General features: G+C 58.9%; 178 protein-coding genes, 43 pseudogenes and 1 riboswitch (2 of these 222 running past the window's edge). Of the genes and pseudogenes, 91 read left to right on the top strand and 130 right to left on the bottom strand.

Translation table 11 applies throughout. From position 1 onward, the window contains the following. Positions 1-381, top strand: partial view of an OmpW family protein gene (locus tag EJ074_RS18890; RefSeq protein ID WP_129553653.1) — the 3' portion only. It extends 318 nt beyond the left edge of the window; only the last 381 of its 699 coding nucleotides appear in the window; its start codon lies beyond the left edge, outside the window; the stop codon is at positions 379-381. A gap of 739 nt (positions 382-1,120) precedes the next feature. Here the strand turns inward: EJ074_RS18890 and EJ074_RS18885 are convergent. Beyond that, positions 1,121-1,339: a helix-turn-helix transcriptional regulator gene (locus EJ074_RS18885; RefSeq protein WP_126105025.1), complete on the bottom strand. Its 219-nt coding sequence runs from the start codon at positions 1,337-1,339 to the stop codon at positions 1,121-1,123. Between the two features lie 109 nt (positions 1,340-1,448). Here EJ074_RS18885 and EJ074_RS18880 point away from each other — a divergent pair, with 109 nt between their 5' ends. Then, a complete protein-coding gene (locus EJ074_RS18880; RefSeq protein ID WP_063169299.1) occupies positions 1,449-1,715 on the top strand; it encodes a DUF2285 domain-containing protein in 267 nt (88 codons plus the stop codon). 436 nt (positions 1,716-2,151) lie between these two features. Here the strand turns inward: EJ074_RS18880 and EJ074_RS18875 are convergent, their stop codons facing one another. Next, positions 2,152-2,385, bottom strand: a complete 234-nt coding sequence (locus EJ074_RS18875; protein WP_126097360.1) for a helix-turn-helix transcriptional regulator — start codon at positions 2,383-2,385, stop codon at positions 2,152-2,154. Positions 2,386-2,501: 116 nt separating this feature from the next. Between EJ074_RS18875 and EJ074_RS18870 the strand changes: the two genes are divergently transcribed. Beyond that, entirely contained in the window at positions 2,502-2,783 is a 282-nt protein-coding gene (locus EJ074_RS18870) for a DUF2285 domain-containing protein (protein ID WP_129553652.1), read from the top strand. A gap of 534 nt (positions 2,784-3,317) precedes the next feature. On the opposite strand, the gene EJ074_RS18865 is transcribed toward EJ074_RS18870, so the two are convergent. From EJ074_RS18865 to EJ074_RS18790, 15 genes and pseudogenes are all read right to left on the bottom strand, one after another. After that, positions 3,318-4,055: a LuxR family transcriptional regulator gene (locus EJ074_RS18865; protein ID WP_127330824.1), complete on the bottom strand. Its 738-nt coding sequence runs from the start codon at positions 4,053-4,055 to the stop codon at positions 3,318-3,320. An 834-nt stretch (positions 4,056-4,889) separates the two neighbouring features. After that, the gene (locus tag EJ074_RS18860) at positions 4,890-6,296 is read right to left on the bottom strand and encodes an aminotransferase (protein WP_063169303.1); all 1,407 of its coding nucleotides are present in this window, start codon (positions 6,294-6,296) and stop codon (positions 4,890-4,892) included. A gap of 190 nt (positions 6,297-6,486) precedes the next feature. Next, positions 6,487-6,906, bottom strand: a pseudogene (locus tag EJ074_RS18855) (IS66 family transposase); the annotation flags it as partial. 477 nt (positions 6,907-7,383) lie between these two features. After that, positions 7,384-7,890: a TIR domain-containing protein gene (locus tag EJ074_RS18850; protein WP_126080675.1), complete on the bottom strand. Its 507-nt coding sequence runs from the start codon at positions 7,888-7,890 to the stop codon at positions 7,384-7,386. 9 nt (positions 7,891-7,899) lie between these two features. Beyond that, on the bottom strand, positions 7,900-8,760 hold the full coding sequence (locus EJ074_RS18845; protein WP_127862796.1) for a DUF4231 domain-containing protein: 861 nt from the start codon (positions 8,758-8,760) through the stop codon (positions 7,900-7,902). A gap of 1,388 nt (positions 8,761-10,148) precedes the next feature. Then, positions 10,149-10,646 (bottom strand): Lrp/AsnC family transcriptional regulator, encoded by a 498-nt coding sequence (locus EJ074_RS18835; RefSeq protein WP_063169306.1) that lies wholly within the window; start codon positions 10,644-10,646, stop codon positions 10,149-10,151. Positions 10,647-11,143: 497 nt separating this feature from the next. After that, positions 11,144-12,667, bottom strand: a complete 1,524-nt coding sequence (locus EJ074_RS18830; RefSeq protein WP_127862797.1) for a fumarate hydratase — start codon at positions 12,665-12,667, stop codon at positions 11,144-11,146. Positions 12,668-12,694: 27 nt separating this feature from the next. After that, positions 12,695-14,128 (bottom strand): NAD-dependent succinate-semialdehyde dehydrogenase, encoded by a 1,434-nt coding sequence (locus EJ074_RS18825; protein ID WP_127808947.1) that lies wholly within the window; start codon positions 14,126-14,128, stop codon positions 12,695-12,697. 194 nt (positions 14,129-14,322) lie between these two features. Next, on the bottom strand, positions 14,323-15,249 hold the full coding sequence (locus tag EJ074_RS18820) for a LysR family transcriptional regulator (protein WP_127808946.1): 927 nt from the start codon (positions 15,247-15,249) through the stop codon (positions 14,323-14,325). Between the two features lie 116 nt (positions 15,250-15,365). Beyond that, positions 15,366-16,277: a CoA ester lyase gene (locus EJ074_RS18815; RefSeq protein ID WP_127862798.1), complete on the bottom strand. Its 912-nt coding sequence runs from the start codon at positions 16,275-16,277 to the stop codon at positions 15,366-15,368. A 134-nt stretch (positions 16,278-16,411) separates the two neighbouring features. Then, entirely contained in the window at positions 16,412-17,563 is a 1,152-nt protein-coding gene (locus EJ074_RS18810) for a CaiB/BaiF CoA-transferase family protein (RefSeq protein WP_127862799.1), read from the bottom strand. Between the two features lie 18 nt (positions 17,564-17,581). Continuing rightward, a complete protein-coding gene (locus tag EJ074_RS18805) occupies positions 17,582-18,835 on the bottom strand; it encodes a methylaspartate ammonia-lyase (RefSeq protein ID WP_127862805.1) in 1,254 nt (417 codons plus the stop codon). A gap of 1,170 nt (positions 18,836-20,005) precedes the next feature. Continuing rightward, positions 20,006-20,164 (bottom strand): annotated as a pseudogene (locus EJ074_RS30375) (transposase); the annotation flags it as partial. Positions 20,165-21,143: 979 nt separating this feature from the next. Continuing rightward, positions 21,144-22,433 (bottom strand): acetyl-CoA carboxylase biotin carboxylase subunit family protein, encoded by a 1,290-nt coding sequence (locus EJ074_RS18795; RefSeq protein WP_127862800.1) that lies wholly within the window; start codon positions 22,431-22,433, stop codon positions 21,144-21,146. Positions 22,434-22,889: 456 nt separating this feature from the next. After that, positions 22,890-23,786: a LysR family transcriptional regulator gene (locus EJ074_RS18790; RefSeq protein WP_127862801.1), complete on the bottom strand. Its 897-nt coding sequence runs from the start codon at positions 23,784-23,786 to the stop codon at positions 22,890-22,892. Between the two features lie 101 nt (positions 23,787-23,887). On the opposite strand from EJ074_RS18790, the gene EJ074_RS30670 reads away from it, so the two are divergent. Beyond that, the gene (locus tag EJ074_RS30670; RefSeq protein ID WP_348627030.1) at positions 23,888-24,901 is read left to right on the top strand and encodes an NADP-dependent oxidoreductase; all 1,014 of its coding nucleotides are present in this window, start codon (positions 23,888-23,890) and stop codon (positions 24,899-24,901) included. Between the two features lie 54 nt (positions 24,902-24,955). Here the strand turns inward: EJ074_RS30670 and EJ074_RS18780 are convergent, their stop codons facing one another. The 8 genes and pseudogenes from EJ074_RS18780 to EJ074_RS30355 all read right to left on the bottom strand — a co-directional run. Then, on the bottom strand, positions 24,956-26,512 hold the full coding sequence (locus EJ074_RS18780; protein WP_127862803.1) for an IS66 family transposase: 1,557 nt from the start codon (positions 26,510-26,512) through the stop codon (positions 24,956-24,958). Positions 26,513-26,581: 69 nt separating this feature from the next. Further along, the gene (gene tnpB / locus EJ074_RS29780) at positions 26,582-26,935 is read right to left on the bottom strand and encodes an IS66 family insertion sequence element accessory protein TnpB (RefSeq protein WP_135855989.1); all 354 of its coding nucleotides are present in this window, start codon (positions 26,933-26,935) and stop codon (positions 26,582-26,584) included. Further along, positions 26,932-27,309, bottom strand: a complete 378-nt coding sequence (locus EJ074_RS29775) for a transposase (RefSeq protein ID WP_245454731.1) — start codon at positions 27,307-27,309, stop codon at positions 26,932-26,934. The genes tnpB (EJ074_RS29780) and EJ074_RS29775 overlap by 4 nt, the downstream gene beginning before the upstream one ends. A gap of 521 nt (positions 27,310-27,830) precedes the next feature. Beyond that, positions 27,831-29,087 carry an acetyl-CoA carboxylase biotin carboxylase subunit family protein gene (locus EJ074_RS18770; protein ID WP_127862804.1) on the bottom strand — a complete coding sequence of 419 codons (1,257 nt, stop codon included), beginning with the start codon at positions 29,085-29,087 and terminating at the stop codon, positions 27,831-27,833. Between the two features lie 206 nt (positions 29,088-29,293). After that, positions 29,294-30,293: pseudogene (locus EJ074_RS18765) on the bottom strand (IS630 family transposase); the annotation flags it as partial. A gap of 187 nt (positions 30,294-30,480) precedes the next feature. After that, positions 30,481-31,008 (bottom strand): annotated as a pseudogene (locus EJ074_RS18760) (ABC transporter permease); the annotation flags it as partial. Positions 31,009-31,095: 87 nt separating this feature from the next. Beyond that, positions 31,096-32,109: pseudogene (locus EJ074_RS18755) on the bottom strand (ABC transporter substrate-binding protein); the annotation flags it as partial. After that, a pseudogene (locus EJ074_RS30355) lies at positions 32,109-32,434 on the bottom strand (IS21 family transposase); the annotation flags it as partial. The pseudogenes EJ074_RS30355 and EJ074_RS18755, both read right to left, overlap by 1 nt. A 138-nt stretch (positions 32,435-32,572) precedes the next feature. On the opposite strand from EJ074_RS30355, the pseudogene EJ074_RS30350 reads away from it, so the two are divergent. Continuing rightward, a pseudogene (locus tag EJ074_RS30350) lies at positions 32,573-32,881 on the top strand (N,N-dimethylformamidase beta subunit family domain-containing protein); the annotation flags it as partial. Positions 32,882-32,910: 29 nt separating this feature from the next. On the opposite strand, the gene EJ074_RS18750 reads toward EJ074_RS30350, so the two are convergent. The 9 genes and pseudogenes from EJ074_RS18750 to EJ074_RS18715 form a co-directional block, all read right to left on the bottom strand. Beyond that, positions 32,911-33,381: an aldolase/citrate lyase family protein gene (locus EJ074_RS18750; protein WP_281033674.1), complete on the bottom strand. Its 471-nt coding sequence runs from the start codon at positions 33,379-33,381 to the stop codon at positions 32,911-32,913. Further along, positions 33,381-33,668 carry an aldolase/citrate lyase family protein gene (locus EJ074_RS30665; protein ID WP_281033644.1) on the bottom strand — a complete coding sequence of 96 codons (288 nt, stop codon included), beginning with the start codon at positions 33,666-33,668 and terminating at the stop codon, positions 33,381-33,383. Before EJ074_RS30665 ends, EJ074_RS18750 begins: the two co-directional genes overlap by 1 nt. A gap of 133 nt (positions 33,669-33,801) precedes the next feature. Then, positions 33,802-34,470, bottom strand: a pseudogene (locus tag EJ074_RS18745) (CaiB/BaiF CoA-transferase family protein); the annotation flags it as partial. Then, positions 34,430-35,050 (bottom strand): IS6 family transposase, encoded by a 621-nt coding sequence (locus tag EJ074_RS18740; RefSeq protein ID WP_127863029.1) that lies wholly within the window; start codon positions 35,048-35,050, stop codon positions 34,430-34,432. The pseudogene EJ074_RS18745 and the gene EJ074_RS18740, both read right to left, overlap by 41 nt. Continuing rightward, positions 35,044-36,000 (bottom strand): D-2-hydroxyacid dehydrogenase, encoded by a 957-nt coding sequence (locus EJ074_RS18735; RefSeq protein WP_127863030.1) that lies wholly within the window; start codon positions 35,998-36,000, stop codon positions 35,044-35,046. The genes EJ074_RS18740 and EJ074_RS18735 overlap by 7 nt, the downstream gene beginning before the upstream one ends. Before the next feature lie 103 nt (positions 36,001-36,103). After that, positions 36,104-36,349, bottom strand: coding sequence for an ABC transporter permease subunit (locus EJ074_RS18730; protein ID WP_165349973.1), 246 nt, complete (start codon positions 36,347-36,349; stop codon positions 36,104-36,106). After that, a complete protein-coding gene (locus tag EJ074_RS18725) occupies positions 36,346-36,672 on the bottom strand; it encodes a hypothetical protein (RefSeq protein ID WP_129553649.1) in 327 nt (108 codons plus the stop codon). Before EJ074_RS18725 ends, EJ074_RS18730 begins: the two co-directional genes overlap by 4 nt. A gap of 104 nt (positions 36,673-36,776) precedes the next feature. Further along, positions 36,777-37,844, bottom strand: coding sequence for an ABC transporter substrate-binding protein (locus EJ074_RS18720; protein WP_165349972.1), 1,068 nt, complete (start codon positions 37,842-37,844; stop codon positions 36,777-36,779). 227 nt (positions 37,845-38,071) lie between these two features. Then, entirely contained in the window at positions 38,072-39,151 is a 1,080-nt protein-coding gene (locus EJ074_RS18715; protein WP_165349971.1) for a DUF2817 domain-containing protein, read from the bottom strand. A gap of 211 nt (positions 39,152-39,362) precedes the next feature. On the opposite strand from EJ074_RS18715, the gene EJ074_RS18710 reads away from it, so the two are divergent. The 5 genes and pseudogenes from EJ074_RS18710 to EJ074_RS18690 all read left to right on the top strand — a co-directional run. Further along, complete coding sequence (locus EJ074_RS18710) at positions 39,363-40,802, top strand: FAD-binding oxidoreductase (RefSeq protein ID WP_245454729.1); 1,440 nt, start codon at positions 39,363-39,365, stop codon at positions 40,800-40,802. 13 nt (positions 40,803-40,815) lie between these two features. Next, complete coding sequence (locus EJ074_RS18705) at positions 40,816-41,604, top strand: FadR/GntR family transcriptional regulator (protein WP_127862970.1); 789 nt, start codon at positions 40,816-40,818, stop codon at positions 41,602-41,604. A 191-nt stretch (positions 41,605-41,795) separates the two neighbouring features. Continuing rightward, complete coding sequence (locus EJ074_RS18700; RefSeq protein ID WP_245454728.1) at positions 41,796-42,095, top strand: transposase; 300 nt, start codon at positions 41,796-41,798, stop codon at positions 42,093-42,095. A gap of 91 nt (positions 42,096-42,186) precedes the next feature. Further along, on the top strand, positions 42,187-42,531 hold the full coding sequence (gene tnpB, locus EJ074_RS18695) for an IS66 family insertion sequence element accessory protein TnpB (RefSeq protein ID WP_127862972.1): 345 nt from the start codon (positions 42,187-42,189) through the stop codon (positions 42,529-42,531). A 96-nt stretch (positions 42,532-42,627) separates the two neighbouring features. Next, positions 42,628-43,981 (top strand): annotated as a pseudogene (locus EJ074_RS18690) (IS66 family transposase); the annotation flags it as partial. A 32-nt stretch (positions 43,982-44,013) separates the two neighbouring features. On the opposite strand, the gene EJ074_RS18685 reads toward EJ074_RS18690, so the two are convergent. The 7 genes from EJ074_RS18685 to EJ074_RS18655 all read right to left on the bottom strand — a co-directional run bounded on the left by EJ074_RS18685 (position 44,014) and on the right by EJ074_RS18655 (position 53,227). Beyond that, entirely contained in the window at positions 44,014-46,026 is a 2,013-nt protein-coding gene (locus EJ074_RS18685; RefSeq protein WP_245454727.1) for a recombinase family protein, read from the bottom strand. 40 nt (positions 46,027-46,066) lie between these two features. After that, positions 46,067-46,420: a RidA family protein gene (locus EJ074_RS18680; RefSeq protein ID WP_127862978.1), complete on the bottom strand. Its 354-nt coding sequence runs from the start codon at positions 46,418-46,420 to the stop codon at positions 46,067-46,069. 166 nt (positions 46,421-46,586) lie between these two features. Beyond that, the gene (locus EJ074_RS18675; protein ID WP_127862974.1) at positions 46,587-47,675 is read right to left on the bottom strand and encodes an ABC transporter ATP-binding protein; all 1,089 of its coding nucleotides are present in this window, start codon (positions 47,673-47,675) and stop codon (positions 46,587-46,589) included. Next, positions 47,669-48,850, bottom strand: coding sequence for a Xaa-Pro peptidase family protein (locus EJ074_RS18670; RefSeq protein ID WP_127862975.1), 1,182 nt, complete (start codon positions 48,848-48,850; stop codon positions 47,669-47,671). The genes EJ074_RS18675 and EJ074_RS18670 overlap by 7 nt, the downstream gene beginning before the upstream one ends. Before the next feature lie 38 nt (positions 48,851-48,888). Further along, the gene (locus EJ074_RS18665) at positions 48,889-50,532 is read right to left on the bottom strand and encodes an ABC transporter permease subunit (RefSeq protein WP_165349970.1); all 1,644 of its coding nucleotides are present in this window, start codon (positions 50,530-50,532) and stop codon (positions 48,889-48,891) included. A 104-nt stretch (positions 50,533-50,636) separates the two neighbouring features. Continuing rightward, a complete protein-coding gene (locus EJ074_RS18660) occupies positions 50,637-51,779 on the bottom strand; it encodes an ABC transporter substrate-binding protein (RefSeq protein WP_128357064.1) in 1,143 nt (380 codons plus the stop codon). Positions 51,780-52,129: 350 nt separating this feature from the next. Then, positions 52,130-53,227, bottom strand: a complete 1,098-nt coding sequence (locus EJ074_RS18655; RefSeq protein WP_127863055.1) for a DUF2817 domain-containing protein — start codon at positions 53,225-53,227, stop codon at positions 52,130-52,132. A gap of 270 nt (positions 53,228-53,497) precedes the next feature. Here EJ074_RS18655 and EJ074_RS18650 point away from each other — a divergent pair. Continuing rightward, positions 53,498-53,737 (top strand): annotated as a pseudogene (locus EJ074_RS18650) (IS3 family transposase); the annotation flags it as partial. Between the two features lie 37 nt (positions 53,738-53,774). Here EJ074_RS18650 and EJ074_RS30660 read toward each other — a convergent pair. Further along, positions 53,775-53,906, bottom strand: a complete 132-nt coding sequence (locus tag EJ074_RS30660; protein ID WP_281033678.1) for a hypothetical protein — start codon at positions 53,904-53,906, stop codon at positions 53,775-53,777. Here EJ074_RS30660 and EJ074_RS30345 point away from each other — a divergent pair. Beyond that, positions 53,854-54,142: pseudogene (locus EJ074_RS30345) on the top strand (transposase); the annotation flags it as partial. The gene EJ074_RS30660 and the pseudogene EJ074_RS30345 sit on opposite strands and share 53 nt — an antisense overlap. Positions 54,143-54,524: 382 nt before the next feature. Continuing rightward, on the top strand, positions 54,525-55,964 hold the full coding sequence (locus tag EJ074_RS18640; RefSeq protein WP_245454725.1) for an amidase: 1,440 nt from the start codon (positions 54,525-54,527) through the stop codon (positions 55,962-55,964). A 221-nt stretch (positions 55,965-56,185) separates the two neighbouring features. Here EJ074_RS18640 and EJ074_RS18635 read toward each other — a convergent pair whose 3' ends face one another. The 5 genes and pseudogenes from EJ074_RS18635 to EJ074_RS30335 form a co-directional block, all read right to left on the bottom strand. Then, positions 56,186-57,664, bottom strand: a complete 1,479-nt coding sequence (locus tag EJ074_RS18635) for an NAD-dependent succinate-semialdehyde dehydrogenase (protein ID WP_127863047.1) — start codon at positions 57,662-57,664, stop codon at positions 56,186-56,188. Positions 57,665-57,957: 293 nt separating this feature from the next. Further along, complete coding sequence (locus EJ074_RS29765; RefSeq protein WP_165349788.1) at positions 57,958-59,241, bottom strand: aminotransferase class V-fold PLP-dependent enzyme; 1,284 nt, start codon at positions 59,239-59,241, stop codon at positions 57,958-57,960. 60 nt (positions 59,242-59,301) lie between these two features. Beyond that, positions 59,302-59,770 (bottom strand): annotated as a pseudogene (locus EJ074_RS18630) (methylaspartate ammonia-lyase); the annotation flags it as partial. A gap of 1,032 nt (positions 59,771-60,802) precedes the next feature. Continuing rightward, on the bottom strand, positions 60,803-61,027 hold the full coding sequence (locus EJ074_RS30340) for a transposase (RefSeq protein ID WP_245454724.1): 225 nt from the start codon (positions 61,025-61,027) through the stop codon (positions 60,803-60,805). Between the two features lie 57 nt (positions 61,028-61,084). After that, positions 61,085-61,228 carry a hypothetical protein gene (locus EJ074_RS30335; RefSeq protein WP_245454723.1) on the bottom strand — a complete coding sequence of 48 codons (144 nt, stop codon included), beginning with the start codon at positions 61,226-61,228 and terminating at the stop codon, positions 61,085-61,087. A 10-nt stretch (positions 61,229-61,238) separates the two neighbouring features. Here EJ074_RS30335 and EJ074_RS30330 point away from each other — a divergent pair, with 10 nt between their 5' ends. After that, entirely contained in the window at positions 61,239-61,475 is a 237-nt protein-coding gene (locus EJ074_RS30330; RefSeq protein ID WP_245454722.1) for a hypothetical protein, read from the top strand. A gap of 330 nt (positions 61,476-61,805) precedes the next feature. On the opposite strand, the gene EJ074_RS18620 is transcribed toward EJ074_RS30330, so the two are convergent. Further along, positions 61,806-62,699 carry a polysaccharide deacetylase gene (locus EJ074_RS18620; RefSeq protein ID WP_127863023.1) on the bottom strand — a complete coding sequence of 298 codons (894 nt, stop codon included), beginning with the start codon at positions 62,697-62,699 and terminating at the stop codon, positions 61,806-61,808. A gap of 565 nt (positions 62,700-63,264) precedes the next feature. On the opposite strand from EJ074_RS18620, the pseudogene EJ074_RS30325 reads away from it, so the two are divergent. Further along, a pseudogene (locus tag EJ074_RS30325) lies at positions 63,265-63,474 on the top strand (DDE-type integrase/transposase/recombinase); the annotation flags it as partial. Positions 63,475-63,499: 25 nt separating this feature from the next. Here the strand turns inward: EJ074_RS30325 and EJ074_RS18610 are convergent. From EJ074_RS18610 to EJ074_RS18575, 10 genes and pseudogenes are all read right to left on the bottom strand, one after another. Next, entirely contained in the window at positions 63,500-65,554 is a 2,055-nt protein-coding gene (locus tag EJ074_RS18610) for an ABC transporter ATP-binding protein (RefSeq protein WP_127863024.1), read from the bottom strand. Continuing rightward, on the bottom strand, positions 65,547-66,425 hold the full coding sequence (locus EJ074_RS18605) for an ABC transporter permease (protein ID WP_127863025.1): 879 nt from the start codon (positions 66,423-66,425) through the stop codon (positions 65,547-65,549). Before EJ074_RS18605 ends, EJ074_RS18610 begins: the two co-directional genes overlap by 8 nt. Next, positions 66,422-67,375: an ABC transporter permease gene (locus EJ074_RS18600; protein ID WP_129554068.1), complete on the bottom strand. Its 954-nt coding sequence runs from the start codon at positions 67,373-67,375 to the stop codon at positions 66,422-66,424. The genes EJ074_RS18605 and EJ074_RS18600 overlap by 4 nt, the downstream gene beginning before the upstream one ends. A gap of 87 nt (positions 67,376-67,462) precedes the next feature. Next, entirely contained in the window at positions 67,463-69,124 is a 1,662-nt protein-coding gene (locus tag EJ074_RS18595) for an ABC transporter substrate-binding protein (protein WP_129553647.1), read from the bottom strand. Positions 69,125-69,361: 237 nt separating this feature from the next. Beyond that, positions 69,362-69,613, bottom strand: coding sequence for an NAD(P)-dependent oxidoreductase (locus EJ074_RS30655; RefSeq protein ID WP_281033643.1), 252 nt, complete (start codon positions 69,611-69,613; stop codon positions 69,362-69,364). After that, positions 69,555-70,325 (bottom strand): NAD(P)-dependent oxidoreductase, encoded by a 771-nt coding sequence (locus EJ074_RS30650; RefSeq protein ID WP_281033642.1) that lies wholly within the window; start codon positions 70,323-70,325, stop codon positions 69,555-69,557. The genes EJ074_RS30655 and EJ074_RS30650 overlap by 59 nt, the downstream gene beginning before the upstream one ends. A 1,588-nt stretch (positions 70,326-71,913) precedes the next feature. Then, on the bottom strand, positions 71,914-73,128 hold the full coding sequence (locus EJ074_RS18585) for an amidase (protein WP_245454880.1): 1,215 nt from the start codon (positions 73,126-73,128) through the stop codon (positions 71,914-71,916). Between the two features lie 244 nt (positions 73,129-73,372). Next, positions 73,373-73,642: an aldehyde dehydrogenase family protein gene (locus EJ074_RS30645; protein WP_281033673.1), complete on the bottom strand. Its 270-nt coding sequence runs from the start codon at positions 73,640-73,642 to the stop codon at positions 73,373-73,375. Between the two features lie 29 nt (positions 73,643-73,671). Continuing rightward, positions 73,672-73,959: pseudogene (locus EJ074_RS30640) on the bottom strand (aldehyde dehydrogenase family protein); the annotation flags it as partial. Between the two features lie 395 nt (positions 73,960-74,354). Next, the gene (locus EJ074_RS18575; protein ID WP_127863020.1) at positions 74,355-75,533 is read right to left on the bottom strand and encodes a Xaa-Pro peptidase family protein; all 1,179 of its coding nucleotides are present in this window, start codon (positions 75,531-75,533) and stop codon (positions 74,355-74,357) included. Positions 75,534-76,399: 866 nt separating this feature from the next. Here EJ074_RS18575 and EJ074_RS18570 point away from each other — a divergent pair. The 4 genes and pseudogenes from EJ074_RS18570 to EJ074_RS18555 all read left to right on the top strand — a co-directional run bounded on the left by EJ074_RS18570 (position 76,400) and on the right by EJ074_RS18555 (position 79,106). Next, positions 76,400-76,930 carry a hypothetical protein gene (locus tag EJ074_RS18570; RefSeq protein ID WP_127863021.1) on the top strand — a complete coding sequence of 177 codons (531 nt, stop codon included), beginning with the start codon at positions 76,400-76,402 and terminating at the stop codon, positions 76,928-76,930. Between the two features lie 12 nt (positions 76,931-76,942). Next, positions 76,943-77,662: pseudogene (locus EJ074_RS18565) on the top strand (tyrosine-type recombinase/integrase). Then, complete coding sequence (locus EJ074_RS18560) at positions 77,659-78,009, top strand: hypothetical protein (protein ID WP_245454721.1); 351 nt, start codon at positions 77,659-77,661, stop codon at positions 78,007-78,009. Before EJ074_RS18565 ends, EJ074_RS18560 begins: the two are co-directional and overlap by 4 nt. After that, positions 78,006-79,106, top strand: coding sequence for a tyrosine-type recombinase/integrase (locus EJ074_RS18555; RefSeq protein ID WP_245454720.1), 1,101 nt, complete (start codon positions 78,006-78,008; stop codon positions 79,104-79,106). The genes EJ074_RS18560 and EJ074_RS18555 overlap by 4 nt, the downstream gene beginning before the upstream one ends. 100 nt (positions 79,107-79,206) lie before the next feature. Here the strand turns inward: EJ074_RS18555 and EJ074_RS29940 are convergent. After that, a pseudogene (locus EJ074_RS29940) lies at positions 79,207-79,422 on the bottom strand (transposase); the annotation flags it as partial. Between the two features lie 192 nt (positions 79,423-79,614). Then, a pseudogene (locus EJ074_RS29935) lies at positions 79,615-79,926 on the bottom strand (GntR family transcriptional regulator); the annotation flags it as partial. 369 nt (positions 79,927-80,295) lie between these two features. Between EJ074_RS29935 and EJ074_RS18545 the strand changes: the two are divergent. The 13 genes and pseudogenes from EJ074_RS18545 (at position 80,296) to EJ074_RS18485 (ending at position 90,968) form a co-directional block, all read left to right on the top strand. Next, positions 80,296-81,594, top strand: coding sequence for a SidA/IucD/PvdA family monooxygenase (locus EJ074_RS18545; RefSeq protein ID WP_063169368.1), 1,299 nt, complete (start codon positions 80,296-80,298; stop codon positions 81,592-81,594). Between the two features lie 278 nt (positions 81,595-81,872). Continuing rightward, complete coding sequence (locus EJ074_RS18540) at positions 81,873-83,072, top strand: IS256 family transposase (RefSeq protein ID WP_127863054.1); 1,200 nt, start codon at positions 81,873-81,875, stop codon at positions 83,070-83,072. 601 nt (positions 83,073-83,673) lie between these two features. Further along, the gene (locus EJ074_RS18535; protein WP_245438181.1) at positions 83,674-84,837 is read left to right on the top strand and encodes a TlpA disulfide reductase family protein; all 1,164 of its coding nucleotides are present in this window, start codon (positions 83,674-83,676) and stop codon (positions 84,835-84,837) included. Between the two features lie 320 nt (positions 84,838-85,157). Next, the gene (locus EJ074_RS18530) at positions 85,158-85,601 is read left to right on the top strand and encodes a DUF269 domain-containing protein (RefSeq protein WP_245454719.1); all 444 of its coding nucleotides are present in this window, start codon (positions 85,158-85,160) and stop codon (positions 85,599-85,601) included. A gap of 90 nt (positions 85,602-85,691) precedes the next feature. After that, the gene (locus tag EJ074_RS18525; protein ID WP_224571204.1) at positions 85,692-85,850 is read left to right on the top strand and encodes a CCE_0567 family metalloprotein; all 159 of its coding nucleotides are present in this window, start codon (positions 85,692-85,694) and stop codon (positions 85,848-85,850) included. After that, positions 85,847-86,162, top strand: a pseudogene (gene fdxB / locus EJ074_RS18520) (ferredoxin III, nif-specific). The gene EJ074_RS18525 and the pseudogene fdxB (EJ074_RS18520) overlap by 4 nt, the downstream one beginning before the upstream one ends. Further along, a complete protein-coding gene (locus EJ074_RS30775) occupies positions 86,134-86,433 on the top strand; it encodes an exopolysaccharide production repressor protein (RefSeq protein WP_126097327.1) in 300 nt (99 codons plus the stop codon). The pseudogene fdxB (EJ074_RS18520) and the gene EJ074_RS30775 overlap by 29 nt, the downstream one beginning before the upstream one ends. A gap of 236 nt (positions 86,434-86,669) precedes the next feature. Further along, positions 86,670-87,683, top strand: a complete 1,014-nt coding sequence (locus EJ074_RS18510; RefSeq protein ID WP_024505903.1) for a 1-aminocyclopropane-1-carboxylate deaminase — start codon at positions 86,670-86,672, stop codon at positions 87,681-87,683. A gap of 599 nt (positions 87,684-88,282) precedes the next feature. Beyond that, positions 88,283-89,440, top strand: a complete 1,158-nt coding sequence (locus EJ074_RS18505; RefSeq protein ID WP_127863036.1) for a TlpA disulfide reductase family protein — start codon at positions 88,283-88,285, stop codon at positions 89,438-89,440. A 323-nt stretch (positions 89,441-89,763) separates the two neighbouring features. After that, positions 89,764-90,201 carry a DUF269 domain-containing protein gene (locus EJ074_RS18500; RefSeq protein ID WP_126104992.1) on the top strand — a complete coding sequence of 146 codons (438 nt, stop codon included), beginning with the start codon at positions 89,764-89,766 and terminating at the stop codon, positions 90,199-90,201. A gap of 46 nt (positions 90,202-90,247) precedes the next feature. Next, positions 90,248-90,451: a CCE_0567 family metalloprotein gene (locus tag EJ074_RS18495; RefSeq protein ID WP_063169367.1), complete on the top strand. Its 204-nt coding sequence runs from the start codon at positions 90,248-90,250 to the stop codon at positions 90,449-90,451. Further along, complete coding sequence (gene fdxB, locus EJ074_RS18490) at positions 90,448-90,765, top strand: ferredoxin III, nif-specific (RefSeq protein ID WP_174800308.1); 318 nt, start codon at positions 90,448-90,450, stop codon at positions 90,763-90,765. Before EJ074_RS18495 ends, fdxB (EJ074_RS18490) begins: the two co-directional genes overlap by 4 nt. Next, a complete protein-coding gene (locus tag EJ074_RS18485; protein WP_095489408.1) occupies positions 90,762-90,968 on the top strand; it encodes an exopolysaccharide production repressor protein in 207 nt (68 codons plus the stop codon). Before fdxB (EJ074_RS18490) ends, EJ074_RS18485 begins: the two co-directional genes overlap by 4 nt. Positions 90,969-91,565: 597 nt before the next feature. On the opposite strand, the gene EJ074_RS18480 is transcribed toward EJ074_RS18485, so the two are convergent. Next, positions 91,566-93,368 carry an ABC transporter ATP-binding protein gene (locus tag EJ074_RS18480; protein ID WP_127862958.1) on the bottom strand — a complete coding sequence of 601 codons (1,803 nt, stop codon included), beginning with the start codon at positions 93,366-93,368 and terminating at the stop codon, positions 91,566-91,568. 637 nt (positions 93,369-94,005) lie between these two features. Here EJ074_RS18480 and EJ074_RS18475 point away from each other — a divergent pair. After that, positions 94,006-94,752: a LuxR family transcriptional regulator gene (locus tag EJ074_RS18475; RefSeq protein ID WP_126097332.1), complete on the top strand. Its 747-nt coding sequence runs from the start codon at positions 94,006-94,008 to the stop codon at positions 94,750-94,752. Positions 94,753-94,768: 16 nt separating this feature from the next. Here EJ074_RS18475 and EJ074_RS18470 read toward each other — a convergent pair. Beyond that, positions 94,769-95,003: pseudogene (locus EJ074_RS18470) on the bottom strand (transposase); the annotation flags it as partial. A gap of 718 nt (positions 95,004-95,721) precedes the next feature. On the opposite strand from EJ074_RS18470, the gene EJ074_RS18465 reads away from it, so the two are divergent. The 5 genes and pseudogenes from EJ074_RS18465 (at position 95,722) to EJ074_RS30310 (ending at position 100,948) form a co-directional block, all read left to right on the top strand. Continuing rightward, entirely contained in the window at positions 95,722-96,438 is a 717-nt protein-coding gene (locus EJ074_RS18465; protein WP_245454718.1) for an SPASM domain-containing protein, read from the top strand. Positions 96,439-97,496: 1,058 nt separating this feature from the next. Further along, entirely contained in the window at positions 97,497-98,753 is a 1,257-nt protein-coding gene (gene ectB, locus EJ074_RS18460) for a diaminobutyrate--2-oxoglutarate transaminase (RefSeq protein ID WP_127862956.1), read from the top strand. Further along, positions 98,746-99,585, top strand: a complete 840-nt coding sequence (locus EJ074_RS18455) for a hypothetical protein (protein WP_127862955.1) — start codon at positions 98,746-98,748, stop codon at positions 99,583-99,585. Before ectB ends, EJ074_RS18455 begins: the two co-directional genes overlap by 8 nt. Positions 99,586-99,985: 400 nt before the next feature. Next, a pseudogene (locus EJ074_RS30315) lies at positions 99,986-100,317 on the top strand (transposase); the annotation flags it as partial. Between the two features lie 364 nt (positions 100,318-100,681). Beyond that, on the top strand, positions 100,682-100,948 hold the full coding sequence (locus EJ074_RS30310) for a hypothetical protein (protein ID WP_135905117.1): 267 nt from the start codon (positions 100,682-100,684) through the stop codon (positions 100,946-100,948). Positions 100,949-101,110: 162 nt separating this feature from the next. Here EJ074_RS30310 and EJ074_RS29930 read toward each other — a convergent pair whose 3' ends face one another. The 3 genes and pseudogenes from EJ074_RS29930 to EJ074_RS18420 form a co-directional block, all read right to left on the bottom strand. Then, entirely contained in the window at positions 101,111-101,641 is a 531-nt protein-coding gene (locus EJ074_RS29930) for a hypothetical protein (protein WP_189343932.1), read from the bottom strand. Positions 101,642-101,990: 349 nt separating this feature from the next. Continuing rightward, a pseudogene (locus EJ074_RS30305) lies at positions 101,991-102,741 on the bottom strand (helix-turn-helix domain-containing protein); the annotation flags it as partial. A 294-nt stretch (positions 102,742-103,035) separates the two neighbouring features. After that, entirely contained in the window at positions 103,036-104,064 is a 1,029-nt protein-coding gene (locus EJ074_RS18420) for an IS110 family transposase (protein ID WP_127863028.1), read from the bottom strand. 120 nt (positions 104,065-104,184) lie between these two features. Here EJ074_RS18420 and EJ074_RS18415 point away from each other — a divergent pair. The 5 genes and pseudogenes from EJ074_RS18415 to EJ074_RS18395 all read left to right on the top strand — a co-directional run bounded on the left by EJ074_RS18415 (position 104,185) and on the right by EJ074_RS18395 (position 112,049). Next, positions 104,185-105,132, top strand: a pseudogene (locus EJ074_RS18415) (IS630 family transposase). A 633-nt stretch (positions 105,133-105,765) separates the two neighbouring features. Further along, positions 105,766-106,764 (top strand): L-histidine N(alpha)-methyltransferase, encoded by a 999-nt coding sequence (locus EJ074_RS18410; protein ID WP_165349965.1) that lies wholly within the window; start codon positions 105,766-105,768, stop codon positions 106,762-106,764. Between the two features lie 652 nt (positions 106,765-107,416). Then, positions 107,417-108,775, top strand: coding sequence for an MmgE/PrpD family protein (locus EJ074_RS18405; protein WP_127863026.1), 1,359 nt, complete (start codon positions 107,417-107,419; stop codon positions 108,773-108,775). A gap of 398 nt (positions 108,776-109,173) precedes the next feature. After that, a complete protein-coding gene (locus tag EJ074_RS18400; RefSeq protein ID WP_165349964.1) occupies positions 109,174-110,277 on the top strand; it encodes an aminotransferase class V-fold PLP-dependent enzyme in 1,104 nt (367 codons plus the stop codon). A 293-nt stretch (positions 110,278-110,570) separates the two neighbouring features. Then, positions 110,571-112,049: an NAD-dependent succinate-semialdehyde dehydrogenase gene (locus EJ074_RS18395; RefSeq protein ID WP_127863047.1), complete on the top strand. Its 1,479-nt coding sequence runs from the start codon at positions 110,571-110,573 to the stop codon at positions 112,047-112,049. A 710-nt stretch (positions 112,050-112,759) separates the two neighbouring features. Here the strand turns inward: EJ074_RS18395 and EJ074_RS18380 are convergent. From EJ074_RS18380 to EJ074_RS18350, 8 genes and pseudogenes are all read right to left on the bottom strand, one after another. Further along, complete coding sequence (locus EJ074_RS18380; RefSeq protein WP_127863040.1) at positions 112,760-112,981, bottom strand: hypothetical protein; 222 nt, start codon at positions 112,979-112,981, stop codon at positions 112,760-112,762. Between the two features lie 317 nt (positions 112,982-113,298). Continuing rightward, positions 113,299-113,733, bottom strand: a complete 435-nt coding sequence (locus EJ074_RS18370; RefSeq protein WP_127863039.1) for an Lrp/AsnC family transcriptional regulator — start codon at positions 113,731-113,733, stop codon at positions 113,299-113,301. A gap of 646 nt (positions 113,734-114,379) precedes the next feature. Beyond that, positions 114,380-114,544, bottom strand: a complete 165-nt coding sequence (locus tag EJ074_RS18365) for a transposase (RefSeq protein WP_127863038.1) — start codon at positions 114,542-114,544, stop codon at positions 114,380-114,382. A gap of 7 nt (positions 114,545-114,551) precedes the next feature. Beyond that, positions 114,552-114,779 carry a hypothetical protein gene (locus EJ074_RS29755; RefSeq protein ID WP_127863037.1) on the bottom strand — a complete coding sequence of 76 codons (228 nt, stop codon included), beginning with the start codon at positions 114,777-114,779 and terminating at the stop codon, positions 114,552-114,554. A gap of 76 nt (positions 114,780-114,855) precedes the next feature. Then, positions 114,856-114,990, bottom strand: a complete 135-nt coding sequence (locus EJ074_RS30635; protein WP_281033641.1) for a hypothetical protein — start codon at positions 114,988-114,990, stop codon at positions 114,856-114,858. Beyond that, positions 114,987-115,193 (bottom strand): SDR family oxidoreductase, encoded by a 207-nt coding sequence (locus tag EJ074_RS18360; RefSeq protein ID WP_245454717.1) that lies wholly within the window; start codon positions 115,191-115,193, stop codon positions 114,987-114,989. Before EJ074_RS18360 ends, EJ074_RS30635 begins: the two co-directional genes overlap by 4 nt. Continuing rightward, the gene (locus EJ074_RS18355; protein WP_127863055.1) at positions 115,177-116,274 is read right to left on the bottom strand and encodes a DUF2817 domain-containing protein; all 1,098 of its coding nucleotides are present in this window, start codon (positions 116,272-116,274) and stop codon (positions 115,177-115,179) included. Before EJ074_RS18355 ends, EJ074_RS18360 begins: the two co-directional genes overlap by 17 nt. A 420-nt stretch (positions 116,275-116,694) precedes the next feature. Further along, a pseudogene (locus EJ074_RS18350) lies at positions 116,695-117,155 on the bottom strand (transposase); the annotation flags it as partial. Positions 117,156-117,270: 115 nt separating this feature from the next. Between EJ074_RS18350 and EJ074_RS18345 the strand changes: the two are divergent. The 4 genes and pseudogenes from EJ074_RS18345 to EJ074_RS29925 all read left to right on the top strand — a co-directional run. Continuing rightward, a pseudogene (locus EJ074_RS18345) lies at positions 117,271-117,428 on the top strand (IS110 family transposase); the annotation flags it as partial. Positions 117,429-118,551: 1,123 nt separating this feature from the next. After that, entirely contained in the window at positions 118,552-119,733 is a 1,182-nt protein-coding gene (locus EJ074_RS18340; RefSeq protein ID WP_129553645.1) for a Xaa-Pro peptidase family protein, read from the top strand. A gap of 257 nt (positions 119,734-119,990) precedes the next feature. Then, positions 119,991-120,307: pseudogene (locus EJ074_RS30300) on the top strand (RidA family protein). 209 nt (positions 120,308-120,516) lie between these two features. Continuing rightward, positions 120,517-121,170, top strand: coding sequence for a hypothetical protein (locus tag EJ074_RS29925; protein ID WP_348626966.1), 654 nt, complete (start codon positions 120,517-120,519; stop codon positions 121,168-121,170). A gap of 69 nt (positions 121,171-121,239) precedes the next feature. Here the strand turns inward: EJ074_RS29925 and EJ074_RS30295 are convergent. Next, a pseudogene (locus EJ074_RS30295) lies at positions 121,240-121,463 on the bottom strand (IS6 family transposase); the annotation flags it as partial. 217 nt (positions 121,464-121,680) lie between these two features. Between EJ074_RS30295 and EJ074_RS18320 the strand changes: the two are divergent. After that, positions 121,681-122,202: pseudogene (locus tag EJ074_RS18320) on the top strand (IS21 family transposase); the annotation flags it as partial. 174 nt (positions 122,203-122,376) lie between these two features. On the opposite strand, the pseudogene EJ074_RS18315 reads toward EJ074_RS18320, so the two are convergent. Then, positions 122,377-122,557 (bottom strand): annotated as a pseudogene (locus EJ074_RS18315) (helix-turn-helix domain-containing protein); the annotation flags it as partial. A 415-nt stretch (positions 122,558-122,972) separates the two neighbouring features. On the opposite strand from EJ074_RS18315, the gene EJ074_RS29920 reads away from it, so the two are divergent. Beyond that, positions 122,973-123,668, top strand: a complete 696-nt coding sequence (locus EJ074_RS29920) for a hypothetical protein (RefSeq protein WP_186815540.1) — start codon at positions 122,973-122,975, stop codon at positions 123,666-123,668. 102 nt (positions 123,669-123,770) lie between these two features. On the opposite strand, the pseudogene EJ074_RS29915 reads toward EJ074_RS29920, so the two are convergent. From EJ074_RS29915 to queC, 16 genes and pseudogenes are all read right to left on the bottom strand, one after another. Then, positions 123,771-123,910, bottom strand: a pseudogene (locus tag EJ074_RS29915) (IS630 family transposase); the annotation flags it as partial. A 32-nt stretch (positions 123,911-123,942) separates the two neighbouring features. After that, positions 123,943-124,116 (bottom strand): annotated as a pseudogene (locus EJ074_RS30290) (TauD/TfdA family dioxygenase); the annotation flags it as partial. Between the two features lie 449 nt (positions 124,117-124,565). Further along, on the bottom strand, positions 124,566-125,438 hold the full coding sequence (locus EJ074_RS18295; RefSeq protein ID WP_127862623.1) for a universal stress protein: 873 nt from the start codon (positions 125,436-125,438) through the stop codon (positions 124,566-124,568). Between the two features lie 95 nt (positions 125,439-125,533). Then, on the bottom strand, positions 125,534-126,238 hold the full coding sequence (locus EJ074_RS18290) for a response regulator transcription factor (RefSeq protein ID WP_245454716.1): 705 nt from the start codon (positions 126,236-126,238) through the stop codon (positions 125,534-125,536). A 107-nt stretch (positions 126,239-126,345) separates the two neighbouring features. Then, on the bottom strand, positions 126,346-126,825 hold the full coding sequence (locus EJ074_RS18285; protein WP_024505267.1) for a NifX-associated nitrogen fixation protein: 480 nt from the start codon (positions 126,823-126,825) through the stop codon (positions 126,346-126,348). A 16-nt stretch (positions 126,826-126,841) separates the two neighbouring features. Then, on the bottom strand, positions 126,842-127,339 hold the full coding sequence (gene nifX / locus EJ074_RS18280) for a nitrogen fixation protein NifX (protein ID WP_063169371.1): 498 nt from the start codon (positions 127,337-127,339) through the stop codon (positions 126,842-126,844). After that, positions 127,336-128,688, bottom strand: a complete 1,353-nt coding sequence (nifN, locus tag EJ074_RS18275) for a nitrogenase iron-molybdenum cofactor biosynthesis protein NifN (protein ID WP_126063827.1) — start codon at positions 128,686-128,688, stop codon at positions 127,336-127,338. Before nifN ends, nifX begins: the two co-directional genes overlap by 4 nt. Positions 128,689-128,696: 8 nt before the next feature. After that, on the bottom strand, positions 128,697-130,172 hold the full coding sequence (nifE, locus tag EJ074_RS18270; RefSeq protein ID WP_095489376.1) for a nitrogenase iron-molybdenum cofactor biosynthesis protein NifE: 1,476 nt from the start codon (positions 130,170-130,172) through the stop codon (positions 128,697-128,699). 61 nt (positions 130,173-130,233) lie between these two features. After that, positions 130,234-131,775 carry a nitrogenase molybdenum-iron protein subunit beta gene (nifK, locus tag EJ074_RS18265; protein ID WP_126063826.1) on the bottom strand — a complete coding sequence of 514 codons (1,542 nt, stop codon included), beginning with the start codon at positions 131,773-131,775 and terminating at the stop codon, positions 130,234-130,236. A 129-nt stretch (positions 131,776-131,904) separates the two neighbouring features. Next, positions 131,905-133,407: a nitrogenase molybdenum-iron protein alpha chain gene (gene nifD, locus EJ074_RS18260; RefSeq protein ID WP_024505262.1), complete on the bottom strand. Its 1,503-nt coding sequence runs from the start codon at positions 133,405-133,407 to the stop codon at positions 131,905-131,907. Positions 133,408-133,494: 87 nt separating this feature from the next. Next, positions 133,495-134,388, bottom strand: a complete 894-nt coding sequence (gene nifH, locus EJ074_RS18255) for a nitrogenase iron protein (protein ID WP_095489375.1) — start codon at positions 134,386-134,388, stop codon at positions 133,495-133,497. A 1,051-nt stretch (positions 134,389-135,439) separates the two neighbouring features. Next, positions 135,440-135,636: pseudogene (locus EJ074_RS30285) on the bottom strand (7-carboxy-7-deazaguanine synthase QueE); the annotation flags it as partial. 160 nt (positions 135,637-135,796) lie between these two features. Continuing rightward, complete coding sequence (locus tag EJ074_RS18245; protein WP_126063825.1) at positions 135,797-136,549, bottom strand: carbonic anhydrase; 753 nt, start codon at positions 136,547-136,549, stop codon at positions 135,797-135,799. A 770-nt stretch (positions 136,550-137,319) separates the two neighbouring features. Next, positions 137,320-138,045 carry a 7-carboxy-7-deazaguanine synthase QueE gene (gene queE / locus EJ074_RS18240; protein WP_164752747.1) on the bottom strand — a complete coding sequence of 242 codons (726 nt, stop codon included), beginning with the start codon at positions 138,043-138,045 and terminating at the stop codon, positions 137,320-137,322. Positions 138,046-138,050: 5 nt separating this feature from the next. Beyond that, complete coding sequence (queD, locus tag EJ074_RS18235; RefSeq protein WP_126063824.1) at positions 138,051-138,407, bottom strand: 6-carboxytetrahydropterin synthase QueD; 357 nt, start codon at positions 138,405-138,407, stop codon at positions 138,051-138,053. Beyond that, positions 138,407-139,105 (bottom strand): 7-cyano-7-deazaguanine synthase QueC, encoded by a 699-nt coding sequence (gene queC / locus EJ074_RS18230; protein WP_063170389.1) that lies wholly within the window; start codon positions 139,103-139,105, stop codon positions 138,407-138,409. Before queC ends, queD begins: the two co-directional genes overlap by 1 nt. A 517-nt stretch (positions 139,106-139,622) precedes the next feature. Here queC and EJ074_RS18225 point away from each other — a divergent pair. Then, a pseudogene (locus EJ074_RS18225) lies at positions 139,623-139,718 on the top strand (transposase); the annotation flags it as partial. Between the two features lie 10 nt (positions 139,719-139,728). Here the strand turns inward: EJ074_RS18225 and EJ074_RS18220 are convergent. The 4 genes and pseudogenes from EJ074_RS18220 to EJ074_RS18205 form a co-directional block, all read right to left on the bottom strand. Continuing rightward, positions 139,729-140,935 (bottom strand): annotated as a pseudogene (locus EJ074_RS18220) (IS3 family transposase). 244 nt (positions 140,936-141,179) lie between these two features. Continuing rightward, positions 141,180-142,214 (bottom strand): LLM class flavin-dependent oxidoreductase, encoded by a 1,035-nt coding sequence (locus tag EJ074_RS18215; RefSeq protein WP_095484287.1) that lies wholly within the window; start codon positions 142,212-142,214, stop codon positions 141,180-141,182. 94 nt (positions 142,215-142,308) lie between these two features. Then, positions 142,309-143,424 carry a histidinol-phosphate transaminase gene (hisC, locus tag EJ074_RS18210; RefSeq protein WP_126063823.1) on the bottom strand — a complete coding sequence of 372 codons (1,116 nt, stop codon included), beginning with the start codon at positions 143,422-143,424 and terminating at the stop codon, positions 142,309-142,311. Between the two features lie 832 nt (positions 143,425-144,256). Next, positions 144,257-144,568 carry a hypothetical protein gene (locus tag EJ074_RS18205; RefSeq protein WP_206437555.1) on the bottom strand — a complete coding sequence of 104 codons (312 nt, stop codon included), beginning with the start codon at positions 144,566-144,568 and terminating at the stop codon, positions 144,257-144,259. 1,174 nt (positions 144,569-145,742) lie between these two features. Here EJ074_RS18205 and EJ074_RS18200 point away from each other — a divergent pair. After that, positions 145,743-146,276 carry a peroxiredoxin gene (locus EJ074_RS18200; RefSeq protein ID WP_029356553.1) on the top strand — a complete coding sequence of 178 codons (534 nt, stop codon included), beginning with the start codon at positions 145,743-145,745 and terminating at the stop codon, positions 146,274-146,276. A gap of 68 nt (positions 146,277-146,344) precedes the next feature. After that, a complete protein-coding gene (rpoN, locus tag EJ074_RS18195; RefSeq protein WP_126063822.1) occupies positions 146,345-147,778 on the top strand; it encodes an RNA polymerase factor sigma-54 in 1,434 nt (477 codons plus the stop codon). On the opposite strand, the gene EJ074_RS18190 is transcribed toward rpoN, so the two are convergent. The 7 genes and pseudogenes from EJ074_RS18190 to EJ074_RS18165 all read right to left on the bottom strand — a co-directional run bounded on the left by EJ074_RS18190 (position 147,775) and on the right by EJ074_RS18165 (position 154,607). Beyond that, complete coding sequence (locus tag EJ074_RS18190; protein WP_029356557.1) at positions 147,775-148,401, bottom strand: nitrogen fixation protein NifQ; 627 nt, start codon at positions 148,399-148,401, stop codon at positions 147,775-147,777. The genes rpoN and EJ074_RS18190 overlap by 4 nt on opposite strands. Beyond that, positions 148,388-149,440, bottom strand: a complete 1,053-nt coding sequence (locus EJ074_RS18185; protein ID WP_024505249.1) for an LLM class flavin-dependent oxidoreductase — start codon at positions 149,438-149,440, stop codon at positions 148,388-148,390. The genes EJ074_RS18190 and EJ074_RS18185 overlap by 14 nt, the downstream gene beginning before the upstream one ends. Before the next feature lie 138 nt (positions 149,441-149,578). After that, a complete protein-coding gene (locus tag EJ074_RS18180) occupies positions 149,579-151,180 on the bottom strand; it encodes an SDR family oxidoreductase (RefSeq protein ID WP_063169384.1) in 1,602 nt (533 codons plus the stop codon). Positions 151,181-151,328: 148 nt separating this feature from the next. After that, complete coding sequence (locus EJ074_RS18175) at positions 151,329-151,916, bottom strand: nuclear transport factor 2 family protein (RefSeq protein ID WP_126083656.1); 588 nt, start codon at positions 151,914-151,916, stop codon at positions 151,329-151,331. 138 nt (positions 151,917-152,054) lie between these two features. After that, positions 152,055-152,177: pseudogene (locus EJ074_RS30280) on the bottom strand (ferredoxin); the annotation flags it as partial. Positions 152,178-152,206: 29 nt separating this feature from the next. Continuing rightward, positions 152,207-153,385, bottom strand: coding sequence for a cytochrome P450 (locus EJ074_RS18170; protein ID WP_164759124.1), 1,179 nt, complete (start codon positions 153,383-153,385; stop codon positions 152,207-152,209). A gap of 265 nt (positions 153,386-153,650) precedes the next feature. Further along, positions 153,651-154,607 carry an IS481 family transposase gene (locus EJ074_RS18165; RefSeq protein ID WP_126063820.1) on the bottom strand — a complete coding sequence of 319 codons (957 nt, stop codon included), beginning with the start codon at positions 154,605-154,607 and terminating at the stop codon, positions 153,651-153,653. Between the two features lie 1,307 nt (positions 154,608-155,914). Here EJ074_RS18165 and EJ074_RS18160 point away from each other — a divergent pair. Next, positions 155,915-157,147 (top strand): MFS transporter, encoded by a 1,233-nt coding sequence (locus EJ074_RS18160; RefSeq protein WP_126063819.1) that lies wholly within the window; start codon positions 155,915-155,917, stop codon positions 157,145-157,147. A 156-nt stretch (positions 157,148-157,303) separates the two neighbouring features. Here EJ074_RS18160 and EJ074_RS18155 read toward each other — a convergent pair whose 3' ends face one another. Beyond that, positions 157,304-158,440, bottom strand: a complete 1,137-nt coding sequence (locus tag EJ074_RS18155; protein ID WP_126063818.1) for a ChuX/HutX family heme-like substrate-binding protein — start codon at positions 158,438-158,440, stop codon at positions 157,304-157,306. Between the two features lie 586 nt (positions 158,441-159,026). Here EJ074_RS18155 and EJ074_RS18150 point away from each other — a divergent pair. From EJ074_RS18150 to EJ074_RS18085, 15 genes are all read left to right on the top strand, one after another. Further along, a complete protein-coding gene (locus tag EJ074_RS18150) occupies positions 159,027-159,347 on the top strand; it encodes an iron-sulfur cluster assembly accessory protein (RefSeq protein WP_029356570.1) in 321 nt (106 codons plus the stop codon). 17 nt (positions 159,348-159,364) lie between these two features. Beyond that, the gene (locus tag EJ074_RS29750; RefSeq protein WP_165349961.1) at positions 159,365-159,535 is read left to right on the top strand and encodes a hypothetical protein; all 171 of its coding nucleotides are present in this window, start codon (positions 159,365-159,367) and stop codon (positions 159,533-159,535) included. A 158-nt stretch (positions 159,536-159,693) separates the two neighbouring features. Next, on the top strand, positions 159,694-160,905 hold the full coding sequence (gene nifS, locus EJ074_RS18145) for a cysteine desulfurase NifS (protein ID WP_126063817.1): 1,212 nt from the start codon (positions 159,694-159,696) through the stop codon (positions 160,903-160,905). Positions 160,906-161,085: 180 nt separating this feature from the next. Beyond that, on the top strand, positions 161,086-161,463 hold the full coding sequence (nifW, locus tag EJ074_RS18140) for a nitrogenase stabilizing/protective protein NifW (RefSeq protein WP_024505239.1): 378 nt from the start codon (positions 161,086-161,088) through the stop codon (positions 161,461-161,463). Between the two features lie 188 nt (positions 161,464-161,651). Beyond that, entirely contained in the window at positions 161,652-162,503 is an 852-nt protein-coding gene (locus EJ074_RS18135) for an electron transfer flavoprotein subunit beta/FixA family protein (protein ID WP_126063816.1), read from the top strand. A gap of 16 nt (positions 162,504-162,519) precedes the next feature. Continuing rightward, a complete protein-coding gene (locus EJ074_RS18130; RefSeq protein ID WP_126063815.1) occupies positions 162,520-163,629 on the top strand; it encodes an electron transfer flavoprotein subunit alpha/FixB family protein in 1,110 nt (369 codons plus the stop codon). A 10-nt stretch (positions 163,630-163,639) separates the two neighbouring features. Next, entirely contained in the window at positions 163,640-164,944 is a 1,305-nt protein-coding gene (locus EJ074_RS18125; RefSeq protein WP_126080604.1) for an FAD-binding protein, read from the top strand. Positions 164,945-164,956: 12 nt separating this feature from the next. After that, positions 164,957-165,256: a ferredoxin family protein gene (locus EJ074_RS18120; protein ID WP_024505235.1), complete on the top strand. Its 300-nt coding sequence runs from the start codon at positions 164,957-164,959 to the stop codon at positions 165,254-165,256. Between the two features lie 396 nt (positions 165,257-165,652). Further along, entirely contained in the window at positions 165,653-166,234 is a 582-nt protein-coding gene (locus EJ074_RS18115; RefSeq protein WP_287152319.1) for an alpha/beta fold hydrolase, read from the top strand. Between the two features lie 700 nt (positions 166,235-166,934). Further along, positions 166,935-167,006 carry a helix-turn-helix domain-containing protein gene (locus tag EJ074_RS29910; RefSeq protein ID WP_245467364.1) on the top strand — a complete coding sequence of 24 codons (72 nt, stop codon included), beginning with the start codon at positions 166,935-166,937 and terminating at the stop codon, positions 167,004-167,006. Between the two features lie 273 nt (positions 167,007-167,279). Continuing rightward, positions 167,280-168,761: a nitrogenase cofactor biosynthesis protein NifB gene (gene nifB, locus EJ074_RS18105; protein WP_024505233.1), complete on the top strand. Its 1,482-nt coding sequence runs from the start codon at positions 167,280-167,282 to the stop codon at positions 168,759-168,761. Positions 168,762-168,790: 29 nt separating this feature from the next. Continuing rightward, on the top strand, positions 168,791-168,985 hold the full coding sequence (locus EJ074_RS18100; RefSeq protein ID WP_024505232.1) for a 4Fe-4S binding protein: 195 nt from the start codon (positions 168,791-168,793) through the stop codon (positions 168,983-168,985). An 85-nt stretch (positions 168,986-169,070) separates the two neighbouring features. Continuing rightward, the gene (locus EJ074_RS18095; RefSeq protein WP_024505231.1) at positions 169,071-169,391 is read left to right on the top strand and encodes a nitrogen fixation protein NifZ; all 321 of its coding nucleotides are present in this window, start codon (positions 169,071-169,073) and stop codon (positions 169,389-169,391) included. After that, positions 169,388-169,600, top strand: a complete 213-nt coding sequence (gene nifT / locus EJ074_RS18090; RefSeq protein WP_024505230.1) for a putative nitrogen fixation protein NifT — start codon at positions 169,388-169,390, stop codon at positions 169,598-169,600. The genes EJ074_RS18095 and nifT overlap by 4 nt, the downstream gene beginning before the upstream one ends. Positions 169,601-169,634: 34 nt before the next feature. After that, on the top strand, positions 169,635-170,528 hold the full coding sequence (locus EJ074_RS18085; protein ID WP_024505229.1) for an SIR2 family protein: 894 nt from the start codon (positions 169,635-169,637) through the stop codon (positions 170,526-170,528). 307 nt (positions 170,529-170,835) lie between these two features. Here the strand turns inward: EJ074_RS18085 and EJ074_RS18080 are convergent, their stop codons facing one another. The 6 genes and pseudogenes from EJ074_RS18080 to EJ074_RS30765 all read right to left on the bottom strand — a co-directional run. After that, complete coding sequence (locus EJ074_RS18080) at positions 170,836-171,402, bottom strand: sugar O-acetyltransferase (protein ID WP_024505228.1); 567 nt, start codon at positions 171,400-171,402, stop codon at positions 170,836-170,838. A 582-nt stretch (positions 171,403-171,984) separates the two neighbouring features. Beyond that, a pseudogene (gene nifA, locus EJ074_RS18075) lies at positions 171,985-173,028 on the bottom strand (nif-specific transcriptional activator NifA); the annotation flags it as partial. Between the two features lie 762 nt (positions 173,029-173,790). After that, positions 173,791-174,999 carry a beta-ketoacyl-[acyl-carrier-protein] synthase family protein gene (locus EJ074_RS18070; RefSeq protein ID WP_126057636.1) on the bottom strand — a complete coding sequence of 403 codons (1,209 nt, stop codon included), beginning with the start codon at positions 174,997-174,999 and terminating at the stop codon, positions 173,791-173,793. Next, positions 175,000-175,281: an acyl carrier protein gene (locus EJ074_RS18065; RefSeq protein WP_126057635.1), complete on the bottom strand. Its 282-nt coding sequence runs from the start codon at positions 175,279-175,281 to the stop codon at positions 175,000-175,002. Between the two features lie 1,218 nt (positions 175,282-176,499). Further along, positions 176,500-177,024, bottom strand: a complete 525-nt coding sequence (locus EJ074_RS30770) for a transposase (RefSeq protein WP_245265439.1) — start codon at positions 177,022-177,024, stop codon at positions 176,500-176,502. Positions 177,025-177,115: 91 nt separating this feature from the next. Further along, positions 177,116-177,490: pseudogene (locus EJ074_RS30765) on the bottom strand (IS110 family transposase); the annotation flags it as partial. Positions 177,491-178,191: 701 nt separating this feature from the next. Here EJ074_RS30765 and EJ074_RS18055 point away from each other — a divergent pair. Continuing rightward, positions 178,192-179,109 (top strand): LysR family transcriptional regulator, encoded by a 918-nt coding sequence (locus tag EJ074_RS18055; protein ID WP_024505887.1) that lies wholly within the window; start codon positions 178,192-178,194, stop codon positions 179,107-179,109. Positions 179,110-179,157: 48 nt separating this feature from the next. On the opposite strand, the gene EJ074_RS18050 is transcribed toward EJ074_RS18055, so the two are convergent. The 11 genes from EJ074_RS18050 to EJ074_RS18000 form a co-directional block, all read right to left on the bottom strand. Then, on the bottom strand, positions 179,158-179,961 hold the full coding sequence (locus EJ074_RS18050) for a TIM barrel protein (RefSeq protein ID WP_024505888.1): 804 nt from the start codon (positions 179,959-179,961) through the stop codon (positions 179,158-179,160). 164 nt (positions 179,962-180,125) lie between these two features. Beyond that, a complete protein-coding gene (locus EJ074_RS18045; protein ID WP_024505889.1) occupies positions 180,126-181,187 on the bottom strand; it encodes a LacI family DNA-binding transcriptional regulator in 1,062 nt (353 codons plus the stop codon). 272 nt (positions 181,188-181,459) lie between these two features. Then, positions 181,460-182,746, bottom strand: a complete 1,287-nt coding sequence (locus EJ074_RS18040) for a dicarboxylate/amino acid:cation symporter (protein ID WP_126063813.1) — start codon at positions 182,744-182,746, stop codon at positions 181,460-181,462. 377 nt (positions 182,747-183,123) lie between these two features. Further along, a complete protein-coding gene (locus EJ074_RS18035) occupies positions 183,124-183,885 on the bottom strand; it encodes a sulfotransferase (RefSeq protein WP_024505871.1) in 762 nt (253 codons plus the stop codon). A 289-nt stretch (positions 183,886-184,174) separates the two neighbouring features. Then, the gene (locus tag EJ074_RS18030) at positions 184,175-184,963 is read right to left on the bottom strand and encodes an ABC transporter permease (protein ID WP_029356621.1); all 789 of its coding nucleotides are present in this window, start codon (positions 184,961-184,963) and stop codon (positions 184,175-184,177) included. Between the two features lie 3 nt (positions 184,964-184,966). Continuing rightward, positions 184,967-185,881: a nodulation factor ABC transporter ATP-binding protein NodI gene (gene nodI / locus EJ074_RS18025; protein ID WP_024505873.1), complete on the bottom strand. Its 915-nt coding sequence runs from the start codon at positions 185,879-185,881 to the stop codon at positions 184,967-184,969. A 260-nt stretch (positions 185,882-186,141) separates the two neighbouring features. Then, positions 186,142-187,467, bottom strand: a complete 1,326-nt coding sequence (gene nodC / locus EJ074_RS18020; RefSeq protein ID WP_032899868.1) for a chitooligosaccharide synthase NodC — start codon at positions 187,465-187,467, stop codon at positions 186,142-186,144. Between the two features lie 15 nt (positions 187,468-187,482). Beyond that, positions 187,483-188,142, bottom strand: a complete 660-nt coding sequence (nodB, locus tag EJ074_RS18015; RefSeq protein WP_126057632.1) for a chitooligosaccharide deacetylase NodB — start codon at positions 188,140-188,142, stop codon at positions 187,483-187,485. Beyond that, entirely contained in the window at positions 188,139-188,729 is a 591-nt protein-coding gene (locus tag EJ074_RS18010) for a NodA family N-acyltransferase (protein ID WP_024505875.1), read from the bottom strand. Before EJ074_RS18010 ends, nodB begins: the two co-directional genes overlap by 4 nt. Positions 188,730-189,582: 853 nt before the next feature. Then, positions 189,583-190,791: a beta-ketoacyl-[acyl-carrier-protein] synthase family protein gene (locus EJ074_RS18005; RefSeq protein WP_126057631.1), complete on the bottom strand. Its 1,209-nt coding sequence runs from the start codon at positions 190,789-190,791 to the stop codon at positions 189,583-189,585. Then, positions 190,792-191,073 carry an acyl carrier protein gene (locus tag EJ074_RS18000; protein ID WP_029356603.1) on the bottom strand — a complete coding sequence of 94 codons (282 nt, stop codon included), beginning with the start codon at positions 191,071-191,073 and terminating at the stop codon, positions 190,792-190,794. Between the two features lie 370 nt (positions 191,074-191,443). Here EJ074_RS18000 and EJ074_RS30275 point away from each other — a divergent pair. Beyond that, positions 191,444-191,572, top strand: a pseudogene (locus tag EJ074_RS30275) (LysR family transcriptional regulator); the annotation flags it as partial. Positions 191,573-191,676: 104 nt separating this feature from the next. Here EJ074_RS30275 and EJ074_RS17995 read toward each other — a convergent pair. Continuing rightward, positions 191,677-191,823, bottom strand: a pseudogene (locus tag EJ074_RS17995) (multicopper oxidase domain-containing protein); the annotation flags it as partial. A gap of 993 nt (positions 191,824-192,816) precedes the next feature. Between EJ074_RS17995 and EJ074_RS29745 the strand changes: the two are divergent. After that, positions 192,817-193,086: a hypothetical protein gene (locus EJ074_RS29745; RefSeq protein WP_024504272.1), complete on the top strand. Its 270-nt coding sequence runs from the start codon at positions 192,817-192,819 to the stop codon at positions 193,084-193,086. Positions 193,087-193,680: 594 nt separating this feature from the next. Here the strand turns inward: EJ074_RS29745 and EJ074_RS17985 are convergent. Then, a complete protein-coding gene (locus EJ074_RS17985; protein WP_024504271.1) occupies positions 193,681-194,634 on the bottom strand; it encodes a TauD/TfdA family dioxygenase in 954 nt (317 codons plus the stop codon). Between EJ074_RS17985 and EJ074_RS30270 the strand changes: the two are divergent. The 3 genes and pseudogenes from EJ074_RS30270 to EJ074_RS17970 form a co-directional block, all read left to right on the top strand. Further along, positions 194,549-194,734, top strand: a pseudogene (locus tag EJ074_RS30270) (pyridoxal-phosphate dependent enzyme); the annotation flags it as partial. The gene EJ074_RS17985 and the pseudogene EJ074_RS30270 sit on opposite strands and share 86 nt — an antisense overlap. A 275-nt stretch (positions 194,735-195,009) precedes the next feature. Next, positions 195,010-195,173, top strand: a pseudogene (locus EJ074_RS17975) (thioredoxin domain-containing protein); the annotation flags it as partial. A gap of 41 nt (positions 195,174-195,214) precedes the next feature. After that, the gene (locus tag EJ074_RS17970; RefSeq protein ID WP_024504270.1) at positions 195,215-196,669 is read left to right on the top strand and encodes a glutamate synthase subunit beta; all 1,455 of its coding nucleotides are present in this window, start codon (positions 195,215-195,217) and stop codon (positions 196,667-196,669) included. 464 nt (positions 196,670-197,133) lie between these two features. On the opposite strand, the gene EJ074_RS30265 is transcribed toward EJ074_RS17970, so the two are convergent. Next, a complete protein-coding gene (locus tag EJ074_RS30265) occupies positions 197,134-197,499 on the bottom strand; it encodes an extracellular solute-binding protein (protein ID WP_245454714.1) in 366 nt (121 codons plus the stop codon). A 1,054-nt stretch (positions 197,500-198,553) separates the two neighbouring features. Here EJ074_RS30265 and EJ074_RS17960 point away from each other — a divergent pair. Continuing rightward, positions 198,554-198,774, top strand: a pseudogene (locus EJ074_RS17960) (insulinase family protein); the annotation flags it as partial. Positions 198,775-198,831: 57 nt separating this feature from the next. Continuing rightward, a complete protein-coding gene (locus tag EJ074_RS17955; protein WP_024504268.1) occupies positions 198,832-199,890 on the top strand; it encodes a class I SAM-dependent methyltransferase in 1,059 nt (352 codons plus the stop codon). Positions 199,891-200,496: 606 nt separating this feature from the next. Here the strand turns inward: EJ074_RS17955 and EJ074_RS17950 are convergent. From EJ074_RS17950 to EJ074_RS17940, 3 genes are read right to left on the bottom strand one after another with little or no spacing between them, the layout of a single operon-like run. Further along, on the bottom strand, positions 200,497-201,552 hold the full coding sequence (locus EJ074_RS17950; RefSeq protein ID WP_126057630.1) for a hypothetical protein: 1,056 nt from the start codon (positions 201,550-201,552) through the stop codon (positions 200,497-200,499). Next, positions 201,549-203,615 (bottom strand): hypothetical protein, encoded by a 2,067-nt coding sequence (locus tag EJ074_RS17945; protein WP_126057629.1) that lies wholly within the window; start codon positions 203,613-203,615, stop codon positions 201,549-201,551. The genes EJ074_RS17950 and EJ074_RS17945 overlap by 4 nt, the downstream gene beginning before the upstream one ends. Before the next feature lie 2 nt (positions 203,616-203,617). After that, positions 203,618-205,075, bottom strand: a complete 1,458-nt coding sequence (locus EJ074_RS17940) for a metallophosphoesterase (protein ID WP_126057628.1) — start codon at positions 205,073-205,075, stop codon at positions 203,618-203,620. 59 nt (positions 205,076-205,134) lie between these two features. On the opposite strand from EJ074_RS17940, the gene EJ074_RS17935 reads away from it, so the two are divergent. Continuing rightward, entirely contained in the window at positions 205,135-205,464 is a 330-nt protein-coding gene (locus EJ074_RS17935) for a hypothetical protein (RefSeq protein WP_186815491.1), read from the top strand. A gap of 21 nt (positions 205,465-205,485) precedes the next feature. Here the strand turns inward: EJ074_RS17935 and EJ074_RS17930 are convergent, their stop codons facing one another. Beyond that, positions 205,486-208,170 carry an AAA family ATPase gene (locus EJ074_RS17930; RefSeq protein WP_126063811.1) on the bottom strand — a complete coding sequence of 895 codons (2,685 nt, stop codon included), beginning with the start codon at positions 208,168-208,170 and terminating at the stop codon, positions 205,486-205,488. A 671-nt stretch (positions 208,171-208,841) separates the two neighbouring features. Here EJ074_RS17930 and EJ074_RS17925 point away from each other — a divergent pair. Genes EJ074_RS17925 through EJ074_RS17915 form a run of 3 tightly spaced genes read left to right on the top strand, consistent with a single transcriptional unit; the run spans position 208,842 to position 218,573 of the window. Continuing rightward, positions 208,842-214,805 (top strand): DUF3320 domain-containing protein, encoded by a 5,964-nt coding sequence (locus tag EJ074_RS17925; protein ID WP_126057627.1) that lies wholly within the window; start codon positions 208,842-208,844, stop codon positions 214,803-214,805. Positions 214,806-214,818: 13 nt separating this feature from the next. Next, positions 214,819-215,943 (top strand): DNA repair exonuclease, encoded by a 1,125-nt coding sequence (locus tag EJ074_RS17920; RefSeq protein WP_126057626.1) that lies wholly within the window; start codon positions 214,819-214,821, stop codon positions 215,941-215,943. After that, the gene (locus EJ074_RS17915; RefSeq protein WP_126063810.1) at positions 215,940-218,573 is read left to right on the top strand and encodes an ATP-binding protein; all 2,634 of its coding nucleotides are present in this window, start codon (positions 215,940-215,942) and stop codon (positions 218,571-218,573) included. Before EJ074_RS17920 ends, EJ074_RS17915 begins: the two co-directional genes overlap by 4 nt. A 21-nt stretch (positions 218,574-218,594) precedes the next feature. Here EJ074_RS17915 and EJ074_RS17910 read toward each other — a convergent pair whose 3' ends face one another. The 3 genes and pseudogenes from EJ074_RS17910 to EJ074_RS30260 form a co-directional block, all read right to left on the bottom strand. Continuing rightward, positions 218,595-218,972: a DUF5615 family PIN-like protein gene (locus EJ074_RS17910; RefSeq protein ID WP_126057625.1), complete on the bottom strand. Its 378-nt coding sequence runs from the start codon at positions 218,970-218,972 to the stop codon at positions 218,595-218,597. Between the two features lie 4 nt (positions 218,973-218,976). Then, positions 218,977-219,627, bottom strand: a complete 651-nt coding sequence (locus EJ074_RS17905) for a DUF433 domain-containing protein (protein ID WP_126057624.1) — start codon at positions 219,625-219,627, stop codon at positions 218,977-218,979. A 533-nt stretch (positions 219,628-220,160) separates the two neighbouring features. Further along, positions 220,161-220,683: pseudogene (locus EJ074_RS30260) on the bottom strand (SMC-Scp complex subunit ScpB). Between the two features lie 898 nt (positions 220,684-221,581). On the opposite strand from EJ074_RS30260, the gene EJ074_RS30760 reads away from it, so the two are divergent. The 11 genes and pseudogenes from EJ074_RS30760 to EJ074_RS17840 all read left to right on the top strand — a co-directional run. Next, complete coding sequence (locus tag EJ074_RS30760) at positions 221,582-222,043, top strand: hypothetical protein (RefSeq protein WP_306283303.1); 462 nt, start codon at positions 221,582-221,584, stop codon at positions 222,041-222,043. A 662-nt stretch (positions 222,044-222,705) separates the two neighbouring features. Further along, a complete protein-coding gene (locus EJ074_RS17890) occupies positions 222,706-222,933 on the top strand; it encodes a hypothetical protein (protein ID WP_245454713.1) in 228 nt (75 codons plus the stop codon). A 121-nt stretch (positions 222,934-223,054) separates the two neighbouring features. Beyond that, a riboswitch (TPP riboswitch) is annotated at positions 223,055-223,171 on the top strand. Between the two features lie 103 nt (positions 223,172-223,274). Beyond that, positions 223,275-225,110, top strand: coding sequence for a phosphomethylpyrimidine synthase ThiC (thiC, locus tag EJ074_RS17885; protein WP_126063809.1), 1,836 nt, complete (start codon positions 223,275-223,277; stop codon positions 225,108-225,110). Then, on the top strand, positions 225,107-226,108 hold the full coding sequence (gene thiO, locus EJ074_RS17880; protein WP_126057621.1) for a glycine oxidase ThiO: 1,002 nt from the start codon (positions 225,107-225,109) through the stop codon (positions 226,106-226,108). The genes thiC and thiO overlap by 4 nt, the downstream gene beginning before the upstream one ends. Beyond that, entirely contained in the window at positions 226,077-226,274 is a 198-nt protein-coding gene (gene thiS, locus EJ074_RS17875) for a sulfur carrier protein ThiS (protein WP_126057620.1), read from the top strand. The genes thiO and thiS overlap by 32 nt, the downstream gene beginning before the upstream one ends. A gap of 1 nt (position 226,275) precedes the next feature. Continuing rightward, entirely contained in the window at positions 226,276-227,049 is a 774-nt protein-coding gene (locus EJ074_RS17870; protein WP_126057619.1) for a thiazole synthase, read from the top strand. Then, complete coding sequence (locus tag EJ074_RS17865; protein WP_126057618.1) at positions 227,046-227,651, top strand: thiamine phosphate synthase; 606 nt, start codon at positions 227,046-227,048, stop codon at positions 227,649-227,651. Before EJ074_RS17870 ends, EJ074_RS17865 begins: the two co-directional genes overlap by 4 nt. Then, positions 227,642-228,457 (top strand): hydroxymethylpyrimidine/phosphomethylpyrimidine kinase, encoded by an 816-nt coding sequence (locus EJ074_RS17860; RefSeq protein WP_126057617.1) that lies wholly within the window; start codon positions 227,642-227,644, stop codon positions 228,455-228,457. The genes EJ074_RS17865 and EJ074_RS17860 overlap by 10 nt, the downstream gene beginning before the upstream one ends. A gap of 627 nt (positions 228,458-229,084) precedes the next feature. Further along, a complete protein-coding gene (locus EJ074_RS17850) occupies positions 229,085-229,309 on the top strand; it encodes a DUF982 domain-containing protein (RefSeq protein ID WP_245454712.1) in 225 nt (74 codons plus the stop codon). A 531-nt stretch (positions 229,310-229,840) separates the two neighbouring features. Beyond that, the gene (locus EJ074_RS17845; RefSeq protein ID WP_126057616.1) at positions 229,841-230,473 is read left to right on the top strand and encodes an Hsp20/alpha crystallin family protein; all 633 of its coding nucleotides are present in this window, start codon (positions 229,841-229,843) and stop codon (positions 230,471-230,473) included. A 29-nt stretch (positions 230,474-230,502) separates the two neighbouring features. Further along, positions 230,503-230,686, top strand: a pseudogene (locus EJ074_RS17840) (sensor histidine kinase); its annotated part runs 599 nt beyond the window's last position; the annotation flags it as partial.

Genomic DNA, 230,686 nt, shown 5'->3' with positions numbered 1-230,686 from the left:
GCCAACATCGCGGGCCAAGGGACGATCGGAGGGTTGGGCAACGTCGGCAAAGTTTGGCTGCTGCCGCCGACGCTCACGTTGCAGTACCATTTTACCGATCTCGGCGCGTTCAAGCCTTATGTCGGCGCCGGCGTGAACTACACGATCTTCTACAACCAGGACACTGGCAGCGCTGATGCTCTCAAGGTGAAGAACACGTTCGGCACGGCGCTGCAGGTCGGATTCGACTACATGGTGGACCAGCACTGGGGCCTCAACTTCGACGTGAAGAAGCTTTTCCTGAAGCCGGACTTCGACGTCACGGTGGCCGGCGCGAAGCTGACGGGGAAGGCGGAGCTCGATCCCTGGCTGATAGGCGCAGGTGTCACCTACCGCTTTTGAATATCAGAGTGAAGTCTGCTTCCCGACTGCCGGTTTAAATGAAGGGCGCCTCGCGCGCCCTTTTTTACGGTCGACACTGCAGGGCGAGACCTCATGAAGCCGATTGTCGAGAGGGCGGGGCTCTCTTCCGGCGGACCAAGAAGGTGAACTGGCCAGCTGGCCCCGCGCCTGAGATGGAGTGCTCAGAAGCGCTTTGAATCGGGACGGGCTTTGGTATTGTGGGTGGAATGCTTCAGCCAGACTATTTGCCAGCATCGTCTCCCGGACGTCATGTCTGAGCTTCGTGTCAGCGCAAGGCGAACACGCGGCTCCTAGATGCCGACACGATGGCTGGTTCAGCCATACTGCGACAGTTGCCTGTTTTTTCGGTTCCTTTGCTGTTCGCGCGCTAACCGCAACGCTCCATACTAGTCTCGCGTGCCTGTCCCCGTGGGGCGGGCAACAGAAAGCGATTAGGCCCGCTGAAAGAGGCGGACCGCATCCGAAGGACCGTAAACAAGAGAAGGACCTGAAGCGAGAGCGAAGATTGCGGCAGGCCGCGGCGGGCCTAAAAGGGAATGCCGACCACCCCACGTCCCAGGAAAAGCTGACAAAAACGCAGCGTCCGACTGTCCAATAGGATGCGCCCGCGCGAGGGCGAGCTAAATGGCAGGGGCTGCCGGGGGACCTAAGAAAAGCGTGGGTTCACAAGCACCCGGCGCGCGCCATCAGGCCGCCAGCTACTTGGAGGGCGGGTGCATCAGCCCTGTTTGTCGGGCCGAACCAGATCCATGTGGCTGACGCCGAGGGCCAATGCCAGTTCATAGATCGTGATAATTGTCGGATTTCTTCGGCCTTTCTCCAAGCCGCTGATGTACTGCTGACTGAACCCGGAAATCTCCGCAAGCTGCTCCTGCGTCAGGCGCTTCCTTTGCCTGATCCTCTGCACATTCCGTCCGACCAACTTGCGCATATCCATGCACGCAAGCCAGCGGATCAGGCGGCTTGAGTTTATCAACTATAATATGTAATCCACATTTAGCAGGCACAGGGCTTCGCGGGTCCATTGGCCGGAGATAGAATTAGCGATGTTGCAGCCCAGATCGAACACGCCGTTCGCCGACGAGGTCCCCTGGTCGGACCGCATTACAGCCTACGACAAGGACCACTTTACAACCTATATGAGGCTCCTGGACGCCTCGGCAGACAACGCCACTGAAGAGGAAATGGCCAAAGTGATCCTCGGCATTGATCCGGCACGCGAACCTGAGCGCGCACGCAACGTTCTTCGCAGTCATCTCGACCGTGCAAACTGGGTGGTGACGAGCGGCTACAAGGATTTGTTCGCCAGTTGACGAAATGGGCGGTGCGGTCGCTTCGCTTCAAGCAACGAAGTCGCGTAACACCATGCATCGACGTATCACCACAGCGCGGATGGCCCAGCGCTTCGCTGTCTCATCATTTTGTCCTCCGCTCGCCAATGGCTGCTTCCCAGGAATGGGTGCGTCGGCGAATCATGACAGGAACGGGTCCGCCGTCTGAGCCGCACCGCATCCGAAGGGCCGGATGGACAACCTACTGAAAGCTCACAGCTGGCTAAGGGTTGCGGGACGCCGCGGCGGGCCTAGAAGGATGCGGCGCCACCTGCTGGGAAAGGCACAAATAGAGCGAATTGCGAGAGTCTAACGACGCGCTAGGAGGCGCAGCGGAATGGTCGAGACGCCAGAGCCAAGAAAAGCGGGGCTCGACCCACCGGCACACGGCACGCGCGGTGATGGGCGCGGGCGCCCACTACGTGCGCAGGCTCAACAGAATCTCACACGGATCAGCATCGAGGGCCGCAGTTACGTCGAGAAACTCAATGATATCGAGACGCCGCTCGCCACCCTCATATTTCGCCACGAAAGATTGCGGACGACCAAGCTTCTCAGCCACCTGCGCCTGCGTCAGCCCTTTGACATTGCGCAGTGAGATCAACTGGGCCAGAAACCGCTGGTGGCGGGGAGATCGAAGAGATTTGGGCATTTAGGTGAACCGGTCAGGTAGAGACCGGCTCAGCGACTAATCCCCGTTTCGGATTATCCCATTTTGGGATATTCTGCCTTGGATCCAGCGATCAACATGCGAGGTTCGCGGCAGACATGAATCGATCAACGGGAACAGATAGGACTCAAAGCTCAACACTGCTCGACGAAGTCCCTTGGTCTGACCGTCTTACCGCCTACGACAGGGCGCACTTTACCATCTATATGAGGCTCCTGGACGCCGCAGCCGATGAGGCGCCCGAAGAGGAAATGGCCCAACTGATCCTCGGCATTGATCCGGCACTTGAACCGGAGCGCGCCAGGAAGGCGCTTCGTAGTCATCTCGACCGTGCGAACTGGATGGTGACGAGCGGCTACAAGGAATTGTTCGCCAGCTGACAAATTCGCAGTGCTCGGTCATAGAAGCAGGCAGTTCCTGTGCCATTGGTCAGGCTGATCGGGGCCTGCACCACAGACGCGCCGGCAAAATGGACCCGGTGGCGAGCACAATTCAGTTCCCAGGAAATCGGGTTTTGGCAATTGTCCGAGCGTCTGACGTGATAGAAGGTTCCGCTCTGTCTGGATGGGTATTAGCCCGGAGCAGCACTCCATATCGTACCGGCGCTCGACGAAGGGTCCACCTCTTCGCTTTCAAGCCGCATAACCGATAGCCATCGCCCTAAGTCAAGGGTTAGAGATTACCGGCAGGCAGGTATGCAAGCGGGCCATCCTCGGAAACTATATAACCGCACGACTAGCTCGTCAGCGACGAAACACCCGCTCGAGCACCCATAGACTATGATCACCGGCGCGGACTGGAACTATACGGCTGCATCGCCCGAGCCGGCGGAACAGAAGATCTCGGCATCCAGTCAACGCTCGATACAAAGCGCGCGATCGAATGGCCCGAGCACAAGGGGATCAAAAAGCTTCTCAGAGAATTGAGGACCCTTCGGACCCCAAAAGGGCTATAGCCTGATTTTGGGTTCGCACGCCTAGCTTCTTCTTGGCATTGTCCAAATGAAAAGCGATCGTGCGTGGCTTGATACCCAAGATGCGGCCGGTCACCCAGGCTGAATTACCCCGCGCTGCCCACCTCAGGCACTCATATTCGCGGGATGTCAGCGAAATCCCATCCACTGTTCGATCGCTCGGCAATTTGCGGCGAACGCAACGATGAAAGCAGGCCGCCATCAGTTGAAGAGCTTGTTCGTACCGCTCAGCGACCCGAAGAAATACTGGACGAGGCTCATCGGCGGCAAAAGTAACCGCAGCGATGCGGCCGCGGAGATCGACAATTGGGATCGTCAAACCGCAGCAGATGCTGAATTGAGCCGCCTCATCGAATAGCTGCTGTTGAGCCGGCGACATTTTATCGCCTCCCAAATTCGATCCCCAGTGAAACGGGCAGCCGCCATTTCGAGCACGCAAGACCACAGGATCGAGTTTCTCATACTGATTTTCCAGATACTGTCTGGTCCAGCGGGTTGGATAGTTCGAAATTAACCTCGGTTTGCCGGAAGGCCGTGCTGGCAAGGAGAGGTAGGCAAAGAAGATTAGGTCAAGTCGTCCGGCCGCCTCAGCCATGGCATCCCGGAAATCTGCCTCATCGATACTCTGTGACAGTCTTTCAAGGAATGTCTCGAAAACAAGTGGCATGTCCCTCGTCATCGTCGCGCTCGATTCTTCCTCTTTCTGCACGCCTTCCGGCTGCGTCGTGTATGTCCGACAAACGCGATTGAATTCGCGGGCGTCGCTGGGCTGACCGGGCTCCAGAATGCTGCCCTGCATTAAGTCATGACCGCCCCTGCACCGACCAAATCAGGAGAAATCATCCTGCGCTGACCAAAAGCCATCATTGACCCCAGCTTTTGCAGGAATTTGGGTCGGCATTAGCATAACAATTCGGATAGCCGCTCATCCCCCACCCGGGGCGCCGTGATCCGCAAAGAAGTGTTGCGATGCTTTCTTTTCTTTGATAGGCAAATCGTCTCAACAATATTAAAATGCCTTTCCTTGTGAACGGGGTGGTGTGTGAGTATCGTGCTTTTATATACCTGATGTGGTAAAATACACCGCAATGATTATTCTGCTCTTTGTGATGTGAAGGAAGATAATCTTCGGCATTGCCGCACTTTGGAACCGGCGACCGTGGCCCGCTGCAATGATGTAAAGGGCACGTCTAAGCTCAATCTGCATCGGAACGTGCAGATGACCTTTACCAGACCCTCGATCCCGCACGGGCCATAATGATACTGATTACGTGGGTCAAAAAGGGCGCCCTGCCGGCGGGGAGGTACACCCGCAGGGCGCGCCGCACAGAGGTCCTGGTCGTTGGGCAACAGGACAGCGGCGGCAGAACTGATTCGGTTACAAATCGTGACTGAAATAGCCCGGAGCATGCTCAAGATCAGATATCTGGAATTCAACAGTTTTGGGTCTGCTCGGCGCAGTAGCGCGCAGGGACATGCCTGCCTCCGGACTCGCTCCTTCGCGATCGCAAAATCATACGGCACCCTCGGCCTTCAGCGCGCGATAGGTGGTATCGACCGACTTTACCGTCGCGTCGACAATGATGTCGATCTCTTTTCGGGTAATGATCAGGGGGGGTGCATAACCGAGGATGTCGCCATGCGGCATGGCCCGTCCGATGACACCATTCTCAAACAGAGCAGCTGCAGTGCGCACCCCGACCTGAAGGTCGGGTTCGAATGGTATCCTTTGTTTTGGGTCCCGCATCATCTCTACGGCCGACAGGATACCCACTCCGCGAACTTCACCAACGATGGGATGTCCCGCCAGCTCGGCCTTCATCCGGTCTTGCCAATACGGTCCAACATCGCGGACATGCTCCAAAATATTTTTTTCTTTAAGCAGTCGAATATTGGCGAGCGCGGCTGCGGCACAAAGCGTGTGCCCCGAATATGTCCAGCCGTGGCCGAGTGCGCCGTGCTTCTCAGTTCCTTGTTCCAAAACCGACCAGACACGGTCGCCAATGATTGACCCGGAGATGGGGAGGTAGGCGGAACTCAAACCCTTTGCGATGGTCACGAAATCCGGACGCATGTTATACAGGTGGGAACCGAACTTCTCGCCGGTTCGCGCGAAGCCGCAGACCACTTCATCCGCGATTAGAAGGATATCGTATTTGTCGAGCACCGCTTGAATGGACGTCCAGTACCCTTTGGGGGGCGGCACAATACCTCCTGTCCCAAGTACCGGCTCTCCGATAAAAGCTGCAACCGTTTCCGGTCCTTCGGCCAGGATCAAGGCTTCAAGCTCATCGGCACAGCGCCGGGAGAACGCTTCCTCGCTCTCCTCGACACGCGCCTGGCGGTAATAGTGCGGCGTGGTTGTATGGCGCACCAAATCCAGAGGCAGGTCGAAGAAATTGTGAAAGAAGGGAAGGCCAGTTAGGCTACCCGTGACCAATCCAGACCCGTGATAGCCGCGATTTCGCGAGATGATCTTTTTCTTTTCGGGCCGGCCAAGAATGTTATTATAGTACCAGACCAGCTTGATGTTGGTTTCGTTGGCATCGGAACCGGAGAGGCCGAAATAGACCCTTCGCATGTTCTGACCGAAATACTCGACCACGGCCTCTGCCAACAGGGCGACCGGCTCCGTACCTTGGCTGGCATAGACGTGCGCGAACGGCAATTCGTGTGCTTGCCTGGCAATGGCCTCGGCGATCTCCGTGCATCCATATCCCATGTTGACGCAGTAGAGTCCTCCGAAACCGTCGAGGCTCCTTCGGCCTTCGGTGTCCCAGATATAGACGCCTTCCGCACCGGCCATAATCCTATTTGGCGTTTCGCCTCGGCTGTGCTTGGCCAAATGCGTAGAAGGATGGAAGACGAAGCTTCTATCCTTCTCCCGGAGTTGCTCGGTTCCCAGATTGCTCAAGCGCATGTCCCTCTCCTCGCGATAAATTGGCGGAGGGCACTCGGCCAGCCACCTGTTTAGCAAATAGCATACCGGAAACGTCCCTTGAGTTTCTCGGGAATGCAGGTTATTCGCCGTGGAATTCGCGGGATCGGCCCGAATTGCCGTGAAAACTAAGGCGTCACCTTCGCCTTAGCCGAGGGTCGGGGGCGCGTCCTGCAAACACGAACAGCTTACGACGCGCATGCGCCCAGCATAGTGCCCGATTAGCGGGCGATATTGAAGGATGAATAGCGCTCGGGACGCTGTTCCCGCCGGCCGCGCGCGGCACGATAGAGCGCCGGCGGCCATGTTCCGCCGAACTGCCGGTCATCCCTTACATTCTGACGGTCCGGATCGGTCTTGCCCTTCCCAAGGGTGGTAATGCAGGTGATCAGGGGCAAAGCACATTCGCCTCGATCAGCAGGCAGCCGGGTTCCGTGCCGGTACAGGTCCAACCTGGTTGGCCAGCGCTGAGAGGCTGAGGTCGTGCCCTCGCGCATATTGATCGCTTTGGCGGTGCGGCGGCTGGTGCTCGGCAGACTTCTCGAAGGAGCATAACCAGAAGGTTCGGCCCGGCAAAGACGCGCGGCGAGAGCTCCTTGCCATCGACATCTTGATTCGCAGCCGACCAGCGCCGCCAAGTTCTATCGTCAGCGTGTTGCCTTTCTTGCGATCGCAAATTCGTGGTTGCTGCGCAGGGCGAGCCGAGCTGCGGCTTGCAGGAGGGGGCAGCCGACAGAATTGCGCGGCCTGAAAAGCTGCCTCCATCAATGCTGGCCGCTCGTGCAGTCTCGAAACGCTGGATCAAGCCTCAAACGTCGAACAGCCGCTCCTTTTCCTCGCTAAACCAGCGCCCTCGCGCGACGTGATCTTGCCTGACGATCCGACGCTTCGAGCGGGGCTCCTCTAATAGGTTGCAGATGACCTGCAGCTTTCAGCCAAACTCAGCAAATCGGACGTCTTCTTATCATCGCTCGGCAAGCTCGGAACAGGCTGGCGGACGTTGCTAAGGCTAGTCGCCGCCAGCGGATGGCGAGGATGTTTTGGCGGCTAAGTGCTTTTAGGTGGGCGATTATAAGCCGAGATCGCGATAGGTGCTTTCGCCATAGCTCCTGGCGCCATCGCCACGCTGAGCGTTTGAAAGCCGATGAAATTCGCTCGGCCAATTGGCTAGCGCGTGCTTGATGGCCTTCATCTTGAACGGCACGTGCACAACACATTTGTCCCTGATGATAGGCGGACAGCTCGCATCTTGTTGCCGCGAGCCATTAAGGTTTGCTGCGATTATCGGCAGACCTAGATCAAGGGCCAATTCCATTTCCCAGCGCACGAAGCGAAAAAGGTTTTTCGTTTTCTCACCGATCAGGACAAGCACCTGGCTCGATCCATTCATTCTGTTGCGAAGATTGCGTTTAACATAATCTTCGTCCTGTGCTCGGCTCGTCATATTGTCCAGATCGTGAGCGTTCGCGAATTCAAAACTCACATTCTCGCTGGCATTCCACCCTTTCATAAAGCGGTATGCCCAAGCGTCTTCATCGCCGTCAAATATTACATAGGTCGGATCGCTGTATGCCATTGTTGTCTCTTAGTTGTTTTGACGAGCAACCCACTGGGTGTGCTCCCGTGAGAAAGCCAGTTCGGCTTCGTTCACCGCGGCGGAGAATGCCTCATCCGAGTTGGCGTCCGTAATAAGGTCGGCAGTCAAGCCGATCTCGTGAGCTGTCAACGTGTAAGCCGATGCCAATTCGTTAAATTTCTTGATCTGGGTCCACCCGATAAGCGAGGCGGCGATGACAATTAGCGGCTCGGTCGGCCAGCCTGGCATCGCGGGGTCAGCGATGCGTACTACGATGAACGAGAATCCCAGAGCGTATGCAAAAATACCAAGGCCCATCCAGACTTTCGCGGACCTCTTGTTCGAGCGCGCCTTCTTCTCGTACCACATCCGTTGGTCGCAGATTCGTCTCTGCAGATATAGGTCTTTTCTTTCTTTTAGCGGGGAGTCCCTTATCGACATCATCTGGTCGGTTGTTTGGGGGGATGCTGAATCGGTGCCGCTCAACGCGCTACCAAGGTGACGATTGCTATCAAGGATACCTTCCATGAGCTTTCGAAAATCAGCTCTGGCGTCAGCGGCGCGCGCGTCATCGAACGGCTGTGCTCGCATCGCGAAGCGCCAAGTCAATGTCTTCACCGACTCTGCCAGAGCTCGAGCCTGATACCAGACCTGCTCGGGCTTTGTGACCGACCGGAAAATGAGGACTCCCATTGAGCAAAGAAATACCGCAGCATAGACACCGAAATAGGCTTTTGATGGCGACAAGTCCAAAGAGAGCACCGACGCTAAAAAAAGAAGAACGTACTCTGCCCGGATCAGGCGGAGAAACGTCGCCTGCTGCTCGTTGGATGCCACGTCGGCGCTATTATAGAGTCCAGGATATTTCATTTTTGAAGCACACCAGTCTATTTTGTGGCGGTAAATTCTTTAAGCCAGGATTTGGCAAACGTGAGGTTAGCAGTCGAGCTTACAGAGCCTATTCTTGAGCGAGGCGCGGTCCCTCTGTTCATAAACAGGAATGCAGGTCCTGTCCCATCAATGTAAGGGTATAGGCCCAAAAATTCTTGCCCGGAGAATGTTTCCGAAGAATTTTTTGCCACGGGCAGAACCGCTACCGCGGTCCGAAACCCATCGAAAAAGCCAAGCTCCCAAGGCATCCATCTGGATCCTGGAGAATTGTTTGAATGCACATAGATAAGCGTCTTTGACTGCCTCATACGGGTCCGCAGCAACTCGGCGGTGGCCGAGGAGACTTTTGTGCGGTCCAGTTGTGAATCTTCGACCCAATCTACGTAAGCAGTGAACCCAAGCTCCTCGAAAATTCGCTTCACACCGAGAACGATCTCTGCGTCCTTGAAAGAATGTGACAGAAAAACGTCGAATGACGATCTGGCTGTAGCTGCGGCCGTCTCTTCCTTTAGAACGATCGATGCGGCTCTATGTCCTCGACTGGCATTCGCAACTCTTTTCAGCTCTGCCTCGGTCAGTAGCACTATTCAAATCCCCCCATGATCTGTTCGCAATCTATGAACTTGACGCCCATTCGATTAAGCGACCCTTGTCTTGTGAAAACTGGCACCATGCTCTCCAGCCGGAGCGCAACCTCCACCTTCTCAAAGACCACGTCGGCCGGCAGGAGTGACCGGCCTTGTCACCCACTTACGCGACCCCGGCACAGCCATGCTCCTCGCTTAGAAGGCTGCGGAGACCAGCAATGTCAAACAGGACAGACGATCTCCTAATCTCGATCAGCAACGAACTTACGACGTAAAAACGCGATGGAGCGATCTCCGAATGTCCGCAGGCGTCGAGGGCCGGGTTGGTCGCCAAGGCCGAGCGGGCCAGCTTGCACTCCCGCTACCCGTCGGCTTGCCAAACCCTCGCTGTAGATTTCGCCCCCTACACGGATGCGCTGACCGCGACTAAGCTCAATCGCCACTGATCCAGGGCGAAAGCCCCCCTTGAGGTAGCGGTAGAGGCATTTTTCGGCACTTCGCATCGTAGATATCGACCAGGCACGATCGGTTTGGCTCTCGCCGCAACCGTGCTGGCCAAGTGCGTCCGATGGCTGCTTCGATCCTCTCCTGGAATAGATCGGTTCCAGATTGCTCAAGCGCATCGTCCTTGCTCGCGATCAACTGGCGGATAGCGCTCGGCCACCTTTTTCCAGCAATTAGTATACCGCAAATGTCCCTTGAGTTTCGTCGGAATGGGTGCCTTTTGCCGACGAATCTACGGGATCCGTGCCAAACGCCGTTGAAACTTAGCTTTTGGGTTTACCGTTGCCTCAGGGCGGACAAAGGTATCGGTGAATTGGACTTCACTGGTTTCGTGACGACAAGGCTATAGTATTGATCAATCCCCAAGCCCGCCTGCAGCAGTCCCTCCATGAAATCCTGATAGGCGGCCATAGAACGAGATGCGACCCGCATCAGATAATCCACGCGCCCCCCAATTGCCCAGCAGTCCAGGATTTCCGGAATGTCTTGGATAGCAGTTTCGAAGTGTCGTTGGTCCTCAAGACGATGACGATCCAGCACGACCTCCACCATCACAAAGATCATGCCGCCGATGAGGGCAGGACTCAGCCGCGCATAAAATCCCTCAATAATCCCCGCGGCCTTGAGTGCTCGGAGCCGCTCCGAACAGGCGGACGCCGAAAGATGAACTCGTTTTGCAAGCTCACTTTTTGAAATCCGACCGTCTGCCTGAATTTCGGAGAGGATCCGCAGGTCCCAACTGTCGAGTTGCACGGGATCGGGTTTCGATTTCATAACCTGTTGCTCTCAAGCAGCGATCGACAGCGCGCCGTGTGCCGATCAATCTATTATCAATAGAAACGACCGAATGTAGTAGTGGAAGGCATCCGTTCCAGGCCCGAGATGTGCTAGAATGGGTAAGAAAATCAGCTGAGGGTGAGCGATCCGCTGAGAAAAGCTGCAGAAGTAATTTGGCTATCGCCCCAACGCCCAACGGGGCAATGGTGCAGCTGGAGAGAATAGTCGGCGGCGGCGGAGACCATGATAAATAGATAACCGATTTTCTTGAATCTCGCTGCCGTACTTGATAGACGCGCGACTGCATTCGACCCTCGATCGCATGGACGGCATACTCAATGCAGTATTCACTCGCACATTCAACTATTAGGGTGAATTGAAGGCCTTGCTTGGCCGGCTCGCGGAGGCGCAGGGCACCGCAAATGCCCCTCGTCTTATGGCTTGCCCGATAATTTGGCGCTCGGGTCTGGCCGAAATCGCCCAACCGGAAAGACTCAAACACCGATGTTGCGTGCGATGCTGTCGGCCGCCATACGCTTACGCCACTCAAGAGGCCCGGAATTGTGAATGGAGTTTCCCTCAACATCGACAGCCATGACGACGGGCATGTCCTGCACATCGAATTCATAGATGGCTTCCATGCCCAGGTCTTCAAAGGCGACAATCCGCGCCGCCTTAATCGACTTTGAAATCAGGTACGCAGCGCCACCCACTGCAGCAAGGTATGGCGTTCTGTGTCTTACAATCGACGCGATGGCCGCCGGTCCCCTCTCCGCTTTGCCCACCATCGCGAAAAGGCCGGTTTCGGCGAGCACCTTGTCCGTAAAATCGTCCAAGCGGCTGGAGGTTGTTGGACCGGCGGGTCCAACGACTTCATTCCTCACTGCCCGGACGGGACCGACGTAGTAGATCACGCGGCCCCTCAGATCGACTGGGAGCGGCTTGCCGGCATCAATCAGTTCGACCATTCGTTTGTGGGCAGCGTCACGGCCCGTCAGCATCTTTCCAGAAAGCAGGAGCGTTTCACCGCAGCGCCACGATGCCGTCTCTTCCTTCGTAAGCGTATCTAAATTGACCCGCCGGACGCCGGCTGGGTTCAATTCGTCGGCTCCGATGTCGGGCCATTCGCGCAAATCGGGCGGCTGGAGGCTGATGGGTCCAGAGCCGTCCAAAGTAAACTTCAGGTGCCGGTTGGCGGCGCATTGCGGGATGAGCGCCACAGGCTTGGACGCTGCATGAGTAGGATAGGTCGCAACCTTGACGTCAACGACTGTCGTCAGACCACCAAGGCCTTGGGCGCCGATACCAAGCGCGTTGATCCGCTCATAAAGCTCAATCCGCAGCCCCTCTTCTGCGCTTGACGCCCCCCTTGCGATCAGTTCCGCCATATCTATGGGCTCGTTCATGGCCTCCTTGGCCAGCAGCATCGCCTTTTCAGCGCTACCACCGATGCCGACAGAGATCAGTCCAGGTGGACACCACCCGCTGCCAAGGGTCGAAACGGTATTCACCACCCAGTCGGAAACGGAGGCGCTGGGATTGAGAGTGGTAAAACGTGCCTTGTTCTCCGACCCGCCGCCTTTCGCGGCGATGGTGATCTCAATCTGGTTACCTTGCACCAGGTCGACATGGACAACTGCCGGTGTGTTGTCGCGGGTGTTGACCCGTCTAGCGAGGGGATCCGCAACGATCGATCCCCGAAGGGGATTGTCCGGATCGAGATAGGCTTGACGTACGCCCTCATTCACAAGATCCGCGAAACTGGCTGTTGACTTAATGCGGGCATCCATGCCGACCTTTGCGAAGACAACCACAAGTCCGGTGTCCTGACAAATCGGGCGCCGCCCAAAGGCCGCCATGCGGGAGTTCAGCAGAATCTGACCTATGGCATTCTTCGCCGACGGGCTCTGTTCTCGCGTGTATGCGTGAGAAAGAGACCGGATATAATCTGGAGGATGATAGTACGAGATGTACTGAAGGGCGTCGGCGACGCTCCTTGTGATGTCGCTACCGGCCATGGTCCGTGTTCTGTTTCCCACCGGATTTTATCCAAATGAACCGAGGCCATTGACCATTTTCAGAATCTGGAAGCTTCGCACCCCCTGCTCGCCGCCTTCATATCCATAGCCGCTTTGCTTGACTCCTCCATAAGGGGCATCAGCGGAAACCCCTTTCAGGTAATTCACACTAACAGCGCCCGCAGAAAGACCGCCCACAAGCCTCTGTTGCGTATCGGCCGCGCCAGTAAACAAGTAGGCGGCCAGACCGTACTCCGTGGCGTTGGCTTCATCGATCGCCTCTTCGATCGTATCGAAAGGAGCCACGGTGAGAATTGGTCCGAACGGCTCTTCATGAAGCACTCTCGCTTCCTTCGGTACGCCAGTCAGGATGGTTGGCGGCCAGTAAAACCCCGGTCGGTCAAGGGGGATGCCACCGGTCTCGATTTGGGCGCCGCCCTCTACCGCATCTTTGGTCAGGCGTTGCATGGCCTCGATTCGCCGCGCGTTTGCCATGGGACCCATCTGCGTTGCAGGGTCATCCGGTGGACCGATCCTGATTTTTCGGACCGCCTCCGTCATCCGGAACAGGAATTCCTCATAGCGGGATCGGGCGACAAGAATCCTGCTGGGCGCATTACAACTCTGGCCCGCGCACTCGAATTTGTATTCCGAAATAGCCGGTATCGCCGTTGCCAGGTCGGCATCTTCGCACACAATAACCGGGGAATGTCCACCGAGCTCAAGGATGCAGCGCTGCAGATTATTCGCGGCCAGTGTGGCCAGCTGTTTCCCAACAGCGGTCGACCCCGTGAACGTCAAGACTTTGACAATTGGCGAACTGAGCAGATGCCGTGATATATGCACAGGAACACCGAACACCAGGTTGACCACGCCTTCCGGTATCCCTGCTTGACGCAAAGATTCCACGATATGGACAGCCACGCTTGGCGTCTCTTCGGCCCCTTTGAGGATCACCGGGCAGCCTGCCGCCAGCGCGGGGCCGAGCTTGCGGGCGATGAGAACGGCTGGATAGTTCCACGGCGTAAAGGCAGCGACGACACCGAGGGCCTCCGGGACGATCATCCTGTTCGGACCCAACGGAATCGGGGTCGACAACTCATCGGCATGCCGTCCATTCCATTCCAGCGTTTCGACTGCGCGCGCGTACTCTCCTGTTGCTTCGGCAATCGTCTTTCCCTGTTCGGACGACAGGTCCCTGGCTGCGGCGCCAGCTTTCTCTGCCAGAATGCTGGCGGCAGAGACGAGTATCTCGCCACGCTCTTTGGCGGGTCGTGAGGACCACGCCTTGCGGCTGCGTTCTGCCGAAGCAAGAGCTTCATCCAAGTCTGAAACCGTAGCCGAGGCCACTGAGGCAAATACCTTCTCCGTCGCCGGGTTGATCACCGGCAAAGTGGCTCGGCTACCACCGGCTCGCCATTTGCCATTAATGAAGAGCTCGTAACTCTTGGCGTCGGACATCGCGGGCTCCACTTGACTGAATTCTTGCATACGAGCGCAGTTTCGATATCGAAACTGCTGAACTCGCTTGAGCCAGTTTCATCGCGATGGTCGCGGCGGGTCAAATATCGAATATTGCCGAAATCCATCTGGAATCCAGATCGGCTGGTCCTAATGGCCGCAAAAGATCATGCCCAGCTTTACAGGTTAGTTTGTCAGGTCGCCTCAGGCGCCACCGCCGCCCAGTCCCGGATTTCAATCAATTTTCTGGCGACCTTCGGAATGAGCTTGCGGACCGCAGAAACGGCCGCAGAACGCTCATCTTTGGGATTTACAGCGAGCACCACGGACCGAGTAATCACCGGATCGACGATCTTGACAGTCCGGACCAGCCCTTGGGAGGCTTCTTTCTGAACCGCAGACGGGGCGAGAATAGAATGCGCTTTTCCCTCTACGACCATGTTGATGATCGTTGAGAGGGAGTCCACTTCAAACCTGACGTCCAGCGCGCAACCGTGTTGTGCAACGACATCAGCCACCGAACGCCTGACATTGTTGTTGCGCATGGGAACCGCCAGGGGGAATGCATGCAGGTCGGCCAGAGATATCGCATCTTCAAACGGTGGCTCGCCGGACGGAACTACCAGACAAAGGTCTTCGCGCGCTAGCACCGTCATTCGCCCCACACTGTCTGCTGTGCGGTACAGAACCGCCAGATTGAAGCGTCCAGCCGCCATCCATTCCTCTAGCGGTCCCGTCATACCCTCGACCATCTTGAGGGACACCTTGGGCAGTTCGTGTCTCACCGCCTCAAGCAGCGGACCGCTCAGGACGCGAGCAGCTCCAGACGGAATGCCAATAGTCACCTCCCCGGCAGGGGAAGCGGCTGTGTTGGTCAATTCCACCTCGGTAAGTCGAATTTCTTTGAGAATTGCCCGCGCCCGCTCGAGCAGTTTGGCTCCTGACGCCGTCACGCTCACGCCGGTCCTGTCGCGTATCAGCAGCTGAGTGCCGAAGCCTTCCTCCAATTGGCGCACATGCAGACTCAGCGCACTCTGGGCGACATTCAGAAAGCCAGCGGCCTTGGTGAAACTGCCTGCTTCGACCACGCCAACGAAGTATCTTAACTGCCTAATTTCCACGGGTACTCTTCCGAGGGCGAACTCCAATTTATGTAATCTATCTCGAAATGCGATGGCGCGACAGCAATAATTGTGCCAGGGCGCACTAAGTCTGCTCTAAACCAGCCGCAGAAGACTCAAACGCCCAAGTCGGTGTCCGGACCCGCGGCAGCAATTTCTTGGGCCCTTCGGATCACCGGTGGATCGACCATCTTTCCCTCGAAGGCGAAAGCGCCTCGGCCCTGCCCTGCCGCATCTTTTTGCGCCGCGAGGACACGACGGGCCCACTCGAGTTCCTGTGGGCTTGGTGAGAAAGCCTCATTGAATATGGCAACCTGGTTTGGATGGATCGCCAAAGCTCCGGTAAAGCCAAGCCGCCGCGCATGCGCCGCGGCCTCACGAAGTCTATCGTTGTCTGAGAACTCGCTGATAGTTCCTATGAAACCAAGCGGTAGCAAGCCAGCGGCGCGAGCCGCAAACAGAACGGAAAGATTCGGTGTCAAAAGAAGGTCGAATTCCGGGGCACCGCCAACAGAGGCACTGAAGTCTTCAGGACCCAGCGCCATTGCAACCATCCTGGGATGCGCAGACGCAATGGCTGAGAGACTTTGCAATGCTGCCGGAGTCTCGATCTGGGCAAGGAACCTGATTCGACCCAGCGCAAGGCTTCTTTCTCGTTCAAGTTCCGATACCGCATTCGCGATCTCTATTACCCACGCTGCCGAATCCGTCTTCGGAAGGACAAGTGCATCAACACCCGCCACTACGGCTGCATCGAGATCGGCCGCCAAGGCACGCAAACCGCGATTCACGCGAACTAAAACATATGCGCCCCTGCCGCCCACCTTTGCCACGGACGCAGAAAGCTGGCGCCGTGATTCATCTTTTTGATCCTGGGGAACGGAGTCCTCGAGATCGAGTATGACGCCATCTGCCCCGCGCTCATGAGCCGCCTCCACAAAGCGCGGAACATGAGCGGGAACGAAGAGCAGAGATCTCCAGCGGGGAACAAAAATCGGGCTTTCAAGGGCCGGGACGGTGTGATCCATAATGTCGCCTCTGCGGTCATTTTAGCGCGGGCGGTGTCAGTGAACTCGCTGGCCGGCTGTGGCGTTGGGAGGGACCCGAAGTTGGTAAGTACTCTGTAATCGGGATCGCGTCCCTTGCCCGACAATAGGCGCGCTCATGCTGACACGGCGCTTGCGCCCAAGCCTGCTCGAACCTCCTCGCGGACAGCCTCCGTATGCGCACCAAGAGCCGGAACTGGGCGCAGCGAGAGGCGCTCAGAGTTGAAGATTGCTGCCGGAGCTATGGTCTCTACAGTTCCTTCAGGGGTGCCCACCTCAACCCTGCGAACGTGAGGATGCCTTGAAACATCAGCCACTTCATTCAGGCGCCCGTACGCGAGACCGGCCGCCTCGAGCTCGTGCATTGCATCGTGGCAGGACAGTTCAGAAAACCGCCGTCCAATGATCTCATCAAGCTGAGCACGATGACCAAGTCGCTCCATATTATCGGCAAAACCGGGTGCGCGTGTAAGCTCCGGCTGCTTCAGGAATTTCTCGCAGAAATTTACCCATTCGCGGTCATTCTGAACCGAAAAGATGACGTCTTTGCCGTCGGCGCACTGATAGGCGCCATACGGTACCAATGACGGGTGTCTCACGCCCGCGCGAAAAGTATGATAGCCGCTATAGTCGTTTTGCAGAACGGGCACATTCATCCAGTCGGCGACGGCATCGAACAGTGACACCTGAATACTTGTCCCTTCACCGGTGACCTGGCGGTGGTACAGGGCCTGAAGGATGGCGCTGTGTGCCGTCATGCCCGCCGAGATATCGCAAACAGAGACCCCTACTCGCGCGGTCCCTTCTTGGGTGCCGGTGATCGCGCATAGACCTGATTCGGCCTGAACAATGAGATCATAGGCCTTCAAATGGGAAAACGGCCCTTTCTCCCCGAAACCGGAGATGTCGCAGGTGATCAGCCGCGGAAAGCGTCGGCGGAGGTCGGCAGACCTAAATCCCAGTTTTTCGATGCTGCCCGGTTTCAAATTCTGGATAAAGACATCAGCAGCGGCGATGAGCGCGTCTAGGACGGCGCGGTCCGCCTCCGATCTCAGGTCCAGACAAACAGACTCCTTACCCCGGTTAAGCCAGACGAAGTAAGCGCTCTGTCCCCGCACCAACTTGTCATAGTGTCGCGCAAAATCCCCTTCGGGCCTTTCGACCTTGATGACCCGCGCCCCCGCGTCCGCAAGGCGAGACGATGCATAAGGCGCGGCCACGGCCTGCTCCACGGCAACGACGGTGATCCCCTCAAGGCAGTTCTGCATGTCTACACACCGCGCTATTCATCCAACAATTTCGTTTTGAGCCCGACGGCGATTCAGCATCGCCAGCAACCGGTTCTGTTCATTGCCTACAATCGAGAATGCCTCGTCGACTCCCATTCCAGGCTTCGCGAGCATCATGTCTGCTTGGGTAGCCACCGATATGTGGACAGAAGTCTGGGCAGAGAGATCTGTCTCGGTACAGCTCCCTCCAACGTACGCGCCTACCTTGTTCTCCTTGCACAGAAGCACGGCACGTGCCGTGTCAGCCAATGAGCCGACATCGGGCGTCTTGATTTGAATGAGATGCGCGGCCTTCGCTTCGGCGAAGAGGCGGATATCCTCAAGCGTGTTGCACCTTTCGTCCACGACAATTCGAGCACTGGAACCCCGGTCATCTAAAATCGCTACGATCTTGGCGTAGTTCTCAATTTGAGCTTGCGTGGAACCAAAGTCGGCCGGCGACTCGATGTTAAGTGCGAAGCCCGGAACGGTATCGGCAACCTTGCAGATAAAGTCGGCGATGCTTTGCGGTTGAAGGCCGATCTCCTGACCGATCCAGCCATAGACATCGAAATGTAGCACGGGATGATACCCCTGGCGGCCGATTTCGTGAGTACGCGTTGCAACCCACTTCACGAAATCCATGAAAGTGTGGCCGTCGACGCCGAACTTCTGCCGTGAATTGATCAGACCGTGGGGAAGCACATCCACGGCTTTCAAAATCATCTTATCGACATTGGTTTCCCGAGCATCTCCGCTCTGGCAGTAGATCGGGATGCGGCAGGTCGGTAGCGGCAGATCAAACTCGGCGCATATGATTTCCGCCATTGTCTTGCGATGAAAATGGGCTGCTGCGCGGAGGAGCGCCTGGCTGACCCCATACTCGATCGCGAGAGGTAGCCGCTTGTGGCCGAAGGGCTCGAAAACCTTCACGCAGGAATGAAGGTAACAAGACGCATTAACATCGAGAAGCCGGGGCACCACTACCCGTGACGTCAAATCCGAGATTTGAGCAGTTTCAAACAAGGAATCGCGTCCACCAGCACCAGAATACTGGACGCCCATCATGTCGCCCCAGACTACGGTATCGTCCGCAAGCACAAGCCCTACGCTCAATGAAGATGCCGGAACACGAATGGATTTGAAGTCGGGAGTGACGGGCTCGCCCACATAGACAAAACCGTCCTGGATTGCGCCGGACCTAATGGCAGCTTGATCGTCATAGAAGAACGCGCCTGTGCCCGGCGCGAGGAGGACGTCTTTGATCTGCAATTCAGTCACTCGATTCGTTCCTAGGAAATCAAATTTGCCGCTGTGGGCGTTGGCTGGTCTGCACTCAACTTTAGATCTTCATCGGCCGCGCAGCGAACGCTAGCCCTTCATTGCGGTCGACATGCGCGCCCGATCGTATGGCTAAGACGATGGACCGCCCGGGCCTACGGATGTCAATGGACCCAGCAGAAAGCGAATCCATTGCATCAAGACACCTATTACACCTCCGTGCTCCACTTCATCCAACACTGAGCAGCGAGGTTCGAAGATGCCCGGAGCAGGCGATCTGAGCTCGTCAGACACTGAGCGTCTCAAGTGCCTGACTCGACCTCTTTTTACGGAAAGACACATTCTCGACTTTCCTTCGACGATTAATGAGTGCGTTACGGACTCCAGCTTCATAGACTGCCAGAGCCTCTGCGCTGACCGTACCACTGCCAAATTCAGCGCAAACAAGATGTCCCCTGCTGACGCCGGGCGGATCCGGATCAAACGTAGGATGTGGTGCTTCGCTCATTGCTCAACCTATTGCGAGTATTCAGGCGACTTTGGCGCCCGGTTTAAGATGGGTGTTGCGCGTTTGCATTTTCCCGCTCTGGAAGTATGCGCCGAGGGTATCCAATTCGCCAATATAATGTCCCGGACGGTGCCCATCGCGTTTTCAGATGGCTGCCGCCTTGCTTGGTGGAACTACCGCTGCTCGAGTTCACCAGCAATGCGATCCTTGCCTGGGCCTATGCAAGCCGCGTAGACCTCCGGGCAAGCCCACGCAGAACGGTTTCGTCGAGAGCTTCATGTATAGACGGCCCCGCGGGTGCAAAGTGGTTTTGAGACAGATGACATTCGGTGGGTGCGTTCATGTATTCGGCCTGTTCATGCGACCACTACATGGTCGCTGGCCCTGATGGAGATCGCGGATCGAGGCCTCGTCAACGGGTGGCGCTGATCGCGCATAAAGCTCTTCGGGCTTTCTCGATCCCAGCTCTGCCGCTTGCCATCACGTCGTCATTGCACTTGAGCCATTCGCGCCCGTCATCATCATTGCCCAGATGATGCGAGCAAGCTTGTTGGCAACCGCAACCGCGACAACCATGGGACGCCTGCGCTCAAGGAGCCCGTCAATCCATGATCCATCCAAGGTGGCGCGCGCTTTGGGATATCGCACTAGCGATCTCCTTGCTTCGTTATGCCGCCGGGACGGCATGTCCCGCCGGATGAGTTTTGCCGAGGCGTGAGGCCCAGCCAGGCAGCAAACTCGCGCCCGGAGCGGAACGCGGACGGATTGGGTATGGTCGCGGCAAATGCGGTCGCTGTGATCGAGCCGATTCCGGGATCGAGGCGGCAGAAGAACAAAAGAGCCTCTTTCCGACGCAGCCGGCGCCGGACAGTGGCGTTCCCCTCACATCGACACCGTGAACCTGAAAGACGTTCTTGGCCAAATCCAGACCGATCGTGGTAATCTTGATATGGCAGGCTCCTCTCGACTGTGGGTCTGTGGTCACTGCACAACCTACCATTTGGCACCCGGATGACGGGGAGCAGGAGCCATCCACATGGGGAATCGCGGGAGCGCATCGCCCAGAGAACCAATCATATCCTTGGAAGGTGGCTGTTCCCCCATAAGATGGAAATACGGGCTCACGACCTGACGCCGGACCCAAGCGTCAGATGGAGAACAGCTATGAAAGAATATATCGGACTTGACGGTGCGCCGTGACGGCCCGGGAGGTGAACATGGAATAGCCTCCTCTCAAGCTTGCTGATCTTCGACCGGCGGCTACAATGCCACCCCGCCTTCAGGAGCAGCGGCGGAAGGGGCCGAGAAGCTCGACCGGGCGTCGCCGGTTGGGTGTCATAAGGAGATCGGCCTGCACTGTACCGGATGCGAACCATCGCCGCAGGCCGTGCTACCGCAATGTCTATGGCGAGATAACGAAGGAGCGCTGGAAGCCTCGGATTCAACCGGCAACGCCTCCAAATCATGCGATGGCATGGGAGGTAAGAAGCGAAGACGCGTAAGTGCGTGCGCCACCATCCAGGTGGATGATCCACTCTCGCTTCGAACTCTTTCGTCAGGGCGCCCTCCAGCAGCAGGCCCTAAGTCAGATATCGCCACAAGCCGATTATCAGCTTGCGCGCCAAGGTGATCATGGTGCGGCGGATGCGTCCCTTTGCCGGTGCCAACGCGCTCGTGAAACCAGCGCACGAGACCTCGCTCTGCGCCAAGCCGCATGACCAGCACAATGGCCGCCCCATTTTTGCAGAACTGGACGCACACAACCCCGATTGGACAAATCTTCGACGACGATCACCCCTTATCAGGCGACACCTCTGGCGATGCGGGTGTAAGTGCCGCACAGCGATCTTTTCCAGGGGTCGGAAATGGTGTGATCGACCAACGGATCAGGTCGACGGAACGCTGAAGGATAGCCTCGGTCTGAGAGAGGGAGGGGGAAACGGCGATGACACATCCCATCACGTCTAGGTAATAGCCTTTCCTGAGGATCCGCGTTCTGGGTTTAACATACAACTTGACCTCGGCGACACCTGATATGGCAGCCGCCTGACTGTCGCCCCTGATCCAATCGAGGGTGCCATCGCGGTCAGGAATTAGGTTCCGCGCGGCTGCAACGTGCGAATGCCTTCTACGTAAATTCCACTCGTCGCCAATGACGAGCTTAATGTGCTCGGTGATGAGGTCGACACCGTAAGCCAGTTGAACCAGTCGAGGATTAGGGTAGCCTGCAAGACGCGGATTGACTTCAATGACGACTGGGCCAAGCTTCGTCCATCGGAGATCAATGTTCGTTGGCCCCCAGCCAAGGCCGAGAGCTCGCAAACAGCTCAGCGAAACATCAATGACCCGCTCATGCTCGTCCTCGGTCAGCACGGCCGGATAGGTGTATTCACGGCAGACGAAATGCGGTGGGAGGCCAAAGGAAGCGGTGCCAATCCCAACGACCTCGTTTCCCATTATCTCAGCGCTATAATGGGGACCCTGTGCGAATTCTTCGACCAGTATCCTCGGTGAAGACGGCCAAATGTACTTCCCGCCCAACAGATAGGTCGCATGTTCGGCTAACTCATCAGCGTTCCGGCACAATCGGACACCGCTGCTTCCGGCGCCAACAGCAGGCTTAACTACCACCGGAAGGCCAATCTCCGCAGCAGCGTTCTCTACGTCCCTCGCATTCGCCGCCAAGCGATAAGCAGGTATTGGAACACCGGCTCCGGCGAGGAGCTCACGTTGAGTGAATTTGTCATAGCACCGTTCAATTGATCCGGGGTTCGGGCCCGGTAAATCGAAATGCCGGCAGAGCTTGCTGACGGTCGCATAGACCGACTCGTCGAGCCCCGAAAAGCCAGTAATGCCAGCGATGTCATAGGTCGCACGCAGTCGGGAACATTCGCGGATCAGCGCATCGAGATTGTCTGTATCGACCCGGGTCGCCTCAGTGTCTTCCGCCGCAAGATAGTCGTACTGAGTTGGATCAGCCGACAGGGTAATTGGACAGAGACCAAGACGTTGGGCCGCTTGGACGAATAGCAGTCCCATACGTCTGTGGCCTTCAACCATGATGAGTGCTCTTCTTGCCATTGGCATTGATCCTGGCTAGTGGGTTGTGCGGCGGTCTGAGCGTGAACAGGCATCAGCTTTAATCCGCGCCTGACCTCAGACTTTGCGGTGAAAGTATCACTATCAGCGGTCTGCGGCCGCAAAGATTCTGTGAAGTTAGTTGAAGTATCCGTTGCAACGTCTCGGTTGCCAACGATACCGCTCAGAGCGTTTCGGCGAATTTCGGAGCGTTGCGATGGAGACGTTTGATAAGGCGCCCCAACCGGGCATCCAGCCGCTCCAGCCCGCAATACTGAAGCGGCAGGTCCGTTCATTGTTCGACCTGTTTTTGTGCGGCCTAAGGCCGCTGGCCATGCTGGTGTCGGCGGACCCTCATCAAGCTGCCGCGCTGCGATGCGCGTTGAAACACTCAGTTCTCCCGATCTAGCGTAAGCGGTGTGCCATCGGCACCTAGACTGGGTGCGGGGTCATGAGGTCTCACGTGGTATTCTTGCCACTGAAGACCTCCGCCAAATAGTCAATAAACACCCTGACTTTACGTGGGGTGTGACGTCGCTGAGCATAGAAGGCGAAGATCGGTTGCTCGATGGGTTCATAATCCGGCAGCAGCCGCACGAGGCGGTTCTCCGCTATATCCTGGGCGACCATGAAATCGCCCAAGAGGGAGTAGCCCCCTCCCGCTAGGCACGCGTTTCTCACCGCTCGCGCTGAGTTCATTGTCAGATGCTGCGGCACTTCGAAGTCAATGACCTTTCCTTGATGCGAAAACCTATGAACGCGCCCCCATTCTCCGCTGACCTGAGTAACGGATGGGCAAGCTTTGATCTCGTCCAAGGTCCTGGGTGTCCCATATTGCTCGCAAAACTGGGGCGTAGCGACGAACACGATCCTCTGCGTGAAAATTCTCTGCGCAATCAGGGATGAATCGTTCAATGGCCCTACTCGGATGGCGACATCGAAGTGCTCTCCAATAAGATCGACCAACCGATTGCCAAGGTCGATTGAGACCTCGAGCTGCGGGAACCGTCTCACGAACTCGGGAACCGCTGGTGCCAGGCACTCATTGCCAAAGGCCGTTACGCAGGAGACGTGGAGCTGGCCGCGAGGGGTTTCGTGGCGTTCGCGTACCGCGCTCCGCATCAGATCAAGCTCCTCCAGGAGGCAGGTGCTCTTTTGCACGAACTCCATCCCGGCATCCGTCAGATTGATCTGCCTGGTGGTGCGGTTAAAGAGACGTACGCCGAGATCGGCCTCCAGGTCTGCCACAATGCGGCTTACCGAGGCAGCGGAAAGGCGCAAATCCCGGCTCGCAGAAGAGAAGCTGTTATGCCTGGCGACTGCCACTGCCACCTTCATGGCCTCGATCATATCCATGCGCCATTCTTCCGAAATCCAAAATAATGTCTCTCACCCAGCGCCTATTAACACGGAAATCGGATTCATGCATCAATGCGGCGAACGCTCAATTTGAGGAGATGATGGACATGTCCACGAATCCTAGCTGGCTACTTCGGAGCTACCCTTCCGCAATGCCTTCCGTCGAGAACTGGAGCCTGGAGGACCGTCCAATTCCCGAGGCGGCGGATGGTGAGCTGCTGGTGAAAACTTTGTGGCTCTCCGTCGACCCCTATATGCGCGGTCGGATCAGCCCCGCGAAGAATTATGCTACTGGTTTTAAAATTGGCGATCTGATGTGCGGCGGCGGAATTGGCGAGGTAATTACGTCTGAGTCTCCAGACTTCAAGCCAGGCGACGTCGTGATGAGCGATCATTTTGGTTGGCAGCCGTTTAGCGTTATCCCGGCCGCGTCGGCCAAGCCAGTGACAACTACGGACGCTCCGATTCAGTCCGCGCTGAGCTATCTCGGCATGCCCGGTCTCACCGCCTACTTTGCCCTCCTCAGAACCGCAAATCCGAAGGTGGGGGAAACGGTGTTGATCTCTGCCGCGTCTGGAGCTGTAGGGCAGATTGCGGGACAGATCGCGCGGATCAAAGGGTTCGACCCAGTCGCTGTTGCGGGCTCGGACGAGAAGCTGGAATGGTGCAGGGAGCTTGGATATCGGACAGGCGTCAATCATCGAAGCTCGCCTGATCTCGTGGCAGATGTCGCGACCGCATGCCCCAAAGGCGTTGATGTCTTTATCGACAACACCGCCGGGCCGATTCACGACGCAGCCATGTTAAACCTCAACACCTTTGGCAGGGTGGTGGTCGTCGGGACTATTGCCTTGGCCGACCGGTTTGACCAGCCCGATATCGGCCTCAGGCATCTCAGAAGGACGCTGATCACCCGTGCGCGGATAGAAGGGTTCTTGCTCGACGACCACGAGGGAGAATACGAGATCGCGATTGCCGATCTGCTGTCATGGTACAGACAGGGACTGCTTCAGACACGGGAAGATGTTGCGGAAGGGATTGAGACCGTGCCCCACGCTTTCGTTCGGATGTTGAAGGGAGAGAACTTCGGCAAGCAACTGGTCAAGCTGTGATGCTCTGAACGAAGATTTGTCCGCTTCGGCAAAACTGCGATTTTTGTGCACGCGTTACTCAAGCGGATAATTCCAAGGCAGCAGCTCATCGATCCGGCTCTGCTTGTGGCCGTTGACGATGGCGGTGAGCGTGGCGGTCAGGTAGGCCTGCGGGTCAACGGCATTGAGTTTGCAGGTTTCGACGAGCGAGGCGATGGTCGCCCAGTTCTCGGCTCCGACGTCGTGGCCCGCAAAGAGCGCGTTCTTCCGATTGAGGGCGATAGGCCGGATGGTTCGTTCCACGCTGTTGTTGTCGATCTCGATGCGACCGTCGGTCAGGAAGAGCTTCAGACCGTCCCAGTATTTAGCGATGTAGGCCACCGCCTCGCCGAGTGGGGACTTTGTCGCGACACGGGCGCGGTGATGGACGAGCCAAGCCTGCACGTCGGAGACCAGCGGCGCTGATCGTTCCTTCCGTCCAGCAAGGCGAGCCTCCGGGTCAAGGCCGCGCAGTTCGGCCTCGATCCGATACAGTTCACCAATCCGTTTGACACCGTCCTCGGCAATCGGCGCTGTTCCGTTGCGAGTGATCTCAACCAGCTTGCGCCGGGCGTGGGCCCAACAATAGGCAAGCCGAATGTCTGATCCGATACGGTCAGGTGCGATCAGTCTGTTGTATCCGGCATAGCCATCGACCTGCAGGATGCCGGAGAATCCCTGCAGTATTCGTTCGGCATGAATGCCCCCGCGACCGGGAGCGTAGGTGAAGGCCACACCTGGCGGAGCACCGCCGCCCCATGGTCGATCATCCCGCGCAAGCGCCCAGAAGTATCCGGTCTTGGTTTTGCGCGAGCCGGGATCGAGAACCGGGGCACGGGTCTCGTCCATGAAGAGCTTGGACGAGCGCTTCAAGTCGGCAATCAGCGCACCGAAGACGGGACGCAACTCATAGGCTGCGCGGCCGACCCAGTCGGCGAGCGTGGAACGGTCGAGATCAATGCCTTGGCGGCCCATGATCTGGGCCTGCCGATAAAGCGGAAGGTGATCGGCATATTTGGAGACCAGGACATGGGCGACGGTCGCTTCTGTCGGTAGGCCTGCCTGGATCAGTCGTAGTGGAGCCGGAGCCTGAACGACGCCGTCAGTGCACGCACGGCACGCATATTTAGGGCGACGGGTGACGATGACGCGGAACTGCGCCGGGACTACGTCCAACCGCTCCGCCACATCTTCGCCGATATAATGCAAATAACCGCCGCAGGAGCAGATCAGGCTTTCCGGTTCAAGGACCTCTTCGACACGAGGAAGATGCTGAGGAAGGGAGCCGCGATTGGTCGCGCGCGGCCTAGTGACCCTGTTCCCAGGACGAGCATCGACTTCCTCCTCGGCATGGATTGTTGCCATGGCCGTTTCCAGGTCTTCCAGCGCCAGATCGAACTGGTCGGGATCGGCCTTCTCGGACTTGCGCCCGAAGGCTGCCTGCTTGAAGGCCGAGACCAGTTTCTCAAGCAGTTCTATCCGCTCATCCTTGCGGGCAATCTGGGCGTCTTTGCCTGTCTCGCGCGCCTTCGCCGCGATCAGCATCGCCTTCAGGGCGGCAACATCATCGGGAAGATCAGCGGCGTCCAGCATGGCCGGAACCTACCAAAGCCCGGTCCGTTTTGCCTTCGGAATTTGTTGTGCTGAGTCATCGTGCCGCAGCTATTCTATCACCCCCGGCGCTCTGGTCTCGACGGCGCGAACCCGCTGCCAGTCCAGGCCCGCGAACAGTGCCTCGAACTGGGCATGGCTCAACGTCATCAGGCCGTCCTTGATGCCGGGCCAGGTGAAGCTGTGCTCCTCCAGCCTCTTGTAGGCCATCACGATGCCGCTGCCATCCCAGTAGATCAGCTTCAACCGATCCGCTTTGCGTGACCGGAACACGAAGACTGTTCCGGTGAACGGGTCCTTGTGCAGCTCGTTCTTTACCAGCGCCGCCAATCCATCATGCCCCTTGCGGAAGTCTACCGGCTTGGTCGCCACCATGATGCGCACGCGGTTCGATGGAAAGATCATGTCGCCGCTGCCAAGGCACGCGCGATGGCAGCGATCCGGGCAGCAGACGCACCTTCCTCAAGACGGATTGTGACAGGACCGACAACGATCTCGGCGCGGGAGGTCTGCTTCGCGGTTGGCGGTTCCGGCGCGGGCGTATCAATGACCATTGCCGCGAATTCCACGGCATCCTCTGGCGCGGGCAGAACCAGCTTGCCCTGCCGCGCCAGCGTGCGCCAGGACGACAGGTGGTTGGCCTTCAGCCCGTGGCGCTCCGCCACTTCGTTCACCGTCACGCCCGGACGCAAGCTCTCCGAAACGATCTGTGCCTTGACCTCATCCGGCCATTGGCGATGCGCCTCACGTCGGCCCCGCCGTGACGTGAGAACCTCCAACGTAGTGTCCATGGAGAAACTCCTTGTCGCTCGTCCATGGAACGTCGATCACAGATCAGGCAACTGCGGACAATGTGAGGGCAAAACAGCGGTTACGATCTAGCGCGGATTACATATTGTTTACCGGCCGACGCGCCGGCCATGACAGTCGAGTGCTTGCCCTGAAGAGGCGCGTGACGATAGCGAGTCCTGCTCTGGTTGGACCAGAATGAATTCGAGGGTTCCGATGCCCGCGGTATAGGTACATTTGGGCTGCAGACGTGTGCAGGTCCAGACAGATGTGAGACGGATGGCTTGAGAAAAGTTCGGGGGTCTCCGAAGCTGAAGTTGCGAAGATCAAACTTCAGGAGAACCCCCGATGCAGGTTTTTGGCCTGCCGCGTCATGTTATCAGAGCCGGTGCTCTGGCGTCACGGATCGCGGCGAAATCCCTATCGAATGAAGCCGCGATCCGTATGGACGCCGTCAGGCGCTGGCTTCCTCAACGCAATCGAGGCTCAGTTGCCTAAGGCGTAGAGCGGTTCACGTCATCCTGGATATGGCCGCAGAACGTTCTTCGCCAGCGATGGCAAAGGGTTTGATCGACCAATGGATCAAGTCAACGGCGCGCTGAAGTATGGCCTCGGTCTCAGCACGGCTTGGTGAAGCGGCGATGACATGTCCGAAGAGGTCTCGGGAATCGCCTTTCCTGACGATCGGCATCTTGGGTTCTACGTACAACTTCACTTCGGCGACGCCTGGTATGGCAGCCGCCCGACTGTGGCCAGCGATCCACTCGAGGATTCCATCACGCTCAGGAACGAGGAGCCGCGCGGTTGCAGTGTGAGAATGTGTTCTACGCAAATTCCATTCCTCGCCGGTGAGAAACTTGATGTGCTCGGTAATGAGATCGATACCATAAGCCAGATGAACGCGCCGAGGACTGGTCCCAGCCCCAAGACGCGGATTGACTTCGATGACGACTGGGCCAAGCTTCGTCCACCGAAATTCAATGCATTTAGGCCCCCAGTCAAGGCCGAGAGCTTGCAAACAGCTCAGCGATACATCGGCGATGCGGTTATGCTCATGATCAGTCAGCGGGGCCGGAAAGGTCGAGGTACGAAAAACGAAATGCGGCGGGCAGCCGAACTCAGAGGCGGTAATCCCGATTAACTCATTTCCCATTATGTCGGCGCAATAATACGGACCCTGTGCGAACTCTTCGACCAGTATCCTCGGTGAAGACTGCCGTATGTGCTTCCCACCCAACAGAAAGGTCGTATGTTCGGCTAATTCGTCGGCGTTGCGGCACAGTCGGACACCGGAGCTGCCGCTGCCTACGGCTGGCTTGACAATCACCGGCAGGCCGATCTCCGCGGCGGAGCTTTGTACGTCCGCTTCATTCGCCGCCAAGCGATAAGCAGGTATTGGGACGCCGGCCTCCCGGAGGATTTGACGTTGAGTGAATTTGTCGCAGCATCGTTCAATGGATGCCGGATTCGGTCCCGGTAGATCGAAATGCCGGCAGAGCTTGCCGACTGTCGCATAGACCGACTCCAGGGCGCTGGTGATGCCAACAACCTCAAAGCTCGCACGCAACCGGGCACATTCGTGGACCAGCGCATCGAGATTGTCTGTATCGATCCGGATTGTCTCAAGCCTTTCCGGGGCATGATAGTCGTAGTGCGTTGGATCAGCCGATAGGGTAATTGGATGAAGGCCAAGACGCCGAGCCGCTTTGACGTAAAGCGGACCGTTGGACCTTGTACCTTCAACCAGGATTAGCGCTCTTCTTCGCATTGCTGTTGACCTTTTTTGCAAGTTGTTCGGCAGTCAGAGCGTAGATGGCAGCAGCTCTGGCCGCGCCTTCTAAGCCTTGCGGCGAAGTTACTCTTTTCATCGAAATTCTGTCGCAAAGACTTCGTAAAAGTATGTGAAGAATTATTTACAAAATTTCGAACGCAGATTTTCATCACGTAGCATCTCGACGAATGCCGAAGAGTACGAGTTTGCTCGGCCTTCTGACAGAAACGCCTGACGGACGAGAGAATTTCGTCCGCGGACTTGGTCCTTCGATAGGGCTTTGAGTTCTCATTGTGGCGCTCGATGAAGGTGCGAATATCAGCCTCGAGCTGGCTGGTTGAGGTATGCACGCCGCGTCACACCTGCTTTCAGGTCAGTTCACCGAGCCAGCGGTCGACCTGATTGATCTAGGATGCCGATGTGGGCGTGAAGTGGAGATGGGTAGTGAGGCCGGCGCGACAGCCATGACCTGAGCAGCGCGGTTTTGTGGGTGGCATAATGATCCATGACGACGTGGACATCCGGATCGGGCGGCACGTTGGCGTCTATCTGCTTCAGGAAGTCCAGAAACTCGGTTGCCCAGTGCCGCTTGTAACATTTGCCAATCACAAAACCGGACGCCACATCGAGCGCCCCAAACAGCGAGTTGGTGCCGTGCCGGACATAGCTATGAGTTCGGCGCTCCGGCATGCCGGTTGGGGCGGTGACAGGTAGAGCCCGACGATGTCGCAATCGTTGTCGACGAGCAGGGATCGCTCAACAGCTTGAACGTCTCCGAGCAATGCGGCCGCAGCCCGAGGCGATCCATATAGGCGGATCGTCGTATGGGAGCACCGGTCGCAGTGCCATCGATCGGATTGACCAATGGGTCGCATTATCAGGCTCGAGCGTAGCGTCCGCTCGATCATGGCCGCGATCTGATCATCGTCGATGGTCCGGGGTCTGCCGGGGCGGGCCTCGTCCAGCAGCCCCTCGACGCGATCTTTGAGGAAAGTCGTCGTCATTTGCCGACCGTGTGTCCGTTCACGCCCAACTCCGCTGCCACAACCTTTCTGGGACACCGTCAGCGCATCGAAGAATGATCCGGCACCGCTCCGCCATCGATCGCGCTATACGCTGACGCCGGACCTGCCGCTCCAGATGCTCCCGCTTGACCGCACTCAGGACCAGGGCGGCCCCAGGCCGGCCGGTTGCGTTTGCCATCATGTGCTCCTCATCGCTCCAAGCGCATCATACAAAGAGGCTCACTTTCAGTTCCAGATGGCCAGGCTTCTCTGCGCCCTATTCAGGCGTTGCAACAAAACCCATTTTTTTCCAGCGAAGGTCGTAGCAGCAGCCCAGCGGGCCAAAGTCCGGGTCCGCTTGCACCACTACCGCAGGTACTGCTTAGGGTGAACAAGCCGGCATCCCGCGGCCATGCGGCCGAAATCGGCAGCCAGCGCAGCCAGACCCCGAAAATCAGGATCAGGATGATGCCGGTGACGAATTCGGGCAGCACCGTCACCGACAGGCCGCCAAGGCTGATGATGCGGTCGAGCGGCCGGTCGAGATTGAGCGCCGCGATGACGCCGCCTAGGATGCCGATCGGCACCACCAGCACGAAGGCGACCGCCGCCAGTTTCATCGAATTGCCCAAGGCATCGATGACGAAGGGCGCCACCGGCGAGCGGAAAAGATAGGACGTGCCCATGTCGCCCTGGATGAAGTTCCAGATCCAGCTGCCATATTGGGTGAGCAGCGGACGGTCGACGCCGAGCGTGTGATTGAGCGTGTCGACGGCGCGCTGGTCGGCAAGCGGACCCAATATGGCCCGCCCGACATTGCCGGGCAGCACCTGGCCACCCAGGAACACCATGATGCTGAGCAGGAACAGCGTGACGAGCGACAGTGAGACTCGCCTAACGAGAAAGGAAAGAATAGCTAATACTCCTCGTGGAGCCAGCCCCCGCAAGGGAGCTGGCTGTTATAAGCTTGTGGGCCAGCCCCGCAACGGGCTGGCTGTGACTCATGCCTTCGATGCTTTGTCGAAGAACAGCTGCCCCATGCCAGTCTTCTTGATCCCGAACACGCCCTTCGCGGTCACCGTCAGGTCGTCGTAGAAGTATCCGAAGATAACAGGCGTTTCCTCAAGAAGCAGGTTCTGGATCTTGCCGGCCGTTGCCTTCTGCGCCTCCAGATCTAGGGCCGCGATATAGCTGGACACCAGCGTGTCGTAGTCCTTGCTCTTGAAATGCGCGGCGTTCCAGCTACCGTTGCTTGTCAGCGGAGCGGAAAGCAGGACGTTCGGCGCGCCGCGATGGCCGTAGTCGCAGATGCCCATCACCGAGTCCAGCCAAGGCGACTTGCCGAACACCGCATCGCCATAATAGGCGCCCAGGGGGAGCATGTTGAGTTGGAGCTCGATGCCGATCTCCTTAACCCAATTCTGGATCAGCTGCGCATAGTCGGGAAGCTCCACGAAGCGCGCGGTGGTCAGGGTCACTTTGAATCCTTTGCCGACGCCGGCCGCCTGCATTAACTGCTTGGCCTGGGCGAAGTCCTGCTTGCGCTGCGGCACGCTCGTGTCAGTCGAGGGGTAGACTGGAGCGAACGGGCTGTCGTTGCCTGGTGAAGCGCGGCCCTTAAACAGGCCGGCAACCAACTTGTCGCGATCAAGGCAGAGCGCCACGGCGCGACGCACGCGTGGATCCTTGAACGGATCGGAATCGCAGCGCATGTGGAACTGCGAGTGCGAGGCCGTCTTCACGCTGTCGATATTGACGTTCGGGTTGTTGAGTAGGCTAACGCCGGCCACCGCCGAAAGTGAGATGACATCGACCTCACCGCCAAGCAGCGCCAGGATAGCCGATTGATCATCGGAGAAGAATATGAACTCGATGCGCTCCGGCAGCACCTTGTCGCCCCAGTAATCTTCGTTGCGAACGAAGGGGGCGCCGACCTTGGACGTGTATTTCTCCAGCTTGAACGGCCCGGTACCGTCGAAGCTCTTCTCGTAGTCGCCCTTATAGCTCGCCGGGATGCGCGATACTCCTCCCACAGGAGCACCCGAGTTACGCCGCGGCGGCGTAACTCCTTCTCCACATAGGCCCAATCGGGACCGGCCGGCTGGGGCTTTGCGGCGCCGCCTTCGGCGCCGGGAAGAGCAGCAGCTCGAGGCCTTCGTCATCCATCCCTTCAGGCAGCGGCCAGCTCAGCCCGGCAAGACGGGCGCGCCGCAGATAACCATGCACGACGCCATTGCTCACCCCGAGCGTGTGCGCGATGGCACGCTCGCTCAGGGCCTGGACATGCCCTAGACGTAAAACTTCTCTGATCCGGCGCATCGACAATCTCTGGGTTGGCATCAGGCTTCCTCGTTTTGAACGAGGCATCCTGTAGACTGACTGAGTTGTCGGCCGAAGCGTCCCGCACCTCCGAAAAAGGTGCTCACGATCGTCTGAAATCGTTGCTCATGATCCCATGAAATCCGTGCTTATGATGCGGTGACATCCGTGCTCACGATCGCCTGCAATACGCGCGCCAACGGCTACAGCAAAAAATATGCATCCGCCGGCTGGGCGACCTATGACCGGCATTTCTCGGTCTGGACCGAAAGGAACGGGTATCGGGTGGACATGGCGACGCAGCACGATCTCCACCTGCTCCCCGATCTGCTGGATCGCTACCGCTGCGCGGTTATCGTCGGCCACGACGAATATTGGAGCTGGGAGATGCGCGATGCCATCGACCGCTTCGTCGAGCGCGGCGGGCACCTGGTGCGTCTCGGCGCAAGCTTTCTCTGGCAGGTGAGGCTGGAGGATAACGGGCGCAGGCAGGTCTGCTACGAGGGCCGCGACGACGATCCGGTGGCCGAAATGGCCATCTGTGTCGGATGGATCGCCAAAGCTCCGGCAAAGCCAAGCCGCCGCGCACGCACCGCGGCTTCACGAAGTTTATCAGTGTCGGAGAGCTCGCCGATGCTTCCTACGAAGCCTAACGGGAGCAAACCGGCGGCACGGGCAGCAAACAGAACAGAAAGGTTCGGCGTCAACAGAAGGTCGAATTCCGGGGCGCCGCCAACGGCGGCACTGAAGTCTTCAGGACCGAGCGCCATTGCGATCATCCTTGGATCCGCCGACGCAATGGCTGCGAGCCTGTGCAAGGCGCCCGGCGTCTCGATCTGGGCAAGGAACTGGATGCTTCCCAGCGGAAGATTTCTTTCCCGTTCAAGTTCCGATACCGCGTTTGCGATCTCTGATACCCAGTCTGCCGAATCCGTCTTTGGAAGAACCAGTGCATGAACACCCGCCATCACAGCTGCATCGAGACGGCCGCCAAGGCGCGCAAACCACGATTCACGCGGACCAAAACAGATGCGCCGTTGCGGGCCACCTTTGCCACGCATTCAGGAAGCTGCTTCCGTGCCTCGCCCTTCTGATCTTGGGGAACGGAGTCCTCCAGGTCGAGAATGACTCCATCTGCACCCCGCTCATGGGCCGTCTCCACGAAGCGCGATACGTGAGCGGGTACGAAGAGCAGGGATCTCCAGCGTGGTACAGACATCGTGCTTTCAACGACCGGAAAGGTGTCCTTGATCATGTAGTCGCCTCTACGATCAATCTTAGCGAGCGTGACGGCAGTGCGCCTGCTGGATGGCCGATGCGCTGGGATGATCCGAGGTACACAGACTCTTCGTAACTAACGAGCGCACTCACCTTACTCAGACGCGCGCTCACGCTGACGCGGCTTTTGTGCGCAAGCCTGCTCGAACCTCTTCGCGGACTGCCTCGGTATGGGCGCCGAGAGCCGGAACTGGGCGCAGCGAGGGGCGCTCAAAGTTGAAAATCGCCGCCGGGGCTATCGTCTCGACGGTTCCTTCGGGTGTGCCAACCTGCACCCTGCGAATGTGTGGATGCCTTGAAACATCCGCCACTTCGTTCAGTCGACCATATGCCAAGCCGGCCGCCTCAAGCTCCTGCATTGCCTCTTCGCTGGATAGTTCGGAGAAACGCGCTTCAATGATCTCATCAAGTTGCGCACGATGACTGAGGCGCTCCATATTATCGGCAAAACCAGGTGCGCGTGTTAGCTCCGGCTGCTTCAGGAATTTCTCGCAGAAATTTATCCATTCGCGGTCATTCTGAACCGAAAAGATGACCTCTTTGCCGTCGGCACAACGATAGGCACCATACGGCGCAAGCGACGGGTGTTTCACGCCGGCGCGTTCCGTGTGATACCCGCTGTAGTCGTTTTGCAGAACCGGCACGTTCATCCAGTCGGCGACGGCATCGAACAGTGACACCTGGATGCTTGTCCCTTCGCCGGTGACCTCGCGGTGATACAGCGCCTGAAGAATGGCGCTATGCGCTGTCATGCCCGCCGAAATGTCGCAAACCGAGACCGAAGAGATTGCGCAGAGCCGAGAAGATCGCAACGAAGCGTTGCAGTGCTCCTGATGTTCGGAAGCCTTGCATCATCCGCTCCCGTTTTCGCAGCTGCACCTGTGCATTCTCCGCCCGGTTGTTCAATCCCTTATGCGGCCGATGCTCGACGCCGGCATCACCTGTCGCCTGGCTGCTCCATGAGCGCAGCTTGTCGGTGATCATGCGCTTCGGCGCGACGCCTTGCTTCTTCAGCAGCCGCGTTAGCAAGCGCTTGACCGCTTTGGTGTTGCGGCGGTTCTGGACGATCGCGTCGAGCACATTGCCATCCCGGTCGACGGCGCGCCACAACCAGTGTTTCCTGCCGGCGATGGTGATGACGACCTCGTCCAGGTGCCAGACATCGTTTCGGCTGTGCTGCTTGCGGCGCAAGCGGCGAGCGAAATCCGGACCGAACTTGATGCCCCACCGGCGGATTGTCTCATACGAAACCACGATCCCGCGCTCCAGCAGCAAGGGGAACCTGCAGTAGAGCCAGACTGCATTGGCGATGACCTGCGGCGGGTAACTTGAATTTCTGGCGCCAACTGACCTTAGTATCCGCGTTTCATATCGACGATGTTCATCAGCTCCTGGCCACCCATGTATCGCTTCAGGTTGTCGGCAAACACCGAAAAAGACCGCGTCTCGTAGTTGGCCGGATAGCCCGCTGTATGAGGCGTGACGATCACGTTCGGCATCGTCCAGAGGGGACTTGTAGGCGGTAGCGGCTCCTGCTCGAAGACGTCAAGCATGGCGCCGGCAATGGCCCCCCTTTGCAGAGCCTTAATCAACTCCGCTTCAACGATGACGCTCCCTCTCGCGATATTGATGAGGTATGCGTCCGGGCGCATGCAAGCAATCTCGGCGGGCCCAAAGAAGCCCACGGTATCGGGTGTTGCAGGCAGTGCCAAAACGACGAAGTCGCAACGCGGCAACATGTCGACCATGCCATCAGGCGCGAACAGTTCGTCCACACCATCGACCGGAACAGTAACATCCCGCTTCGAGCCGAGAACTATCATACCCGCGCTCTTGGCGCGGCGCGCGATTGTTGCGCCTATGGATCCGAGACCCACGACGCCGATGGTCTTGTCGGAAAGCGGCGATACAGGCCGTGGCCTCCAGCGCTTGTTGGCTTGGTCATGCAGGAAGCCGCGGAAGTCCCAATGCAACATAGTCACAGCGGCCATGACATAGTCCGCGATGACTTCGCCATGAATACCGCGGGCGTTGGTGACAGTGATATGGCCTATGCGGTCCCGGATGGGAAACAGCGAGTCGACGCCCGCGCCGGTGGACTGGAACCAGCGAAGCTTCGACGCCTTATCAAAGACCTCCACTGGAAACCGGAACCCGAGTAGTACTTCCGCTTCTGCTATATGTTTTTCGAGACTTGAGGCGTCGGGCGCTTGAATAACGCGCAGGTCCGGAAAGCGATCCTTTACTAGTTCCGCATAAGCCTTCGCCGACTCCCCACTTATAACAACTGTCGGCCCTTGGATTTCCATAGTAAGTCCTTCTCGATTTTGGAACTTGTTTAGCTCGACTGATTCTTGGCCTCCAACAGAAGCCAGCTATAATAACCGCGAATGCCCGAGCGACTGAACCATCTTAAACTCTCATGGCCTGCGGCGATCCCAATCCGGATTGGCCAGCTGCAACATGTAATGTCAGCAGAAGCGTGTAGAAGCCGAGGCAGTAGATGAAGACAAGCAGAACCCCAGCGATGACGCCCGGAAGGCTGAGCGGAAGGAAAACCGTGAGGAAGGCGGCCAAAGGGCTTGCGCCGTTGGCTCTCACGGCGCGCAACAGCTTTTGGTCGATCCCAGACATGACTGTGGCCATCGGCAAGATCATGAGCGGCATTCGTTGACGATGCCACCGCGCCCAAGAAGGACGATCCAGGCGAATGTCCGCGCCAGCACGCTAGTGAAATAGGGAAGCACCACTGCAATGAGCAGGAACGTGCGCAGCGTTGGTCCTCCTGTCGTCAGAGCGTAGGCGATAGGGTACCCCAGCACGAAGGCGAGCGTGGTCACCGCCAGGCTGATTTCAAGCGTCGTGCGCAATACGGCTGCATAGACCGGGCTGTCGCCGATGCGCAGGTAATGCGTCAGCGTCCAATCCGGCATTCCGAGCGATATCACCAAAAGCCCCGCGAGCGGAACTACAAAGAGCACTGTGAGGTAAACGCCTCCAGGCAGGAGGAGCCAAGCCCAACCTGTCGGCCCGCCCAACGCCGGAGCCCGTACAGGCTCCGGCGCGCCGTTCACTGAGGGAGAGATCAGCCCGCCCGCCATGCCAGCCAACGCTCCTGTAGGTGGTCGATGTTCGTCTTGCCATCGGGGCGGGTGGCTGCAAGCCAAGCTGAATCCTCTAGCACCACATGATGGGCATTCTCAGGGTGTATGCTGAGCAGAGGAACCAGATCGGATGGCAGGTGCTGGAGTTGGTTGACATTTAGGGTATCAACTCCCACCCCTTCGGTAAACCCAGCAGCGATTGCGGCCCTGTTCGCAAAAGCGACCAGCTTCTGTGCGTTCTGGGTATTCGGGCCTCCTTTCAGTACGGTCCAGTACGTGCGGTTGAACGGCGCACCGGCACCCCAAACCATGCGGATGGGGGCATCCTGACCACGGATCGCCACAATCGCGCGGTTAGCGAAAGCGCTGGTTATTACATATTCGCGATTGATGAGCAGCTGGGGGGGCTCACCGCCAGCGGACCACCATTTCGTTACATGCGGCTTGATCTCGTCGAGTTTCTTCAGCGCCCGGTCGACCTTGTCATCGGTCAGCGGCCAAATGTCCGATTTCGCGACGCCATCGGCCAAAAGGGCGAATATTATACTGAACTTGGCGGCGGAGGCATAAAGGCCGCGTGGCCCAGGGAATGCCTCCACGTTCCAGAAATCGACCCAGCTCTTGGGTCCATCTTCTCCGAATGTTCTCTCATCATAGGTGAGCAATTGACCTGACTGAAACGCGGCGACCGCATCGGCAAGGCGGGCGGAATCCGGGACGCCCGTAAGCGACTCGTCGTCCCACAGAGTGTAGTCGATCGGCTCAAACATGCCGGCCTGACTCATAGGGGGATATGCCTGCCCCTGAACGAACGCTGTGTCCCAATCGACCCGCCCAGCTTCGTTCATTGCCTTGACCTGCGGCTCGGAGAAATCGGCCGTCACGTCGACCACCTTGATGCCGGTCACCTCGCTGAAAGGCTCTAAGACCCGTTTGCGAAAACCTTCCGTGAACGAACCGCCAAAAGAAAACACGACGACCTCACCACTTCCGGCGAGCTTGTCCTGTGCGAAGGCGGTGGTTGCCCGAGCAATCGCCGGGACGGCCATCGCGGCTGCCGCCGTCTGGAGCAGGGTCCGACGACTCAAGCCGGACCGCGGAGATCCATGGTTCGTTGATCTAGACATGGCATAACCTTTTCTGGTTCCCCATCAACAGCTGTGAGCGATTGGTCCGCCTAAGGCTGCGAACCGACGACGCCCTTCGAGTAAGCCCCAACAGCGCCTGCCGCAACACTTGGCGGCCGCGAAACAGCACCGCCTCCCTCCACGCCGGGTCATGCGGACAGAAATGTGCACGCAGCGCCTCCGCACCTCGCGACCGAACAAGCTGGTTCGGTCACCGCCGCCATGCGCGTGAAGCCACTGGTTGCCAGCAACACGCGCTGCGCGGCTTCGATGTCATAAGTGCCATATTCCAAGGCGAGATCGAGATATTGGCCGTCGCCGATCAACCGTTCCCAATAGAGCTGGAGCGTGCCTTCGATCGGAATTGAACTGGATGTTCCAAGATCGGCCGAGGTGACGCTGGGACCAAACATGCTCTCTGCAATGTTGTGCGAGGCAATGGCCGACAGATGCTCGCTCTGTAGCTCGCCGTAACCGTAAGGTCCAAGACCCGTATGGACGTTGAGGACCGCAACGAATTTGCGCGTGTTCAGTGCGTAGTCGTGGGCGATGGCATCCAGCGTACGAGCGGACCAGGCTGGCTCGAACCCGCCGAAGAACATCCCGTCAGGATCTACATATTGCCCAGCCTTTCGGGCGACCTGGAAGGCCCGCTCGCCATGCGCGGCCTTGAACACTCGGATGGCTTTCTGTGCGGCCTCGAAGACTGGCCCTTCCAGAGCTGCCGGCACGAATTGCGACCGCAGTTCTTCGTAGCCTGGATTTGAAGGTGTGCCAGCGGCGAAATCGACAAAGTTACGGTTTAAATCGCAGCCCTCCTGCGTTACCCGACGGTCCCAGGCGATACCGTGGGGATTGAGGCCGTGGACGAGGAGAAAGGCCACCCCCGCAGGAAGGCTCGCATCTGCGATCAGTGCAAGCCAGTCCATTTGAATGCCCGATCCGCAATAACCTTCGGGCCCGTGCGTGCCCGAAATAGTGACTAAGACGCATTCGGCATCTGGATCGCCAAGCCACGCGACATCCACCGCAAGTTCTTCCCCATCTGGCCCCGTCAGATGAGGCAGAACATAGGCGCGCGCCTTAGGCAACGCAGCGAGGAACTTCCCGCGAGCCTCCCGGTAGGTCGCTGAAAAAGAGGACTCCACTGAAACGAGGAGGTCTCCCGTTTCCAGCCGATCGGTTAGCGATGGCGCCACTTTGCGACCACCAGGGAAATTACTGTTCAAAGCCAAGGTCTCCGCCGTTTAACTATATTCACGATGGCAACGAACCCACGATCGCATCTGGTCGACTTCGCCTGCTGAGTTTCACGGTCAGTAGCCGCGTCTGAGGTCCACGACATGTGTGTGACCCAGGCCGCGCGCTGTCACTTGCCAACCCAGGATAAAAATTGCACACTGTTGATAGTATGTCAACATCACCAAGTCACATGGTCATATGATGAAAGTAACCTCCGCAACGTCTGGCAACGACTCCTTAGTGGCGCGCCTCAGAGAGGTCCTCTCGCCCGGGGCGTTGCTCTACAATTCATCTGATCGGGCGGCGTTCGAAACCGACTGGCGCCGCCTGCGCTCCAATTCCGCGTTGTGTGTGCTTCAGCCTTCCAGCACGGCCGAGGTGGCGTCATGCCTGCGGCTGTGCGCCGAGGCGGGCGTAGCAGTGGTGCCACAAGGGGGGAACACCGGGCTGGTTGCTGGCGGGGTACCGGTCGCGGGGGTACCCCAGGTGATTTTGTCGCTACGCCGTATGAAAGCGATACGGGCGATGGATACCGTTGGTGACAGTGTGACTGTGGAGGCGGGCGCAACGCTCGCGAGCGTGCAGGAAGCCGCGGCTGAGGCCGGTCGCCTTTTTCCGCTCAGCCTCGCTGCGGAGGGCTCTGCCCAGATTGGCGGAGCGGTCGCCACAAATGCGGGAGGTCTGCAGGTGCTGGCCTATGGATCGATGCGCGCTTTGGTGTTAGGACTCGAGGTGGTATTGCCAGATGGGCGCGTATGGGATGGCCTCAGGACATTGCGTAAGGACAATACCGGTTTTGATCTCAAACAGCTCTTCATCGGATCCGAAGGTACGCTTGGCATCATTACAGCTGCGTCCCTCAAGCTTCTACCTAAGGTGTCTCAGCGAGTGACGGCGCTGGTCGGTGTATCGTGCGTCGGCCGCGCACTAGACCTTTTCCAAATCGCCCGCAGCCGCGTCGGTAGTGCATTGACGTTGTGCGAGTTCATTGCGGGCGAGGCGATGCAGTTGGTGTCGCGACATGTTCCCGACGCTCGCCCCCCTTTCGAGGCGTCGGCTTATCTTTTGCTCGAAATGTCTTCGCCGAACGCTGAGGACTCGCTCGCCGCGGTGATGGAAAGCCTGCTGGAGAAGGCGCTTTCTATCGGTGTGGCCCAAGACGCCGTCATTGCCCAGAGCGGAAGGGAGCGCAGTCAACTCCTGCGTCTGCGCGAGGAGGTCTCTGAGGCGGAACTCGCCGCTGGTGGCGCCGTCAAGCACGATATAGCGGTACCGATCGACTTGATCCCCGAAACCGTGGCTGCCATCGAGGATATGGTTCGAACTCGCTTTCCGGACTGCCGTCCAAATATCTTCGGCCATCTCGGAGACGGCAACCTTCACGTGAATATCCGCCCCCCTGAAGGGTGTAGCGTTGCGGATATCGGTCCGCTGTACGATGCTATCACCCTCGCTGTGGAGGATGTTGCCATGGAACGCCGTGGTAGCTTCAGCGCGGAACACGGCATCGGCCAGATGCGCATTGCCAGTTTGCGGCGTCATAAGGGCGAAGTGGATATCGCACTGATGAGTGCTTTGAAGCGGACAATTGATCCCCATAACATTCTGAATCCGGGCAAGGTCTTGCCCGAAAGCTGAAGAGGAGGTGTGTTTGGCCATCAACGATCGGATGCGCACGACCGCGGAATCCAATGGCCCTGAAGGCGAGCCGGACAGACGGATCGGACGACCGCTACCTTTGGCCGATCGGGTGGTGGCTGCACTGCAGGAGGATATCGAAACTGGGCGTTTTGTAGCGGGGGGACGCCTGCCAACCGAGCCCGAACTCGCCGCCAGCTTTGGTGTCAGCCGTACAGTCATCCGGGAAGCGGTCTCCCGCCTGAAGGCAGATGGGATCTTGGTCAGCCGTCAGGGGGCCGGGGTCTTTGTTAGCGATGCTCCCCTGCAGCGTTCCTTCCGAATCCGGGACGCCGAGGTCGGCAGTGGCGTTGCTCTGCGCGAGATCTTCGAGCTGCGCCTGTGCCTCGAAGTGGAGGGAGCCGGGCTTGCCTCGATCCGCCGTTCGCAAGCCGATCTCGTCGCGCTCAGGCACTGGCTAGAGGAGATGGATCGCACCAAGCTCGGCCAGGATGTGGGCGTCGCCGCAGACATCGAGTTTCACCGTGCTGTCGCGGCAGCAAGCGGCAATGGCAAGGTCGCGGACTTCCAGCGTTACCTGTCCCTGCTGCTCAACCAAAGCGTGACGATCGCCCGCATTAATACTCTGAAGCAACGAGGGCCGGCGCACGTCGATGGTGTCATCGGTGAACACCGCGACATCTTTCATGCCATCGATGCCGGTTCGGCCGCTGACGCACGTAGTGCCATGCGCCGCCACCTTCTGCAGGCTGCGATGCGGCTCGGCGTCATGGAGGGAAAAGAAGTGGTGATGCTGTCTTAGCCCCTGATCCTTTAGCCGCTGACGGAACGGCTTAAACCGAGTCCTTGGGTACGACCTGCCCCCGCAGCCTGCAGTAGCAGCCGGATATGGATTGGCGATGCGCAAGGCTTCGGGTATCCCCGCGGTCACGGCCGTCTTGCTGAGGTAGGCTGAAGGCTGCAAGTCCTAGTGGAAGCACTAGGAGTAGCCCTGTGACGAAGCATCAGATTGAAGTGATCACGTCGGTCGAGCGGCGCCGGCGCTGGTCTCGGGAGGAGAAGGAGCGGCTGGTCGCGGCGACGTTTGAGCCTGGGGCTAGTGTTTCCGAGACCGCGCGATCGGCTGGCATTCATGTGAGCCAGCTTTTCCGGTGGCGCAAGGAACTCTGCCAGATCTCCGCGCCGTCCGTGCCGCAACTCGTTGCCGTGGAAGTCGTCGAGGCGCTGCCAGCGCGCAATCGCCAGCGCAGCCACCGCCGATCTCCAGACCGCGCAAGAAGAGCAGCATGGTGACGATCGAGCTTGGCGGCGCCCGCCGCCTGCGGGTCGAGAGTGATATCGATAACGAGGCGCTCGGCCGGATCCTGGATGTGCTGGAGCGGCGATGATCCCGGTCCCGAACGGTGTGAAGGTCTGGCTCGCCACTGGCTATACGGATATGCGCAAGGGCTTCCCCGGCCTGTCGCTAATGGTGCAGGAGACATTGAAGCGCGATCCGCACACCGGTCACCTGTTCTGTTTCCGCGGGCGGCAGGGTGGCTTGATCAAGGTGATCTGGCATGACGGCCAGGGTGCCTGCCTGTTCACGAAGAAGCTCGAGCGTGGCCGGTTCATCTGGCCATCGGCCGATGGCACGGTGGTGATCACGCCCGCGCAGCTCGGCTATTTGCTAGAAGGCATCGACTGGCGGATGCCGCAAAAAACCTGGCGCCCGAGCTCGGCGGGATGAGCAAAACCGCTGGCTTGGCGGGAGCGAATATGATTCCATCGCGCCATGACTGATGTGGCCGATCAGCTTCCCGGTGACCTTGCCAGTGCGCACGCGATGATCCTCGCCGAGCGTGCGACCCGCCGTGAGGCGCAAGCGCTCGCCGCTCGCGCGCAAGCCTTGAACTCGCACTCCGATGTGCTGATCGCGCGGCTCAGGCTGGAGATAGAGAAGCTGAAGCGCGAGATCCATGGCAGCCGCTCCGAACGCAAGGCGAGGCTTCTCCAACAGATGGAATTGCAACTTGAGGAGTTGGAAGCCGACGCCAGCCAGGACGAATTGGCGGCGGAACTGACAGCGCGGTCATCGACAGTCCGAGCTTTCGAGCGCAAGCGCCCGTCGCGCAAGCCCTTTCCCGACCATCTGCCACGTGAGCGCGTGGTCATCGCCGCACCCCGGAACTGCCCGTGCTGCGGCTCGGGCAGGCTGGCCAAGCTTGGCGAGGACATTACCGAGACGCTGGAGGTGATCCCGCGCCAGTGGAAGTGATCCAGACCGTGCGCGAGAAGTTCACCTGCCGCGAATGCGAGAAGATCTCGCAGCCGCCGGCGCCCTTCCATGTGACGCCGCGCGGCTTTGCCGGACCGAACCTTTTGGCGATGGTCCTGTTCGAGAAGTTCGCCCAGCATCAACCGCTGAACCGGCAGAGCGAGCGCTATGCCCGCGAGGGCGTCGAACTCAGCCTGTCGGCGCTTGCGGACCAGGTCGGCGCTTGTGCCGTGGCGCTGAAGCCGGTGCACGCGCTGATCGAGGCGCATGTGCTTGCCGCTGATCGTCTCCATGCCGACGACACGACCGTGCCGATCCTGGCGAAGGGCAAGATCGATACAGGCCGCATCTGGACCTATGTCAGGGATGACCGGCGTTCGGCGGGCAATCGCCACCGGCGGCGCTCTACTTATGCTTCGGGCGATCGGCGGCAGGAGCATCCCGAGCGTCATTTGAGGAACTTCACCGGCATTCTGCAGGCCGATGCCTATGGCGGTTACAATCCGCTGTTCAAGGTGGACCGCGATCCCAGTCCGCTGACCCAGGCGCTGTGCTGGGCGCATGCGCGCCGCAAGTTCTTCGTACTTGCCGACATCGCGCCAATGCCAAGCGTGGCAAGAACGCCGCGCCGATCTCACCGATCGCGCTCGAGGCGGTCAAACGCATCGACGCCCTGTTTGGTATCGAGCGCGACATCAACGGAGTCGTCTCCGACGAACGTCTGCAACGACGGCAGGAAAGCCGTCTTCTCGCCACCGAACTTGAGGCCTGGATGCGGGCAGAGCGGGCAAGACTGTCGCGCAGCTCTCCGGTCGCCGAGCCAATCGACTATATGCTGAAGCGCTGGGAAGGATTCACGACCTTCCTCGGCGATGGCCGGATTTGCCTCACCAACAACGCGGCCGAACGCGCGCTGCGTGGTTTTGCGAAGACTGATTCATTATGCACCCCTTTTCAAATGGCGGAAAACAGCGATTCCTGGTTGTCGTCGTGGATGCGACGCGGAGTATTGCGCGCCAAATCGGCCTTGATCCGTTCGTCTTCGAGGTCGCTGGCGCGGATCTGGTAGGGCGCGCCGCGCATGACCTGCTCGGCGGGCAAGAGGCCATCCCTGATGAACCGGCGGATTTTGACGTGCGACACGCCGAGCTTCGCGGCGGCATCCGACATGGTGAGCCACTCGCCATTCTTGTCGGAAGAGCGATAGCCGCTGATCTTGTGCACCGTGCGCAGCGATTGGACGCGACGCGCGGTCCAGGTCTTTCCCTGACCGGTTTGCATGCCCATGCGGTTGAGTGTGGCAGCGATTTCGGCATCCGACCACCGGGTTGCCATGGATCGCATGATCGCCAGAGCCTCCTCAGGCGTACGCTGGCCATGCTCTCCGGATTTGGGCTTGCGAACCCGTACCTGCGAGTGCTGGCCTCCGTGCCAGTGGATGGTCAGGATCACATCGCGCGCGTCGTCATCGACGTCCGCCACAATGTCCTTGATGAGCGCGCGCAGCAGTTGCTGACGGCAGCGCATATCGACACCCGGCGCGTTCCAGATGGCCTCGAGATTCTGGGCGAGGCCCGTGAAGTCCGGAACCGCGTCGACAGGCTCCACACGCTGGACTTCGCTCAGCCGGGCCTCGCAGGTCTCCACGCGCCTGAGCGTGGCTTCCCAACTCCTCTCGAGCTGGGCCGCAATAAGCCGGTTCTCCGGGTCGCAAGCGGCATAGCGGCGCTCGGCGAGCGATGCCTCATAGCGCGCCTGCTGCAGGTCCATCTCGATCATCTGCCGCCGCTTGGCTTCGCTCTCCAGCTGCATCCGTTCAGCCTCCAACGCCGCTTCGATCGCCATCGGCGCAACCGCCTCCAGCGCTTCGCGGGTCACCGCCGCGTCGGTGCGAAAGCCGTTGAACGACATGCATCGCGCCTGTGCCATCATGAGGTTGCCGCGCTCGCAGCGATATACCGGATAACCCTGGCCGCGTCCGGCATACATGACAACCAGTCTTCGCCCGCATCGACCACAGGAGATGAGACCCGGGAGCAGCGCGCGACCGCCGCGGCCCGACTTGACACCGCCGGCTTTGCCATAAGCGTTGGCCGCGAGCAGTTCCTGGTTCCGTTCGTACTCGCTCCATCCGATGTAGCCTTCGTGATGGTCCTTGAGCACCACCGCCGACTCGCTAGCCGGCTTGTAATGGCCATAGCTCTTGCGAACGCGGCCATCGACGATCTCAGTGCGCTTCTCGCTCCTACCATAGACATAGGCGCCGGCGTAGAATGGGTTCTTCAGGATCGAGATCACGTTGCGGTAGCGGATCGGAACCCAGTCGAAGGACACCATCTTCTTGCCGTCGGAGGGTCTGGGGAAATGCACGCCATCGTCGATCATCGAGATCAGGACCTGGCGCGCACTGCCGAGTTCGCGGAAGCGCGCGAATATCAGGCGAATGGTCTCCTGCAGGCGCTTGTCGGGATCGAACCCGAGACCGTAATCGCGGTGCCAGACATAGCCGAAGGGCACGGAGATGCGCAGTTCTCCGCGCTGTGCCTTGGCGCGGGCGGCCTCGTACATGCGGGCACGCAGCACGCCGAGCTCGAACCCGCTGATGCTGCCCTTCATACCGAGCAGCAGGCGGTCGTTCGGCAATCGCGGATCGTAGACTCCGTCCAGATCGATCACGCGTGCATCGACTTCGCCGCACAACTCGAGCAGCCGATGCCAGTCCGGCCCGTTGCGCGACAGGCGGGACGCCTCCCGGCAAAGCACGGCGCCCACATGGCCGGTGCACAAATCATCGACCAGGCGCTCGAAACCGGGACGCTCCACAGCCCCGCTTGCGGTTCGTCCCAGATCCTCGTCGATCACCTCTACTTTGCGGAATCCCCAGCGCCGCGCGACGTCGACAAGCTCATATTGCCGACGCTGGCTCTCAAGGTTGAGCTGGACCTGCGCCTGAGTGGACTGACGCACATAGACGACGGCCTTGCGCTTGAGTACGGACGCATTCAGCCTAAAGCGCCGCAGTAACCTGAATCTCGACCGTATATCCCGATCCTGCTAGCGCGGCCTCAACGCAGGCCCGACAAGGTGTTCTTCCCGGCACCACCCAATTGTCCCATACTCGGTTCATCTCTGCGAATGTAGACATGTCGGACAGCCAGATCGTTGCCGTCAGTAACTTGCCCTTTTCTGTTCCCGCTACAGCCAACAGATCCTCAATCTTGGCCAGAATGTCGGCTGTCTGGTCAGCAACTGGCCTTCCGGGGGCACGCAGCGCCACTATGCCCGCGGTATAGACCATGTCACCGAAAACCGTCATTTGGCTCATGCGAGGACCAACTTCGTAGCGCGTTATTTTTTCCATATGCAGACCTTTCTGATGAAGTGAAATAACATGATGGCCCATCCAAAAACACCAGCGGCCAGCGTGCTAGAACTTACGGGAGATTTTCTTGCATTTTGCCGGTGCTAGCCTTGGAACTACGGATCAACATCAACCAGTAGCGCGAGCAACACCGTCGCTTACTCGGCTAGTTAGTGAGAATCGTTGCATCGGTCGCGGCCCATCTCACGCGGCAACTCGAGCCGATAGTCGGAATTTGGTCGCCCGACTGGTTGAGTACTTTCGATGTTAGCCGCAGCCCAGAGTCCGTTTCGCATTCAATGACTGTTGCGTCGCCGACATAAGTGGAGTCGACAACGGTCCCCTGGGGGCCGGAAGCCATCCCGACATCACCCAAATCGAGACGAACGTGTTCCGGTCTTATGCAAAGCATGGCTTCCATGTCGTCGCCATCCCATCGCGTGGCCTCGAGACGCCTCCCATCCGAACTGTAGGCGACGCCGCCCTTAAGCTTTACCGGAACAAGGTTCGCTTCACCCACAAAGCTCGCGACGAAGAGCTCGGCGGGCCGCCTGTAGATGTCGCGCGGTGAGGAGGCCTGCCTGATGCGGCCCTCATGCATAACGGCAACACGATCGGACATGGCCAGCGCCTCCTCCTGGTCATGCGTGACGTAGATCATCGTCTTGCCGACGTCCTTGTGCAGCGCCTTTATCTCCGTCCTTAGATGTTGGCGCAGCTTCTTGTCCAAGGCCCCAAGAGGCTCGTCCAGAAGCAGCACGGGAGGATCGAAGACCAAAGCGCGGCCAATTGCTACGCGTTGTTGCTGACCACCCGATAGCTGGTGGGGGTAGCGGGCAGCCAGTGCGCCAAGCTGCACCTGTTCGAGGACCCGTTTGACGCTGTTTTCGACCGCTGTCTTCCCCATGCGGCGCATACGCAAAGGGTACGCCACGTTTTCGGCGACCGTCATGTGGGGAAAGAGCGCATAGTTCTGGAAAATGACGCCGAGCTCACGGCGATGCGAAGGCAGGCGGGTTATGTCTTTTCCGTCCAGCAGAATCTGGCCGCTGTCGGGAACTGTGAAGCCGGCGATCATCATCAGCGTAGTGGTCTTGCCCGATCCGCTGGGGCCGAGTAGCGACACGAATTCGCCGGGCAATACTTCAAGGCTGACGTCGTCGACGGCGACGGCGCTGCCGTACCGTTTTCCCAAGCTGCGGAGCGTGATGCCGCCCGTCTTTACGACGGCAGTGTCGTGTATGGCTTTCAGCATTCCAGCTCCCGCGAGTAATCAGAGACAATCTCCGCGCCGGTCTCGGTGACGAGCACTGTGGCGCTGAAGCCTACGCTGATGTTCGGCTCGGGGAACAGCACCGGCACGATATGGAATACCATGCCTGGGTGCAGGACGCGGGGATCTCCGTCCTTTAGGTCCATGACCCATCCTTCACCCCAGCCCGGGCAGATGCCAACGCCCACGGAGTAGCCGGTTCTATTGAGAAAGGCATGGGCGAGACCAGCGCGAGCCACAGTGCCACGACACGCAGCATCGACTTCTCCACTTGTTACGCCCGGCCTCATGGCCGCGATCGCCGCGGCGAGCGCGGCCTTTGAAGTATCGGCTGCCCGACGGACGCTGTCGCTCGGTTTTCCCAGGCACCAGGTCCGCATCAAGGCTGCACTGTATCGCTTCCAGTTTCCGGATCCCTCGACGATGACCAGATCGCCTTTTTCGATGCATCGGCCAGCCCAGGTAGCGTGCGGAAGTGCCGTTCGCGGGCCGGAAGCGATATAAGGGGCACTGCCCATATATTCACTACCAGCCGAGATGGCAGCATGATGGAAAGCTGCGGCCACATCGTTCTCAGTACGCCCCGGACGCGCAGCTTCATGTGCGGCCTTGAACCCTGCGGACAACGTCTCAGCTGCGCGGCGAATGTAAGCGATCTCCTGCGGGGACTTGATGGCCCGGCATCTTTCCAGAATTGTAGAAGCATTAACAAAGTTGGTGCCGGGCAGCGCAGCGCGGAGCGTTTCGTAGGCGTTCACCGTAAGGAACATGGAGTTGGCATCCACGCCAACGGTCTTTCCCAAAGCGCCCAAATCGACCAGCGCTCTTGCAAGTACCTCGGCCGGAACATCCGTGTCTTGCCATATGGCAGCGTTCCGGTAATAGGACAGACGCTCGACATTGGCTTGCTCGTAGCGACGCACGACGAGGATCGGATCGCTAGTATGCGTCAGGACAAGCGCCTGAAAAACGTAGTATCCTTTGGTAATGAAGCCCGAGAGATAGTAGATGTTTTCGGGCGAACTGAGCACGAGGTAGTCGAGCCCGCGCTCGGTCATTGCCCGCCGGCAAGCCGCAAGGCGGGCATCGAATTCTCCCGGGGTGAAGGGCAGTTGGTCGATCGCGTCCAACGGTAGCAGTTGCGAGGCTGTGAGCATTGCTTATTCTTTCTGCTGCGAGCTTTCAATCTTAGCCGTCACGTATTCTTTCGACGCCCCAGGAGGGCACCTACGATGATGACGATCGCCGCGAGCGCCGTCTGCAGCGTAGCCACCGCCGAAATGATCGGATTGACGTCCTGTTTGATCCCTTCCCACATACGCATAGGCAAGGTGTTGACCGTGCCTATGCCAAGGAACAGCACGTATATGACGTCGTCGAACGAGGTCAGGAAGGCGAAGAAGGCGGCGACGATGAGAGCCGGCATAATCAGCGGGGCGAGGATAGTGCGGAAGGTGGCTAAGGGCCCCGCACCAAGACTGCGGGCCGCACGCTCGCAGGCCGGATTGAGGTCGCGCAGATTGGCAACCACGATCACGACCACGAAGGGGATTGCGTGGACCGCGTGGCCAAGCGCCAGTCCGAACTCGGTACCCTGAAGCCCAACCTGCACCAGCAGGAAATAGGTCGCAACCGCCACGACAATAGTCGGCATAATTATAGGCGAGAGCACGAGCGCAACCATCGCTCCGCGACCGCGGATTCGACCGCGTGAGAGGCCGAGGGCGAGCATGGCGCCGAGGACCGTCGCCATGCCAGCCGCCAACAGGGCAACACGGATGCTGGTAAAGGTCGCTTCTATCCACGAAGCACTGGAAGCATAAGCCTGGTAGTTACGAAGTGAGTAGCCAGGCACGGGGAACACGAAATAGGGCGAGGAGCTGAACGAAAGATAGGCCACAATCAGCACGGGAAGCAGCAGAAGCGTGGCGAGGATGACCGCCAGGATGGGTATGCCGCGTCCGCCGAATGACGGGAGCCAGCGGTCGAGCGCATTTGCTGCGGAGCCGACATGCATCAGCCAGCGCGCCCCCATTTGGCGGGCAGCAGCATCCCTCCCAATCCCATCGGAGAACCCCAAAAGCTGCTGGATGGGGAATAAGCGCGAGCCGATCCACAATATCACCAAAACGGTCACGAGGAGCACCACGGAAAGGGCGGAACCGAAGTTCCAGTTGAGCTGGTCTACGACCTGAGTGCTGATCGCCATAGTTATAGTGAGATCAGCCAAACCGCCGAGCAATGCCGGCGTGATGTAGAAGCCGAGGCAGTAGATGAAGACAAGCAGAACCCCAGCGATGACGCCCGGAAGGCTGAGCGGAAGGAAAACCGTGAGGAACGCGGCCAAAGGGCTTGCGCCGTTGGCTCTCGCGGCGCGCAACAGCTTTTGGTCGATCCCAGACATGACCGTGGCCATCGGCAAGATCATGAGCGGCATGATGATGTGGGTCATGCCGATTATCACGCCGAAGCGGTTGTACAGCATGGTAATCGGTTGAGAGATCAGACCAAGTTGGAGCAGGATTTCGTTGACGATGCCACCGCGCCCAAGAAGGACGATCCAGGCGAATGTCCGCGCCAGCACGCTAGTGAAATAGGGAAGCACCACTGCAATGAGCAGGAACGTGCGCAGCGTTGGTCCTCCTGTCGTCAGAGCGTAGGCGATAGGGTACCCCAGCACGAAGGCGAGCGTGGTCACCGCCAGGCTGATTTCAAGCGTCGTGCGCAATACGGCTGCATAGACCGGGCTGTCGCCGATGCGCAGGTAATGCGTCAGCGTCCAATCCGGCATTCCGAGCGATATCACCAAAAGCCCCGCGAGCGGAACTACAAAGAGCACTGTGAGGTAAACGCCTCCAGGCAGGAGGAGCCAAGCCCAACCTGTCGGCCCGCCCAACGCCGGAGCCCGTACAGGCTCCGGCGCGCCGTTCACTGAGGGAGAGATCAGCCCGCCCGCCATGCCAGCCAACGCTCCTGTAGGTGGTCGATGTTCGTCTTGCCATCGGGGCGGGTGGCTGCAAGCCAAGCTGAATCCTCTAGCACCACATGATGGGCATTCTCAGGGTGTATGCTGAGCAGAGGAACCAGATCGGATGGCAGGTGCTGGAGCTGGTTTGTGTTGGGGCCGGGAAACACGGTGCCCTCCGTAAAGCCGGCTGCCATGGTCGCCCGATTCACGAATGCGATCAGCTTCTGTGCGTTCTCGCTGTTCGGCCCTCCTTTGAGCACCACCCAGTAAGTGTAGTTCACATGCGCACCTTCCCACACCATCCGGATTGGTGCCCCTTGGAGAATGGCCGCAATCACGCTGCCGTCGAAGGCGTTGCTCATCACGAATTCGCGGTTGATGAGCAGCTGGGGGGACTCACCTCCAGCCGTCCACCATTTCGTCACGTGCGGCTTGATCTCGTCGAGCTTCTTGAGCGCCCTGTCGACCTTGTCATCGGTCAGCGGCCAGATGTCCTCTTTGGCAACGCCGTCGGCCAAAAGGGCAAATTCAAGGTTGTGCTTAGGCACTGGAGCATAAAGGCCGCGCGGGCCTGGGAAAGCCTCGACGTTCCAGAAGTCCGCCCAGTTCTTCGGGCCATTGTCGCCGAAGACGCGCTCATCATAGGCGAGCAGCATGGCCGATCCGATCGCGGCAACCGCGTCCTCGAGGCGAAGTGAATCTGGTACGCCCTTAAGCGACTCATCGTCCCAGAAGTTGTAGTCGATCGGCTCAAAGAAGGTGCCTGCTTCATGCATGGCGGGATAATTCATCCCTTGGATATATGCCGTGTCCCAATCGACCCGCCCAGCTTGGTTCATCGCCTTGACCTGCGGCTCGCAAAAATCGGCCGCGACGTCCACCACCGCGATTCCGGTCGCCTTTGTGAAGGGTTCATAGACGTACTTCCGCATGCCCTCAGTCCATGAACCGCCAAACGAAAACACGACAACCTTGCCGCTGCCGGAGAGCTTGTCTTGTGCAAAGGCCGTTGTCGCCCGGGCGACCGCCGGAATTATCATTGCGGCGGCCGCACTCTGGAGCAGTGTCCGGCGGTTCAAGCCGGAACGCGAAAATCGAGGTCCCATTTCATCACCCATGTTTCTTACCTCGACTCGCCGATCGTCGTTGCTCCTGCTTGCCGATCTCCTATCAGCCCGCACGGCAGGCTGGGTCCTAGGCTCCGCCCCTCTGACTTGAAAGCTGACAGAACAGCAGTATGACGTCAATGCCACCTAGTAACATGGTCATATGATGAATTGATGCCGTGAAAGGAGCACCGGGCTGGTTGCAGGAGCCCCGCCGGAGCGAGTAGGAAAATACAGGAAGGTCCGACCCGGTGGCGCGGCGGATTTACTGGATGACCCTCTGCGCCGGCTCTTTCTGAGGCCCTCTATGCGTTAAGCCGACATTGCCTCAATTGGCGCTGACGCCGGACGGGCTCGGGGCGCTATTCTCCTGACGCAAGCGCCTCGATTGCCTGTCGATGCACCTGGTGCGATCTCCAAGCGATCATCTCCTTCCAGTCTGACCCCTGCGGATAGTAGTGCAATTTGGCGACCTGACGGATCTGTCGGCCCCGCTCGGAATCAGCCTCTTCTGGCTGATACATGAACAACCAATGGTCGTCGCGCAGCACCGCTGTATTTAGTTTGTACGTTCCAAATTCAAGAGCAATGTAGGTGTGCCGGCTCCCCAAGATACGCTCCCAAAAAGCGTCTTGGGTCCCAGGTATGATTTCGGCGGAAGAATTCCCTACCTCCGGCGACGTTACGGACGGGCCAAAGATGTTGATGGCTCGCTCATAACCGCCCAGTCCGGACGACTGCTCGCATTGCAGCTCCCCATAGCCGTAAGGGCCGAGGCCGGTGTGGTAATCTATGATGATGACCTCATCGCGGGCCGCTACGTTGAATTCCTTCGTTATTTCCTCGAGAGTTCGCCTGGCTTCGGTAGGCTCGGTTCCGCCGTAGAACAGGCCGCCCGGATTGGTGTACTGCCCCGATCCCCGCGCCTCCCGAAGTTTCAATTCGCCGTGGCGCGCTTGATATGCCGCGAACGCAGCCTCAGCGCGCTTCAATCCCTCCTCGGAGATGTCCGCGGGAACAAAATGCTCAGCCAACTCCTCGTATCCAGGATTCGAGGGGAGCGGTTTGGAAAAGTCGACAAAATTCCGGTTGAGGTCAACCCCCTCCGCGGTAACTCGGCGATCCCAGGCAAAACCGTAGCAATTCAGCGCGTGGACGAAGAGCACCGCCGTGGAGGATGGGAGACGCTCGTGAAATTTAGCTCGCAAGAATAGAAGTTGCGCCGCGGAACCGATGTAACCTTCTGGTCCGTGCGTGCCGGAAACCAGAACCAGGAGTTTCTTGGCGTCCGCCGGGCCAAAATATGCTGCGTCCGTGTAGAGAGCCTCACCAGAGGGTCCGTTTGTCCTGCATCGGTATGCTCGCGACGTCGGCGCCGCCGCCAGGAATTTCTGCCTCGCTTCGAAATAATTGTCAGAAAAGACGACGGAGGCTAGCTCCTTTGCGCTGTCAAGGTTCATTGTGTTCAATTTCCCTGCTGATCATTCTGCAGCACCAACTGAGGCACCATAGGTCGATAGATTCCTTCATTTTCATGTCGGATCCCGGGGCCAATCCTTGCGGCGACTGACTATTCACCACTAGCCTCTCGTGCCGAAAATCAACGGCGAACCGACAGGCTGAGAACCTTTTCTAGATACCGCGAAGAACGTGCATCCGAACTATGATCGGTCGCGGAGATCGACGTCAAATTCAGTTTGCGGATCGACGCTATCTCGTTTTGAGATAAACTTAGAGCGGATGCCGAAATCGCCATTTCCATGGACGGCCAGGGCGCGTGGCGCGACAACGTCTTCGTCGAGTGTCTATGGAGAACCCATCAAATACGAGGAGATCTACTTGCAAGCCTATGCCAGCGTGCCGGAGGCCCGGACAGCCCTTGTCCGGTATCTGGCCTTCTATCGCTTGACCCGCAAACCCCGGATCAGGCCTACTTCAACGGGTCGCAGCCAATCTCGGTTGCGGCATGACAGAGGCGGAATCCACTTACAAAACCCCGCAAGCTGTTCAGACGAACGCAGCCACCTCTGAGCTTCCTTCCCGGGCGAGACGGTGTCGTCTGTCGCCCGACGTGGCGTCGCGCTCGACGATCTCGGACGACCAGGCCGAGTTCCAGATCCAGGACCGGCTGTCGTTCATGCGCTTCCTCGGGCCGGGTTCTCGGCGATCGCGTGCCGGACGCCAAGACGGTCTGGCTGTTCCGCGAGCACCTCACGCAGGCCAAGGCGGTCCAGAACCTGTTCGAGCGCTTCGACAAACACCTCGCCAAGGCGGGCTATCTGGCGATGCGCGGCCAGATTGTCGATGCCACCATCGTGGCAGCGCCGAAGCAGCGCAATACCGACGCCGAGAAGGCCGACGTCAAGGCGGGCAGATTCCGGACGCATGGAAGGAGAAGCCTGCCAAGCTGCGCCAGAAAGGACCGCGATGCGTGCCGAAATCCGCAAACCGAGTCAGCCCAAGCAGCGGTCAGCGCCACGCCTTGCCCCGTGACGACCCTCATCGCGATTCTTCCAGGCGCGAAAGTCGGTAGTTCAGGTGTTCATCTGACGTTCAGATGGATCATATCGCAAAACAGTATTTGACCCCGCATTACTCGGAAATGATTGTGGCTGTCGTCTAGTCGAGATTTGCACTGTAGCAGCGTCGGAAAAACGACCGCTGTTTTCCAGTTTGGTTTTGCTCTGGTTGAAAATCCAAAATCGCGCTGTGCGTGCCAATGCCCCTCGCTGACACGGGGCAAGGGAGAAAGGATAGATGCAAATGAGGGTAAGTGAATATGCAGAGTACGATGCCACCGGTTTGGCCTCTCTGGTGCATTCGGGCGAAGTTACACCTTTGGAATTGACGCGGCTAGCGCGCGAGGCACACGACAAGGTAAATCCGCACATCAATGCCGTTGTCGAATTTTACGAAGATGCAGAGACCGTTGCCGGAGCGAATGGAGGGATCTTCCATGGCGTGCCTTTCCTTCGCAAGGATGCTGGTGAGACGGAAGCGGGCCGCCTTCAGGAACAAGGAAGCCGTCTGTTCCAAGGCTGTCGCGCTGAAATTGACAGCTATTTTTTTCAAAGCGCTCGGAAGAGCGGGCTCCGAACTATAGGAAGAACGGCCACACCGGAGCTTGGGATGTCTATAATGGGTGAAAGTATGATCAATGGCATCACCCACAATCCCTGGAACCTTGAACGCTCTACAGGGGGCTCGTCTGCCGGAGCAGCCGCGGCGGTGGCCGTAGGTATCACGCCTATCGCCCACGGCAACGATGGCGGCGGGTCGATACGCATCCCAGCTGCTTGGTGCGGACTCGTCGGGCTAAGTCCGTCTCGCGGACGTGTTTCCGGCGGCCCATGCAACCAGGACGCATCATTTGGCCTATCGCGCGAGTTTGTTTTATGTCGAACCGTGCGTGATATGGCCGGCGCGCTCGATGCCTTTTCGGATCCCTATCCTGGCGATCCATTTATCATTGTCCGGCCGAACCGCTCCTATGTGGAGGAGCTTTCACAGCCTACCGGCACCCTGAGAGTGGGAGTGGCAAGGACCAAGTGGGGCGAGGTGGATTGTGAGCCGGAAGTCCTGAATGCCGTCGAATCGACGGCCGCCCTTCTCGAGGAAATGGGCCACAACGTCACCGACATCGAGCCGCCATATGAGCCGATCGAGTACTTGCGGAGTAACCTCGCCAAAACATTTTTTTTCGCGACTTCACTTGAAGAGACGGCGCGGACCTTGGGACGCCCGATCAACGCTGACACCTTAGAGCCCATCAACCTCAAACTTTATGAATACGGCCGGAATTCGCAGCGGCGTCCAGGGGACGCAGAAGAGGGCTACCGGAGAATGCGGCGCCGGGTGGGTGAGGCGATTCATGCCTTTGACATCCTGCTAACCCCCACAATGCCAATGGTAGCCCTACCGCACGGCGGCTTGAACAGTACGATCAACCCGACGCTGTCGGCGGAGGAATTCAAGGCAGCGGATGCTGCGCACATCCAGTACACAGGCGTATTTAATGTCTCTGGTCAGCCTGCCGTATCCTTGCCGTTGGCACAAAGCGCCAGCGGCCTCCCAATCGGGATTCAGATTGTCGGTCGCTTTGGGGATGAGGGCACACTGGTCCGTATCGCACGAGATCTGGAAGAAGCCAGACCTTGGAACAAACGGCGACCTAAGACTTGGGCAGGCGGCAAATGACAGTCACGCCGAAGAAGATGGGGGCTGACGACGGCCTCGTTCCCTCCCCAAAACCGCATTTCGAGATCGATCTCGGAAATGATGTCCATGTCCTCATGCTGACCGGGATCAGATAGATGTGAGACGGAGGGCCTTGAGAAAGGTTCGGGGGTTTAGAAGCTGGAGTTGCAACACAACCGGTTTCTGGAGAACCCCCGATCCAGGTTTTTGGCATCAAGGGATCACACGCTCAGGCACACGTATTTCATCTCTGTATAATCATCGATTCCGTATTTTGACCCTTCGCGGCCAAGGCCAGATTGCTTGATGCCACCAAAAGGCGCAACTTCCGTGGAGATCAGCCCAGTGTTAACCCCGACCATGCCGCACTCGAGAGCCTCCGCCACCCGGAAGATCTTCGAGATATCTCTGGAATAGAAGTATGAAGCGAGGCCAAACTTGGTGTTGTTCGCCATTTCTATCACTTGTTCCTCGGTCGAAAACTTGAACAGCGGCGCGATAGGGCCGAACGTCTCTTCCCTCGAGAGGCGCATATCCCCCGTTGCGCCGGTCAAGATAGTGGGCTCGAAAAAGAGGCCGCCTTGGCTCGCAGGCTTGCCACCGACCTCCACTGTAGCCCCCTTGGCGATGGCGTCAGTGACGTGCTCCTGTACCTTCTTCAGCGCATTCCGGTCGATGAGAGGGCCTGTCGTGACCCCTTCGGCAAAGCCGTCGCCGACTTTCATCTGGCGAACGCGCTCGGCAAGCTTGGCGGCAAAGGCATCATAGACGCCCTCCTGAATATAGAGCCGATTGGCACAGACGCAGGTTTGCCCAGCATTGCGGTATTTGGAAACCATTGCGCCGTCGGCGGCGGCGTCGAGATCCGCGTCATCGAAAACGATGAAGGGCGCGTTACCTCCGAGCTCGAGGCCGAGCTTTAAGATCTGCTCTGCGCCTTGCCGCATCAGTATTTTTCCGACATTGGTCGAGCCCGTGAACGTGACTTTCCGAATCTTCTCATTGCGGCAGAATTCCTGACCGACCATCGCGGCATCGGTCGTGGTTAGCACAGAAAAAAGACCGAGTGGCAGGCCGGCGCGTTCGGCAAGGACAGCCAGAGCGAGCGCGGATAGGGGCGTCTGAGCCGCAGGCTTTGATACCATGCTGCAGCCGGCAGCGATTGCCGGGGCCATCTTGCGGGCAAGCATTGCATTCGGGAAGTTCCACGGCGTGATGGCCCCAACAACTCCGATGGGCTGCTTGATCACGATGATGCGCTTATCCGGCTGATGACCTGGAATGGTGTCGCCGTAGACTCGCTTTGCTTCCTCACCGAACCACTCGACGTAGGATGCACCATAAAGAATCTCTCCCTTCGCCTCCGTCCATGGTTTCCCCATCTCTAGGGTGAGGATAGTGGCAAGATCATCGACATTCGATACTATGAGGTCGTACAGTTTTCGCAGGACTGCGGCGCGCTCCTTACCCGTCCTTTTCGCCCAGTTCTTTTGGGCAACATAGGCCGCCTCAATCGCCGACTTGACCTCCTCTTCACCGAGATCTGGAAGGGTTGCAAGGACTTCGCCGGTTGAGGGATTGGTGACCTCGAACGTGAGGCCCCTTGAACCTGCCGCTACCCACCCAGCCCCTACGAGAGCTTTATCCGTCACTAACGACTTGTCTTTTAACTTCGCTAGCACTGCTTCAGAAAGTGACATTTAATTTCTCCCGTATTGGTGCGAGCCCAAGAGCCGCCGTATATTCCACCAGAGATAGAACTTTGCGCTCTAGCGGGCATTGTCTTGTTCAAGGATGGGCCGATCGCAGAAACGAAGAAATCGATCGCCACAGAACAGACTCCCTCTCTAGGAGGCCGGCTGACTGCCACACCGCGTCTAAGTCTGCCAGCGGTGAGGATTATCCCACCAACATCGGCGTGCGGCCTTTCAAGTACCCAGTCGGCTTCTCCATATTGAAATCGACCGTATAAACTTATGCTAATTATCCCCGGTTAGTCTAAGAATTCGTCGGAATAGACAACGGCTGGCGTAGGAACTCTGAACCCTTCACGCCGTACAACTTCAACGACCTTCTCAAGGTCATTCACCAGCAAGGTTATATATTCATCTCGCAGTGGTCCAAGTACAAATTGTATTGCCTCTGGCTCCTTTAGTATATTTATCTTCCACCCGTACTCCTTCATCCGGCTTGCAATTGAATAGATGTCAGAGTATTCGCTCCGTATTCCCACCACGTTAAGCTCAGCTCCGCCGACTATCTTCAAGCCGGGGCACTGTGCAACGAAGGCCAATATGGCATCTCTCAGCTTGAGGATTTGAGCAGCGCGAGAGAGGTAACCGTCCCGCCCCAGATAACGCATGACTGCCCAGGCCGAAGCGATTGCGCCTCCGCTTCGTGTTCCAGTGAGAACTGGTGAACGATAAAGTCCTGCTGCCCATGTGTCGAAAATGAAGGGTTGATGGCGGGCTACCTTATTTTTATAGAAAACGCCCGACACTCCCTTGCCACTATAGCCGTACTTGTGAAAATCCGCCGAAATTGAGCTTACACCAGAGAGTCGAAAATCGAAGTCCGGAACGTCCCGTCCGAGCTCCCGCACAAAAGGCGCCAAAAACCCGCCAACGCAAGCATCCACATGCAACCAGATCCCGTGTTGGCTGGCAATTTCTGCTAATTCTCGAACTGGGTCACAAACGCCATGCGACCAGGACGGCATTGAGGCGAGCATCATGACTGTGTTTTCGCTAACTGCTTCAGACATTGCCGAGACGATTGCGCGAAAATTTTCATCCACTGGAACGCGACGGATAGTATATCCGAAATACCGTTCATATTTCTCGAATGTGGGATAGCCCGTCTGCGGAATGACTATTTCTGGTCTGGCGATGTCAGGCCGTCTTTCTTTGGCGTTCGCTAGAGCAGCGGCAGTAGCGAGAAAGAGACTCTCAGAACCGCCACTGGTGATGGCCCCGATTGCATCCTTTCCAGCGTGGAACAAACTAAGCGCCATCTGTATTAGATCGCGTTCAAATTTAACCACGGTAGGGTAGTTGTTGCCCTTCGTAAAAAAGGCAAAGTGAGCGGCCTTGGCAACTTCGAATGTGCCGTCATCAAGCAGGAGCCCGCGGTCATTCAGCCAACGATCTGGGAACGTCGAGCGCGGGTCTGCATCTTGTGAACGCAGATGCTCTAGTTCTTGTTCGATCTCGTCCCGAGTCATGCCACTCTGGGGAAACGAGTAGCCAATAGCGGCTTCATATGGTGTGGCTGGCATGTTGTTTACTCCTCTATGAGCGCTATAATAAGGCTTTGTTTTCGGCTCTGTTTGAAAAAGATCTGCGCATACAACCTCTGCCATGGTGGCCCGCTGGATGTAGGGCCGCTGCGCGAAGGAGCGCCTGGCTGACGCCATGCTCAAGCGCGAGGGGTAGCCGCTCCTGTTCGAATGGCTCAAAAACCTTCGCGCAGGCATCAAGGTAAAGAGACTCATCGACATCGCGAAGCCGTGGCGTCACCACCCGCGACGTCAAATCCGAGATTTGGGCGGTGTCGACCAAAGGATCGCGTCCGCCAGCGCCAGAATACTGAACGCTCATCATGTCGCCCCAAACGACGGTGTCGTCGGTGAGAACAAGCCAGACACTAAGCGAAGATGCCGGAACGCGAAGCAACGTGAACCCAGGCGTTATCGGTTCTCCACCATAGATGAAGCCCTCCTGCACTGCGCCAAGCCTGATGGACGCTTGGTCGTCATAGAAAAAAGCGCCGTTGCCAGGCGCGAGGAGGACGTCTTTGATCTGCACTTTGTATTGCTCGATTCATTTAGAGCCTTGGCGGGCGGACGCACCTCCACCCGCTGCCCGCCAAGTATGCGCCACCTAGCATTGAGTTCGCCAATATAAAGTCTAAGGTGGTGACATCGCGTTTTGAGATGGCCGGCTTGTCGTTAAAGAACGCCGTCGCCCTAAGAATCCACTTTTCCAGATCGACGTCGAGCGGAGCGGCGATGCCGCGAGTATCCGCGACCTTGAGGACTTTGTGCCACCGGACCAGAAGGCGGGAGCACGGCGACGGCTGTGGCATCTATTGCCCAGGCGGGTAGCAAGGGTGCTCGTTCTGGTTCGCGTTGCGGCTTGAAGGGAATGCCTAGTAGACCTCACGCCGCCATACTTCATCGAACTCCCATCCTTGCCATCCACAGCGGATGAGCTCGTCGGCACGTTCGTAAATGAACTCGGCCCTGTCGGCTTGCCACGCAATTCCACACACTGGGTCCCCCGCAGAGCTGACCCGTGCGACGAGGCTCATTGTTCGTCTGAAAGGTCGATCCGAGCAGTGCGACAGCACGTAGGCGCAGTTCACATTTGGTCTTGTACTTGCCAAGGCCGAGTTGGTTCCGGGTGTCTCATTCATGCTCTCAGCCCAGACTTCGTGCTGAGCGGTAAGGTAACAGACATGAGCGCGGCTATGGTGATCGGGTCGACGCTTCCTGGCACCAGCGTGATGGCCCGCAACGCTGAGGCTTCCTCAAATCAATGTTTTAACCACTCGTGCGGTGTTCTGCTCGGGGGCACTTTGCTTATTCTGACGTCGATACCGCCCGACGCGATCAGTCGAGCGTCACGGCCCGTCTGTATGAGACCGGTCCCGCTCCTGTTCATCCAACAAGTTGCGGCATCGTGAACTCGCTCTGGCCGCATCATCCCTCGGTTGGCCACTGTGCCAGCCGCGCCCGAACGTCGGCGACGCGAAGTTGCGGAAGACGCGCTGAGGCGACGATAGCGAGCGCAGAGCCGTACCTGCGCCTTCCAGGCGACCGGACCCTCAGGGCCTCGCTAACCTTGGCGGGATAGCGGTAAGTCCATGCTGCTTCGACCAAGGCGCGGCGGGCGCGTCGATTGCCGACGAGTGTAAGGCTCGATGCGGCCCGTGTCGCCGGTCGAACGCTCCCCCGGAACCAGGCCGAGGAAGGCCATCAACTGTGCCGGTGTATCGAAGCGGCGCACATCTCCGATCTCGGCCGCGAAGATCACTGCCACCAGGAATGAGGCGCCGTGCATCGCCTGATAGGCCCTCGACGACGACCCGCGCCGTTGACCAGTTCGGCACGATGGCGCTCACCTGCCCGTCCAGGCGGCGTAGCCGCTGAACCGCGCCCGGTCGATTTTCTCCTGGAACACGATCTGCTGCGCCGTATGCTCGAAGCTCTGGCGGGCAAGCCCAGCGTCGGTGCGCCAATGTCCAATGACCGCCGTCCTCATAGATCCGGCCATGGCACAGGAGGAAAGAAAGCAGCTGCTGGCGTTTGCGGCGCAGGTCGTCTGCCGCTGCTTCCCGGGCCCGGATCAGATCGCGGACAGCCTCGTGGACTATGTCCGGCACCCACACTTCGGTCAGTTCGCCCGCCCGATGCAGCCGCGCCAGAGTGACCGCGTCCCGTCGGTTGGTTTTGACGCGCTCGCCCGACAGCTTCGGAATCAGGGCGGGCGCAACACCATGCAGTCGTGACCAAGATCGCGGACCTGACGGTAAAGTCCGTAACCAGTCGGCCCGGCCTCGAAGCAGACGTGCAGTCGATCGTACCTTTTTCTCAGCTTTTTGATCGTCCGCTCTATCGCTGCCGGCCTCGCCGACGAACCGGACCTCGCCCGTGCGGCCGCCCTCCGCGATCGCCGCCGCATGCTTCTTCTGGTCTACATCAAACGCGACAAATGCTTCGCTATGCTCTCCCATGGCTCGTCCTCCGTGCGTGAGGATCGGCTCGACGTACCGAGCAACCCTCGTCTCTTAATCGCGCGAAAGGGCGGGCCACCGATCTCAGGCCTCGGAACATGACGTCTAGAGTGTCGGAGTAGCGGTCATCTCTTTCAAATAGCGAGCCACATCACCGTGAGTTGCGACCCAAACGTCAGAGCGACTCGTTATATGGGCAATCAACTCCTCAAGAATGAACATGCGCGATCGGTGGCCGATCACATGAGGATGCATCGTAAGCAGGAAGAGGCCCCCCTCTCCCCAAGCCTGGTCAAATTCCCGCCTGAAGACATCGAGTACTGCCATTGGTGACATCTGCGGTCGCAGCGCAGATTGCAGATCCATATTGAAATAGACGCCGTCGTCGCGGATCCATTCCACCGGAAGTTCAATGATACCGGTAGGCACACCGTCTCCCAGCAACTCGTACGGATCGTCGTCGGCCATGAGAGAAGAGTCGTAAATCAAACCGAGTTCCTGTGCGATCTGCAGCGTGTGTTGCGAAAAGTCCCACGATGGCGTACGCATTCCCAAGGGGCGCTGACCAGAAACTCTTTCCAGTGTATCAGCCGCCCTGCACTGAAGCTCCCGCTCAACCTCGTGAGCAAGAATGCTGTTGAACTCGTGGATCCAACCGTGGATGCCTATTTCATGTCCATCTCCCACGATGCGACGTGCTTCATCTTCATGCAAAAGAGCGGATACAGCAGGGATGAAGAATGTAGCGGAAATTCCATTCCGTTTCAGTGTGTTCAAGATACGGGGCACACCAACCCGCGAGCCATATTCGCCCGCCGATAGGCGGCCGATGGAATTTCCTCCAAGAACCAGTTCAGAAGTTTCGTGATCGCAGTCGAACGATAGTGCCACCGCACAGCGCGCGCCTCCCTTCCAACTGGCAGGCTTTAGCGAGCGCCCTGCGCGCACCTTTCCAACTCTTTGCCGCCAGGTTTCCTCACACCATCCCCAGGGTTCCACTGTATCTCCTTTATCCGAAGTTCGCAGTAATCTATGAGCTGTGCAGGCAATCTGCCTCCATTCCCCCACTCGCGCACACAATGTGATATAGAACAGGATTGTTTTGGGTGCAGGCACGCCAAGCCGTTTAGCAATCAACTAGAAATGCGATTAGTTCTTGGTCACGGTTCTTGCTCCGGCTGCTTTGCATTAAATTCGTCGGGTATATGACCGTGGATGTGATCCCACCGCCGGACTCGTCTCCACCCATCGAGCTCCCTCCCGTCTTATGTTTTACCAGGGTGACTCTAGACTTCGCTCCACTGCAAAGCAGCAGGATCTTTGCAACCTTTTGAATACGGCGCTGTGGCAAGGAGGCTTCGATCATTTTCGGAGGGTTGCAGTGTTCAAAGGCCGTCAGTCGGCACAGTCGAGTTTTGGTTCAGAGAGCAGCGCGACCTGCCGGCGGTCAAGTGCTTCTTCAGAAAGGCGCTGGAGCGTCATGGCCGACCGCCGACTACGAGGCGAGCGTTTCCTGCGACATCACAAATCGCTTGCAGGATCCGCTTGGCGCCGGTTGAAGCCGATCTGCGTCCGCCGGAGCCAGTATTTGAACAATCTGATCGAGCAGGACCATCGGTGGATCAAGCGCCAAGGCCGGCCGATGCTCGGCTTCAAATCAACGGCCGCCACCTCCACCATCCTTTCCGGCATCTTGCGCAAGCGACAGGCGAGGTATGCCTTCAATCCGAATCCGTCCTGGGCCGAGCAGTTCGAATCCTCGCCGCCTGATTGACCTTGCATTAGGCTTCTCTGCGCCGCTATTCAGCCATTGCAACAAAACCGCCTTTTGTGGTCTTCGAGCTTTGGAGCTTGGCCAGCTCCGCATAGGGGATATGGCATCGGATCGAATGTCCGGGCTGTGCCTCGGCTAATGGCGGCTCCTGCTCTTCGCAGATCGCTCCGATCTTGCGCGGGCAGCGTGTGTGAAACACGCAGCCCGACGGCGGATGGGTAGCGCTGGGGATCTCACCGTCAAGACGAATGCGTGACATCTCGGTGTGATCGAGCTTGGGCACGGCCGACAGCAGCGCTTCGGTATAGGGATGGTGCGGGCCGGAGAAAACTTTTTCGGATGGTCCAATCTCCATGATGCGGCCGAGATAGAGCACGGCGATCTTGTCGGAGAGGTAACGCACAACGCCAAGGTCATGCGAGATAAAGATGTAGCTGACGTCTTCTTTCGACTGCAGGTCGGCAAGCAAATTGAGGATCGCCGCCTGCACCGATACGTCGAGCGCCGAGGTCGGCTCGTCGCAGACGACGATCCGCGGGTCGCCGGCGAAGGCGCGCGCGATGGCGACACGCTGTTTCAGTCCGCCCGACAGCTGGCGCGGCTTGACGGTCAGATGTCGGTCGGTCAGCCGCACCGAACGGACGAGATCGTTGAGGCGAGCCTCCAGCGCCTTGCCGGAGAGGCCCGCCAGCCGCTTCAGCGCGCGGCCGATCAGATACCGGACCGAATGCGAGCGGTTGAGTGCGGAGTCCGGATTCTGGAAGACGATCTGCATTGCCTTGATCTGGTCGTCGCTGCGGTTCTCCAGCCTAGGCGCCAGCGGCTTGCCCTCCAGCTCGATCGTGCCGCCTTCGTCCGGTGACACCAGGCCGAGCAGCAGCCTGGCGAAGGTCGTCTTGCCGCTGCCGGATTCGCCGACTAGCCCGAGCGTCTCGCCTGATCGCAGCGTGAGTGATACGTCCTTCACCGCCCGTAGGGCGTTACCATAGGTCTTGTTCAGCCCGGCGACGCGCAGCACCGGCACAGCTGTCGCCTTCGGCGCAAGCGGTGCCACATCCCTCTGCGTCGCGCGCGGCAAGGATTGCGCCTGCTCGTGATAGTGACAGCGCGACAGCCGAACGCCTCGATCGTCACTCAGGTTGTAGAGCGGCGGCAATTCGCTGCGGCAGCGGTCGGTTGCGAGCGCGCAGCGGTCGGCAAAGGCGCAACCCTTGATGTCAACCCCGATGCCGGGCAAGAAGCCCGGAATGGTGTCAAGGCGGCCCTGATGCTTGCGCTGGCCCCCGCGCGGCAGGCAGCGCAAGAGTGCTACGGTATAGGGATGACGCGGATCGCTGAACACGACCTCCGTCGGTCCTTCCTCGACCAGCATGCCGGCATAGAGTACGCCGACGCGGTCGCACATGTTGGAGACGACGGCGAGGTTGTGGCTGATGAACAGGATCGAGGCCGACAGTTCCTGCCTGAGCTGCGCGATCAGGTCGAGCACTTCGGCTTCCACCGTCGCATCGAGGCCCGTCGTCGGCTCGTCGAGGATCAGCATCGTCGGATCGTTGGCCAGCGCCATGGCTATCGCCACGCGTTGCTGCATTCCGCCGGAAAGCTGGTGCGGATAACGCTGCATGACGCCGCCCGGATCGGAGATGCGTACCCGGTTCAGCATGGCGATTGCCTTGTCGATGGCCGCCTGTCCCGTTATGCCGCCGAGTTCAAAAATTTCGGTCAGTTGCCGGCCGACACGGATCGACGGGTTCAGCGCCTTGCCCGGATCCTGGTAGACCATCGAGACACTCTCGGCGCGGGCCCGCCTGAGCGCCTCGGCATCCAGGTTCATCACGTCCTGGCCGTCGAGCGAGATGGCGCCGCCTGTGATCGAGCCGTTTCTCGGCAGATAGCGCACGACGGTGAGCGCCACCGTGGATTTGCCGCAGCCGGACTCGCCGACCAGTCCATAGGCTTCGCCCTGGCCGATGGTGAGGCTGAGGTTGCGGAGCACGGCGCGGTTGCGGCCGGCAACACGGTAGGCCACCGACAGATCGTTGAGTTCGAGCGCGTTTTTGGCCTTGGCGGAACTAGTCATTGAGCGCTCCATGAACGCCGTCGGCCGCCAGGTTGACGCCGATCACCAGGGAGGCGATGGCCAGCGCGTCGAACAGCACCGTCCACCAGAAGCCGCCGCTGATCATGCCGTAATTGTTGGAGATCGAGAGCCCCCAGTCGGGCGAGGGCGGCTGGATCCCGAACCCCAAGAAGCTGAGCGTAGCGACCGCGAAAACCGAGTAGCCGAGGCGCATGGTAGTTTCGACCAGGATCGGCGGGATGACGTTCGGCAGGATCTCGACGAACATCGTATGCAGGGCACTTTCATGTCGAAGCTGTGCCGCCGCGACATAGTCGAGTTCGCGCTCGGCCAGCACGGCGGAGCGCACGGTGCGCGCGATGATTGGAGCGAAGCTGAGGCCAATGACGACGATAACCATCGTCTTGGAGGTGCCGAGCGCCACGATGGCCAGCAGCGCTACGATGACCCCGGGGATCGCCATGAAGGCTTCGAGAAGGCGGCTGACGACATCGTCGACGAGACCGCGAAAATAGCCGGTGAACAGGCCGAGCGCGGTGCCGGCCACGGTCGCCAGCAGTGTCGCCAGCGGCGCAACGGTCAGAATGTCGCGCGAGCCGACGATGACGCGGGAGTAGACATCGCGGCCGATCTGGTCGGTACCGAACCAGTGTTCGGAAGACGGTGGCGCAAGCGCGTTGATGATGTCGGTTGCCAGTGGGTCGTAGGGGACGAAATGCTCGCCGAACAGCGCGCAGGAGATCCAGAACAGGACGATGGCGAAGCCGGTGAGGAAAGTAGCAGACCGCAGCAGCGAAAAGAACACGTCCGCCATCAAGCCGCGCCTGCCTGTATCATCGGGCGTCGGCATGCTCGTGTCGGTGATGGTCATTGGTCTGTCTCCAGCCGAATTCGCGGATTGAGCACGCAGTAGAGAAAGTCGGCGGCCAGGGTGGCGATCGCATAGACGATGCCGATAGTCAGGGTGCCGGCTTCGAGGATCGGAAAATCCTTGCCCCGCGCCGCGGTAAAGATCAGCGAGCCGATGCCCTGGTAGCGGAACAGCGTCTCGATCACCACCAGGCCGCCGATGAGATAGCCGGTCTGGGTGGCGATGACGGTGATGGTCGGCAGCAGCGCATTGCGCAGGACATGGCGCCAGATCACCGTTCGCCACGGCAGGCCCTTGAGCACCGCTGTTCGTGTATAGTCGGCATCGAGTGCCTCGATCATGCCGGAGCGCGCCATGCGGGCGATGTAGCCGAACAGCACCAGGAACAGCGGCAGCGAAGGCAGGATCAGGTAATAGAGTTGGGTGAACAAGCCGGCATCCCGCGGCCATGCGGCCGAAATCGGCAGCCAGCGCAGCCAGACCCCGAAAATCAGGATCAGGATGATGCCGGTGACGAATTCGGGCAGCACCGTCACCGACAGGCCGCCAAGGCTGATGATGCGGTCGAGCGGCCGGTCGAGATTGAGCGCCGCGATGACGCCGCCTAGGATGCCGATCGGCACCACCAGCACGAAGGCGACCGCCGCCAGTTTCATCGAATTGCCCAAGGCATCGATGACGAAGGGCGCCACCGGCGAGCGGAAAAGATAGGACGTGCCCATGTCGCCCTGGATGAAGTTCCAGATCCAGCTGCCATATTGGGTGAGCAGCGGACGGTCGACGCCGAGCGTGTGATTGAGCGTGTCGACGGCGCGCTGGTCGGCAAGCGGACCCAATATGGCCCGCCCGACATTGCCGGGCAGCACCTGGCCACCCAGGAACACCATGATGCTGAGCAGGAACAGCGTGACGAGCGACAGTGAGACTCGCCTAACGAGAAAGGAAAGAATAGCTAATACTCCTCGTGGAGCCAGCCCCCGCAAGGGAGCTGGCTGTTATAAGCTTGTGGGCCAGCCCCGCAACGGGCTGGCTGTGACTCATGCCTTCGATGCTTTGTCGAAGAACAGCTGCCCCATGCCAGTCTTCTTGATCCCGAACACGCCCTTCGCGGTCACCGTCAGGTCGTCGTAGAAGTATCCGAAGATAACAGGCGTTTCCTCAAGAAGCAGGTTCTGGATCTTGCCGGCCGTTGCCTTCTGCGCCTCCAGATCTAGGGCCGCGATATAGCTGGACACCAGCGTGTCGTAGTCCTTGCTCTTGAAATGCGCGGCGTTCCAGCTACCGTTGCTTGTCAGCGGAGCGGAAAGCAGGACGTTCGGCGCGCCGCGATGGCCGTAGTCGCAGATGCCCATCACCGAGTCCAGCCAAGGCGACTTGCCGAACACCGCATCGCCATAATAGGCGCCCAGGGGGAGCATGTTGAGTTGGAGCTCGATGCCGATCTCCTTAACCCAATTCTGGATCAGCTGCGCATAGTCGGGAAGCTCCACGAAGCGCGCGGTGGTCAGGGTCACTTTGAATCCTTTGCCGACGCCGGCCGCCTGCATTAACTGCTTGGCCTGGGCGAAGTCCTGCTTGCGCTGCGGCACGCTCGTGTCAGTCGAGGGGTAGACTGGAGCGAACGGGCTGTCGTTGCCTGGTGAAGCGCGGCCCTTAAACAGGCCGGCAACCAACTTGTCGCGATCAAGGCAGAGCGCCACGGCGCGACGCACGCGTGGATCCTTGAACGGATCGGAATCGCAGCGCATGTGGAACTGCGAGTGCGAGGCCGTCTTCACGCTGTCGATATTGACGTTCGGGTTGTTGAGTAGGCTAACGCCGGCCGCCGCCGAAAGTGAGATGACATCGACCTCACCGCCAAGCAGCGCCAGGATAGCCGATTGATCATCGGAGAAGAATATGAACTCGATGCGCTCCGGCAGCACCTTGTCGCCCCAGTAATTTTCGTTGCGAACGAAGGAGGCGCCGACCTTGGACGTGTATTTCTCCAGCTTGAACGGCCCGGTACCGTCGAAGCTCTTCTCGTAGTCGCCCTTATAGCTCGCCGGGATGATAATGGCATTGTAGTTGTCCGACGACACCATGTAGGGGAAGTTGCCGTTCGGCGCGTCGAGGTGGAACTCGACCGTATAGTCATCAACCTTCTTTGTCGCGCCCTTCTGCAATAGGCCGCGGAACACCGACAGCGCGTTGGATGAATTGGCCGGATCGGCGAGACGGTCGATGCTGGCCACGACGTCGTCGGCCTTCATCTCGCCGCCGCTGTGGAATTTCACGCCCTTCCGCAGCTTGAAGGTCCACATCGTGCCGGTGTCGTTCGGCTTCCAGCTTTCAGCCAACGCCGGCTGCAGCACGAGGTCCGAACCGGCGATGCAGAGGTATTCTCCGACCTGCCCTAATAGCACAAAGCTACCTCCGTCGGAGATAGTCACAGGATCGATCGTCGCCGCCGGCATGTCGCCGGCGACGCGAATGGTGGCGCCAGGCGAGCCCTGCGCGCGAGCGAGCGAGGGCATGCCACTGAAGCCCGCGACCGTGGCTATGCCGCTCAGCAGCGGCAGCGACAGGCCGAGCAGGCTGCCATGGCGGATAAAGTCGCGGCGGCTGACCCGGCCATCAACGAGGCCGTCAACCAGGTGGTTTTCGAGCGGGGAGTGGTTGCGCCTGATTTGATCAAGAGTGCGATAGTTCTTGCTCATGTGTTATATCCTCCCCGACGTTTCTCTGATTGACGCCGAAAATCCACGTCCCATTGATTTAGTCATGGCATTTCCTTTCTTGGTGTTCTTCCCATCATCGCTACGAGCGATTGACTTCGCCTAAGGCTGCAAGCCGACGTCGCCCTTCGTCATCCGAATGAGCCTCGACAGTGTCTGACGAAGCACCTAGCGGTCGCAAAACAGCACAGCGCCCTCCACGCCAGCCCAGTTCCCCCGTTAATAGCCGCGCCCCAGATCCACGACATTCATCAGTGCCTCTCCCTTGATGAAACGATCGAGATTATCCGCGAAGATGGAGAACACTCGATCCTCATAATTCGTCGGACTTCCCGCCAGATGCGGTGTGACGATCACGTTTGGCATGTCCCAAAGCGGGTTGTCCTCGGGCAGCGGCTCCTTCTCGAATACGTCAAGCATTGCACCTGCGATCGCGCCGGTCCGCAGCGCCTTGATGAGTTCGGCCTCCACCACAACGCTGCCTCGAGCGATATTGATTTAGAAACGCATGGGGCCTGATGAGCCCGATCTCGGCTGCTTCGATGGCACCCGCCGTCTCCGGCGTTCCCGGTAGTGCCAAGACAACGAAATCGCAAAGAGGCAGCAGATCCTCGAGTGCGTCGGAGGCGAACAGCCGGTCGACACCCTCGACTGGCAAAGAGATGTCCCGCTTTGAACCAACCACCGTCATACCCGCACTCTTGGCGCGCCGGGCGATGGTCGCTCCAATCGATCCCAATCCGACGACGCCAAGTGTCTTTTCTGCCAGCGGCGCTACAAATCGTGGGCTCCATTGCCGATCATTCTGCTCCCGCAGAAATCGCCGGAAATCCCAATGCAGCATCGTCACGCCGGCCATCACATGATCGGCAATGACATCGCCGTGGATGCCGCGTGCATTGGTAACCATTAGCTCTCCCACTCTATCGCGAATGGGAAAGATGGTATCAATTCCAGCGTTGGCGCACTGGAACCAGCGCAGCTTCTTCGCCTTGTCGAAGACCTCCACGGGAAAGCGGGCGCCAAGCAGCGCATCCGCCTCGCCTATGTACCGTTCCAGCCGGTCGGAGTCGGGCGCCACTAAGGTGCGCACCTGCGGAAAACGCTCTTTGATAAGTCGCGCATAAGATTCGGCGGCATAGTCGTTGAGGACAATAGTAAGTTCTGGGGTTTCAACAGCCATGGTTGTGATCCCTAGATTGCGACGCTAGCCACCGCAGAGGGTGTACCGATCGAAAGGTGCCTGAGGCGGCCTCAGGCTTGCACGAACATCATCTTGCGAGGCTCACAACGCTTGACCTCCCCAGCGACCGCACGGCCGCACTCGCCATATCTGAGCTGCAGCGTCTCCCGGCACCATCGTCATTCCTCCTGCTTCTGCGCCCTTCGCCTCCTTGGTCCAAAGCAATTGCCTCAGCCATCGACCCCGAACTATGGTCACCGATGCATCGGACACTCCAATATTTTTTTTGCCTTACGCCCATCTCGTTTTGAGATAAGCGCAAATTTCTGGACCGCCGCGCAAAACTTTTGACTAGAGAGCCATGGTCGAGTCCGTCCTATTCGCGAGCGACCTGGTTCTTTGCCCCTGGGCGTTCTGTCACGAAGGCGTGAGGATCTGTTGCAACCTTTTGATTACCGGCGCTGTGCAGGAGCCTCCGGTCACCGTCGCTTGGGCTCATGCCCTCTCACAGCAAGGCATTCTTCAAATCCTCTTTTCTCAAGAATCATATGCACCCCTGACCATCCGAGCGAGGCGCATCAGCGTCATGTCGAGCCGGGTCATCGAACATCCACGTCCACAAGCCGACAAAGACTGAGGAACGAGGAAGTCATTCTTCATGGCTCGGGCGACAGGGTCGTAGGCGGTGAAGTGCTTGACAGCCCTGCCGGAGGCGAGGTCGACGAAGACGGTGTCGAGGTCTGTTCGGGCATGGTGGGCTTGAGGCCCTTGGGCAGGCGCGTTGCATGACGATCGAGGCCGATCAGGCGGAAGCGGCGGCCGCCGGGCTTTCGGCGGAATGTCGGGACCGGCGTGACGAGGCCGCTGGCCATGAGGCTGCGGCCGACCTCGAGGCGGAGACGGCAATTTCCTCCCGCCTCAACGGCAGGCGAGCTTCTTCTTGCCCCACATCGAGTTGTCAGCGCGAAGCTCTTCGACGCTCTGCGTCAGCGCTGCGCTCCATTGCGGCAGGCGTGGCAGTCGCGGCCACCGTGAGAAGGGTTCGGCCGCTTCGCCCAGCGGTAAGAGTGAGGCGCGTGAGACACCCACCGCGCTCGCTGCCGCATCCGCCGAGAGACCAGCCGGCGTGCGGCAGTCCACCGCCCGACCGCATCCATGCGTATCGCGGCTTCGTTCGAAAGCGATTACGCCGCAAGCCGTGATGTCGAGCTCCGGCTCTGGTAACATGGCGCGGCAGGCCAACAGCCTGGATCGGGGGTTCTCCTGAAACTGCTTGGGTTCTCTAATGAATCAAGGGCGGCCGCTCGCTTGTGAGTTTTTTCGACCCTTTCGGGTGCCTGGATTCTCTTCGTGCTCACGTGGCACTTGATGGGATAAGCAGGGTATGGAGCGGCTTGGCAGACGGCCGATTTGGGTCGGCCGCATGCTACACAATCTGGCGCCGTCATCCACTCCCTCCCTCGGGCGTCGCTCCGCTCGGGAGCTCGTTTCGGCCTCCTGTCTCGTTCGTCCTCGATTCCGCTATGCGGCCTTGAATAAGGGGAGGGAACGAGGCCGTCGTCAGCCCCCATCTTCTTCGGCGTGACTGTCATTTGCCGCCTGCCCAAGTCTTAGGTCGCCGTTTGTTCCAAGGTCTGGCTTCTTCCAGATCTCGTGCGATACGGACCAGTGTGCCCTCATCCCCAAAGCGACCGACAATCTGAATCCCGATTGGGAGGCCGCTGGCGCTTTGTGCCAACGGCAAGGATACGGCAGGCTGACCAGAGACATTAAATACGCCTGTGTACTGGATGTGCGCAGCATCCGCTGCCTTGAATTCCTCCGCCGACAGCGTCGGGTTGATCGTACTGTTCAAGCCGCCGTGCGGTAGGGCTACCATTGGCATTGTGGGGGTTAGCAGGATGTCAAAGGCATGAATCGCCTCACCCACCCGGCGCCGCATTCTCCGGTAGCCCTCTTCTGCGTCCCCTGGACGCCGCTGCGAATTCCGGCCGTATTCATAAAGTTTGAGGTTGATGGGCTCTAAGGTGTCAGCGTTGATCGGGCGTCCCAAGGTCCGCGCCGTCTCTTCAAGTGAAGTCGCGAAAAAAAATGTTTTGGCGAGGTTACTCCGCAAGTACTCGATCGGCTCATATGGCGGCTCGATGTCGGTGACGTTGTGGCCCATTTCCTCGAGAAGGGCGGCCGTCGATTCGACGGCGTTCAGGACTTCCGGCTCACAATCCACCTCGCCCCACTTGGTCCTTGCCACTCCCACTCTCAGGGTGCCGGTAGGCTGTGAAAGCTCCTCCACATAGGAGCGGTTCGGCCGGACAATGATAAATGGATCGCCAGGATAGGGATCCGAAAAGGCATCGAGCGCGCCGGCCATATCACGCACGGTTCGACATAAAACAAACTCGCGCGATAGGCCAAATGATGCGTCCTGGTTGCATGGGCCGCCGGAAACACGTCCGCGAGACGGACTTAGCCCGACGAGTCCGCACCAAGCAGCTGGGATGCGTATCGACCCGCCGCCATCGTTGCCGTGGGCGATAGGCGTGATACCTACGGCCACCGCCGCGGCTGCTCCGGCAGACGAGCCCCCTGTAGAGCGTTCAAGGTTCCAGGGATTGCGGGTGATGCCATTGATCATACTTTCACCCATTATAGACATCCCAAGCTCCGGTGTGGCCGTTCTTCCTATAGTTCGGAGCCCGCTCTTCCGAGCGCTTTGAAAAAAATAGCTGTCAATTTCAGCGCGACAGCCTTGGAACAGACGGCTTCCTTGTTCCTGAAGGCGGCGCTTCCGTCTCACCAGCATCCTTGCGAAGGAAAGGCACGCCATGGAAAAGACCCTCGCTCGCGCCAGGCACGTTTTCGGCATCTTCATAGAACTCGATGACGGCGTTTATGCGAGGATTGACCTCATCATGAGCCTCTCGGGCTAGCCGCGCCAACTCCGCGGGGGTTACTTGTCCTGTTGAGACTAGAGTGCCAGTCCGGTAGCGTCGTAATTGACATATTCGCTCAATCTCATTTTAGAAATCCTCTCATCATAGTAATCCTTAGCCGGCGAGATGGTTCAGATTGACTCTGTTCAGATCGGCCTCAACAATTTCGACGCTGGCTTTGTATTGCCGCTCGACGTGGGGGTGGCTCGCCATGACCTGTCCGACATCCGGCCCGGTGCCGTTGACCAAGTTGAACACGCCCTTCGGCGTGCCGGCGGCATGCATGATCTCGGCGACGATAATGCGGCTGATCGGGGCGATCTCGGTCGGCTTCAGCACAACTGTGCAGCCGGCGGCGAGAGCGGGCGCCACCTTGCAGACGATCTGGTTGAGCGGCCAGCTCCAGAGGGCGATCAGGGCAGAGACGCCGATCGCCTCCGACGATCATCATCGTCCCGCGCTTCTCGAAAGAACTCGTAGTCCTCAAGCGCCTTGATCGCCGCTTTCATATGTGCCTGCCCGGCCCAGGCCTGCGCCTCGCGCGCCCATGTGATCGGCGTACCCGTCTCATAGGAAACAGCCTGCGCGATGTCCTCGTAGCGCTCGTCGTAGATTTCCAGGTTGCAGCGCAGCAGCGTCAGCCGCTCGGCCTTGGTGATCTGCGAGAAGGACGGGAACACAGCCTTCGCAGCATCGACGGCCTTGTCGACATGCGCCTTCGAGCCGACGGAAAATTTGCGTACAGGCCTCCTCTGTCGAGGGGTCGATCACGTCGAGCGCGGCTGGCGTGACAGGCGAGACCTAGGCGCCCTCGATGTAGAAATTGAGGTGACTGTTCATGACTGCTACTCCATTCTATGTCAGACTAGGCTGATCGCCTGGCAGCACAACCATGCGTGCGGCGGCAACGGTCGGCGACAGTTCCGGCGCGCCGGAGCCGGTCAGCCACATTCGAACCTGGTGAGCGCTATTACCTGCTTCACGAGCATCCTGTCGCCGCATCAAAAATCAGAACTCTGCAGAATATCGAACATCTTGCACAGTAAATCTCGGAGATATACTCAGTGACGTCCTGCAGACTATCGTCTTGATTTTCTTAGTTCTTAACAATGAGCTCACGAGGGGTTGTAGTGAGCGCCTCATAACCTCTGCCCGTAACGACCAACGATTGGGTGATCGTTATACCGGTGTCTTCAAGCCAGAGACCCGCCATCAAGTGGAGTGCCACCCCGGGCTGGAGAACGGTGCGATCTCCTCGACGAATACTAGCCGTACGCTCGCCCCATGTTGGCGTATAGGCCGCGCCGATCGAGTATCCTAACCGGCTCTCTTTTTCGATTCCGTGAGCGCTCATCGTTTTCCGCCATGCTGCCTCGATCATTTCGCAGGTTGCCCCCGGCCGCATCACGTCAAGCGATGCGTTGATACCCTCTATGACGTGCGAGGCCAGGTCACGGTAGTTTTGAGGCGGCTCACCAAAGTAAATCGTGCGACTCATCGGGGCATGATAGCGCAGCCGACAGCCGGAGATCTCGATATTGGCGACGGAATTAGGATCGATAGGGCGATCGCTGAAAATCGGATGAGCTTCACGGGCTCGTGCACCGAATCCCATATGAGGCGGGCTAGTCGCGGGAAGTCCGCCGCACGATTCGGTTCCCGACATCTGGGCATGGTAGATGGCTGCCGCCACGTCGCACTCTCTAATACCCGGGGCCGCGACTTCAACAGCGCGAGCCATCATGCGCTCAGTGATTTCGCCAGCTTGTCGCATGTACGCGACTTCTTGTTCGCTCTTTATGAACCTGACCCAGTTCACAAGAAGTTCGACATCCTTGAAGCGGACGTTCGGCATTGCCTTCACCAGCTCCGCATGATCGCGAGCCGTGTAGTAGTAGGCACCCATCTCAACTCCCACCACTTTTGCGCTAGGACAGTCACAAAGGATCATATCGGCGATAAACTGCGCAGCGTGTCGATCCGCAGCCTGAACGTAGACGTCGGGATACGGGACAATGCGGTCGGCTGGTAGGTAGGTCGTGACATGCGCGGTTGCCGAGTCAATAAGCCGTCCGACCCACAGAGGCGTCTCCACTTCTTGGAAGACGATCAGGGCCTGCACGGTGTAAAATGACCATGCGTCATAGCCACTCAAATAGTAGATGTTGGCTGGCTCCGTGACGACAAGTACATCTACCCCCTCGGTCAGCATGCGTTCCTTCACGCGACGGAGGCGCGATTTGTACTCAGCTTCCGAGAAATTAAGATTTCGCATTACTCTCCCGGCGATTTGCCTGCGTTAGCTTTAGAACCAGCTTAGAGGCGACCAAGGGCGTCATGATTTTGGCCAGCGCCCACGAACTCTAGGCACGCGTTCGCCAATGTCCAATATAGATACGAGCGTCTGTTCATCTTGATTTTATATGGCCACATTGGTCACGGAAGGGGTCTCGCCGAGTGATTCCGTTCCCGGCAGGCTGAGGTCGTGGCTTTCGCCCTCACAGATCCGGGCGGGCGGATTTTCGCACCATGTGCTCGAACACATTTGGTGCGTAATGTGGCTTCGGTCGAGATGTGGCGTCGCAGGGTCAAGCAACTGACGGGACGGGGCAGCATCTCGTCTGCCTTGGCGATAAGCTTCGGGAGATAAACCCCATTCTGCGTGGATGGGCACAACTATTACCGCCACAGTGTGGGCGCTGGCCGCGTGTTCGTCGGTATTGAGGTATGTGGGTCTGCGTCTGTTCCGCTGGCTGGGTAAGGGACCAAACGGCCCAGCAGCGACGCCCCACCAAACGGCTCTGGCGCGAGGGGCCGGTCGAGCAAAACATCCAGGCTGACAACTATCAGCGAACAGTGTCTCGTTTGATGGAGTGGAACGGCCCGCAACCGCAGCATCGGAGTGCTAAATACTGGTCGTCATTTCAACGCCACAAGGTAGGAGCCGTTCCCTGAAGCCACCCTCCGGCAAACCCGGGGCGGTTCACAGCGACGATGATATTATCGCAACGTATCGGACCGTCACGGGCTTGCCTCCTGCATATTCGCTACCGGGCCGGACATCGCCAAGCAGGTATTCCAGATCCACGGCGCTGACGCTGCGGGTTCTCAATCATCAACCGGAAGCTCCGCCGTGCCGAGGTGCTGCGGTTTTTCGAGAAGCAGCCTGCCTGTCTGGTCGGCCTCGATTTGCGGTGGTCAACTTACTGGCGCGCGAGATCGCAGCACTTTGGTCACGAGGTGCGGTTGATCTCGCCGTGCTATGTCAAGACGTTCGTCAAGCGGGCAAGAGCGATGCGCGCCGACAAAACAGATGGGACCGATGGACTGGTCTGCGATCAGCTTCTACAGCTTCGCGTTCTCGTCATCCAGAGCCTTCAGGCGCTTGGCGTCGGAGACGTCCATCCCGCCATACTTGGGGCCTGCCAGTCATACAGCGTCGATGAACGCATCGAAAAAGCTTCGAACGGCTCCCACTCATCAAGGCAGCGGCGCAAACTCCCTTTGAGGATCGATCGAAGTCGTTCCAGCGAGGGGCTGCAAGGAATCAAGAGCCTAAGACAAGGCGGCCACTTCATGTTCCTCGATGACACCGAGCCGCTCGCCGCCAGCAGAAGATGGCGGCGCATGGCGCTGGGCGTGCCGGCGGCCAAAACATCGCTCTCAACGTAGTAGAGTTGGGCGATGCGGGTGTCGCTATCGGCGACCACCGGCACCCGCACGGCGGCGACTTCTCACATCCGAACATTTCTTCAGTTTTTATGTTGGGCTGGCCACCATGACCAGGATCTCGACCGCGTCGTCCCAAGGCGCCTCATTGGCGTTTGGCGCATTTGCCGCCGCGACTTGCATGGGTACCTTCGGCGCGCAATCGATGCGATCGGCGCAACGACGCCGGTCGACATCCGCGATCGAGCCGTCCTGCTGCTACTCGCCACGACGGGCATTCGCAACGGTGAGCTACGCGCAATTCAGCTGCAGGATATCGACTGGCATGCTGGCGAGGTTTCGGTCGGGCGCACCAAGGGCAACCGGGATCTCGTGGCGCCGCTGCTTGAGGAGACCGGCGCCGCGCTCGCCGACTATGTCCTGCGCGCTCGACCGAAGGTGGATAGTCCAAATCTTTTTCTGTCCTTCACGCCGCCAGTGGCAGCATTCAAATGAGCGTCGCCTGTTTCGAGGATCGTGCCGAAGCGGTTGCGACATGGCGGGGTTGAACTCGGGCGAGTCGCAGGTGCGCATCTCCTGCGCCACAGTCTTGCCACCCAGCTCGTCAAGCAGCGAAGGCCGATCAATGAGGTCGCCGATCTTCTCGGGCACCGAAGCACAACGGCATTGTACGTAAAGGCCGCCACCTCGCAGCTCGCCGAGGTCTCACTCCCCTTTCCGGGAGGCGTCGCATGACCGCCTTTGACGCCGCTTTCCCAATACCCAAGGATCAGGCCTTCTTCCTCAGTTCCCGGGGCAACTGCCTCTCGGCGACCGGCCTGCAAAACGGCTTTGCCGCGGTCCGTAAACTCGCCGACTTTGATTGCGGTAAGCCGTTAAGGCCGCACGATCTCAGGCACCGGTTTGCCGTGACCCGCCTCAGCCTCTGGCACCAAGCGCGCCGACGTTCAGGCGTTATTGCCTTTGCTCGCCACATATCTCGCCACGTTAGTTACAGCGACACGGCCTACTACCTCACGGGCTCGGCGGAGCTCCTCGCTATCGCGGCTGAGCGTGCCGCCCTCGATGGAGGCGCAGCATGAGCGAACACCTGCTCCTGGCGCCGCTCCTGGAGTCCTATTTCCGCCGGCGCCTGACGAAGCAGCGCAATGCGACTCCCGCGGCCGTGGCCAGCTATCGCGACGCCTTGCGCATGCTCCTCTTTGCCGCCGACCGGTTGCGTAAGAAGCCGGCGGCGTTGGCGCTCGAAGATCTCGATCGAGACCTCGTTCTCGCTTTTCTCGACGAACTCGAGGAGAAGCGGAACAATTGCGTCGCCACGCGCAACGCCCGCTTGGCCGCGATCCGATCTTCTTTCCACCACGTCGCTGCCGCCGATCCGGCGTCCTTCGGTGTGGCCCAACGCGTGCTGTCGATTACCATTAAACGGGCGCACATCGAGGTAACGCACCATCTCACCAAGGCCGAAGTAGATACCCTCATCGCGGCGCCCGACCCAAAGACGCCTCGTGGTCGGCACGACCGAGCCTTTCTGCTCTTCCTGGCACGGACCGGCGCCCGGGTCTCGGAAGGCACCGGCGTAAACGCAAATGACCTTCAATTGGAGCGCTCTCACCCGCAAGTGCTGCCGCGCGGCAAGGGGCGCAGAGACCGCGTCGTGGCCATTCTTAAGGACCTGGCGCGAGCGCTGACGACCTTGTGGGGCGAGCGCGGGATCTCCCATCACGAGCCGCGACCGATATTCGTCGGCGCCCGCAACGAGCGCCTGACCCGTTTCGGAGCGACCCATATCATGCGGCGTGCGGCCAAGACGGTGCCTGCCAGGCCAGTCTTGGCCGTCAAGCCCATATCGCCGCACATCTTCCGGCACTCCCTCGCCATGAAGCTTGTCCAGTCTGGCGTGGATCTTTTGACGATCCAAGCCTGGCTCGGGCACGCACAGGTCGCCACTACCCGCAGCGGATGTCGAGATGATGCGCAATGGACTGGAGAAGGCCGGCTCAACGGCGATCACGGCGTGCCTTTTCCGCCCGAAGGACTCCGTTCTGCAACTGCTGAACTCCATCTGAATATTATGTGGCGGAGGCAAGCTGGGTTTGGCCGGCCCGAACAGGTCAGGGCGGCTCCGCCACAAAATCTCGCCCGACGCATAAGAACGATTATGTGGCGCGCCATATAGCCTTTCTCGGGCGCGGTCTATGTGCTCCGGGCCAATTTCGACGGCACGGGCGTATGCTTGTTCGCCAAGCGGTTGGAGGATGGCAAGTTGCTGGCCGGAGATTCCCTGCCCTGGTGATACCGCCCCGTCTGACTGTCTCGCCGGTCGACCACTCACCAGGATCAAGGCCAACATAGCCCATGAGCTGGCGCGGGCTTTCGAAACGGCGCACGTCGCCAATCTGGGTAGCAAACGTCACGGCAACGATCAGATCCACACCACGTAATGTCTGCAGCGCCCGCACGATCGGCGCCAGCGACCAGGCTGGAACGAACTCCTCGATCACACGCTCTGATGTCCGCTGTCGCAAGCCCGGCTCCTCTACTTCGAGGCACAGCCGTAGCTCGAGAATCTCGCGCAGAGCGATCCCGCTGCCGACCTCGGCACCCCGTATCCTGAAAGAACGCTGCAGAAGGGGCGTCGCTGACAAACACGCCGGACCCCTGACGGCTGACCCGACGCCAACGGCTTTCAGGCGCGATACGGCTTCCCGGATGACTGAGCGGCTAACGCCAAAGCTCGCAGCCAGTTCGGGCTCGGTCGGCAGGCGCTCCCCCGCCGCAAAGCGCCCGTCTCGATATCTTGCTGCATGGCAGCCACCACGCGACCGGACGCGCGTCAAATCGGCGGCTGTCCCTGTCAGCCTGCGGTGTGCAAGGGCCGCTGCCGCGGAGCTTCCCCTGCCCGATCGTCGGGCGTGCGACAATGTCGGATTCCAGACGAGCTGGAACTGCGCGAACTCGTTGGTTTGACGGGTCTTTATCCGGCACGCCGCATGCATGGGAGTCTCCGAAAGCATTAAGAGCCATTATCCATGGTTACGCCCCTCGAAAGAAAGAGCCGCTTCCGTCGTGGCAGGGAAACAGCCACTCCTGGGGTGGAGGCCGGCGCTAGAAGCCGCCGTAAGATCCGGAAGAGCCGCGCGACAGCATCACACACTTTCCTTCTGCTCTTGGGTTCGGATCACGCCGCGCCGCTGTCGATGCCGCCGACATTGAGCCCAAGACCTGGAAGGCGGCACACGCTTATGCTGTCCTCTCAGTCGGGACCGCGGCTCAAGCATGCCTGTGAGGTTCGCATTGCTCAATGCCCGGCGATCGACGTCAACATGCCGCTGAGTTGGAAAACACTCCTAGAGGAGTAAGGATAAGTGGACCTCTTTTGTATTGGTGTGGGTGCTGGACCATCTAATTTGAGCCTTGCGTGTCAGATACAGGAAGAGATTGCGCAAGGGGCACTGTTCCTGGACCGGGAGGTCGATTTCCGAGGACATCCAGGCAGCGCTTTCGATTGCGCGGAGCTCCAGGTCGGCCACTTCCAGGATCTGGTTACTCTGGTCAATCCGCGATCAGCCTACACATTCGTAAACTACCTCCACGAGAACGGGCGTCTTTACAATTTCCTCAATGCGCAATTTCACGGGGTGCTTAGAGCCGAGTTCGCCCAATATCTCAACTGGGCGTTCCAGAAGAATCCGCTTGTCCGTGGCGGCGAGGCCGTTCGCGAAATCCGCTTTGACGGCGAGTTTCGCGTGCGGACGGACAACGCGGTCCTTGATGCAAGAAACCTCGTCATCGACATAGGCAAGCAGGCGCAAATTCCGCCTCAGTTTCATGGCTGGACTGGACCCAACCTGTTCCACTCATCTGAGTTGGCCCACATCAATCCTGAGGTGCAAAAAAAGCATGTCTGCGTTGTTGGCGGCGGACAGTCGGGAGCCGAGCTGCTACTGCACCTTGTCGGCCGGCCGAAAGAACGGCGGCCCGCGGCGATCACATGGGTCTTGACGCGCGAGATGCCTTTCGACGACCACGCGTTCACAAACGGGCTGTTCACGCCATGCTTCTCGGATCGTTTTGCTGCGATGAGCGAGGTGCATCGACAGCTGTTCCTGCGGCGTTTCGCGCTTGCCTCCGAGGGCATTTCAGAAAGCAAGTTGCGCGCGGTCTATCAGGCGCTCTACCACCACGCCTTTCTCGAGCCACACCAATGCGAGATCACATTGAGGCCAAGTTGCAACGTGTCGCGCTGCATCAATGCCGGAGCAGGGCACAGGCTCACGCTGCAACGCGGCTTGGACAACATCGGAGAAGTAACCGCCGATATCGTCATCCTGGCCACCGGGTACGAGAAACCGCTGCCGGGTTTCCTAGAACCGATCGCAGATCGCCTCGAACAGATCGGCAATGAGCTCGCCATCGGCGAGGATTTTTCGGTGTACTGGGACGGACCGCGAGACCGACGCCTTTTCGTTCAGAACGCCTGCCTTGGACAGCGCGGGCTGGCTGATCCGAACTTTGGGCTGCTGGCCTGGCGAGCGCGCCGCATCCTTGACAGCCTTCTGCGGCGCGCGCCATGCGCCAATCCCGAGCATCTAGGGTTCATCAACCGTCCCTTGACGGAGTGCTGGCCCGACCTCGGAGTCGAACAAATGGGCAGCGGGATATGATTCGTCGATATTGATGATCGGCGGTGGCATTCAGGAAAGATTTCCGCCTCTGGCGGCAAAAGCGGGACGAGCAATATTCCTACGGCGTCAGATCGCTCTGCTCGCGCTTGAGCAAGGTAGCGGGTCGTGCCCCGCTGAGTGGTGTAGCTCGGCGGTAGCGAAGCCGCTCGCGAGCGCGCCCTCAACAGCGCCGTAGCGAGCGAGCGGCGTAGCGGTGGTCATCGATGTTCTTCGGTAGGGTTGGGTTGCTGACACAACCTGATTCGAAGGAAGCACCGATGACCGACGACATGATGGACCTGCGCACGCTCGTGGAGAAGACCCCCGACGCCGATATCTTGCGCGAGATGATCGGCTTTGCCGCTGAGCGGCTGATGGAGCTGGAAGTGGGCGCGGCGACCGGCGCGGCCCATGGCGAGAAGAACCCGCTGCGGCTTGTCCAGCGCAACGGCTATCGCGACAGGGACTGGGAGACGCGGGCCGGCACGGTCGAGCTGCGCATCCCAAAGCTGAGGAAGGGCTCCTACTTCCCCAGCTTCCTGGAGCCGCGACGCATGGCCGAGAAGGCGCTCACCGCGGTCATCCAGGAGGCCTACGTGCAGGGCATCTCGACGCGCTCGGTCGACGACCTGGTCAAGGCGATGGGCGCGAGCGGCGTCTCCAAAAGCCAGGTGAGCCGGCTCTGCGAGGAGATCGACGGCAAGGTGAAGGCCTTTCTCGAGCGGCCGATCGAGGGCGATTGGCCATACCTGTGGATCGACGCCACCTACCTGAAGGTGCGCCGCGGTGGCCGCATCGTCTCGGTCGCCGTCATCATCGCCGTCGGCGTCAACGCGGACGGCCGCCGCGAGGTGCTGGGCATGGAGGTCGGCACCTCCGAGGCCGAGCCGATCTGGACCGAGTTCCTGCGCAAGCTGACCCGTCGCGGCCTGCGCGGCGTCAAGCTTGTCGTCTCCGATGCTCATGAGGGCCTCAAGGCCGCCGTCACCAAGGTGCTCAGCGCCACATGGCAGCGCTGCCGGGTCCACTTCATGCGAAACGTGCTGGCGCACGCCGGCAAGAGCGGCCGCAGGGTCGTCTCGGCCTTCATCGCGACCGCCTTCGCCCAGGAGACGCCCGAGGCTGCCAGCGCCCAATGGCGTGCCGTCGCCGACCAGATCCGGCCGAAGGTGCCGAAGCTGGCGACAATCATGGACGAGGCCGAGCCCGACGTGCTGGCCTACATGACCTTCCCCAAGGAACATCGCACCAAGCTCCACTCGACGAATCCGATCGAGCGTCTCAACGGCGAGATCAAGCGGCGCACCGAGGTCGTCGGCATCTTCCCCAATGACGATGCCATTGTCCGTCTCGTCGGCGCGTTGCTGCTTGAACAGAATGATGAATGGGCCGTGCAGCGGGCGCGCTACATGACTCTTGAGACCATCAGCCAAATGAGCGATGATCCGCTCATCAGCCTGCCGGCAGTGGCGCGCTGATCAATTCCGGCCCATGCCGGAGAGCACGGCGACCAATGCCGTCAGCTACACCACTCCAGTGGGCACGATCAGGTAGCGTCGCGCGACTCCTGCTTGGCGTGAAACAGCAAAGGGCATTCAATCACGATGCAGCTTTACGTGCTGTCGGGCTCAACGCCACGTGGATCGAGCCCAACGCCGCCGTTGGCAACCGCGACGCGAATTATGACGCCGGGCCACATGCGGCGGTGGCTGCAAGGGTACCGAGCCTCTCCCGCACTTTCGACCCCATCGCCGAAGTGCGACTACTCCAGGACGCCGAAGCCGGTCTTATCGCCAGCGGGCCAGCCAAACTCTCACCTTCCTAAACGGCAGCCGCTAAGGTGAGCCGTCGAAAGCCGACATTCAGGTTAACGTCAGCTGGCCGTGTTAGGGCTCGCTTATTCAAGGCGGTACCGGCGCTTGCCGAAGCTAAGAAGGGTTGGCATGCCCTTTGCCGTGCTTGATGTGCGGCAACACGGTGAGAGCTCCGCTGAAGCAAGCGAGAGGGAGCAATGCCCTCGAGACCGTGTCCGATTTTGACTGGAAAATATTCCGCGACAAAAGAGACGAAAGGTGTGGAATGACTTTGGACACCAAGATGGAACTGCGTATGGGGTCCCCGGCTCCTGCGCTGAAAGTGGAGAACTGGCTGCGTGGCGAGCCCCTCACGAGCCTTCGGCCCGGCAAGGTCTACCTCGTTGAATTTTGGGCGACTTGGTGCCGACCATGTGTCCACGCCATGCCCCATTTGATCGAACTGCAGGAGAAATATAAAGACAGCGGATTTGAGATTATCGGAGTCGCAGCTTGCGAAAAGGCTGCAACCGCGGACGAAGCGCGGACCAACGTGGATGCCTGGCTGACCGAGAAGTTCCCGAATCTGAATTATCGGACAGCGTTCGATTGCACTGGCGAAATGAAAAAGCTCTGGCTGGAACCCAGCTCTTCGTTCGGGATTCCCACCTCGTTCGTGGTCGACCGCGACGGCCACATCGCTTATATCGGCCACCCGGCACCTCTCGATGACGTTTTGCCGAAAGTCCTTAACGGCAGCTGGCGCAGCAGCTATGAAGCGAAAGCCGTCGATGCAAAGCGAATCTCGCGTGTGCGCGAATCGTCGCTGAGTCAGCCGATATACGCCAAACTTGGGCCGGCGATGCAGGACGAGGATTGGGCAGCGGCACTATTGGCCATCGAAGAAGGCCTCGCCGTGATGCCAGACTCTTTTGATTTTCGGCGGGTTCATGCGGATATTCTGCTTCACAAGCTGCGCGACATCAAAACCGGCTTGCCGCTTATGCGCGAATTGGTCGAGGACGCGATCAACAAAAAGTTCGAAGCGATGTCTTGGGTGGTGATGGCGCTGAACCAACTCTTCCATCCCACGATCGACAACTCCCATCTTCCGCATGATGATCGCTTTGCGATGGGCAAGGAGCTCTCCGAACAGATCCTGGAACTTAATCCTCCGCAAGGCGATGGAGACTTTAAATTCGGGTGTTACTTTCCGGTCGCTCAGTATTATTACGAGAGCGGCAACAAGGACCGGGCGATCGAGTTGATCGAGGTGGCAATCAAATCGCTGGACCATTCGGAGCCAGTGCCGGACCAAACCAAACAGCGCTACCTCACCTCGTTGCTCCAAGCCCTGGCCAACTACACGGGTGAGCCTGCCTGTCACGCGGGTCTCTGTGTGGCTCCGCAAAACAAGACTTCCGAAACTCAAAACGCTGTCACTTCCTGAGCAAGGATCGCGAAGGGCATGACAATTGGAATTGAACACCGGCAAATCCGCCCGCCCAGGCGCACTTCGCAGCAATAACGTCGATGCCGCAAAAGTGCGCGGCTTGCGGCAGGTGGAATTTCCATTGCGTTTACCTCGGGTCGAACCGCGGCGCAGGCGTTCGCGCCGCGGTGAAAGGTCTCGCATTGGTGGACGTGCTCGAGGTCGGCCACGGGACACTGTTGCGTGGGATCGGCTCGCCCAAGCCATTCCCCGCCCACGCAAGCGCCCGAACCACACATCGCAGAAAAAGAGATCGTCCTTCAAGAGGAGTACTGAAATTGGGGAAAAGCGAGATTCCTCATGAACCGGTTGGCCCTGCTGTCCACAAGGACGACGAGGCCCTTGCTTCCCCGTTCGTCAAATGCCTCCTGCGGCTCATTCGTACTCAGGATTCCTTCGGCTTATGGGAAGGCCATTCGGATGCCGAGCTGCTGGCCGAGTTCATCATCACCAAGCAACAGCAACGTGCGGTACCCTTTGGCGGCGATCCCGATCCTGACGCGCTGTGGAGGCTCGACATGTTTTACACCGCCGTAGCGCTTGCGATCGAGGAGCGCTCCGGCGTGTCGACGTCGCCGACAATAGAAATGAAACCCGTGGGGGCTTCCGGCGGTTGGGCGTTCTGTCGAGACGTCCACCGGTTCGGCTTCGAGACTTTCCGCAAACTTGCTGAGGCCGGTACGAAACTGGTCGACGATGCGACTGCAGCCATTGAAGCCTAGCCCGAGATGGAGCGCATCAAGAAACCATTGTTCCAGGAAGGATCTATGTCAGACCTAGATAGGATGAGGAAAAAAGTCTGAAAGCTCCAGTTGCGTGCAGCTATTGCCAAGATGGCATTGCAGGACCTCGTCGAGGGTCTGCCGGGCAAGTGGGCCGACATACAGGAAGTCGCCGAGAAAACCCAAGCCGTTTATGCCGAGTTGGATGTTGCCAAGAGAGAACTCGCTTCAATGAAGAATTTAGGATGATGCGCACATTCACCACCCGTGACGGCTCCATTTGGATGCCGCCGTACCTGACCTCCATCGATAGCAAATCTGCATCGGCTGCTGCCGTTGTTTCAAGGTCTGCTCGCGCGATGTCATGCATCTTCACGGCGTTGATGATTCGGGTGAAATCCTCGCCCCTGCGATGACGAGGACGACGATTTCGACGGCAAGCTCAATCGCATGATCATGGTTGTCGATGATGCCGGCCGCTGCATAGGCTGCGGAGCCTGCGGCCGCGTCTGCCCCAAGAACTGCCAGACGCATGTTGCGGCCGACGAGCTCGCAACATGATCTGGCGAAAACCAGGGGAGCGGCGTGCACTTCATCTTTTTGTCGGCTCGTGGGGCTGGTCCTGTGCAGCAATGCGTCGATGGTTTACTTCGCTTTGGATTCGCTCCGTGTGGCAGTCGTCACGACGCTGGCCTGTTCGCTGCTGCTTCAGGCCGGCTACTTCGGCCGCGTGCTCTTTCTGATCTGGCAGTCCTCTAGCCGCGCTCGTGGAACTCGCCACAGGGGCCAGCATGCCGATGGTTACAGGAAAGCTCGGGTACCAGTCGTCTGACTCTGATCAACTGCGGAATGCAATTTTCAGCTGTGTCCCGGCTTGGTCGAATGCCCAGCATGTGCTGCTGCTTTGATGCGCGGATGACAGGATCAGTGCTCAGACCCACACCAATTTTGGTCACCCTCTGATGACTGAGCTGATCGTATAGGGAATCTGTGTTCGGCTAACACGCGACCATACCCCTGGGCTGACCGGTGCGTAGCAGGTTCAGGTACTTTTTTGCTGGAGATAGCATGCTGGAAAAATTCGAACGTTATCCGCTCACCTTTGGACCCACGCCGATCGAGAGGCTCGACCGCCTCGGCAAGCATCTGGGCGACAAGGTGGAAATCTACGTCAAACGCGAGGACTGCAACTCCGGTCTCGCGTTCGGCGGAAACAAGCTGCGCAAGCTCGAATACATTGTGCCTGACGCGATCGCGTCAGATGCCGATACGCTCGTCACAATCGGTGGCGTGCAGTCCAACCATACGCGCATGGTCGCTGCGGTCGCCGCCAAGATCGGCATGAAATGCCTCCTGGTCCAGGAGAGCTGGGTCCCACATGATGATGCTGTCTACGACCGGGTCGGCAATATTCTCTTGAGCCGCATCATGGGGGCAGAGGTGCGCCTGGTTGACGAGGGCTTTGACATCGGCATCCGCCGCAGCTGGGAAAAGGCACTTTATGAAGTCAAGGCAAGGGGCGGCAGGCCATATGCGATACCTGCCGGCGCCTCTGTCCACAAATACGGCGGCCTGGGCTATGTGGGGTTCGCTGAGGAGGTGCGTGCCCAGGAAGAGCAGCTTGGGTTTGCCTTCGACTATATCGTCGTCTGTACGGTGACTGGTTCAACCCACGGCGGCATGCTCGTCGGGTTCGCCAAGGATGGTCGACAGCGCAACGTGATCGGTATCGATGCCTCCGCCATGCCCGCCAAGACCAAGGCGCAGGTGCTTGGCATCGCCCAAAATACAGCGAAGCTCGTCCACCTCGGAGCGGAAATTGTCGAGGCAGACGTGGTGTTGTTCATGGACTACGCGTACCCGGGTTATGGCGTTCCATCGGAGGAAACCAAAGAGGCAATCCGTTTGTGCGCGCGGCTCGAGGGCATGATTACGGACCCCGTTTACGAGGGCAAATCGATGCAAGGGATGATCGACCTCGTCCAGAGGGGCTTCTTTCCACAGGGATCGAGGGTCCTCTACGCACATCTAGGCGGCGCGCCGGCGATCAACGGGTACGGCTACACCTTTCGCAACGGCTGACGTTCGGCAGTCTGCGATTCCGCGGTCGCGCTCGAACGTGGGTAGGTAGCGTCGTTCGAGCGCTTGGCTGGAGAAGTGGAGGCAGCGACGGGCATCCACTAATTGGTACCATTACGTGCTGTCGGGGCTCAACGCCACGCGCATTGAGCGCATGCCGCCGTTGGCAACCGCGAGGCGAATTTTGACTCCGGGGCAAGAATCCACACGCGGCGGTGGCGGCACGAGGACCAAGCCGGCGAGTTCGCGCTTTCGAACTGGCGCCAAACTGCCACTGCTCGAGGACCGAGGCCAGTCTAATCACAGGCGAGCCGTCCAAGCTCTCAAGAGTGATAGGGCGAAACCCGACAGCGGCAGAAGACATGTCGGGTTCACGACAATCGGCCGCATTTGGCCTCGTGGAGAATTTCAAAGCATTTCCCGCCGCTTACCGGAGCTGAGGGAATTGGCACCTCCGTTGCAGCTTGATGTGCGGCAACACGGTGAGAGCTTCGCTGAAGCAAGCCAGAGGGAGCGATGCCCTCGAGACCGTGTCCGATTTTGACTGGAAAATATTCCGCGACAAAAGAGACGAAAGGTGTGGAATGACTTTGGACACCAAGATGGAACTGCGTATGGGGTCCCCGGCTCCTGCGATCAAAGTGGAGAACTGGCTGCGTGGCGAGCCCCTCACGAACTTTCGGCCCGGCAAGGTCTACCTCGTTGAGTTTTGGGCGACTTGGTGCGGACCATGTGTCGACGCCATGCCCGATTTGATCGAACTGCAGGAGAAATATGAAGGCAGCGGATTTGAGGCGGTCGGAGTTGCCGCCTGCGAACAGGGTCCTACCGCAGACGAGGCGCGGACCAACGTGGATGCCTGGCTGACCGAGAAGTTCCCGAATCTGAATTATCGTATCGGGTTCGATTACATTGGCGAAATGAACAAGCTCTGGCTGGATCCCAGCTCTTCGATTGGGATTCCCACCTCGTTCGTGGTCGACCGCGACGGCCACATCGCTTTTATCGGCCACCCGGCGGAACTCGATGACGTTTTGCCGAAAGTCCTTAACGGCAGCTGGCGCAGCAGCTATGAAGCGAAAGCCGCCGATGCAAAGCGCATCGCGCATAACCAACTTGCAGCGCGCGAAATGTCGCTTACCGGGCCGATATACGCCAAACTTGAGCCGGCGATGCAGGCCGAGGATTGGACGGCGGCGCTCTTGGCCATCGAAGAAGGCCTCGCCTTGATGCCAGACTCTTGTGAGTTCCGGCAGATTCATGCGGATCTTCTGCTTCACAAGCTGCGCGACATCAAGACCGGCATGCCGGTCATGCGAGAATTGGTCGAGGACGCGATCGACAAAACGTCCGACGCGGTGTCGTGGATGGCCTTGGCCCTCAACCAACTCTTCGATCCCACGATGGACAATTCCCATCTTCCGCGCGCGGAGCGCTTTGCGATGGGCAACGAGCTCTCGGAACAGATACTGGCACTCAATCCCCCGAACGGCGATGGCCCGTTTAAATACCTCCGGTACCTCCCGGTAGCTCAGTATTATTACGAGAGCGGCAACAAAGATCGCGCAATCGAGTTGATCGAGGTGGCACTGAAATCGGTGGACCGGCTGGGGCCAATTCCGGACCACACCAAACAGTACTATCTTACCCCATTGCTCGAAGCACTGGCCAACTACACGGGTGAGCCTGCCTGTCACGCGGATCTTTGTGTGGCTCCGCAAAAGAAGGCACCCGAAACTCAAAACGCAGTCACTTCCTGAGCAAGAATCGCGAAGGGACTGACAATTGGAATTGAACACTGGCCAATCCGCCCATCGAAGCTCTCTTCGCAGCAAGTATGTCGATGCAGCAGGCGGCGGCTTGCGGAAGGTTGGATTTCAATTGCGTTGACCACCGGTCGGATCGCGGCGCAGACGATGTGCGCCGCGAATTCGCGCCGCAGGTCTCGCACTCGTGGACATGTCGAGGTCGGCCACGGGGCACTCTTGGGGTTGGCCCGCCCAAGCCATTCGTCGGCCACGCAAGCGGACCCGGAGTGGGCATCGCAGGAAAAGGAAATCGTACCTCGAAGACGAAGACTGAAATGACGAACAACGAAATTCCTCCGGTTGGCCCTGCTGTCAACAATGACGACGAGGCCCTTGCTTCCCCGTTCGTCAAATGCCTCCTGCGGCTCATTCGTACTCAGGATTCCTTCGGCTTATGGGAAGGCCATTCGGATGCCGAGCTGCTGGCCGAGTTCATCATCACCAAGCAACAGCAACGTGCGGTACCCTTTGGCGGCGATCCCGATCCTGACGCGCTGTGGAGGCTCGACATGTTTTACACCGCCGTAGCGCTTGCGATCGAGGAGCGCTCCGGCGTGTCGACGTCGCCAATAATTGGAATGAAGCCCCTGCGGGCTTCCAGCGGTTGGGCGTTCTGTCGAGACGTCCACCGGTTCGGCTTCGAGACTTTCCGCAAACTTGCTGAGGCCGGTACGAAACTGGTCGACGATGCGACTGCAGCCATTGAAGCCTAGCCCGAGATGGAGCGCATCAACAAAACCATTGTTCCAGGAAGGATCTATGTCAGACCTAGATAAGATGAGGAAGAAAGTCCGAAAGCTCCAGTTGCGTGCAGCTATTGCCAAGATGGCATTGCAGGACCTTGTCGAGGGTCTGCCGGGCAAGTGGGCCGACATACAGGAAGTCGCCGAGAAAACCCAAGCCGTTTATGCCGAGTTGGATGTTGCCAAGAGAGAACTCGCTTCAATGAAGAATTTAGGATGATGCGCACATTCACCACCCGTGACGGCTCCATTTGGATGCCGTCGTACCTGACCTCCATCGATAGCAAGACCTGCATCGGCTGCTGCCGTTGTTTCAAGGTCTGCTCGCGCGATGTCATGCATCTTCACGGCGTTGATGATGCGGGTGAAATCCTCGGCCCCTGCGATGACGAGGACGACGATTTCGACGGCAAGCTCAATCGCATGATCATGGTTGTCGATGATGCCGGCCGCTGCATCGGCTGCGGAGCCTGCGGCCGCGTCTGCCCCAAGAACTGCCAGACGCATGTTGCGGCCGACGAGCTCGCAACATGATCTGGCGAAAACCAGGAGAACGGCGTTGCACTTCATCTTTTTGTCGGCTCGTGGGGCTGGTCCTGTGCAGCAATGCGTCGATGGTTTACTTCGCTTTGGATTCGCTCCGTGTGGCAGTCGTCACGACGCTGGCCTGTTCGCTGCTGCTTCAGGCCGGCTACTTCGGCTGCGTGCTCTTTTTCGCGGACGTCGATGATCTGTAGAACTGTTCATTCGCTCCGCAGAGGGCCGGCGAATCCAATCTCTTCCTAAGCCCGTTGGCCGTAATCGAAAGACACGGGGCCGGCGAGTTCGTGCTCAGCTGCCACTGTGCTAGCAAGGGAACGGAATCCAATCCCGGAGCAGATGGCCAGAGTTGAGCGAAGACTGCGGTCGGAGCTCCTGCGCTTCCGGGTCTCCAAGGGGACGACTTTGCGAACCGAAGGGACTTTGAACCGTTGACGTGGCCGGCGTGCGGTAGGTTGGGCCAGCGACAGGGATCCCAGCCGGCCGGGAAGCACCGCCCTCTCAATGTGCGTTGACTTCGCTTCCTTTGGCGAAATGTGGGTAACGGCGAGGGCCGCACTCTTCCCGGGCCGTCGACATTCCCGCCCTTTTGGTGCGTGCGCCGTTAGGCGCGACAATTCGGTGCCCGCGTGTAACTGCGCGCATTCGCCGAAGCTTAGACGTGGTGCATTCCCGCTCGCCCGTTTGGCGGACAGTTCCTGCCGTGCTGGTTTTGCCGCCTAACGCCCGCCGCTGGTCACTGCCACACCCCTCTCCGGCAACGGCTCGGCGCATCGCGCAAGCCGGTTTAGCGATCAGGCCAGGCCCTTCGCGAGTTCCAACGCCTGCCGTTCGAAGAGGCGGCGGTAAATGCCACCATCGAGATTGATCAGGGCGGCATGATCGCCGTCCTCCATGATGCGGCCACGGTCGAAGACGAGCAGCCGATCGAGCGAGCGGACCGTCGACAGCCGGTGTGCGATGACGAGTGTGGTTCGGCCCACCATCAACCGATCCACCGCTTGTTGAATGAGCACCTCGGATTCCGAATCGAGGCTCGATGTGGCCTCGTCCAGAATAAGGATCGGCGCGTTCGCGAGGAAGGCGCGCGCGATCGCCACGCGCTGGCGCTCGCCGCCGGAGAGCTTCAAACCCCTTTCGCCGACCAATGTCCCATAGCCCTTCGGCAGGGGCGCGATGAATTCGTGGGCACTTGCCAGTCGTGCCGCTTGCTCGATCTCGGCCTGGCTCGCGCCAGGCCGGCCATAGGCGATGTTCTCGGCAAGCGACCTGTGAAACAGGATCGGCTCCTGCTGCACGATCGCGATCTGCGAACGAAGGGACTCTTGGGTCACCTCGGAGACGTCCTGACCGTCTATCAGGATCCGGCCGCCGCTCAGGTCGTAGAGTCTCTGGATCAGCTTCACGAATGTTGTCTTGCCGGAACCGGAGGGTCCAACCAACCCAACCCTTTCGCCAGCTTCAATCGACAGCGAACATTCGCTATAGAGCGGCAGGGGATGGTTGGCGTAGCGGAAGTGGACGTTCTCGAAATCGATACGGGCCTTCGTGATCCGGATCGGCTTGGCCTCTGGACGATCGGCAACATCCACGTGCTGATTGTGGATGGCCACTAGTTCTTCCATCTCATTAACCGAGTGCTGCACGTTGCGGACATGCATGCCGGCATCACGCAGATAGCCCTGCAGGACGATGAAGGACGTGAGAACATATGCTATCTCGCCCGGCGTTGCCTGTCCATGCGACCACAGAAGCAGGGCATATCCGACCACCGCCACCCTGAGCGCAACCAAAGTTACGCCTTGGGTTGAGCCGATGATCGTTCCGCGCACCCAGCTCCGGCGCGCGCGGTGCCGCCATTTCGTCATGATATTTGCAAGCCGCTCGTCTTCGCGAACCTCTGCGCCGAAGCCCTTGACCACAGCGTTGCAACTGACCGCGTCCGCAAGCGCGCCGCTGAGCCTTGTGTCCCATCGGTTGGCAAGGCTCGCCGCTGGCGCGACATAGCCGAGCGACAGCGAAATCGAAAACGCAAGGTAGACGAGAGAGCCGCAAGCAAAGATCGCGCCCATGACCGGCCAGTGCCAGCCGAGCAGCACCGTCGAGCCGATCAAGATGACAAACGACGGGAGCAGCGTGACGAGTATCGTGCTGTTGAGGAGGTCGAGCGCCCACATGCCGCGCGTTATCTTGCGCACTGTCGAGCCGGCGAAGCTGTTTGCATGCCAGTCTGTCGAAAAGCGCTGCACATGATGGAACGCTTCGGTCGCGACGTCGGAAATCATTTTCAACACCAGGTCGCTCAGGCCAATGAAGGCGACGTGGCGCATGGCAATGCCACCGAGTGCCAATGCAATCGGTACAGAGAATGCTGCAACAGCTGAATCCGAAGCTGGTGCTGCCGCATTAGCAGCACGAGAAACAGCGTCGATGAGTCGGCCAGAATAGAGCGGCATCAACACGTCAGCCAGCGTGGAGGCGAGCATCGCGGTCATGATGATCGCGAGCCGGGCCGGCTGCCTGTTCCAGAGGCGAACAGTGAAGGCGAAAACGTCGCGACAAGTGGCGCCGCGCCCATGGACGGGGAAACGTCTCATAGTTTCCAAGCGGGCGCATCAACACGCTCGGTCCCAAAGACGATAAAAGACAAAACTGGAATTTCGACCTCCCCCATAACAGCATCAATTTTGGCGGGCAGCTCTTGCCGCCTCACGACGGTGAGTTCAAAAGTCGTGCCAACTGAGCGGGAACATCCGAAGGACAAATTCAGCAGGTTACCGAGCCTGGAGAAAGTCAGCCGCCATCCAGTCGAATACGATTGCTACGGCTGCTCAACTCGGGAGATTGGAAAAGAAGGTCGATGTATCGATTGAATTTTGAGCTTGTTCTTGCCTCGATCAAATAAGTACAGTTGCAATGCAGCTTTCTCAGGCCCGGCACTTAGGTGCTGATTTCAAAAGCGCGCCGCGAATACTTTCCTGCCCATATTCCGTCAATCGGATGCTCGACTGTCGGATTGTGCGCTCCCCGACACAGTGCTGTCGGTTCGCCTCCTGGGTACCTCCCCCGTCGATTGACGACCTGAAGGAGAAGCTTCGCTCGCAAGCTGGCACGACTCTTGAGGGTACTCCAGGTGGCGGAAGGAACTCCGGCTCGAGTCCCGTTGACTTCGGATGTTGCGAGGCTGGGTTGGAGCAAACTGTGCACCAATGAGAACGCAATGAAGGAGACATCATGGAACTCCGGCGGATTGCGGTGGAGTTAGACCTATTCCTCAAGATGACTGATGATGTCGCTCAATCCGAACAGTTGTTCGAACTGTTGTCTGCGTTTGCGCTGAATTTCGATTGCCCGTGGATTGCCTATGGGCCGCTCGCATCAGAGAGGGCTTTCAAGCCGAACCGAGAGGGTTCTGTGGTGATGTGGAATTATCCTGCTGAATGGCAGGAGCGCTACTCGAGAATGGGCTATGCCAAAATAGACCCCCTCATCAAGAAAGGTCGAAAGGAGGCGGGACCCTTTCGATGGAGCGAGGTGTATACTGATGAAAACATAACTGAAGATGGACGCCGCGTCTTGGACGAAGCAGCAACATTCGGCTTGAGGTCAGGCGTTACCGTCCCATTACATGGCCCTGGTGGCAGCTTTAGGTTTGTGAGTTTTGCTCAATCCTCGGACTGCGAATTGCAGAATAGAGCGATCACCTACCTGCAAATGGCCGCGCTGCGGTTTCATCGGATGGTTACGAAGTTCGACACTACGACTGCGTCGGAACGAGCTCATAACCTGTCTCCGAGAGAAATAGAGTGCATTGATTTGGTGTCACAAGGAAAATCATCTTGGGAAATAGGAACTATTTTAGGCAGATCACGAAATACGATAGATTTCCATTTAAAAAATGTAATGCGGAAGTTGGATGCGACCAGCAGAACGGTAGCTGTTGTAAAAGCTTTGAACCTTGGGATTATCGAACCGCCGTAGGTGCGCAGCTAGTTCTCCGCCCGTAGTAGCGCGCGTGATAGCCGAGACGCTCCGGCGTGCGCTCGCTCTTCGAAGCACCCAGCGCCTCGTCCATCTCGGCCTCGAGCACCTCCTGCATCACGGCGCGAATCACCTCGTGCAATCCATCGGCTTCGAAAGCAAAATGTCGTTGACGCTGCTATGGCGGATTTATCTTCAGGCTTGGTCCTGGTGGCGATGCTGAGTTCGCTTCGCTGAGATTGGGCGGTCATGACAGGGTGGTGTTCAATGTCACCGATTCCTGGAAGAAATTACCATCCGTATTAAGCGACTGACGATGAGTGATGTGTGTCCAAAATCTGACAGCTGTCAGAAAACATGTCGGGTTCAATACAGCGGAGCGTCTTAGCTCTGTCGGGCTTTTCGAAGCCTATCTCGCAGTAACTGCGCGCCAGGCGCACTAGCTCGGCCTTTGCTGGTCGATGTGCGGCAATATAGTGTGAGGGCTGACCCGCATGAGAACACGGAACTCGCTCGATGAAGGATGATCGACGGCATCCAGAAAGCTTCTCTCCGGCGGGTTCGAGGGTGCTGCGCGCGCATCTCGGCGACGGGCCAGCGACCAACGGTTGAGGCTACATCTCCGGAGCGAGTGATGCCTCGAAAGATGCAATGCTGTCTCTGGTCCGACGCGCTGGAAGTTTGTGAAGGTCGGCCCGGCAAGTCGGTGAACCGGGCGGCTTAGGCTGCCAAAAAGGGTAGATGTCTGCGTTGCCTCGGTAGATCAGCAGGCGGTATCAGAAAGCCAAAGGCACACGCACACCATCGTGGCGCTTCGCAGGAAGTAGATGGGAGTAATCACCAGTGATTTTACCGGAACTTCGCTCAGCAAACACAGCCGGCAGGGTTTTGGAGATAACGACGACCACGGGATGCGTCGTAGGATGTTCATATTGTCCCCAGGACAAGTTCGCGGTCCGGCAAAGAAAAGTGTCTCATGCGAGTCATCTGGATCTTGAAGATTTCAAGCGGTGTCTGGCCCGCGTACCGACTTCCGTCGACATTGGTTTTGCGGGATACTCCGAACCTTGGCTCAATCCGGACTGTACCGAAATGGTGGAGCACGCTTTCGCCAAAGGCCATGGCATCAGGATTTTTACGACGCTGGTGGGAATGAACGGGCAGGACCTGCAGCGATTGCAAGCCTTGCCCTTGGGCGTATTCGTGGTCCATGTTTTCGATGACGGCACCTACATGAACAGCCGCCTGGTCGGAGACAAGTATCGCGATCTGGTTCGTCAACTCGTCGACGCGGACATCCCCTTGATCCGATTCGTGGCCTTGGGCGAGCCCCACCCAGATATAGCCGACATTATTCCTACCGAAGCCCTGATAAAAGCGCGGCCGGTGAGCAGTAGGGGTGGAAGCGTCGACCCTAAGATCGTTGCACCACGTCAGCCAGTGGTCGGAGCCCTAACCTGCGTGGACGCACGACAGTATCGGAATGTTCTTCTTCCAAACGGCGACGTTACCCTGTGCTCTATGGATTTTGAACGGCGTCACGTATTGGGCAACCTTCTATATGAGGGTTACTCCGCTCTGTTTGAAAAGCCAGTTTTTCGCGAAATCGTCGACCGCATGAATGGAGCAGATGGTTTTCTGCTTTGCAGGATGTGTGAATTCGCCGACCCAAACGACCGGACCTGAGTGCATGCCGGCCGAGAGGGCGTGCCTGGCAGTGCGGATGGCCCCACGACAGATGCACCTGCCCGCGACGCCATCGTGTTTTCACGTTACGCCAGTATGTTCCTGTAGGCGCGGCAGTGGGCCTCGAGCATTTCGGAGACGAGCTCATCGAAAGGTCTTCGCCTTCCAACCGAGCTTGTCGGCCTGCCTAGCTTGAGGTAACGCCGATCACAGGTCAACCATCGGTCGGATGGAAACAGTGTTAGTCGATCCCGATCAGAGCTTGATTGCTTACTCACGGCTCACCTCGTCAACGCCTTCACCCTCCCGGACGATCTCCTTTTCGACTCGCCTGAAGGCAGCAGCCCAGCTGCGGCCGGGGATGGTTGCCGTCGCGGTAGTGGACGTTCTCGAAACCGATGCGGCCCTTCGCCAGCGCGTCTCCCGGTTGCTTCCGCCTGGCCTACGAACGGGCTTTCCGTCAAGGGGGTCCACGGCGGCCCCGCCCTCTTGATCCGGCGGCTCGGGCCAGTCATCGCGCAAGAGATCGGAATCCGCATTCTTCTCAAAGAGAGCGTGGCTTTCGCTGTGTCATCGGTCATCAAATAGTTTCTTGAATCAGGTTGGTGTCCGCAGCCCGAGGTTGAACGGCGAATATTGATGACCGCCGCGAAGCCGCTCGCTCGCTACGGCGCTATTGAGGAGCGCGCTCGCGAGCGGCTTCGCTACCGCCGAGCGACACAACCTCTGGCGACGCGACCCTGCTGATCTCCTTGGACATTTGTCCGGAGGCGCTATGGGCAGCGATGGGTGGTACGTCAACTACCTGATGCCATAGTAGCGATGCTTTCGCGGAAGCTTTAGAAGCCATCCTGCTGCAGCACATTCGAAAGCATCCGAATGGAGGGCAACGCCACCCAACAATATTTGATGAGGATGCCGGCATCACCAGACCAAACCCAGACCAAACAAAGCTGCCTCCGGCATTCTGCTTCAACGTTAAGCGACGAACATCTGCCGCAAACCACTAGCCATTAAACAGCTCTCTTCTTTGAAAGACTATGTGCAGAGGACTTGATATGGACACCGACGCTTTCACGGCTCATGAATCTAACGTTCGTCGTTATTGCCGGGCGTTCCCCACCGTCTTTACGAAGGCCCTTGGGGCGACGATCTGGGACGAGACGGGTAAGCCCTTTATCGATTTCCTGGTGGGTTCCGGCGCACTCAACTACGGGCACAACAATCCGGATATTATGGCGCCAGCGATTGAATATCTCGTCGGTGAGAACATTCTTCTGTCGCTTGATATGCATACGGCGGCAAAGCGTGACTTCATTGAAGGGTTCGTCGATTGGATCCTGAAACCCAGAGGCCTTTCGTACAAGATTCAGTTTCCCGGGCCGACCGGCACGAACGCCAACGAAGCGGCGCTGGCGCTGGCGCGAAAATACACCGGCCGCTCGAGCGTCATGGCCTTTACGAATGCGTTCCACGGCATGTCGCTCGGCTCTCTCGCGGTGTCGGGCTCGGCCTCAACCAGGGAACTGGGAGGCGTTGCTCGCCACGATGTGATCCGTGTTCCCTATGACGGCTATCCGAGCCAAGCTTTCGATTCCGCCAGTTACATCGACCACGTTTTGAGCGACCCGGGGAGCGGCATAGAAAAGCCTGCCGCAATTATACTGGAGACCATCCAGGCAGAAGGCGGCATGAACGCCGCGTCCGCGGCTTGGCTCACGGAAATTCAGCGCATTTGCCGTACGCACGGCATTGTTTTTATCGTCGACGATATCCAGGCGGGCGCGGGCCGAACTGGCGATTTCTTCTCATTCGAGTCCGCGAAAATGGAACCGGATATTGTGTGTCTTTCCAAGTCCCTAAGCGGTTCAGGTAGCCCGCTGTCTATCGTTCTGATTCGACCCGACTTGGACATATGGAAGCCCGGAGAACACAGCGGGACCTTCAGAGGCAACAATTTCGCCTTCGTGACGGCAGGAGCCATGTGCAAGATGTGGTCGGATAGGAAATTTACTGCAGGTGTCGAGCGGACAGCCGTCAGGCTGCAAACCCACCTCGATCGCCTGGTTGCGAAATTTCCAAGATACATCGAACAGAAGCGCGGCCGCGGTCTGATGGCCGGCCTGAAATGCCGTTCACCGGCAGTTGTCGGCCGCGTGCACGATGTCGCATTCGAAAATGGCCTTCTTATCGAATCCTCGGGGCCAAATCGCGACGTTATCAAAGTCCTCCCGCCGATAACCATCACCAATGCCGAACTCGATCGTGGCATCACCATCCTTGAACACACACTACAGGAGCAAGACAATGCCTAGTCAGATATCTCAAGTGCCAGCCATCTCGCCGGTTTCGATCAGAGAACGGATCGGCTCGATCAACACTGCGGAAATCATCTCGGTCCTGAAAGGTGAGCTCACCGCTCTGCACATCAAGCAAGCTTTCAGCACCGAGGTAGCCGAGAAGATCACCACGAACTTTGTTGGTAGTGCCGGTCTCAAGGAGCGTAACGATGGTGTGCCCGGACAATATGTCGGCGCATCTCACTACAGGAAGGATGCAGCCAGCTATTTCGCAGACGCCGAAAAGGCGCGACCGCACGTCGAAGCGCTTTTTGAGAATTTGGTTGACCCGGTCCGAGCAATATTCGGCGCGTTGAAGCGAGAGCTTCACAACAAGGGCATTGAATTGCGGCTGGCGCGTTCAGAACACGGTCAGGCCAATGTCTGTCGCGCCCTCAGTTGGTCTGGTACCGGCACGTTTTCCTTGGCCCCCCACGACGATGTCGCTCAAGTCCTATGTGCCGGGAACGATTATGAGCTTTCTGCGGTGGCGCACAACACCGTCGCAGCATTCAACTTCTATCCCAGCATTCCCGAAGAAGGTGGCAATCTGCGGCTCTGGAGCCATAAGCCGACAGTCATCGACCGAAAGTCGCAGGGTGTGGAGACCACGGGATATCCCTATTCGGCAGCTTATCTCGAGGCCGTACCTTGCCGCGACTTCCAGCTCAAGGCCGGGGATATCGCCCTAATCGATGGCGGCTTCGTCCACGGGGTTACCGGTCGATCAGGCGACGGAAAGCGTCGCCTGGTGCTGAATTGCTTTTTCGGATTTGCCCGGCCGGATCTTGTTCTCTGGTGGACCTGAAGTTCGGCGTGTCGCGATAGACCGGCTTCCGCCGGCAGCTAAGGCCTCGACATCCTCGCAACGGGTGGGCTGCCAGGGCTACTTGATGCCTGTTTCAAAGGAGGAGACAAGCCATGAAGCACGCTCGCTTCTGTTACCGCCGATTGGACCTGTTCGTGCGCAATCCCCACCGGCGATCAAGGCCAATGGGATGCTGGTTCGATATTCGTGGGCTCGCTGTTCGGTGAGTGCGGGACCATCATACGGTTCCCGTTCAGAAACCGGGCCATCTTCCCCATCAATGGCGGACCCGCAACCGCGCCGGACGCGCCTTCGCCGGTTGGTTACCCCGTCTACGACGTGCTCTGATCCCTGAAAACTGGATCGTTCTCGGTAATTCCCTTGGAAGGACCGGAAGACGATGAAGGCATGGAAGTTTCCGGACGCACAGAAGGCGTTTATTTTGAAGCAGGGGGAAGACGGGATTTCCCGTGCCGAAATCTGCCGGCGCGCGGGGATCAGCCAAGCGACCTATTTCAACTGGAAGAAGAAATATGACGGGCTGCTGCCGCCCGAGATGAATGGCTGAAGCAGCTTGAGGACGAGAACGGCAAGCTCAGGAAGCTGGTGGCCGATCTCTCCCTGGACCAACGAGATGCTGCAGGACGTCATGCGCCGAAAACTGTGAGGCCTGCTCGCAAACGCGGGCTGGTGGCCGAGAAGGGTGGTGAGTGGCACGTGTCGATCCGGCGGCATTGGTTCCTGACCCTTGCCGATGCCTCTGAAAAACGTTGGAGGATTGGCGCAGATACTACTACAACACGACGACAGAACGCCCACGGTATCGCGGAGCACGAGCTTTCTTACCCGTGGCATCCTTGGGCCGGGAGCATGGCCCTATTTATGAGTTGGTCGAGAAGGCTGGTAGAGAGGTTTCCGTGCGACCGGATGGTCGCCGCAGTCTGTCTCGGCAAGGCTGGGGCGGTTGCGGCGCGGGAAGTATCGCGCTTTGCCCGCAACAGCCGCGACTGGCTCATCGAGATGTGCCGCGTCGTCGATACCGTGCTGATCGACCAGGAGACGGCCTACGCACCGCGGCAGGCAATGACCGGCTGCTGTGAAGGGCACTCTTAACAAGTATGAACTTGATCCTCTGCGTCAGCGCTCCCTGTCGGCCCGCTATGAGAAGGCCCGGCGCGGAGAACTCGTCGTCGCTGCCCCGGTCGGCTTCGTGAAGGTCGGCGACCGGCTGGAGAAGGATCCCGATCGTCGCATGCAGGAGGCCATCACCCCTGCGTTTGACAAAGTGGCGGAACTCGGCAGTGCCCGCCAGTCCTGCTCTGGTTGCTCAAACATGGGCTGGAACACGGGCCGGCATCACTGAGCGCCCAATGATGGCGACGCTCTGCTCCCCGGCCTTCCGCTGCCGGCGCTGTGGCCGCAAGCTGACAGTCCGCTACACGAAACCAAGCACAACATTCCGCGCTACTCCTGCTGGCGTGGTCTGCTTGACGATGGAGAGCCGCGTTGCATCGCCTTCGGTGGGCTACGCGTCGACGACGCCATCGAGGAAGCTCTTCTGCGGTTTGTTGACCGGGAAGCGACAGCCGCGGCCGTCGAGGCCGAAGCGCAAGCGGCTAGTCGCCGCGATCAGGTCCGCGATGCTCTGATGCGCGATCTCGAGGTGGCATGCTACAGCGCGGATCGGGCGTTCCGGCAATACAACGCCATCGATCCGCGGAACCGGCTGGTCGCGGCGGAACTGGAGTTGCGATGGAACCGGACGCTTACGCGTGTCGGCGAGATCCGCGCATGCTTCGACATCGGAGCCATCACTTCTGTCGCCAATACACGTCACCGCGCTCGCCGCCAATCTCAAGGCTGTGTGGGCGGCGCCGACGACAGATGCAAGGCTCAAGACGCGCATCGTTCGCACCGTCATCCGGGAGGTGGTCGCCGATATCAATGACGAAGCGTCAGAAATCGTTCTACTGATCCATTGGATTGGCGGCGTCCGCACCGAACTGCGGCCGCCGAGGAAGCGGTGCGGACAGCTCAACAGCACTTCGGCCGACATCCTGGCAACCTTCCGGCAACTGGTTCTCATAGCCAATGATGACCTGATTACCGGCATCCTGAACCGGAACGAACAAGCCGGCGCGTTTGCTCGGCTTGCACCGAAGACGCTCAGGCTCGCCGCCGAAGTAGGCGCGATCGAAGGTATTCATCCCCTACCGGATGGCCTGTGGATCTTCAACCGATCAACGCGCGGCGAACCGGTGGCTCAGAGCATTGTTTTGCGTGCGAGGCAGAACCCAAACACCCCACATTCTCTTCAGCAGCATAGACAGATGGGTGTTATGAAACAGGATTGTACAACGAGGTGCGCATCGGGCGATCGGACACGATACCAGGGGTCATGACGATTAACCGACGGCATGCGCCCACCGCCTCTTTCCAATTGACGTGATGGTTTCTGGATTGGCGAGGAGTTTCTGCCAGGCCTCGCACGCCGCGTCGATGATGCGTCGTAGCGAAGACTCGGTTTGAGAGCCAGTTGGATCTCAGGTATTGCCAGAGGTTTTCCACCGGGCTCAGTTCGGGGGATCGCGACGGCAGGAAGATCGGCGTGATGTTCTCCGGCACGTGCTGTCGGGGACGCCTGCCACGTCTTGCCCATTGACGGACCAAGCCGTTCTTATGGCCGATGCGGGCTTTGTCTTGAAACCATCCCCCCGTGTGCCTTTCGGCAGGTCCACCAGATGGGCCTTCAGTGTGCGCGGGAATTTTTTTTACACCCTTCGACGGTGTCGGCATCCTGCGCGGGGTGACGCGGCCGGGCGCTCATGTGCGAGAAGCCCAGCCTCTTCAGCACTCGACGCCGAAGCGCTCCTTGATGACCCGCTGGAGATCGACGCGGCGCCACCGCACCACGCCGTCAACGGCAGGATCAGGCCCGTTTCGACAATCTCGGCCAGCTCTGCCGGTTGCTTGGGCAAAAGCCGTGATGTGGGCCATCCGACCACGAATCCAGAAGCCCATCCGGCCCGGCTTCGTTGAACCGGTGTGCCCAGTCCCGCAAGGTCTGGCGGTCCATCCCGCCGATCCTGCCGCGTCCGCACGGCTCATGCCGTCAAGCCCCGCCGCTAGAGCAGTTCAGGTTTTGACTGAATCTGAGGGGATTCCGGTTTAGGCTGTTTTGTGATTCATGTGTGGACGGCCCCCGTTGAGCAAGAAGATTCTGACAATGGCAATACTGAAGCGGTCAGGTTCATTCATGTGTTCGGCCTGTTTTTGTGCGGCCTCAGGCCGCTGGCCATGATGGTGTCGGTGGATCGGGCCCTCATCAAGCTGCCGCGCTGCGATGCGCGTTGAATCACTCAGGTTCTCCCGATCCCCGGCTTGACCGGATCTGCATCACTGATGTCGTTCTCTCCTGCCCAAACTGGATGTCATTTCGCGCGACCGTCGTTACCCTCGAGCCATTGACGGCGTCGCGCGGTAGTTTTCCTCACGCGCCATCACCGCCCAGGCGATCCGCGCTACCTTGTTGGCGACAGCGACTGTGACCAGCCGTGCCGGCTTACGCTCGAGCAACTGGTTCGCCCAGGTACTGACGGTCGTCGCTTTTCGCCGCGTGTATCGGATGACCGCCGTGGCGCCGACGACGAGGAGATGCCGTAAATAGCGATCTCCCATCTTCGAGATTCCTCCCATTCTGTCTTTGCCACCGGAGGAATGTTGTTTTGGAACAAGGCCGAGCCAAGCAGCGAATTGACGACCGGAGCGGAAGACTTTTGCGTCGACGACGGTGGCAGCGAGGGCGGTCGCCGTGATGAAGCCGATTCCGGGAATGGTTGAAAGCCGCCGGCAGACCTGGTTCGTGCGATACCACGCCAGAAGCTCGATCTCGATCTTCCGGATTTGTGCGCCAAGCCCTTCGATCGTTCGGGCGAGGAGGATAAGAACCTGTCGCGCCATCGCGGGGAGCGGCCCATCGCCCTTGTCAAGAGCTTCGATTAGACCACGGACATGGGCCCGGCCCTTCGGTGCGACGACGCCATACTCGGCCAGATGCGCCCGCATCGCGCTGATTTGCGCTGTGCGCTGCCGAACCAAGAGGTGGCGAGCCCGATGAAGCATCAGAATGCTCTGGGCATCCGCCGATTTGACAGCCACGAACCGCATTGTCGGTCGCGTCACCGCCTCGCAGATCGCTTCCGCGTCGGCCGCATCGTTCTTGTTGCGCTTGACGTAGGCCTTTACGTAAGCCGGCGGCATCAACTTGACCACATGCCCGAGTGCAATCAGCTCCCGCGCCCAATGGTGCGCCGTCGCGCAGGCCTCCATGCCGATGAGGCACGGCTGCATATCGCGAAGCAACGGAATAAGCTGATCGCGCCGAACTTTTCGACGGAGCACCGCGTTTCCTGCATTATCGACGCCGTGAACTTGAAAGACGTTCTTGGCGATATCCAATCCGATCGTGATAACTTGCATGCGGACGGTTCCTTCCCTCTGATGGTCCTTTGACAACGCCATCTTGGCACATTGCGATGCCGCTGGGTCGGGGGCCGTCCACCCCATCAAGATGCTGGCTGGAGTGGAGGCCAGCATCGGATGACGCGACCTCTTTCGAATGATCTTCGTGAGCGTGTTGTTGGTGCGATCGAGGCGGGCGAAAGCTGCCGATCGGTCGCAGCTCGTTTCGGCATTGCCGTATCGTCGGCGGTGTAGTGGTCTCAGCGCTACCGTTCGAGCGGGTCTGTCGCGCCCGGCAAGGTGGGCGGTCATCGCAAGCGCGTGCTGGAGCCGCACCGTGCCTTCATCGCGGAGCGGATCAACCAGACACCGCATCTGTCGCTGCACAGGTTGAAGGATGAGCTGGCGGCGCGCGGGGTGAAGGTATCGCACGATACGGTGTGGCGGTTCCTGCGCGCGAGGGGCTGCGGTTCAAAAAAAACACTGTTCGCCCTTGAGCAGGCCCGTGCTGATATTGCCCGCCGGCGGCAACGCTGGCGATCCTGGCAGTCCGGTCTCGATCCGAGACGGCTGGTGTTCATTGACGAAACGTGGATCAAGACCAACATGGCGCCGCTGCGGGGCTGGGGACCACGAGGCAAGCGCCTGCGCGGCTTTGCCCCGCACGGCCACTGGCGCACGCTGACTTTTCTCGGCGCTTTGCGCCACGACCGGCTGACGGCGCCTTGCGTCTTCGACGGACCGATCAACGGTCAGTGCTTCCGCGCCTATGTCGAGCAACAGCTCTTGCCTGTGCTCGAGCCCGGCGACATCGTCATCATGGACAATCTTGGCTCCCACAAGTCGGCCGCCGTCCGGCAGATGATCCGAGCCGCCGGCGCAAGGCTCTGGTATCTGCCGCCATACTCGCCCGACCTCAACCCGATCGAGCAGGCCTTCGCCAAGATCAAGCACTGGATGCGCGTGGCTCAGAAGGGAACCATCGAGGAGACATGGCAACACGTCGGCTGCCTCGTCTCCTCAATCCAGCCCGGCGAATGCAGCAATTACTTCTTCAATGCCGGATATGCTTCCGTCAAAACCTGAAAGGCTCTAGCGAAAGCAAACGGCTGCTCTGCCGCGCGTCCTTCGAAGCCCGTGCCAACCGGCGAAGCTCCGAAGCCGAATTGTCTGTCGGCAACTGAACTGCTGGTCCCATAGGCAAATCCCCCTTCGCCCCGAAAGAATCTGGACCGAAACACGCACTCACGAAATGCTCATCATCAATCGACGCTCTGGACGCATCTTGACCGAGGTGTCTGTGACGTATCTTCCTGTAGCCCGTCTGGAGCTCCAGGCCACCGGCAACGCAGCAGGTCTCATGCCGGCCTTCGTGGCAAGCCCGGGCGGTCGTCACGGTGGCGCGGGACCACGCCAATGACCTCATACTGATTCAGCGCAATCGCGAGGTTGCCTCATCAGCAGCTTCATGGCCGCCCATTCTTCCAACACTTGATCCAATGCCGGTATCCGACACCCTGCTGTCGGGTCTGTCGGCTCCCCCACACAATGTAACGGCTTTTTGCTCCACTGCACCCCATTTAAGTCATTGAACAACATTCGGAAAAAGACTTTCCAACGCTCTCATCGGCGAAACTGGCACGGCTTTTGCGCGTCCCCAGTACACCGTTCTTGAATGGAGGTATCTGTATGGCTCGACATCGTCCCGGGACAACCGCAGTGGCTACACGCAATAAATATGAGATCCTCGGCGCGGACATACCCGAAGAAACGCTATTCAAGGGCGACTTATTGGTGGCGTCGTTATCGGAATCACCGCGCAGCGTGAACTCCATTTATTACTACGATGATGCAGGTTCTCGCCTATTTGAACGTCTCTGTCACGAGGAAACATATTACCTGTTCAGAACAGAAAAGGACATACTAGCCGAACATGCAAGGTCCATAGCCGACATCACAGGTCCTATCTTTATCGTTGAACTGGGATCTGGAAACGCCGAGAAAACGACTCTTTTATTTGATGCCTACTTGAAGGAACACGGCCGCACTTTTTACGCTGCCATCGACATTAATCGCTCGATCTTGGAGAGGGCGGCTGAGAACGTTCTCTCCGTGACAGACGATTTGGACTTCTTAGGAATTGTCGGGACCTACCAGACCGGACTCGCGCAAGTCGCCAATCTAATTGGACCAAAGCTTTTAGTTTGCCTCGGCAGCACTATGGGGAACATGCACGATGACGAACTGCATGATCTCCTCCTATCGGCGCGATCGGCTTTGTCTTCTGGCGACTATCTTTTGGTCGGGATGGATTTGGACAAAGAAACCAAAATTCTAGAGGCGGCCTACAATAATCAAACAGCTATTCTGACCAACTTATGTGTCCTGCAACATTTGAACTGGCGTTTCGGTGGAGATTTTGATCCATTCCAGTTCCGGCACGTGGCATTCCATAATAAATCGCTGTATCGAATGGAGAGCTATCTGGAAGCAATGCAGGAACAAATGATCAATCTAAAAAGTCTGAATTTCTCCTTTCATCTCGAGAAGGGAGAGATGATTAGGACGGAGATCATGCGGAAGGTTGAATTGTGTGCGTTCCACAAGCTGCTCGGTCTGTATAATTTCCGCCCGGTTCAGCATTGGACGGACTCGCGCCAGCAATATGCGGTTTCTCTGTTTCAACTCGGTGCAGAGCCGACAGAACTCGAATCATGACGTCCCCTGGAGAAAATGCGATGAGAGAGGACATTGAATCGGAAGCGCGGAGCCCTAGTCATGGGCATGTTTCGTTTCGATGGAGTTGAGCCAGTCGACCCGACTGATCACGTTCTGTCTCTGGGCCAACCGACGACGATGTCTAAGCGCATGGTCTATGGCGGCGATGCCGCTGGGCTGCCGACGCGGTTTTCGCAGATCAGGAATAAAGCGCGGTCGCGAATTAGACGATGCTTTCCTATCTCGTCATCTGTAAGGCCGGTCTCGACGGTTCTGGATCCACATGATTCAGAAGGAAAATGTCGAATGGGACGTGGCGATTCTGCTTTGATTGCAACCTCGCGTCGGCGCCGGACGAAGAAGTGTCGAAGTCAGGGCCGTAACCTTGATCCGCGTGTTGTTCGTACATCGGCGCCGAGGTTAGCCGCGGGGCAGCCCAATCGAAGACGCCTCCGCACCGTAAGCCCGCGCGGGGCTAATCGACAAGCGGATCCGGCACGTCGCCCGATGGTGAAGCCGCCTTCTAACGGCATCGGAATTTGCCAAGTTATGCGGTGTCGAAGCTATCTAGGATGGAGGTGTCCCTGGAAAATATTATCATCTTGGGAATTGGCCCGTTGAAGGCCGCATCAGAGATTGTGCGAGGTTTAACATGATTACCTTTTCCGAATTTGCCGCTAGCCTGACCTACGATGCCATTCCCGAGGAGGTCCGTGCCATTCTCAGGCGCAGTTTTGCAGACACGCTCGGCGTCGCGGTGGTGGGGGCAACCACGCAGATCTCGTCGATCACTAGGGAGATTGCCGATCGCCTATGGCGGTCGTCGCCTGAAATCGGCGCGGCCAGGATGATTTTCGACGGGCGCCCCGTCAGCCCGGCGGGAGCGGCATTCGCCGGCGCTTTTACCATTGATTCGATCGATGGGCACGACAACAACAGCCCCTGCAAGGGCCACGCCGGCTCGGCGGTGTTTCCTGCGCTGCTCGCTGTAGCGGATTCGCTTAGGTCTTCGGGCGCCGCAATTTCTGGAAGGGAATTCATGGTTGCGCTGGCCGTTGCTTATGAGGTTGCCTACCGCGCGGGTCTGACGCTTCACGGCACCGTCTCCGACTACCACACTTCAGGGGCGTGGACAGCGGTCGGCGTGGCGGCGGGAGTCTCCCGACTGCTGGGGCTCAGCCAGGAGCAGACGCGCCATGCAGCGGGCATTGCAGAATACCACGGTCCTCGCAGCCAAATGATGCGTTGCATCGATTTTCCAACCATGCTGCGCGACGGCGTCGGCTGGGGTGCGCCGTCGGGCGTCATGGCAGCCTATTTGGCTGACCTCGGCTTCACTGGCGCGCCGGCGATCACGGCCGAGGGGGCCAGCGCCGAGCCGTGGTGGTGCGATCTCGGAGAGGCTTGGCGTGTCGCTGAAGATACCTCATACAAACCCTATCCGGTCTGTCGCTGGGCGCATCCATCGATCGATGCCGCGCGCGACTTGATGCATGACAACTGCCTTTCCAGCAACGATGTGACGCGTGTCCGGATTCAGACGTTTCACAATGCCGTTCGGCTTGCTGGTCACAACCCGAAGACGCTGGACGAAATGAGCTATTCGATCGCGTTCCCGGTTGCGACGATGATCGTGCGTGGCAAAATAGGGCCGCAGGAGCTTTTGCCGGAGGTTCTGCAAGATGAAGAAATCCGACGCATTTCCAACGCCACCGAGCTTGTTGAAACCGAGCACTACACCCGCATCAGCGTCGGTAAGCGTTGGGCCGACGTCACGCTTTACCTAAAGGACGGCCGCCAAATCATGTCGGAGCCGCGCACGCCGAAAGGCGATCGCGACAATCCCATGAGCGCGGAAGAGTTCCACAGCAAATACGTCAATTTCACGAACGGTTTGATCAGCGATGGCAGGGCCGAGGAGATGGAAGCGATAGCGCTGTCATTCGATCGATTGGACAATAAAGGGCTTAACCGTCTGATCGGTTTGACCGTTGCGCCACTTGATCACTGATCTTTGCCGCGGCCAGATTTACGGGTTGGCCGGAATTATTTTCCGCCGGCTGTTCTTTTAGGTCCATCCGGCGGGCCAATCTCTATGGTCAGGACAGCCGCTGAAGCAACGGAGCAAGAGACTGGGGGCCAATGGGATAGCCGGTCCCCGCGCCGATCTTCTTGCGCGGTTCACAGACCGACGGAGCGTCGCCCAGCGTCCGCCGCCTACCGCACGAACGATACCACTGATCACGCAGCGATCATGAGCGCGCATCCTTGCCTCGGATGCGTTCAAGCCCAATCGAAAACTGCTCATCGCTAAGCCAGAAGCTCAATATCTTTCTCTGCAGTGACGCGACGGATAATTCCCACCTTGATCGTGTCCCGGGGCGTAGATGCTATGGGCGAGCGGCGAGGGTGTGGCATCTTTCGGCGCTGTTAGAACCAACTCTTCAGAAGGAGGCGCCCCATGAGCCGCTGAAGAAGATTGATGCCGACGCGCCATCATTGTTGAAGCTGCGCGACGAAGCCGGCCAGGCCGGGCATACAATCAAGCGGATCGCCGTCGCCTATGAGGCGGCCGGCGACGGCTTTTGGCTGGCGCGCTGGCTGCGGGCGCGCGACATCGAGGTCTATGCCATCCACCCTGCCAGCGTGCGGTGTCGCGTGAGCACCGGCGTGCCAAGGTATTTCGGATATACTATCCGTCGCGTTCCAGTGGATGAAAATTTTCGCGCAATCGTCTCGGCAATGTCTGAAGCAGTTAGCGAAAACACAGTCATGATGCTCGCCTCAATGCCGTCCTGGTCGCATGGCGTTTGTGACCCAGTTCGAGAATTAGCAGAAATTGCCAGCCAACACGGGATCTGGTTGCATGTGGATGCTTGCGTTGGCGGGTTTTTGGCGCCTTTTGTGCGGGAGCTCGGACGGGACGTTCCGGACTTCGATTTTCGACTCTCTGGTGTAAGCTCAATTTCGGCGGATTTTCACAAGTACGGCTATAGTGGCAAGGGAGTGTCGGGCGTTTTCTATAAAAATAAGGTAGCCCGCCATCAACCCTTCATTTTCGACACATGGGCAGCAGGACTTTATCGTTCACCAGTTCTCACTGGAACACGAAGCGGAGGCGCAATCGCTTCGGCCTGGGCAGTCATGCGTTATCTGGGGCGGGACGGTTACCTCTCTCGCGCTGCTCAAATCCTCAAGCTGAGAGATGCCATATTGGCCTTCGTTGCACAGTGCCCCGGCTTGAAGATAGTCGGCGGAGCTGAGCTTAACGTGGTGGGAATACGGAGCGAATACTCTGACATCTATTCAATTGCAAGCCGGATGAAGGAGTACGGGTGGAAGATAAATATACTAAAGGAGCCAGAGGCAATACAATTTGTACTTGGACCACTGCGAGATGAATATATAACCTTGCTGGTGAATGACCTTGAGAAGGTCGTTGAAGTTGTACGGCGTGAAGGGTTCAGAGTTCCTACGCCAGCCGTTGTCTATTCCGACGAATTCTTAGACTAACCGGGGATAATTAGCATAAGTTTATACGGTCGATTTCAATATGGAGAAGCCGACTGGGTACTTGAAAGGCCGCACGCCGATGTTGGTGGGATAATCCTCACCGCTGGCAGACTTAGACGCGGTGTGGCAGTCAGCCGGCCTCCTAGAGAGGGAGTCTGTTCTGTGGCGATCGATTTCTTCGTTTCTGCGATCGGCCCATCCTTGAACAAGACAATGCCCGCTAGAGCGCAAAGTTCTATCTCTGGTGGAATATACGGCGGCTCTTGGGCTCGCACCAATACGGGAGAAATTAAATGTCACTTTCTGAAGCAGTGCTAGCGAAGTTAAAAGACAAGTCGTTAGTGACGGATAAAGCTCTCGTAGGGGCTGGGTGGGTAGCGGCAGGTTCAAGGGGCCTCACGTTCGAGGTCACCAATCCCTCAACCGGCGAAGTCCTTGCAACCCTTCCAGATCTCGGTGAAGAGGAGGTCAAGTCGGCGATTGAGGCGGCCTATGTTGCCCAAAAGAACTGGGCGAAAAGGACGGGTAAGGAGCGCGCCGCAGTCCTGCGAAAACTGTACGACCTCATAGTATCGAATGTCGATGATCTTGCCACTATCCTCACCCTAGAGATGGGGAAACCATGGACGGAGGCGAAGGGAGAGATTCTTTATGGTGCATCCTACGTCGAGTGGTTCGGTGAGGAAGCAAAGCGAGTCTACGGCGACACCATTCCAGGTCATCAGCCGGATAAGCGCATCATCGTGATCAAGCAGCCCATCGGAGTTGTTGGGGCCATCACGCCGTGGAACTTCCCGAATGCAATGCTTGCCCGCAAGATGGCCCCGGCAATCGCTGCCGGCTGCAGCATGGTATCAAAGCCTGCGGCTCAGACGCCCCTATCCGCGCTCGCTCTGGCTGTCCTTGCCGAACGCGCCGGCCTGCCACTCGGTCTTTTTTCTGTGCTAACCACGACCGATGCCGCGATGGTCGGTCAGGAATTCTGCCGCAATGAGAAGATTCGGAAAGTCACGTTCACGGGCTCGACCAATGTCGGAAAAATACTGATGCGGCAAGGCGCAGAGCAGATCTTAAAGCTCGGCCTCGAGCTCGGAGGTAACGCGCCCTTCATCGTTTTCGATGACGCGGATCTCGACGCCGCCGCCGACGGCGCAATGGTTTCCAAATACCGCAATGCTGGGCAAACCTGCGTCTGTGCCAATCGGCTCTATATTCAGGAGGGCGTCTATGATGCCTTTGCCGCCAAGCTTGCCGAGCGCGTTCGCCAGATGAAAGTCGGCGACGGCTTTGCCGAAGGGGTCACGACAGGCCCTCTCATCGACCGGAATGCGCTGAAGAAGGTACAGGAGCACGTCACTGACGCCATCGCCAAGGGGGCTACAGTGGAGGTCGGTGGCAAGCCTGCGAGCCAAGGCGGCCTCTTTTTCGAGCCCACTATCTTGACCGGCGCAACGGGGGATATGCGCCTCTCGAGGGAAGAGACGTTCGGCCCTATCGCGCCGCTGTTCAAGTTTTCGACCGAGGAACAAGTGATAGAAATGGCGAACAACACCAAGTTTGGCCTCGCTTCATACTTCTATTCCAGAGATATCTCGAAGATCTTCCGGGTGGCGGAGGCTCTCGAGTGCGGCATGGTCGGGGTTAACACTGGGCTGATCTCCACGGAAGTTGCGCCTTTTGGTGGCATCAAGCAATCTGGCCTTGGCCGCGAAGGGTCAAAATACGGAATCGATGATTATACAGAGATGAAATACGTGTGCCTGAGCGTGTGATCCTGAAATCTTGATCTTGTAGATGTTCCCCTCCAGATCGGCTTCGAATGCCTCGATTGTCTGCCCATCCACTCCAGCTCCGCCTTTCGAGGATCTGAACGCTTTGTAGGCCAGCCGCTAAACGGCTTGTCTGTCATGGTCGCCGTCGTCATCCTGTTTCCAGTTGTTCCGAAAAATACGACCACCTGAACCGACTCCTTCGCTCCAGCCCACTTACGGGACCTTCGTCACTACTACGGGTCGGTCCGTCCCAGCTTCCTGCATCGGTACTCTCGCCTCACGGTGGTTTGCCGCCTGTGCTTCTCCCTTGGCATCAGGAAGCTGGTTCCTGCAGTTCCGCCCAAAAGCCTGCATCCGGCTCATGCCCCCAATACGCGTCCACTGTCTGCCCAGTCATCAAACATCATGGCTCTTCTACCACAGCAGCTTGGGCTGGCCTGAGACCCGCTCCTGAAAGCCGATCCCGAGGGGCCTACCTTCATCTTTTACGCAGCTTCTCAGCATGTTGTCAGTTCACCATCGAACCTCCTTCTGCTTGCTGCAGCACACTGTGGACGGAAACTAAGGCTTGTTGAGCGTCAGCGTGAGTTTATGACGGCGGCTGCGAGATTGATGAAGGCTGCGAAGCTCTGGTCGGTTTTGTAGGCTCGCATAGCAATACGCTTGAATTCCTTGAGTTTGGCGAAGAAGTTCTCAATCAAGTGGCGCCACTAGTAGAGTGCCTTGTCGAGCGGCAGGGGAAAAGTACGACGTGAATGCTGTGAAATAATGATCTTGGCGCCGCGCTCATTCAAGGCAATGATGGTGTTGCTGTCGAAGGCTTTGTCGGCCCAAGCCGCCGAAACAGACACCATCGATGAGCGGTGCGACACCCACGGTGTCGAACCGTTGGCCGGGCAAAAGAACAAAGCGCACAAGATTGCCAAGTGCATCGGAGAGTGCCAGGATTTTGGTTGTCATGTTGGAGCGGCCTATGGCGTGGCTTTGAGTCCCCCTTTTGCGCCCTGTCCATGGCGGTGACCTTGACGATGGTGGCATCAACCATGGCGTGTTCCATGCCCGGTTCATCCGAACAGGCCTCGTAAAGCCGAATGAAGACATCAGCTCTGACCCAGTCGCGGTAGCGCTTGAAAACGGTGTTCCAGCTCCCGAAGAAGGCTGGAAGGTCGCGCTACGGACTTCCTGTCCGCACAATCCAAAGCAACGCTTCGATGAAGCGGCAAGGGCGATCGAAACTACAGCACATTGATTATCCAAAACGGCGCAGTTGGATAGCCCGATCCTCTTTGGCAACCCGACTCACTATGTCGGTAAAATACCTTTCAACGCCAAATCCAGGGGTCAGAAATCTTTCTACGATCTCGGTATAACGGTCAATTGAAGAAACAACAAATTTGATATGGTAGTCAAAATGCCCCACTACTTCATAACACTCTGCGACTTCGGGAATGGCACACACGTGACGTTCGAAAAACTCCAATGCGTCTCGATTTTGTCTTGACAGGACTACTTTAGACAAAACACCCTGAATACTTTGTAATTTTTCGATCGCTATTTCCGCGATGTAACGACGGATAATTCCATCTTTTTCGAGTTTTTTTACCCTCTGCCAACACGGCGAAACGGAAATGCCGACCCTGTCGGCAAGGACCTTTATTGGGAGTCGGCCGTTTTCTTGGAGCACATCCAGAATCGGTAGTCCATTCGGTCTAGCTTGTTCATACCACTTACTCTAACATACGACAGAATCTTGGCTCAACGTCGTTTTTTCCGCAGCGCTTGCTATGTTGTGGCCGGCAAACATGCCGTGGCAATGCCTCGCCACAGCAAGTGATTCGCCACCCTGCCACATTTGCCGAATCGTAACAGCCCCTTCTGTACGGGCCTCGACAGGTCAACCCCTTTTTGCGTCGTCCAGTTGCTGGGTCTTGCTTCTGTACGGGGTCGGTGCGCGACCGCCACCTGATGGTTTGAAGAGGATAAGGCGGACCAGTCTAGTGACGTGTGATCGAGATGCCACGAAGGCTGTTGCGGTCTGACCTGAGCCATCGTCCCGGCAAAGGGACCTCGCTTCGGGAGGTCCTGGTGTCGTGAACCCGCCCGAATTTCTCAGGCGGCTGCGGTCACCGTCGTGGCCGCCTCGTTGAAGACAGTTCCATCGGCAAGCTTGCGGTGCAGGATCACCGCAAGCTTGCGCGCCAGCGCCACCTTGGCCTTCTTCATCACGGCCCGCCGGGCGATCCGCATCGCTCAGCTTTTCAGCTCCGTGCAGCCCTGACGGGCTTCACCAGCATGATGTGATCGTAGTGCGCCGTGCGCACTGCGGCATCCTATCTTGCTGATGCGGCAGTGTAGTCGGTCTCGCCGGATTGATACCTCTTCGCAGTCAGGCCGAAATGCGCGCCCACCCGCTTCGACGAGCGAAAGCGCCCGAGGTCGTCGATGGCAGCGGCATAAGTGAGCGGCACGATCGGACCGACTCCCGGCATCGACATCAACCGCCTAGTGTGGCATCAAGGCGTACCAGCGCGCGAACCTTTTCTCTAGAGCCTGGAACTCGCGCAGTAGCACGGCGTGCCAGCAAGCAGCACCGTGGCCACCGTCTTTCAGGTTCGGATGGCCAGCCACCAGCTCACGGATGTGGCAAGCAAAGTCGCGCGGTGTTGTCTTGCCGACCCTGAGCCCGAAGCCGCGCAAAATGCCACGCACACTGTTCTCGACATCCTTCACGCCCTGATAAGGCGCGGAGATCTGAAGATAGGGCCGCCTGCGGGCTTGGTCTACTTGCCCGATGGCAGCCTCGCCCTTAACCCGGACGATTGTCGCAGCCGGATGAGGCGAGCGCCATCGAGGGATGGTGGAGAGATAAAACGAACCAGCCGATCACCTTCAAATAGGTGAAGCCGGTCTGCCGAAGCTGGTTGGGCGCCGCGTTTGTCATGGAACTCGTTGGCCGCCTTCTCGAAATAGATAGGATGCAGGGCTTGACGAGAGAAAGGCGCTCTTAAGGTTGGTCGCCATGACACGGTCCCATTCGGCAGGATCGAGGTCGACCAGCTTGGTCTGCGGAAAAATGCCGGCACTGGCACAGAGAATGTCGATGCCTCCGAAACTCAGCCTCGGGAGATTATTCTCCTGACGCAAGCGCCTCGATTGCCTGTCGATGCACCTGGTGCGATCTCCAAGCGATCATCTCCTTCCAGTCTGACCCCTGCGGATAGTAGTGCAATTTGGCGACCTGACGGATCTGTCGGCCCCGCTCGGAATCAGCCTCTTCTGGCTGATACATGAACAACCAATGGTCGTCGCGCAGCACCGCTGTATTTAGTTTGTACGTTCCAAATTCAAGAGCAATGTAGGTGTGCCGGCTCCCCAAGATACGCTCCCAAAAAGCGTCTTGGGTCCCAGGTATGATTTCGGCGGAAGAATTCCCTACCTCCGGCGACGTTACGGACGGGCCAAAGATGTTGATGGCTCGCTCATAACCGCCCAGTCCGGACGACTGCTCGCATTGCAGCTCCCCATAGCCGTAAGGGCCGAGGCCGGTGTGGTAATCTATGATGATGACCTCATCGCGGGCCGCTACGTTGAATTCCTTCGTTATTTCCTCGAGAGTTCGCCTGGCTTCGGTAGGCTCGGTTCCGCCGTAGAACAGGCCGCCCGGATTGGTGTACTGCCCCGATCCCCGCGCCTCCCGAAGTTTCAATTCGCCGTGGCGCGCTTGATATGCCGCGAACGCAGCCTCAGCGCGCTTCAATCCCTCCTCGGAGATATCCGCGGGAACAAAATGCTCAGCCAACTCCTCGTATCCAGGATTCGAGGGGAGCGGTTTGGAAAAGTCGACAAAATTCCGGTTGAGGTCAACCCCCTCCGCGGTAACTCGGCGATCCCAGGCAAAACCGTAGCAATTCAGCGCGTGGACGAAGAGCACCGCCGTGGAGGATGGGAGACGCTCGTGAAATTTAGCTCGCAAGAATAGAAGTTGCGCCGCGGAACCGATGTAACCTTCTGGTCCGTGCGTGCCGGAAACCAGAACCAGGAGTTTCTTGGCGTCCGCCGGGCCAAAATATGCTGCGTCCGTGTAGAGAGCCTCACCAGAGGGTCCGTTTGTCCTGCATCGGTATGCTCGCGACGTCGGCGCCGCCGCCAGGAATTTCTGCCTCGCTTCGAAATAATTGTCAGAAAAGACGACGGAGGCTAGCTCCTTTGCGCTGTCAAGGTTCATTGTGTTCAATTTCCCTGCTGATCATTCTGCAGCACCAACTGAGGCACCATAGGTCGATAGATTCCTTCATTTTCATGTCGGATCCCGGGGCCAATCCTTGCGGCGACTGACTATTCACCACTAGCCTCTCGTGCCGAAAATCAACGGCGAACCGACAGGCTGAGAACCTTTTCTAGATACCGCGAAGAACGTGCATCCGAACTATGATCGGTCGCGGAGATCGACGTCAAATTCAGTTTGCGGATCGGCGCTATCTCGTTTTGAGATTAACCTTTGAGCGGCCGTGACTTGTGAGGAATCGCCGGCCCGGTGACCGCCTACAAGTCGCGCCCCGATCGGAACAGCTCGGGCGCCGGCGTCTTCATCGTCAGCAGCGAGGCTGCGATCGGGCCGACAGCGGGGAGCTGGGCCAGCCGTCGGCTGCACTCGCTTTGGCGTCGTCAGGCCCATCCAGGCGCGAACAGATCGGGAGGTCTGGAAGTTGCCCGGATCTTCAATGGCAGTGGCAAACGAGGTTGCGGTGATGGCGCCGATGCCAGGGATCGACATGAGCATGCGGCATGCCTGGCTCTGACGTGCATCTGCGACGAGCTGGCGCCCAAGCTCGGCGGCACGGATGCGAATGCCGCGCCAGGCCTCCACATCGGCAGCACGATGAGAGCAAGTTCCTCGTAGGCGCCGAACGTTCTTCTCGAACGTGGTTCCCTTTCCTGCAGGAACGAGCAGCCCGAACGTTTTCATGATTCCACGAATCTGGTTGGAAAGTTCGGTGTGATCCGGACCAGCCGGGTGCGTGCCGCCACGAGCGTGCGGGTCAGCATGCTGTCAAATCCTTTCACCCGCACCTCACGGAAGAATCCCACCTCTGCAAGATGCGCCAACCGTGTCGAGACCGATATACTCTTCCATGGCTGTTCTCCATCAGACGCTTGGGTCCGGCGTCAGATCCGTGAGCCCTATTTCCATCTTATCGGGGAACAGCCACCTTCCGTGTCGATGAAAGAGACGTCGGTGTCGATCCGACGTGAAGGCAAGCGCGTCTGGCGCGGGAGTGCGCCTCTGATCCAAAGGTCATTGCCGAGCTTATCCGTAAGCGGGCGCCAGCCGCCAAACGCGTGGTGTTCGAGACTGGACCCCTTTCCGTCTGGTTCTATCGCGCTACGCGCGGAAAGGCTGCCATCAAGCGGGCCAGACCGCTGCTTCCCTTTCCACCGCTGGAAATGGATGCGTGGTAGGCTGGTCAAACTCAAGGATAGGAACACCCCAAGAATGATCAGGCCTGGTCGAACAGGAGAGCGGCGCTATCGGCTATGGGAGATTCGCCGGCGCTGCGGCGACGGCGACGCGATGACGCGGTGCGCCTCTACGGCAGTCCGTTTAGCCGTCGTCAAGTGCGGGAGAAAACCCGGATCGGCGGCCGCTTGCGCTCGTCGCGGAGATCCGGTTCGAAGAGGAGCATAGGCGCGAATACGCGATCTTTCCTTTGACGCGTCCGAAGTCAATGCGTCGGCATGCGCCTTGCGTCGGCGCCCTGTGAATTCGGCGGCAAGGCGATTTTCATCCGAGACGTCGCGCCGACCTCGCTTGGGGTGAGATCAGCCCACCAGGAGTGGTAGGTGCGGTTCGCAATGGACAAATGCAACACTACCCAACAGCGGATGGCGAAAGAACCGCGAAAACGCAACGTTGGAGAATGCCACCATGAGTGAAATCGATTTGATTGATAATGTCATCCCACGTACCAATTCGTCAAATGCACAGCGCGCATCGGCGCTGAAAAATCGCCGCTGAGCGAGCGGACCGGAAAGCTTTTTGGCGTACGCGCACTCCGTCGGAAGCGGCCCTGAGTGTCAGGGTCTTTGGAATGCCAATCCGGACATCTCGTCGCTAGATGATCGTGATCTTCAAACTGTATTTGACCCCAAGCTTCCGCGATAGTTGTGTAGGAAGGCTCTCCAGTATGTCGGCTATTGGTTGAAACTCGTCGCTGGCGCTGCCTGCGTGAAGCTAAGGCCACTCGGGGTAAAAAACAGACCATCGGGGCTGCCCGATGGCTCTACTTCTAAGAAAAAGGGGAACTCCCTGACGCGAACACGCTTCATCACCTGGCCTATGCGCGTGTGGGAAGGGATCCTAAACAGGACGTAAACCCATTCGGCAGTGGCCCCGCTGCAGACGGCGCTCGCAGCGATCGATGTCATCGCTAGTGCAGTTCTCTCGCGACGGAAATGTGACGGCCCACCTCTTGGGCCAGTGATCAAGGAAAGGAAAACAGGCATGATCGCCAACCATAATCTACTGCCTGTCGACGCGATCGACCAGCTACCCTTTACTTCAGCTGAATTCGACATGCGGCTTGCTTCGTGCAGGAAAGCAATGAACGAGCGCGGGATCGACTACCTCGTGCTCAGCTCTCCCGAAAACATATACTATATATCTGGATTCATTACGAAAGGATACTATGTTTTTCAGGCGCTTGTCGTGACGCATACTAGCGACCCATTCCTCGTGGTGCGTCGCTACGAGCAAGTCAATGTCGAGCGTCTGTCCTACTATCGGGATGCCACTGTATGGCAGGATACTGACGTTCCGGCTGAGGTACTAGCAAGAGCGATGTCCGATTTGGGCGCCTTGGGAAAGACCGTCGGTGTGGATGCCAACTCCATGTTCCTTACGGTGAGCGCCTACGAAACGCTCCGCGGTGCGCTGCCCGGAACCAACTTCGTCAATGCGTCTACGATTCTGGAGAAATGCCGAGCCATCAAGTCCTCGCAGGAGATCGCTTACATTCGTCGCGCGGCTGAGGCGTTGACTGCAGGCTTCAAGGCCGCACATGAAGCTGCGCGTCCTGGCCGTACTGAGAACGATGTGGCCGCGGCTTTCCATTATGCTGCCATCTCGGCTGGCAGTGAATACATGGGCAGTGCCCCATACATCGCTTCCGGGCCGCGTACGGCCTTGCCGCACGCCACCTGGGCTGGCCGAGGCATCGAGAAAGGCGATCTGGTCATCGTCGAGGGATCCGGAAACTGGAAGCGATACAGTGCAGCCTTGATGCGGACCTGGTCGATCGGGAAGCCTAGCGACAGCGTGCGTCGAGCTGCCGACGCTTCAGAAGCCGCCCTCGACGCCGCGCTCGCCGCCATTAGACCCGGCGTAACAAGTGGAGAAGTCGATGCTGCGTGTCGTGGCACTGTGGCTCGCGCTGGTCTCGCCCATGCCTTTCTTAATAGAACCGGCTACTCCGTGGGCGTTGGCATCTGTCCGGGTTGGGGTGAAGGATGGGTCATGGACCTAAAGGACGGAGATCCCCGCGTCCTGCACCCAGGCATGGTATTCCATATCGTGCCGGTGCTATTTCCCGAGCCGAACATTAGCGTAGGCTTCAGCGCCACAGTGCTCGTCACCGAGACCGGCGCTGAAATCATCTCGGATTACCCGAGGGAGATGGAATGCTGAAAGCCATCGACGACATCACTCCGTAAGACTGGGATCCACGCTCCTCAGCCTCAACGGCAGAGCCGTCGACGACGTCTGCCCCCTGAGATATCGCAGGGCGAATTCGTCGTGCTCGGACCCAGCGGATCGGGCAAGACCACTACGCTGATGATGAGCCGGTTTCACGACTTCCGACACCGGCCAGCATCCACGGTTGTATCATTTTCTCGAAAGGATTTCATTATGGACGAATATCGCGCTACGAAGTCGGCCCTCGCATGAGCCAAATGCTTGCTCACGGCAATACGATTTATACTGCAGGGATCGTCGCACTGCGTGCCCCGGCGGACCGGTTGCCAAGCAGACAGCTGACATTCTGACGAAAATCGATGATCTGCTTGCCGCAGCTGGAACAAGAAGAGAGCAAGCTCCTGACGGCCACGATTTGGCTCGCCGACATTTCTTCATTCGCGGAATGAACCGCGTGTGGGATAATTGGGTGGTTCCTGGCAGCACGCCATGTCGGCCCTGCGTTGAGGCAAGGCTGGCGGGAGCGGAATACACGGTCGAGATCCAGATTACCGCAGCGCTTTAACTCGGACGCTTCGGCTGCCAGCTCGCGGTCCAAACTACAAGCGGGCTGGCATCGTTGGCCACCTGCGGAGGATTCGCTTGCCTGCATACCCTACGCATTTTCTATTAGGAGATCAAATGACATCTAAAGCGCCACGCTCACTGGGCATTCTACTCCTCGACCGCGGGCTAGCGCCTGGCGCCACACCGCCGCCGCCGGTGCACTCACCGATGCGAGATCCAGCCACCTTCGACTTCCCTACAGTCTACGAAACAGTCCATAGAGCTTATGCCAAGAATGTTATTCATGGCGATTCCTCGCTTGAGCCAGTGTGCATCGCGGCTGCCCAGCGTCTCGTCGAGCGGGGCGCCGTTGCCATAAGCTCAAACTGCGGCTTCTTTGTCCGGCATCAAGCGGCGGTGGCCGCTTCGGTCAATGTTCCTGTAGTAATGTCTAGCCTGCTCCTCGTACCGACGTTGCTCCGGCAGTTGCCGCTGGACGTTAAGTTGGCGGTGTTGACCGCGGACTCAACTCATTGCAGCGAAGATCTGCTCGGGGTGGACGGTCCGGCCGAGCGGCGGAGAGTAGTCCTCGGCGGCATCGAAGGTGGCACGCTCTGGCAAAACGAGATGAAGCTCCCAACAGTACCAACAGATGCCGCTGATATTGAAACGGATGTCGCCGCCTGCGTCAGGCGGCTCAGAACCGCGCACCCGGAGATCGCGGCGATCCTGTTCGAATGCACAGCTTTTCCGGTGGTGGCACCAGCAATCCGCCGGATAACCGGGCTGCCCGTCTACGACATCACGACCGTTTGCCGGATGACATTCGAGTCTACTGGAATGACGGCAGGGAGGCAAATCGCGTCTATACAAAAGGTATAGAATACCTGTTACTTCGGTTTTGTTGCGACGGCTGAATAGAGGCGCAGAGAAGGCCTAATGCGACGTCAATCAGGCTACGAGGATTTCGAACTGCGCGGCCCGGGACGTATTCGGATTGCAGGTGTACCTCACCTGGCGTGCGCATCATGTAGATCATGTCGATGCCGGAAAGGATGGCGAAGGCGGTGGCCATCTCGAAGCCGAGTATCGGCCGCACTCGGGCGCTTGATGCGCCTATCGTCCTGTTCGATCTGATTGTTCAAATGCTCGTTCCGGCGGACGCGGATCGGCTTTCCAACCGGCGCCGGGCGCGGTCCTTGCGTATTTCAGGCGATCGTGAGCATAGATTTCACCGCATCGTGAGCACCGATTTCACGGGATCATGAGCAACGATTTAGGCGATCGTGAGCACCTTTTCGGAGGTGCTGGACGCTTCGGCCGACACTCAACCGGTCTCCAGGATGATGCGTCGTTCAAAACGATGAAGCCTCATGCCAACCCAGAATATCGATGGGCCGGATCAGAGAAGTTTTACGTCTAAGGCAAGTCCAGGGCCTGACCGAACGCGCATCGCGCACACGCTTGGGGTGAGCAATGGTCTCGAGCGTGGTTATCTGCGGCGCGCCCGTCTTGCCGCGGCTGAGCTGGTCGCTGCCCGAAGGGATGGATGTCGAAGGCCGTGAGCTGCTGCTGTTCCCAGCGCCGAAGGCGGCGTCGCAAAGCCTCGGCGGCCGGTGCCCCGGCTGGAACCATGAGGAGAAGGAGTTGCGCTGGCGCGGCATAACGCGGGTGCTGGGTGTGGGAAGAGTATCGTGCCGCCAATCCCGACGGCTTTGGTTATACCTGGTTTTGCACGACCTTCGTGGCCTGGAAAGGGTGTGCGCCGACGACGCACCAGGCACACCTGGCGGCGAGAAGGTGTTTGTCGATTTCGCCGGCGACAATATCGACATCATCGACCCAATCACCGGCGAAGCGGATCCCATGAAGCTGTTTGTCGCAGCGATGGGCGCCTCCAACTATACCTACGCCAGTCCGCCTGGACCTTGCGCACGAGATCCCGCAGCTGCCCAAACGGCGCCGTCCGCCCAGAGGGCGAAGCGCCCCGGCCTCTTCGGCAAAGCGCTCTGCAGGAGCCACACCACACGTCGATCGGCAATCTCGCGCGTACACCGGTCCAGATGCCCTTGAACGCCGCCCAGTTCAATCGTCCAGCCCGTCAAACCCGGTCGGCCGTATAAGGCTTGCGAAACGGAACAGTCCCGCCCTCCCGCAGATACCGACGCACCGTGTCGCGCGCGCACCCGAATTCCTTCGCCAGTCGCTTTGCTCCCCAGCCAAGCTCATGCAGCCGCAGCATCGCCGCCACCTCTTCAGGCTGAAGTATCTCCTCTCCCTACATCGTTCTCGACAATGCAGGAATCGCCGAAATCCCAATCGTCATTGATGCCTCCTCTCATAACCGAGGGGGTCAGTTTCTCAATTCGGCGGACAGCCCGGACCACTCTTCGCTGGCAGTCCAGACAGGAGCCATCGCCCGAGGACTTAACTTTCATGCTTATTCGGCGGGTCCGATTCATCGCCCAAACTCGGCAATGTCCTGCGTCCATCTCGCGGCCAGATGGCCAAAATATAGAAATTGCATTTGACGAAAGATACCCGGCGATCGATCGTTGGTCTCACGGCGTGGGCTAATAGTAGCTGTGCGAACTGGTGTGGTGCCTGTCGACTACGGTCGCGAGACAGCAGCTGGCGGCATAGATCTTCACGCTCGTTCGCCTAGATTTTCAGGGGCCTCTTTCATGACCGACCAAATCTCTCGCTCTCTTGGCATTCTAAACCTCGAACGAGGACCGCGGCCTCCGGAACCGAAACTCGGCGCCTTGTTAAATCCGCATACGTTCGACTTTCCGATTATATCGGAAACTGTGAAGGGGGCTTGGGCGGATATAGTCATACGCGGTGATCCAGCGCTTGAACCGGCCTACATCGCGGCTGCCCGGCGGCTGGTCGATCGGGGCGCCGTCGTGATAACCTCGAACTGCGGCTACTCTATCCGGCATCAAGCGGCGGTGGCTGCATCTGTGAATGTACCCGTGGTGATGTCCAGCCTGCTCCTGGCGCCGACATTGCTCCGGCAGCTGCCGCCAGTTGCCAAGCTCGCAGTCGTGGCCGCCCAGTCGAGGCATTTGGGTGAAGATCTGCTTGGGATCGATGATCCGGCCGAGCGTGCGAGGATCGTTATCGGCGGCATCGACGGCAGCAAGTTGCTGCAGAATGAGAACATGCGCCCGCCGATACCGACTGAAACAGCCGACATTGAGTCCGATGTAATGGCGTGCGTCGCAAGAATGCGAGATGCGCATCCGGAAATCGCGGCCCTCCTGTTTGAGTGCACAGCGTTTCCGCGAGTAACGGCCGCTATACGCCTCATGACCGGATTGCCCGTCTACGACATTACTACGCTGTGTCGACTAACATTCGCGTCCGTCACATGAATATATGAATGCAGTTTGCCGGGTTTGTTGCGACGGCTGAATAGAGGCGCAGAGAAGGCCGAATGCGAGGTCAATCAGGCGACGAGGATTTCGAACTGCGCAGGCGCTCAAGGCGCTTCGGCTGATCCGCACCAACTGCTCGGCCACGAGCCGCTCCACGATCTCGTTCAGCGTGATGTCCTTGCGCTCATCGATCAGCCCGACGATGAAACTTCATGCGCATCGAGGCTGGAGGCGCGGCGGCGAATGGGATCGGGCTCGAGCGTCCCTCTGTACCCTGCTTCCATTTCCAGTGCACGGTGTTTTCCTGCGCGGTGATGTGAGATTCAAATAGATCGAATAGCCTCTAGCTGTCATATTTCGAGACGCCAACAAAACGTGCTACATAAGAGCCGAGCATGAGCGTGTGCTCGCCGGTCTCAGGGTGGACGCGTACGATGGGATGCTCGAAAAGGGCAATTGATCCGCATAACATTTTGAATCCTGGCAAGGTTCTGTCCGAAAGCTGACGAGCAAGCGTATTTGCCCCTCGATGATACCAGGCGCCCACCGAGCAACCCAATGGGCCTTATGGCGAGCCGGAGAGGCAGAAGGACGACCACTACCTTTGGGCCTTCCAACAGGGTTCGCGCACGAGGCGGGGTCTCCTGGTACACCCGCCCTGTGGCTTGGCTGCGGTCTGCTGCAGCCGTTCGTCTTTACTGCCCGTTGCGGACGATCTCGCACGAGTTGGTTCACGAGAGCGTCGTGAAGCAGTCGAGGCGTCCGGTTTGGCTCTGACAAGCGTCGCAAGATGTTCGCGGATCCAGCCATGTCTCCGCAATCCGACCGGTAACCGACGACGACTTCGGACTGGTTGGCGGTCCTACGACCTGATCGGTGTTCCTACGGAGCTGATCAGCGAGCCAAAAACAGCGGCAATGTGGTCTTCCCAAAGCTCCAGCTCGGCGGACCGCCGAAAATCCGCTCACGCAGCCCACGGCTGCCATAAGCGCCCATGACCATCATGTCAGCACAGATGTCGTTCGCGTGCTGGGTCAGCACTGTGCCCGCCGATTTGCCGGCGCTCTTAAGCAGGTCAACGGAGACCCGAGCACCGTGCCGAGTAAGATAGGCAGCGATGTCAGCTCCAGACTGCGCGCCTTTCCCGTTGTTTTGCGCCTTTGGATCGACCATAGCGACACAGACTTCCTTGGCAGCGGATAGGATACTAAGAGCTTCCCGAACCGCACGCGAGGCCTCTACACGCGAATCCCAGCCGACCAGCACGCGTCGAGGCGACAGCGTCGCCTTAACGCCCTTCGGCACGATGAGCACCGGCTTTCCGCTATCGAACAAGCAGCCGTTGACAACAGGAGGTCCGAGAGTCTCATCGTTGAGGAGGTCTCCTCCAACGATCGTCAGGTCAGCGCAGAGCGCCCGCTGTCGTGCCACTTCACCGAGGCTAGCCGGATCGCAATAGTCGGTGTCAACGTCACAGGAAAGCGACATAGCTTTCAGCCTTTTGAGGATATCCACGGACCGTCTTTCCATTCTGGTCACGTCCTGTGAAAATTTCTCGATTTGCTGAAATCGATAGTTCGGTACTGCAATTGCCTGTGCACGTCCTGTATTCCATTCGGGGGGCGGAGACGACATCAAGAGCAATGGAGGCGGTATAATGAGTACCGATAGGTGCGCGCCGACCTCGGCACACAGTCCGGCAGCTGTTGTGAGGTCCTCATCAGAATGATCAGCACCCGTCACACTGAATATGCTTTTAAATTCCATTTGCCTGCTTCTCCTGGTCTTCGTTAGGAGCGCCTCAAAGCGGCAACACCGCTCTCAGGAGGAAGAGAGAGCGGCACCACATTCGACCACCGATTTCAGTCGTCCGGCTTCTCGAGCGAGTAGCCGACCGACCTGACGGTGCGAATGACGCTGCCGGGCAAGGCCGTTTTCAGCGCCCTCCTGATTCGGCTGATATGGACATCGACGGTGCGTGCACCGACATGAATGTTGGGCAGCCAGGCCGCCCCGATAAGCTCGTCCCGGCTGAAGACCTTGCCGGGGGCCTCAATCATAAGCCGCAGCACGTTGAAATCGATCCGTCCGAGATGGATGTCGTGGCCATTACCGCGAACCCGATGGGCATCGAGCTTCATCTCCAGGCCTCCACAACAAATCCAACTGTCGTTTTCAACCCCGTTCGGACCACGCTTGGTCAGCCCGAGCCTCGCCCGCAGGCAGTCGAGCAGCTTGGCCGGAGCCACCGGCCGCACAAAGCTCTCAACGCCTGCCTTCAAGAGATCGAGGTGCTGGTGCTCGGCGCCAGGCGCGATCAGGGCGATGATAGGCAGGTCGGTGGTGCGCGGTTCCCGCTTGAGGTGGGCGCAAATTGCGGACCCGTTTATGCTGGCTGGGTCGCAATCCAGCACTACGGCCTGAAGCTCCCGTTGTTCGGCCAAGGCCAGCGCAGCCTTCGCGCCGTCTGCCGTCTCACTGCTGAAACCGTCAACCTCCAGTATGTGGCTGTAGAGCAGATAGAACTCGGCATCTTGCGAGCAGATCAGGACCAGCGGCTTCTTCATCGGCGATACCCCAACAACCTGGTCGGCCTCGAGTCCCTGGATCGAGGGGACTGGCCAACATAGTTTCTCGGGTCCGTCATGATGGCCTTTCTCGAAAATCGCGCCCATCATGCCAGCGCCACGTGGGGAAAGGTTTCGATGACTGAAATCGCATCGTCGACCAGCTTCGTACCGGCCGTGGCGAGCTTCAGGAGCGTCTCGAAGCCAAACCGGTGGACATCGCGCAGCGTTTTGGACAAAACGACCAGCCGTCCGGTCGTGAAAAGCACCCGACCAAAACCCTCATGGCTCACCTGGATCATCGGCGATGCCATAAGGCCGCAGCGCTCCTCGATCGCAAGCCCGATGGCGGCGTAGTACTTGTCGAGCCTCCACAGCACGTCGGGATCGGGATCTCCGATGATTGGGATCCCTCGGCGCTGTTCCTTGGTAATGATGAAGTCGCCCAGCAGCTCAGCGTCCGCTTTGCGTTCCCACGAGCCATAGGAATCCTGAGAACGGATCAGCCGCACGAGGCATTTGACGAACGGGGTGCAAAGAGCCGCCTCGTCTTCGGCGACAGCTGGGGGGATTGCGGGGTCAGGCATTGGCGTCCTCCTCTTTTCAGTCCTCGTCCTCGAAGGACGGTTTCTTTTCGGCAATGCCCGCTCGCGCCAGCACCTTGCGCAGCCAAGGCGGAGGACACGTCCTGAGCATCATCTGCGTGCGCAAGAGCACCTGTGGGATCGATTGGGGCTCCGCCACTTTGATCGGGTGGATTTTTGCCGCGACAAGCTTGGCTGCCGAAGGGCCGCCAATTGCCAGACAAAACAGGATCTGACAGCCCTTGAGCGCATCCACCTTTGGCGTGATGCGATCATCGCGCTCGGCCCGATGCTCCCCGCTTTCATCGGACACGTCATCGAAGGCCACGGCTTCTACGAGATTCCATTCCTCGCGCGTCACGTCGTAGACAGCAAAGCGCCTGGCCGACCCGAAATGGGCGTTGAGGTCCTGCATGTCCTGAGTGGCGATCGCAACGCGCAATGCGCCCTTACGTCGTTCAGGCATCGGGGCGAAAACCTCACTACTGACCAGCGAGAGGCGGCGAACAGCGTTCATCGTGATATTTCTCGATTACGGAGTGGATCAAGCGCCTCAGGAGTGGGCGCGTGTTGGTTGGCCTGGAAGATGCTGGCGACCTCGAAGATCATGTCGCGGGTGCCCTGATAGAGAATTGCGAGCTTGTGCTGGCTGCCTAGTCGATCGAAGACCGGGAACCCGATGCGCATGAGCGGAATTCGGAGCCGCTCCGATGCTTGGCGCCCGTGCGAATGCGTGACAAGCAGGTCAGCACCGACGGCAAGACTTTCCAGATCGCCGAGATCGCCGATCTGAACCGAAACCGCCGGGACTTTCTCGAGAATTTTAGACCTGTCGGTCGTTGTGACGGCCGCGGCTATCTCGGAGCCGAGGCCAGCAAAGAAGGTCGCAAGTTGGAACAGCTGGTCTGGTTCGGCAGCGATGGCAATTTTCTTGCCGCCGAAATGGAAATGTCCGTCGAGCATCGCGTCCTGCAATTGCGCCCGGCGCCGGCGCACGCGGGCCGGTACCGCCGCGCCCGAAATCGCAGACAGCAGCGACACGAAGCGGTCCGTGTCCTGCAGCCCAGTCAGTGACTGGAACAACACGTAAGGCACGCCGGTCAACCCGTGCAGCGCTTTCGCCGGGCGGCGCATGTGCTCACCGATGGCGATGCATTGCATGGCCGTGCCCAACTCGCGAATGTCTTCGACGCTGGTGCCGCCGTATGTGGTCGCTACCCAGCGGTCAGGAACCGTACCGTCGAGCGAGCCTGAAATGTCGGGCAGAATAACCGGCTTGAGCCCAAAGCTTTCAACCATGTCCCGCATATGCTCGATGTCGGCGATAGAGAGGTTGCATCCGGGCAGGATTGCGATCTTCTTCGGGTGCCGCGCCCGTTCGCCCGAGCGCGTAATCCCTTCGATCATTGCGGTGACTGCCTTGGCCCAGCCCTCTTCGATCGCGCCGTCAAAATCCGGCGTGTTGGCCAGCACGACCTCCGTACCCGCAAGCTGTTGCGTGTGCTTCCGCATGATGTTGGCAATATCACCCGCGCAATCTTCGCCACGCGTCTCCACCAGCGCGGTCGTGCACACCCCGATCAGCGTTGGCTTCGTGCGGTTCTTGAGGTTGAGGATCGCCTCTTCCAGATGGTCGGCTGCGCCGAGGATGGTCGCCACCTCATCCATCGCCGTAGTCTGCAAGGGAATCGCTTCTTTGAAGTGCCGCACGAAGAGAACGAGCGCAAAGCTTGTGCAGCCTTGGCTGCCGTGGAACAGCGGCATCGCACCGTCGACGCCAAGAAAGGCAAAGGCGGCACCCAGCGGCTGCGACGACTTCAGCGGGTTGACTGCCGCCGATTTGCTCTGGGGAAGGATGCGGGCCATCGGTCGCCTCAACACTCGTGTGCCGTCGCGCAGGCGAATTCATCAAACAGGTACGCGGTCTCGTTCCTCGTGCACGGCAATTCGCCTATCAGCTCAGGCTGGCAATCCCACGGGGCCGGCTGGCGCACCTGAGACCAGATCGGATTGTGAATGGCGAGGTCGATCTGGCGTACGAGTTCCACCATGCCGTCATAGCCGGCATAAGGATGCTGGCGCTCCTGGTTGATATCGAGCCAGGGCGTCTTGGCCTTGAGCGCAATGAATTGCGTGCGACCGCCCGACAGCATGATATCGGCCCTGTGTTCAGAGAGCATGGCGTACAGCTCGCTCGCAGCCATGGATTCGAACATGTGCTTGTCGTGCTTGAGAACTTGTTTGATGCGCTCCTTGTCCTGCACCGTAGATTTCTTGATCGAGGTGCCGACGATCTCGATTCCGATCTCCATCAGCGCATGGACAACCGACCAGGACTTCACACCGCCTGTGTTGAGCAGCACGCGCTTGCCTTGGAGCCTTTGCCGGTAGGATTCGAGTTTCTTCCACGCGATCGCCTCCTGCTGCGCGATCAGCGTCTCTGTGCGCTCGAGGATCTCCGGATCGGCGCCCTTCCTCACCAGCAGCCTGACAAGGTTTCGAAGAGCTTGCGATGTGTCGGAGATGCCATAGAAGGAGCCCTCGAAGAACGGGATGTCCCAGCGCTCCTCCATCTTGCGGGCAAGACTGATCAGCGCGGTCGAGCACACCATCATTGCCGCCCGGGCGCGGTGCGCGGAAGCAATGTCGCGGTAACGCGCATCGCCGGGAATGCAGGCGCGCACCCGGATCCCGAGCCGATCGAGGAGCGGCTTTACAAGCCAGAATTCGCCCGAGAGGTTGAATTCGCCAAGGATGTTGATGTCGTAGGGTCCGGGGTCGTCGGGTTCGACCGTGCCGATGACATGATCGAGCAACGCCTCGGCGGCGAGCTTATTGCCGAGGTTCTTGGAGCCTGCCAGGCCAGGCGCATTGATCGGCACCACGGCCAAACCGAACTTTTCCGTGGCGCGTTTGCACACGGCCTCGATGTCGTCACCGATCAGCGCCGTTACGCAAGTCGAGTAGACGAAGATCGCCGGCGGCGCGTATGTGTGCTTGATCTCGCGGATCGCCTTGAAGAGTTTCCGCTCGCCCTGCCCCATCACAAGGTCGAGTTCGGTGAGGTCGGTCGTGAAGCTTGTCCGCCACAAGGTCGGCCCTGACGAAACCGCACCACGGTTGTCCCAAGAATTGCCCTCGCAGGCGAGCGGCGCATGGACCAGATGCGCAACGTCGGTGATCGGCTGCAGGACGATCTTGGCTCCGTCAAAGGCGCAGCCGCCGGCTGCCGCCCCTGGTGTCAGCGACTTCGAGCAGCCCTCCTTGCGCGCCTTGGCATCTTTGCCACGGTTCTTATCGCAGGCGGGCTCATCGAAGGCGTCCTTGATTTTGGCGCTGAGGGAGGACATTGCTCAGCCTCCCCAGTCCATTGGGCAAGGAATGGCCTCGGCGAAAAGCCGGCCACGGCTCTTAGCGCGTGAGGTCATAGGAATAATCCGTCACACCCGTCTCGCTCGTCTCGCGATCGAGTTTGTCGAAGATCTTGTCGAGGATCGTCGTCAGCACGCGCAACGCTCCCTGGTAGCCAAAGAGCGCAAAGCGGTGATGATGGTGCCGATCGAAGATCGGAAACATCAGCCGGATCAGCGGTGTTCCGGTGTCGCGCTCCAGGTACTTGCCGTAGGAATTGCCGATCAAAAGGTCCACCGGCTCGGTAAAGAGCAGTGAGCGCAGCGCCCACAGGTCCTTGCCCGCCCAAACCTGGGCAGCCTTGCCGAAAGGCGAGGATGCTAGCAGCTTCTTCAAATCGGCTTCCCATGCCGAGGTGCCATTGGTGGCGAGGCAATGGGTTGGCTCGCCGCCGGTCTCCATGACAAAGCGGGCCATTGCGTGAACGAAGTCGGGATCACCGTAGATGGCGTATTTCTTACCATGCAACCAGGATTGGCTGTCCGCCATGGCGTCTACCAGTCGGCCGCGCTCGAGGCGAATTGCCTCGGGAATCTCCTTGCCGGAAATCGCCGCGACCTCCATCAGGAATTCGTCCGTCGCCTGAACGCCGAGCGGATAGTGGAACGAGGCCGTCGCCTGCCCGACCTCCTCGCAATAGCCCAGTGTCTTTCGGGTGTTGTGATGCTGCAGCGAAAGCGTTGCCTCGGCGTTGAGGGCCTTCTTCACCTCGTTGATCTTCGTGCCCCCGTCATACATGCGGTATTCACCGTCCGAAGGCGTATCGAACTGGTCAGAGGCATCCTGGATCAATGTATAGGACACGCCCATTACATCGAGCAGGCGCTTGAGCTCCCGGTTGTTGCCGACGCAGAAGCCGTCGAAGCCCGGAATGATGTTGATGGTTCCTTCGATTTGCGTACGCTCCTGACCTTTCCAGAAGTGCTCCAAAATGCCTTTGACCATGTTGTCATAGCCGTCGACATGACTGCCAACGAAGGCCGGGGTGTGGGCAAAGGGCACGTCGAAGTCGCGCGGGACTGAATCTTCGTCCTTGGCGTTCTGGATGAAGCTGTGCAGGTCGTCGCCAATGACCTCTGCCATACAGGTCGTCGACACGGCAATCATCTTGGGGTCGTAGAGCTGGTAGGTGTTGGCGAGCCCGTCGACCATGTTCTTCAGGCCGCCAAACACCGCCGCATCCTCGGTCATTGAGGAGGAGACCGCCGCGGCAGGCTCCTTGAAATGGCGCGACAGGTGCGAGCGGTAATAGGCGACGCAACCTTGGCTGCCGTGGACGAAGGACATGGTTCGCTCGAAGCCGGCGGCAGCGAATACCGCACCCAGCGGCTGGCAGGCCTTGGCCGGGTTCACGACAAGCGCTTTGCGGGCGAGGTTCTTTTCGCGGTATTCCCACGTCTGGGTGAAATCGCGCTGATCGGAAATGATTTCATCGGGGTGCGGACATTCGAAGTTTAGCTTCTTCTCAGCGAGCATCTTTCTGTATTCCGGCTCGCGGAACAGGGGAGCGTGATCGAGAATTTTTTCAGCCGACTGCGGCATGATGATTACCTCTTTTGCATCTGGCTGCGCGGGACGGCAGCTCAGGACGTCAAGACGTTCCAGGCTCCGGCGGATCAGAGGCCGCGGGAGTTCACCGTCTCAGTGGGAGACTGGGGCTGAAGCAAATGTTTATTCGGCAGCCATCGCCCGCTCATCGCCCCGGCTTCTTTTCCAAGGCGCGTGGAATAGGTCCCAGACCGGGTTGTTAATGGCGAGATCCACATCACGTGCGAAAATGGCAAAGCCATCGTAGCCGTGATACGGGCCTGAATAATCCCAGGAATGCATCTGGCGGAACGGTATGCCCATCTTCTGCACCGGGTATTTTTCTTTGATTCCCGAGCCGACCAGATTTGGGCGAATCCCTTCGATGAATTTCTCCAACTCATAGCCGGTCACGTCATCGTAGATCAGCGTGCCGTTCTTCACGTAGTGGCCGGTGCGCTGATAGTCGTCGCTGTGGGCGAATTCATAGCCGGTGCCCACGATGACCATGCCGAGGTCCTCGTAGGCCGTGACGACGTGGCGGGGGCGCAGGCCGCCCACATAGAGCATCACGGTATTTCCTTCCAGGCGCGACAGGTACTTGGCGATGACCGCATCAACAAGCGGCCTGTACTTGGCAATGACCTTTTCGGTCTTCTCCTCGATTTCCGGCCCAAAATGCTTGGCTATGTTGCGCAGAGAGGCTTCGATCTGGGAGGGACCGAAGAAATTGTACTCCATCCAGGCGACGCCATACTTTTCCTCCATATGCCGACAGATGTAATTCATCGACCGGTAGCAGTGGATAAGATTGAGCTTAGCCTTCGGGGCGCGCTCGATCTCTGCGAGTGTGGCGTCACCCGACCAGTTGCCAACCACGCGCAGCCCTATCTCCTCAAGCAGTATGCGCGAGGCCCAGGCATCGCCGCCGATATTGTAGTCGCCGATGACGTTGACGTCGTAGGGGCCGGCCTCGAACTTGACATCCTTTTTGTCGAAGACCCAATCCCGGATTGCATCATTGGCGATGTGGTGGCCAAGCGACTGCGAGACGCCGCGGAAGCCCTCGCAGCGTACCGGCACGATCGTCTTGTCATACTCCTTGGTCTTTTTGCGAGAAACGGCCTCGGTGTCATCGCCAATCAGGCCGATAGGGCATTCGGACTGCACGGTGATGCCGTTGTTGAGCGGAAACAAGACTTCAATCTCGTCAATGATCTGTTCCAGCTTCTTGTCGCCGCCGAAGACGATGTCCTTCTCCTGGAAATCGGAGGTGAACTGCATTGTCCCGAACGTGTCGACGCCCGTTGTACCGACGTAGTAGTTGCGGCGCTGCGACCAAGAATATTGGCCGCAGCCGACCGGGCCGTGCGAGATATGGACCATATCCTTGACTGGCCCCCACACCACGCCTTTCGAACCAGCATATGCACAGCCGCGAATCGTCATCACCCCGGGAATGGACTTGATGTTCGATTTGACGTCGCATTCGGAAAGGACCTCGCTTTCCCCGCCAGCCTCGTTGCCGCTCTTTGCGACGTTGAGGTGCTTCTTGCGGCGCTTCGCCGCCTTGTCGGGATAATGCGACAGCACCTCTTCGATAAGCTTCGCATGAAGAGCACCGTCATTCTCGTATTCCCGGCTCATGAGTCCCCCTTTCAAGGTTGGGTGACGCCTCAACGAATAGGCGCCGTTCTCTGCAAGGCGCGCCGATTCATGGCAGCGCTAATGTCACTACTGGACCGCCGCCTTCGCCGCTTCCTTGGAGTGAAGCTCGGCAAGCATCTGCTCGTCGGTCTTCATGATGCCGAAGTCGAGCAGCATCTCCTCCAGCTCCTCCATGGTGATCGGCGTCGGGATCGTACCCTGGCCCGAATTGGCGTGGATCTTCTCGGCCAGAGCGCGGTATTCCCCTGCCTGCTTTGAGTCCGGCGCGTACTGGATCACCGACATCTTCCTGAGTTCGGCATGTTGGACGATGTTGTCGCGGGGCACGAAGTGGATGAGCTTGGAATTCAATCGGCCAGCCAGTGCTTCGGCCAGATCGAGTTCGCGGTCGGTTTGACGTTCATTGCAGATCAGCCCGCCCAGCCGCACACCGCCCGAATGGGCATATTTGAGGATGCCCTTGGCGATGTTGTTGGCGGCATAGAGCGCCATCATCTCGCCGGACATGACGATATAGATCTCCTGGGCCTTGCCTTCGCGGATCGGCATGGCGAAGCCGCCGCATACCACGTCGCCGAGGACGTCATAGGAGACATAATCGACATCGTCATAAGCGCCATTCTCCTCGAGGAAATTGATCGAGGTGATGACGCCGCGGCCGGCGCAACCGACACCCGGCTCGGGGCCGCCGGACTCCACGCACTTGATGCCTCTGTAGCCCACCTTGAGCACGTCCTGGAGTTCGAGGTCTTCCACCGAACCTTCCTGTGCGGCGAGATCCAGGACGGTATCCTGAGCTTTCGAATTCAGGATCAAGCGTGTGGAATCGGCTTTGGGGTCGCATCCTACGATGAGGATTCTCTGCCCGAGGTCGACAAGGGCAGCGAGCGTATTTTGGGACGTGGTGGACTTGCCGATGCCGCCTTTTCCGTAAAAGGCGATCTGACGCAGACCTGACATAATAGCTTTCCTTCCTTCGTTCTAATCATCGCGACTGCCCGCGACACAAGTGCCGATAGGCAGCTCGTGCCGCCTCACACCAAGCATCGCAAAAAGCGTACCAGCGTGATCGGCCGATCCCAGAAAAAACTTTGTCATTAAATTCCAGCCGCTTAGACGGCGGCAAAACGCGCGAACGGGCCTTTCAGGCGTCTGTCACGGACACGACAAAGCCGACACAGATTGTCGTGCGCCATCCAAACCGCCGTGTGTCGAGCTCGAAGCGGGAGAATGGGGAAGTTAGCCCAAAGCTGATGGCGAGACCATCGGAAGACATCGGCTCTTGTCTTTCCAGCCTGCCATTGATCGGGCGGTCGCTGGATGAGCAGGAGCCTGGGGCTTGACCGCGGCGCGGGTAGTTCAGGCAGGCTTACAGAGCGGGAACGCCGGCGGCCGATAGACATCCGCGCTTAACCTTTCATAGCCCGTCTACAAGTTGGTTCCGCCGACGCGCTATATGGAAGCCAAATAATTCAGTAGCTTAGCCGAGAGCATTGATTTTTTCAGAAAGATACGTGTTATACGCGTACGAACCGCCGAACCCATGGTCGGCGCCCTCATGCGCGTGAGACCCCGTTGTGGGCGAGGCTCGCGACTGGCTGCACGATCCTAGCCGGCCTGCTTGCCATTGAGTTTGGTCCCGCCGCGGTAGGCTGCGGCATCAAGGGCAACATCAGCTACAACACTGGCAAGAAGATTATCACGTTCTTGGACAGGAATCTTACTGGGAGACACGCATCAACAGGCGGGCGGGCGGGCTTCGAGAGGTTAGTGTCGCGGCAGCTTGCAGATCTGCCCACGGGGCCGCCACGATCGCAAAGTGTGTACAAAAGCGCCCTCTCTGCCGAACTGAACAGTGCTCACGGCCATAGCCTCGGATGAGCCCGACTGGCTTGACCTCTGCATGATGAGAGCAGCTTTTACACCAGGTGCGCAGCACATGTCTTTAACGAACGCATCGTCTTCAAGAATATAGAGAGCAATTCGGAAAACCGAGTAGTTGGCGGCGAAGCTAGGAGAAGGTATACACCACCCTCTTGTTACCCCAGAGTAGAACGTGCAGCTGCGGCAAGACGCGGGCTTCGAACCACCTGTCGCTGGTCACCTTTTCTACCAGCGATTCCATGCGCATCATATTCCGTCGGACTCGACAGAGACGTCTTCATTACCACGGCGGGGCGGCGTGTGATTGCCGGGTTGCAGACAAACCTCGCCGCGACGTCTTTGGGACGAGTGGTGTCGGCACCGAATCCCTATCATTTAGACTAGCCAGCTTGGGGAGCGCCGTCAGACCGCCAGACCGGAAGAGGAGGCTTCGCGCCAACTTGTGCCAAGAATGTTGGACCGTGCGGAACCGCTGGGGCGGCGCTCAACTCTGGCGCAGGATGAAGCGTCGATTGGGTGAATGAATAGGGCGCGCGTTCGACGGGTAGAGGGAGGCAAATCGCTGGATGTCTGCCGGATCAACGTCAACCGGTTCCATCGCCACCATCCACTCGACGTTTTCGGTGCACGGCGGCGTCGTCAGTGAGCCCTCATAAGTCCAATAGCCAAGCGAGGCTGGCAGAAGCCAGTTGGGATTCACCTCGTCGATCGTCACCTCCCCATTCGGCAGTTCGGGAAAGGCCGCAGCAAGGGCAGCAAAGCTGGCATTTGTCGCGCCGGGCGTTAAAAAGACGCCCAGCACGCCCAGAGTACCACTTTGCGTGTCCTTGTGAACGAAATGCACCTCCATCGGGAAGCTCTTGCCCGCCACGTGATGTTCGCTTGGCGCATGGAAATGGAACTGTACCAGTTCGTAGACACGATCGCTGCGGGTCAGCGTGCTGCCTTGTGGCATATTGATTTGAATGGTGTGGCCGTTGTTCACCATATTGCCGCCGCCCTTGTGCCAGCCGATGGCGATATGCGGGATATCCGCCTTGACCGCGCTGTTGATATTGATCGGCGATTGCTGCGTGCCGGCAGAGCATACGAAATTTTCCTTATCCAGATCAGCCCAGTGCTCCGGTCCGACCGGACCGGTGTACCCCCAATGGGCACTGGTCGCTTGGGCGGCTTGAACGCAAATCCGGCATGCGCCGAGCGCAACCAACCCTTTGATCAGGTGACGACGATACATATTACTTTTGCTCCTCTTGCGAACTGATGTTGGTGGCTGCCCTAATGGACGCGTGATGGCCAATCGGCGCGGCCAGTATTGTCCTTTGCAACTGATAGATGCCCGCATGCCTTGGCGTGCTTTCATAAGTGCGGCTGCCGTTTCTCGGCTGGCCGGCTTCTGCAGCCCGCAACGGGAGCAGTTTCAACCAGCTAAACGATAAAAAATTTGAGCAGACCAGCGCTTGACCCCCGCCGCAAAGGCACAGGCGAAGGTGATCACTGCGCGGCTGCCGTTCGCGCCGGAGGCCGCATCGCTATACTTTACACTCGCTGCCCAAGGAGACGCAGGCGACCCTAATACGTTTTCATCGCTACTCCCGACGCAGCCGACCCACGCCACGAAAACGTTGCTATATTTCACGTTGGGCCAGTGAGGAAATCGATCTTCTTTATGGAAGGCATTTGCGCAATGGATGCATTCCCATGCTGACAGTCGTGCGTCAGGCCGGACAATGAGATACATCGATAAGAGCTGGACAAGGATGAGGGGATGACGTGCTTGCGACGGAGCAGGTGGGGCGAGAAGGCCAGTTCTTGCGGATTTCAACTTTGCGTGACGACAGCTCATCGGAGTCAAGGTGACACACGCCGGCAGCGGGGTGTCCGGGCGGTTTCCAGCCGCACAATCGCGAGACCGCTGACGCGAACAAAGCTCGGCTGTACTCGGCACGCGAAGAGAGCCTGCCAAGCCGTTGGAGCCCGGCCTTCCGGTGCGACGCAAGCCGCAGACTAGACCGCCCTCTTGTTACCCCAAAGCAGAACGTGCAGCTGCGGCAACACGCGGGCTTCGAACCACCTGTCGCTAGTCACCCTTTCGACAAGCCATTCCATTCGCATCATTATTCCGTCCAAGTCGACAGAGGCGTCTTCACTGCCAGGGCGCGGCGGCGTGTGATTGCCGGGTTGCAGATAGATCGGAAGGTGCGGATATCTCGCCGCGACTTCTTTGGCGTAGGCATAGTCACTCTCGTCGAAAACGACGAGCTTGAGCACGATTTGCGGCTTCTCTTGCGCCGCTTCGAGGCATGCATCAAACGCAGCCCAACGGGTGGTCATCTCGCTGGACGGCGGCTTTGGGCTAAGGGTCAGCACGTCAAGATCCGCAAACCACTCCCTCACCACGGAACCCTGCGTTTCCAGTGCAAAACGATAGCCCTCGCGATGGCCGCGTTCTATGAGGGGACCGAACGGCTGAATGGCCGGGTTGCCGCCTGACAAGGAGACCATAACCGGCCTGCCGCCGGAAAGCGCATGGACGGTTTGCCACACGGCATCGATCGGCATCGGTAGCCATTCATGGCGATACTGATTGTCCACCGCGTGAAGGCTGTCGCACCATGAACAGCGATAATCACATCCGCCGGTTCTGATGAACACCGTCGGCAAGCCGATGAGCACGCCCTCGCCCTGGATAGTCGGCCCGAATATCTCGCTCACACGGATTGCGGGATGCATGTCGGTCACGGACGGTATTCCGCCCAAGTTTTCGGTGTTTCGCTAACGCGCACGGCCGCGGTCTGCGGCAGACGTGCCTTGCACCATTCATAGAAATGTCTGGCCAGGCATTCCGCCGTGACCTTCTCATGTCCCAGCACGTCGTTGAGGTGCCGATGGTCGAAGCTCTCGTCAATGTAGCGTTTGAGCGGCGCCAGATCGTGATAGTCGCGCACGAAGCCGTGGGCGTCCAGTTCCTTGGCCGACAGCTCCACTACGACGACATAGTTATGCCCGTGCAGGCGCGCGCATTGATGGTTGGGAGGCAAGGAGGTGAGCTGATGCGAGGCCGAGAAGTGGAATTCCTTGGTGATGTGGAACATTACGCGCGCCTCCTGCGCAGCGCCTCAAGCCAGAAATCGGCGTCCTCGTAGTCGGTGGGATCAGCGTGCCCGGCGAGATGGAACGCTTCGCGCCGCTCGACGCAGGTCCCGCATCGTCCGCAGTGACGCACGCCGCCCTTGTAACAGGACCAGGTCTCAGCAAACGGGGTGCCGTATCTTGCGCCATCCGCAACAATGTCAGCTTTTCCGAGATTCACATACGGTGCATAGAGGCGTATCTGCGCATAGCCGTCGAGCGCGCGGTCTTGCATTGTCTGGAAAGCTTCAATGAAGGCCGGACGGCAATCGGGATAGATGAAATGGTCCCCACCATGCACGGCCGCCGCCACCGCTTCGGCGCTGTGGGCGGCGGCGAGACCGAAGGCGATTGCCAACATGATGGCATTGCGGTTCGGCACCACCGTAATCTTCATCGTGTCTTCGGCGTAGTGGCCGTCCGGCACGTCGATACTGCTAGTCAGCGCTGAGCCGGAAAGGCCACGGCCAATTTCGCCGATGTCGATGATCTGGTGCGGGACCTTCAGTCGCTGCGCGCAAAGAGCGGCGAAGCCCAATTCCTTCCTGTGCCGTTGGCCATAGTCGAAAGATAGAAGGCCGGTGAGTTCGTGCTCCGCTGCCACCATGTGAGCAAGGGAAACGGAGTCCAATCCGCCAGAGCAGACGGCGAGAGTCTTCATCATTGGTATCCTTGTTTTGACCGGGTAAGGCTGCGACCGGAGATTTCTCTGCGCCCCCACTACTCCAGCGACTCAGTTTTGTGAACCGGGAGAATTTGCGCTCAGCCCGATTGGAACGGGAGTGCGTCGCGTCCAACACGCGTGATCAATAAAAGTTGAGCGCTTCAGCAGTTTGTTTCGCATCGCGCCAACTTTCGCAATCTGCTGTCGGATCGTCGACTTCGAGACAAGGTGATGTTCGGCCGACATCGGCTGACTCTTAATTAAGCCGCAGAACACATGTTGGCTTTCTGGCCTTCGCTTGTGCGGTTGGCACGACAATTGACATTCTAATTGTGGGGCGGCACACCCCGCCAGCCGAAAGTGGCAGTGAGCTCCTTCAGGCGCAGGTTGATGTGCTGATTATTCGGCGATTTTCCGATCTCGAACCAGAAAGCGAGGGCGACATGGATGCCAGCAAATTTGACATTGGCGACATCCGCCTGGAGAACCCTGCGCGGCGCGATTGAGGCCGCAGGCGAGCCTGCTCTACCTGCCGCCCTACAGTCCCGACTTCAATCCGATTGAGAACGCCTTCGCCCAACCTAAGGCGCTGCTGCGAGCAAAGGCCGACCATCAAGGCTCTATGGGACTGACGTTGCCCCAGCAGTTTTGAGTTCGTTTCCGGCGTGGGTTGTGCCCTGCTGGGCGGGTGAAGCGACGGGCGCTGGCGCGGAGCCTTTGGCATAGCGCAGCGCGAGCGACCGTCGCGGATTGAAGGTGCTGGCGAACTTGGCCGGGGTCTGCCAGGCGATTTGGGAGTGCGGCCGCGCGGTGTTGTAGTCGGCGTGCCACAGGGCGATGGCTACGCGCGCCTGAGCCAGCGAGGTGAACAGCGTCTCGTTGAGCAGTTCATCGCGCAGTCGGCCGTTGAAGCTCTCGATGAAGCCATTCTGCATCGGCTTGCCGGGCGCAATGTAATGCCATTCGACGCGGTTCTGATCCGCCCAGGAGAGGATGGCGTTCGAGGTGAACTCGCTGCCATTGTCGCTGACGATCATCCTGGGCCGGCCGCGCTAGTGATGAGCCGGTCCAATTCGCGGGCAACCCGCATGCCCGAGAGAGACGTATCAACGATGAGTGCCAGGCACTGTCTCGTGCAGTCGTCGACGACGGCCAGGATGCGGAAGCGGCGCCCGTCGGTGAGCTGGTCCGATACGAAGTCGAGCGACCAGCACTCGTCGGGCCTCAGCGGCACCAGCATTGGCGCCCTGGTCCCGATCGCCCGCTTGCGGCCGCCACGGCGGCGAACGGCGAGCTTCTCCTCCCGATAGAGCCGGAACAGCTTCTTGTGGTTCACGACCAGGCCCTCCCGCCTCAGCATCACGAGAAGACGCCGGTAGCCGAACCGGCGACGCTCCTGCGCGATCGCCTTCATCCGCTCGCGAACCTCCCGGTCGTCCGGCCTGCTGGTCTGGTAGCGAACCGTCATGCGGCAACAGCCGATGGCTTTACACGCCCGCCGTTTGCTCATCCCGAAGCCTTCCTTCAGGCGAGCGACAGCTTTCCGCTTGGCGGCGGGCGTCACCATTTCTTTCCCACAAGGTCCTTCAACGCGGCATTGTCGAGCATGGCGTCGGCCAGAAGCCGCTTCAGGCGCGTGTTCTCGTCCTCCAGCCCTTCAGGTCGCCGAGCCTCGGTGACATCCATCCCGCCGAAGCGGGCCTTCCAATTGTAGATCGAGGCGTCGCTGACCCCGTGCTTGCGGCACAGATCGCCAACCGATACCCCGGCCTCGTGTTTCTTCAAAATTCCGATGATCTGCTCTTCAGAGAAGCGGCTGCGTTTCATGTCCTGATCCTCTGGATGGGCCAGAACGAACTTCAAACCGGATTAGATCAGAGGGGCAAGGCCTCGGCGCGGTCGTCGACCTCTTCACCCCAGCCGAATGTGCCAACTACTTCAAAGCCGCAGGATATGACCTGGATCAGATAGGACGTGCTCCAATGGTTTACACCTGACAGGAGTCCGGCCCCCACAACCGTTTCGCAATGAGGAGCAGCGCTGCCGCTGCTCCTCCAATCACACGACGGATTCACGATGCGGCAACTCGAGCCATGATTTCGGATCGAATGGCCGATGCGGTGTATAGTGAGGCATCCAGCGGCAAATCCCCAAATGCCAGTTGACACAGAAGATAATTAGCACCTGCCTCTTCCAGCTGATCAAGGAGAGCTTTTCGGACAGAATCTGCCGTTCCCACGACGCACAATTCACTTTCAATTGCTGCATCGAAGTTCAAAGGCAAGTTTGGTGGAGTGGAAATGGCATTTAGTTCGTATAGAAATTTGAAGCTATTGAGCCATCGTTCATAGGCAGGTGCTGCGAGCAAATACGCATCTGTTTCAGAACGCCCTATCACCACCATTCGGAGCAATCCAAGAAATGGCGCTTGCTGGCCAATGTCAGCATCGTGAATTCGGGCGGCGCGGAACGCGTCGGTAACGCTGCGAACAGAAGTGGAAGGTCCGACGCAGGCGATGTTTGCCCCATTCGCAGCGGCCCAGCTAGCCGGCTCGGGTCGATTGGTGGCGATCCATGTCGGCGGATGGGGATATTGGTGAGGTCTCAACGTCAGCGGAACATCTTTCAACTCAAAGTGGCGGCCCTGATAAGAAAGCGTCCCGCCTTTCATCGCATTGATGAGAATCTCACTGGCCTCCGCATACTGTTCTGGTGCTGCTTCTACAGCAACCCCGAAGTATCCCAATTCAGTGGGAGCAGAGCCGCGCCCTATGCCGAGTTCAAGCCTGCCGCCGCTCAACTGATCAAGCATGCAGATCTCCTCGAAGGCACGCAGCGGATGATAGAGCGCAAGTAGCATTACCATGGGACCAACACGAAGACTGCGGGTTCGCTGGGCGACGCTCGCTAAGAACAAATTCGGTGATGGACCTCTGCCATGCGGCGTACAGTGGTGCTCGGCGAGATGATACGCATAAAAGCCATAGCCATCGCACGCTTCTGCTAGGCTCAGCCGATCTGCATATTGTTGTGCGATGTCATCGCCGTTTTCGTCCAGATGATCGAAGATGCCGAAGGTCAGGCCCGAAGCGGAAATTTTCTTCAATTAATTGTTCTCCAAATTACCTATTATTTATTCGCTAATCATCATAGCTGGCGACATATCAGCACCTATTACTTGGCGCTTAATGTGAATTGACTTAATGCTTGTGCACACCGCGATTCTTCTTAAAGCTCATACAGACGCGTTTGGCGGCAGCAAGGAATTTGTCCATCTGCTCTGTGGTGCCAATGCTGACGCGAATACAGTTCTTCAAATCTACGTCAGGAAAGCTGGCGATGAGGATCGCCTGCTCTTTCAACGCGGCTTGCCAGCATGAGCCCTCCTGTCCCGCCGGCACACGGGCCAGCAAAAAGTTTGCGTGGGAGGGTGTTACGGAAAAGCCAAGTTGCAACAGCGCCAGGGTCACTCGCTGTCGTTCATGCTTGATGTGCCTGTGGTTCTCTTCGTAGGCGTGGCGATGCGCAAGAATGCTTTTCCCGACCGCCTGCCCGATCACGTTCATGTTGAAGACATTCTGGATGTTGCGCAGCCTGCCAATGATTTCTGGGTGACCGAAACCGAAGCCGACTCGCACGCCAGCAGCAGCATAGCTCTTTGAAAAAGTCCTCAAGATCAAAAGATTCGGATGTCTATTGACGAGGCGCAGGGCATTGTCGGGTGCGAAGTCAACGTAGGCCTCATCCAAGACGACCAAGCGATCTGCTTGCTCCACAAGGCGTTCGATTTCGGCCACCGGCACGAATGTTCCGGTCGGATTGTTCGGATTAGCCAACAGAATGAACTTCGCGTCTTTTGCGGGGCCGGACAGCAGTTTTTCTATCGGCAGGGGATGAGCTTCGCTCGATGCGATTTCGAGAAACTCGGCACCCTGCAACATGGCAAGTTTACGGTTGAACGAAAATCCGGGCGACAGCATCGCCACTCTATCTCCTGGGGCGAGGAAAGCTCTGTAGATGAGTCCGAGCAGCTCCGACGAACCGTTGCCGGCAATCACCTGATCTTTGGAAAATCCGTAAGCATCGGAGGCAGCTGCCCTTAAGCTGAGATTGTCGTCTTCCGGATAAAGATACTGGTGTTCGATCGCAGCAATTGCACTTTGCATTACGCTCTTCGGCAACGGAAACGGGTTCTCGTTCGTATTTAGCTTAACGCAATTTGCATCCGTCGCTGGTCCGTTGGACGAGAGAGCATCTAATTTGCTGGCCACCGGCGAAAAAAGCGAAAGCACGGTCTTCAGTTTTGCATCGCACATGTTCTTCTCCGTTTTTCAGTCCCGCAGGGCATGTGACATGAGGCAATAGTTGATCGTGACTTGATCGACGTTCGGCTATATCAGCGCTGCCTTCCCACCCTGGTGGGGATCGCCGACCACGGTTTGGATTTGACACCGGCAAGCTGTCGAGAACCTGATGACGACCCAACGTGTGGCCGACGGCCGATTCGGCGCAACAGACGGTGTTTCAACATCGCATCGTCCTCAAAGCCGCATGCAGGGCCTGCACGACAGCCCGTCTCCAGCGCCCGCAGATAGGTGGAAGCCGAAGTCTTGCCGAACCTCAGTTGCTCTGCCACCTGGCCCACCGGACTGCCCTGTTTATGGGTCAGGCGCAGGATATCTCTGACGCTCGTTCGTCTTGCTTGCTTCCGTCTTGGCATGGGCTCTCTCGGTTTGCTGATGAGAGAGCCAAATACCGGCTCATCTGAGCATGAGACGCAGGCCTGACGATATGGAGCGTCGCTGTGGCGCGCGTAGCCAAGAGGGTTCGCCTCGGTGGCGGGGCATGCAAGACGGCGCACCTCCTTAGCCATCCTGTCCCATCGTCTCAGATCGTGAGGCGCACCTTATAGTCGGTGAGGAGATCTTGCAGGGTCAGGTTACGCCCTAGCGCTTAAGGTTGTTGGTCGCACCGAGCAAGCGCGGGACCTGTCGACGGACAACAGCGGTGCCACTGCCGGCACTAGGTCGTCCAGCATCGCAGTGAACCGCGTACGTAGTATTTTGTCGTAGGCGGCATTCTGGATAGCCGGATACGGGCTCTTCACCCGCTGCACCACCGATTGCGGGATGATGTCGCGAGAAACATTCACGGATTTCGTGAAAAAAGTGTACCCGCCGAAGAGCCCCACTCGCGGGGGCGGTGCAGCACCACCTCGGTGTCACTGCTCGTGTTCATGCGATGGACTAGGCCGGCCAGCTGTTGACGCAGCTCGCGGTAGTTGTAAGTCTCACCCGTGTAGACGAGCACCAAGTCAGGTCGGCCATCCTCCTGGAGCATCCTCGGCTGACGGCCGCCCTGGATATCGATGATTGCCAGGCGGTGGTGTCCCAGCGCCGCAGGCCCGCCGATCCAAGTCCCCTCGTCGTCCGGACCGTGGTTCGCTATGGTGGCCGTCATATCGGCAAGCTCCCTTCGCGCATCGGGACCTCCGAGGTCTCGATTGAAGTCGATCCATTCACAGATGCCGCACAGGTTATGTCGCCGCATTTGGGGCGAAGCAGATATAAGGCCAGTGGGAAACCATCGAGGCAAAGTGACGGATCTAGCCCAGCTACGATCCGCATCCGACATTGTCGGACATCGGACAGCACCGCGATTCGCTGCATAGGAAGCCTGGAGTCGCGATTTCCCTTGGGGGAATCAGCGCATGAAAGGAGAGCTGGGTCGTGTCTGCCGAAATGAGAAATTGCTCCCCCTTATTGCCTCACCGAGGAATGTTACCCAGCGCGATAGACGGACATGCCCTACCTCCCCCCGTTGCAGCTGAGGGAGATAGGGGCCAGCTCTTCATTCAACCCTCATGGAGGATGATCAGCCCAGCCATTTCCATGCGCCGGCCTTCACAAGCCGTGCACCATTCAGGTTCTTTTCCTTGAAGCGCGACGATCCTTGTCAGACGTCGCAACACTTGCTGCCGAGAGCACGAGCTCTTCCTCGAGCATGCCTTGATCTGCGCCTCGAACGGCTCGCACATGCTGGGTTTCAACGACTTCGCAGAGGTTGATATTCTGCAGTGACTTCGTCTCGCTGCTGCACGGCATTGACGCTGGGAGCCATGCTCGCGTGGCGCAATTGTGCTGAAGCCGGTGCCCACGGCAACGTTTCTTAACCCGCCCCAGATCCTGGCGTTTGGCTATTTCCGACATTCGTGTCCGGCTTCGGACAAAGGCCGGGTTTGCCGAACGGAGTCGCACCCAATTTCCAGTGCTGCTTGAGCAATAATATCGACCGGCATTACTGCACAACACGAAAGTTGCTGCAAAAACCGAAGTGAACCCAAGGCATCGGGTCAATTGGCATGGCGCTTGCGACTCGGTCGATAGAACGCAGTCAAAATCACGGTTGCAGACCATGCCTACCTCTCAAAGCTCGATAAAGCACGCGAGCGAAATTCCCCGTCTCCGCGGAAGCTCGTCGCCTTTAAACGTGCCTGCTCGGGGGCGGTCTTGCACAAGACCGGTCCGAGGCAACCACGCCAAGGCGCGAGGCTGCCGGAACTGTCGACCGAAGTCGATGCCGCTTCAGTTTAACCGAAAAATGCACCGTACCACTTTGGCCTGGGAGCAAATCAATGACCGACAGAAAGAACGTTCCTCTCGTGACCTTTCGCACGCGTGTTCGCGATGAGTCGATCGGGGGGCCAAATCCTTATCGGTGGGAGAACAAGACCTCCGACGATTATTTCGGGGGCAAGCGCGTCATCCTGTTCTCGCTGCCTGGCGCCTTCACCCCGACCTGCTCGACCTTCCAACTGCCCGATTTCGAAAAACTCTATGATCAATTTCTGGAACTGCGAATTGACGCGATCTACTGCGTCTCGGTCAACGATGCTTTCGTCATGAATGCGTGGGGAAAGTCCTTGGGGCTGCAGAAGATCGAGCTGATCCCAGACGGGTCGGGCGAGTTCACGCGCAAAATGGGCATGCTGGTCGCGAAGGACAATCTGGGCTTTGGCATGCGCTCCTGGCGATACGCCGCTCTGATCGACGATGGCGTGGTGGAGCAGTGGTTCGAGGAGGAAGGCTTCTGTGACAACTGCGAGACGGACCCCTATGGCGTTTCATCCCCGCAAAACGTTCTCGACAAACTGAAGGCGGCGGCATGACCCAGAAGTGGCAAGTCTCACACAACCCAAGCACACACTAGAGCATCCTCGGCAGATTACGGTTCAACATGCATCTCTCAGCAAGCCTGCTTCAACGCCAGAAGCAACGTATGGTCTTATCGCCTCAAGCCATTGAAGCTATTCGCTTGCTGCGATTGACGCATACTGAACTCCATCAGCTCGTGCAGCAGGCACTCGAGAGGAACCCCGTTTTGAAGCCTGACCCGTTTGACGACGATTCGCCGCTGTCAGGGGTGGATCAGCGGAGCAGTCAAAGCAGAAGCGAAATCGGCGAATCGCCCATTGGCGGGCCGTCTGGCGGGCGCGGGCAATGGAAGTCGCAACGCAGTAGCGGCAACGATCGACCTGCCGTCGAGGAGTTTACCGCCCACACCGAAACATTGCACGACCATGTCGCCCGCCAGGTCGCCCTCACCCCGTTCACCCCCCAGGAGCGGCTGATTGCCGGACAGCTCGCCGCCCATCTGGAGGACACTGGCTATCTTCAGGTAAACCTTTTCGATCTGGCCAGGAGGTTAAACGTTCGGCAAGCTGATGTGGAACGGGTCATCGGAATCTTGCAGCAATTTGATCCGCCGGGGATTTTTGCGCGAACTCTCAGCGAATGCCTGGAGATTCAGCTGCGCCAGCAAGACCGGTTCGACCCGGCTATGGCAGCTTTGGTCGCCAATCTCGAGATGCTTGCACGGGGGGATTTTCAGGGATTGAAGCAGCGTTGCGGAGTCGACGAGGAGGATCTCCTCGACATGAGGAACGAAATCCGCGCGCTCGATCCCAAGCCTGGAGACCGGTTCCAGTCCGGGACGCCGGAAACCATCGTACCGGACGTCTGGGTAATGCCCAAGTCCGAAGGTGGATGGCGGGTGGAGCTTGATCCGGCCACGCTGCCCAAAGTGTTGATCAACCACACCTATGTCGCCGAAATCTCGCAGCTGACCAATCAAAATCCGGAAGGCAAAGCGTTTCTCGACCATTGCCAGGAAAAAGGGAACTGGCTGATCAGCTGCCTCGAGCAGCGCGCTAAGACGATCCTTAAGGTTGCGACCGAAATCGTGCGCCAGCAGGATGCCTTTTTTACACACGGCGTCGCCCATCTGCGGCCTCTCTGTCTCAAAAATGTCGCTGACGGGATCAAAATGCACCAGTCGACGGTAAGCCGGGTGGCTTCGAACAGGTACATGTTAACTCCGCGCGGGGTGTTCGAGCTGAAGTATTTTTTCACAGCGACAATCGCATCCTGCGAGGGCGGCGACGCGCACTCCGCCAAATCTGTCCGCCATCGGATCAAGGCAATCATCGCCGAAGAATCGCTCGACAAGGTACTTTCCGACGAAGACATCGTTGCTCAGCTCAAGCAGACCGGCATCAATGTCGCTCGCCGTACCGTCACCAAATATCGCGAGGCGATGAACATCCCTTCCTCCATACTACGGCGCCGCGATAAGCGTTTGTCCGCAGCTGCGATCAAGCGAAGTGACTAACCGGCATTCCTGGTCGGCGAGAGGCGACTCTCAACTTCCTCCGGGCCGAAGCAGCTTTCGAAGTCCTGGCATTCCCGACAACTGGGTGCAGTGCATGACGAAAAGCCTTCGGCCTCACACAGCTTGCGGTAAAAGTACTTTTTCCATTTCATGTTTTCTGTGTTGCCTGCCGCCAGCGCGGGAAAATGTCTGGCAAGCAGGCGGCTGAGCTCAGCGCGATTTGAGAGGCCAAGATCCCGCCAAAGATGGTCCGTGCGCATCGCACGCCGGGCGATGATCTTGGCCAAGCGGCCGCTCGCCGGGTCGGCCGGCGCAGCATGCGCTAGCAGCAGCCGGCGTAGCAGCTCCTCTTCCAGTTCCGGCTCGGGCTCGCTCAACTCCTCCAAAGCGAATACGCTGCTGGAGGTAGACGGGAAAGTTGCGGCCAAGACATCACGCAATTCGACAGACGAAAGGCCTGTCCCCTCCGTCGCCAACACCTCGCCCGCCTGGACCTCCTCAAGCGAACGTGAATGTACGCAGGGCAGCACATGCTGATCGAAGCTCCTCCCTAGCTCGGACCCACGCCATTGCGCGCTGGATAGGCAGCCATCATCGTAACGGCCGGCTTCAGCTTCCGGCATGACAAAGCGCCTTGTTGACCGCAGGGATGATCTTGTCGCCCCAGAGCTCGATCTGGCGCAGCATCGTCTTTTGGTCGAAGTCGCCCAATTGAGTCTGAACTGCGATCTGGTCCGGTTTCAAGATATCGATCTCTTCCAGCAGGCGATCAATCACGCGATTTACGCTGCCAATCGGCAAATTTTTGCGCATGGTCTCGAAGGACAGATCCTGCTGGGTCGGTGTCTCCTGCAGCAGGTAGCCATCGTGGCTCTGTTGGCGGCGCTGATGCAGGGCTTCAGAAAGCCGGCGCTGGAAGCGGGCATTGTCGAGATAGCTGTTGATCTCCAACTCGTCGTGGCTGGCATAGCAGCAGCGCAGCAGCGATATCTTGACGTCGGTGACGTTCTTTTCCTCGGATGCCGCCGCCCTCTCGACTGATTCACGCAGTGTGGTCAAAGTCTCTAAGCCGTCGTGGAAGGCTGTGACAAAAAAATTGTGCCCCTCGCGGTAGGCCCGAGCCATCCGTGCGGCTCCGCCAGCGATCCAGATAGGCGGCGTCGGCTGCTGGACTGTGCGGACCGAAATCGCTGTTGGGGGGATCTTCTCATACTGGCCGTCGTGTTCGAAGACGTTTTGGTTGAGGCCCTTGAGAATGATGTCCAGGTATTCCGAAAAGACGGCCGGCGCCTCATCGATGTCCACGCCGAACCGTTCGAACTCGAACTGCTGGTATCCCAAGCCTACGCCGAGCTCGAGACGGCCGTTCGCAACGATGTCGGCGAAGCCGATCTCGGACAGCAGGCGCTGCGGTTGGTAAAGCGGCAGCACGCAGACGGCAGTGCCCAGGCGAATCGTGCTTGTCAAGCCGGCGCAGTGCGCCACCATCATCAGCGGGGATGGTATGAGGCTGTAATTGTTGAAGTGGTGCTCAGCAAACCACGCGGTGTTGAACCCAGCCTGCTCCGAAGCGACGGCCTGTTCGATGGAGTTGCGGATGACGCTTTCTGAGGATTGGTGATAGCCACGCTGGGCGGCCAGAATGAAAGTGGCAAATTCCATGATTTCTCCTCGTTATAGACACGTCAGCCGACCGGGAATGTGCTCGGCATGCACATGCTTGGATCTCAAGCACCTCAGGTGCGTCGTGGAGCCGAGGCTTCATAATGCTCGGCCGGTCGCCCTGCGAAGGCCTGGCAATTAACCTGCGGCCTCCGCAAAACATTCGTCATAGAGTTCGCTGGCGTTTCCCGCATCACCGAACGAGGTCCAGCCGCCGTCCACGTAGAGGATCGAGCCGTTGATGTATGAGGCGTCAGACGAAGCAAGGAAGAACGATGCATCTGCGACGTCTTCTGGCCGTCCCATCCTGCCCATGGGGATGCGTCGTCCGATTGCTGTCAGGTCGATGCGGCCGGCTTTGGCCAACTGAGCAAGTGCGGGCGTGCGGATGTGGCCAGGAGCGACGGTGGCTGTCCGAATTCCGACCGGCCCGAGTTCGGCCGCCATGCAACGGGTCAGCATATCCATCCCCGCCTTGGAGGCGCCGTAGGCATGGCGCGGCGCGAACGGCAGAAAGCTGTCGATCGACCCGAGATTGAGGATCACGCCGCCCGGGCGCATAGCCTTGATCGCTTCGCGCGCGCAGGTGAAGGCGCCGGTAAGGTTGACATCCAGGACGTGTTCGAGCTGTTTCGACAGTTGCTCGATCGCAGGCACAATCCTGTCGGCGGTATCAGCACTATTGACCAGAACATCGATATACCCGAAGCGTCCCCTCAGTTCTTCGAACATCGACACCACATCGCTCTCGACGGCCACGTCCAGCGATTTCGCCAGATGCTTGCCGGGGAGCGATGTAGCCAGCTCTGCCGCTGCAGTGCCATCTTTATCAGCAATCACGACGGTGTCGCCGTTCGCGGCAAAGCGGCGAGCGACGGCCGCGCCAATGCTTTTTGCGCCACCGGTGACGAGCACGATTCGCGCATCTGTGCATTCGGCCGGACAGGAGAGCTCGGCTTGGAGCGCACCATCCACCGGCGGGTGAGCATCCCCCGGCTGGTTGAATGACATCCAGCCTCCGTCGACTGCCAGCACCGAGCCGGTGATGTAGCGCGCCTGCGTGCTGCTCAGAAAACGCACGACCCTGGCGATCTCGTCGGGGCGAGCCAAGCGCCCCATCGGCACGCGGCGGCGTATCGCCGCGAGGTCCATTTTGCCAGCGCGTGCCAGTTCTGTGACCATTGGGGTGCGGACGGAGCCCGGCGCCACCGCCGTGACGCGGATTCCTCGCATAGCCCACTCGCATGCAAGGGACTTTGTCAACGAGATCACGCCAGCTTTCGAGGCTGCGTAGGCGTTGCGCCTGGGATTGCCGACCACGCCCGCCATCGAAGCCACATTGACGATCGCACCGCCCGGCTTCATGCGCCGCGCCGCTTCCCGGGCCATAACGAATGGCCCAATAAGGTTCACTGTCACGCCGCGTCGGAAGGTATCGACAGCGGTGTCGATGATCCTATCCATCGTGGGTCCAACCGCCGCATTGTTGATGAGGACATCGATTTGCGCGAACCGTGCTTCGACCTGGCCGAAAAGTGAGAGCATGTCCTTCTCTCGCGACACATCGCACTCCAGACCGACGTGCGGCGACCCGAGATCCCGAGCCAGTTCAACCACACCACTGCCCGGAAGGTCCACCGCAACTACAGTGTCTCCGTCCGCGGCAAGGATATCGACCAGGGCACGGCCGATCCCGCCCGCAGCGCCTGTGATGATTACGGTGCGTGCTGCCAGTTTCACGAGAGCTTCTCCACGATGACCGCTTGTGATCTCAGCCCATCAACCTTGGGCGGAATGAAGGGCCGAGCCAAATCGTTGCAGTGACCGCCAGTTGCGGCCCCACACAGATGTCGTTCCCGTAGGGCGCTCATCCTCCATTTCTACCCACTTATGCAGCTCCCAGTTGGGGACCCTCGACGCCATCTTGGTCGGTGGGGATGTGACCCTTGAGCAACTGGTAGATGGGATCGTCTGGATGTTGTGCTCCAATCGGCTGTCGCCGGCCGAACCTATCTGCCTCAAGAATCGCTGGCGGGATTTGCTCCTCAACCCAATCGTAGACGACTGTCCGTTCCGCAATTCGCCACTCGTCCTGCCTCTTCTGAAACAGATCGCAGTAACGGCCGCAAAGCAGCGTCTGACGTATTTCTTGGTCTGTATCCGGTCCGCGTTGCAGCGCGGTGAAATAGCTCTCGACCGCGGCCTCTGCTGAACTGATGAAGTCGATCAGGCTGTTCGTGATTTGATGGATGTTACGGTGCCCCGGCAGACCGAGAGCAAATTGGATGAAGTCCTCTGCCGGTCCGCAATAGGGACCGTGCCTGTCATACGCTTCGGGCCAGTATGCGCTACGCAGCGCCGCCTCATCGGCGCGGTCTATCCCGCGGCAGTACCGATACAGGCAGTTGCGGATCGCCTCTCGGTCACGCAGTTCGGTAATTTTCGCGTGGTCGACAGGGTCTGTCGCGAATTGTATGATTGTTTTATCCTTCCCGATGCCAGTCTGCACTTTGCGTGTGTCTCTCTCTACAACTGAGTTAGCGGGGGGCTCGTCAACTTCCAGAGCTTGTTCGGGGCAGGCTCGTACCCCTTTTGAGGCAAGCAGTTGCTCCCCATCGGCAACATCAATATCACCGGGCAAGATGTAGCCGGCGTCATCAAGCTTGAAGACTCTCGGCGCCCGCGCCCAGCAGCGCGCATGACCCTGGCATCTGGCTTTATGTACGACGACACGCATAGCGAACTCCAATGTCGTTGGCTGAAACTTCAGGACCAGTCCAGGATCAGATTCTCGATCCCGAACACATGGCCGCCGAAGGTGATAGGTTCAGTCCCTGTCTTGATCCGAAAGGCTGGGATGCGCGCCAGCCACTCCTCCAGGCCAATGACAATCTCCCGCCGGGCAAGGTGTGAGCCAAGACAACGATGGGGACCATAGCCAAAGGCAGCGTGCCGGTTGTCCTCGCGCGCCAGATCGATCTCATTCGGGCATTCGAATTCCGCCGGGTCACGATTGGCAATCATCGTGGCACAGGAAACATAGTCTCCCTTGCGGATCGGCGCGCCTTTGAAGTCGACATCCTTCGTTGCCACTCGGATCATCTGAATGGTCGAATAGGCGCGCAGCAATTCTTCCGCAGCGACGGCAATCCGGTCCGGTTCGCTTCGTAGCAATTCCTGATCTTTGGGGTTGCGCGCGAGATGGGCCAAGTCGAAGCATATGGCTGCTGAGACCGTGTCGAGTCCCGCGACGAACACAAGCACGCCGATGCCACGGACTTCTTCGTCACTGAGCAGACGACCCTCGACCTTTGCCTTCACGATGAAGGTCATGAAATCATCGACCGGCTCCTTGCGGCGCTCGGTGGCAAGTTCGTCGATGAAGGCCACGATCGTCCGGGCTGCGGGTGGTCGTTGCTCCTTATCGCCGTGGAGCAGATCTCTAGCCCAGCCGACAAATGTTTCTAGTCCGTTGTCCGAAAGCCCAATAAAGCGAAGGAAGATATTGACCGCGAACGGAACTGCAAAATCCTTCATGATGTCGCAGCTCGTGCCTGATGCGGCGATCCTGTCGATCAGCTTGATCGCTCGTTCCCGGACAGCCGGCTCCAATGCCATTACCCGCTTTGGCGAAAGCAGCGGATTGAGCAGTGAGCGAAAAACACCGTGGAATGGCGGATCGAGCTCAAGCGGGATCATCGGCCAGCTCTCGCCGAGCACAGAGGCGAAGATGCTGCGATGGCTGGAAAACGTTTCGGTGTCCTGCAGCACCCGGCGCTGGTCGCTCGCGCGAGTGATGACCCAGGTACCCCGACCGTCGCGCGTGTTGCTGGTTGAATAAAAGATCGGAGGCCCGGCATGAACGCAAGCAACCGCTGCATGCGGATCCCCGTTAGCGGTCGGCAACATGCCGGGCGACGTAAACAGGCTGAAGTCCCTCACCATTTCGGGCGGGACATGATCTGGAACCGGCCGCGATTTAACCGCGCCAGAATCGAGAGACCGTTCATGAGATGCTGTCGGCATTTGCATGCAATCGTTGGTGCAAGCTCCGTGCCGAATTCGTCTTTCGATAATCCTTGCCGTTTGCTGGGCAACAGGTGGCGCCTGCGCTGACTTGCTGGTCGGGATTGCAACATTCTTGTCCAGCGTCGGACACAGAATGTAGAAAGCTAGACACCGACTTGGAGCAACTCAACTGGTGGGATCGCTAGCTGTGGAGCCTCAACAGGTTGTCCTCGGTTAGAGCGAGGCGACTGATAGGTGTTTTGGACTTTAGGCTCCCGTGGGGACGGTGCCAATTGTATCTGTGCAGCCAGACCGGCAACTCTGCGGCGCGGTGATCTGAAGTCGGATAAGCGATGGCATAAGCCCATTCGCGCAGTGCTGTCTGGATGAAGCGCTCGGCCTTGCCATTGGTCTTGGGTGTATAGGGTCTTGTCCTGACGTGCTTGAGGCCGAGATCGCGGCAGGCCTTGGCGAAGGCCTTTGATCTGTAGCAGGAGCCGTTGTCGGTCATGACGCGGGCTATCGTGACGCCGAGGCTGGCGTAGTAGGCCACCGCCGCCTTGAGGAAGGCGATGGCGCTTTCTTTTTTCTCGTCGGGCAGGATCTGCGAGAAGGCGATGCGGGAGGCGTCGTCGATGCAGACATGGACGAACTCCCAACTGCTGCCGCGCGAGCTGGCATTGCCGGTGCGCTTGCCGGTAATGCGATGACCGATGCGCTCGAAACGACCGAGCTTCTTGATATCGATATGGATCATCTCGCCAGGATGCTCGCGCTCGTAGCGTCGGATCGGCTCGGCCGGTTCGATATCCCGCAACCGCGACAGTCCGGCACGCTTGAGAACCCGGCTAACGGTGGCGGGCGAGACGCCGACCTCATGGGCGATGTGCTTGCCGGTCCAACGTTGCCGCCGCAGCGCCATGATGCGCTCGGCGATCAACGCAGCGGTGGCCTGCGGCATATGGGCGGGCCGCGAGGAACGGTCGATCATGCCGGCCCGCCCTTCGGACTTGTAGCGCTCGACCCAGCGCGCCACGATCTTGGCCGACACGCCGTAGACACGCGCCGCATGGGCTTTGGAGAAAGCGCCTTCTATCACCGACAGCGCCATCTCCTCTCGACGCAGCGGTGTGAGACGGGCATTCTTATGGATGTTCATTCGGATCCTCCGATGGATGCTGAAGCGTGGTAACTCCAGTCTCCTCGGTCCGGTCCGAATGGACAACCTCCCGAAAGCTCACAGCTAGCCGATCATGTGCCCGGGGAGCATCCAGTTCGAAAGCTTGCTCTAAGCGGCTTGGTGACTTGGCCGAGGTCACCCAGGTGGAAATGACCAACACTTGGGGTAAGCCTAGTGGCGCTCCCCTCGATGATGTCTGGCGGGGTGGTTAGCCGCCTCCGTGGGACAAGATCAGTCTACACGAATGGGCTATAGCCTCTCCTCGCCTGCCTCACTGGCCGTCCTTCAGAGCCGGCCACACGAGCTTTTGTCTTTCAGCAGGGCGTTTTTCTCGCCAGCTACAGAGCCACACCGACGCCATTAATGAGCGTCCAGTCGACGGGTTGGATGGCCCTGTCCATCTTGCCCAGCACCTTGGCTTAGCATTTGCCGGTGCGGCGGAAGCCTTCAAGACGCAGTTCTTGACCTTCTCCAGATCAGCCTCGGATGGATATCGGCAAGGGTTCAGCTCGTCCTTTTGAACTTGCGCATCTTCGTGTTGGCCAACCCCAGGCCGCCCGACATATTTGCGGTCTATCCGGCACCTCAACTTCGAACAACCTTGCGGCAAGCTCTTGGGATAGCCCACGCTCGTGCCTCCACCACCCGCTCAGCAGAGCCAGATTTGTCGTTGATGGCACGGAACTTGCGGAGTCATTCGCAGATGCGTCACGGACCGAGAGTGTCGTCCCATGAATTCGATCACCAAAAAGGCCGCCCGACGTTGCTGGGACCGCCTGCAATTACCTTATCCCAGAATTGGGAGCAACGGCTTCAAAAGGGATAACTCATCACCTCAATTTTGTCGATCGCGCGGCCATCGAACCGCAGCCATCGATCAGACTTCCGCCTCGTTGCACTCATTGCGACCGCCTTGGTGCTTGCGACAACCGCTCAATTCTGGCTGCCAGGATAACCACATATGGCGACGGAACTTCCTGCTTCAAAGCAATATAGAGATCGTCGATCATCCCCCCATCAAGGCCTCGATCGAGGACACCGCGTTCGGCTTGCTTGGTTCGCAGTGAACAGACCGCACTTCGACGAATGCGATCGATGCGACCGCGCCGAGAACTCTCCCGCATTGTCGACGGTTGGGTCCGTCGGCCCTCCGATGAGGCCTCGGATGCGTCGGGCGCCGAGGCCTCGACTGATGCCGACTGGCCGCCGCCGGAAGGTCTCGCGGCTTTGATCCCCGGCGATGTAGCCACCCCTGCTGCAACAGCTCCTAGCCGGAGAACTCATTCATGACCGAATCGGCGACAGATTTAGTGGACGCGGCTTTGTTCGACCGAGATCGGCTTGACCCAGAAAGTCCCTATCAACGTTCTGGCCCTGCATGGGGTGCCATCATTTCGCTTTCCTTCGGCACCTTCGGGCTTGTGACGGCAGAGTTTCTGCCCGCCAGCGTTCTGACACCGCTCGCGCATGATCTCCGTATCACCACGGGCACGGCTGGACAGGCGCTAACAGCGACCGCAATCGTCGCGGCGATCTCGGCACCGATAATCGCCATCGTGACAAAGCGTCTGGACCGCAGGGTCGTCATCTGGGCGATGACGCTCCTGCTGATCCTGTCGAACGTTCTGGCAGAGGTTGCGGGGTCGCTGCCGGTTTTGCTGGCGGCACGCGTCGTCCTTGGCATATCGCTTGGTGGTTTTTGGTCTATTTCGGCAGCGTTGGCGATGCGGCTGGTTCCAAGTCACCTCATGCCGCGCGCCATGTCGATCATCCTCACCGGCGTTTCTGTCGCCTCCGTCTGCGCGGCTCCAATCGGCGCTTATGTCGGTGACATTTGGGGATGGCGAGCCTCGTTCAAGGTCGCCGCAATCGTGAGTGCCGTTGCGCTGCTCGTGCAACTCGTAACCATTCCGCCACTGCCTCCGATCGAAGTGCGCAGATTCCGCAGTCCGCTGGATGTCGCGAAGAATCCGGCGATGAAGGTTGCGGTGCTAGTCGTGCTATTGGTCGCTTCCGGCCATTTTGCCAGCTTCGCCTACATCCGCGCCTTTCTCGAGAGCGTTCCTGCGCTCGAAAAGAAGTCAATCCCGCTCGTGTTCCTTGCTTTTGGCACGGCCGGCGTCTTCGGCAATTTAGCCGGCGCATTCCTCACCAAACACAGTCTCAAGGCGGTCGCGGCCCTGCCGCCCCTGCTCATTGCCGTAGCCGCTGTCTCGCTCCTGACTATGGGAGCATCGGCCTTGACCTCGGCAATTGCAGTTGCCGTATGGGGCTTTGCTTTTGGCGCGGTCCCGGTCGGATTGCAGACATGGATGGTGCTACGCGCCGCTCCGAAACAGGCCGAGAGCGCTGGTGTACTGATGGTCATAACCTTCCAAGTGGCCATCGCAGCCGGCACAACTTTCGGTGGCCTATTGGTGGATCACACGGGTATTGCCAGTGTCTTTGTCTACAGCGCGGTTGCCACGTTCCTCGCTGTCTTGACAGTATTTTTGCTCGGCCCGAACCGCAAAACCTGACCGCCTGGTGGGGAGTGACGGTCGGCGGCGTTCACGCTATTGCCACCTCTGAGCTCGGCCCAAAGGCCGCGGCTTCGTCGTAACCATGCGGTCGATGGGGCAGCGCCAAATTGCTTCCTGCTCATCGCGTTGCGATAATACAGCGCGCTTATTGCGTCATCGTGTCCCCGGTCTCGGCTTCAATGCCCGGCTACTGGCTGCGGAGGCAGATGGGCGCCGGCGTCCCACCGACGACGATCGGTCTTTTCTCATGTAGCTGTCGGGGAAACGAGGCAGGTTTTCCGCCAGAACCCGCCAGTCGTCGCGCTCGCGTTCGCCTTCCTTGCGCGCACCGAACAACTGGATGATGATCTTGCCGTCGGACCCATATGCTTCGAGCGAGGTGACGTGACTGTCATTGGTCGGCTTGCGCACGGCCCAAACCTCACGGATTTGGTGGGTCCTGAGATGCAGCCGGAACGTTTCGTCCAGCACATGGATGCACGGCCCGATCTGCTTGACCGACTTGATTAAGCCGGAATGGGTCTGGATAGAACCTCGGTTGCCGACGAAGCACATGATCGGCAATTCGTCTTCGGCCGCACGCTGGAGCACGGCGCCAACTGCGGCATTGTCGAGCAGCCAAGCGTAATCCTGGCCGACCATGCGCAAAGCCTGGCAGCGGCTGAGCTTGAGCGTCTTTAGAAGGTTGACGTCAGTCAGCCGGCTCCAGTGCTCGCGTAGGTCGTCCACCGTGCCGGCCCAGTCCGCAGTCCTCGCGCCCAGGTCGGCTACTCTCGCCTTAAGCGACATGGTCGGCTCCTGGTTGGCGGATACGAGCTCGGCCACCAGCTTTCGATAGGCATGAAGGTTGGAGACCGGCCTGAGATGCACCTTATGCACTGCTGCGCCGGTGGCGTCGAAGAATTGCAAACTGCGCTGGATTCCGCCGCGATGGCGCCTTTCAACAGCGAAACCATACCTCCAAGCTTGCGGGAAGACGCGAAGGTCGAATTCGTCACCAAGGACCATGGCGTGATTGTTGCCGGTTATCACTCTGTTGAAGACGCCAATCTTTTCGTGCACGGCACCTTGATTGCGGGTCAGCGCCGTCACTTCGCCCACGAATTCGAGGCCCGTCAGAACGTGATTGACGCGCGGGTCGATGCGTGCCGCGCCGAAACCGCAATGGGCCGCGACCAGTTCCGCTTCCGAAATGGCCAATTGGGCTGCGAAATCACGCGCGGGAATGTTCGGACAGACTTCCCACGCACGCCGGATTTCGTTGGGCGACCGCTTCTTGCGCTGATCCATGTTTTTACCCCTGCCCCGTTCTTCTTTTGACGATCGATCGAAAAACGGGCCTCAGGGGTGTGCACGGCGGACGCGATCGATCGTCAGGCACATGCCAGTCGAATCCTGTCTCCGGGCGGTCAGCGGCCAATCGCCGGTAGAGAGCGATTGTTGGGTGGTCGGCGCCAATCGGCCGATCGAGCATTCGGGTACCACCGGCGGTGCTGCTTTCCCACTCAAGGCGGGTCTGATGGATCATATTGCTCTCCTTCGTTCTTCGATTGCGAGGGCAACCCAAAGGTGAATCGGCCGGCAATTTTGCCGCCGCAACGAAGGCTTCACAAAAATCGTGCCAGTTGCTCCGCGGCAAGCTCTGAACATCTTTGGCTCTGTTCATTGCTTTACGCGTGAGTGCATCGCGAACTCAGGCGCCCTTCCTGTGACGCGGACGCGACAAATCCGACAGTAAGTGTCGGTTGTCGGACGTCTCCCCAGCAATCGAGCATAAGAGACGTCGGGATGTCCTACGGTTTTTGACACGTCTTCCCTTTGGCACGGTCCATGCGAGATGATCCGCGAAAACGTCGGACCGAGGAGAAATCGAGCCATGATTACGCTCACCGACAACGCTGTTGCCGCCATCAAGGCCGCTCTTTACCGCGCCAGCGAGCCGGCGGAAGGATTTCGCATCATGGTCCATGCCGGCGGCTGCGCCGGCTTCCAATACTCAATGGGCCTGGAGAGCGTCTCACGTGAGGGCGATGCGATCATCGAGCGAGATGGGCTCAAGGTGTTCATGGATAGAGGCTCCCAACCCCATGCAGCCGGCATGACCGTGGACTTCGTCACTGGGCTCGAAACATCCGGCTTTGTTTTCGATAACCCCAATGCGCGTGAGACGTGCGGCTGCGGCAAGTCCTGCAAATGATTGCGAGGGAACAGGCTATGTTCGACTATAGCGACGCCAAGGAATACTGCGTCGAACCGGCACCGCCGGCGCTCTGGAACCGGCCGACACGCACTGTCGGCCCGGAACAATTGCGTTCGGTGATGCGCCAAATCGCGATCATCGATCGTTGCCGTGGGCAAGCAAACAAAATTGCCCGAAACAGCTGAATTCCCGGCAGATGCCGCCACCAAAGGGCAATGTCGACAGCGACCGGTCAGCCAAGCCATCGCTCGCCCGGCCGCCCACCTTACCAGATACGATATGCGCCAGAGGTTCAATGGCCCGCCTACCCTTGAATCATTTCAGCAGTTGAAGGATCACTCCCATGAACCCTGTCTATCTCGACAACAACGCAACGACGCGGGTTGATCCTGCAGTCGTTGGAGCGATGTTGCCTTTCTTTACGGAGCAATTTGGCAATCATTCGTCCATGCACGCCTATGGCGCATCGGTTGCTGAAGCCGTGAGAAAGGCGAGGCAACAGTTGCAAGCCCTCATCGGCGCGGGATTCGAGGACGAGATCATCTTCACCTCGGGCGGGACTGAAAGCGACAGTACAGCCATCCTTTCGGCGCTGGAGGTGATGCCCGACCGAACGGAAATAGTGACTTCCGCGGTTGAACATCCGGCCGTTCTGAAGTTGTGCGCGCACCTTGAAAAGACGCGCGGCGTCAAGGTGCACATTATCCCAGTCGATCACCACGGCCGGCTCGACCTGGACGCCTACAGAACCGCTCTCACTCCACAAGTGGCAATCGTCTCGATAATGTGGGCGAACAATGAGACCGGTACGATCTTTCCCGTGGTTAAGCTTGCCGATCTAGCCAGGGAAGTCGGCGCGCTTTTCCACACTGATGCAGTGCAGGCGGTCGGAAGGCTTCCGATTGAGCTGAAATCGACCGCGATCGACATGCTGTCGCTCTCCGCCCACAAGCTGCATGGTCCAAAGGGGATAGGCGCGCTTTATGTAAGACGTGGCGTGCGCTTCTCCTCCATGATCAAGGGTGGGCACCAAGAGCGCGACCGGCGTGCAGGCACTGAAAACACACCCGGCATAGTCGGACTGGGCATGGCGGCCGAACTCGCCTTGAAATTCATGGACGAGACAAAACGAATAAAATGGTTGCGCGACCGCCTTGAGAACGGGATCATCCAGCGCATCCCAAACACATCCATCAACGGCGATCCGCAAGAGCGATTGCCAAACACTGCAAACATTGGATTCGAAGGTATCGAAGGCGATGCAATTCCAATTGTCCTGAGCCGGCTGGGAATCGCCTGTTCCGCCGGGTCCGCCTGTGCCTCTGGCTCACTGGAACCGAGCCATGTTCTGATCGCTATGAACGCGGCATGTGGGGCAGTCCGCTTCTCCTTGTCGCGTGACAACGGCGAAGATGACGTAGACCGCGTGCTTGAGGTCCTGCCTGCGATCACCGAGAAGCTACGGGCCGTTCCCAGTGCTGGACTGTGCGGGCGAGGTGCAGAACAGCTTCATTCCGGCCCGGGTCCGAGCGGCACAATAGCCGACGAGCCGTGAGGTCTTCCTCAACGTGACGACCCTGCGCAATGGAGAGCAGTCAAACTCGGGGTCGCCTTCACCACTTCAGAAAAGCTTGAGATCGCCAAGTCTCTTGCCCAGCCGCCGTGCCAGAGGTCGGCACGCCGTCAGCAATGTCACCAATGCATCGACACCACAATTACGCGCCGGGAGAATACAATGAACTGCTCCGCTGATAGCCGCCCGATCGATCGCACCGATATCCTAGCGCGACTGAAGGGCCTGTCGGCCGCGGAGGACTTCTTCGCCTGCCTTGGCGTCTCCTACGACCCGAAAGTGATGAATGTCTCGCGGCTCCATATCATGAAGCGCGTGGGCCAATACCTTGCCGAAGAAGATTTCTCCGGTCTGCCTAACCAGGTAATCGCCGCGCGGGTGCGCGCCAAGCTGGAACGCGCCTACGAAGATTTCGCGACTTCCTCGCCGCTCACGCAACGTGTGTTCAAGGTGCTAAGGGACCACGATCCAAACATATGTCCCGCACCTGGCCGCGCCTTCGTCCCGCTCGACTCTGCACTGAAGCGGTTCGGAAAGTAATGAGCCCGACACGGCTGCGACGCGACAATGTCGAGAAGTCGACAAATCCAGTCCTCATGACGCCTCCTCGGAAGCAAACGAAGCCACCTTCTGGAATAGAGGCAGGAAGACGACTTGGCATGAACGATGCAGGCAATGAGGCGAACCGCCAAGCACGAATCCGGACTGGGAGCTTAGAGAAACCGCCAATGCATATCGTAATCTGCATCAAGCAGGTGCCGGATTCGGCACAGATCCGCGTGCACCCGGTGACGAACACGATCATGCGTCAGGGTGTTCCGACCATCATCAATCCTTACGACCTGTTCGCCCTCGAAGAAGCGCTCAAACTGCGCGACGTTCATGGTGGCGAGGTTACTGTGCTCACAATGGGTCCGCCCATGGCGGAGGACTCGCTGCGAAAGGCGCTCGGTTACGGTGCTGACCGAGCAGTTCTCTTGACGGACCGCTATTTTGCCGGATCCGATACGCTGGCGACTTCCTTTGCTCTTTCGCAAGCAATCGCAAAAATTGGGGAGACTTTCGGCAGGCCGGACATCGTCTTCACCGGCAAGCAGACGATTGACGGCGATACCGCCCAGGTCGGACCGGGCATAGCCAAGCGCCTAGATTTATCGCAACTTACCTATGTCGCGAAGATTGCCTCCATCGATCTCGATACGCGAGAGATCGAAGTCGCGCGTCGCGCCGAAGGCGGCACCCAGTTGCTGAAGAGCAGACTCCCTTGCCTCATTACCATGCTGGAAGACACCAACGAAATCCGCCGGGGCTCGCTCCAGCAGGCTCTGTGCGCGGCGCGCAGGCAAGTCGTGAAGTGGACTGCAGCCGACGCCGGCATTGACGATCTCACCCGGTGCGGTCTGCGTGGCTCGCCTACAGTCGTCAAGCGTGTTTTCGCCCCCACCGCACGGGCAGAAAGGGCGGCGCAGATCGACACCGCGGAAAGGGGCTTGCAGGACATAGCCGATGAACTCATCGCCGATATCTTAACCCGCCGGCCGGCGCTGGAACATGAGCTGGCCTTCAACAGCGGCACGTGACGGCCAGGAGCAGAAAATGTCGACCGCAAGCCAAACCACCCCTCGCATTGCCCCCGGCCGTGCCGGTGTAAAGAAAGAACTTCCCGACCATTTCAAAGACTACCGGCACGTGTGGGTCTTCCTCGAGCTCGAACGCGGCAATGTGCATCCTGTATCATTCGAACTGCTGGGCGAAGGCCGCAAATTGGCCGACAAGCTTGAAGTCCAGCTCGCGGGCGTCGTGCTGGGACCGCCGGGCGAGATGGTCGAGGACGCTGTTGCCGAGGCCTTCGCTTACGGGGCGGATCTTGTCTACATCGTCGATGCGCCGCCGCTCGCCGACTACCGGAACGAGCCGTTCGCCAAGGCGCTCACGGATCTGGTCAATACCCATAAACCCGAAATCCTCCTTCTCGGCGCGACCACACTGGGCAGGGATCTTGCAGGCTCGGTAGCGACGACCCTGCAGACGGGGCTCACGGCCGACTGCACCGAACTTGATGTAGATTCCGACGGTTCACTCGCCGCGACCCGTCCGACTTTTGGTGGCTCATTGTTGTGTACGATCTATACACTAAATTACCGGCCGCAAATGGCGACGGTGCGACCAAGGGTCATGCCTATGCCGCAACGGGTGGATAAGCCGGTCGGGCGTGTCATGCGGCACAAGCTGTCGCTCGTTGAGGACGATATCGTCACCAAAGTCCTCGGCTTCCTACCGGATAACCAGTCGGCAATGGCAAATCTTGCCTATGCGGATGTCGTGGTTGCGGGAGGCCTCGGTCTCGGAGCGGCGGAGAACCTTCAGCTTGTGAAGAATCTTGCCCGAGCGATCGGCGCCGAGCATGGCTGTTCGCGCCCCTTGGTCCAGAAGGGCTGGATGCCGGCTGATCGACAGATTGGACAAACTGGCAAGACCATTCGACCGAAGCTTTACATCGCGGCCGGAATTTCCGGCGCCATCCAGCACCGAGTTGGGGTCGAGGGGGCCGATCTCATCGTCGCGATCAACACCGATCCGAACGCGCCGATTTTCGAGTTCGCCCACCTCGGGATCGTCACGGATGCAATCCGCTTCCTGCCCGCACTGACGGAAGCCTTCACCCGGCGGCTGTCGCCGCACAGTCGAGACAAGCTTGCGAGTTGAGGGAGAGGACATGATTGAACAATTCGATGCCATAGTGGTCGGAGCCGGCATGTCTGGAAACGCAGCTGCTTACACTTTGGCAAGCCAGGGGCTGAAGGTACTGCAGTTGGAGCGCGGGGAATATCCGGGCTCTAAGAACGTCCAGGGTGCCATAATGTACGCGAACATGCTGGAGAAGATCATCCCGGACTTCCGGGATGATGCGCCCCTCGAGCGGCACCTGGTCGAACAGCGACTTTGGGTGTTGGACGACACGTCTCACACCGGAATTCATTACCGGTCGGACGACTTCAATGAGGCGAAACCCAACCGCTACACGATCATTCGCGCCCAGTTCGACAAATGGTTTTCCCGCAAGGTGCGCGAGGCTGGCGCGACGGTCCTGTGTGAGACGACCGCGACGGAACTCGTCCGTGATGGCAATGGCAAGGTGATCGGCGTCCGCACAGACCGGGCTGGCGGAGTGGTCTTCGCGAATGTGGTCGTTCTCGCAGAAGGGGTGTCGGGATTGCTTGGCACTCGCGCAGGCCTGCGCGAGATGCCGAAGCCGGAGACCGTGGCGCTTGCCGTCAAGGAAATGCATTTCTTGCCCGAAGAGGTCATTGGCCAGCGGTTCGGGGTCAAGGGCGATGAAGGCTGCGTAATCGAGGCCGTGGGCACGATCTCTCGCAGCATGGCCGGGCTCGGCTTCCTTTACACCAACAAGGAGTCGATATCACTCGGCATCGGCTGCCTGGTCTCGGATTTCGCCGCGACGATGGAGAGCCCGTCCGCCCTCCTGGATGCGATGAAAAACCATCCTTCGATCCGGCCGCTGATCGCTGGCTCGGAGGTGAAAGAATATGCCGCCCATCTTATCCCCGAAGGTGGTTACAAGGCCATTCCGCAGCTCTTCGGCGACGGTTGGGTCATCGTCGGCGACGCAGCGCAACTGAACAATGCCATTCACCGTGAGGGTTCGAACCTTGCCATGACCTCGGGTCGTGTCGCGGCTGAGGCGATCATCAAAGTCAAAAGCCGCAACGGTCCTATGACCAAAGCGAACCTTGCGCTCTACAAGACGATGCTGGATGACTCCTTTGTGATCAAGGATCTTAAGAAATACAAGGACATGCCAGCCTTGCTCCACACCAATTCCAGCAACTTTTTTGACAGCTATCCGCGGCTGATGTCGCATGCCGCTCAGAACTTCATGCGTGTCGACGGCACGCCGAAGATCGAGAAGGAAAAGAACACCACGGCCGCCTTCATCAACGCGCGCTCGCGCTGGGGGTTGGTCAGCGACGCGGTCCGCCTGGCATTGGCATGGCGCTGAAGAGGGTACAAGATGACGATCGCAGTGACGAAGGTTCGTGTCGAGGACAAACTTTACCAGAACCGCTATCTGGTCGATTCCGGCCGCCCCCATATTATAGTGCGACCGCACGACAAGCCAAGCGCGAACTTGCTTGCGTTGACCTACGTCTGTCCGGCGAAATGCTATGAGTTGAATGACAAGGGTCAAGTCGAGATCACCGCCGACGGCTGCATGGAATGCGGCACCTGCCGGATATTGTGCGAGAAAGGCGGCGACATCGAGTGGAACTATCCGCGCGGCGGCTTTGGTGTCCTGTTCAAGTTCGGATGATCAGCCGGGACCGTGCCAAGAGCATGCCGGCAGCGAGCAACTGCGGCACACCATGAGCCTCTCCATCCACTTGCAAAGAGCTAGTGAATATTGGCCTTTCGCAATTCAAATTTCCTTGACTCGTTAGCGGTGTCCTCAGGCCACGGCGCTGCCCTGTGCGCCGGACTTACCACCGGTCACGTGGTCGAGCCCCTTTGGGACAACGCCCGGCCATCGTGCCGGATGGCAGCCACAACGGCCGGTGAGCAAGTGGAACGGCACAACCCATGGCAAAGACGTATGTGCTAGTGCATGGTGCCTGGCATGGCGGATGGTGTTGGCGGGACGTGGCTGCCAATCTTCGCAAGATGGGATGCCACGTGACCACGCCGACCAGGTGTCGGCGAACGCGCACGTTTGCTGTGCAAGGACATCACGCCCGACACATTCGTGACCGACATCGTCAACCACATTGTGACGGAAGAGCTGAGCGATGTGATCCTTGTCGGTCACAGTCTAGGCGGCATCAGCATCACCGGCGCCGCCGACCGGATACCCGACCATATCAGCCATCTCGTTTATCTCGACAGCGCCATCGTCGAGAGCGGTCAAAGTGTATTCAGCACCATGCCCCCCGACATCGTCGCGGCCCGTCGAAAATTGGTTGCGGAGGAAGGACGGGGTATCTTCATGCCGACTCCGCCGCCAACAGCATTCGGCATTCCCGAGGGACACTCGCTCACGGACTGGGTGCGGCGCCGGATAACACCGCATCCGGCAGGCACCTACGAAAGCGGACTTAAGCTCGAGCACCCGCTCGGCAACGGCAGACCCCGAACCTATGTCGTCTGCACTAATCCACTCCACCCGCCGATGGCGGGAGCGCGAGAATGGGTCGCGAAGCAGGATGGCTGGGCGTGGCAGGAACTCGCCACTGGCCACGACGCAATGATCCTCGCGCCGACGGAAGTTGCTCTCCTTCTTAGCGCAGTCGGCTGAGGAACCAAGTAGGGTGAGCGGCGGCCGATTCTCAGGCCGTGGCCTTGAGCTCTGGTGCACGGATAGGCCCAACGGGTCGTTCCGGTGGCGCCACCGAAACCACTAGGCGGGAGTGGCCTGTCCTGCCGACGTCGCAAGCTTGCGAGCGTTCCGCCGCGGCCGCAGCCCGTAGCGCCGGGCAACCTCCGAGATCACCGCGTCGGCTCCAGGGTCTCGGAATGACTCCGTGCCTTGTCGTCCATCGACCAATGCCGCCGACCAACAGCGCCGTTGATCACCCTCGAAAACGCCGAGGCTGCCGCTCAGGGTCAATCGTAAGTTCAAGTTCAGACACAAGCCGATCTCCGATCCACCTCAGAATCGGCAGGCCCACAGATCGCGGGTCCTCCTGGAAGGACACAGCGCTTACCCTTGAAATATGGAGAACCATGGCTTTGCGCCGTCGGCAGTTGAGCTGATCTCGCAATGCTATTTCCCCGGCAACGTCCGAGCCGGAGAACTGCGTGCTTGGCGTTCTCCTCTGGAAGGAACCAATCTTTCGGAACGTGGCAATGTCATCGACGAGCTCTCACGGGCCAGCACGATGCCGGTTCGGCGCATCGGCGCCCCCTGAACACGAGATAGCCACTTGCGATTCTAACGATACGGCCGGACGGGGGCTGAGACCGCGGCGGACGGAGCGTGACGGCTGATCGACACAATGGAGAAGGCCGGCTGGGTTCAGGCTAATGCGGCTCGAATTCTCGGCCTCAAGCTGCGACAAGTCGGCTAGGCGATACGCCGGCATAGTATCGAGGTGAAGGAAATTCTAAGAGCCTGATGAGCCAATCGTCAGGCCAGTGGTCTTGCGCGCCCTGTGCGCGACAAGGAGTGCTTCGTGCTTCTGAACGGATTTGGACTTGCACTGTCGCAAGCAGGACAAAATTGTGTCGCGCCGGCCTGACACAATGCGATATCGACCCGAATAGTGAACTGAAGCCGCTTTTTTCAGTTGGTATGGCTCTTGCACCTTGAACCGCGACGTTACCAGCAACGGAGCCGTTTGATGTCCTCACCGACAGTTTCGATTGAGGGGCCGACTAGCACGACATCCGAGGGTTTTCTGGCAGCCGCGAAATCCGGTGGCTGCGCATCGTCCTCCTACGGCTCGTCGCCGACCAGCCCGGGCGAAGGGGATCCGGCTATTTGGGAAAGGATCAAGGATCACCCCTGCTTTTCGGAGGAAGCGCATCATTATTTCGCGCGTATGCATGTGGCGGTCGCGCCGGCTTGCAATGTCCAGTGCAACTATTGCAATCGCAAATACGATTGCGCCAACGAGAGCCGGCCTGGTGTTGTGTCTGAGAAGTTGACGCCCGACCAAGCGCTACGCAAGGTCATCGCCGTTGCCAACAAAGTTCCGCAGCTTTCGGTTCTTGGCATCGCTGGGCCGGGGGATGCCTGTTACGATTGGGAGAAAACGAAGGCAACGCTCGACCGCGTCATCAGGGAAATCCCCGACATAAAGCTGTGCGTCTCCACTAATGGGCTCGTGCTGCCGGACCATGTCGCCGAGCTTGCCGAAATGAATGTTGATCACGTGACGGTCACCATCAACATGGTCGACCCGGAAGTCGGCGCGAAGATCTATCCATGGATCTTTTATGAAAATCGCCGCTACTTCGGCATCGAAGCCGCTCGAATCTTGCACGCGCGGCAGATGCTGGGCCTGGAGATGCTGAGCGCGCGCGGCATCCTCACCAAAATCAACTCGGTGATGATTCCTGGAGTGAACGACCAGCACCTGTTTGAGGTGAACAAAATGGTCAGGGAGCGGGGCGCGTTTCTGCACAACGTGATGCCTCTGATTTCGGACCCGGCGCACGGTACCCACTACGGACTCATCGGGCAGCGCGGCCCAACGGCAATGGAGATGATGGCTCTTCAGGATCGACTTGAAGGTGGCGCCAAGTTGATGCGCCACTGCCGGCAGTGCCGGGCAGATGCTGTCGGCCTGCTCGGTGAAGATCGTGGCCAGGAATTCACGCTGGACGGGATTCCCGACGATGTCGCCTACGATGCTGGCAAGCGTCAGGCCTATCGGCAGGTGGTCGCACACGAGCGCCGTGATCATGAGGCGGCGAGGAGCGAGGCCATCGGTATGGTCAAGGCAACAGACTCCGAAAAGTCGCTTCTGGTTGCGGTGGCCACTAAGGGAGGTGGACGGGTCAACGAACACTTCGGCCACGCGAAGGAATTCCAGGTTTATGAAGTCTCGCCTAGAGGGATCAGCTTGGTCGGGCATCGGAAGGTCGAGCGGTATTGCCTCGGAGGCGGGGGCGAAGACGCCATCCTCGAGGGCGTCATCGCAGCGCTCGAAGGCATACACATAGTGCTATGCGCCAAGATCGGAAATCGCCCGAAGGAACAACTCTCGCGAGCTGGACTGCGCGTAACCGACGCCTATGGCCATGACTACATCGAGACCGCAGTCAGCGCACTTTACGCGGCAGAGTTTGGGATCAGACCACTAGCGGCGACGGCCTGAGCCGTCTCGTCCGATAACCAGGAGTTAGAATGGCTTTAAAGATCATCGCATCCCAATGTACCCAATGCGGGGCCTGCGAGTTCGAATGTCCTTCGGAAGCGATCAAGTTCAAGGGCGACGCCTATGTGATCGATCCAAACAAGTGCACCGAATGCAAGGAGGCCTTCGATACGCAGCAATGCGTGTCGGTCTGTCCGGTACCGAAAACCTGCGTTCCCGCTTGATTCCTACCGAAACGGTCGGGTTCGCCGCACGACGACGCCTGCAACCCGCGACCACAACAAAAGCCTCGAGAAAGGAATGGACAGCATGTGGTCCAGACGCGAACAGGAGGTCGAAATCGGCAGACCGCCACGGTTCATGCAGGGTGAGCGGGTCCGTGCGATACGCCACATAAAAAACGACGGCACCTATCCCGGCAAGGAGATCGGCGAAAACCTCGTGCGGAAGGGCGACGAAGGCTACGTGCGCGACATTGGAACCTTTCTCCAGCAATTCTTCATCTATGCGGTCGAATGGATCGATCGTGGCACGGTCGTCGGCATGCGAGCGCGCGAACTCATTAGCCTCGACAAAGTCGAGGTTCCCTGCGGAGCTGAAGGCATTTCCAACGGGGGAACAGCCGGATGAAAGTAATGATTCGCAGGACCGCTACTGGCTTGTCGGCTTATGTCCCCAAGAAGGATCTCGAAGAGCCGATCACCGAGATTGAGAACGCTGACTTATGGGGCGGGACCGTGACGCTCAGGAACGGTTGGCGGCTCATGCTGCCCGACCTTCCGCGCGACACGCGTTTGCCGATCACCGTCGAGGCGATGAAGATTTCCGACGGGGCCTGATGCCGGTGGGTTCAGTGGCGGAGAGGAAACGCGTATGAACACGATGCTGAGCTGGGACCATCTCGTCGTCGTCCGGGGCAGTTTTGCCAAAAAACTGATTGACCTGCTGAACGGCGCTCTCAAGGCCGATCGAGTGATCCCCTATCTCGGTCCTGGTCTTCTGCAGCTTAACCCACCGGAATCACCTGTACCTTGCACCCCTGAAGATGTCGCCGCGGCCCTCAACAAGCGGGCGCCTGCCCCTTCCAGGATTCGCACCAATATGTGGTCGGTCGCGCAGTTTATCGAGCAGCGCCGACATCGTCGGACTCTCCAAGCGTGGATGGCGGAGATATTCGCAGCCCCCGCCGAGCCGACCGTTCTTCACGCCTGGCTCGCAACCCTTCAACTGTCTGTCATCATCGACAGCTGGTACGATGGCGCCATGCGAGCAGCCCTTGCAGAGGCCGGCCAAACAGACGTTGTCGAGATACAAGGAACGACGCGCGCGACCGGAATCGGTAACATCTGGACGAGAACTTACGATTTGTCAGGAACAGAACTCGAGGCCGAACAAGTGGCTAGGACGGTGCTCTATGCGCCGCACGGCAGCGTCAGGCCGGCGGCAAACTTCCTCGTGGCTGATTCCGATTACGTCGAAGTCCTAACCGAAATTGATATCCAGACGCCGATCCCGGACGCGGTGAAGCAACGGCGCGTCAACCGGGGTTTTTTCTTCGTGGGCTGCCGCTTCAACGATCAGATGCTGCGCACATATGCCAGACAGCTGATGAAGCGCTCCACTGGCCCACATTTTGCGGTGATCGATTCGGCTACGCTGACCAGAAACGAACGTCGTTTCCTTGCCGAAGGCGCAATCACGGTCATCGACATGCCGATCCGCAACGCCGCGGCTCGCCTCGTCGGGGTCGATGCTAGCCAGGATTAATGGCCGGCGATTGCTGGTGAGTCGCTGCTTGCCTCCAAGGGCGAAAACTCAGTTGGGAATACATTCGTGAGTAGTAATGCTAGTGGCAGCACAACGTAGGCTCTGAATTCGTTGGGCGATGTGAAAGGGTCCGCTGCTGCGGGACGTGAGCACGTTGCGGCGGCATTACGCACATGATCTTGTGACCCCCGTGGCAAAAGAACTGAAGCGCCCGAGTCGCGACAACATATGCAGCGCTCAATGGCTTCGACAAAAATTCGGCACAGTTTCGACAGTTCGCATGCACCTCCAGGGTCAACGAGGTTGATTATGCCTGTTTATGTGGGTCGGCCACGCGAGCAGGAATTCCCACTACCTTTGCCCCGGCGGGAACATCTCGTGTGACCACGCAGCCAGCGCCTACCACTGCATTATCACCAATCGTGACGCCAGGCAGAATGATTGCTCCACCGCCGATCCAGACACGGCTGCCAATGTGAACAGGACGCCCGACCTGCAGGCCGGCCTGCCGCTGCTCGGCATCATGTGGATGATCGGCGGTATAAATCTGCACAGCAGGCCCAATTGCCGTTCCTTGCCCGATTTTGACCTCTACCACGTCAAGAATAACGCAGTTGAAGTTGATGTAGGCATTGGCTCCAATGCGGATATTGAATCCGTAGTCGCAAAAAAAGGGCGGACGGATGACCGTTCCGCGCCCAACCTCTCCCAGCCGCTCGGACAAAAGCTCATGCCAATGCCCCGTGGTCTGCCCCAGCGTATCATTGTACCGCTTGAGCCAAGCCCCGGTGGCCAACAGGTCAGCTTGGATCTCCGGATCCGCCGCATTGTAAAACTCGCCTGCGAGCATCTTTTCTTTTTGGCTACGCATCATAGTCTCCCGTCAGGTCGTGTCCCGTACAGTGATGCAGGAACGCACATCAAACTGCCTCGGCAACTTTGTAACTCGGTCTTGCCGGGCGCGCGGTCGGTCACGAGCCGGGGCGACAGTTTCGTCTCGACCAACTTCCGCGAATTTGGATATCGCAGATCAACCGGTCGCAGGGGCCAATACCTGACGAGGTCGGCAACTGTCCAGCGGTCGAACTCACTTTCATGCCCATCTCAGATTGCGTGATATCGAGCGGTAAGCCATCAGCTAATGTATCGACCAGGTCCCGCCAGCGGAGATCTGCGCGTCGCCTCTACGCATGCTGGCGTGTCACCAATAATACATCGATTATTTCTGGATCCAGGCACGTCGAATTGATTTGCCTTGCGGTGTAGAGCGAAGTTACTAGCCATAGGATTACTCCTTTTTAGTTTGTCAGTCGCAGAGCCCCAGTATGACTACGTGGTAGAAAGCACACGGCCGGAATCTTGGCAGCGCTGTTCACACCCACTTCGTAAGCCTGGCCGATGGGCTCGCCAGAGCACCAATGCTTGACCTGCTCCAGCTCTTGCTCGGCGGGTTGTTTCAGAGACGCTTGATCTCGATACCGCGTTTTCTCAGCACGTAGCCGATCTGGCGCGGGGTCAAACCGAGCAGGCGCGCCGCCTTTGCCTGCACCCAGCCACACTTTTCCATGGCAGCAATGACCGTATCGGCATCGGGCACCCTACCACGACTCGTGGCAGGGCCTATCGGCGCTTGCCCGTCGCCGACGGGCGGGGCGGCACAGGCGGCGGAAGGCTGGATCGTAGTCGACTTCTCTGACGTCGGCGGTCCGTTCTTCCACAGCGCCGCGGCCAAGCACTGATCCGCGTAACAGGCAAAGTCAGTTCTGAGGATTGATGGACCCGTCGCCAGAACTGCCGTCCGTTGAACGCAGTTTTCGAGCTCTCGGATGTTGCCTGGAAATTCGCAGTTCATTAGCACCTCAATCGCTTCGGGAGCGAAGGTCAGCGTGTGATCATTCTCAGTATTGAAATTCTTGAGAAACTGAGCGGCCAAGAGCGGAATATCACCTCGCCTTTCGCGCAATGCCGGCACGCGTAAAGTGACGACGTTGATGCGATAATAGAGGTCTTGCCGGAACTCCTTGCGTTGAACTGCCGTTTCCAAGTCCCTGTTCGTTGCGGCAATCACGCGAACATCAACTTTAATGGTGTGGTTGCTGCCGACGCGCTCAAACTCCTGCTCCTGCAGGACACGCAGCAGCTTAGCCTGGAACGAACCTGATATTTCGCCAATCTCGTCCAGAAACAATGTGCCTTTGTCGGCAGCCTCAAAGCGCCCCTTGCGCAAACTGCTCGCGTCGGTGAAGGCACCCTTCTCATGACCGAACAAGTCAGATTCCAGAAGCGTCTCGGTGAGCGCCGCGCAATTGACCTTGATGAAGGGCTGCTTGGCGCGAGGCGAGAGCTCGTGAATGGCTTTGGCAACCAGCTCCTTACCGGTTCCGGATTCACCTCGCAACAGGACCGTAGTCTTCGCCTTGGCCACCTTGACAAGGTGCTCACGCAGCTTGCGCAGCGCCTGACTATCGCCAAGCATCTCCTTGCTGATCTTTTTACGTTCCATTTGGCAGCCCATCCCACTCCGCCACCCGCCGGTAGAACTGCACTGGACGGTGAGCTGTGTTGTATTTCGTCATCATCATTCTCGATCTCACCTTTGTTGCTTCGAAATTTTCGGCGCGCGGACGCCCTCGGCAAATGGCAATGGCGCCTGAGCATCGTTGCCTTTCACCAGGACGAGCGTCTTCCTCCGCGCGGGCGCTCGCAATATGCGGTTTGCGCAGGCCTTTACTCGACCGGTCGCTGTTCTGTCCGGCTTCTGCCGCACCGCAGCCTGCAAACTCATCCTTGACAAGAAAGGAGGGGAGTCAACCGAGCTCTCCTTGCATTTATGCAAGGAAAATTGTCAGTTTGATAGAATTCTATCAAAACGGCAGAAACGCCCCGCCCCAGTTTGGCTGTACCTGCGGCGTTCAGCGTACGTGACGACATGTGCGGACTTGTCCCAATTGCCATCCGAGTTGTGCGGAACAGTAGCTGCTGCGCTGTTCGCTTCAACCGCGTGAGGCCGGAGACAGTAGAGACGGCGGCTCGTCGAGCGAGGTTTCATTGTTCGGCTACTAAACCGGCTGTCCTTTGGTGGGAGTTGGTTTCGCCCAAGTTCTGGGCCTGGGGGCGTCTAGCCCGTTTCGCCGCACAGGCTCCTTCCACATCGTCGAGGCCGAGAAGGAGGGACCCCACAGCTCTCCCTGTATCACAATGCCCCGCCCCTCAAGCAGCTAGATACGACAGGTGACCTCAAATGAGGCGTCTTGCATGGCTTCTACACCTGCCTGAATGCCAGAACTGCGTTCGTACCGCCCATGGCGAAGGCGTTGCTCATGGCGACGCGCACCTTGCGCTCGCGCGGCACATTGGGTGTGATGTCGAGGTCGCAAGCGGGATCTGGCTCGCGATAGTTGGCGGTCGGCGGCACGACGTCCTCTTGGATTGCCATCACGCAGGCGATCATTTCAAGCGCGCTCGCTGCGCCGAGGCAATGCGCGTGCGTGGACTTGGTGGAAGAGATGGACATCGAATAAGCGTGGTTTCCAAACACACGCTTGATCGCCGCCGTTTCAGTCTGATCATTGCTTTTGGTACCGGTGCCGTGCGCGTTGAGGTAGTCGACGTCCTCGGCATTCAGCCCGGCATCGGCAAGGCAGGCGCGCATCGCCGACGCTGGCCCCTCGACAGATGGCGCGGCAATGTGGAAGGCATCGGCGGAAAGGCCGACGCCGGCGATCTCGGCAAGAATTGTGGCACCACGCCTCGTGGCATGCTCGTAGCTTTCCAGCACGGCCATGCCCGCACCCTCGCCCAGCACCAGGCCCTTCCTATCGGCGGAGAAGGGCCGGCAGGTATCGGGTGAAAGCACGCGCATTGCTTCCCATGCTTTCAGCACGCCCCATGCGAAGGGTGCGTCGCTGCCTCCGGAAACCATTACGTCGGCCCGGCCCAGCTTGATCTGGTCCACCGCCGAGGCGATCGCATGGTTGGCCGAGGCACATGCGGAGGTCACCCCGAAGACCGGCCCGCGCAAGCCGAGGCTCAAGCTCACCTGGCCGGCGGCGGCGCTTGGCATCGTTTTGGGTACAGCGAGGATGCCAACTCGCCTCGCGCCGTCCAAAAGGAGGGCCCGGTAAGTTTCCTCCATCACATCCCAGCCCAAGCCGCCGACGCCCACTGTCGCGCCGAAGCGATGGGCATTCCCCTCGTCGCAGGAAAGTCCGGCCTGCCGCATGGCTTCGCGCGCTGCAAGCACGGCGAGCAAGCTGAAGCGGGCCATGGAGACGAACTGCTTGCGATTGATGTCGTGCTGGGGCAGCGCCTTGATCTCAGCGCCGGTCATGCCCTCCAGGTCATGAAGCTCGGAATTGGCGATCGGGCCGATGGCGGAGCGGCCTTCGCGCATCTCTTTCCACATAGAGGCGGCGTCGGTGCCCAGTCCGCACAGGCCGCCCACTCCGGTGATAACGACGCGCCTGTCCATTCAAGCCTCCTTCGCAAGCAAGCCGCGGACGGCTTCCACGACGTCGCCGACATTCTTGAGATTGGACCAGGCATCGGCCGTGTTCATGTCGATCTTGATGCCGTAGGCCTGCTCCACATCCCAGAGGACGTCCGCCAAACCCAGCGAATCAAACCCGAGCGCGTCCAGTTCCGTGGCGATTGTTATCTCGCCGACGAATGACGTAGGCATTCCCTCACCGCTCTCCGACTCGGCGCGTTTCTTGATCAGGGCAATGACGTCCGTTGCGAATTGATCGGCCATTCTGTTTCCTGTCTTTCTTTCCCGCGTTTCGACCTGGACGCGGCTCAGTTCCTGAGGCGCGCCGCGTCGCGAAAGCCATCACGCTTGGGCAACTGACAAAGCCCAATGCTCATAAAGCCGGATCAGGTCCGGCCGGTGTGTGGCGTAGGTGCAGTATGACGATGTGAGCCGCTACACCGTGCGCGTCTCCCAGTCTGTCCATAGGCTCGGAAGAAGTCGGACCCGGTCAGTTGCAACTCCCTTTCCCAGCACTCCACTGCCCGGTAGAGCGCATGAAAAATCTCCTTTCGGGCGGTTTCTTAAGACGCTCGCCACGCCATGAGGCAGTGGGGGCATCGGTGTGCGTCAGGTGCTTCTGCCCATGCAGGATTCCAGAACATTGATGAAATCGTTTGTTTCGATGAAAGGCATCCACACTTTGGATAGTTGACCACGCGTTTCAAAGATCGTGAACTACATCTCGTCGTTGTGCTCGACGCACTCCCGACAGAGCGCAACCTCATGGGCGCGGCATGCAGGATTAACCGAGCCCAGCCGGTCATGAGTGCGGCCGGCGCTCGGCTGCTCGATTATTTGCGCGATAAGCTCGCGACCATGTCCGCGGAGGTATTCAAACTTAACGCTGCGTCCGGGAGCTCTTGCCCTCCAGTTCGCGACGCTCTCCCGCCCATCCAGTGCTCGTTTATTTCGTCGGATAGTTTGACCCGGCTCTACCGAATCGCCGCTTCAGGATCATTCTTCCCGATTTCGTCACGCTCGTATTTTCTGCCGCGTCCTACACCGATTGGGCGCGAACAAAACTGAGCGCCTTGGAACCCGAACCCGTGCGTCGTGACCGGGAGCATCCGGGGCGAACTCATCCGCTCGGGGGCATCGCATCACCGGACGGCGACAGGCACGGTCGACCGGCATCTCGGCATCGGCTGGGAATTCGTCCATGGTCTGCATTGGCGACGACGCTTCCTGAGGCCACGTAGCCCTTATGCCAAGCTGGGCGCCCGGTTTGCGGCATCCGTGCCTACCCTCTTCGGACCTCGTGGGTTCCAACCGGCGACGAGGCGTGCATAGGCGCCCTCGGCCTGCTCCACCCAGCGGCGCTCTTCTTCCCGGTGGCTCTTTATGTTGTAGGCGTGCGCTCCCTTTTGGCCGCGCACAGCCTTGCTCCCGGCCTTGAGTTCCACATCGCGCAAGCTTCTTGGCATGCAGGGAGGGTCGAGCCTACGCGTAACTCTCGCCCTTCTCAACAGATGACAGATCACGACAGAGAGTTTGCGTGCGGTTGCCACGGCCGCGACATGCTGTCCGCGCCGGGCTCGCACGCCGCAGGGAGAAGGCTCGCAACGGTCCGGGAGCACGAGCGGCCGCCCAGGCCGCCTCGACGAGCATGCCGCGCGCATGACCACGGCCCTGCTTGGTGATCCGCCCATGGTAGGCCGGACCTGGCCGGACTGCTGGACGCTTGGGTTCAACCCGAGATAGGTCACGAGCTTCTGCGGATCGTCGAAGCGCGACACGTCGCCGATCGCCGCCCTTCATCGCCAGCGCGACGGTGATGTCGACGCCGGGAATGGTCATCAGCCGCTTCACGCCTTCATCCTCGAGAGCCGAGCGGACAAGATCGCGTTCGATGACCTGGAGGTCTTCGCCCAATCGGTCGAACTCGCGCAGATGCCCATCGATCGCGAGGCGCTCGTCCTGCGGTACGACCTGCTCGATTACCAGGTCCGACCCTTGGCGCCGCACAGGTCGGCATGCGGGCAGGACGGATCAGGTGGCTATGAAGGATCGACTGGATGACGCTCTTCAATCGAGATCTCTGTCGGACAATCTGATTGCGCCGTGTCACCTGTCGACGCAGAGCCTGCGTCGGCTCGTCCGCAATCCAGACTTCTGGCAAGAAGCCGCTGGCATAGAGCTGCGCAAGAACGTCGGCGTCGATCGTCGTTTTGATCTTGGCATAGGCAACGATAAACACCTGTTTCGGCTTGGCGATCCCCACCTTCTTCACATGCGGCGCAATCACAGCTGCAGCGGACGTCGCGCTGCCGGTGGCCTCGATCACCCCGACATCGTTCGGCGACAGCTTCGCGGCGAACGCCGCCAGCAGATCGCGCCGCATGTCGACGCGGCCGAGTCGCCTGAGCCTGCCCTCCTCCCATGCCACTGCTTCGGCGAAGGCGCGGTGAATATCCAGTCCGATGATAAGCATGCCCGTTCCTCCTTCTTGGCTCGGTCAAAGACGGGAGCTGGCGGGCAACACGACATCTACTGATCCGCGCTCGCAGCGCATCCGGGAAAGTCGCCAGGGGCGGCCATGTAACGAGCTCGGGCTCTCAGCCCACGGTCTATTGACGGCCTGCCTGCACCTTTGTGCTCCCGGTGCCCCACGTCCCGGATGGGCTCACCATAAGGGCGTTCCAAAACAAGAACAGCAGGACGAGAAGACACCACAGATCACATACCGGATAGCGGCAAGGCCAAGCGCTTCGTTCAGATAGGCTTGCGCCAATGGGCTTAGGCCGAGCCTACAACAGCTCTCAAAAACGCTGCCGGACTGCTGCATTGGCTCGCCGATACAATTGGCACAGGCCTCACGGCAGCTTAGGATCAAACCGCCCATCAGTCGCCTCGGACTGGAAAGGTGCACCCTATTAGATTCCACGCCCAGCTAGGTCGGGGCCGCCGAAGACGCTGGTTGATAGCCCGGCGCCATCGGCCCGGCGTTTCAAACTGCCAATCTCTGACCTGCACAGTACGAACGATTGCTCGCTTCGGCAGATCACGCGGCTCATATGTCGGACCTTAACGTCATCCATCATAAACTTTTTGCGACAAAAGATTGCAAGAATGCTAAATTGTTAAAGTCGTTTGTTTCGGTTAAAGGCATCCATCCCATGGATGGCTGATGACATGCGTTTCAAAGGACTTGATCTAAATCTCCTCGTTGTGCTCGACGCACTCCTGACGGAGCGTAATCTCTCGGCGGCGGCACGCAGGATCAACCTGAGTCAGCCCGCCATGAGTGCGGCCGTCGCCCGACTGCGCGATTATTTCCGCGATGAACTGTTTACGATAAGAGGTCGCGAACGATTTCTAACCCCGCGTGCGGCAGCATTTGCCCCCGCAGTTCGCGACGCTCTCCAGCACATCCAGTGCTCGATTATTTCTTCGGATCCGTTTGACCCAGCTCGAGCCGATCGCCTCTTCAGGATCATTCTTTCCGATTTCGTCACGCTCGTGTTTTTCGAAAAGCTTGTGGAGCGTATTTCACGGGAAGCCCCCGCCGTCAGCTTCGAACTGCTGCCTGTCGACGATAGCCCCGATGAGCTTCTCCGGCGCGGTGACGTCGATTTTCTAATTCTACCGGATATGTTCACGTCGAGTGTGCATTCAAGCATTGCGCTGTTTGACGAGAAGCTCGTGTGCGTAGGCTGTCCCACAAACAAGCAGCTGCCACAGCAGCTTACATTCGAGAGATACATGTCGATGAGGCACGTCGCGGTCAGGTTCGGGCGTACGATGAAGCCGTCTATCGAGGAATGGTTTTTGCTTGAGCATGGCCTTAAGAGACGTGTCGAGGTCGCCGTGCAGGGCTTCAGCATGATTCCACCTATGGTGTCCGGCACAGCTCGTATAGCGACCATGCCCTTACGGCTGGTCAGGCATTTCGAAAAAACGTTCCCCCTGCGGGTTATCGAACTTCCGCTGCCATTTCCCACATTCACCGAGACCCTCCAATGGCCGGCCCTCCACAATAGCGATCCGGCAAGCATCTGGATGCGGGAGATAATGATACAGGAGGCATCTCGGATGGCTGCCCCGCTGTGAACCCTCGGAAAATTCAGGCGCACCTATAGTCACTACACCTGTCACCATCTACTTTGACGACAATAGCCCTCGCCGGATAAAGTCGATGCTGGCGGCAAGTGCGCCTGCGAGATCGTCCAGAGAATGGACTTCCTCGATCAGCTCGAACGAGAAAGGTCCCGCGTAGCCGCCATCCAGCAGCGCCTGAATCTGGCTGCCATTGTCGGAACCTGCAAGAAAGCGATCGGGGTAAATCCAGAAGGTCGGGTCGTTTACGCTTGAAATGTGCACCAGGCCGGTAAGCTCGCAGAACAGGCATGTCTCCCCGGCCAGGGTGTGGTGGAACGTGTCGTGCACGAGGCGAAAGACGGACTGGCCATCAACCGCGGCAACGGCCTCGGCCGCTTCCTTCTTTGATCGAAGCGAGCAGGTTCGGAAACCCAGCGGCTCGATGAGACCGATCAGACCCCGCGACTGGAGGATTGGCTTGATCTCGTTTAGAGCGAAACGAAGATTGTCCTGGCGCTCGCTATTGGTGGGCCACGAGCTGCGGTTGGCCGGCACCAACACGAGCGTCTCTGCCCCGCACGCCGTCGCATAATCGGCGAGGTTGCTTGCCTCGGCCTGACGCGTTGGAGTCCAGTCGTTGAACCGCTGCAAGGCGTTGACAGAGATGATCGTGACGCCCGCTTCGGTAGCGGCAAACCGAACGTCCGCAGCCGGAATGCCGCGTGCGACAGGATTGCTGAAATGAGGGTAACGGATTTGGACGTCGGTCAGGCCTTGGTCACGGGCAAGCGCGAAAAGCGCACTGACGTCAAGGCGGGGCGCCGCCATGTGATCGAGTGCAAAGCGGGGCGATACCTGGCGCATTGCTTGACTTTCCTTCCATGAAGCGCGGCTGCCATTTCGGCATCCGGCTTCTTTCAAGACGGAACCACGCCGGTTCACAGATCGGACAGAGACGGCCGAGTCAATCGAGCTTTCCTTTCATCGGTGAAAGGAAAATGGGCGCTCATGATAGAAATCCATCAAGGTCAAATATTTTCCGGAAGATAAATGTCGAACGGCAGAAATGTCTGCCCCGGGCTCTCCGCGACGCCGGCTTTGATGGCCCGCTCCATTGCCATTATCAGCTCCTGGCAAAGTCGGCGCATTGGCGTGCCGACCGCCATCGTCAAGATGTCATCCGCAAGCGCCCCACGTGACTGCGGCGTCATTTCACTCACGATCGCGACGAGATCCTGACCGCTCCCCTCTTCTCGGAGCGCGGAAATTGCTCCCTCTATACCCCCGCCGGCCATATAGAAGCCGACGAGCTCTGGTTCCCGCTGCATAAGATCCAGCAATTTTTCGTAAGTGAGCTGCCGTTCATCAAGGTTCACGAGCGGATCAAGCACCTCGAATTTGGGCGCGTTCTCACGAAAATAGGCACGAAAGGCCGTTTCCCGCGTCGCATGCGCCTGGAAGCGATGGCTTCCGACAAACACCGCCACCTTGCCGGGCCGTTTTGCGGCCTTGGAAAACACCCAAGCGGCAGTCCGTCCGACCTTGCTGTTGTTGAGGCCGATGTAGCCCTCGCGCACGCCATCGGCGAAGTCGGATAACAGCGAAAATACCGGGATACCTTTCGCCTTGAGCTCCTCGACTGATGCTGTGATTTTCGGGTGATCGGCCGCCACCATGGCGATCGCCTGGCAGCGGCTTCCAAGGTCCTTAAGAAGCGGGAGCAGGTCACGCGGCAAATGTGACTGCGCGAACTCGATGATCGGAAGGCCGTGGAAGGATTTAGCCATACTGACCGACTCTTCAATATTGCGAGCGAAATCTTGGTAAAAATCGTGGGCAGGTTTTCTCAAGATGAAGCCCAGCTTGTAGTGCGGCAGGTGCTGCTGCAAGCGCTGTTTGATGAGACCGGCAGCATGATAGCCGATCGCGTGCGCGGCCGCATGGACCCGCTGGGCGGTCTCCTCTCGCACCGGAAGGCGGACGTTCAGAACCCGATCGACTGTTGCTACGCTGACTCCGGCTTCGCGGGCGAGATCGGCAATTGTGACGCGCTTTCCCCTAGCGATTCTGATCGGCCGGTCCTCCGTCATCCGGTGCGATCCCGCGACGGCTTGGGGCGGCAAGCTGAAATAGTTACCACACCCCACGGTTGATAACGCATTCGACGAACAGCGCTCCATGCGGACCCAGATGAGTTTCCGTGAACCGTTCGTTTGCTTAGGGGCTTCATGGTGTTGTATTACTCTCCGCGTTAGTACACTATTTCCAGCGCTCTTTGGAGGCCGGCAATTCGACTGCTGTGAAGGCCGTGACTTACACGTCGCGCTATTGCTTGCTTGCGGGGAGCCCGTTTGATGTAACCCTAACCGCGGAAAGCGGCTTCCATCCGGGACTGGTCCAATTCGCCTTCCCAGCGAGCGACAACGAGCGATGCCACCGCATTACCGACTAAATTCGTCAGCGCGCGGCATTCCGACATGAAGCGGTCCACGCCAAGAATTAGAGCCATTCCGGCAACGGGAACACTCGGCACGACAGACAGAGTAGCGGCCAATGTGATGAAGCCGGCGCCGGTGACGCCTGCCGCACCCTTCGAGGAAAGCATCGCAATTAGCAGCAGGAGGATCTGATCGGCAATTGACAAATCTGTGTTCGTCGCCTGCGCGATGAAGAGGGCGGCGATCGTCATGTAGATATTGGTGCCGTCCAGATTGAATGAGTATCCAGTAGGGATGACGAGACTTACGACCGAACGCGCGGCGCCGGCCTTCTCCATCTTCTCCATGAGCGAGGGCAGCGCGGCCTCCGAGGAGGACGTTGCCAGGACAAGCAGCAGCTCGTCCTTGATGTAGCGGACAAGAGAAAAGATCGAGAAGCCGTTGCAGCGGCAGACCACGCCGAGAACCCCGAACACGAAGAGGAAGGCGGTCAGATAGAACGTCGCGACCAGTATCGCGAGGTTGGCCACCGAACCGATTCCGTATTTGCCGATCGTAAAGGCCATAGCGCCGAAGGCGCCGATGGGTGCAGCCTTCATCAGAATGCCGACGAGCTTAAAAATGGGGGCGGTGAGCGCCTGGAGAAAGGTAACGACCGGCCTGCTCGTCTCTCCGGTCATCGCCAGAGCAATGCCGAACAAGACCGAGAAGAACAAGACTTGCAGGATGTCGCCTTCCGCGAAGGCACTGGCAATCGTTGACGGGATGATGTTCATCAGGAAGCTGGTCACGGACTGCTCGTGAGCCGTGGCCACATAGCCCTTAACGGCTTCGACATCGAGCGAGGCCGGATCGATGTTGAGGCCGGCGCCAGGCTGAACGATATTCGCGACAATCAGCCCGACAACGAGTGCAAGCGTCGAGAAGGTAAGGAAATAAACCATCGCCTTGGCGGCAACTCGGCCGACCTTCTGCAGATCGCTCATGCCGGCAATGCCGGTCGCAATTGTCAGGAAGATGACAGGTGCGATAATCATCTTGATGACTTTGATGAAGGCATCGCCGAGCGGCTTCAGGCTTTGGCCGGTTTCCGGATAGAGGTAGCCAATTGCGGCTCCAAGGACCATGGCGGCAAGTACCTGCACGTAGGTCCGGGCAAAATGGCGCTTGCGGGGCGCTGCGATCGCGCGGGGGACTCTTGGAACCAACATCGTTTCTCTCTCCCTGACCGGATCGGGGTGGGGGCTCCTCCTTCTCCCATGCTGCGCTCCGGTCGAGCGCTGCTGTCATCTCGGAGCAAGCGCCGTGCCAACTGGACGCCTGTCCCGTCCAGCGAGATTGGTGCAGTTGCGCACTGGAACCCTCCACCTTGCCGGAATTCTGCACTCGAGGCTCGCCAAAGATCGCGTCTGAGGAAGTGCTTCATCAGAGAGGGAATTGACCAGGTCGCCTTGCGCCCGTGCCCTTTGATGTTCGCCGCAGATCGACTGCCGGTTGCCTTGGTGACTTTGGTTTGTCAGTTTTGGAACGGAATGCGCGCAAACTGCAGGATATCCTACACGCCCATCAGAGCACGCGGTACAAGCGATTAAGCGTAGGAGCGCATTGAATCTCCGAGGTCAAAAAATCTTGAATAAGGTCCGCGTGCGAAGTGAATCCGCAACTCGTCAAAGTTCTCCACCGTTTGATCAAGCGGTCGCGTTTCCTGGCGCTGCAAGATGGCGTTATCTGATGGCTCAAGCGCTGGAACGCCCAGGAAATCCCAAACCGCTCCCAAGCATTGGGCAGGTTCGTGAAGTAGGCTCTCGTATTCCATTACAAGCAGGTTGGTCGACGTGAAGGAGTCCATAACGCGAGCGTGAAAATCGTCGGCGGCTTTGAAATAAGCCTCACAGTCGGCGATTGACAACCTGACGCTCGGTGGCCGAGCGGTATCGTTGTCCGAGCTGAACTTCAGCCACTGACCGCTTTCCCTGGCCTGCACAAAGGATCGGAGCGATTCCAATACGTTTCGGCGAACAACGAGGATGACCTTGAGTGCTGGCCAACGAGCTAATTCCGCAAAGAATGCTGGACGCTCGCGAAACTGAGGTTCATTGATCTTGCAGCCAAGATGCGTCACATTCTTGTAGTCGCGCATAGGGCAGCGCACATAGGCAAGCTCAAGAAGCTCGCGATCCGTGCCTAGCAGGCGATCCGTGCTGGGCCAATTGGGATCATATTCGTTTAGCAACTCACCGTTACTCAGAACGGTCGGATGCTCGTTTAGCAATTCTTCTAAATAGTGTGTTCCGGTCCTTGGCATAGCAAGGATCACAAAAGGCTCAGGAGTTGGTTCGTTGTGGGTCATTGCATGTGTATCCAACTAAATAATGGCCGCGACGGTCTGGGGACGCGCACAAGAAGCTTGGCTGCTATCGCTTGAACGCTCCGGGTGGGTCCGCGCGCCTCACCACCCAGCCTGTACTCCGAGGTGTGGTCGCGAAGATGGGCGCGTGCCTGCAGCGGCTGGGTGGCGCCCGGCTTCGGCGTTGTTGTACCACTCGCGATTCCTGGCACACGCATGCCTCCGGGCCGCTGGGGGCAGTTTGCAATCCGGCATTGCGGACCTCCTTCTCGTTGATGGGCGTAGGTAAGCGTCAACGCATTAGTCGTCGATGAAACAGTCCAGCCGACAGAAAAAAAGGCAATACAGCGAACATGCAAAGTGCGCCTATATGCAGCCCTACATTGTCGCCCAGGCGGCCGAGCATCACCGGACGGATTAGATCGATAGAATTCGCCAGCGGCGAGAAGGCCGCAATCTGCTGAAACACTCCTGGCAATTGGCCGACTGGAAAAACCGCGCCCGAAAGGAACAGCATGGGTGTGATGACAAGCGTCTGATAGAAAATAAAATAGTGATAACTGGGCGCGAGCGCGATGACGAGCATGGCCAGGCTCGCAAAGGCGAACCCGGTGAGAGCGATGACCGGCAGCACGTAGAGAACCGACGTCCACGCGGCATAACCTAGCGCGGCGGCAACAATCGCAATTGTCGTACCGGCCAGAAAGGCCTTTGTGGCTGCCCAGGTCAATTCACCGAGAACGATGTCGCCGAGGGTAAGTTGTGTGTGCAGGATTGCTTCCCAAGTGCCCTGATCGCGCATTCGACCGAAAACCGCGTAAATTGTTTCGAAGGTTGATGCTGTCATCGCGCTCGTCGCAACCATGCCGGCTGCCAGAAAGGCGATGTAGGATGCACCTTCGATGCGGCCTACCAACAGTCCAAGGCCAGTGCCGAGCCCGAAAAGGTAAATCATCGGATCAGCAAGGGTGCCGAGCATTGAAGCAAATGCCACCTTCTTCCATGCCAGATGATTGCGGCGCCACACCGCGATCCAGTTCCAGGCGTTGGCGGGTAGAGCGGCCGCAAAACGTTCACCCATTGCTCACTTCTCCATCTCACGTCCGGTTAACCTCAAGAAAACGTCCTCCAGACTGGGTGGACGCTCTAGAATACGCAGACCCGCTCGACCGCGAAGCTGGATGCGCACATCCTCCGGCTCAGGCGCATAGCAAAAGAGCGTCTCGCCGCTTACCTCGACACGCTGAACGTACGGTCTGATCAGCGAAATCAGCTCCTGTGGATTGCCGCCGAAGATCTCGATCACGTTGCACCCAATGTACTCGTCGATCAGCGCATGAGGACTGCCCTCGGCGATCTTGCGTCCCCGCTCGAGAACACACAGCCGATCACAAAGCCGCTCAGCCTCTTCCATGAAATGGGTGGTCAAAATGATCGTTTTTCCGCTCGCCAGCAGGAAACGAAGTCGCTCCCAGATCAGATGGCGGGCATGCGGGTCGAGGCCGGTCGTGGGCTCATCCATCACAAGCAACTGGGGGTCGTTGATCAGAGCACGTGCCAGCGTCAGGCGCCGCTTCATCCCGCCGGATAGCAGGCCGACACGTGAATCCGCCTTGCTCTCAAGGCGAGCGAACTCGAGGAGCCGTGGGATGACGGCGTTGATCTCTCTTGTACTCATGCCGAAGTAGCGCCCGAACACCAACAGGTTCTCGCGTACCGTAAATTCCAGGTCGAGATTGTCGAACTGCGGGACCACGCCTATGCCCTTGCGGGCCAAGCGGCTGCGTGCCGGCACTGGTAGACCGAGGACTGTTATATCACCCGCGTCAGGCCGGGTCATACCGAGGAGCATACGCGCAATCGTGCTCTTGCCTGCGCCGTTCGGCCCCAGCAGACCGAAGCACTCTCCCGATGCAACGGTGAAGGACAGCCCGTCCACAACGAGCTTGTTTCCGAATAATTTGGTTACGCCGGTAAGGTCGATTGCTACATTGGACATGCGTCTATCTCAAGCGGAATGAGTCCGATTGGCCACCGGCAGCTTACTTGCGAATTCTGGTTCAGAGCAGGCCACCGCCTTGAGATGGCACCTTTGGAAAGTCGCGGCCGGAGCGACGCGTGTATCGCTTCCGCCAAAGAATAACGTCAAGATGCCACGTGTCGCTTCCAGATAGTTCCCGTTCTGACCATAGGTAACTCGAAAGCTTCACCCCGTGTCGACTGACACAACTTACTCGGTCACTCGGCGCTGCAAGGCCGTCAGACTTCACCAGCTGTGAGCGAAAGATCTGCAGTATGAAGTGACTCCGCAATTCCAGAATTGCCCGCAGCATTTGCTCCGGCAAGCGGCATCGCGCTTGTGATTTCCTTTGTGCTCCTGTTGGGCAGGGGAACACTTTTACGCGACAGCCAATCGCTATTGCTCAATGTACACAGGGCGTAAGCCTTCAAGGGGATCAACAGGAATATCCTGATTAACGCGTGCATTGAATAGCCGATGAATCGAAGCTGCCGAGTGCGGAAAGATAACACCGTAGATCTGATTATGGTCATCGTGACAATAGCCAGCACCGTCCACCAATTTACTGTATGTGAAAATAGTAGCTCACCGAGCGCCGTTACTACCGCGATGCCGAGCAACAATGGGCCGAGATTCTCTCCCATCACATCCAAAGTTAGATAGCGATCCAGGCCACGCAGTAGACCTCGCGCAAGCATCGTGTCCCGGAAGGTGCTTCGTGCCCAGCGGAGTTGTTGGCGCAAATAAGGTCCCATCTTGTCCGGAACGACTGTCGCCGCGACGGCACCTGGAACGTACTCGGTTCGAAAGCCTGCTTTCAGCATGAGGATCGTAAGATGACGGTCTTCACCGAAGTCGCTTGGTTTCCCCCTGAACAGCTGCGTCTCGTATTGATCCAGCAGAGAAAGGAGACAAGACCGGCGGTACATTGCACATGGGCCGCAGCAGCACATGACCGCACCAAAGCGACCTTGCGCCGCGCGCTCCTCATTGCAAGCCAGCCAGTATTCCATATCGATCAATCGGGTCAACCAAGTGTCGCTGCGGTTGTATGCCGTCAGCTGGCCCATGGCCGCTCCGACCATGGAATCCCGCATTTTTACTGCAAGCTTTGTGATGACGTCGGACGCAAGTGTCGTGTCAGAGTCGACGCTGAGCACGAAATCTCCAGATGAGCGGCGGATGGCGGCGATCTGCGCCTTGCGTTTGCCAACATTCTCGCGGAGCAGAATGAAATTGAATCTCGGGTCGCCCTCGTAGGCGTGATGTACCGGGATGACGGCATTACGATTTCCAGAACCGTCGTCAACCAGATAGACCTGAAATGTTCCGGCGTAATCTTGATTTGCAATGGAAGCTAAACACGCCGCGAGTGTGCGCGGGTCCTCATTGTAGCAGGGGATAATGACATCCACGCTCGGCCAACGGTCGGATCCGAACAAGCTTTCCGACGGCGGCGTAACATTTTCCGGTTGGGAGTAGACCGCTTGCATGCCTCTGTAAACAGTCGAGAGCACCGCATAAGACGAAACGGCAACAGTACTGGCTGTGGTGAGAAGGTCCATAGGATCTCTGTTTGTTCAGGGGTGTTGAGGAAGTGATCGGATTACAAATCCGCGGCCGTGCAATTCTGGAATTAGGCGTGACAACGCTGTCACCGTCTGGTCGCGCAGACTGGCTTGATTGCCTGGTTGCAATTCGTCGGGAGCGCACCCGTCGTGCAACAGCACGATTGCGCCCGGCCGGATATCGGCGAGCACTCTGTCGACGATGGCGTCAACGCCGGGGCGAGACCAGTCGCGTGGATCAATGGACCAATGGACGGGCGCCAATGCCGCACCCGCTGATGCAGCGATTACTTCTTCGGTCCAGATGCCATACGGTGCACGAAAGTACCGAACCATGGCCTGCGGGCAAGCCATCCCTATGACTCTGTTTGCCTCAACTATCTGGCAGTCGACTTCGACGGACCCGCATTTGGCCAGGTCCGGATGAGTCATCGTGTGGTTGGCTATACCGTGCCCGTCTGTAATAATTCGGCGAACGAGTTCCGGCTCGTCGGCCGCGTAGGCCCCAACAACGAAGAAGGTCGCCGTCACCTGATGTTGCGCCAGCACATTGAGTATCTGCGGTGTGAAAAATGAATTGGGACCATCGTCAAACGTCAGATAGACGCTGCGCTCTGCAGTGCCATCGGCATTGTCACTCTGCCCTTCGCATATGTAGTCCAGAGGCTTCATAGTTCCGGACCGTTCCGGTCGATCAGGGTACCGGACGGCCACTCGTCCATCGAGCGTCCGATCGGCGAAACCAACACGAGTACGTCTTCCAGGCGCGTGGGCGGCAGGTCGGGATGCACATCTGGACGGGTCGATCGTACGCGAACGCCCGACACAATGTTCGCGAGGCCGGCTCTGCAGAATCTTTCGACATGGTTTCGCAGCGCGTGCCGAACCGTGCCGAAAGCGAATGGAACACCCAACTGATGGAGCACTGGGTACGCCACGCGCATCGAAAAACCGATTCCGAGCCCTTCAAGATCCGGACGAACCGCGTACAGGCCCAATTCAGCGACGATCAAGTCGACCTCGCCAACTTTGATGAAGCGCCGCAGCATGCCGATGTGAGCCGCTACCCCATGCGCGTCGTAGCCGATTGCGCGGAATTCCGGCCTCGCGCCGGCCCAACTGCGGCCGCCTTCGAATGGCTCCGCGTTGAAGGCGCCAGTCCGTCCATAGGTCTTTCGAAAAAAGTCGGAGAGTTCGACATGGTCGGCCAGTTGCAGCTCATTTTCCCAGCACAACTTCCAATCGACATTCGGGCGCATGGAAGACCTCACCTTGGAGCTGTCTGGTTGAGATAAATGTCCAAGCATTGGTTAAATAATTGGCATCGCACCAACGGGGCGTAACTTGTGGAGACCGCCGAAAGACCAAGCCGTAATGCAGATGCGACTGACTTTGTGCGCCCCGCACACCAGATGATGCTCCTCGGATCCAACGCAACCATGGGAACTACCTATCTTTCCAACTTGAAGCGCCTCTATGGGACCTGCAGCAAAAACGGTAAAATCCTTTGTTTAGATGAAAGGTATCCACGCTTTGGATAACTGGGCGAATGCGTTCCATATGGCTGGTCAATTATCGTCGTCACGCTCGAGGCACTTCTGACGAAGCGCAAAGCTCACGCCCGCGGCACGCGCGGCCGTTGCCGGGCCGCGCGATTATCTCCGTAAGAGCCGAGCGGAGCTCAGACACGACGATTGATCAGAATCTGATTCGCGGGTTCAGTATCTCTTTCGTGTATCCAGCTCTGGGCTGTCCTTTGGCGGGAGTTAGGTTCGCCCAGGTTCTGAGCCTGGGGCGTCGGCCCGTTCGCCGCACAGGCTCCTTCGCACATCGTCGAGGCCGAGAAAGAGGGGGCCACACAGCTCCCCCTGTACTTTCCACCACCCGACACCAGCGCTCACCCAGGGCGCCGGCCTTGCTCACCTCAACGGATAGCGCACTCGCGCCGCTTCACGATTAAAAGAATTCTACAAGCAGATGCCTGTTTGATCGTGAGACGTCCGCTGCCAATTCCCGCATCGCAGAGGCAGCCAATAGCGCTCGCTTCACATAGTGGTCCGGCAAGCAGCTAGATACGACAGGTGACCTCAAATGAGGCGTCTTGCATGGCTTCTACACCTGCCTGAATGCCAGAACTGCGTTCGTACCGCCCATGGCGAAGGCGTTGCTCATGGCGACGCGCACCTTGCGCTCGCGCGGCACATTGGGTGTGATGTCGAGGTCGCAAGCGGGATCTGGCTCGCGATAGTTGGCGGTCGGCGGCACGACGTCCTCTTGGATTGCCATCACGCAGGCGATCATTTCAAGCGCGCTCGCTGCGCCGAGGCAATGCGCGTGCGTGGACTTGGTGGAAGAGATGGACATCAAATAAGCGTGGTTTCCAAACACACGCTTGATCGCCGCCGTTTCAGTCTGATCATTGCTTTTGGTACCGGTGCCGTGCGCGTTGAGGTAGTCGACGTCCTCGGCATTCAGCCCGGCATCGGCAAGGCAGGCGCGCATCGCCGACGCTGGCCCCTCGACAGATGGCGCGGCAATGTGGAAGGCATCGGCGGAAAGGCCGACGCCGGCGATCTCGGCAAGAATTGTGGCACCACGCCTCGTGGCATGCTCGTAGCTTTCCAGCACGGCCATGCCCGCACCCTCGCCCAGCACCAGGCCCTTCCTATCGGCGGAGAAGGGCCGGCAGGTATCGGGTGAAAGCACGCGCATTGCTTCCCATGCTTTCAGCACGCCCCATGCGAAGGGTGCGTCGCTGCCTCCGGAAACCATTACGTCGGCCCGGCCCAGCTTGATCTGGTCCACCGCCGAGGCGATCGCATGGTTGGCCGAGGCACATGCGGAGGTCACCCCGAAGACCGGCCCGCGCAAGCCGAGGCTCAAGCTAAGATGGACGGAAGCGGCGCTGGGCATCACCTTTACTCCAGTGAAGAGTTCAGCACGGATTGCGCTACCCAAAAGCAGTGAGCGGTAAGTTTGTTCTGTTGCGTATGAACCGGTAAATCCGACGCCCACTGTCGCGCCGAAGCGATGGGCATTCCCCTCGTCCCAGGAAAGTCCGGCCTGCCGCATGGCTTCGCGCGCTGCAAGCACGGCGAGCAAGCTGAAGCGGTCCATGGAGATGAGATGCCCCCGGTTGATGTCGTGCTGGGGCAGCGCCTTGATCTCAGCGCCGGTCATGCCCTCCAGGTCATGAAGCTCGGAATTGGCGATCGGGCCGATGGCGGAGCGGCCTTCGCGCATCTCTTTCCACATAGAGGCGGCGTCGGTGCCCAGTCCGCACAGGCCGCCCACTCCGGTGATAACGACGCGCCTGTCCATTCAAGCCTCCTTCGCAAGCAAGCCGCGGACGGCTTCCACGACGTCGCCGACATTCTTGAGATTGGACCAGGCATCGGCCGTGTTCATGTCGATCTTGATGCCGTAGGCCTGCTCCACATCCCAGAGGACGTCCGCCAAACCCAGCGAATCAAACCCGAGCGCGTCCAGTTCCGTGGCGATTGTTATCTCGCCGACGAATGACGCAGGCATTCCCTCACCGCTCTCCGACTCGGCGCGTTTCTTGATCAGGGCAATGACGTCCGTTGCGAATTGATCGGCCATTCTGTTTCCTGTCTTTCTTTCCCGCGTTTCGACCTGGACGCGGCTCAGTTCCTGAGGCGCGCCGCGTCGCGAAAGCCATCACGCTTGGGCAACTGACAAAGCCCAATGCTCATAAAGCCGGATCAGGTCCGGCCGGTGTGTGGCGTAGGTGCAGTATGACGATGTGAGCCGCTACACCGTGCGCGTCTCCCAGTCTGTCCATAGACTCGGAAGAAGTCGGACCCGGTCAGTTGCAACTCCCTTTCCCAGCACTCCACTGCCCGGTAGAGCGCATGAAAAATCTCCTTTCGGGCGGTTTCTGTTCTGCCCATGCAGGATTCCAGAACATTGATGAAATCGTTTGTTTCGATGAAAGGCATCCACACTTTGGATGGTTGACACGCGTTTCAAAGATCGTGAACTACATCTCGTCGTTGTGCTCGACGCACTCCCGACAGAGCGCAACCTCATGGGCGCGGCATGCAGGATTAACCGAGCCCAGCCGGTCATGAGTGCGGCCGGCCGGGTCGGGCGATAGGCAGTCATGCCCTGCCCTTCCTGCGGGTCAAGCACTCCGAAAAAACATTTCCCCCATAAATGCTAGATCTTCCGTTGCCTTTTCGCGGGCTTCTGCGTGAGGTGAGGCACGCCATCCATGGCATGTGGCACACGCACGCGATGCCAGTGCACGGTCGTTTTCTCGGCAAGGCCGTTCTCTACCTCGACCCGCACGCGCTCGCCCTGACGGACCCGGATTTCCGGGCCTGGAACGGGCCTTCGGCGCGCAATCGAGCCCGGTTCACCCGGCCCAATGGCGTCCACTTTGGGGGCGCATGCACTGCAGACCCGCTGGACCTGATCCGGGAGAGGATGGGCGCGGCGATTGGAATAGCTATGAAAGCGCATCGGACCGTGGAACTGCGCGCGCAGACTTTCGGAGGAAGGCTCGCTTTTAAACGTTATCGTGCAACTCTGACCGTTCTTCGCCTTGGCGGGTGCCGCGGAAGAATCCCGGGTTCTGCGAGCGCTGCGAGAACACCTGCGGTCGATCCTGTACCACAATCTCGCGAAGCTCGATGCTCTCTACAAACGATGTCTTGGATTCTCACGCCCTTATTTCAGCACTTCGCTCGCTTGCCCGACTCGGCCGCGGTCAGCCTTCACCGCCAATTTTATTGGCGCAGCGACGTTCCTATCGGTTCAGGCGAAGCTTCTTGAACCTGCCGCTCTCTCGTTGCCCTGGCACGATTAATCGTCCTCTCAGTCTGTCATTGGCGGAGTCGCTCCTGAGGCGCGCGCCGGCGAGTTCGAGGAGCGCGTGGCTATCTCCTCGGTCCAGCCGGATTCCGCTGCGCGCTCAGCCAATTCCTGGAAGGCCGATTCCAAGGCGAGCTGGCATTGAAGGCCGCGGTCCGGATGGTCGACTAGCTTGGTTCCACGATCGCAATGCTTGATCGCTTCATTGCAGGCCATGGGCTCTCGCCCTCTCCTTTTGCCACACGAGGCGCCAGCTCACGTGTTGTGCGCCCCGGCAACCGCTTTCACCAGCCGCTCCAGCGATCCCGCGCGCTCCAGCTCCGCAAAGAATGATGCGGCGTGACGCTACCCAGCCGGTGCTTCTCGGCCATTTGCACACATAGGGATAGTCGACCATGAAATCGGACCGAGGCGAGGCGTTGGACGTTTCAGTCTTGGTCTGAATGCGCCGCCCACGAGCCGATCGGCCTTCTCGATGATTTGGCGCACCCTCGTTGTCGACAAGCCATGTTCCTGAGCCAGGTCGGCGAAACTCTTGCCCTTCAGAAAGCCGTCGACCAGGGCTATGTTCCTATCGACGGTCGGCTAAATCCCAGCAGGCGCGCGCAGTTTTCCGGCATCATTCCGTTTGTTCATCCGCTTGTCCGCGCCCCCTGCAAATCCTACCGGGCCAAATCGGTGCTTGGAAGACCCACTCATGTCATGGCCTCGGGAAAGTACAAGGCCGACGGTTATGTGAATACGAAAGATGCTGGCGATCACCATGATCGTTGGTGACCGCTGACCTCCCCAATGTCGGCTTCGACGGCACACCGGGAGCTCTCGGCAATGTTGAATAATTCCGTTTGAAGATGGTTGACTTCGTCGTCGAGGCTCGATCCATCAGGATCGGTATCGACGATTCTATATTTGAGAAACCCAAATTCGTTTGACTCGCGCAATTCGCTGTACGGCGTATCATCGCAAGCGCGGGATTCCGACATCCTGCGAAGTGCCCGCGTTGCTGGAATCGATTTTGCGGAAGTAAAAAGGCCCCGGCGCTGGGTCGGCGCGCAGGGCCTTCAGGCATGTACGAGCTACCAGCATGTCCAGTTATGATCGTGCGCTATCATAATGAACAAACGGTGAATGATCGCTATCCGAGGTGCAGGGCGGGCGAGATGGTGGGGCGGTGGGGGACCTGTACCGCTGCAGCGGGGCCACGAGCAGCGACTCGAGCCATGCGCCACGCTGCAGGACCTCGATTTCGGGCCAAGCCTCGAGCCCGCAACTCGCCTTGCTTCTCGGAAATCATAAGGCTTTGTGGGGCGGTTAAGCAGCGCGATATGGCCGCGGCGATACGAAGTTTTCATCTTTACCCTGTTCAGACGGTCAGGCTGCCTTCGCCGCCGGCTTGGCTGCCTTGACATGGGTTATACTGCGGCGACCGTCGACGCCGATCGGAACGTCACCGTCAACCGTAGCGCGACGCACAACCCGGTGCTGGTCGCCATAGTCGTTGACCGCATAATGCTGGTTAGCACGGTTGTCCCAGATAGCGACGTCGCCTACTTGCCAGCGCCACCGCACGGTATTTTCCGGGGCAGTGACGTAGGACTGGAACACCTCGTAGAGTTTGGCGGAATCGCTCTTGGAAAGGCCGACGAGGCGCTGCACGAAATTGCCGAGCAGCAGCGACTTCTCCCCGGTTTCCGGATGGACGCGCACGACCGGATGCTCGGTCTCGTAGATCGTCGATGTGAAAACTTCCTCGAAGTGCTTCTTCTCTTCGGCTGTGGCGCGCGGGCGCACGGCTGCGTAGTCGTAGGCATTGCTATGAATAGCCCACAGATTGTCCGCCAATATTTTGAGCGGCGCCGGCAGATTCTCGTACGCGGCGTGCGTGTTGGACCAGATCGTGTCGCCCCCCGCCGCCGGAATGACGACGCCACGTAGGACCGAGAATTTCGGATAGGCATCGACGAAAGTCACATCGGTATGCCACTGGTCTGCCCTGCCACCGCCACGGCCGGAATCGAGATTGAGGATTGAGGCCGTGCCGGCTGCCGGCCCCTGCGTGGGATGAGGTACAAGGTTACCCAGACGCCGCGCGAACAATTCCTGCTCCGCATCGTCGAGATGCTCCTGGCCGCGGAAGAAGATCACCTTGTGTTTTAGAAGAAGCTGGTTGATGGCTGCTATCGCTGCGTCCGAAAGGTCTCCACCAAGGCGAACTCCTCTGATTTCAGCTCCAACACGGCTGGTCAGCGGTACAACGTCGGAGTCAGGAATTCTCTTCGTCAAGCTCGAAAGCCAAAATCCCGGCGGATCGATCAAGGATCGCATTGCGTTGTCGATGATCGTTAATGCCGAACAGCGTGGCCAGCTCGCGCCGGGCGGTACAATCATCGAAGCGACCGCTGGCAACACAGGGCTCGGCCTGGCCTGGCGGCACGAAGCGCGTGATCGCGTGTCCAAAAGCTGACAGCGTCAGACAAATGTCAGGTTCATTACAACCAACATCTGGGCACTGACGAGGTTTTTCGAAGCAATGGGCGCTAACTGCGCGCTGAGCGCGTTGGCATGGCTTTTGAGACTGAGTGACTGTGACTGCACTTAATGGGGCAAGACGAGCGATGCGCTCCTCCCTGAACCCGTGTGCCGTCTCTGAGAGGAAACCAGCTCGTGCAGAAACCTTTGGAAATAGCTTTGGACCGCAACGTGGTATTGCAGATGGAGTCCCCGGCTCCTTCGATTAGAGTCGAGAACTGGCTGCATGGCGAGCCCCTCACGAGCTTTGAGCCCGGCAAGTGTACATAGTCGAATTTTGGGCAACTTGGTGCGGCCCATGTGTGGACGGGATGCCCCATCTGATCCAGCTGCAGGGCGTCGCCAGGCGCGCCATCTGGACAGCAGGAGCTGGACTATGGGCAAGGTAACAGGCTTTCTCGAAATCGACCGGCAGGTGCACAAGTACCAGCCGGCCTCCGACCGCATCCGGCATTTCCGTGAATTCACGCTGCCGATGTCGGACAAGGAGGTCGAGAAACAGGCCGCGCGCTGCATGGATTGCGGCATTCCGTTCTGCCACGGGCCAACGGGCTGTCCCATCCACAACCAGATCCCGGACTGGAACGACCTCGTCTACAATGGCGACTGGGACAATGCGATCCGCAACCTGCATTCGACCAACAATTTCCCGGAATTCACCGGCCGCATCTGCCCCGCACCTTGCGAGGAAGCCTGCACGCTGAACCTCGAGGACATTCCCGTCGCCATCAAGACGGTCGAGCAGGCGATCGCCGACAAGGCTTACGAGACCGGCCATATCAGGCCCTATCCGCCGGAGAAGAAGACCGGCAAGCGCGTCGCCGTCATCGGCTCCGGCCCGGCCGGCATGTCGGCTGCCCAGCAGCTCGGCCGCGCCGGCCACGACGTCCATGTCTATGAGCGCGAGAGCCGGCCCGGCGGGCTGATGCGTTACGGCATTCCCGACTTCAAGATCGAGAAGCACTATATCGACCGGCGCATCGAGCAGATGCAGGGCGAGGGCGTCACCTTCCATTGCGGCGTCAATGTCGGCGTCGACAAGCCGGTTGCCGAGCTGCTCGCCGAACATGACGCGGTGCTTTATTGCGGCGGTTCCGAAACGCCGCGCGCGGCCGGCATTCCCGGCGACGATCTCGGCGGCGTGCATGACGCGATGCCCTATCTGGTGCAGCAGAACAGGCGTGTCGGCGGCGAACCGATCCAGTCGGTGGCGTGGCCGTCGCATCCGATCCTCGCCGGCGGCCAGCATGTGGTCGTCGTCGGCGGCGGCGATACCGCGTCCGACTGCGTCGGCACCGCCTTCCGCCAGGGCGCGGTCCGCGTCACCCAGCTCGACATCCGTCCGCAGCCGCCGGAAAAGGAAGACAAGCTTTCGGTCTGGCCCTACTGGGCGACCAAGATGCGCACCTCGTCCTCGCAGGCCGAAGGCGCCGAGCGCGAGTTTCAGGTGGCGACGCTCGAGTTCATCGGCGAAGACGGCCAGCTGACCGGGGTCAAATGCTGCGAGGTCGACGAAAAGCGCAAGCCGATCGCCGGCAGCGAATTCGTCATTCGTGCCGATCTCGCGTTCATCGCCATCGGCTTTGCCGGGCCAGCCGCTCGCGGGCCGGTGTCGGAACTGGCCGGCCAGATGAAGATCGCCATTGACAGCCGCCGCTCGAAGAATGTCGAGGCCAATGACCGGGACTACAGGACCAGCGTCGAAAAGCTCTATGCGGCGGGCGACGTGCGGCGCGGCCAGTCGCTGGTCGTCTGGGCGATCCGCGAGGGCCGCCAGGCGGCGCGCGCCATCGATGAGGCGCTGATGGGATCGAGCGTGCTGCCGCGCTGAGTCCGTCTCGAGACCCTACTTGTGCGGCCACCTGAAGGCGCTTTCCGCCCTTCCGCTGCCCCGGGCAGCTTACGGACTGATCGCCGTGGTCGTTTCGGTTGTGGCCCCGGCCGCAGGCTGCCGCCTTGGCGGCCAAGAAAAATCGTCGGCGCGGCCGGGCGAAGCAGCGCTGGGTTTAAGTGCTTGGGGTGACACGGCGTGATCTCCGCCGTTGGCGGGAACAGGGCAGTGCAATAGTACTGCCCTGTTCCTTTTGATCAGAGGCCAGTGCGGATTTCTTCGGCAAGCGCCCTCAACGTCGTCTCGACGTCATCGCCGTTTGCCATCTTCTGCATCGCCACGGCCCATGCGTTCATGGCTTCGCCGAAGCCGACACGCGGTGTGAAAGCCAGCGCGGCTTGATCCTGTATCTTTTTGAAGCTGTCAACGAAGTTGTTGAACTCGGGCTGCGAAGCGTACTTAGTCTAGGTATCGTCCTGCCAGGTCGACGTGCGCGGCGGATTGACGAGCTGGCCAGCAAGGGCACCCTTGAGCGCCACCTGCTTGGAGGTGGCCCACGGGATGAACAGCCAGGCCGTGCCCTTCTTTTCGGAAGCCGCGTTCATGGCGAGAGCCCAGATCCAGATGTCAGAATCCAAGCTCGTGGCGCTCGGTGCGTGCAGCGGCGGAGCGAAGGCGATCTTGCCGGATGCCGGCTTCCCCGCAACATCGTTCCAGAAGCCGAACATTTTTGAGTCGATCGTCATCGCGGTGCGGCCGGACGAGATGCCGTCCACGACCTGGTTCCAGTTATCATTGGCGAAGGAAGGAGCCGCGCACTTCTTGATCATGTCCGAATGTAGTCGTATCCAGCATCGGTAAGCTTCGGATCACTCAGGTATTTGTCCAGCAGGCGCCACTCGGAGCGAGGTCCTACGCGGGCTGAATGCCAGTGCCGAACACATCCCATGCTGGCGACTTCGTCGTCAGTTGGATCGTCATCTTGTTCCAGTAAGAATCGTCTGGGTAGAGTTCCGGCGTGACCTTGATGCCGGGTCAGCTTCTCGAACTCCGGAAAGTTGCGCAGCGAGAGCATCCGCATAGGGGTGGATGTCGTAGGCCCAAGTTATGCTGGTCCCTTCGAATTGACGCCAGTTCACGGTGTCGGCAGCGGCCGAATTAGTGAGCGATGCCGAAACGGCAAGAAACGCCAAGTCAAAAGCAAGCTGTTTGCGTAGCGACGCGCACCTGTAACGAGTACGGGGAATGAGCGACCCATGTAATCCTCCCTGGGGCATTTTGCCAATTTTTGGGTCCACTCCTCCATCCCGAGTTTGCTCATAGCCACAATAAGCGGTTTCCAACGACCTCGCTCTGAATGCACCAGGCCAACTGGGTAAAAACGGGTAACCGGCACTTAAAGGCGATGTAGTATCGCCACCAGAAATACTGCTCCGTGGTGCTGGCCTTTGCCTGGGGGCGCAACACGGCAACTACCCGCTCAAAACGGTTGGTCCTCTACCTCTTATTCACCGTCGCTTTCCTCGCGGCCTAACCCGGCCGGAATATCCGTTGCCAGAAAAAGGCCTCGCGGCCGGTTCGAGGCGCATCCCTCCTCCGAAGCAGCACGCTCAAGTATCGTCACAAGCCCCGAGCGCTTCGCGTTCGGCGATGTCCAAATTCCGACAATGTCGGATACAGTCAGATCTACTGGATTGCGTTTGAATGGTTTTCTCATTTGGCACAGTACATGCGGGTCATCCGCAAAACACGTGACCGACCAACAAGAGTTCGCATGATCACCTTACCACAACATACAGCCGCCGCGGAACAATCACTTGGCCCCTGATCGCCCGCCCCGGCACCACAACCGGAGTCATCGATGTTCTGACAGGCTGCCCAAGGATACCTGCTGCAACAGGGCTTGCCCTGGTGACGACCACTCCGGCTCCGCCGGTTACCGACGAGGGCAAAGTGACGGATTTCCTGCTTTTCAACGGCATGGAGGTGGCTGTCATTCCCGACCACCGCGCCGCTCGTCACCGATATGGTCTGGTGCAGGATCGGCAGCGCGGATGAGCCGCCGGGGATATCTGCATGTCTTCGAGCATCTGATGCTCAAGGCGCCTCATGACGAGCACGGCTCCGTCGCCTGGAGAGATTGAACCCAAAGGGAGATTCAGATGTCTGAAGCGAATCAGGAAAAGTTGGACGCATTCTTGGGGAAAATGGTCGGCGATCTCGGTGCGATCGCAACGGGCGCGGGAGTCCTGCTGGGGGACAGACTCGGCCTGTTTAAGGCATTGCGCGAAGGCGGCAAGATGACGGCCGCCGAACTTTCGACACGCACCGGCACCCAGGAACGCCTCGTAAGGGAATGGCTTTCCGGGCAGGCGGCGGCGGGTTACGTCGACTACGATGAAGCGAGCGACAAATTCTATCTCAACGCCGAGCAAGAGCTGGTGTTCGCTGATGAAGACAGCCCGGCCTTCATGGCAGGCGCATTCGAGTTCCTGTCCGCGCTGTGGCTCGATGAAGAAAAGGTGAGGCAGGCATTCCAGTCCGGCAAGGGCGTCGGGTGGCACGATCATAGCGCGTGTCTGTTTCGCGGTACGGAACGGTTCTTCCGTCCAGGCTACAATGCCAATCTGATCGACTCCTGGCTGCCGGCCTTGGAGGGCGTCGTCGAGAAGCTCGAACGCGGCGTGGACGTCGCGGATGTTGGATGCGGTCATGGTGCATCGACCGTGCTCATGGCACAGGCCTTCCCCAATTCGCGCTTCGTCGGCTTCGACTATCATGCCCCCTCGATTGAGCGCGCCCGCAAGGCGGCCGAGGTAGCCGGCGTCGGCGTTAACACGCGGTTCGACGTGGCGGCCGCCAAGAGCTATCCCGGAACGTATGACCTCGTCACATTCTTCGATTGCCTTCACGACATGGGCGACCCGACGGGCGCCGCCACCCATGTCCACGGATCGCTCAAGCCGGACGGCACGTGGATGATCGTCGAGCCGTTCGCGCATGATCATCTGGCGGCGAACCTCAATCCCGTCGGCCGCGTTTACTATGCCGCTTCCACTTTCGTGTGCACGCCCGCATCCGTGTCGCAGGAAGTCGGGCTCGCGCTTGGAGCCCAGGCCGGTGAGGCGAGGCTGCGCAAGGTTGTGACCGGCGGCGGCTTCAAGCGATTGCGTCGCGCCGCGGAGACACCGTTCAACATGGTGCTGGAGGCCCGCCCTTAGCGTGGCCGTCGCCAGAAATTGCAGCTCATCGCATTTGATTGAAGATCACCGCCAAAAATCCGGACGCATCGGGGACATTTTCAAGGCGCCTGGGTTCACGCAGAGGTCGCTGCCGAGTTGTGTGCCAAGAGTCCCATACGTTGCGGCTCAGAAAGGACCCGACGCACGGCTACGAACATGCCCATAGTGATGGCCGCTATAATCACATATGCCCACCATGGCGCGTTCACAAAGCTGGTAAGCCACGTCGCACCGAACGCGCTTACGACAAAAACGAGAGCCTCGATAAAATGACTGAGCCTGTACACATTCAGTCGTCTCATCCTCATACCACCCATCCAAAGACTGAGCTTGTTGCGCTACTGCGACAGAGCCTAACATATTGGAGAGCGCTCACTATTTCTATGCTAAACAGTCTCGCCTGAGTATATGTTTTGAGTCGCTAATTATGGAATTCTGCCAGTCTGCATTTCCCCTGATCTGATGTAGAGCAGCTTCTAAGTGGGAATTAGTCCCCCATCGACCGGATCGGGCGACACGAACATGCGCTGAAGGCTTGGCGGAACGGCTACTGGGACCATGATGCTACTCGAATGCAAGATCGTGTCAGAACGTCCCGGGAAGGCTGCAGGCAGGGGATGTCAGGTCAATCAGCCTATAGATATGATACCGCCCATTCGCTGAGACTTCACGATGGGCATAGGAGGTGGGAATTCGTGCCTTGAGATGGACGCGGCTGTCGGAGCAGGCGAGCACGGCAGCAGCGATGGCCTGAACCTTCGGGCCGCTGACAAAAACGTTCACCACCGCACGCGAGCCGAACCCGTCGAGATACGTCTCGAAAGCATCGAGGTGGGCCATCAGCCCGAAAGCCTGGATGTCGCGAACTTCGCCATCTTCGAGCCGGTGGGTTTCACGTACCTTGGCCACCTGTTGATCGAGCAAAGCATCGATATGCGCATTCTTCTCGCTTCTTGGGACGAGGAGCGAGATCCGTTCCGGACTGACGATATCGATCAATCCGTAGAATACGTCGGCATCTCCTCCGATCCCCACGAGCAGGACTTTCTCTTCGCCCATTCCTCCGCTGCCTTGAAGATGAGGGACGGTGACGTATCGGTCCAAGCCGCTGGAAAAATCCTCTTTGCCGATCGCGTTCCCGTAGATACCTTCGGCGTACCCGAATTCGAGAGACTGAATCGACATTTTCTTGAATGCCACCGCAATCAGCCATTGGATGTAGATTCGCGGCATCGTCGAGCACTCGACGAAAACCTTCCGCAGGCTTCCTTCGTATGAGCCACATGAAGCGGCCATCTGAGTGAGCAGGTGATCGAGGAGATTGATGTTCTTCTGATACTCGATGGAAGGCTCGAGGGTGATCGCAGTCACTTCGACGCCCCATCGGGTACCCATAGCGATGAGCTTTCGCCGGTTTTCTTCGACGGCTGGGACGTTCGCTTCCTTCAGAGCAAAGTCCAGAACCACGATTTTGCCGACCTTCAGGTCAAGATGGTTTTCGAACGCGGCGAAACGCGTTTCCCATCCAAGCGCGACGATCGCGATATCTGCCTCCATCGTTTCGCAGGTACCTGCATCTCTCGCCTTCTCAGTGACGGCCAGATGGCCGAAGACTCGATACTCGACAGTTGAAGCGGTCATTCGAGATCGCTCTCGAAAAGCGAGTGCTGGAATTCGGTCTTGAGTGCGGGCCGCGCGACGAGCTCCTTAAACACCGAGTCGGCCCAGTCTTCTGGGAGCCGATGCCTGGTAAAAAGCAGGTCGACCATCTGCGCCGCAGGGATTGTGTTGATTTCGTACGGGCCGCGATAGGAGAACCCGAAGTAAGGTGCAAATCGCCGATGCAATCTGATCAGCATCTCCTTCGATGCGGGGTCGGCGCGGTCCACCTCAAAGTTGCCGGCGGCGGAGACCTCCCGGATAAACCCATCCCTTTCCGCCCGACGCAGGACCTCGTCCAGTTTTCCGCTGGGTTGCTCCAGTCGGTTCACCAGCGAGCGCATTTCCTTTAGATCAACCCTGAAAATGCCTCTCTCTGTCGTTCCTAGAGCATTTTCTTCGGCAAACTCTGTCTGGAGGCGAGCGGTCAGGTAACCCAACGCCCGCACCATGCGCACGCTCTCTTCTTCGTACGGATGTGAAAGCGCCTGAAGTCCATCAAGCTTCCGTTGAGAGGCGGCGTTCACAGCCTGTCTCTGCTGTTCGAGATGAATCTGTAAATCCGAGTTGATGAATTCCACCAGTTTTCGTGGATCACTGGAACTCGGAACACTGCGGCGGAAGATCTCTCCCATTATATCAAGGAAATCGCGTATACAGACGTCGCTCAATGATGTGATGATCTGGTGCCCTACGTACGGGTAGTCATGCAGACGCAGCATCTGGCACGCTTTCAGAAAAGCCCATCCCTGTTTCCGGGCGATCGACCTCTTCAGATTTGAAGCATCCGCCTTGCTCATGGGCCGGCGCTTGATTTCCGGGTTCATGAGCGCGAGCGCCAGCCCTTCGGCATAAGGGCGCGCTTTTCGATCAAGAAGGAATTGCTGCTGATCCGCCGTCCTCAAATTCACGGAGAGGAATTCACGTGCTGCATCAGCGAGTGCCACAAGCTCTTCTCTGCCCTCGGAATGACCCGATATGATAACCCGCTCGATGATGTCATTGACGGAAAGCCGCCCCAGCCGGTTTTTGAGCGAAAACGCGCTGAGCGCATCGTTGCGCTTGAGATCACTCCGCAGATGGTCAGGAAGCGCATAGTAGAGCCGAAGCGACGACACGTTCTCGCACAGCGTGGCGAACTCCCTCGGATCGACTGAATCAAGATTCTCGACGTCCCGGTCAGCATTCGAGAGCGACTGGCCGGGTATGATCGTCCGGATCGTGTCGTAAAGGCCGCCGATGTAGGCGAGGACCCATTTCACATTGCCGCGCGTCTTCCTCACCAAGGTGTTCAGGAACTGCTGTTGGAGCGGTGTCAGTGCCTCACAGTCGTCAATCAGGATCTTGAAGAAGGGCGCCCTGTCACCGGCGAAAGATGGGCCATTTAAAAGTGGGGTGATCGCGGTCGCGACCTTGTTAATGATCGCGCCAGGGTCTGTCGCTCTGAAGCCGGTCGCTCCCTCATCGGCGGCAAAGAAGAACGCGTTGAAGCATTCGTCGACGTACCGGGTTATCCCACCCCGCAGCTCATCTATGCTGAAGAAGTCGAGACGGGCAGGTTGGGGTATGAAGTGCAGCACTTCGCGATGCAGTGCCAAGGCGACGTCCCTATCTTCAGAGGCCCGGTATTTCAAGTGGCTGTCGCGTCTGAGCTGGCTGATGCTCTCGAGCAGGCGTTCGACTATCTTCAGCTCCAGATAGTGAGAGAAGATTACGAATTGCCGCGGGATCACGGCGGCCGTGTCGAAGCGTATCCGCTCCGGAATGAGGTTCAGAACCGCGTTGTCGATTAGGGGCGAAAATGTCTCATTGAGCTGGAAGAAGACGCCATACCAGCCGAGCTTGCCGACTTGGTCCGCGAGACTTTTGTCTTCGAGGATATGAACTGTGGAAAGCGAGCGAAGAATACTGGTCTTGCCGCTGCCTCTCGTCCCTGCGACGAAGACCGGCTTGGCGGCGGCAGAAATCAAGGCCGACTTCTGACTGAACCACAGTATCGGGCGACTTTCGTACTCGATCCTGTTGGGGCCGAACGGATTCTCCATCTCTATTCGTCCCTTACCTTAATGCGCCAAGCCGAGTTTGCCTTCGTGAGGCCGTCTATCTCGACGAAGCGCGCCGCTTGGAGCATCAGAAGAGAGTCTTCCAAATCTAGCCCGAGCTCGGCGGAGGCGGCAATCTCAGTGATCTCGTCCCAGAAGAGTAACCCATTCCCGCGCCTGGTGGCATGGTCGCGCAGTCGGCGCATCAGGTCAAACGTGTCGTTGTTCAGAAAGGCCTTGCCGTTGGACATAGTCGAGATGAAGCAATGTTCGCCTTCCATGACCGTCCCGTCGGCGACATTGGTGCGGTAGGGTATAAGTCGGATGCCGACGAGCTCTCCCTGATCGGTCGTGAAGAAGACGAGCTCATTGAAACCTGACTGTATCTCTGGTGCTGAGATGCAGATCAATTTGCCGTCCGGAAACCTTGGATCGTTGACGATCTCGACCGGATCGGCATGTATGTGTCCATGCAGGTAGACGATAGGCTTGTTGCCCTGCAGCAGCTGAGTTCTGACAAATCCGCTGTTGAGCATCTCCGCGTATGGCGTAATGCGCGGAGTCTTTTGTGGCAGCAGATTGTGATGGCCGATCATGATGCCGTAACGCATGTCGGGCTGCTGGAGCAATTCCTGTAGGCCTGCAAGCATCTCACGCGAGATGTATGGCGTGTCCATCTGACCGTAATACTCGTCGTCGGACGCCTCCTTGTCTGGATCGCTGGGAGGTGTCGCGGGCGAATGTCCCGAGGTGTCCGGCGAGCCGAGATCTACAGGTTCTGTAGAAGGACCGAGTGCCTCGAGACGATCACGAAGGAACGCGGGAAGGTTCTGAAGCTCCCAACTGCCTATCGCTGTGTTGACGAGGATGAAGTTTGCGCCTGCGGATCCTGTCGGAAGTCTGAAGTGCACGGGTTGGTCCACGGGAACGGTCTGCCAACCCAAGCGGGCGGCTAAACTCGCCATTTCGCTGAATTTCTCAGTCGGTCCAAGTTCGCGCGCGTCATCACGGTTCACATCGTGATTTCCCGGTACGAATATCAACGGAAGCGCCTTTGAACTGCGCCCCTGTGCGCGGCAGAGCAACGTGAAATGCTGGAATGCCGAAGCAATGAAAGTCTTGTCGCCACGGCTCGTGAAATCCCCCATGAAGGCGATCGAATCCAAGGGCTTCGAAGTCGTCAGCCGCCGAAGCTTCGTCAAGACGGCACGCAGCGAAGACGCGCGTAGCTTCTGCGTTATTTTCGGAGCGAACTTGCTATCCTTGGCATCGATGTTGCTAGAGGAAGGATGCCAATCCGGATAGTGAATATCGCCTACTTGAAGGATTCGCACCCGTCGCATAACTCGCCCCCCCGCCGAGAGCCATAGACTAATCCGTTCGCTTTTGCCAAGCGCGAAACGATCATCCGACCGCATCGCCTGGAAAGCGCGTTTATCTTTTTGTTGGTAATGGAGAGGCACGACGCAATTGTGCCCCCGGTTGCTTGTCTGCCCACCAAATGGGCACTCAATCTGGGCGCATGGCTTATGATTTCTCGAGTTTGTCCCATAACGAGTTTGAGGATTTGGCCCGCGACCTCGTAGGTCGCGAGATCGACAAGCGTTTCGAGGCCTTTCCCGAGGGACCGGACGACGCGATGGATGGTCGACATGCCCTTGCCGGCGGCGACATTGTGCAGGCGAAGCACTACCAGCGGTCAGGCTTCTCGGCGCTGAAATCCAAGATGAAGAGCGAGCGCACAGCCATTGATGGCTTGGCGCCCTCGCGATACTTCCTCGTCACGTCGGCTTCGCCCGCGGCAGGCGGACACCGGCATGCGCAGCAGGATGAAGCCAGTGAGGGCCAGTAATACACGACAATAGTCATTAGGCTAGAGTACAGTCGCCTTGGGAGGCTGTTCGAATTCAATCCGGCGCTTTTCGGCATCCTTTTTTCGTTTGGTGGTGTCGATACGATATTGGTCAATTCCATCAAGATCGCTCTTCATATCGTTTGGTGTTGGAACTGGAATGGCCTTGGCGGACGCCATGTCATGTCCAGAACGCTCCGAAACTCGCTTCATGGCCCAATAGATTCGCTTGTGGTCTTCGTCCTCGACCACCACACCCTTCAGGCTCTGTGTCTTGACATCGCTGTTAAATCGCTCGACGACTTTACCGAGCAGGATTTCTTCAACGAGCCTCTCCCAGGTTTCCCGAAGATCGCTGTAGAAATCCTTCGCTGACCTTCGCCAAGCATCGGTGGTGAAATCAGTGGCGCCGTCGAAGCTCTTCAGGCGCGTCTTGAGAGTCTCGATGCGCTTCGTGACAGACTGTGCGATCCACGGCTCGTCAGTTTCGCTAATCAAGCCAAAACCGGCAGATTCGGACTTGTTGATGTAGTTTCGAACAAGGGGAATCGGCGGATTGGCCTGCGCAGCTGCGTCAACCACCTCGTTGAAGAACAGAAGATTATGGGTGAAAATAATAATCTGACGTCCTGTGGCCGCTTCTTTTACGAGCCTTGCCGCGACCCGCCTGATCCGAACATGGTCGAGAGATGACACGGGGTCGTCGATGATCATGCCTTGACGCGATGTGTCTCCTCCGACCTCGGCTAAGAAACAGGCCAGGGCAAGCGCGCGCTGCTCTCCTTCGCTTAAGACCTTGCTGTTTGAGATCGCTTTTGCCGCGTTGAGCCCGACCTCGAAATAGCTCTGCCCATCTTGACTACGATCATTAACTGCGAACGGGATGTGCGTTAACGCCAGAGTCTCAATCTCGGCGACGACGCGCTTTTCGAGATCCTGCATGACGAGGCTTCGTCGAAGCGACGTCATCTGCCGTGACACCGAGCCTGTTTCGACAGCATCGCAGCATGAGAGAAGCTTGCGCCGCTCTTCGAGATTCGCCAAGCGCGCGAGAACGATGGTGAGATCGTCGCCCAGTTTTTTCCGATCCTTGAGTGTATCGCGACGAGCTCGATCGGTAGCGCGGTTCCCGTCGTCGGCCGCTGCCTTGTCGTCCGTCAGCGCTTCGGCCTCTAGCGCCTCCGCCTCCGTTCGGAGTTTCGATGCAACTGGCGCCGCAAGTTGCGGGAACGCAGCGTACTCGGACAGCGCAGCCGCAACGACAATTGCATCACGCCTTTTACCTGCCTCGACATAATATGCCGAGATCAGGGCCACCATCGCCTTGCGTGCGGCGGACAGATCGCCAAACTCTCCGAGAGCCGCCTCAACCGCCTCCCCGGTCGCAATGGTGAGTCCTTTGATTTGGCGCAGGGCCTCTTCATGGGCAATAGATGCGACTTGCGCCGCCTTATTTGCGGCGCCCGTTACGAAGTCATTGAAGGATTGGATCCGCCCCGCGGCGTCCGCCGTCATCGGCTCCTGGCAGAGCATGCAACGATCGCCTTCCTGATCTGGCAAGTGCTGATGATCGATGCCAGTGACGCTCGCTAAATAGGCTCGTGCATGGTCGAACATATACCGCCAGGGAGAAAGCCCAACGCCGCTCAACGGCATAGTCGCGAACGCTCCTGAGGCGGCAAGTTGTGCAGCCTGCGCTGTAGAATCGGCTGTTGCATATAGATTGCGATAAATCTCGAGGGCCGCCGCTGAGAGAGCCGCGTCGATCTGTTCAGATGCAGTCAGCAGTTTTTCCAAGGCCGCCTTGGCACGCCGACGCTTTGTCGCCATCGTTGAAGGGTCGCTTGCCAGAGCCTGTTCGAGGCCAGCGAGATCAGCCATGTCCTGCTCTGAGAGGGCAGCGAGGTTTTTGATTTCGGCTGCGGAAGGCATCACGTCCTTTGACTTGATTTCGAGACGAGCCAGCAGCTTTACGACCGCGCCGGCAGCTGTGTACCCACTCGGCAATGGTGTCTTTAGGTTCTTTTCGATCGCTTTGATTTCTTCCCGGAAGTCGGCTTCGAGCTCGGTGCGGTGACGTCCATGGCTTTCGAGAAGCGCGATGGCTGCGGGCAGAAAACCGATACGGTTTTGCTTATCGACGTAGAGGCGAGCGTTCGCGGAGTCGAAAACGGAGATCCGTGCAATTGACGCGGGGGGCAGCGTTCCGTCCTTCCAGGTTATGGGGGTCGGTTCCGTAGCACCCTCTTCGAGAAACCGGACAAGCACTTCGGCTGGCGGTTTGGTGCCGATCTCGAACACGTTGCCAAGAAGATCATCCGCCGTCAGACTACGGCAAAGCTTCTTCGCGATCCGGCAATAGCCGCTCTTTCCGCTTCCATTGTCGCCGTAGATAATGGTGATGCCATCGGTGGCGAAACGCAGTTGCTGCTCTTCGGCGAGGCGGTTCAAATGCTTGACGGGGCCGAGTGAGCAAAGCACCGCGCGCGGCTCGTTCGAACTGTTGGCCCTCAAATGCTCCGCCGAGAGCGGAGAGCATTCGGGCAGATCAGCGGTAAATCCACCGACGTGGCGGACCCGAGCTGTTACACCGGCCTTATCCTCCTGCTCGAGGTTGAAGCCCGGCCGCGCGGCGTGTCTTCTTAAGGCATCCCTAATCCAGTCGGGCTGCTTATCCGCCCATTCCAAAAGTCCAACCTCGGCCATTCCTGCCCCCCGAATCTTACCATCATTATACTTATTGATTAGTCCAGATTCGATGAATTCGCTTGTCTGGACAAATTTTCCTCGCGATCGCACATAGAGTGCTGGAGATGTACCCAATAAATGACCTCCCCCCGCGCCGCTAGGTCAGCAAACAAATGCTTCAGCGATCAAACGTCTCCACAACGACATCAGCAATCAAAGGCATTGGACCGCGCGCACGAATTTAGGTAGCCGGCAACGCGTACGAGGAGATAGAGCTGGAAGTGCGTGCCTTTCGATAGTCTATGGGCGGAATTCGACCGCCTCACCGATAGGCCGATCGAGGTTCGCCGTCACTGTCGGGCTGGGTCCGAGTCCGCGATAGGCGCCACGACAGCGCTCGCGATAGGCGCGCAACGCTTGGTCCATGGCGCCCGGACCGCCACACATTTGCGGATGACGTCCTGCCCGTCTTGGGTTTCAGCAGCGTGCGCCGGCGCTCCGATTTCCGCGACTTTTGGATCCCCTCCAATCGTGACGACCGATTATCGCCTGTCTCCATTTCGACCGTTATCTGGGCGGTAACACTTTTAGAAATCTATGCTGCTGGACATAAGCGGCGACCATACCGAGAATTTACTTTCAAATTCTGGCGGCAAAGTTCTATCGTAAATGAAAATAGGGGATGGGGTATGGAAACGAGTTCGGAGACTGGCGATGCTGCCGGTATATCAGCCGCGCCCGTAATAGAAGTCGTGGCGGACATCGCCGCCAGCTTTACATATGCGTCCTTCCAAAATGCTATTCCGGTGATCCGGTCTATCGCGCTCAACAACCCGACCCAGCAGGGTTTCGAAAAATGCACTCTCGAGCTGACATCGAACCCCCCTTTTTTGCGCGCCAAAAGCTGGACAATTGATCGGATCGTTGCTGGCGACCGGCTTCCCTTAAGCGATCGAAAAATCGATCTCGACGCCGGCTATCTGGCCGGTCTCAACGAGGCTGAGCGCGGGGAGATAACGTTGCGCCTAACCTCAGGAGGCGCAGTGCTGGCCGAGCAGCGCGTTGCGGTGCGCCTGCTTGCCCGCGACGAATGGGGTGGCGTCGTCGATATGGCGCAATTGCTCGCCGCATTCGTCATGCCGAACGACCCGGCGATCGCAGGACTGCTGCGTTCCGCAGCGGAGCTGCTCGCAGCGCATGGTCATCCTTCCAGCCTCGATGGCTATCAAAGCGGCAATCCGCAACGCGCATTCATGCTGGCGGCCGCAATTTATTCGGCCATTGCTGGCCTATCGCTGCATTATGCAGAGCCACCTGCGAGCTTCGAAAGCCGCGGCCAAAAAATTCGACGTCCCTCAATTATTACGGCAGAAAAGCTGGCAACCTGTCTCGATACCAGTCTGTTATTCGCGTCCGCCCTGGAGGCGACGGGCTTGCATCCCGTCGTTTTGATGTTTCAGGGACACGCGGCCGTCGGCGTCTGGATGACACAAAGGACGCTCGCCAACGCCATTGAACCCGATGCCATGGAGGTCCGCAAGGCGCTGGCATCGCGCGAACTCATCGTGTTTGAGACGACAGGCGTGACGCATCGGCCGGCGATGACGTTGGAGGCTGCCCAACACGCAATCGAACAGCGGCTCGACGAAACGCAGGTAGCCACCTTTGTCGCAGCCATCGATATACGCCGCTCGCGCAGCGGCGGCATCACACCGCTTGCTTCGCACGAACCGACGCGCCGCAGCGTGGATGCAGAGGCGGCAACCGAAATCGCGTTGCCGTTGCCAGCCGCACCGGCCGTGGTAGCCCTGCCGGTCGAGATCGTCGAGGTAAAGCCGACGACAGCGGCCGGACGGATCGACCGCTGGCAGAAAAAGCTCCTCGATTTGACACTGCGGAACCGCCTGCTCAATTTTCCGGACTCCAAGAAGACAATTCCGTTTCTTTGTACTGACGTCGGCTACCTCGAGGACCGTCTGATGGCAGGCGCTTCGATCCGGCTGATTTCGCTCCCCGAACAGAATCCACTGGGCGAGCGGGATGCTGTCCTCTATCGCGAGGTGCACGGACGTGACCTCCAGCGTGGCTTTGCCGCGGAAGCGCTTCTGCGCGACGAGCTCCCGTCGACGCTCGATGGGCGTCAATTGGAATCCCGGCTGATCGATCTTTACCGGCAAGTGCGCAACGATTTTGCCGAGGGCGGCGCGAATACGCTCTTCCTGGCGGTCGGCTTCCTGCGCTGGAAGAAGAAGGCCGAGGACGAGCGCAGCTATCGCGCGCCATTGCTGCTCGTACCGGTCAAAATCGAGCGCCGCAGCGCAACATCGCATTTTACCTTGCGCTTCCATGAAGATGAACCGCGATTCAACGCAACCTTGTTGCAGTTTCTCGAACGCGACTTCGAGCTCAAACTGCCACAGTTTTCCGGTGAGCTGCCCGAGGACGAAAGCGGCGTTGATGTGCCGAGGCTGCTCGGTCTTATGCGCCAGGCAGTGCGCGACGTCCCCGGCATGGAGGTGGTGGACGAGACGGCGCTGTCGACCTTTTCCTTCGCCAAGTTTCTCATGTGGAAGGATCTGGTCGAGCGTACCGATGCGCTGCGCGAAAACCGTGTCGTGCGCCATCTGATCGACACGCCGGAGATAGCTTTCGAGGGCAATGGCGCATCATTCCGCGACGAGCGCGAACTCGACCGGCACTATGCCCCGTCCGACATGGTTTTGCTGCTGCCGGCCGACTCCTCACAGACCGCCGCAAGTCTTGCCGCCGCTGAGGGTCGCGATTTTGTCATCATCGGTCCTCCCGGCACTGGCAAGAGCCAGACCATTGCCAACATGATTGCCAACTGTCTTTCAGTTGGCAAAACCGTGCTGTTTGTGGCCGAGAAGACGGCGGCGCTCGATGTGGTGTATCGCCGCCTGCGCGAACATGGCCTGGGCGCGCATTGTCTCGAACTCCATTCCAGCAAGGCGGACCGACGCAACTTTCTCACCCAGCTCAGGATCAGCTGGGAAAGCGGCGTGCGCGTGGACGCAGCGGAGTGGATTGCGATCAACGAGCGGCTTCGCGTCCGTCGCGACGAACTGAATGCCTATGTCGAAGCGCTGCATCGGCACCATGTCAATGGTCTGACGCCTTATCTGGCGCTCGGCATCGCTCTCAAGAACAAGCGGCAGCACGCTCCGAGATTGTCCTGGCCATCGCGCGATTCCCATGACGAGGCAAACCGGCTGGCGCTGGAGCATATTGCCGCCGAAACAGGTCTCGCATTTCAGTCGGTGGAGATGCGGTCGGTCTTGCGTCTTATAGATGTCACCGAGTGGACGTCAGGCTGGCAGGACAATTTGCTCGAAGGGGCAAAGACCCTCAAGAATGCGTCCGAGGTTCTAGCGACCGCACTCGACGCCTTCCTGGTGAGCATCGGCCTGCGCGCCAAAGGCGACGCGTCAAAAGCGGAGCTCGAAGCGCTGCGAAAACTAGCAGCGGCACTCCAGGACAGTGCCGGCTATGACGTCAGCATTGTCTTTGATCGAGATTTCGCCCAGTTGCGGGGAGCCCTCGCCACTCTCAATGAGGCAATCGGAGACTATCGCAAGTCTCGCAAGGACCTGTCGGCCCGCTATGACGAGGCTGCCGTTGCGCGCATACGGGTGGAGGACATAGAGCAGCAATGGCAGCAGGCCGCTTCTGCATTCTGGCCAAACAGTCAGTTGGGCAAACGCAAAGTCCAGAAGCTGCTTCAAGGCTATGTCACAGAGGGGGTAGCCGATCCTCAGCACGACTTGCTGCTGTTGCGCCTGATGCAGGACCGCCGGGCCACTGTCGAAGCCAACATCCTATCTGGGAAGCCGATCGGATTTGCCGCACTTGATACCGACACCCACCGTATCGATCAGATACTCTCGATGGCCGAAAGGCTTCGACAGACGCTACGCCTGCCCGGCCTCGGCACGGAGGATTTCAAAGCGCTCCTGCAAGCAACCGCCCCGAGCCTGCGAAGCGGTGCAGCAGATAGCACGATGCGCTATGGGGCAGCCCGCTTCCTTGCGGCTTCTGCAGCATTCGAGGCTGCCAAGACCCAATTTGCGATCCCTGCTGGAAAGACGCCTTCTTGGGCAGAACATGATAACCCGCTGACCGAATTGACGACTGCGATGGGAGACTTGCTCGACGCCCGTCATCTTCTCCGGGACTGGACTTCGTGGTGCGGCATTCGTCGCAGGGCTGTCAGTCACAATCTGGGAGCGTTGGTCGACGATATCGAGGCGGGTCTAGTGCGACCAGCTGAAGCTCAATCCGCGTTCCGCCTGGCCTATGTACGCTGGTGGCTGCCGGCCACGCTGGATGCCGATCCGGTGCTGCGGAATTTCCGTCGCTTCCAGCACGAGCACGCCATCGAAGATTTCCGGGAAATCGACGATCTTGTCCGCGCTCAAGCAAGCCTTCGCGTCATCAGTGCCATCGCTCATGGTTTGCCGGCTGTGCAAGGCGTCCCGCGCAATTCCGAGTTGGGCCTGTTGCGCCATCAGATGGAATTGCAGCGGCCCAGCCGGTCAATCCGCGAGATGATTGGCGCGATGCCGACGAGCTTTGCCAAGCTCGCGCCGTGCATGCTGATGTCCCCTCTTTCAATCGCTCAATATCTACCGCCCGACCAAGCCCTGTTCGACGTGGTGATTTTCGACGAAGCATCGCAGATCACCACCTGGGACGCCGTCGGTGCCATCGCGCGAGCCCATCAAACCATAATCGTAGGCGATCCCAAGCAGTTGCCGCCCACCAATTTCTTTGGCCGCAACGAGGAGGACGAGGAAGTCGTCGAACACGAAAAGGATCTTGAGAGCATTCTCGACGAAGCCAAAGCGGCCGGCATCCCGGTACGTGACCTGCGCTGGCATTATCGTAGCCGCAATGAGTCGCTGATCGCCTTTTCCAACCATCACTACTATCAGAACCGGCTCATCACATTCCCTTCGCCAACGGTGGAAGATCGGGCAGTTCAGCTGCGAAAAATCACGACCGGCATCTATGACCGTGGCAAAAGCCGCACCAATCGAATCGAAGCCCAAGCGGTAACCGACGAGGCGGTCAGCAGGATGCGGCGTTGGCTGGCCCTACCGGAAAAGGACCGACCCACGCTCGGAGTCATCACTTTCAACGCGCAACAGCAGTCGCTCATCCTCGACCTTTTCGACAAGGCACGCCAGACAGAGCCGGAGCTTGAATGGTTCTTTGCCGACGAGCGTATTGAGCCCGCCATCGTCAAGAATCTGGAAAATGTCCAAGGGGACGAGCGTGACATAATCCTGTTTTCGATCACCTTTTCGCAAGATAATGCCGGCAAGCGCAGCATGGATTTCGGCGCGCTGAATCGGGACGGCGGCGAACGCCGGCTGAATGTCGCGGTGACGCGTGCGCGGCAGGAACTGATCGTATTTTCAGGTTTTGCCGCCGACCAGATCGACCCCAACCGAACCAAAGCGATCGGCGTACAGCATCTCAAAGCCTTTCTCGATTTTGCCGAACGCGGCGCTGTGGCATTGCCAGCGCAGGAACGCGGATCGGTCGGAGCCCTGGAATCCCCTTTCGAGGAGGCCGTCGCTGCCGAGCTTGAGAAGCGCGGATGGACCATCGTTCCTCAAGTCGGCATTTCGGGCTTTCGAGTGGATATAGGGATCCGGCATCCCGATCTCGCCGGCGCCTATCTGGCTGGGGTCGAATGCGACGGCGCGACCTATCACAGTTCTGCCACGGCGCGAGATCGAGACAAGGTCCGCGAGCAGGTCCTGCGCGGCCTCGGGTGGAACATTGTCCGGGTATGGTCAACCGATTGGTGGTTTGATCTCGAAGGTTGCACCGAGAGGCTTCATGCCAGCCTGGCCGCGCTGCTCGAGGAAAGCCGTCGCAAACAGGCTGAACAACAGGAAAGTGAAGCCGCGATCCATTGGGACATGGGACATAAGGTCGACCCCATGGACCCATTGCCAGCCGAAGACCTAGCATCGGCCGGCGAACCGGAACATCCGTCGATAAAATCAGAGCCAGAACTTGTCGCCGCTCCCCTCGCGACGGGAGAGCGCCCATCGGCATCTGCAGGAATTTTGCCTGCGGCCGCGCATTCGACGCATGATACCGTACCGACGGGCGGCCGTTATCGCCTGACTGATCTAACCGGATTTTCCACCAGCCCGGATCAGTTTTATGACTTCGTCTACCGAGGCACGCTGCGGTCCATGGTCGACGCGGTGATCGAGCAGGAAGGACCTCTGCGAGATGACGTCCTTGCGCAGCGCATCGCACGGGCGCATGGCTGGCTCAGAACGGGCAACAAGATTCGGGAGCGGATCGACCTGCATCTGCGCGAGTTCGATAGAACTGAAGAATCCAGCGGCAGCTTCCTATGGAAGAGAGGGACGGTGGTCGACCTGCTTGATTATCGCATGCCGTTCGATGCCGATGCCCGCCGGTCCATTGCCGACATTCCAATCGCCGAGCTGGCCGCTGTCGTCGTTGCGAACGAGGACATTCTGGAACAGTCCGACCCCGCTCTCGACCTTGCACGTCTGCTCGGTGTCGAGCGACTTGCGGCGATTTCACGCTCCCGGCTGGATGAAGCCATCGATCGCGCCCAGCGCAACCTGGCATCGACATAGTCTCGGAGACTCCATGTTTCGATTCATCCACAGCTCCGATCTTCATATCGGCAAGCGGTTCGGCAACATGCCAGAGGATCTGCGCGGGCGGCTCCGTGAAGCGCGCCATGGCGCGATCAGCCGGCTGGCAGAGCAGGCACGCGTCCATGGTGCATCCACCATACTTCTGGCCGGCGATACGTTCGATACCGAAACGCCCACTCCAGCGATGTTGCGGCAGGCCATGGCCGAGATGAGCCAGAGCGCGCCTCTGCGCTGGATATTGCTGCCTGGCAACCATGATTCCCTGTTGGCTGATCAATTGTGGAGTGCAGCGGACAGCGTTGTGCCGGACAATGTCCTGCTGGCGACGCGGCCCGAAACCCTGACCATTGGCGCGGACGTGGCGCTGCTGCCTGCACCTTGCACCACCCGCAGACCCGGTCGCGACCTTACCGAGTGGATGAACAGCGCCGCGACGCCGCAAGGCGCCATCCGGCTCGGCCTTGCTCATGGCGCTATTCAGAACTTTTCCGAAGATTCAGCAGCGTCCGATGTCATTGCACCAGATCGCGCGACTAAGGCCGGCCTCGATTATCTGGCACTTGGCGACTGGCACGGACCCGTCACCATCAATGAGCGCAGCCGTTATAGCGGTGCGCCCGAACCTGACCGTTTCAAGCATGATACACCCGGTCAGGCCCTTGTCGTTTCCATTGCCGGGCCTGGCGCCGTGCCCGAGATCGTGGCCGTTGAAACAGCTAGCTTTTCCTGGAAAACCGCTCCCCTGCATCTGCTGTCTGGCGACGACAGCGCCGCGGCATTTGAAGCGTTGCTTCCACCGGCTCATCTGCGGCGTCAGACTTTGCTGCGAATTGCCGCGTCTGGCCGGGTGCGGTTAAGTGGGCGAACGATCCTTCAAGCGGCGATCGCGGTAGCCGCGCCCGACTTCGCCTATCTGGAACTGGACGGGGACGGGCTCGCGACCGACTGCGAAAGTGGCGATTTGGATCGGATCGACCGCTCTGGTGCCCTTCGCGAGGCAGCGCAGGCACTGTTGGATGAAAGCAGCGACGAAACCCGGTCGGCTGTCGAACGCGACATATCGCGAGAAGCACTGGTTCGGTTGTTCAGCTATTGCGAGGCGATGGGATCATGAAACTTACGGCCCTTCGGCTCCACAACGTCAAACGGTTCGCCGGGCAAGGCGTCGCCATCGAAAACATCGGCGACGGCGTCAACGTGCTTTGCGCGGTCAATGAGTTCGGCAAATCAACCTTCTTCGAAGCGCTGCACGCACTCTTTTTCCAGCCTCACACGGGCACACCCGAAGGCGTGCGACTGTTGCGGCCTTACAGTGGGGGCAATCCGGTGGTGGAGGCCGACATCACCACTTCAGAAGGACGCTATCGACTTGCCAAGCAGTTTTATGGCGGCAGGCTGGCCAGCGTTATTGACCTCGACGGCGGGCGACTGTTGGCTCAAGCCGATGAGGCCGAAGCCTTTATCGGCAAACTAATCCATGGCGGAAGCGCAGGACCGGCAGGATTGCTCTGGGTTCGCCAAGGGGTCACCGGCATCGAAAGGCGCAGCAAAAGCGAGGAGGACGGCGAAAAACGCGTGCGCGAAAGCCTACTGTCCTCGGTTCAGGGGGAAGTTGAAGCCCTGACCGGCGGGCGACGCATGGCCGAAATCGCCGCGGCATGTGAAGAAGAACTCTATAGCCTGGTTACGTCAACGCTGCGTCCCAAGAGCGGCGGTCTCTATGCGGCAGCGCTCGACGAGCGTGACAAGCTGGTGAAAGACGAGCAGCGTCTCAGCGCCGAAGTCACCGGTCTGCGCGATTCGCTCGACAAGCGGCGCATGGCGTTGGCGCGTCTGTCTGAGCTTGAAAACCCCGAAGAAGGCGCCACTCGGCGGGAAGCCATCTCGGCCGCGGAAGCCGCAGTCGAGGCCGCCAAATCGCACAGCGAAGCCTTGAAAGCCGCCGAGGCGGAAGCTGCCCTTGCCGCAATTCACCACGACGCGGCGCAGCAGGCCCTCGATAGTTTTCGGACCGCGCTCAAACGAGCCACGGATTTGCGCCAGCAGTCGACGATTGCGCAGCTTCGCCGCAGTGAGGTTCTCGATCGGCGCGCTTCTGCCATTGCCGAAAACGAACAAGCGATGGGCGAAGTTCAAGCAGCCGAACTGGAAGAGCGCGAAGCACGCGAATTGCTCGCGCGGCTGGATGCGACTCTTTTGGCGCGTGACGCTGCCGAACAACTGGCCGGCTCGGACAACCGGTTGAAACAAGCCGAAGTCGCCAGAACCCAGATCGAAGATGGAGAGGCAGCACTGGCGATGCTGGCGGTGCCGGAACAAGCTGTCGAGCAACTCCAGGCGCTCGAAATCGAGATCGCCAGCCTTCGTGCAGCTCACCTGGCAACCCTGCCGACGCTATGCATGGAATACCGGGACGGCGCCGCCGATTTGGTGACCATCGATGCCAAGCCCTTGCCCCATGCAGAAGACCAAAGCTTTGCTGGCACCGTACGCCTGGATATTGCCGGCATCGGAGCCTTGACCCTGCGATCGAATCGGCCGCAGCAGGCCGACCGGACCATCGAAGACGCCGAAGCGAAGCACCGCAGCCTGCTTGCGTCCCTCGGTGTCGATAGCCTCAGGACGGCACGCCAGCGCCTAGTGGAAGCGCGCGACAAAGCTACCGAACTGGGCTTGGCGCGTCAGCGACTTGCCGATCTCGCGCCCAAGGGGATACAGCAATTACACGAGGAGCTTGCTCGTCTGAGTGCCCTCGGGGCCGGGGACCTCGAACTCAAAGTCGATCCAGAACAGATCCGGCAACATCATGCCGCAGCCGAGCAGCGTGTGGCGACAACACGCAACAGCGTGCGCGAGGCCTTGCCTTTGCGCAGCCATGCCGACGAGGCTGTCATGGCTGCGGAGACGGCTTATGTCACCATCCAGGCGGAACTGACCAGCCTCGAGGTCATATTGGGACCCGATGCAGCGCGCGAGGAAAAGGGGCGCTTGCTGCTCACCGAGGCCACCGCACGACAAAAGCTGCGCGAAGCGGCCGAAATGCGCGCTGCTCCCCTGCGCGACGGCGCTCGCGATCTCACCAGCGCTGAAGCCGTTCTGCGCCGCGCCCGTTCGGTTCAGGATGCCGCCACACAGGAAGCAAGTCAGTTGCGTGTAACCCTGGCCGATCTCAATGGCCATATTCGCACTCGGTCCGACGACGCGGTGGAAGAAGCTTTGCGCGAGGCCACAGAAAAATTGGAAATCGCTGGAGAGCGAGCGAGACGCTTCGAATTCGAAAAAGCCGTCCTCGACCGGCTGCGCACGACGCTGGTCGCTGCGCGCTCGACGGCACGCGATCTTTATCTGAAGCCGGTCATGTCCGAGCTGCGACCGCTGCTTGGATTGCTATTCGATGACATCTCCATAGTGTTCGACGAGAACACACTGTTGCCACAGACCGTTCGCCGCAATGGTCAGGATGAGGATGTCGATAGGTTGAGTGGCGGCATGCGAGAACAGCTTTCGGTTCTGACACGTCTGGCCTTCGCCCGTTTGCTTGCCCGCGACGGCCGACCCACACCGGTTATCCTGGATGACGCTTTGGTTTATTCCGATGACGACCGCATCGAGCGCATGTTCGACGCTTTGCATCGTCAATCACACGATCAGCAGATTCTCGTTTTCTCCTGCCGCCAACGCGCGTTTGCAAAACTCGGCGGTAACATTTTGCAGATGAGCGACTGGCAACCGGGTCGGTCATAAGCGGAGATCGCGCAGCCTCAGCTAGGGCGACGGCAGATCGTATCGTGTTACGATTGCAATGCCGTTTTCGATCTCGATTTCGATAACTTCATTAATCAGGAATTCCTCTGGGCCAAGATCCTCGAGGAGAGCATCGAAGAGCTCTCTCTGTTTTTCAGGCCCGACCTGAGGGACGACGATAATCAGGCCGGCGTGAACCGGTTCTTTGGCATAGAGCTTCCTGAAGTCCTTAGCATTGTTGGTGACGAAGGTGAAATCCTCATCGATAATGAGCGGCATGAGGTCCCAGTCGGTTTCGCCGCTTAGCCCAAGCCAGTTGACGTGGTTTGCTTCATGTCCGCGTTCTTGGGCTACCGCAACCAGAGACGTGTGCAGGCACTCATCGATCAGAAACCTCACGAGGTCACACGCGTCTCGACCTGGCCGACGGACCTGGGTCGCCCTTCAAAACCACGCGCTTCGACGACTTTATTTTCACGCCCTGCTCGACCAGCTTCTTAGGCCGCCCACGAACCGGGTGCGCGGCGACCCACATTCTGGCGAGCTCAATCACGCGCGGCGTTAGCTTCGGATATCCCTCCAGAACCTCCGCTTCATCTGCGCCCTGCGCTAGCATCGTCGTGATCATACGAACAGGGATGCGGGTTCCTTTGAAGACAGGCTCTCCGCCCATCACCCCTTTAACGCGGCCGATGGCGGCCTCCGCTTCATCAAGATCCACGATGCGCGCTTTGAGCTGTTTACGTGCCTCGGCGACGTCGACGATCAGCAGGTCGTCGGCCCTTACGGTCTTGGCCCTTGGGGCAGCTTTGATTTCCTCGAACAGGCGGTAGCGACGATCAGCGGGCAATGTCGCACCCACGCCATACCAAAGCTTGAGCCGCAGCAAATCCTCGCCGGTCAATGCCCGTCGGACGACCCCACCGATGCGCCGAGCAGTGCTTGGCACAGTATCGACAATGCGTTTGTCGATCGCATTGTGCACGGCCTTGATTCCTATCCCGCTGACGGCGGCTGCCTCTGCGGGGGTGTAGATGCGAGCAAGTGTGCCCATTATTCTTCTCCTTATAAAGAATAATATAGGCCGTTTGACCCCCTCCGTAAAGGCACGCGTCTTTGGAATCACGGCGGTTAGCAAAGGCGGTGGTGAGCCGAGAGGCCTCACAAACCCTTGGGGCTCGAGATGGCAGACTCGGCGCAGTATAATTGCGCTAACTATCGAATTTGCAGTTGGCGACAAACGACACACGAGTTCGTCGCGGACTTTTAACTCTGCGAAGGCGCGTCTTCGAGCGCTTTGAAACCCTACACCCATCTGCAGGCCATCTGTATCAAGCTTTGGACCAAAACCGTTTCCATCGCTCACGAGCGTTCTCTCTGGGGGTCTCAAGTGGGGCTTGCCCATGGCCACGAATTTTTGGGCGACAGCGGTGCAGAGGCCGCATACCGCTGCCTGCTTGACGTCGCTGACCGTGTCCATGTCCGAAATTTGCCTACAAATTTCGGACGCCCTTGGGCGCGCTAGATTCGCTATGGAAAGCTGGAAGCACTCGCAAGCCCGGTGGCCACAGCGTCTGCAGCGCCAAGCTATTCCTCCGTATCCAAACCCGCATCCTCATGGCCACTAGCCAACTCTGGCATAATTTCACCAGCAAGCAGCTCATCTCTGCTCAGCAGCCCGGCATCCTCGAGCGCCTCGCAGTCCGGGAGATCGCGAAGCGTGTCGAGGCCGAACTCGAGCAGGACGCTTTTGTCGTCACATAGGTGTAGGGAGCGCCGGGCGTCGGACTGCGCGGGTTCGACGCGATCAGGCCGGTGCCGCAGATGGCCGATCAGGTCGCGACTGATTACTTCCCGAAAACCGACGACAATTCGGCGCGGGTAATCGGCTGGAAGTGCCGATGCACATCAGCATCAGCACGTCCGACCACGTCAGGTCCACGGCACGCCCGCTGCTTCCGCAGGCGCGGATGGCATCGGCATAGGCCGGCCGTGTCAGGTGCTTCCAGCCGCCGGCGACAGCGACGAGGTCATAGGGCCGTCCGCGCAGCTCTCGGATGTCGTCGATGAGAAGGTCACGGGCGAGCTCGCGGGAGAGACTGCACCGCAAGCGCGTCCCGCGCGCGCGAACTGCTCGATCAACTGATCTCAGACGACGACGAATCTCGTCCAGATTCCAAAAGCGGTGGCCGCAGCGGCGCTTTGCGGGCTCGCGTTACCACAGATCGCAGAACTGTGATCTCGCCTTGTGCCCGAGACCGCAATCTGGGCTCGCGACGAAGCATATCGCTTGCGATCATCAAAGGACGCGTCGACGCCGTCGGTTGCCTTTTCCACCGCCGCCTCACACATCGTGTTGGGGCTGAAGAGCTACCTGCAAATCCTCGCAACGGGCGCGGCCGCATCCTTGATTTTACAAATTGACACGTCTTGGTTTTTAGAAAATGCCACGTGCGATGATGGCGCCAAAAAAAAATGTCACGCGAGATGATCATGCCTGAGGTAAATGGTCCGCCAAAGTTGGGAAAGGTATACCGGTTGAATGGTGGATAGGTACGCCGGATAAAAAGGGCTTCGGGTTCCGGAAGACGAACTAATCGACGGATAGGCGCTGCTCGTGAGGGAAACTGCATGCGCATTACGGTTATGACCATCCAGGGATGTCGGATATGATCTTGAATAGTGACATTGCAGGCCAAAGAGCGGCCGAGAAGCTAGCAGAGGGCCTGAAATCGCAGGGCAAGCAGCAATACGAAGAAAGGTCGAGGGAACGCGAACGAGATGTGTCTCGTTAGGTCGCACGTTGCACCAGGGGTGCGTCGGAAGGCACTCCGCCGTGTCCTGAAGAGGTAGCCTGCACTTGAGAATAGCCACGGTGGTACCTTATTTTCGGCTGTGAAGCACACGAGACCCGCGACGTGAGACCCAGTTGCTCAATACCCAGTTGCTGGGTGAGCGTGCATGACTGCCAACGGAAGGTCTTGCACGCACCCTCGCGATCTTGAGCAATGGTCGCCATGACTTTCTTCTTGCAGGCTTTTGAGTGGCCCAGCCTGCAATCACCAGACCCCACCGACTCTAAAGAGCGTGGCAGACGGGATAGTCGAGGTTGCCCGGCACAATTACGCTCAAGGCTTGCGCCGCCCAGAGGACACGCTGAAAAGGCAGCATGGGCGCGCAAGCACGCCATTCACGAGAGGTTCGACATGAAGACTATGCAAGAAAAAGACATTCCGGCATTCGTGCAAGCAGTTGTGGAGGCCGGCTGCAACATTTGCGCGATTGGCAACTTGGGATATGTCTTTGGCGATGCTGATTTGACGCCGGCGCAACGGAGGTCCGTCGAGCCACAGCTGCGCAGGATTGCTGAGATCTACGGCGAACGCGATCATCTCATGGACGAGATAGCTGTATATCTGCGGTCGATCGGACGCCATGTCGAGGTTGAGCCGAAGACAGGTGTTTCCTGATGGCCGCGATCGATCGCGTTCCGTAGTCGCCATTTCTATTGGGTAACGAGCAGCCGTCTTCCAACCTCTGAAACAAAAAAGAGGTGACCCCCAAAGGCCGCTCTCGAGACCGCAAGTCTGAGCCGCTAACGCATTGCGATAACCAGGCTGTCCGAACTGGGCGTCGATGCCTTCCTCGACCAGGTCGCGGTAGGCGGCGATCTCATCTACCGCATGCATAGCCAAGCCAGAGAAGTTTTCGGCAGCGGAATTCTCGGTCGCTTCCCCTTTTATGACTAGAGGGTGCGGCCGATCCGGCCGCGACGATCTCGCAGGGATTGCCATATACGGCAACACGAACACCGGCGGATCAATACTCGGATAATGGCGGCCGGCTATGTAGCGATCGATCGCGCACCAACATATCAATGCAATAGCTTAGTTGCTTTCAAAGGCGGGTCTCTACGAACTGCAAGCAAGCTAAACGATTGCGTCAACTCTTCCTCGCAGAGCGAAAACTCCGCGCCCACGCGATTTCTCTGCTGGAACAGCGGCACATCCTCAGCGCCAGGACACGGCCGCCGCCGTCGGGTTTTACGAAGCCGGTGATTGCATAAGTTGCCCGCAAGATATCATTGGTATCGGGAACGCCGCCGATGCCGCATCCTGAATAGAGCGGCCGCTTGCACCTGCCAGCCCGACGACCAGATCATATCTGCAACTCCATCTACCTGGACGTGGTGCAAATCACCTCGCTGAAGCCGCAAATCGTCGCCTTCGACCAGGATAACCACATCCGTGACCGCCTGAGCTACTCGGTCGATCTCGACGCACATGGCCGATACAGTTTTTCCATCCTTCACGAAGCGAATGAGACTTTGGCCATTCCAGCCCTGGTCTACGGGGCGTGACTTGTCCCCGATGCATGCGCGAGCTCTCCGCTCGGCCGGCCGCCGGACGTCGCCACCGGCCGAAGGCGCCCGAAGGCGCCCGAAGGCGCTTGACAAAGCAGCACCGGCCCATTCAACTTGAGGCATTCACCAGGGGAGTCCCGGTAAGGGGCTGAGATACTGCTGGCTTTCGCGGCGCAGTGACCCGTTGAACCTGATCCAGTTCATACTGGCGTAGGGACGGTGCAAGCGCTTTGCGGGAGTTTACGCCCGAGGTCCTGCTGCAGCAGGTCTACAGAAGCGTCTTTTCATCCTTCCGGCACAGAACTGGGTCTCCAATGCATGAGCAAAGGAGCCTCACGATGAATGCCCTCACCCCCGCCGTGTCGACGGGACCACTGCCCGCCTCGCGGAAAATCCACAAGCCCGGCGTCCTCTACCCGCAGATCAGGGTGCCGATGCGCGAGATTTCCGTCCATCCGACGGCCGGCGAACCGCCCGTCACCGTCTACGATCCGTCCGGCCCCTACACCGATCCATCAGTCCAAACCAGCATCGAAAAAGGCCTTGCCCGGCTTCGCCACGAATGGGTCACGGCGCGTTGCGATGTCGAAGCCTATGACGGCCGCCACGTCCGGCCGGAAGACAATGGATTCGCCACCGGCGAGCGCCTGACACCGGAATTTCCGATACGCAATCGGCCGCTCAAGGCCAAGCAGGGCAAGGCGGTGACCCAACTTGCCTATGCGCGCGCCGGCATCATCACGCCAGAAATGGAGTTCGTAGCCATCCGCGAGAATCTCGGCCGCGAGGTGATGCGCGGCAAGCTGCAACGCGACGGCGAAGCCTTCGGCGCGGCGATCCCAGATTTCGTCACACCCGAATTCGTGCGCGACGAGGTGGCGCGCGGACGCGCAATCATTCCCGCCAACATCAATCATCCCGAGAGCGAACCGATGATCATCGGGCGAAATTTCCTGGTGAAGATCAACGCCAACATCGGTAACTCGGCTGTCACATCGTCGATGGCCGAAGAGGTCGAAAAGATGGTGTGGGCGATCCGCTGGGGCGCCGATACGGTGATGGACCTGTCGACCGGCCGCAACATCCACAACATCCGCGACTGGATCGTGCGCAATGCACCGGTGCCGATCGGCACGGTGCCGCTCTATCAGGCGCTCGAAAAGGTCGGCGGCATCGCCGAGGACCTCAACTGGGAGGTCTATCGCGACACGCTGATCGAGCAGGCCGAGCAAGGCGTCGACTATTTCACCATCCACGCCGGCGTGCGGCTGCACTACATACCGCTGACCGTCGACCGGGTCACGGGCATCGTCTCGCGCGGCGGCTCGATCATGGCCAAATGGTGCCTGCACCATCACCGGGAGAGCTTCCTCTACGAGCATTTCGAGGAGATCTGCGACATCGCCAGAGCCTATGACGTTTCCTTCTCGCTCGGCGACGGCCTTCGTCCCGGTTCAATCGCCGATGCGAACGACGCGGCGCAATTCGCCGAACTGGAAACACTTGGAGAACTCACCAAGATTGCCTGGGCAAAGGACTGCCAGGTGATGATCGAAGGCCCGGGCCATGTCCCCATGCACAAGATCAGGCAGAACATGGACAAGCAGCTCGCAGTGTGCGGTGAGGCGCCGTTCTACACGTTGGGGCCGCTGACGACCGACATCGCGCCGGGCTATGACCACATCACCTCAGGGATAGGTGCCGCCATGATAGGCTGGTTCGGCACCGCAATGCTTTGCTACGTCACGCCGAAAGAGCATCTCGGCCTTCCCGACCGCAACGACGTCAAGATTGGGGTGATCACTTACAAGATAGCCGCCCATGCAGCCGATCTGGCGAAGGGCCATCCGGCAGCGAAAACCAGGGATGATGCCCTTTCGCGCGCGCGCTTCGAGTTCCGCTGGGAGGACCAGTTCAACCTGTCGCTCGACCCCGAAACCGCACGGTCCTTCCACGACCAGACCTTGCCCAAGGAGGCGCACAAGCTGGCACATTTCTGTTCGATGTGCGGGCCGAAATTCTGCTCCATGCGCATTTCCCACGACATCCGTGCCGAGGCTCAGAAGGAAGGCATGGCGGCAATGGCGGCAAAATACCGGGAGGGCGGCGATCTCTACATGCCGGCGGACGAGACTGGCGTACCGGTCGTGCCGGAGGCTCCCAAACCATCATGAGGGTGCTCGTCAAAGGGGCCGGCGTTGCCGGCCTCACCGTCGCTTTCGAACTCGCCGCCCGCGGCGCGACGGTCACAGTCGCCGAGATGCGGCATGGCCTTGGCGGCAACGCGTCGTGGTTCGCCGGCGGCATGCTGGCGCCATGGTGCGAGCGCGAAAGCGCGGAGCAGCCGGTGCTGGATCTCGGACGCGACGCTGCCGACTGGTGGGATGCGGTGCTGTCGGGTCAGGTGACACGGGCCGGGACATTGGTCGTGGCCGCGCCGCGTGATGCCGGTGAGCTTGACCGGTTCGCCAGTCGCACGTCAGGGCATAGGCGCGTCGATGAAAACGAAATTGCGCTCCTGGAACCCGACCTCGCCGGCCGCTTCCGGCGTGGATTGCTCTTCCCCAACGAGGCTCACCTCGACCCACGCCAGGCGATGGCGGCACTTCATGACAACCTTGCGACCATGGGTGTCAAATTCCACTTCGGCTGCGACGCCCGGCCTGTTTCGGGTTTCGCCCGTCAGATAGACTGCATGGGAATGGCAGCGGCCGATGACAGGCTGCGCGGTGTTCGCGGCGAAATGCTGATCCTTCGCACGCCTGATGTCTCGCTGTCGCGGCCGGTCCGTTTGCTTCATCCACGCTTTCCGCTTTATGCCGTGCCGCGCACCGATCACCGTTTCATGATCGGAGCGACGATGATTGAAAGCCAGAGCGCCGGACCGGTGACGGCGCGTTCCATGATGGAGCTGCTGGGCGCCGCCCATGCCCTCCATCCGGCCTTTGGTGAGGCCGAGATCGTTGAAACCGGTGTGGGTGTCCGTCCGGCATTTCCCGACAATTTGCCACGCGTCGAAACAGACGGTGAGATCATCGCGATCAACGGTCTTTATCGTCACGGTTTTCTCCTCGCCCCCGCCATGGCGCGCCAGGCTGCCGGCCTGGTTTTCAGTCAAGACAGAACCAAGGAGCATGCTCATGAAACTGATGGTCAACGGCGAGGCGCGTGAGATTGCCGCCACCACGCTGGCCGAGTTGCTTGCCGCGCTCGACTATGAGGGCGATTGGCTCGCCACCGCCGTCAACGGCGACCTCGTGCACAAAGCCAACCGCACGGAGTTCCAGTTGAGCGACGGCGACCGGATCGAAATCCTCTCGCCCATGCAGGGCGGCTAGCATGTTGGAGCTTTATGGAACCGAGCTTTCGTCGCGCCTGCTTCTCGGCACCGCTCAATATCCTTCGCCGGCCATCCTTGCCGATGCAGTCAAGGCGTCGGGCACGTCGGTGGTGACCGTCTCGTTGCGGCGTGAGATGGCGGGCGGTAGAGCCGGCGAACAATTCTGGTCGTTGATCCGCTCGCTGGGCGCCAGAATCCTGCCCAATACCGCCGGCTGCCTCTCCGTCAAGGAAGCCGTCACCACCGCGAAAATGGCGCGCGAGGTCTTCGGCACCAACTGGATCAAGCTCGAAGTGATCGGCAATCACGACACGCTACAGCCGGATGTGTTCGGTCTGGTTGAAGCCGCCCGCATCCTGTGCGAGGACGGCTTTGCGGTATTCCCCTATACCACCGACGATCTCGTTGTCGCCGAGCGGCTGCTGGAAACGGGCTGCAAGGTCCTGATGCCGTGGTGCGCACCGATCGGTTCCGCCTTGGGACCGGTCAACATGACGGCGCTGCGCTCGATGCGCGGATATTTCCCTGGCGTCCCGCTGATTGTGGATGCGGGGCTCGGACGGCCGTCGCACGCGGCCACCGTCATGGAACTCGGCTTTGACGCCGTGCTCCTGAACACAGCGGTCGCCAAGGCGGCATATCCGGTCGGCATGGCGCGTGCTTTCGGTAAGGCGGTCGACGCCGGTCGTGAGGCGTTCAGTTCGGGAATGCTCGAACCGCGCGACGTCGCCGTGCCATCGACACCGATGGTCGGCAGGGCCGTTTTTTCATGAAGCTCGATCCCTTTTATCTGATCGTCGACAGCGCTGCCTGGATCGAACGGCTGGTCCCACTCGGAGTCCGGCTTCTGCAACTGCGCATCAAGACCGTGGATGAGGCTGGGTTGCGCGCGGAGATCCGCACCGCGAAGGCCTTGTGTGCTCGATACCAGTGCCAACTCATCGTCAACGACCACTGGCGCCTGGCAATCGAGGAAGGCTGCGACTTCATACATCTCGGCCAGGAGGATTTGCAGACCGCTGACCTCTTGGCGATACGGGCAGCCGGCGTAAGGCTCGGACTGAGCACACATGATCATCAGGAGCTGGAAACGGCGATGGCCGCCGAGCCTGACTACATAGCGCTTGGACCCATCTATCCGACCATCCTGAAGAAGATGAAATGGGCGCCGCAAGGGGTCGAACGGATCAGCGAATGGAAGCGCCAGGTCGCGCCGTTTCAATTGGTCGCCATTGGTGGCCTCAACCCTGAGCGGCTCGACGGTGTCTTTGCGGCTGGCGCGGACAGCGCGGCGGTGGTGACCGACATCACGCTCAACGACGACCCCGAGGCGCGCACGCGAGAATGGATCGAAAAGACGGACCAATGGCGCTGAGGCGAGAACCACATGTGCTTGTCGTCGGTGGATCGGACTCCAGTGGCGGTGCTGGAATTGCACGCGATATCGAGACGATCTCTGCCATTGGCGTGCGCACCTGTCTCGCCGTCACAGCGCTAACGGTGCAAACGCATGACGCCGTGATCGAAATCTATTATTCGCCACCTAGCCTGGTGGCCAATCAGATGTGCGCCGCGCTGCAGGCCAACGACGTGGCCACAATCAAGATCGGCATGCTGGCGACTGCCAAGATCATTGTTGCCGTTGCCGCAGTGCTGCGCAAATTTCCGCATGTCCCCGCAGTACTCGACCCTGTGCTGGCCTCCACCTCAGGCCGCGCACTTCTGCAAGCAGGCGCTATCGCTGCCATGAAGCGCGATCTTATGCCGCTTTGCTGCATTGTCACGCCCAACCTCCCTGAACTGGCGCTCCTTAGTGGCTCCGAACTGGCAGTGGATGAGGACGGAGCGCTCCAACAAGGAAAAAGACTGCTGGCCGCCGGCCCTCAAGCCCTGCTGATCAAGGGTGGGCATGCGTCGGGAACCCGGTCGACCGATATTCTGTTACGCTCCGGGCACGAACCCATCCGCTTCGATGCACCGCGCCTTGCCACATCGATGCGCGGGACAGGTTGCATGCTGGCCAGCGCGATTGCGGCGCATCTGGCGAAGCCGAAGCCGCTCGAAGACAGCGTGCGCGAAGGCAAGCTGTTTGTCTTGGAGAGGCTTCAGAAATGCCGGCTGAATAACCACAGCGTTCTGCGTCCAGCCAAGCAGACCCATTTTCCAGAATTTTTCCCGTAGCGAGACTAGAGAAGGGGCTACTGCTTCTCTATGCCATCCTCACAACGCGTTGAGTTTCTCACTGCCAATTATGCGACTTTCGAGGTGCAAATAGCGAATATCGAGTTCTTAGTGACAGAAACGACCGGAATTGGTTGCGTGGATCACCAGGTCGCTACCGATTGGGTCAGCGACTCAATAGAACGTCACATCTCTGTCCACACTCGAGCTTATTTGCCGCAAACGCGTCGAGCCCCGCGTCAATCGGTCTTATAATAGTATCCGGGGCAGCTCCAAAGCTGTGGCATCGGCTACCCGCCGGCCGTGGCGCTTGCTGTTCGAGCGTCGGACGCCGCCTGCCATTGAACATCTGATGGGCTATTGGGTGGCGGCGACACACTCATCCAGGTGCAACTGGCTTTTTCAACTCGGGAACCAGCAGAAGCCTTCGCTGCGTCGCAACATTTGGATTATGTCGTACAGCCCGATCTTCCAGAGAAAACAAGACCTAACGTTCGAAACCTGTCACGCAACCAACCACCGAATGAAAGATCCAGCGTGCGATCGCAGGGAGGTAAGAATAACCGGTCTGGCTTTCCTATCGCCGGTCCAGGTTAAGACCAACGACGTCGTCACGACATCAACACAGTGCGCGAAGCGCTCGTATTCCTGAATCAGTGGCCAAAAGCGCGTCGGGGACCGGTATTCAGTTGCGCGGTGAGAAGCAGCAACGCAGCGATCGCCGGACAGATGACACCCGAGCAGGCGCGGCAAGCATTGTGGGATTTGCCAGGATTGCCGGCGTGCTGGCCAAATCTGATTTCGTCGTTGGTGGCGACTGATTTAAAGCTGCAGGAAGATCACCGCCGGTAACGCGTTGGCCCGCTGCTCGCCAAGACGGAAAGAACGCCGCCTTGTGAGTTCCAATAATGGGCGATGCGGGAATTGCACATGTCTGTGCCCATCTGTCCGGCCGAAATGCAAATGGCGTCACTGGCGAAGGTCAGCGAACGCGGCACGCAGGGCTGGATTCTTTTGACTTGCGGCAAGCCGACATAGGTGCTGGCTTGATGTCTCGGTCACTGCGACGTGTCATGCCGATTCATTCGTCAGCTACCATGACGATGCGGCGCGTCGCCTGCGATCAGTTGATCGAACCGCGGTGCAATTCGGGACGCTTCGTCGATCCCGACAGTTGCGCAAAGGGAAGCCAAATCAGCGACTAGAGGCAACGTGGCTACGGATTCGAAGGGACCCCGCTGTTGCCGAAGAGGTGACTGGTGGAATGTCAAAGATCACCTCGTGAAAGGCCATTTGGGGCCACCTAATGATAAAGCCGGATGCCGCTATCGGGTCCTGGCACGGGAATGACGGTCCGGCCCTACGGTGGATCGAGTTCGGTTCATGTCGCTTCGCAAGGAGGATGTGTTCCGGCGTCTGCCCGAACCCCTCTTTCTCGCATTCTGCGAGGTTGCGCGATCGGGCCGCTCGGTCTCTGTGCTGATCGCCCCTCCTGTTGCCATCGATCGATTCCGCTTCCGGTGCGCACGCACGTGTCGCGCGTGGCAATCATGCAAGGTCGTGAATCATAGGAGGATGTACATGCTTTTGTCGGATTTCGGCCGCATCGGGTTCGATCCGTTTGTGGAAATGCGGCGCATGCAACAGGAAGTAAACCAGCGTTTGGCCGGGCTGACCGCCAGCGCCGCTCAGGAGTTTCCGCCGATCAATCTTTGGACTGGCGAGGACAGCGTGGCGGTGGCCGCGGAACTGCCGGGGATATCACCTGACGAAATCGGCCTCACGGTGCGCGAGAACATTCTGACATTGAAGGGAACGCGCGAGCCTCGAACGGAGGACGAGAAATCCGTCTGGCACCGCCGTGAGCGCGCCTATGGGACCTTCTCCCGGACAGTGCAATTGCCATTCCGCGTCGACCCGGAACGGGTCGAGGCGCGTTTCGCCAACGGGCTGCTCGAAGTCGAGTTGCACCGGCCGGAGGCGGATCGGCCGAAGAAGATCCAGATCAAGGGATAGAGGGAGGCAAGCATGGCTCAGGAACGCGGATCGGCCGTCGCACCATGCTGCTCAATGCCCGCAAGGTGCTTTACGACCATAGTTCGGCCATCACCATCCTTCTCGCCTTCAATGACATAACGGCCCGTCGTATCATCGAGCGGGAGAAGGAAGAACTGCTCGGTCGCACCGAAGACCTGCTTCGGCAGAAAGACGTCCTGCTGCGCGAGATGG

It is taken from the genome of Mesorhizobium sp. M3A.F.Ca.ET.080.04.2.1 (genome assembly GCF_003952525.1).
Taxonomy (GTDB): domain Bacteria; phylum Pseudomonadota; class Alphaproteobacteria; order Rhizobiales; family Rhizobiaceae; genus Mesorhizobium.
The sequence above is the reverse complement of the archived record's forward strand: the minus strand, read 5'-3'. Positions and strand labels throughout refer to the sequence as shown.

Coding starts and splice junctions, on each gene's coding strand:
- EJ074_RS18190 (WP_029356557.1), bottom strand. CDS start 148,401: ATGCCGGAAGCTGAAGCCGGCCGTTACGATGATGGCTGCCTATCCAGC.
- EJ074_RS18510 (WP_024505903.1), top strand. CDS start 86,670: ATGCTGGAAAAATTCGAACGTTATCCGCTCACCTTTGGACCCACGCCG.
- thiC (WP_126063809.1), top strand. CDS start 223,275: ATGAATGCCCTCACCCCCGCCGTGTCGACGGGACCACTGCCCGCCTCG.
- EJ074_RS18485 (WP_095489408.1), top strand. CDS start 90,762: ATGATCTGGCGAAAACCAGGAGAACGGCGTTGCACTTCATCTTTTTGT.
- EJ074_RS18475 (WP_126097332.1), top strand. CDS start 94,006: ATGGAACTCCGGCGGATTGCGGTGGAGTTAGACCTATTCCTCAAGATG.
- EJ074_RS29765 (WP_165349788.1), bottom strand. CDS start 59,241: ATGCCAGCCACACCATATGAAGCCGCTATTGGCTACTCGTTTCCCCAG.
- EJ074_RS17950 (WP_126057630.1), bottom strand. CDS start 201,552: ATGACCGCTTCAACTGTCGAGTATCGAGTCTTCGGCCATCTGGCCGTC.
- EJ074_RS17945 (WP_126057629.1), bottom strand. CDS start 203,615: ATGGAGAATCCGTTCGGCCCCAACAGGATCGAGTACGAAAGTCGCCCG.
- nifH (WP_095489375.1), bottom strand. CDS start 134,388: ATGTCAGGTCTGCGTCAGATCGCCTTTTACGGAAAAGGCGGCATCGGC.
- EJ074_RS18085 (WP_024505229.1), top strand. CDS start 169,635: ATGAACACGATGCTGAGCTGGGACCATCTCGTCGTCGTCCGGGGCAGT.
- EJ074_RS18125 (WP_126080604.1), top strand. CDS start 163,640: ATGATTGAACAATTCGATGCCATAGTGGTCGGAGCCGGCATGTCTGGA.
- EJ074_RS18500 (WP_126104992.1), top strand. CDS start 89,764: ATGACGAACAACGAAATTCCTCCGGTTGGCCCTGCTGTCAACAATGAC.
- EJ074_RS18560 (WP_245454721.1), top strand. CDS start 77,659: ATGACCGCCTTTGACGCCGCTTTCCCAATACCCAAGGATCAGGCCTTC.
- EJ074_RS18885 (WP_126105025.1), bottom strand. CDS start 1,339: ATGGATATGCGCAAGTTGGTCGGACGGAATGTGCAGAGGATCAGGCAA.
- tnpB (WP_127862972.1), top strand. CDS start 42,187: ATGATCCCGGTCCCGAACGGTGTGAAGGTCTGGCTCGCCACTGGCTAT.
- EJ074_RS18170 (WP_164759124.1), bottom strand. CDS start 153,385: ATGGTGAGGGACTTCAGCCTGTTTACGTCGCCCGGCATGTTGCCGACC.
- EJ074_RS29920 (WP_186815540.1), top strand. CDS start 122,973: ATGACCGACCAAATCTCTCGCTCTCTTGGCATTCTAAACCTCGAACGA.
- EJ074_RS18850 (WP_126080675.1), bottom strand. CDS start 7,890: ATGGCATACAGCGATCCGACCTATGTAATATTTGACGGCGATGAAGAC.
- nifS (WP_126063817.1), top strand. CDS start 159,694: ATGAACCCTGTCTATCTCGACAACAACGCAACGACGCGGGTTGATCCT.
- EJ074_RS30660 (WP_281033678.1), bottom strand. CDS start 53,906: ATGAACGACAGCCGGTCCTGGATCTGGAACTCGGCCTGGTCGTCCGAG.
- fdxB (WP_174800308.1), top strand. CDS start 90,448: ATGATGCGCACATTCACCACCCGTGACGGCTCCATTTGGATGCCGTCG.
- nifD (WP_024505262.1), bottom strand. CDS start 133,407: ATGAGCCGGGAATACGAGAATGACGGTGCTCTTCATGCGAAGCTTATC.
- EJ074_RS18790 (WP_127862801.1), bottom strand. CDS start 23,786: ATGGATATGATCGAGGCCATGAAGGTGGCAGTGGCAGTCGCCAGGCAT.
- EJ074_RS18880 (WP_063169299.1), top strand. CDS start 1,449: ATGTTGCAGCCCAGATCGAACACGCCGTTCGCCGACGAGGTCCCCTGG.
- EJ074_RS18100 (WP_024505232.1), top strand. CDS start 168,791: ATGGCTTTAAAGATCATCGCATCCCAATGTACCCAATGCGGGGCCTGC.
- EJ074_RS18845 (WP_127862796.1), bottom strand. CDS start 8,760: ATGAAATATCCTGGACTCTATAATAGCGCCGACGTGGCATCCAACGAG.
- EJ074_RS17920 (WP_126057626.1), top strand. CDS start 214,819: ATGTTTCGATTCATCCACAGCTCCGATCTTCATATCGGCAAGCGGTTC.
- EJ074_RS18150 (WP_029356570.1), top strand. CDS start 159,027: ATGATTACGCTCACCGACAACGCTGTTGCCGCCATCAAGGCCGCTCTT.
- EJ074_RS18835 (WP_063169306.1), bottom strand. CDS start 10,646: ATGAAATCGAAACCCGATCCCGTGCAACTCGACAGTTGGGACCTGCGG.
- EJ074_RS17845 (WP_126057616.1), top strand. CDS start 229,841: ATGTCGCTTCGCAAGGAGGATGTGTTCCGGCGTCTGCCCGAACCCCTC.
- EJ074_RS18810 (WP_127862799.1), bottom strand. CDS start 17,563: ATGCAGAACTGCCTTGAGGGGATCACCGTCGTTGCCGTGGAGCAGGCC.
- EJ074_RS18735 (WP_127863030.1), bottom strand. CDS start 36,000: ATGGAAATCCAAGGGCCGACAGTTGTTATAAGTGGGGAGTCGGCGAAG.
- queD (WP_126063824.1), bottom strand. CDS start 138,407: ATGTTCCACATCACCAAGGAATTCCACTTCTCGGCCTCGCATCAGCTC.
- nifX (WP_063169371.1), bottom strand. CDS start 127,339: ATGAACGCTGTTCGCCGCCTCTCGCTGGTCAGTAGTGAGGTTTTCGCC.
- EJ074_RS18055 (WP_024505887.1), top strand. CDS start 178,192: ATGCGTTTCAAAGGACTTGATCTAAATCTCCTCGTTGTGCTCGACGCA.
- EJ074_RS18010 (WP_024505875.1), bottom strand. CDS start 188,729: ATGCGCCCGAATGTCGATTGGAAGTTGTGCTGGGAAAATGAGCTGCAA.
- EJ074_RS30340 (WP_245454724.1), bottom strand. CDS start 61,027: ATGCACGGCGCCTCATTCCTGGTGGCAGTGATCTTCGCGGCCGAGATC.
- EJ074_RS30650 (WP_281033642.1), bottom strand. CDS start 70,325: ATGGCTGTTGAAACCCCAGAACTTACTATTGTCCTCAACGACTATGCC.
- EJ074_RS18730 (WP_165349973.1), bottom strand. CDS start 36,349: ATGATCTTGCCGATGGCCACAGTCATGTCTGGGATCGACCAAAAGCTG.
- EJ074_RS30670 (WP_348627030.1), top strand. CDS start 23,888: ATGATGGACATGTCCACGAATCCTAGCTGGCTACTTCGGAGCTACCCT.
- EJ074_RS18795 (WP_127862800.1), bottom strand. CDS start 22,433: ATGGCAAGAAGAGCACTCATCATGGTTGAAGGCCACAGACGTATGGGA.
- EJ074_RS17930 (WP_126063811.1), bottom strand. CDS start 208,170: ATGGCCGAGGTTGGACTTTTGGAATGGGCGGATAAGCAGCCCGACTGG.
- EJ074_RS18655 (WP_127863055.1), bottom strand. CDS start 53,227: ATGAACCTTGACAGCGCAAAGGAGCTAGCCTCCGTCGTCTTTTCTGAC.
- nodC (WP_032899868.1), bottom strand. CDS start 187,467: ATGGACCTTCTCACCACAGCCAGTACTGTTGCCGTTTCGTCTTATGCG.
- EJ074_RS18340 (WP_129553645.1), top strand. CDS start 118,552: ATGATCGCCAACCATAATCTACTGCCTGTCGACGCGATCGACCAGCTA.
- EJ074_RS30760 (WP_306283303.1), top strand. CDS start 221,582: ATGGTCGCCATGACTTTCTTCTTGCAGGCTTTTGAGTGGCCCAGCCTG.
- EJ074_RS18720 (WP_165349972.1), bottom strand. CDS start 37,844: ATGGCCGTCCCGGCGATTGCTCGGGCAACCACCGCCTTCGCACAGGAC.
- ectB (WP_127862956.1), top strand. CDS start 97,497: ATGGACACCGACGCTTTCACGGCTCATGAATCTAACGTTCGTCGTTAT.
- nifN (WP_126063827.1), bottom strand. CDS start 128,688: ATGGCCCGCATCCTTCCCCAGAGCAAATCGGCGGCAGTCAACCCGCTG.
- EJ074_RS30635 (WP_281033641.1), bottom strand. CDS start 114,990: ATGACAAACGCGGCGCCCAACCAGCTTCGGCAGACCGGCTTCACCTAT.
- EJ074_RS18045 (WP_024505889.1), bottom strand. CDS start 181,187: ATGACGGAGGACCGGCCGATCAGAATCGCTAGGGGAAAGCGCGTCACA.
- EJ074_RS29925 (WP_348626966.1), top strand. CDS start 120,517: ATGCGAGATCCAGCCACCTTCGACTTCCCTACAGTCTACGAAACAGTC.
- EJ074_RS17955 (WP_024504268.1), top strand. CDS start 198,832: ATGTCTGAAGCGAATCAGGAAAAGTTGGACGCATTCTTGGGGAAAATG.
- EJ074_RS18120 (WP_024505235.1), top strand. CDS start 164,957: ATGACGATCGCAGTGACGAAGGTTCGTGTCGAGGACAAACTTTACCAG.
- EJ074_RS18865 (WP_127330824.1), bottom strand. CDS start 4,055: ATGACGAGGGACATGCCACTTGTTTTCGAGACATTCCTTGAAAGACTG.
- EJ074_RS17860 (WP_126057617.1), top strand. CDS start 227,642: ATGGCGCTGAGGCGAGAACCACATGTGCTTGTCGTCGGTGGATCGGAC.
- EJ074_RS18070 (WP_126057636.1), bottom strand. CDS start 174,999: ATGGACAGGCGCGTCGTTATCACCGGAGTGGGCGGCCTGTGCGGACTG.
- EJ074_RS18295 (WP_127862623.1), bottom strand. CDS start 125,438: ATGGAATTTAAAAGCATATTCAGTGTGACGGGTGCTGATCATTCTGAT.
- EJ074_RS18160 (WP_126063819.1), top strand. CDS start 155,915: ATGACCGAATCGGCGACAGATTTAGTGGACGCGGCTTTGTTCGACCGA.
- EJ074_RS18860 (WP_063169303.1), bottom strand. CDS start 6,296: ATGCGCTTGAGCAATCTGGGAACCGAGCAACTCCGGGAGAAGGATAGA.
- nifT (WP_024505230.1), top strand. CDS start 169,388: ATGAAAGTAATGATTCGCAGGACCGCTACTGGCTTGTCGGCTTATGTC.
- EJ074_RS17935 (WP_186815491.1), top strand. CDS start 205,135: ATGGCTTATGATTTCTCGAGTTTGTCCCATAACGAGTTTGAGGATTTG.
- queE (WP_164752747.1), bottom strand. CDS start 138,045: ATGCATCCCGCAATCCGTGTGAGCGAGATATTCGGGCCGACTATCCAG.
- EJ074_RS18395 (WP_127863047.1), top strand. CDS start 110,571: ATGTCACTTTCTGAAGCAGTGCTAGCGAAGTTAAAAGACAAGTCGTTA.
- EJ074_RS18405 (WP_127863026.1), top strand. CDS start 107,417: ATGATTACCTTTTCCGAATTTGCCGCTAGCCTGACCTACGATGCCATT.
- EJ074_RS18815 (WP_127862798.1), bottom strand. CDS start 16,277: ATGGATCACACCGTCCCGGCCCTTGAAAGCCCGATTTTTGTTCCCCGC.
- EJ074_RS18495 (WP_063169367.1), top strand. CDS start 90,248: ATGTCAGACCTAGATAAGATGAGGAAGAAAGTCCGAAAGCTCCAGTTG.
- EJ074_RS18535 (WP_245438181.1), top strand. CDS start 83,674: ATGACTTTGGACACCAAGATGGAACTGCGTATGGGGTCCCCGGCTCCT.
- EJ074_RS18080 (WP_024505228.1), bottom strand. CDS start 171,402: ATGATGCGTAGCCAAAAAGAAAAGATGCTCGCAGGCGAGTTTTACAAT.
- EJ074_RS18040 (WP_126063813.1), bottom strand. CDS start 182,746: ATGTTGGTTCCAAGAGTCCCCCGCGCGATCGCAGCGCCCCGCAAGCGC.
- EJ074_RS30335 (WP_245454723.1), bottom strand. CDS start 61,228: ATGAGGACGGCGGTCATTGGACATTGGCGCACCGACGCTGGGCTTGCC.
- EJ074_RS17970 (WP_024504270.1), top strand. CDS start 195,215: ATGGGCAAGGTAACAGGCTTTCTCGAAATCGACCGGCAGGTGCACAAG.
- EJ074_RS18420 (WP_127863028.1), bottom strand. CDS start 104,064: ATGCAAGTTATCACGATCGGATTGGATATCGCCAAGAACGTCTTTCAA.
- EJ074_RS18750 (WP_281033674.1), bottom strand. CDS start 33,381: ATGGCGGGTGTTCATGCACTGGTTCTTCCAAAGACGGATTCGGCAGAC.
- nodB (WP_126057632.1), bottom strand. CDS start 188,142: ATGAAGCCTCTGGACTACATATGCGAAGGGCAGAGTGACAATGCCGAT.
- EJ074_RS18875 (WP_126097360.1), bottom strand. CDS start 2,385: ATGCCCAAATCTCTTCGATCTCCCCGCCACCAGCGGTTTCTGGCCCAG.
- EJ074_RS18380 (WP_127863040.1), bottom strand. CDS start 112,981: ATGCACTTGGCAATCTTGTGCGCTTTGTTCTTTTGCCCGGCCAACGGT.
- EJ074_RS18455 (WP_127862955.1), top strand. CDS start 98,746: ATGCCTAGTCAGATATCTCAAGTGCCAGCCATCTCGCCGGTTTCGATC.
- nifW (WP_024505239.1), top strand. CDS start 161,086: ATGAACTGCTCCGCTGATAGCCGCCCGATCGATCGCACCGATATCCTA.
- EJ074_RS18365 (WP_127863038.1), bottom strand. CDS start 114,544: ATGTCGATGCCGGGAGTCGGTCCGATCGTGCCGCTCACTTATGCCGCT.
- EJ074_RS18480 (WP_127862958.1), bottom strand. CDS start 93,368: ATGAGACGTTTCCCCGTCCATGGGCGCGGCGCCACTTGTCGCGACGTT.
- EJ074_RS18780 (WP_127862803.1), bottom strand. CDS start 26,512: ATGCTGGACGCCGCTGATCTTCCCGATGATGTTGCCGCCCTGAAGGCG.
- EJ074_RS18680 (WP_127862978.1), bottom strand. CDS start 46,420: ATGGAAAAAATAACGCGCTACGAAGTTGGTCCTCGCATGAGCCAAATG.
- nifB (WP_024505233.1), top strand. CDS start 167,280: ATGTCCTCACCGACAGTTTCGATTGAGGGGCCGACTAGCACGACATCC.
- EJ074_RS18185 (WP_024505249.1), bottom strand. CDS start 149,440: ATGGAATTTGCCACTTTCATTCTGGCCGCCCAGCGTGGCTATCACCAA.
- EJ074_RS18200 (WP_029356553.1), top strand. CDS start 145,743: ATGACCGACAGAAAGAACGTTCCTCTCGTGACCTTTCGCACGCGTGTT.
- thiO (WP_126057621.1), top strand. CDS start 225,107: ATGAGGGTGCTCGTCAAAGGGGCCGGCGTTGCCGGCCTCACCGTCGCT.
- EJ074_RS18095 (WP_024505231.1), top strand. CDS start 169,071: ATGTGGTCCAGACGCGAACAGGAGGTCGAAATCGGCAGACCGCCACGG.
- tnpB (WP_135855989.1), bottom strand. CDS start 26,935: ATGATCTTTCCATCGAACCGCGTGCGCATCATGGTGGCGACCAAGCCG.
- EJ074_RS18540 (WP_127863054.1), top strand. CDS start 81,873: ATGACCGACGACATGATGGACCTGCGCACGCTCGTGGAGAAGACCCCC.
- queC (WP_063170389.1), bottom strand. CDS start 139,105: ATGAAGACTCTCGCCGTCTGCTCTGGCGGATTGGACTCCGTTTCCCTT.
- rpoN (WP_126063822.1), top strand. CDS start 146,345: ATGCATCTCTCAGCAAGCCTGCTTCAACGCCAGAAGCAACGTATGGTC.
- EJ074_RS18135 (WP_126063816.1), top strand. CDS start 161,652: ATGCATATCGTAATCTGCATCAAGCAGGTGCCGGATTCGGCACAGATC.
- EJ074_RS18155 (WP_126063818.1), bottom strand. CDS start 158,440: ATGGATCAGCGCAAGAAGCGGTCGCCCAACGAAATCCGGCGTGCGTGG.
- EJ074_RS17915 (WP_126063810.1), top strand. CDS start 215,940: ATGAAACTTACGGCCCTTCGGCTCCACAACGTCAAACGGTTCGCCGGG.
- EJ074_RS18670 (WP_127862975.1), bottom strand. CDS start 48,850: ATGCTCACAGCCTCGCAACTGCTACCGTTGGACGCGATCGACCAACTG.
- EJ074_RS17870 (WP_126057619.1), top strand. CDS start 226,276: ATGTTGGAGCTTTATGGAACCGAGCTTTCGTCGCGCCTGCTTCTCGGC.
- EJ074_RS18355 (WP_127863055.1), bottom strand. CDS start 116,274: ATGAACCTTGACAGCGCAAAGGAGCTAGCCTCCGTCGTCTTTTCTGAC.
- EJ074_RS18035 (WP_024505871.1), bottom strand. CDS start 183,885: ATGACCCACAACGAACCAACTCCTGAGCCTTTTGTGATCCTTGCTATG.
- EJ074_RS18130 (WP_126063815.1), top strand. CDS start 162,520: ATGTCGACCGCAAGCCAAACCACCCCTCGCATTGCCCCCGGCCGTGCC.
- EJ074_RS18030 (WP_029356621.1), bottom strand. CDS start 184,963: ATGGGTGAACGTTTTGCGGCCGCTCTACCCGCCAACGCCTGGAACTGG.
- EJ074_RS18285 (WP_024505267.1), bottom strand. CDS start 126,825: ATGCCTGACCCCGCAATCCCCCCAGCTGTCGCCGAAGACGAGGCGGCT.
- EJ074_RS18830 (WP_127862797.1), bottom strand. CDS start 12,667: ATGGCCGGTAGCGACATCACAAGGAGCGTCGCCGACGCCCTTCAGTAC.
- EJ074_RS29750 (WP_165349961.1), top strand. CDS start 159,365: ATGTTCGACTATAGCGACGCCAAGGAATACTGCGTCGAACCGGCACCG.
- EJ074_RS17925 (WP_126057627.1), top strand. CDS start 208,842: ATGGAAACGAGTTCGGAGACTGGCGATGCTGCCGGTATATCAGCCGCG.
- EJ074_RS18205 (WP_206437555.1), bottom strand. CDS start 144,568: ATGACGGCCACCATAGCGAACCACGGTCCGGACGACGAGGGGACTTGG.
- EJ074_RS18710 (WP_245454729.1), top strand. CDS start 39,363: ATGATGAAAGTAACCTCCGCAACGTCTGGCAACGACTCCTTAGTGGCG.
- EJ074_RS18610 (WP_127863024.1), bottom strand. CDS start 65,554: ATGACTAGTTCCGCCAAGGCCAAAAACGCGCTCGAACTCAACGATCTG.
- EJ074_RS18825 (WP_127808947.1), bottom strand. CDS start 14,128: ATGTCCGACGCCAAGAGTTACGAGCTCTTCATTAATGGCAAATGGCGA.
- EJ074_RS17905 (WP_126057624.1), bottom strand. CDS start 219,627: ATGGGCACACTTGCTCGCATCTACACCCCCGCAGAGGCAGCCGCCGTC.
- nodI (WP_024505873.1), bottom strand. CDS start 185,881: ATGTCCAATGTAGCAATCGACCTTACCGGCGTAACCAAATTATTCGGA.
- EJ074_RS18050 (WP_024505888.1), bottom strand. CDS start 179,961: ATGCGCCAGGTATCGCCCCGCTTTGCACTCGATCACATGGCGGCGCCC.
- EJ074_RS18770 (WP_127862804.1), bottom strand. CDS start 29,087: ATGCGAAGAAGAGCGCTAATCCTGGTTGAAGGTACAAGGTCCAACGGT.
- nifE (WP_095489376.1), bottom strand. CDS start 130,172: ATGTCCTCCCTCAGCGCCAAAATCAAGGACGCCTTCGATGAGCCCGCC.
- EJ074_RS17865 (WP_126057618.1), top strand. CDS start 227,046: ATGAAGCTCGATCCCTTTTATCTGATCGTCGACAGCGCTGCCTGGATC.
- EJ074_RS18640 (WP_245454725.1), top strand. CDS start 54,525: ATGCAAATGAGGGTAAGTGAATATGCAGAGTACGATGCCACCGGTTTG.
- EJ074_RS17985 (WP_024504271.1), bottom strand. CDS start 194,634: ATGCGATCCTTGATCGATCCGCCGGGATTTTGGCTTTCGAGCTTGACG.
- EJ074_RS18555 (WP_245454720.1), top strand. CDS start 78,006: ATGAGCGAACACCTGCTCCTGGCGCCGCTCCTGGAGTCCTATTTCCGC.
- EJ074_RS18595 (WP_129553647.1), bottom strand. CDS start 69,124: ATGAGCAAGAACTATCGCACTCTTGATCAAATCAGGCGCAACCACTCC.
- EJ074_RS30775 (WP_126097327.1), top strand. CDS start 86,134: ATGTTGCGGCCGACGAGCTCGCAACATGATCTGGCGAAAACCAGGGGA.
- EJ074_RS18005 (WP_126057631.1), bottom strand. CDS start 190,791: ATGGACAGGCGCGTCGTTATCACCGGAGTGGGCGGCCTGTGCGGACTG.
- nifK (WP_126063826.1), bottom strand. CDS start 131,775: ATGCCGCAGTCGGCTGAAAAAATTCTCGATCACGCTCCCCTGTTCCGC.
- EJ074_RS18165 (WP_126063820.1), bottom strand. CDS start 154,607: ATGAACATCCATAAGAATGCCCGTCTCACACCGCTGCGTCGAGAGGAG.
- EJ074_RS29930 (WP_189343932.1), bottom strand. CDS start 101,641: ATGTCGGCCGAAGTGCTGTTGAGCTGTCCGCACCGCTTCCTCGGCGGC.
- EJ074_RS18635 (WP_127863047.1), bottom strand. CDS start 57,664: ATGTCACTTTCTGAAGCAGTGCTAGCGAAGTTAAAAGACAAGTCGTTA.
- EJ074_RS18000 (WP_029356603.1), bottom strand. CDS start 191,073: ATGGCCGATCAATTCGCAACGGACGTCATTGCCCTGATCAAGAAACGC.
- EJ074_RS30665 (WP_281033644.1), bottom strand. CDS start 33,668: ATGATCAAGGACACCTTTCCGGTCGTTGAAAGCACGATGTCTGTACCA.
- EJ074_RS18505 (WP_127863036.1), top strand. CDS start 88,283: ATGGAACTGCGTATGGGGTCCCCGGCTCCTGCGATCAAAGTGGAGAAC.
- EJ074_RS18870 (WP_129553652.1), top strand. CDS start 2,502: ATGAATCGATCAACGGGAACAGATAGGACTCAAAGCTCAACACTGCTC.
- EJ074_RS18065 (WP_126057635.1), bottom strand. CDS start 175,281: ATGGCCGATCAATTCGCAACGGACGTCATTGCCCTGATCAAGAAACGC.
- hisC (WP_126063823.1), bottom strand. CDS start 143,424: ATGTGCGATGCAAAACTGAAGACCGTGCTTTCGCTTTTTTCGCCGGTG.
- EJ074_RS18605 (WP_127863025.1), bottom strand. CDS start 66,425: ATGACCATCACCGACACGAGCATGCCGACGCCCGATGATACAGGCAGG.
- EJ074_RS29745 (WP_024504272.1), top strand. CDS start 192,817: ATGTTCCTGAGCCAGGTCGGCGAAACTCTTGCCCTTCAGAAAGCCGTC.
- EJ074_RS18585 (WP_245454880.1), bottom strand. CDS start 73,128: ATGCTGGTGAGACGGAAGCGCCGCCTTCAGGAACAAGGAAGCCGTCTG.
- EJ074_RS30330 (WP_245454722.1), top strand. CDS start 61,239: ATGGCACAGGAGGAAAGAAAGCAGCTGCTGGCGTTTGCGGCGCAGGTC.
- EJ074_RS18575 (WP_127863020.1), bottom strand. CDS start 75,533: ATGCGAAATCTTAATTTCTCGGAAGCTGAGTACAAATCGCGCCTCCGT.
- EJ074_RS30265 (WP_245454714.1), bottom strand. CDS start 197,499: ATGATCAAGAAGTGCGCGGCTCCTTCCTTCGCCAATGATAACTGGAAC.
- thiS (WP_126057620.1), top strand. CDS start 226,077: ATGAAACTGATGGTCAACGGCGAGGCGCGTGAGATTGCCGCCACCACG.
- EJ074_RS18660 (WP_128357064.1), bottom strand. CDS start 51,779: ATGGGTGATGAAATGGGACCTCGATTTTCGCGTTCCGGCTTGAACCGC.
- EJ074_RS18245 (WP_126063825.1), bottom strand. CDS start 136,549: ATGTATCGTCGTCACCTGATCAAAGGGTTGGTTGCGCTCGGCGCATGC.
- EJ074_RS18290 (WP_245454716.1), bottom strand. CDS start 126,238: ATGAAGAAGCCGCTGGTCCTGATCTGCTCGCAAGATGCCGAGTTCTAT.
- EJ074_RS18675 (WP_127862974.1), bottom strand. CDS start 47,675: ATGCTGAAAGCCATACACGACACTGCCGTCGTAAAGACGGGCGGCATC.